The organism is Pseudomonas sp. SHLD1 (genome assembly GCF_028640935.1).
In the GTDB taxonomy this organism is placed as follows: Bacteria; Pseudomonadota; Gammaproteobacteria; order Pseudomonadales; family Pseudomonadaceae; genus Chryseomonas; species Chryseomonas aestiva.
Genome location: NZ_JAQZAD010000011.1, coordinates 219,909 through 446,565, shown reverse-complemented (window position 1 = coordinate 446,565; position 226,657 = coordinate 219,909). Strand labels below are relative to the sequence as shown.

Here is a 226,657-nt window from a genome sequence, read left to right as displayed (position 1 = left end):
TTCGCGGTGCTGGCGACCCTGGCCGAGGCCGGCGAGCGCTTCAGTCGCAGCGAGGCCCTGGCGCTGGCGGCGCAGCGCGGGCTGGAGGAGGCGCACTTCATCCCCCTGCTGGGGCAACTGGTGGAGAAGTCGCTGATCCTGGTGGAAGGCGGCGGGGCGACGCTAGGCTACCGCCTGCTGGCCATGCTGCGGCTGCATCTGCGGCAGTTCCGCCAGCAACCGCCGCTCCAGGGCCTGCTGCTGCCAGGCCAGCGGCGGGATCCCGATGGCGCGGGTAAATACCCGGCTCAGATGCGCCTGATCGAAGAAGCCGCATTCCAGGGCGATCGCCGCCAGGGGTAACTCGCGCTCGGCGAGTAACTGCTGGGCGCGGTGGATGCGCTGCTGCCGCAACCATTCCAGTGGGGCGAGCCCGGCACTGAGCTTGAACTGGCGGGTGAAGTGACTACGCGACAGGCCGCAGACGGAAGCGACCTGGCTGACGCTGATACCGCGCTCCAGATGCTGCAGCAGGACTTCCTTGGCCAGCCGTTCCTGCCAGGCGGCCAAACCGGCCAGTCGGGTACTGGATAGAGCCAGGGTGCTATCGACGGTCATGGACATGGCGCTCTCCCTATCAAACCAGCCGCGTCGCGCGACCGCCTGGATGAGAATGATTCCCTGCAGTTGTCTGACGTGCGAGTTGCCTATCGTTAATTACCGTTAAGGCGGCAACGCGCTAGGCGCAATACTGTCGCGACGGCGCTGGCCGAGGGTGTCGCCGGGCCAGCAGGTGCCAGCCCAGCAGGGCGAGGCCGAGCAGTCCGGCGATCAGCAGGGGCGCCGGGCCATAGGCCTGGAGTCTGTCGAGCAGGGCCAGGATGTGCGCCTCGAACAGCCGGCCCAGGGCCAGGCCGGAGCCGATCCACAGGGTGGCGCCACCCAGGTCGTAGGCCAGGAAGCGCCGCAGGGGCATGGCGCTGGCACCGGCGCTGAGGGTGGCGAGGGCGGCAGCGCCGGGGACGAACTTGGCCACCAGCAGCAGGCCGGGAAGGCGGGTGGCCGCCGGGACATGGCCCGGCAGGTGGCGCAGCAGCCAGGCGCCATGTCGCCGGCCGGCCCAGTACCAGAGCAGATCGGCCAGGCCGGTGACCGCGACGGTAGCCAGCAGCGCCAGGAGCAATTCGGCTTCATCGGCCGCCGCGCCCATCACCACCAGCGACGGATAGGCCGGTACCGGCAGGCCCAGCTGTTCGCCAAAGACATTCAGCGTCAGCCAGAGGGTGGCGTTACCGGCCACCAGGGAGGTCAGGGCTTGGGTGCTCATGGCGCGTTCTCGGCAAGGGGAGGCCGTGGGAGCGGCCTCCGGGCTTGGCGCCTGCTACGCGGGCGCAGGCAGGCTCAGGGCATTTGCGGCAGTTCGTTGGGCCGCAGATCGAACACCAGCACCTCGGCGTCGGTGCCGTGGGCCAGCTGCAGCTCGCGCTCGCCGCGCAGCCTTGCGCCGTCACCGGCCTGCAGCAGGACCCCGTTCAGTTCCAGGCTGCCACGGGCGACGTGCACATAGGCATGGCGCTCGGGGGCCAGTTGCAGGCTGGCGCTTTCGCTACCGTCGAACAGGCCGGCGTAGACCCGGGCATCCTGGCGCACTTCCAGCGAACCTTCGGCGCCGTCCGGCGAGATAATCAGGGCCAGGCGGCCACGCTTGGCCTCGGCGCTGAAGTGCTGCTGCTGGTAGCGCGGTTCGGCGCGGCGCACGTTGGGCACGATCCAGATCTGCAGGAAGTGCACACTCTCGCGCTCCGAGTGGTTGTACTCGCTGTGGCTGACGCCGCTGCCGGCGCTCATCAGCTGGACGTCACCGGGACGGATCACCGAGCCGGTGCCCAGGCTGTCCTGGTGCTCCAGGGCACCTTCGAGCACATAGGAGAAGATTTCCATGTCGCGGTGCGGATGCTCGCCGAAGCCCTGGCCTCCGGTCACGGTGTCGTCATTGATCACCAACAGGTCGGAAAAGCCCTGTTCCGCCGGATTGCGATAGCTGGCGAAGGAAAAGGTGTGGAAGGACTTAAGCCAGCCGTGGTTGGCGGCGCCGCGATCGGAAGCTTTACGAATGGCCAGCATGATGAGGCTCCTTGTCTGAGTGGGGCGCGGTCTGTTCCGACGCCATGGAAGTCATCCTACTGTGGCGCCCGGGTTTGATTAACGAGCTGGCAGGAGAATGGTCGTCCTGTTCTGGTTGACGATACCCCTGGCTGGCCGGCGTCAGCTGCTGCTCCGCGCTCATTGAACCTGGCGCGGACGGGCCGGCCAGAGCCTGACGGTCAGCGCCAGCAGGGCGGTCGCCAGCGCCAGGCCGGCGACGCCGCTCCAGCCCAGCCGGGCCAGCAGCAGACTGCCCAGGGCCGCGCCGCTGGCCATGCCGATGAACATACCGGTGAAGAGCACCGCGTTGAGCCGGCTGCGCGCCTCGGGTTCCAGGCCGTAGACCTGGGCCTGGTGGGCGATCAGGGTGGCCTGGACGCCGAGGTCGAAGACCACCGTCGCCAGCGCCAGCAGCGCCAGACCGGCCATGCCCGGCAGCCAGGGCAGCAGCAGCAGGCTGGCGAAGGCCAGGGCTGCCAGGCCGATGCCCAGGCGTGTCACCCATTCCGAGCCATGGCGATCCGCCAGGCGGCCGGCCCAGGGCGCGGCCAGGGCACCGGCGGCACCGGCCAGGCCGAAGGCGCCGGCGGCGGCGCTGCCCAGCTGGAAGGGCCCGGCGTGCAGATAGAGGGCGAGGGTCGACCAGAAGGCACTGAAGCCCACCGACAGCAGCCCTTGCGCCAGGGTCGCCCGGCGCAGCGCGGCATGCCGGCGCCAGAGCGCGCCCAGGGAGCCGAGCAGCGCCGGATAACTGAGTCGGGTGGTGGCGGCGAAGGCGGGCAGGCCGCGCCACACCGCCACGCCGATGGCGGCGATGCTCAGGGCGGCGAACAGATAGACCGCCCGCCAGCCAAGCCACTCGCCGATCAGGCCGCTCACCACCCGGGACAGCAGGATGCCCAGCAGCAGGCCGGTCATCACCGTGCCGACGATGCGCCCACGCTCGACCGGCGGCGCCAGGGTCGCGGCGGCCGGTACCAGGTCCTGGGCCACGGTGGCGGCCAGCCCGGTCACCAGGCTGGCCAGCAGCAGCCCGTGCAGCCCTGGTGCCAGGCTGGCGCCCAGCAGCGCCAGCAGCAGCACGGCCAGCTTGGCCAGGATGATGCGGCGGCGGTCGAAGCGATCACCCAGGGGCGCCAGCAGCAGCAGCCCCAGGGCATAGCCGAGCTGGGTGAGGGTAGGGATCAGTCCCACGTCGGCGGCAGGTGCTGGCAGGGCGCCCGCGAGAAGGCCGAGCAGCGGCTGGCTGTAATAGAGGTTGGCCACGCTCAGGCCGGCGCCGGTGGCCAGCAGGCCGAGCAGGGCGGGGGACAGGCTGGCGCTGCGCGGTGAGGTCTGGCTATGCGGGAGTGGAATGTTGGTCATGGCGATTCTCCGGGTGGGAAGACGATGAGCGCATTCTTCGCCACGGCGGTCGCTGGCTGTAGCCGAACGCCGGGTACAGGGGGTATACGTAGGCCGTATGAACACCACCTTTGCCCATGACCGTCTCGACCTGCTGGAAACCTTCGTGCGCATCGTCGAGGCCGGCAGCCTGTCGGCGGCTGCACGCCAGCTCGGGACCACGCAGCCCACCGTCAGTCGGCGCCTGCAGGCGCTGGAGGCCGCGCTGCAGGTGCGCCTGGTGCAGCGCTCGACCCACGCCCTACGCCTGACCGAGGATGGCCAGCGCTGCTATCGCCAGGCCCAGCAGCTGCTCGGCGACTGGCAGGCCTTCGCCGCCGCCCTGCACGGCGCCCACGCCGAGCCCGAGGGACGACTGCGGGTGGTGATGCCCCATGCCTTCGGCCAGGAGCAGTTGCTCGATCCGCTGGAGACCTATCTGCGGCGCTATCCGCGGATGCAGGTGGACTGGGTGCTCAGCGACCGGGCGCCGAATTTCGTCGCCGATGGCGTCGACTGCGCCATCCGGGTGGGCGTGGTGGAAGATCCGGACACCGTGGCGGTGCGCCTGGGCGACGTCCAGCGCATCCTGGTGGCGGCGCCGGAGCTGGCAGGCACCCTGCAGGCACCCGAGGAGCTGACGGCGCTGCCCTGGATCGCCATGACCCAGTTCTACCAGACCGAACTGCACCTGCAGCTGGGCGCCACGGGCGAAAGCCGGCGGGTCCCCTTGCGGCCACGGCTGGCCACCGAGAGCCTCTTTGTCGCCCGTCATGCCGCGGTGCGCGGCCTGGGCTGCGCGGCGCTGTCGCACTGGATGGTGCGCGAGGACGTCGCCGCGGGTCGCCTGGTGCATCTGCTCCCCGAATGGCAGGCCGCGCCCCTGCCGATCTATCTCATCTATCCCTACGCCCGCGTCTACCCGGCGCGGCTGCGCCTGTTTCTCGAACTGGTGCGCGAGGCCTGCGCCAGGATGCTGGATGTGACGGCGCCCGCCTGAACTCAAGGATCAGGCGGGCGCAACGAGCGAGGGTGATCAGGCGAGTCGGGCCGCCTGCACCGGGCGCCGGCCATCCAGGCTCAGGGCCCCGGCACCAAAGGCCGCCACCTGCAGCAGCCCCCCGGCGATGGCGACGTTCTTGAGGAAGTGGATCAGCTGGTTCTGGTCGGCGAAGTGGTGGTGGAACACCAGGGCGGTGACCAGGGTGAAGGCGGCCATGGCCAGCGCTACCGGCCGGGTGCGATAGCCGATCAGCAGCAGGCTGGCGAGTCCCAGCTCCACCGCCAGGGCGCCGAGGTAGGCAAGGTCCGGGAACGGCAGGCCCATGGCGGCGATGTAGCCCTTGGTGGCCGCCGGGGCGAGCAGTTTGCCCACGCCGCTGAACAGGAAGAGGCTGGCGAGCAGCAGGCGGCCGGTGGTGGCGGTGAGGGCTTGGGTGTTCATCGTTGACTGTCCTTCGTGAGGTCCGGCATCCGGTATGGATGCGATGGGGCCAGATTACTGTCCACCCTGGATTCGATTAAGTAGCCTTGTCGCGTTTAATAGTCTCTCGAGAGTTGACTATCTCCCAGGTGCCGGTCTGCACTGTGACCTGAATCCTTTCACCTGCACGCCACAGCACAGGCGTCCAAAAACCAGCACAGACGTCCAAGGCCGCCCGTCGTCGTCCGGGTGAAAGTCCGCCCCATCGACGGCGCGAGGCCTTTCTCGCAGCCGGCTCTTTAGCAGGAGGCTGGGCCATGGAACGCGTGCGACTGGATCTGGGACTCTTGTTCCTGCGCCTGGGCGGCGCCGGACTGCTCCTGGCGGTGCATGGCCTGCCCAAGGCGCTGCATTTCCGCCAGCAGCTCGGCCTGATCGAGGACCCGCTGCACCTGGGCGCCTGGCCGACGCTGGGTTTCGCGGTCTTCGCCGAGGTCGTCTGCCCGCTGCTGATCGCCCTGGGCTGGGCGACGCGCCTGGCCTGCCTGCCGATCCTCGGCGTGCTGCTGATCGCGCTGCTGGTGGTGCATCCGCAGTGGTCCCTGGAAGAGGGCCAGTTCGGCTGGCTGCTGCTGGTGCTGTTCGGCACCCTGGCGCTCACCGGGCCGGGTCGCTATTCGCTGGAGGCGCGGCTGGCCAGGCGTCATGCCACCCAGGGCGGTTTCGCGAGGGCGCTGTCATGAGTGCCGCGCCTGGGCAGGACCTGCAGCAGCCACACAGCCGCATCGTCACCCTGGTGATCCGCCACCAGCCCCTGGCCGGCCAGCACCAGGCCTACCAGCGCTGGCTGGAGCGCGCGGTCACTGCTGCCCGTGAAGCCTGCGGCCATCTGGGCGTGGACGTCATCCCGCCGGCCGAGCAGGGCGCCGCCTTTACCACCCTGGTGCGCTTCGCCGACGTCGAGCGACTGCAGGCCTGGCTGGCCTCGCCCGAGCGCCAGGCGCTGATCGCCGAGGTGGCGCCGCTGCTGCGCGAGGCCGATGCCCCCGAGGTGCATGCCGACGCCGAATTCTGGTTCAACCCGCCACGCCCCGGCGTGCGCCAGCCGCCGGCCTGGAAGCAGGCGGTGCTGACCTACCTGGTCATCGCGCCCCTGACCATGCTGATCCCGCCGCTGTGGCAGCCGCTGTTCGCGCGTTATCCGCTGCTGGCCGGCACTGTGCCGAGCAACCTGCTGATCACCCTGTGCATCGTGCCGCTGGTGGTGTTCCTGATCATGCCGAGGGTGAGCCGCCTGTGCGCGCCCTGGCTCAACGCCCGCTCGGGCGCCTTTTCCACTTCTTCCACCCAACGAGGCGAGCAACCATGAGCACCTTCACCACCCGCGACGGCGTCGAGATCTATTTCAAGGACTGGGGCAGCGGCAAGCCCGTGCTGTTCAGCCACGGCTGGCCGCTGGACGCCGACATGTGGGACTACCAGATGCACCATCTGGCCAGCCACGGCTATCGCGCCATCGCCTTCGACCGCCGCGGTTTCGGGCGCTCCGGCCAGCCGTGGAACGGCTACGACTACGACACCTTCGCCGACGACATCAAGGAGCTGATCGAGCACCTGGATCTGCGCGACGTCACCCTGGTGGGCTTCTCCATGGGTGGTGGCGATGTCAGCCGCTACCTGGCGCGCCACGGCTCGGCGCGGGTCGCCAAGCTGGCGCTGCTTGGCGCCGTCACCCCGCTGTTCGGACAGCTGCCGGACTTCCCCCAGGGCGTCGACCCGGGCGTCTTCGACGGTATCCGCGGCGGTCTGCTGAAGGACCGTGCCCAGTTCCTCGCCGACTTCGCCCCGGTGTTCTATGGCACCAACCAGGGCCAGCAGGTCTCCGCGGGCGTCTTCACCCAGACCCTCAACATCGCCCTGCTGGCCTCGCTCAAGGGCACGGTCGACTGCGTCACCGCCTTCGCGGAAACCGACTTCCGTCCGGACATGGCCAGGATCGACGTGCCGACCCTGGTGATCCACGGCGACGCCGACCAGGTGGTGCCCTTCGCGACCACCGGCAAGCTGGCCGCCGAGCTGATCCGTGGCGCCGAGCTCAAGGTGTACGCCGGCGCCCCCCACGGCTTCGCGGTGACTCACGCCGAGCAGCTGAACCGCGACCTGCTGGCCTTCGTCGCCCGCTGAGCCTTCCCGGGCGCCCTGCGCCCGGACTTCTGATCCTGGTCCCGGAGGCCACATGCAACACGCCGATCTGATTCTGCACAACGGCAAGCTCCACACCGTCGATCCCGAGCGCCCCGAGGCGACCGCGGTCGCCATCAAGGACGGCGTCTTTCTTGCCGTGGGCAGCGACAGCGACGTCATGGCGCATCGCGGCCCGGGCACCCAGGTGGTCGACCTGCGCGGTCGCCGCGCCATCCCGGGCCTCAACGACTCCCACCTGCACCTGATCCGCGGCGGCCTCAACTACAACCTGGAACTGCGCTGGGAGGGCGTGCCCTCGCTGGCCGATGCCCTGCGCATGCTCAAGGACCAGGCCGAGCGCACCCCGGCGCCCCAGTGGGTGCGGGTGGTGGGCGGCTGGAACGAATTCCAGTTCGCCGAGCGCCGGCTGCCGACCCTGGAGGAGCTCAACCAGGCCGCGCCGGACACCCCGGTGTTCATCCTCCACCTCTACGACCGGGCGCTGCTCAACCGCGCCGCCCTGCGTGTCGTGGGCTACACCAAGGACACGCCCAATCCGCTAGGTGGCGAGATCCAGCGCGATGCCCGCGGCGAGCCCACCGGCATGCTCATCGCCCGGCCCAACGCCATGATCCTCTACGCCACCCTGGCCAAGGGGCCCAAGCTGCCGCTGGAATACCAGGTCAACTCCACCCGCCAGTTCATGCGCGAGCTCAATCGCCTGGGCCTGACCAGCGCCATCGATGCCGGCGGCGGCTTCCAGAACTACCCGGACGACTACCAGGTCATCCAGGAACTGGCCGATGCCGACCAGCTCACCGTGCGCATCGCCTACAACCTCTTCACCCAGCGGCCCAGGGAAGAGCTGACCGACTTCAGGAACTGGACCAGCAGCGTCACCCTGCACCAGGGCACAGACTTCCTCCGCCACAACGGCGCCGGCGAGATGCTGGCCTTCTCCGCGGCCGACTTCGAGGACTTCCTCGAACCGCGCCCGGACCTGCCGCCCACCATGGAGGCCGATCTGGAACCGGTGGTGCGCCACCTGGTGGAGCAGCGCTGGCCGTTCCGCCTGCACGCCACCTATGACGAATCCATCTCGCGCATGCTCGACGTCTTCGAGCGGGTTGATCGCGACGTGCCCTTCAACGGGCTGCCCTGGTTCTTCGACCACGCCGAGACCATCAGCCCGCGCAACATCGAGCGGGTCAGGGCCCTCGGCGGCGGCATCGCCATCCAGGACCGCATGGCCTTCCAGGGCGAATACTTCGTCGACCGCTATGGCGCCAAGGCCGCCGAGCAGACCCCGCCGATCCAGCGCATGCTCGCCGAAGGCGTACCGGTAGGGGCGGGGACCGATGCCACCCGCGTCTCCAGCTACAACCCCTGGACCTCGCTGTACTGGCTGGTCAGCGGCCGTACCGTGGGCGGCCTGGCGCTCTATCAGGAGGGGCTGCCGCGGGCCACCGCCCTGCAGCTGTTCACCCAGGGCAGCGCCTGGTTCTCCTCGGAGCAGGGCAAGAAGGGCCAGTTGCGAGAGGGCCAGCTGGCCGATGTGGCGGTGCTCTCGGCGGACTTCTTCACGGTCGAGGAAGAGGCCATCAAGCACCTGGAGTCGGTGCTGACCGTGGTCGGCGGCCGTATCGTCCATGGCACCGAGGAATTCGATCGCCTGGGTCCGCCGCCCTTGCCGGTCACCCCGGACTGGTCGTCGGTGGTCAAGGTGCCCGGCCACTGGAAGCCCGGCGCGCCCTTGCAGGCCGTCGTGCACCAGTGCGCCGGTGCCTGTTCCGTGCATGGCCACGGCCATGAGCGGGCGCGCCAGAGCAAGGTGCCGGTCAGCGACTTCAGTGGCTTCTGGGGCGCCTTCGGCTGCTCCTGCTTCAGCTTCTGAGGAGCGTTTGCCATGACCGCCGCCGCCCTGCCTCCCAACACCGCCTCGCCCTGGCAGCCCCTGCGTCAGCGCACCTTCCGCTGGCTGTGGCTGGCCAGCATCGCCTCCAACATCGGTACCTGGATGCACGAGGTGGGCGCCGGCTGGCTGATGACCTCGTTGTCGGCCAGCCCCCTGGCGGTGGCCCTGGTCCAGGTGGCGGGGGCACTGCCGATGTTCCTGCTGGCACTGCCGGCCGGTGCCCTGGCCGACATCGTCGACCGCCGTCGCTACCTGCTCGGCGTGCAGCTGTGGATGGCCGCGGTGGCCCTGGCACTGGCCGGGCTGACCCTGGCCGGCTGGATGACCGTACCGCTGCTGCTGGGCCTGACCCTGGCCATGGGCGTGGGCACGGCGCTGATGCTGCCGGCCTGGTCGGCGCTGACCCCCGAACTGGTCGACAAGCGCGAGCTGCCCGCGGCCATCGCCCTGTCCAGTCTGGGCATGAACGTGGCCCGTGCCCTCGGCCCGGCGCTGGCCGGGGTGCTGGTCAGCCTGGCCGGTCCCTGGCTGGCCTTCGCCCTTAACGCCGTTTCCTTTCTGGCCGTGATCGTCGCGCTCCTGACCTGGCGACGCCAACCTGCAGCCGCCGTGCTGCCCGCGGAGCGCCTGCTGGGCGCCGTCCGGGTCGGCCTCCGCTATGCCCGCAGCTCGCTCCAGCTGCAGGTGGTGCTGGCCCGGACCGCCGCGTTTTTCCTTGGCGCCAGCGCCGGCATGGCCCTGTTGCCACTGCTGGTGCGTCAGGCCCTGCAGGGCACCGCCCTAGATTTCGGCATCCTGCTCGGTTGCGTCGGCCTGGGCGCCATCGGCGGCGCCATGCTCCTGCCACGCCTGCGCGAACGGCTGTCCAGCGACCTGCTGGTGGCGGGTGCCAGTGCGCTCTATGCCGGGGTCCTGCTCGGCCTGGCCTGAATTCGCGACTTCGCCTGGCTGCTGCCGGTCGTGCTGGTCAGCGGCCTGGCCTGGATCGCCGTGCTCTCCAGCCTGCAGGTGGCGGCCCAGACCGCCGTGCCCGGCTGGGTGCGCGCCCGCGCCCTGGCCGTCTACATCCTGGTGTTCTTTGGTACCAGCGCCCTGGGCGGCTTGCTCTGGGGCGCCCTGGCCAGTCACTTCTCCCTGAGCCTGGCGCTGAGCGCGGCGGCCGCGGTGCTGCTGGCCGGCATCGGGCTGACCTGGCGCCTGCGTCTGCCGGTTACTCCGGCGGCCGATATCGCCCCTTCGCTGCACTGGCCGGCGCCCATCCTCGACGACTCCCTGGATCGCGAACGCGGCCCGGTGATGGTCACCCTGGAATACGACATCGCCCCCGAGCATGGCCCGGCCTTTCGCCAGGCCATGCAGGCGGTGGGCGCCATGCGCCGACGCAACGGCGCCTTCTCCTGGGCCCTGCTGCAGGACAGCGCCGAACCGCGGCTCTGGCAGGAATTCTTCTGCGACGAATCCTGGCTGGAACACCTGCGCCACCACCACCGCGTCACCCAGGGCGAACAGCGCCTGGAAGCGGCCGCGCGCCAGTACCAGACCTCCGGCGTGCCCGTCGCCATTCGCCATCTCCTGGGCGGTGCCTGATGCCGCCCTTCACCCGCAACCCCCAAACCACTCCCTGAGGACTCCACCATGAGCAAGCCCTACAACCGTCTCGACAAGAACGATGCCGTCGTCCTGCTGATCGACCACCAGGCCGGTCTGATTTCGCTGGTCCAGGATTTCACCCCCAGCGACTTCAAGAACAACGTCCTGGCCCTGGCCAACAGCGCCAAGTTCTTTGGCCTGCCCACCATCCTCACCACCAGCTTCGAACAGGGCCCCAACGGCCCGCTGGTGCCCGAGCTGGTCGAGCTGTTCCCCGAGGCGCCGTACATCGCCCGTCCCGGCCAGATCAACGCCTGGGACAACGAAGACTTCGTCGCCGCCATCAAGGCCACCGGCCGCAAGCAGCTGATCATCGCCGGCGTGGTGACCGACGTCTGCGTGACCTTCCCGGCACTGGCCGCCATCGCCGAAGGCTTCGACGTCTTCGTGGTGACCGATGCCTCCGGCACCTTCGACAAGACCGTGCAACAGGCCGCCTGGGCGCGCATGAGCGCCGCCGGCGTGCAGCTGATGAACTGGTTCAGCGTCGCCTGCGAACTGCACCGCGACTGGCGCAACGACATCGAGGGCCTGGGCGCGCTGCTGTCCAACCACATCCCCAACTACCGCAACCTGATGACCAGCTACGCCAAGCTGGCCGCCAAGTAAGGTAAACGACAGGCAGGCGCCCCTCCCGGCGCCTGACCTTCGCGGAGGGATGCCGTGAACCGCAACGACCTGCGCCGCATCGACCTGCACCTGCTGGTGGTGTTCGAAAGCCTGATGCACGAGCGCAACCTCACCCGCACCGCGGAAAAGCTCTTTCTCGGCCAGCCGGCCATCAGTGCCGCCCTGGTGCGGCTGCGGCAATTCTTCGACGATCCCCTGCTGGTGCGCAGCGGCCGCGCGATGGAGCCCACGCCGCGGGCCCTGGCCATTCTCGAACGGCTGCGCCCGGCGCTGGACGGCCTGTCCAATGCCTTGAGCGAGGTCGACGACTTCGACCCCGGCGCCAGTCGTGCGGTGTTTCGCCTGGGCATGTCCGACGATGTCGAGTGCGGTCTGCTGCCGCCGCTGCTGGCCCATCTGCGCGAGGTGGCGCCGCACTGCGTGCTGGTGGTGCGCAACGCCAACTTCCTGCTCCTGCCCGGCCTGCTGGCCAGTGGCGAAGTCTCCCTGGGCATCAGCTACACCACCCAGCTGCCGGCCAATGCCAGGTGCCGCACCCTGAGGCACATCCGCGCCCTGGTGGTCCGCGCCGACAGCGATCCCGCGCCCCTGACCCTGGACGACTACTGCGCGCGGCCCCATGTGCTGGTGTCCATGTCCGGCGATCTCTGCGGCAACATCGACGACGACCTGGCACGTCTCGGCCGCAGTCGCAAGGTGGCCCTGGGCGTGCCCCACTTCAACGGTCTCGGCGCCCTGCTGGCGGGCAGCGAATTGCTCGCCACGGTGCCCGACTACGCCGCCCGGGCGCTGGCCGCGGGCGGCGGCCTGCGCATCGAGGAACCGCCGTTTCCCATCGTCCCGGCCAAGCTGTCGCTGGTCTGGCGCGCGGCCCAGGACCAGGACCCGGGCGAGCGCTGGCTGCGCGGCGAGATCAGCAGATTCATGGGCGAAAACCTCTAGCGCGGCGGCTATCAGCGCCGTCGATAAGCGCTATCCGCCGGTACGATTTATGGGAAAGGGGGTTGGCTTTCTAGGATGGCTGCATGTCTTCCGGAGCCACGCCCATGAACCTCGCCATCCTCCGCAACGCCTTCCGCCTGCTGGCCTGCGCCGGCTTCCTCGCCATGCTGGCCGGCTGCGCCAGCTCCCACAACGCCTACCTCAGGGATGGCAGCACGGCCTACCTGGTGCAGTGCAACGGGGTCTTCGGCAGCTGGTCGGGTTGCGCCGGGGAAGCCGCGGAGCGCTGCAGCACCGGCAGCTACCGGGTCCTCGCCCGCAATCATCTGGACGGTGCCAGCGAAGCCCAGGCCGAAGCCAGTGTCGCCGGCCAGTCCTACCCGGTGCGCAACCTGCTGGTGCAGTGCCAGGGCGAGCAACTCGCCTGGCGGGTGGGCAACTTCGTGCGCCGGCTGCCGGTCAGCGAGGGGTGAGGGCGGATCAGCGGGCTGTCGAGCGTTCTGCAAGCAGGCGCTCTGCAAACGGCTGAAGGCCTGCTCGGATAACCCCTCTACCTCTGGTAGGGGTTGGGGTGAGGGCACGCCCCGCACAACGACGTCACCCCTGGAAAAGGCTGCGCCGTTTTCCAGGCTACGGCTCTGCAATCAGACCGTAGGTTGGGTTGAGACGGCTCCATCGTCGAAGCCCAACAGCGATGTTCAGCCTCTGGCGTTGTTGGGCTTCGCTGCGCTCAACCCAACCTACGAGGGCCCGCCAGGGTGGTCGATCCTCAGGCATGCTCCAGGAAATTCAGGAGCCGTCCACCAGGATCGCGGACGAAGAAGCGCCTCACGCCCCAAGGCTCGGTCACCGGACCGTACTCGGGTACGTAGCCCGCGCCGGCCAGTCGACGCAAGACCTCGTCCAGGTCATCGACTTCCAGCGACAGCTCCGGCACCGGCGTACCCGAGCCTCCCTCCACCGCGAAGCTGACCTGGGGACTGGCCTGGCCCGCGCCGACGAAGGTCAGGATCCAGCCATGGTCCATCGCCAGCGTCAGGCCCAGCAGCTCGCCATAGAAGACCTTGGCGGCGGCCAGCTGCTCGGTGGCGATGTTCGGTACGATGCGCGTGATCTGCATGGGCGAACTCTCCGGCTTTACGGGCCTGACAGCTTAGCAAGTCGCTGACGCCAGGCAGTCACTCGCCTATCGCGGCGGCCGGCCGATGCGCGACAGCTAGTCCGCCAGCGCTTCCTCCAAGACCTTCAGGAATTCCCGCGTCGCCGGTGTCGGCAGCGGCGACCAGATGGCATGGACGTTACGCTGGGGGGCATCGCTGACCGGCACCCGGGCCAGGCCGGCAAAGGTGCTGGCTATACTCTGAGGCACCAGGCCGATCGCCAGCCCACGCCGGACGAAGCGCTCCAGCAACTGCATGTTGCCCGTCTCGAAACGCACCCGATGGGGCAGGCCCAGGGCGGCGAAGGCCTCGTCGGTCTGCCGCCGGGCACCGCTGCCCGCGGGCAGGTCCACCAGCGGCAGATCCACCAGCTCGTGCAGCGACAGCCTTTTCCGCCCCGCCAGGGCGTGCGCGGCCGGCAGCACCGCCACCAGCTCCTCGCTGAGCAGCAGGCGGCTGTCCACCGCCTCCAGGGCCACCTGGCGCGACAGGCCGATCAGGGCGAAATCCAGTTGTCGCTCGCGCACCGCCGCCAGCAGCGTCTCGCTCTTGTCCTGACGCAGCCGGATGTCCACCTGGGGATGGCGGGCATGGAAGGCGGCCAGCAGCTCGACGATGTCCAGGCGTGGCACCGAAGAGATCAGACCCAGCGTCAGGGTGCCGCGAATGGCGCCGACCGCGGCGGCCACGTCCTGCTGCAACCTTTCCACCGCCGCCAGCGCCTGCCGCGCCTGGACCAGCAGCGCCTCGCCGGCCGGGGTGAGGCGTACCTGACGCGGCAGGCGCTCGAACAGGGTGGCGCCCAGTTCGGCTTCCAGGCGGGCGATCTGGTGACTGAGCGCCGACTGCACCACATGGCAACGCTCGGCGGCGCGAGTGAAGTGGCGCTCTTCGGCCAGGGCGACGGCGAATTCCAGCTGCTTGAGATTCATAGCGCTATCTTGAAATGAGATCGAAACCATCTTAACGATTCATTTAACCGATGGCTGCCGGTGTCCGATACTGATCAGCCTCTCCCTTGCCGGACCCTGCGGATGTCTAACCCCACGCCTCCTCTCAGCCGCTGGCTGACCCTGCTCATGGCCGTCGCCACCGGTATCGCCGTGGCCAGCAACTACTACAACCAGCCGTTGCTGCACACCATCGCCCAGCGCTTCGACCTCAGCTACACCCAGGCCGGCAGCATCGTCACCACCGCCCAGCTCAGCTACGCCGCGGGTCTCCTGCTGCTGGTGCCGCTGGGGGACCTGCTGGAGCGGCGCCGGCTGATCGTCACCATGAGCGTGATCGCCGCCGCCGGCCTGGCGCTGAGCGCCACCGCCACCAGCCTGACCTGGCTGCTGCTGGGCACCGCCATGACCGGGCTCTTCTCGGTGGTGGCCCAGGTGCTGGTACCCTTCGCCGCCACCCTGGCCGCGCCGGAGCAGCGGGGCAGGGCGGTGGGCACGGTGATGAGCGGCCTCATCCTCGGCATCCTGCTGGCCCGCACCGTGGCCGGAGCGCTCTCGTCCCTGGGCGACTGGCGCACCGTCTATGCCGTGGCGGCCGGCCTGATGCTGGCCACCGCCCTGGCCCTGCGCCTGGCCCTGCCGCGCTATCAGCAGTCGGCGGGCCTGAGCTATCCACGGCTGCTGGGTTCGGTGTTCGTGCTCTTGCGCGACGAACCCCTGCATCGCCTGCGCACCCTGCTGGGCTGTCTGGGCTTCGCCGTCTTCGCGATGTTCTGGACGCCCCTGGCCTTTCTGCTCGCCGCCGAGCCCTATGGCTTCAGCGACGGCACCATCGGCCTGTTCGGTCTCGCCGGTGCGGTGGGCGCCCTGGCCGCCAACCTGGCCGGGCGCATGGCCGACAGGGGCAAGGGTGGTCTCGCCACCAGCATCGGCCTGGCCTCCCTGACCCTGGCCTGGCTACCCCTGGCCTTCGCCCAGCAGTCGCTGGCGGCGCTGCTGGTCGGCATCCTGGTGCTGGACCTCGCCGTGCAGCTCAGCCACGTCAGCAACCAGAACGTGGTCTATCGCCTGCGCCCGGAAGCCCGTAGCCGCCTCAACGCCGGCTACATGACCGGGTACTTCCTCGGCGGCTCCCTGGGTTCGCTGCTGTCGGCGCGGCTGTACGAGCACTTCGGCTGGGCCGGCGTCAGCCTGGCCGGGTGCCTGCTGGCCGGCACGGCGCTGGCCGTCTGGTGCCTGTTCCTGCTGCGCCAGCGTCAGGCGCGGGCCTGAGCGCCATCATCAGCGCGGTCGATGATCGCTATCCCGCGGGACGATTTCTAGGCGCGGGGTGGGCTGGCGACAATGAGTCCACACCCACCCGACACCGGTACTCGCCATGAAAGCCCTCACCGCCCTCTTCGCCGCCACTCTGCTCACCACCGCCATCGTCCAATCCGCCCAGGCCGAGGAAAGCGCCCTGCGCCCCCTGGGTTCGCTGATCGAAAGGCACCAGCAGCAGGATCGTACCCTGGCCGAGAACGGCGCCGACCGCAGCCTGCAGCCGGCGATCCAGCGTCAGCAGCAGCGCCTGGATGGCCAACGCCTGGCTGCCGACGGTGCCGAGCGAACCCTCCACCAGTGGCCCCAGCGTCAGCCGACCCGCGGCGCCGTGGCGTGAGTTGGCCGGACCGTCAGCCGGTCGCGCAGATAGTCCGAGAACAGCTGGACGATGCGCGCCGACTGACGATGCTGGGGATAGACCGCATAGACCGCCGCGCTGGGCAGGGCGAAGTCTTCCAGCACCTGCACCAGCGCCCCTGAGGCCAGCGCCGCGCCGATGATGAAGGTCGGCAGCACCGCGATGCCCTGGCCGGCGATGGCCGCGTCCCGCACCACCTCACCGTTGTTGGCCCTGAGCTGACCCTGCATGGGCAGCACCAGCGGTTTGCCGCCGCGCTGAAAGCGCCATTCCACCTGCCGACCATGGCCATAGAGCAGACAGCTGTGCTCGGCCAGATCCTCTGGCTGCAACAGCGGCGGCGCCTTCTGTAGATAATCCGGACTGGCGCAGGTCACCAGTTGCATCTCGGTCAGTCGCTTGGCGATCAGGCTGGAATCGGCCAGGGTGCCGATGCGGATCGACATGTCGTAGCCCTCGGCGAGCAGGTCCACCGCCCGGTCATTGAGATCCAGCTCCAGGCGGATCTGCGGATAGGCCGAGAGAAAATCCGGCAGCAGGGGACTCAGGTGCAGGGTGCCGAAGGTCATGGGCGCACTGACTCTCAGCACCCCCTGGGGCACCGTCCGCCGGCTGGAGAGCAACTCCTCGGTGTCGTTGACGTCTTCGAGGATCTTCACCGCCCGCTCATAGAGCAGCACGCCGAGTTCGGTCGCCTGCAGGCGCCGCGTGGTGCGATTGATCAACCGCACGCCAAGACTTTCCTCCAGCAACAGGGTCCGCCGGCTGACGTATTGCTTGGACAGCCCCAGCTTGTCGGCGGCGGCAGTGAAGCTGCCCTCGTTCAGGGTGGTGACGAACAGGCGCAGGTCTTCGAAATTCATGGCGGCATCCAGGCGGCGGGAGACGTTTGACGGCGGTCGGATCGCCGTCATTGTGCCAAATCGCCAGGCGTCCAGCGTCAGCCAGGCCGTTGGCGAGCACGCAAAAGAAAACCCCCTCGCCACCTTGCGGTGAGGAGGGGGTTCTGGCGTTCGCCGTCGCTTAGACGTTGAAGCGGAAGTGCATGACATCACCGTCCTTGACGATGTAGTCCTTGCCTTCCAGGCGCCACTTGCCGGCTTCCTTGGCGCCGTTTTCGCCCTTGAAGGCGATGAAGTCGGCATAGGCCACCACTTCGGCGCGGATGAAGCCCTTCTCGAAATCGGTGTGGATGGCGGCGGCCGACTGGGGCGCGGTGGCGCCGACGCGGACGGTCCAGGCGCGCACTTCCTTCACCCCGGCGGTGAAGTAGGTCTGCAGGTTGAGCAGTTCGTAGCCGGCGCGGATCACCCGGTTCAGGCCCGGCTCTTCCATGCCCATGGACTCGAGGAACATCTGCTTTTCCTCGTCGTCGTCCAGTTCGGCAATTTCCGCCTCGATCTTGTTGCATACCGGCACCACCACGGCGCCTTCTTCCTCGGCGATGGCACGGACCACATCCAGGTGCGGGTTGTTCTCGAACCCGTCTTCGGCGACGTTGGCGATGTACATCACCGGCTTGCTGGTCAGCAGGTGGAAGCTGCGCACCAGACGCTTCTGCTCCTCGTCCAGGCCCTTCAGCAGGCTGCGGGCAGGCTTGCCGGCTTCGAAGTGCGGGATCAGCTGTTCCAGCAGGGCCTTCTGTGCCAGGGCTTCCTTGTCACCGCCCTTGGCGTTGCGGGTCACCCGCTGCAGTTGCTTCTCGCAGCTGTCGAGGTCGGCGAAGATCAGCTCCAGGTCGATCACCTCGATGTCCCGCTTGGGATCCACCGAATTCGACACGTGGATGACGTTCTCGTCTTCGAAGCAGCGCACCACGTGGGCGATGGCGTCGGTCTCGCGGATGTTGGCGAGAAACTTGTTGCCCAGGCCTTCACCCTTGGAGGCACCGGCCACTAGCCCGGCGATGTCGACGAATTCCATGGTGGTGGGAATCACCCGCTCGGGCTTGACGATTTCCGCCAGGGCATTCAGTCGCGCATCGGGCATGGGTACGATGCCGCTGTTGGGCTCGATGGTGCAGAAAGGGAAGTTTTCTGCCGCGATACCAGATTGGGTCAGGGCATTGAACAGGGTGGACTTGCCGACGTTGGGCAGGCCGACGATGCCGCAATTGAATCCCATGGTGTGTGTCCTCGCGGAAGAAAAGGAAGAGGGTAGGGTAGGTCAGGCCTTGCGGCTGTGCAGGCGTTGCATGGCGCGGGTCAGGTCGCCGGTCAGCAACTCCGGAACCACCTCCAGGGCGGCCTCGATGCTGGTGTCGAGCAGGTCCTGCTCGCTGCGCGGTGCGCGGCCCAGCACGAAGTTGGAGACCAGGCTGGCATGCCCCGGATGGCCGATGCCCAGGCGCAGACGCTGGAAGCCGTTCTGATTGCCGAGCTGGGCGATGATGTCGCGCAGTCCGTTATGCCCCCCATGGCCGCCGCCGGTCTTGAGGCGTGCGGTGCCGGGTGGCAGGTCGAGTTCGTCGTGGGCCACCAGGATGGCTGCCGGCGGGATGCGGAAAAAGCCGGCGAGCGCCGCCACGGCCTGGCCGCTGCGGTTCATGTAGGTGGTGGGGATGAGCAGACGAACATCGTTGCCCGCGTGGCGGAAGCGCCCCACCAGGCCATGATACTTGCGCTCGACAGCCAGGCTCGCGCCCTGGGCGGCTGCCAGTCGCTCAACGAAAAGGGCCCCTGCATTGTGCCGGGTCTGGTCGTATTCGGGGCCCGGATTACCCAGGCCGACGATCAGTTGGACGGCAGTCATGTCAGGAGCCCTTCTCTTTCAGGCGTGCGAGAACTTACTCGGCAGCGCCTTCTTCGGCAGCGCCGTCAGCAGCTTCTTCACGGATGCGCGGCATGTGGATGCTGGCAACCGGCAGATCGCTGCCGTGGGCCAGGGACACCAGCTCGACGCCAGCCGGGACGTTCAGGTCGCTCAGGTGAACGATCTGATCTAGCTCGACCTTGGCCATGTCGACTTCGATGAATTCCGGCAGGTCTTTCGGCAGGCAGGAAACTTCGACTTCGTTGATGGTGTGCAGGATCTCGCCACCCTGTTGCTTCACGCCCACGGAGGTTTCCTGGTTCATGAAGTGCAGGGGCACGTGAGCGGTCAGCTTCTGACCGGCGACGACGCGCAGGAAGTCGGCGTGCATGACGTAGCCCTTGGAGGGGTGACGCTGCAGGGCCTTGACCAGCACGCTTTCGTTGCTGCCATCAACCTTCAGGGTGATGACGCTGGCGAAGGCGGCTTCGCTTTCCAGCATCTTGGCCAGGTCTTTGCCGACCAGGGTGATGGACGTCGGGGCCTTTTCGCCACCGTAGATCACGGCGGGAACGTTACCGGCATTACGACGCAGGCGGCGGCTCGCACCTTTCCCCAGGTCGGAACGCACTTCGGCATTCAGGGTGAAATCAACCATTGTGAATCTCCAGGATAAGGAATCGGCAGTCCGAGACTTGCGACCAGTTCTACGGCCCTACCGACTAAAAAGCCCCGGGGGGTCTCCTCGACCTTCCGGGGCGCTTCCAGAGCGGCTGTTCCTTAACGGAACATCGCGCTGATGGATTCTTCGTTACTGATCCGGCGTACCGCCTCGGCCACCACCGGCGCGATGTCCAGTTGGCGGATACGGCTGCAGGCCTGAGCCGCGGCGGACAGCGGAATGGTGTTGGTCACCACCAGCTCGTCCAGCACGGAGTTGTCGATGTTCTCGATGGCCCGACCCGACAGCACCGGGTGGGTGCAGTAGGCCAGGACCTTGGCGGCGCCGTGTTCCTTCAGGGCCTTGGCCGCATGGCACAGGGTGCCAGCGGTATCGACCATGTCGTCGACCAGCACGCAGGTGCGGTCCTGGATGTCACCGATGATGTGCATCACTTCCGACTGGTTGGCCTTGGGACGACGCTTGTCGATGATCGCCAGGTCAACACCCAGGCTCTTGGCCACGGCACGCGCACGCACCACGCCACCGATATCTGGGGAGACGATCATCAGATTTTCGAAACGCTGGTCTTCGATGTCATCCACCAGAGCGGGGGAGCCATAGATGTTGTCCACGGGAATATCGAAGAAGCCCTGGATCTGGTCGGCGTGCAGATCGACGGTGAGCACGCGATTGATGCCCACCACGGTCAGCATGTCGGCCACGACCTTGGCGGTGATGGCGACGCGTGCGGAACGCGGACGGCGATCCTGACGTGCATAACCGAAATAGGGGATGACTGCGGTGATACGAGTGGCCGAGGAGCGGCGGAAGGCATCGGCCATCACCACCAGTTCCATCAGGTTGTCGTTGGTCGGCTCGCAGGTGGGCTGGATGATGAAGACATCCTTGCCCCGTACGTTCTCGTTGATTTCGACGCTGATCTCGCCGTCGGAGAATTTTCCGACGGAGACGTCACCGAGAGGGATATGCAGCTGGCGCACGATGCGCCGTGCCAGATCGGGGTTGGCGTTCCCCGTGAAGACCATCATCTTGGACACGCTGCAGTTCCTGCGGCTTGAGGTGGGTCTTGGAAGGAAAATGGCAGGGGCGGCTGGATTCGAACCAACGCATGGCAGGATCAAAACCTGCTGCCTTACCGCTTGGCGACGCCCCTGTATCTTGCAGAGTACTAGCTGTACTCATTCTCTGGTCAGGCTTGCCAGCGCCCGGTGCAACATGGAAGTGTTGCTACCTTTGGCTACGAAGCCTGGAAGTGATGCTGGTAGCTGGCTAGCTACTGTATCAGCTTCGGTCTTATTTGGAAAGCTTCCAAATATGCAACCTCCAGTGCCGGTTAATCTAGCTGAAACAAATTTGTTTAGCAAGATCAAAGCGTTACGAATTTCTGGGTAACGCCTTTCGACCGTACTCTGGCAGTCGTTTCGACCTGACCACTTGAGAACGGCGCAAACTTTAATGGCGGGAGTGTCCCGTGTCAACAGCGGATCTGAAAAAATTTCTGCTGTACTTACAGAGACTTGCGGCACGGCCACGAGATACCAGGGTTCCGGGGGGGCGACCGGGGTGAGCTTTTCCCCCACGCCCTCGGCGAAGGCGGTCTGGCCGCGGACGAATACCGGCACGTCGGCACCCAGGCGCAGCCCCAGCGCCGCCAGGTCGTCGAGGCTGGCGCCCAGGCCCCAGAGGTGATTCAGGCCGAGCAGGGTGGTGGCGGCATCCGAACTGCCGCCACCGATGCCGCCGCCCATGGGCAGGCGCTTGGTCAGCCAGAGGTCGGCGCCTTTGGTCGTGGCGCTTTCCTGCTGCAGCAGCCGGGCGGCGCGCAGGATGAGATTCTGCGCGGGGGCGACGCCCGGCAGGCCGTCGTGGAGTTGCAATTCGCCGTCATCCCGTCCGGCGAAGCCCAGGTCGTCGCCCCAGTCGAGAAACTGGAACAGCGTCTGCAGCTCGTGATAGCCGTCCGGGCGGCGGCCGAGGATGTGCAGGAACAGATTGAGCTTGGCCGGCGCCGGCAGGGTGAAGGCAGGCGCTGCGGTCATTTGCCCAGCTCGCGCGGCTGCCAGGTCTTCACCACCAGGATGACTTCCAGGTCCTTGCCGGTGAGCTTTAAGCGCTCGGGCAGGGTGTAGCCGTTCTGCTCGGTATAGCGGGTGTATTCGACGGTCCAGCCGTCCTGTACCAGGCGTGCCAGGTGGCTGTCGGCGTCCAGGGTCAGCTGGCTGCGACTGTCCGGCGCCGGCAGGCCGCGCACCCACCAGAGCAGGTGCGAGACCGGCAGGCGCCAGCCGAGTTGCTGTTCCAGCAGGGCCTCGGGGGAGTCGGCCTGGTAGCTGCCCTGGCCGGAGACATCGAGGGTGACGGCGCCTGGACGCCCGGTGAGGCGGGTGGCGCCGCGGCCGAGGGGGCCAGCCAGGCGGATGTCATAGTAGTCCTGGCGCTGCAGCCAGAACAGGGTGCCGCTGCCGGAATCGCGCGGGGCGCGGATGCCGACCTTGCCGTCGATCTGCCAGCCGTCGAGGGCGGCGATACGTTTTTTATGAGCCTGCCATTGGGCGGCGTTGCCCTGGCCTTCCACGGCTTCCTGGCGAGAGGTGCTGGCGCAACCGGCCAGCAGTGCGAGCAGCAACAGGGTGAAGAGGGTACGCACGCGGATCATCGGAGGGTTTCGCTTCCAGTCAGGCGTTTGAGGGTGCTGCGCAGGATGGCGTCATCGGCGTCGGCGTCGAGGCCCACGCGCCAGACCTTGCGCGCTTCGCTACGCTTGCCCTGGGCCCAGAGCACCTCGCCCAGGTGGGCCGCCACTTCGGCGTCGGGGAAGCGTTCGTAGGCCTGGCGCAGAAAGCGTTCGGCGTCGGCCAGCTGGCCCTGGCGATAGCGGATCCAGCCCATGCTGTCGAGGATGGCCGGGTCGTCCGGACTCAACTGGTGCGCCTTGTCGATCAGCTGGCGTGCCTCGGCCAGCCGTGGGGTGCGGTCGGCCAGGGTGTAGCCGAGGGCGTTGAGCGCCATGGCGTTGTCGGGGTCGTGGGCGATGATGTAGCGCAGATCGCTTTCCAGCTGACCAAGGTCGCCGCGCTTTTCCGCCAGCATGGAGCGCACATAGAGCAGGTTGAGGTCGTTAGGATACTGCTGCAGGGCCTGCTGCACGGTCTGGTCGGCAAGGGCGGTCTGGTCGGCGCTGGCCAGGCCTTCGACTTCCAGCAGATAGAGCGGCACGGCATATTCGCTCTGGCGCTTGCGCGCCTCGGCCAGGCGCTGACGGGCCTCGATGATGCGGCCACTGCCGAGCAGGATCTCCGCCTGGCGCTGCTGGGCGGCCAGGTAGTCGGTGCCCGGCCCGACCTGGGTGTATTCGGCCAGCGCCTGCTCGGGCTGGTCGAGTTCTTCGTAGCTGCGACCCAGGTTCAGGTGCGCGGCATCCACATGGCTGCCGCGGTCGATCAGTTCCTTGAGATAGATCTGGGCTTCGCGCCAGGCCTGGGCTTCCAGGCAGACCAGCGCCAGGGAGAATCTCAGGTCATCGTCATCCGGGAACTGGGTGACCAGCTCGGCGAACTCGCGCTTGGCCTGGTCCAGGCGATCCAGCTCCACCAGCAGCCGGGCATGGGCCAGGCGCAGGCGGCGGTCTTCCGGGTGCTGGCGGATGCCGGCTTCGAGCAGTGGCAGGGCCTCGGCGCTGCGGTCCTGGCTCTGCAGCAGGCGGGCGCGCAGGAGCAGCGGCGCGACTTCGCGCCTGGCCGCCGGATTGCGCTCCAGCAGCTTGAGAGCCTCGTCGGCACGGCCGTCCTGCTGTAGCAGCAGCGCCTTGCCGAACAGCAGCTGGCCGTTGTGCGGATACTTGGCCAGCAGCCGATCGAAGCTCTTGAGCAGCCCGGCGCGGGTGGTCTCGTCGGTTTCCGCCGCCGAGAGGGCGAGGAAATCGAAGTGGGTGTCGCCCTGGCCCTGGAGCACGCGCTCCATGTAGACCATGGATTCGTCATAGCGACCGGCGCGGGCCAGCATGATGGCGGCGGCGCGCTGGGCATCCAGGTTGTCGGGGGCGTTGCGCGCCCAGATCTGCGCGGTTTCCAGCGCCGGGGTATCGGCGCCCAGGTATTCGGCGATGCGGAAGGCCCGCTCGGCGACCCCCGGGTCCTGGGTCGATTTGGCCTGCTCGACATAGTTGGTCAGGGCGATGTCGAATCGGTTGCGCTGCCCGGCCAATTCGCCGACCAGCAGGTCATAGAGGGTGTCTTCGCGAAAGGAGCCGGCCGGTTGCGGCGTGCTGGTCTTGGCGGTGGGCGGCGGGATGGCGGCAGCGGGCGTCGGCTGACGGCCGAGGTTCTGGCAGCCGGCGAGCAGCAGGGCGGTCGTCAGCAGCGCAAGGTATCTGGTCATAGGGTCGAGGCGGCCTTTTTACAGTCGGTCCATCATGCCACAAGAGTCGCCGTGGCCGCGTCGCGCATGCGCAGCGGCCGGCCGAGAAGTGCGGTGGTCGAGGCTGTTGACGCCTTTTGCCCGGCAAGATTCATTCGCTCAGGCTATGACGGCGATTGTCCGACGTCTCGTCGCTGCTGGTTGTCGCCACCGCCCGCGCGTAGGACAATGATCGGCTTTCCCAATCCGTTCGACTGCTTGCGTCCATGGCCTTTCTCGCGCTCGGCATCAATCACAAGACCGCCTCGGTTGAGGTGCGCGAACGTGTGGCCTTCACTCCGGAGCAGACGGTCGAGGCCCTGCGCCAGCTGGAGCAGGCCACCCACAGTCGCGAAGCGGCGATTCTTTCCACCTGCAATCGCAGCGAACTCTACCTGGAGCTGGAGCCCAGCCTGGCGGAGGCCGTGCTGGCCTGGCTCGCCCAGTACCACCGGGTGCCCCTGGAAGACCTGCGTGCCAGCATCTATCTGCACCAGGACGAGGCCGCGGTCCGCCACATGATGCGGGTGGCCGCGGGGCTGGACTCCATGGTGCTGGGCGAGCCGCAGATCCTCGGCCAGCTCAAGTCGGCCTATGCCGTGGCGCGTGAGGCCGGCACCGTCGGTCCGCTGCTGGGGCGGCTGTTCCAGGCCACCTTCAATACCGCCAAGGCGGTGCGCACCGACACGGCGATCGGCGAGAACCCGGTATCCGTGGCCTTTGCCGCGGTCAGCCTGGCCAAGCAGATCTTCAGCGACCTCAGCCGCAGCCAGGCCCTGCTGATCGGCGCCGGCGAGACCATCACCCTGGTCGCCCGCCATCTGCACGAGCAGGGCGTGCGGCGCATTGTCGTCGCCAACCGCACCCTGGAGCGCGCCAGTCACCTGGCGGAAGAATTCGGCGCCCATACCGTGCTGCTGGCCGACATTCCCGACGAGCTGGTCAACAGCGACATCGTCATCAGTTCCACCGCCAGCCAGTTGCCCATCCTCGGCAAGGGCGCGGTGGAGCGGGCGCTCAAGCAGCGTCGCCACAAGCCCATCTTCATGGTCGACATCGCGGTGCCGCGCGACATCGAGCCGGAGGTGAGCGAGCTGGAGGACGTCTACCTCTATACGGTGGACGACCTGCACGAGGTGGTGGCGGAAAATCTCAAGAGTCGCCAGGGCGCTGCCCAGGCTGCCGAGAAGCTGGTGCTGGCCGGGGTCGAGGACTTCATGCAGCGGCTGCGCGAGCGCGCCGCGGTGGACGTGGTCCGCGCCTATCGCCAGCAGGGCGAGCAGATCCGCGACGACGAACTGGCGCGTGCCCAGCGCCAGCTGGCCAATGGCGTCGATCCCCAGGAAGCCCTGGCGGCCCTGGCACGCAGCCTCACCAACAAGCTGATGCACGCGCCGAGCGTGCAGCTCAAGAAACTATCCGCCGAGGGGCGCGTCGATGCGCTGACCCTGGCTCAGGAACTCTTCGCCCTCGACGAGGGTTTGGACAAGACATGAAGACCTCTCTGTTGCACAAGCTCGACGGTCTGCAGGACCGCTTCGAGGAGCTGACCGCGCTGTTGGGCGACGCCGAAGTCATCAGCGACCAGACCCAGTTCCGCGCCTATTCCAAGGAATACGCCGAACTCGAGCCGGTCAACCAGGCGTTCACCGAATACCGCAAGGTGCAGGCCGACTTGGAGGGCGCCCAGGCGCTGCTCAAGGACAGCGACCCGGATCTGCGCGAGATGGCCGAGGAAGAGGTCGGCACCGCCAAGGCGCGGCTGCAGGAACTGGAAGACGAACTGCAGCGCATGATGCTGCCGCGCGATCCCAATGACGGCCGCAACGTCTTCCTGGAAATCCGCGCCGGTACCGGCGGCGACGAAGCGGCGATCTTTGCCGGCGATCTGTTCCGCATGTATTCGCGCTATGCCGAACGCCAGGGCTGGCGCCTCGAGGTGCTCTCGGAGAACGAGGGCGAGCACGGTGGCTTCAAGGAAGTCATCGCCCGGGTCGAGGGCGACAGCGTCTACGCCAAGCTCAAGTTCGAGTCCGGTGCGCACCGGGTGCAGCGGGTCCCGGAGACCGAATCCCAGGGCCGCATCCACACCTCGGCCTGCACCGTGGCGGTGCTGCCGGAGCCGGACGAACAGCAGGCCATCGAGATCAATCCGGCCGATCTGCGCGTCGACACCTATCGCTCCTCCGGCGCGGGCGGTCAGCACGTCAACAAGACCGACTCCGCGGTGCGCATCACCCACCTGCCCACCGGCATCGTGGTGGAGTGCCAGGAAGAGCGCTCCCAGCACAAGAACCGCGCCAAGGCCATGGCCTGGCTGTCGGCCAAGCTCAATGACCAGCAGGATGCGGCGGCGCACAAGGAAATGTCCGACACCCGCCGGCTGCTGGTGGGGTCGGGCGACCGCTCCGAGCGCATCCGCACCTACAACTTTCCCCAGGGTCGAGTGACCGATCACCGCATCAACCTGACCCTCTATTCGCTGGGCGAAGTGGTCAATGGCGACGTCCAGCAGATCATCGATCCGCTGCTGCAGGAATACCAGGCCGACCAGCTGGCGGCGCTGGGAGACTAAGCATGGCCACCATCGGCGCCCTGTTGCGCGAAAGCCAGCTGCCGGATTCGCCCAGCGCCCGCCTCGATGTGGAACTGCTGCTGGCCGCCGCCCTGGACAAGCCGCGCAGCTACCTGCGCACCTGGCCGGAAAAACTGGTGCCGCGCGAGGCCCTGGCACGCTTCCAGGCCAACCTCGAACGACGCCGGCAGGGTGAACCGGTGGCCTATATTCTCGGCCAGCAGGGCTTCTGGTCGCTCGACCTGGAGGTGAGTCCGGATACCCTGATCCCCCGTCCCGATACCGAGGTACTGGTGGAAACCGCCCTGGCACTGCCCCTGGCCGACGAGGTGCGGGTACTGGACCTGGGCACCGGCACGGGCGCCATCGCCCTGGCCCTGGCCCATGAACGGCCGCGCTGGCGGGTCAGCGGCGTGGATCGTATCGCGGCGGCGGTGGAGCTGGCACGACGCAATGCCCAGCGCCTGCGCCTGGGCAATGCGCTTTTTCAGCAGAGTCGCTGGTTCGCCGCCCTCGCCGGGCAGCGCTTCGACCTGATCGTCAGCAATCCCCCCTATATCGCCGGCAGCGATCGCCATCTGGACGAGGGCGACGTGCGTTTCGAGCCGCGCAGCGCCCTGGTGGCCGGCGTCGATGGCCTGGACGATATCCGCGAACTGGTCGCGGCGGCGCCCGCGCACCTGCAGCCGGGTGGCTGGCTGTGGCTGGAGCACGGCTTCGACCAGGCCGCCGCGGTGCGCGATCTGCTGGTTCGCCAGGGGTTCGTCGAGGTCGAGAGTCGCCAGGACCTGGGTGGTCACGAACGCATCAGCGGAGGGCGTCGGCCATGCTGAGCGACAGTGAGCTGCTGCGCTACAGCCGGCAGATCCTGCTGGCCCAGGTGGATATCGCCGGACAATTGCGGCTGAAAGACGCCAGGGTACTCATCGTCGGCCTCGGCGGTCTGGGTTCGCCGGTGGCGCTCTATCTGGCCGCCGCCGGCGTCGGCGAATTGCACCTGGCCGACTTCGACCAGGTCGACCTGAGCAATCTGCAGCGCCAGGTGCTGCACGACGAAAGCCGCATCGGCCAGGGCAAGGTGGATTCCGCCCTGCAACGCCTGGCGGCGCTCAACCCCGAGGTGCGCCTGGTGCCGCTGCGCGAGGCGCTGGACGCCGACAGCCTGGCGACGCGCATCGCCATGGTGGATCTGGTGCTGGACTGCTCGGACAACTTCACCACCCGGGCGGCGGTGAATGCCGCCTGCGTGGCCACGGGGCGGCCGCTGGTGAGCGGTGCGGCCATTCGCCTGGAGGGCCAGCTCAGCGTCTTCGATCCGCGACGCGCCGACAGCCCCTGCTACCACTGCCTCTATGGCGAGGGCAGCGAGGCGGAACTCAGTTGCAGCGAAGCCGGGGTGCTGGGGCCGGTGGTCGGCCTGGTGGGCAGTCTGCAGGCGCTGGAGGCGCTCAAGCTCCTGGCCGGCTTCGGCGAGCCCCTGGTCGGTCGACTGCTGCTGGTGGATGCGGCGGGCAGTCGCTTCCGCGAATTGCGGGTCAAGCGCGATCCAGGTTGCCCGGTGTGCGGCGCCCGCCATGGCTGACGAGGCGCCGGTCGGGGTCTTCGACTCGGGCGTCGGCGGCCTGTCGGTGCTGGCGGAGATCCGCCAGCTGCTGCCGGCGGAAACCCTGCATTACGTCGCCGATTGCGGCCATATCCCCTATGGCGAAAAGACCCCTGCCTTCATCCGCGAGCGCTGCCAGCTGATCGCGGCGCGGCTGTACGCCCAGGGCGCCAAGGCCCTGGTGGTGGCCTGCAACACCGCCACCGTGGCGGCGGTGGCCGATCTGCGCGAACGCTATCCCCGCTGGCCCATCGTCGGCATGGAACCCGCGGTCAAGCCCGCCGCGGCGGCGACCCGCAATGGCCGGGTCGGGGTGCTGGCGACCACCGGTACCCTGCAGAGCGCCAAGTTCGCCGCCTTGCTGGACCGCTTCGCCCTGGGCGTCCAGGTGCTGACCCAGCCCTGTCCGGGACTGGTGGAACAGGTCGAGCGTGGCGATCTGCACGGCCCCGAGACCCGGCGCCTGCTGCAGGGCTTTCTCACCCCCTTGCTGGCGGCTCAGTGCGACACCCTGATCCTGGGCTGCACCCACTATCCCTTCCTGCGTCCCTTGCTGGCCGAACTGGTGCCGCCGCAGGTCATCCTGGTGGACACCGGCGCCGCCGTGGCGCGGCGCCTGCAGAGTCTGCTGGCGGTGGACGAGCGCCTGGCGGAAGGGCCGGCCGGGCCTACGCGATTCTGGACCTCGGGCGATCCCGCCGAGCTTCGCGCCGTGTTGCCGCAACTCTGGCCGGCAGGGGCCGAGGTAAAGGCGTTCGTCTGACTTTCCCGTCAGGGTTTCGCTCGCCAAATGCCGGTCCAGCGACTAGCATCCGACCTTGTAGGTAAAGATATCCAGGGCTGTGAACACCTTCACGTCTTGATGGTCAATGCTCGCAGTTCGTAAAAACTAGAAACATCCATAAGGGCACTCTCATGAACAAATTGCTTTCCCTCGCAGTAGCCGCCGCGCTTTCACTGGGTGGCATCGCATCGGCACAGGCTGTGGAAATCACCGGGGCAGTCGGTGCCACCAGCCAGAGCGGCATGACCTACCGTATCGGTGCCGGCTGGAATTGGGACAGGAGCTGGTGGCAGAGCTCCACCGGTCGCCTGACCGGCTACTGGGATGCGGGCTATACCTACTGGGAAGGTGACAACGGCCGGTCTTCCGACCAGCATTCGCTGTCCTTCGCCCCGGTGTTCGTCTACGAATTCGGCCAGGGCCAGGTGAAGCCCTTCGTCGAAGCCGGTATCGGCGTCGCCGTCTTCTCCAGCACCAAGGTTGGCGAGCAGGACCTGGGCTCGGCCTTCAACTTCGAAGACCGCATCGGCCTGGGCCTGAAGATCGGCGACACCCAGCGCGTCGGCATCCGTGCGACCCACTACTCCAACGCCGGCATCAAGCAGCCCAACGATGGCATCGAGTCCTATGCGCTGTTCTACAGCCACACCCTCTGATCCAGGGCTTGGATGAAAAAAGCCGGACCTAGTCCGGCTTTTTCGTGTCCGTCCTGCGCGCCATGCCGCGGTAGGCGGCCAGGGCGCGCTGGCGACTCTCGCCCAGGTTCACCAGGGGCGTCAGGTAGCGGTCCCCCGGGGTATGCACGGCCTTGCCCCTGAGGTCGGCCAGTTCCGGCACCCAGGTACGTACATAGTCGCCTCGCGCATCGATCTTCAACGCCTGGGTGTGAGGGTTGAATACCCGGAAATAGGGCACCGAATCGGTACCGGTGGAGGCGCTCCACTGCCAGCCGCCGTTGTTGGAGGCCAGGTCGCCATCGATGAGATGCCGCATGAACCAGCGCTCACCCTCGCGCCAGTCAATCAGCAGGTTCTTGCACAGGAACATGGCCGTGAGCATGCGCATGCGATTGTGCATCCAGCCGGTCTGCAGGAGCTGGCGCATGGCGGCATCGATGATGGGAATCCCGGTGCGCCCCTGTTGCCAGGCTGCGAGGCCTTCGGGGTCGTCGCGCCAGGGCAGGGCGGTCAGGTCCCGATTGAATGGCTGGTGCCGGGAAACCCGGGGGTAGCCCACCAGTACGTGACGATAGAATTCGCGCCAGAGCAACTCGGTGATCCAGGTGGCCGCCCCCTGCTTGCCGCCGCTGAGCAGACCCTCGTTGGCCCGCACGGCTGCCTGCAGGCACTGGCGGGGCGTCAGCACCCCGGCATTGAGATAGGCCGACAACTGGCTGGTACCGGGTTCGCAGGGAATGTCCCGCGCCCGCTGATAGTCTTCCAGATCATCCCGGATGAAGGCTTCCAGGCGCTGCAGTGCTTCCTCTTCCCCTGCCGGCCATAGCCTTTGCAGGTCGGCGGCGGTGGCCGCGAAACCCTCGACCGCGGTGGGCAGCTCGTCCGAAGGGATCGGGTGCTTCCGCTGCCTGCCCGGGGCGGGCAGGGGTGTCGGCAGGCCGGTTTCCAGGCGTGCCAGGCAGGTCTTCCTGAACTGGCCGAAAACCTTGAAGTAGCCGCCGCTCTTGGTCAGTACTGTACCCGGCGCGAACAGCGTCTGGTCCAGATAGCGATGGGTCGCCAGGCCCGCGTCTGCGAAGGCCCTGACCACGGCGTCGTCGCGGACGGCTTCGTTGACCCCGTATTCGTCATTGAAATGCAGGCGCTCCACGCCCAGCTCCCGGGCGAGGTCGAGCAGCACCTGGGGCGCCTGCTCCCAGCGCTCGGCGCTGCGGACCAGCAAGGGGATGCCGAGGGACTTGAGCGTCTTGCCCAGTTCGGCAAGATTGCGCAGCCAGAAATCGACCTTGACCGCCGCCTCGTCGTGCGCCTGCCACTGGACGGGACTCAGCAGAAAGACGGCTGCCACCGGACCCTGTTCGGCGGCGGCGTGAAGAGCGGGATGATCGAGGGTGCGCAGGTCAGTTCGAAACCAGACGAGCTGACTCATGCATGGCGTTCCTGACGCAGCAGCCCGGCACTCTGCAGGCGATCGAAGGCTTCGCCCGGACTGCGCGCCGGCGCGGCATCGGCGGTGAGGGATTCGCCCAGCGCACCGAGCGTCAGGCAGGGACGCGCATGGCGATTGGCGAAGGTCTGCAGCTGACGACGCAGCTCGCTGTCGGGACGGCTGTCGCGACAGAGGACCAGTGCCCGGGGTTCGAGTTGTTCGACCAGGCGATCCAGATTGCCCGCGGGGACCGACCACTCCACCAGTTCTACCGGGCATTCCGCGGCGCTGATCAGCCAGGCGCAGAGCCACAGCGAGGTGTTCATCGGGGTTTCGTCGAGATTGAGCAGCACCAGGGGCGCGCCTCTGAGGCTGTGCTGGCTGTGATAGATCCGCGCACCCAGCTTGCTGCGCAGCCAGGACTGGAAGAACACCTGTTGCAGACGACCATCGTCGGTCGCCTGGCTCAGGCGTTCCAGCTCCCGCAGCAGCGGCCAGAGCAACTGGTCCAGCAGCACCCGGGGTGGATAGAGCGAGGCGGCGCGGTTATAGGCTTCGTCCAGCGCACGCGAGGCCAGTCGGCCGATGGCGTCGATCATCTCCTGGTGAATGGCCTGCCAGGGCGTATCGCTAGGGATCACCGCGGGCCGTTGCTCGTCGAGCAGCCCCTTGACCTGGCTGACCGCCACACCGCGGGCGATCCAGGCGAGGACCTGCTGCACGCGGACCACATGGGCTTCGCTATAGAGGCGATGGCCCTTGGGCGTGCGCTTGGGGACCAGCAAGCCATAGCGCCGCTCCCAGGCCCTCAGCGTCACGGCGTTCACACCGGTGCGCCGGGCGATTTCCCGGATGGGCAGCCAGCCCTCGTGGAGAGCGGACTGGTAGTCCTGATCTTCGCCGTTCGACGACGAAGGCAAGGGAGTGGCGCTAGATGGCATTTCGCAGACTCAGACGTTCGGGGTGCGGTTGGAGATAGGCCTGCTCGTTCACATAACGATCCGGATGCTGGCGGAAGTGGTGCTTGAGCAGCGTCAGGGGCACGACCAGGGGGACGATGCCCTCGTGGTACTGCTCGATCAGCAACTGCATTTCCTGCTTCTCGCTGTCGCTCAGGACCCGACGCAGATAACCGAATAAATGATAGAGCACATTGCAATGGGTACCACGGGTGGCGCACTTCTTCAGGGCAGCCATCAGGCCGCTGAAATACTCCTGCCCCAGCTCGTCCAGATTGCGCTGGCCGATGCTGCCGACCAGCTGACCGAGGGCCCGCGCACGATGGGCGTCGTGGGCCATGAGCTGATACTTGTAACGCGAATGATAGGACAGCAGCGCCCGCGCCGTCAGACCCTGTTGCAGCAGTTGCTGCCAATGGGCATGGGCGAAGACGCGGGTGACGAAGTTTTCCCGCAGCACCGCATCGTTCAGCCGACCGGCTTCTTCCACCGGCAGGTCCGGTCGTAGACGCATGATGGCGGCGGCGAACAGGCCGCGGCCATCGGTGTCGCTGCCCTGGCCGTTGGCGTGGTAGACCTTGACGCGCTCCATGCCGCAGGAGGGCGATTTCTGCATGAAGATGAAGCCGGACAGGTCGGTCAGCTCGCCCGCCATCTTTTCCCCGTAGCCGGTCAGAGCGGCGGTCACGTCCAGGCTGGGGTTGACGGTACCCACGGCGCGCGGCGCCTGGGAGTCACCCACCAGCCGAATGGGTTCGCGAGGCGTGCCGAGGCCGATGGCCATTTCCGGGCAGACCCGGACGAAGTCGAAATGCTCGGCGAAGGTCTGACTGCAGAGCCGGGATTCCTTGTGTCCACCGTTGTAGCGGACTTCGTCACCCAGCAGGCAGGCACTGATACCCAGGCGCGGGCGGGGCAGGCTGGAGGAGGCATTGGCAACCATGGAGATCCCCTGTCGTGTATTTTCTTGTACAAGGTTTTCCTATTTGTACAAGTTTGGTGCAACTTTCGACAGGGGGCTGCGGCAAAAGATTCGCCGCAGGTTACAGACGGCGTGCGCTTCGTCGATTAATCCAGACTGCCCAGGAGCTGCTGCGCGGCCTCATGACCACTCAACCAGGCACCTTCCACCCGACCGCTGGAGCACCAGTCGCCACAGACGAAGACGCCCATGTCGGGATCGGCCAGGGCGCCCCACTGGTGGGGTTGCGCGGGGCGGGCATAGAGCCAGCGATGGGCCAGGCTGAAGGTCGGCGCCGGCAACGGACAGCCGATCAGCTCGGCGAAGGCGCCATGCAGGCGTTCGATCACCTCGTCCTTCGAGGCGTCGAGGTGCGCCTTGCTCCAGGCGCTGGTGGCATGCAGGACCCAGGTGTCCAGGGTGGTGTCGCGCTCGGGCTTGCAGCGATTGCGCGCCAGCCAGTCCAGTTCGCTGCCCTGCACGAAGCAGCCTTCCACCGGGGTCTGCAGGGGCGTGGGAAAGGCCAGGGCCACCGACCAGGTCGGCTCCATGCTGACACCGGCCACGGTGGCCGCCAGCTTGGGCACGCTGGACAGCAGCGCCGTGGCCTGGGGCGCCGGCATGGCGATGATGACCTGGGCGAAGGGGCCGTGGGTCTCGCCGCCGGCATCCAGCAGGTGCCAGTGCTGGGCCCCGCGAAAGACCTCGGTGATGCGGCAGTCGAAGGTGACCGGCAGATCGGCCAGCAGGTGGCGGGTGATGGCGCTCATGCGCGGCACCCCGACCCAGCGCGGCTGCTCGTCCTGGGACGGACTCAGGCGACCGTCGCGATACTGGTAGAGCGCCGGATTCCATTCGGCCGCGCAACCGGCTCGACGCCACTCGTTGAGGGCGTCGATGAAGCGCCGGTCGCGGGCGGTGAAATACTGGGCGCCCAGGTCGAGGGCGCCAGCTTCGCTGCGCTTGCTGGCCATGCGGCCGCCGCTGCCGCGACTCTTGTCGAAGATCTGGACCTGCTGCCCGGCGCGAATCAGCGTCTGGGCCGCGGCAAGTCCGGCTATTCCTGCGCCAACGATGGCGATGGGGGCAGTCATGATGGACCTCGCTTGTCTGACGATTCGCCCTTGTCGAACGTTTGCGCGCGCAAGGGCTCTACGGCTACGACTGGCAACCGTTCTGGATCTTTCGACCCACGACCATACCAAACAATCCTCTTCCCTTCGTTCAGATGCATACGGGCGGCAGGGCAATACGAGAAGGAAGTGACGACATGCATATCCTGCTGACAGGTGGCACCGGATTGATCGGCCGCGCGCTGTGCCGCCAATGGGCGGCCGCCGGGCACCAACTCACCGTGCTCAGTCGCGACCCGGGGCGGGTGGCGCGCGAATGCGGACCCGGGGTGCGCGGCATCGACCAACTGGCGGCGCTGGGCGACGAACACCTGGATGCGGTGGTCAACCTGGCCGGCGCCCCCATCGCCGACAAGCCCTGGACCCGAGGTCGCAAGGCCGAACTCTGGCAGAGCCGCATCGGCACCACCGAGCGCCTGATCGAGTGGCTGCGTGGCCGTCCGCAAAAACCCGCGGTCCTGCTGTCCGGCTCGGCCATCGGCTTCTATGGCGACAGCGGCGAAAAGCCGGTGAGCGAGGCGGACAGCCTGGCCGGTCCCGACTTCGCCGGCGAGTTGTGCCTGGCGTGGGAGCAGGTCGCCAACGAAGCCGGGAAGCTGGGCATCCGCGTGGTCAACCTGCGCACCGGCCTGGTGCTGGCCGCCGACGACGGCTTCCTGCTGCGCCTGCTGCCACCCTTCCGCTTCGGTCTCGGCGCGCGCCTGGGCAACGGACGCCAGTGGATGCCCTGGATTCATTTACAGGATCAAATCGGGGCCATCGATTTTCTTCTCAACCGAAGCGATGCCCAGGGTCCCTATAATCTCTGTGCCCCCCAGCCGGTCCGCAACCGGGAGTTCACCGAGGCGCTGGGACGGGCCTTGCGGCGCCCGGCGCGATTGCTGATTCCCGCCTTCGCCCTGCGCCTGATGGGAGAGCTGTCCATCCTCCTGCTGGGTGGCCAGCGCGCCCGACCCGAGCGCCTGCTCGCGGCCGGGTATGTCTTTCGCTATCCCGAGCTGGATGCGGCCCTGGCCGACCTGCTCGCTGCCAAGGATTCACGATGACTACCAACGCTCTGCTGCTCGCCAACCTGGGTTCGCCCGATTCGCCCCACGTCCCCGACGTGAAGCGCTATCTGAACCAGTTCCTGATGGACCCCTATGTGGTCGATCTGCCCTGGCCGCTGCGCCGGCTGCTGGTATCCCTGGTGCTGATCAAGCGACCCGCCGCCTCGGCCGAGGCCTATGAGTCGATCTGGTGGGAGGACGGCTCGCCGCTGATCGTGCTCAGCCGCCGGCTGCAGGAGGCCGTACGGCCCCTCTGGCGGCACGGTCCGGTGGAGTTGTGCATGAGATACGGCGAGCCCTCGGTGGAAACGGTGCTCAAGCGCCTGGCCAGCCAGGGCATCCGCGAGGTGACCTATGCGCCGCTCTATCCGCAATTCGCCGACAGCACCACCACCACCGCGATCGTCGAGGCGCGACGGGTGATCGAGGCGCACCAGCTGCCGCTGACGCTGAAGATCCTGCCGCCGTTCTATGACCGTCCGGAATACCAGGCGGCGCTGGCGGCCAGCGTCGAACCCTATCTGCGGGAGCCCTACGACCACCTGCTGCTGTCCTTCCACGGGCTTCCCGAGCGGCACATCCGCAAGCTGGTCAAGGATCGCACGCACAACCTGCGCGCGCCCGACAGCAGCAAGGTCACCGCCAAGGCCCTGGCCGTCTGCTACCGCAGCCAGTGCCAGCGCACCGCCGAGCTGGTGGCCCGGCGCCTGGGCATTCCCGATGGCAAGTGGTCGGTGTCCTTCCAGTCGCGGCTGGGCAAGGACAAGTGGATCGAGCCCTATACCGAGGCGCGGCTGGACGCGCTGGCCAAGGCGGGGGTCAAGCGCCTGCTGGTGATGTGCCCGGCGTTCGTCGCCGACTGCATCGAGACGCTGGAAGAGATCGGTGATCGCGGGCGCGAGCAGTTCATCGAGGCCGGTGGCCGGGAGCTGGTGCTGATTCCCTGCGTCAACGACGACCCGGCCTGGGCCCGGGCGCTGGTGGAGCTCTGCGAGGAGGTGGCGGAGCTGCCGCCGCAGCCGATCGAACAACCCAGGATGCCGGCGTAACGGCATCCTGGGCTGGCCGTCAGAGCAGCGGACGCTCTGGCGGTTCGGCATCCTTTTTCCAGGCGTTGTGCCCGGGCAGGACCAGGTTGAGGCCGATGGCGATCAGGCCGCAGAGGGAGATGCCCTTGAGGCCGATCTCGCCGTTGCCGAAGACGATGCCGCCGATGCCGAACACCAGGGTCACTGAGACGATCACCAGGTTGCGCGCCTCGGACAGATCCACCTGGTGGCGGATCAGGATGTTCAGCCCCACCACCGCGATGGAGCCGAACAGCAGGCAGAGGATGCCGCCCATGACCGGCACCGGGATGGTCTGCAGCGCCGCGCCGAACTTGCCGACGAAGGCCAGCACCATGGCGAAGCCGGCGGCCCACAGCATGACCCGCGGATTATGGTTCTTGGTCAGCATCACCGCGCCGGTCACCTCGGCATAGGTGGTGTTGGGCGGACCGCCGAACAGCCCGGCGGCGGAGGTGGCCAGACCGTCACCCAGCAGGGTGCGGTGCAGCCCCGGCTGCTTGAGGTAGTTCTTGCCGGTCACGCCGCCCACCGCGATCACCCCGCCGACGTGCTCGATGGCCGGCGCCAGGGCCACCGGCACCATGAACAGGATGGCGCCCCAGTGGAATTCCGGCGCGACGAAGGCCGGGATCGCCAGCCAGGGCGCCGCGGCTATGCCCTCGGTATGGACGATGCCGAAGACGAAGGCCAGCGCGTAGCCGACAAAGACCCCGGCGAGGATGGGCACCAGGCGGAACATGCCCTTGCCGTAGATGGCCACCAGCAGGGTGGTGACCAGCGCCGGCATGGAGATCATCATCGCCGTGGCATAGGGCACCAGCTGGGCGCTGCCGTCCCCGGCCTTGCCCATGGCCATGTTGGCCGCCACCGGTGACAGCCCCAGGCCGATGGAGATGATCACCGGGGCGATCACCACCGGCGGCAGCAGGCGGTCGATGAAGCCCACGCCGCGCACCTTCACCGCCAGGCCCAGGAAGGTGTAGACGAAGCCGGCCGCCACCACCCCGCCGAGCACCGCCGGCAGACCGAATTCAGCCTTGGCGGCGATGATCGGCGCGATGAAGGCGAAGCTCGATGCCAGGAACACCGGTACCTGGCGGCCGGTGACCAGATGGAACAGCAGGGTGCCGAAGCCTGCGGTGAAAAGGGCCACATTCGGGTCCATGCCGGTGATCAGCGGCATCAGCACCAGGGCGCCAAAGGCCACGAAGAGCATCTGGGCGCCGACCAGGATCTCCCGCCAGAGCGGTTCCCGCGCGGTCACGCTCAGGCGTCCTTCTGCTTGGTGCCGAAGATCTTGTCACCGGCATCGCCCAGGCCCGGCAGGATGTAGCCGTGCTCGTTGAGGCGCTCGTCGATGGAGGCGGTATAGAGGCGCACGTCCGGATGGGCCTCCTCGACCGCGGCGATGCCTTCGGGCGCCGCCACCAGCACCAGGGCGCGGATTTCCTTGGCCCCGGCCTTCTTCAACAGGTCGATGGTGGCGATCATGGAGCCGCCGGTGGCCAGCATGGGATCGATGATCATGGCCATCCGCTGGTCCAGTTCGCCCACCAGCTTTTCCAGGTAGGTATGGGCCTGCAGGGTGGATTCGTTGCGGGCGAGGCCCACCACGCTGACCCGGGCGCTAGGGATCAGGCTGAGCACGCCGTCGAGCATGCCGATACCGGCGCGCAGGATGGGCACCACGGTGACCTTCTTGCCGGAGATCTTCTCCACCTTGACGGTGCCGCACCAGCCTTCGATGTCCACCTCTTCCACCGGCAGGTCCTTGGTCGCCTCGTAGGTCAGCAGGGCGCCGACTTCCTGGGCCAGTTCGCGAAAGTTCTTGGTGCTGATGTCGGCGCGCCGCATCAGGCCGAGCTTGTGACGGATGAGCGGATGGCGGATTTCGTGGACGGGCATGGAATTCTCCAGAGACGGTAGGGCAGCGGATCGAGGACGTTTTCGGTACGACCGGCGCCCCGAAGGCCTGCCGCGGGGAGGGCAGGCGCACAAAAAAATCGCGGTACATTAAAGCATCCGACTCGAGGTGGGCAGTACCCTGCGACAATAGTAGCCGCCTGGCGGCGCTTGAGATCGGTTCGCGGTGTCTGTACCTTTGCCGCCTTTTATCCGCGCCCGCCATCAGGCAGGCGCCCCGTCCCCCGGAGTAGCCCCATGTCCGCCGATCTCGCCCACATCCGCCAGGTCATGCAGGAGGCCGATTGCCTGTATGACGAAGCCCAGGTCGAAGCGGCCATCGACCGGATCGCCGCGTCCATCACCGCCGATCTCGCCGAGCGCAATCCGGTGATCTTCTGCGTGATGAACGGCGGCCTGATCCTGACCGGCAAGCTGGCCACCCGGCTAAATTTCCCCCTGGAAATGTCCTACCTGCACGCCACCCGCTATCGCAACGAGACCACCGGCGGCGAGCTGTTCTGGAAGGCCAAGCCCGAGGTGTCCTTCATCGATCGCGATGTGCTGATCGTCGACGACATCTTCGACGAGGGCCATACCCTCAAGGCCATCATCGGCTTCTGCCGCCATGCCGGCGCCCGCGAAGTCCATACCGCGGTGCTGATCGACAAGACCCACGACCGCAAGGTCAAGGGCCTGGAAGCCACCTATGTCGGGCTGCCCTGCGTCGATCGATACATCTTCGGCTACGGCATGGACTACAAGGGCTACTGGCGCAATGCGCCCGGCATCTATGCCGTGAAGGGGCTGTGACCGCGCGGCTGTTCGATCAGGGACTGTTCGCCGACCTGCTCCGGCAGGCGGCGGCGAGCCCGCGACGACGCGCCCATCACAACCTGCATTGCATGGACGAACCCTGCCATCGCCTGGTGGTGGGGATGTGCGAAGACAGCTACATACCGCCCCATCGCCACCTGGATCCGCGCAAGGCCGAGAGTCTGCTGGTGCTGCAGGGCCGGCTCGGGCTGCTGACTTTCGGCGAAGACGGGCAGGTGCTGCTGCGCCGCGAACTGTCCCAGCGCGCCGGTTGCCCGGGTGTCGATCTCGCTCCCGGGCACTTCCATGCGCTAGTTGCCCTGGATGGCGACTGCCTGTTCTTCGAATGCAAGGCCGGGCCCTTCGTGCCCCTGGGCGAGGGTGAACGACCGGCCTGGGCACCGCTGGAAGGCGCACCCGATGCCGAGCGCTATCGCAGCTGGATGCGCGCCCAGTTCGATTGAACTTTCGATCCGGGTCGCGGTATTGCCGCGGTTTTGTCACTGGCGGGCAGGCGAGGGGCGGGGTTAGAATCGGCCCTCTTTTCTCCAAAGAATCCCCCAGCACAGGTAGCCAAAGGATGCGCAAGGATAAAAAGCAGGTCATCGGTGAAGAGATCAGAGACGAGCAGATCAAGCTGTTTCTCGCGGTCGAGCCGGCGGACGATACCCCCGCGTCTCTGCACAAGCTGGTCAAGGCCTATCGCGGCCTGCGCCCGGATGACTTCGAGCGCTTCGTCGGCTTCTTCGTCGAGGCCGGCTACGACCTGGATGCCCGTAACGACCAGGGCGAAGACTTCATCGAGCTGATCCGCAGCCATCGCCAGGCCGAGCCCTATATCGACGCCCTGCGCGCCGCCCACGCCTGATTCGGTTGATAAGTGCCTGAGCCCGGCCATGCTGCGTTAAAAACCGGCTGGCCCGCCAGCGCGGTCGTAATGCTCGTTTACCCTTTGTAAGCTCGAGCGCGGGCCCGGTCCGCTTCCTCGCCGATTCGACTCGCTTGCGCTCACCCTGCGGGCCAGCCTCTGGCTGTTACTCCCGTTGGTCGTTGCGCCTTGCCTGACCTTCGCTCGGTGACTTCTCGAGCAGGCAGCAAAAAGAAACCCCGCCATGGCGGGGTTTCTTTTTGCCTGGTGAACGGGCCGCCTGAGCGGCCCGTCGGCCATCAGGCGTCGCGGTTGCGGGTCAGCAGCGCAGGCTTCTCGCTGCGCGGCCGGCTTGGCATCTCTTCCAGCTGCTCCAGGGTCGGCAGGCGATCGGCACGCGACGGCTTGTGCACGATCTTCGGCTGCGGCTTGTTCGACGCCCGCTCTTCCGTGGCATAGGCGCGTGGCTCGCTGGGCGCGGCTTCATAGGGCCGGGCGGCACGGGGCTGGCCGTTCTGGCCACGACGCTTGCCGGGCTGCTGCTGTTGCTGGCTGCGCGGACCGCGGGCAGCGCCCTGGCCCTGGCCTTGACCCTGACGGGGCTGACCCTGGCCGCCGGTCGTGGCGGCGCGCGGCGCGCTGCCGCCGTTGCTACTGCGCGGACCCTTGCGGCCCTTGCCCTGGTAGGGGCTCACGTAGTCGACGCTGTTGCCGAAGTTGTCGTAGGCGTCATCCAGAAATTCCTCCGGATCACGATTGCGCGGCTGCTGGGCAACGGCCTGGCCGGGTTGCACGGCGGCCTTGTCCTGGCTGGCGTCATCGCGATCGCGGCGGTCGCGACGATTGCGGGAACGACCCTTGCGCTCGCCCTGGGGCTGGGCGCCGGATTGCTCGCCACCGGCGGCCTTGCCCGGGTTCTGGGCCTGAGCCTGACCCTGATTCTGGCCTCTGCCTTCGCTGCGCGCCGGCTTGTCGGCCTTCTTCTGGCGATTCTGCTGCGGCTTGCCGCGCGGTTCGCGGGGTGCCCGGACTTCCGGCTGCTCGGGCGGCACGGATTGCGGGTCGAAGCCCTGCATGTCGCCGTCCTGGATGCTCTGCTTGGTCAGGCGCTCGATGGCCTTGAGCAGCTTCTCTTCGTCCGGGGAGACCAGCGAAATGGCTTCGCCGCTACGACCGGCCCGACCGGTACGGCCGATACGGTGGACATAGTCTTCCTCGACATTGGGCAGCTCGAAGTTGACCACGTGGGGCAACTGGTCGATGTCCAGGCCACGGGCGGCGATGTCGGTGGCGACGAGGACACGAACCTCGTTGCTCTTGAAGTCGGCCAGGGCCTTGGTGCGCGCGTTCTGGCTCTTGTTGCCATGGATCGGCGCCGAGGGCAGGCCGTGCTTGTTCAGGTACTCGGCCAGGCGGTTGGCGCCGTGCTTGGTCCGGGTGAACACCAGCACCTGTTCCCAGGCACCCAGGGTGATCAGGTGGGCGAGCAGGGCGCGCTTCTGGTTGGCGGGGATGCGGAACAACCGCTGTTCGATGCGCTCGACGGTGGTGTTCGGCGGGGTGACCTCGATCCGCTCGGGATCCTGCAGCAGCTTGCCGGCAAGGTCGGTGATGTCCTTGGAGAAGGTGGCCGAGAACAGCAGATTCTGGCGGCGGGCCGGCAGACGGGCCAGGACCTTCTTCACGTCGTGGATGAAGCCCATGTCCAGCATGCGGTCGGCTTCGTCCAGCACCAGGACCTCGACGGCGGACAGATCGACGCTCTGCTGACCGGCGAGGTCCAGCAGACGACCCGGGCAGGCGACGAGCACGTCGACACCCTTGGCCAGGGCGGTGACCTGCGGCTTGAGGCCGACGCCACCGAAGACGCAGGCGCTGCGCATGGGCAGGTCGCGGGCGTACACCTTGAAGCTGTCGTGGACCTGGGCGGCCAGTTCACGGGTCGGCGTCAGCACCAGCACGCGGGGCTGCTTGGCCACATAGTGGTGACCATCGGGATGACCGTTGGGAAACAGGCGCTCGAGCACCGGCAGCGCGAAGCCACCGGTCTTGCCGGTGCCGGTCTGGGCAGCCACCATCAGATCGCGACCCTGCAGGACGGCCGGAATGGCGCGTTGCTGAACAGGCGTGGGATTCGTGTAGCCAGCGTCTTCTACAGCGCGGGCAAGGGCCTCGGAGAGACCGAGGGAAATGAAGGACATGCGGGGTTCCTGTCTCTGTCGGCGTCCCGCCGACGTGGGGGCGCGGTTGCGCTGCCGGTTGACGTCCGAAAGGCTTGGGACGTCTCGCCCACCCTCGTCATCCTGCGCTGGATGACGAGTCGGACGATGACCGATAGCGGTAATCACGATTGGGTAAAGTCGCCGCCAGTTCGCCTGGCCGCCTTCAAAAACCGAGGTTTCGCCAGATGGCGATACACGGCTCCGCTTGGTTCAGGGTATAGAAGTGCACACCGGGTGCCCCACCTTCGAGCAGTCGCTCGCAGAGGTCGGTCATGACTTCTTCGCCAAAGGCCTGGATGCTCTGGGTGTCGTCACCGTAGGCTTCCAGTTGCTTCCGCAGCCAGCGTGGCAGTTCAGCGCCACAGGCATCGGAGAAGCGCGCCAACTTGCTGTAGTTGGTGATCGGCATGATGCCAGGGATCACTGGGGCTTCGACTCCCAGTTTGCGGACACGTTCCACAAAATGGAAGTAGCAATCGGCGTTGAAGAAGTACTGGGTGACCGCGCGGTCAGCACCGGCCTGCATCTTGTACACGAAATTGCGCACGTCATCCGTAAAGCTGCGCGCCTGCGGATGGGTTTCCGGATAGGCGGCGACTTCGATATGGAAGTGATCACCGGTTTCCTCGCGGATGAAGGCGACCAGATCGCTGGCGTGGCGCAATTCGCCACCGCCGGACAGGCCCATGCCGGACGGCAGGTCGCCGCGCAGGGCGACGATGCGGTTGATGCCGGCTTCCCGGTACTGCTGCAGCAACTCGCGCAGCTTGGCCTTGCTGTCACCGACGCAGGACAGGTGCGGTGCGGTCGGCACCCCGACCTCGTCGTTGAGCTGGCGCACGGTGCGATAGGTACCGTCGCGGGTCGAACCGCCGGCGCCATAGGTGCAGGAAAAGAACTCCGGCCCATGACTCGCCAGTTGCCGCGCCGTGGCGATCAGCTTCTCGTGGCCCGCTTCGGTCTTGCAGGGAAAGAATTCGAAACTCAGACTGGGTTTCACGTCGTCTCTCTCGTCGGCGGCCACCCGCTCCGGGGAGCGGGTGGCCTGGCCATCAGTAGCGGTAGCTGTCGGGCTTGAAGGGGCCTTCCTGGGTCACGCCGATGTACTTGGCCTGGGCTTCGGTCAGGCGGGTCACCACGCCCCCGAAGCCCTTCACCATTTCCAGCGCCACTTCTTCGTCGAGCTTCTTGGGCAGGACCATGACGGTGACGTTGGCGGTCTTCTCGGCGACCGGCAGGTCGGCGAACTTCTCCTGGTACAGGTGAATCTGCGCCAGCACCTGGTTGGCGAAGGAGCCGTCCATGATGCGGCTGGGGTGGCCGGTGGCGTTGCCCAGGTTCACCAGGCGGCCTTCGGCCAGCAGGATCAGGTAGTCGTCGTTGGCCGAATCGACGGTCAGGCCGGTGCGGTGGATCTTGTGCACCTGCGGCTTCACCTCTTCCCAGCCCCAGTGCTGGCGCATGAAGGCGGTGTCGATCTCGTTATCGAAGTGACCGATGTTGCACACCAGGGCGCGCTTCTTCAGCGCCTTGAGCATGTTGGCGTCACAGACGTTGACGTTGCCGGTGGTGGTGACGATCAGGTCGATCTTGCCCAGCAGGGCGCGATCCACCGAGGCTTCGGTGCCGTCGTTCAGGCCGTCGACATAGGGCGAAACCAGCTCGTAGCCGTCCATGCAGGCCTGCATGGCGCAGATCGGGTCGACTTCCGAGACCTTGACGATCATGCCTTCCTGACGCAGCGAGGCGGCCGAGCCCTTGCCCACGTCGCCGTAGCCGATCACCAGCGCCTGCTTGCCGGACAGCAGGTGGTCGGTGGCGCGCTTGATGGCGTCGTTGAGGCTGTGGCGGCAACCGTACTTGTTGTCGTTCTTGCTCTTGGTGACCGAGTCGTTGACGTTGATCGCCGGGACCTTGAGGGTGCCGTCCTTGAGCATGTCCAGCAGGCGGTGCACGCCGGTGGTGGTCTCTTCGGTGATGCCGTGCACGCGCTCCAGCACCTGCGGATACTTGTCGTGCAGGATCTGGGTCAGGTCACCGCCGTCGTCCAGCACCATGTTGGCGTCCCAGGGCTGGCCGTCCTTGAGGATGGTCTGCTCGATGCACCACTCGTATTCGGCTTCGGTCTCGCCCTTCCAGGCGAACACCGGGATGCCGGCGGCGGCGATGGCGGCGGCGGCCTGGTCCTGGGTGGAGAAGATGTTGCAGCTGGACCAGCGCACTTCGGCGCCCAAGGCTACCAGGGTCTCGATGAGCACGGCGGTCTGGATGGTCATGTGGATGCAGCCGAGGATCTTGGCACCGGCCAGGGGTTGCTCGCCGGCGTACTTGCCACGCAGCGCCATGAGGGCGGGCATTTCCGATTCGGCGATGATGACTTCGCGACGACCCCAGTCGGCCAGGGAGATGTCGGCGACCTTGAAATCGTTGAAAGCGGCAGGCGTGAGGACAGCGCTCATTGAAGAGTCTCCATTCGTTAGGTGCGAATGGGCGCCGTTGATGCGTTCTGATAACGCTCCGTTCGAGCCTGACAACGTCTGACGTCATGCCGGCCGTGATGCCCGCGCCAGCGGCGGGTCGGCTAGGATGGGATAACGCAGCGTGCTGCAGCGCCCCTCGAACGGAAGGCGGGGCGGCCTGGTGGCCGCGATGCGCGGGCAGTATAACGAGGATCGCGATAAACCCAAAGGGTGGCGCTCTGCCTCATGTCGACCGGAATCTACCGCGCGCACCCTGATCTGATGCCCCAACCCCCCTGGAAATTCAAGGAGCCCTGATGAACTTCCATACCCGCAAGTGGGTGAAACCCGAAGACCTCAACGCCAATGGCACCCTGTTCGGCGGCAGTCTGCTGAAGTGGATCGACGAGGAGGCGGCGATTTACGCCATCGTGCAGCTGGAAAATCCCAAGGTGGTGACCAAGTACATCTCGGAGATCAACTTCATCAGCGCCTCGCGTCAGGGCGACATCATCGAGCTGGGCATCACCGCCACCGAGTTCGGGCGTACCTCCATCACCCTGAGATGCGAGGTGCGCAACAAGATCACCCGCAAGAGCATCCTCACCATCGACAAGATCGTCTTCGTCAATCTCGACGAGGAAGGCAATCCGGTGCCCCACGGCAAGACCCGGATTACCTACGTCGAGGACAGGTTCAAGGAGTCGCCTTGAGTCCGGCGCGGGTCACGTCCAGGCGCCGCCGCTCGGCCCAGTAGAGCAGCAGTTCGCGCAGTTGCGAGAGTTCGATCGGCTTGCCCATGTGGCCGTCCATGCCGGCCTCCTGGGCGCGATCCTTGTGCTCGGCGAGGATATGCGCGGTCAGGGCCACCACCGGGGTGCGCGAACGATGATTCTGCTGTTCCCAGGCACGTAGCCGGCGGGTGGCGCCGAAGCCGTCCAGCAGGGGCATCTCGCAATCCATCAGGATGAGGTCATAGGTGTTCTGCTGGAGCTTTTCGAAGGCCTCCAGGCCGTTGCTCACGGTATCGGGTTCGACGCCGAGCTTCTTCAGCATGCCGCGGATCACCTTGACCGAGATGCTGTTGTCCTCGGCCACCAGCACGCGGAAGTCGCTGGGGATGCCGCTGGGCTGTTCCTGGGGCTCGGGTTCGCTGACCCGCTGGCCGCGGCGCGACAGTTCGTCGGCCAGGGTGGCCCTGAGGGTATAGCCGGCCACCGGCTTGGCCAGCACCCGCTTGATGCCGGCGTTGCGGGCGATGACCTTGCTCGGCGCATTGCTCAGCCCGGTGAGCATGATCAGCAGCAGATCGTGGTTGAGATTCTCGTCCTCGTTGATGCGCGCGGCGAGCTGCATGCCGGTCATGCCCGGCATCTGCTGATCGAGCAGCACCACATCGAAGTATTCCCGCAGGTGCGACTGGGTACGCAGCAGGGCCAGGGCCTCGCGCCCGGAGGCGGCGGTCACCGCCTGCATGCCCCAGGCGCTGCACTGCTGCTGCAGGACCTTGCGGCAGAGTTCGTTGTCATCGACCACCAGCACCCGCACGTCCTGCAGCGGATAGTCGCTGTCGCCGCGCGACAGGACCAGCGCCTGAGCCGGGATGGGCAGGCTGATCCAGAAGCTGGAACCGCCTTCGGCGTTGTTCTGGATGCCGAAGTCGCCCTGCATCAGCAGCACCAGCTGGCGGGCGATGATCAGGCCGAAATCCAGGCTGTCGGTGTCGCTGGCGAGGAAGTCGCGGCGGTCGAGGTGGGTGGACAGCAGCTGGCGACTCAGCGCCGCGTCCAGCGGGGTGCCGCTGTCCTGCACGGAGATGCGCAGGCGCGGCGGTTGGCCGGTGGCCTCTTCCAGGGAGATCACCAGCAGGATCTCGCCTTCCTCGGTGCGCTGGAAGGCGTTTTCCAGCAGGTTGAGCAGGATCTGGCGCAGGCGGGTCGGGTCGCCGATGAAACGGCGCGGCACCTGGGGCTGGATGAAGCTGAGCAATTCGACCCGGTGCTCCTCGGCACGCGGCCGGAAGATGTCCAGGCAGTCGTCGAGCAGGGCATTGAGGTCGAAGGTGACCTCCTCGAGTTCGATCTGGCCACTTTCCAGGCGGGTGATGTCGATGATCTCGTTGATCAGATTGAGCAGCTCGGCGCCGGCGCTGTGGATGGTCTGCACATAGTCGCGCTGCTTGGCCGACAGCGCCGTGCCCTGCAGCAATTCGGTCATGCCCAGCACGCCATTCATGGGCGTGCGGATCTCGTGACTGATGCGCGAGAGAAATTCGGCCTTGCCCTTGAGCTCCGCGTGGTCCGTGGCTCTGTCGCGGGTGCGGGTGAAATGTTCCTCGCGCAGATAGCGACGCCGCTCCTCCAGGGCCAGGGTCAGCAGGATGCCGCTGAGCATGCAGCTGGCGATCAGGCCGCGGCCCATCCATACCGGCGGATTGGCGTAGCCGGCCAGGATCGGCAGCGCGATCAGCCCGGCCAGGGCCAGCAGGGCGCAGCTCATCACCAGCAGCCGCGCATAGCGGGCGCCCTGGTGCCAGCGCTCCAGAGCGATGATCAGGCAGGCGCACAACGCCAGGCCATTGACCGCCATCAGCCAGTCGCCGACATAGAGTTCGCCGGCGGCGATACGCACCATGGCGGCCAGGCCGACCAGGGCCAGCAGGCTCCGCAGCGTGCGGCGGACCCAGAGCGGCAGCCGTCGCCAGCCGAAGAAGGCACCCACGAGATTCAGCCCGGCGGCGCTGCAGGCCAGCACCGACAGATCGGTCAGCAGCGGCGTCTGGCCCTTGAAGGTGCCCAGCAAGAACTTGCTCAGTCCGAAGATGTTCAGGGCTACGCAGACCAGCATCACCAGCAGCAGGGTGAGGGCGCTGGTGGCGCGGCTGCGGTGGTAGAGCAGCTGGGCACCGTTGTACAGCGCCAGCATGGCCAGGCAGCCGAGCAACACGCCGAACATCACCAGGCGATGGGTGATCTCGGCTTCGGCGCTGCTGCTCAGGGTCAGGGCGATCCGCATCGGCTGGGGCGATTCGAATCTCAGGAAGAGGTCGAGCGGCTGATCGCTCTGTGGAATCGGAAAGACGAAGTCGCGACTGAGTTGCTGCGGATTGAGCAGCGGCCGCGACAGGCCATCGCGGATCTCGCTGAGCAGCTGGTCATCGCGATAGGCGAAGAAATCCAGATAGCCGACGTTGGGCGAAATGATGCGCAGCAGCCGCTGCTGGGTATCGGGCTGGATGCGCGTGTGCAGCCAGAGCGCGCCGGAACCGGCCGGGCGGTGGGCCCTGGCGGTGGTCAGCGGTTTGAAGGCGGACAGCCGATCACGGACATCATCGAGCGAGAATTCGCCAGTAACGTCCTCGTACTGCGCCCAGCCCGCATCCGGCGAATTCTCGGCCTGCACGGAATTGGCCACTAGCAGCAACAGCAGCCAGCTGACCACAAAGCCTATGGCGATCCAGAGCCGGTGCACGAGAGTTCCCTTCGCAAATGCGGACGTCGAGTATAGACCAGCCCGTCACGTCTGTTGACGTAACAGTGTAACAGGCTGATCTCTTAGGCGAGCTTCACTGTCGCTCGCGAGCGATGGCGCGGTAGCCGATGTCGCTGCGGTAGAAGCAGCCCTGCCAGGAGATTTCCCGGGCCAGTGCAGAGGCGTTCTGCTGGGCGGCGGAGACCGTTTCGCCCAGAGCCGTGGCGCACAGCACCCGACCGCCGGCGGTGACGACCTGACCGTCGCGCAGGCCGGTGCCGGCGTGGAACACCTTGCCCGGCAGCGCTGCGGCGGCCTCGAGACCGGCGATGGCGTCACCCTTGGCGTAGTCGCCCGGATAGCCGCCGGCGGCCAGGACGATGCCCAGGCTCGGACGTGGATCCCAGCAGGCTTCGATCTTGTCGAGGGCCTCGGCCAGGGCGGCCTCCACCAGCAGCACCAGGCTGGACTGCAGGCGCAGCATCACCGGCTGGGTCTCGGGATCGCCGAACCGGCAGTTGAATTCGATGACCTTGGGCGCGCCACTCTGGTCGATCATCAGGCCGGCATAGAGGAAGCCGGTGTAGACATTGCCTTCGCTGGCCATGCCGGCCACGGTAGGCTCGATGATCTCGCGCATGACCCGGTCATGGACCGCCGCGGTCACCACCGGCGCCGGGGAGTAGGCGCCCATGCCGCCGGTGTTGGGACCGCTGTCGCCGTCGCCGACGCGCTTGTGGTCCTGGCTGGTGGCCATCGGCAGCACGTTCTTGCCATCCACCATGACGATGAAGCTGGCTTCCTCGCCATCGAGGAATTCCTCGATCACCACGCGCGCACCAGCATCGCCGAAGGCATTGCCGGAGAGCATGTCACGCACGGCGTCCTCGGCTTCGGCCAGGGTCATGGCGACGATCACGCCCTTGCCGGCGGCCAGGCCATCGGCCTTGATCACGATGGGCGCACCCTGCTCGCGCAGATAGGCCAGCGCCGGCTCCACCTCGGTGAAGTTGGCGTAGGCGGCGGTGGGGATTTGATGGCGCGCGAGGAAATCCTTGGTGAAGGCCTTGGAGCCTTCCAGTTGCGCCGCGCCGGCGGTGGGGCCGAAGCAGGGCAGGCCACGGCTGCGGAACAGGTCGACCACTCCGGCCACCAGCGGCGCCTCGGGGCCGACGATGGTCAGCTCGACGTTGGCCGCGGCGAAATCGGCCAGTTGCTCCAGGGCCAGGACGTCGAGGGCGACGTTCTCGCACTTGGCTTCGGTAGCGGTGCCGGCGTTGCCGGGCGCGACGTAGACCTTGGTGACCCGGGTGTCCTGGGCGACCTTCCAGGCCAGGGCGTGTTCGCGACCGCCGCTGCCGATGATGAGTACGTTCATGAAGCTTTCCTCTGGGCGGACGCTGGGCACGTCCGCCACGCAAATGGGTCGACGGCGAAGGCTGCGGCCCCCGCCGTGGCGGGCCTTAGTGGCGGAAGTGGCGCATGCCGGTGAAGACCATGGCGATGCCGGCTTCGTCGGCGGCGGCGATCACCTCGGCGTCGCGCATGGAGCCACCCGGCTGGATCACCGCGGTGATGCCGTTGGCCGCGGCGTTGTCGATGCCGTCGCGGAAGGGGAAGAAGGCGTCCGAGGCCATGACCGCGCCGGCTACGGCCAGACCGGCGTGCTCGGCCTTGATGGCGGCGATGCGCGCCGAGTTGACACGGCTCATCTGGCCGGCGCCGATGCCCACAGTCTGCTGGCCCTTGGCGTAGACGATGGCATTGGATTTGACGAACTTGGCCACCTTCCAGGCGAAGATCAGGTCCTGCAGCTCCTGCTCGCCGGGCGCGCGCCGGGTCACCACCTTGAGGTCGGCGGCGGTGATCATGGCGATGTCACGGCTCTGCACCAGCAGGCCGCCGTTGACGCGCTTGAGGTCCAGGCCGGGCTTGCGCTCGGCGGGCCACTCGCCGCACTCCAGCAGGCGGACGTTGGCCTTGGCCGCGACGACTTCGCGGGCTTCGGCGCTGACGCGCGGGGCGATGATCACCTCGACGAACTGGCGCTCGACGATGGCGCGGGCGGTCTCGGCGTCCAGTTCGCGGTTGAAGGCGATGATGCCGCCGAAGGCCGATTCGCTGTCGGTGGCATAGGCCAGTTCATAGGCCTGGCGGATGTCGCTGGCGACGGCCACGCCGCAGGGATTGGCGTGCTTGACGATGACGCAGGCCGGTTCCCCATAGCTCTTGACGGTTTCCAGGGCGGCATCGGTGTCGGCGACGTTGTTGAAGGACAGTTCCTTGCCCTGCAGCTGGGTGGCGGTGGCCACGCAGGCTTCGCTGGCGTGCTCGACATAGAAGGCTGCCTGCTGGTGCGGATTCTCGCCGTATCTCATGTCCTGCGCCTTGATGAACTGGGCGCTGAAGGTCCGCGGGAAGGCGGCGCGGCCTTCGGTGGAGAGGGTCTCCGCCTGCTGGTCGATGCTGCCCAGGTAGTTGGCGATCATGCCGTCGTAGGCGGCGGTGTGCTCGAAGGCCTTGAGCGCCAGATCGAAGCGCTGGGCATAGGTCAGGCCACCGGCCTTGAGGTCGTCGAGGATGGACTCGTAGTCGCTGGCATTGACCACGATGGCGACGTCCTTGTGGTTCTTCGCCGCACTGCGGACCATGGTCGGGCCGCCGATGTCGATGTTCTCGATGGCGTCGGCCAGGCTGCAGCCGGGCTTGGCCACGGTGGCGGCGAAGGGGTAGAGGTTGACCGCGACCAGGTCGATCGGGCGGATGCCGTGCTCGCTCATCACCTCGTGGTCGACGCCGCGACGACCGAGGATGCCGCCGTGGATCTTGGGGTGCAGGGTCTTGACGCGACCGTCCATCATCTCCGGGAAGCCGGTGTAGTCGGCGACTTCCAGCGCCGGGATGCCTTCATCGCGCAGCAGCTTGTAGGTGCCGCCGGTGGACAGGATTTCCACGCCGATGGCCGCGAGTTCGCGGGCGAAGTCGACGACGCCCGTCTTGTCGGACACGCTGATCAGCGCACGGCGGACGGGGAGGCGAGAGGTCTGGTCGGTCATGGTCATGTCCATCAGGAGGATAGAGACCGCCGGTCAAGCCCTCTGGCCCGCCGGCGATGAGGCGGATCAGAGCAGGTCGTACTGCTTGAGCTTCTTGCGCAGGGTGCCGCGATTGAGCCCGAGCATCTCCGACGCCTTGGTCTGGTTGCCCTTGACGTAATTCATCACGCTTTCGAGCAGGGGTGCTTCCACTTCGCAGAGCACCATGTTGTAGACGTCGGTCACCGGCTGCCCATCGAGGTGGGCGAAATAGTTGCGCAGCGCCTTTTCCACGCTGTCGCGCAGCGTCTGACCCTCCTGCAGGGGAGCGGTCAGGTGCTGCTTGAGGTCGCCGTTGTCACTCACGGGCGCTGTTCCAGTCAAAGTCTCGGTCATCGAATTCATGCCACCTGCTTCCCGGTCGGGGGCTGCGCGAAGAACGCGCGAATGCTGGCGTGCTGGGCTTGGGTGTCTTGCAGTCGGTTGAACTGGGCGCGCGATTCCGCGGCGCCCGGCCGGTCGGCCAGGTACCAGCCGACGTGCTTGCGGGCGATGCGTACGCCCATTTCCGCGCCGTAGAAGGCATGTAGGGCGTCGAGATGCGCCAGCAGGATGGCCTCCACCTCGGCATCACCGGGCGCCGCGAGGTGCTCGCCGGTCGCCAGGTAGTGGGCGATCTCACGGAAGATCCAGGGGCGCCCCTGGGCGGCACGGCCGATCAGCAGGCCGTCGCAGCCGGTGTGTTCGAGCACCCAGCGGGCCTTTTCCGGGCTGTCGATGTCGCCGTTGGCGAACACCGGGATACCGACCGCCTGCTTGATGGCGGCGATGGTGTCGTACTCGGCGGCGCCGAGGAACCGGTCGTCCCGGGTGCGGCCATGCACGGCGAGGGCCTGGATGCCCGCGGCTTCGGCCAGCTGCGCGATGCGCAGGCCGTTGCGATTGTCGGGATTCCAGCCGGTGCGGATCTTCAGGGTCACGGGGACGTCGACGGCGGCCACCACGGCAGCGAGGATCTCGGCCACCAGGGCCTCATCCTTCATCAGCGCGGAGCCGGCGGCCTTGTTGCAGACCTTTTTCGCCGGGCAGCCCATGTTGATGTCGATGATCTGGGCACCCAGTTCGACATTGCGCTGGGCCGCCTCGGCCAGCATCGCCGGATCGCCGCCGGCGATCTGCACCGAACGTGGTTCCTGCTCGCTGGCGTGGATCAGGCGCAGCCGCGACTTGCGGCTGTCGTAGAGTCGCACGTCACTGGTCACCATTTCCGACACGGCCATGCCGGCGCCGAGTGCCAGGCACAGGCGACGGAAGGGCAGGTCGGTGACCCCGGCCATGGGCGCGAGAATCAGCGGATTGGGCAAGGTATAAGGGCCGATGCGTACCATCGACATATCTTTTTCCCTGGCGAATAGGCGCCTGTTCCGCCTGCGCCGGAAACCGGCCGCGGACAGGGGCTGCTGTGCTTGAAAAGGGTTGGGAATGATACCCGCTCGCCGCCTCCGGATAAAGCGCGAGTTGGCTAGTTTATGAGCAATTCACCCTGGAGCTACTCCGGCGAGAAGAAGCTCAGGCTGTAATTCACGGCTCGCGGACCGGGGTCGAGAATGTCCAGGGCGATGTGGATCGGCGTCTGCGGCGGCATCTCGTCCTGGCCTTTCAGTTCGCCATTCAGGTATTCGCCCGGCTTGAAGCGGCGGCTGGCGAGCAGTTGGCCATTGAGGTCGGCGAAGCGCAATTCCAGCAGCGGGAAGGGCTGCGAGAAGGGTGCCCGGTTGTAGAGGATGGCATCGACGCGCAGCGCCCCGGAAAATTGCGGGTGGCTGCGCACCACCAGGTTGCTGCTGCGGATCTGCTGGACATCGACCTTGGACGGCACCTTGCAGCCGAGGCTGGCACAGGCCTGGACGAACAGCGGGCGATAGCTGTCCTGCCGCGCCAGTTCGTCGAAGTGGTAATAGACGTACTGGCCGGCCAGGCCGAGCAGCGCCAGCAGGCAGAGCAGGATCCACAGCAGGCGGCGACCCCAGCGCGGGCGCTGTGGGTGGCTGTCCAGCTGCAGCGGTTCGTCGTGCAGGTCCAGCAGCGGATCGTCCTGCCATTCCGGCTCGCTGCGCAGGCCGCTCGCGGCCTTGGCCGGCGGCGGCTCGTCGTCGCTGTCGCGAGCGGCGCTGAGGGATTCGGCAGTTGGCTCCTGCCAGTCGTCGAGGCGGCCCAGGCCGGGTTCGGCGCGTTCGTCGTCGTCGGCTTCGACCCGGCCGAGCGCCGGCTCCTGGCGTTCGGTCGGCGCGGCGGTGAGGGGCGCGGGCGGCGTCGCCGGGGCAGGCTTCAACGGGGCGCGCACGGCAGCGAGCGGGGCCGCCGGCGCTGCGGCAGGCAAGGCGCTGATGGCGGGCTTGGGCTCCGGCCTGGGCTCCGGCGCGAAGGCCGGCTCGGGTTCGAGCTGCGGTTCCGGCTCGGCGGCGGTAAGGGATAGGGGCAGTGGCTCGGCCTCCGGCTCCACCTCGGGCGCGGCCTGCAGTCGCAGCGACTCCGGCTCGGGTTCGCGCTCGGCGGAGACGGCGCCGAGCGACGGCAGCTCGTAGGCATCTTCGTCGTCCCGGGGGCGGTGGGCAGCCAGTCCCAGGGCCGGTACCGGCTCTTCCCGCGGCGTGGTCACGGCGGGAGAGGCCAGCGGAGTGACCGGCGCGCGGCGCTGTTCTTCCAGGGCGCCCAGGCGGGCGACCTCGGCGTCCAGCTCCAGGTGGCTCAGGTCCAGTTCGTCATGGGGCCAGGCCGCTTCGCTGGGCGTGGGCGCCGGCTCGGCCGCGGGCTCAGGGGCCGTCAGGGGCGCAGCCTGGTTGCTGGCGTTGAACACTTCCAGGCAGACGCCACAGCGTACGTCGCCATCCGCGGCGGCCAGGTGTTCCTGGGTGACACGGAAGCGGGTATGGCAATGCGGACACTGGGCGACGAGGGATTCGGTCATGGCGAGGCGACAGCCAGGGAGTGAAGCGCGCTAGTGTACCCGAAGGCCCTGGCGAAAGAAGGGCCTCCACCGGGCCGCCGGGTGAGCGGACCGGTGGCGCCTTGGCGGATCAGCGGCGGCGGGTCCCGCTGATGCGCACCCAGCCGTCGAGGGTGGCGGTGGGTTCCAGGTCGAAGCAGCCGGCGTAGGCGGCGCGGACATCCTCGGCCTGCTCGGCGAGGATGCCGGAGAGGGCCAGGCGACCGCCGATGCGGGTCAGGCGGGTGATCTGCTCGGCCAGGCCGACCAGCGGGCCGGCGAGGATATTGGCCACCACCACGTCGGCCTGCTCGCCTGGCAGATCGGCGGGCAGGTAGAGCGGAAAGCGGGTCGGGTCGATGCCGTTGCGGTTGGCGTTCTCCCGCGAGGCTTCGAGGGCCTGGACGTCGATGTCGGTGCCCACGGCGCGCTCGGCGCCCAGCAGCAGGGCGGCGATGGCGAGGATGCCCGAGCCGCAGCCGAAATCCAGTACCTGCCGACCTGCGACCGGTTCGCCGTCCAGCCACTGCAGGCACAGCGAGGTGGTGGGATGGGTGCCAGTGCCAAAGGCCAGGCCCGGATCCAGCAGCAGATTGACCGCTTCCGGTTCCGGGGCCTCGTGCCAGCTGGGGACGATCCACAGCCGCTGGCCGAAGCGCATGGGCTGGAAGTTGTCCATCCAGCTGCGTTCCCACTCCTGGTCTTCCAGGCGCTCCACCTCGTAGGTCAGGCCGTTGGCCAGCAGCTGCACACGCTGTTCCAGGGCCGCGGCGTCGGTATCGCCTTCGAACAGCGCCAGCAGGTGGGTCTGGGACCACAGCGGGGTGGTGCCGAGATCCGGCTCGAAGATCGGCTGGTCCTCGGCGTCCATGAAGGTCACCGAGACGGCGCCCAGTTCGAGCATGAGGTCTTCGTAGGTTTCCGCCTGGGCGGGGGTGAGGGCGAGGCGGACTTGCAGCCAGGACATGATGGGCTACCTGAATCGGGTCAAAGCGGGGAGGGTAAATGAAAACGGGCTGCCCGAGGGCAGCCCGTTTACTAGGTAAGAAGCCGACGGGGCGAGCGAGCGAGCTAGGTCAGGCAAGGCGGCAATCGCCGAGGAAGCGCAGTTTACACAGGGTAAATGAGCATTCCGAGGCGATTTCCAACGCAGCCCGGCCGACGCGCAGCCGTCACGTCCTTAGTGGCGCATGCCGAGCTTCTTCTCCAGATAGTGGATGTTCACCGCGCCCTGGCCGAAGGCCTGGTCGCGGGTCAGCATCCGGTGCAGATCGGCGTTGGTCTTGATGCCGTCGACGATCAGCTCGTCCAGGGCGTTGCGCATCCGGGCCATGGCCTCTTCGCGCGTCTTGCCCCAGGTGATCAGCTTGGCGATCAGCGAATCGTAGTTCGGCGGAACCTTATAGCCGCTGTACAGGTGCGAATCCACCCGCACGCCGTTGCCGCCCGGTGCATGGTAGTGCTTGACCAGGCCCGGGGAGGGCATGAAGGTCTTGGGGTCTTCGGCGTTGATCCGGCACTCGATGGCGTGACCGGTGATCTTGATGTCTTCCTGCTTGATCGACAGCGGGTTGCCAGCGGCGATGCTGAGCATCTCCTTGACGATGTCGACACCGGTGATCATCTCGGTCACCGGATGCTCCACCTGCACGCGGGTGTTCATCTCGATGAAGTAGAAACGGCCGTCTTCGTAGAGGAACTCGAAGGTGCCGGCGCCGCGGTAGCCGATGTCGACGCAGGCCTTGACGCAGCGTGCCAGGACTTCTTCACGGGCCTTCTCGTCGATCTGGGGCGCAGGCGCCTCCTCGATGACCTTCTGGTGACGACGCTGCAGCGAGCAGTCGCGATCGTAGAGGTGCACGGCGTTGCCCTGGCCATCGGAGAGCACCTGGACTTCCACGTGACGCGGATTGCCGAGGAACTTCTCCATGTAGACCATGGAATTGCCAAAGGCGGCGCCGGCTTCGGTCTGGGTCAGCTTGATCGACTTGATCAGCTCGGCCTCGTCCTCGACCACGCGCATGCCGCGACCACCACCGCCGCCGGCGGCCTTGATGATCACCGGATAGCCGACTTCGCGACCGATGCGCAGGCACTCGGCCTCGTCATCCGGCAGGGCGCCGTCGGAGCCCGGTACGGTGGGCACGCCGGCCTGCTTCATGGCGTTCTTGGCGGACACCTTGTCGCCCATCAGGCGAATCACGTCGGCGGTGGGGCCGACGAAGGCGAATCCGGACTGCTCCACCTGCTCGGCGAAGTCGGCGTTCTCGGCGAGAAAGCCGTAGCCCGGGTGGATGGCGGTGGCGCCGGTGACTTCCGCGGCACTGATGATGGCCGGGATGTTCAGGTAGGACAGGGGCGAGGGGGCCGGGCCGATGCACACCGATTCGTCGGCGAGGGACAGATGCATCAGTTCGCGGTCGGCGGTGGAATGAACCGCCACCGTCTTGATGCCCAGCTCCTTGCAGGCACGCACCACGCGCAGGGCGATTTCCCCGCGGTTGGCGATCAGGACTTTTTCCAGCATCGTGGGCTCCACGGGCTTAGACAATGGTGAACAGCGGCTGGTCGAATTCGACGGGCTGACCGTTCTCGACCAGCACCTGGCCAATGGTGCCGCTGGCTTCGGCTTCGATGTGGTTCATCATCTTCATGGCTTCGACGATGCACAGGATGTCGCCTTTCTTCACCTGCTGGCCGACTTCGACGAAGGCCGGAGTGGTGGGCGAGGAAGCGCGGTAGAAGGTGCCGACCATGGGCGAGCGAGCCACGTTACCGGTCAGTTGCGGAGCGGCGGCTTCGGTAGCAGGCGCGGCAGCGGCCGGAGCGGCAGCCGGAGCGGCGACTGGCGCGGGGGCGGCGGCGTAGACGGTCTGCATGCCCTGGTTGCGGCCGGTGTTGCGGCTGATGCGGACGGACTCTTCGCCTTCGCGGATTTCCAGCTCGTCGATACCGGACTCTTCCAGCAACTCGATCAGTTTCTTGACTTTACGGATGTCCATTGGCGTTGGCTCTCCCCTCGGGTTCAGGTGATGTTCTGGATATTGGGTCGCGCTCAGCCGCGGGCGGCGAGCTGTTCGCAGGCGGCTTCCAGCGCCAGGCGATAGCCACTGGCGCCGAGCCCGCAGATCACACCGACCGCCACATCGGAAAAATAGGAGTGGTGGCGGAAGGCTTCGCGCTTGTGCACGTTCGACAGGTGCACTTCGATGAATGGGATGCTCACCGCGAGCAAGGCGTCACGTAGGGCGACGCTGGTATGGGTGAAGGCAGCCGGATTGATCAGGATGAAATCCACCCCTTCGTCGCGCGCGGTGTGGATGCGTTCGATCAGCAGGTGCTCGGCGTTGCTTTGCAGAGACTGCAGGCGATGCCCCGCTGCGGTGGCGCGGGCTTCGAGATCGGCGTTGATCTGGGCCAGGGTGGTGGCCCCGTAGACGCCCGGCTCGCGGGTACCCAGCAGATTCAGGTTGGGCCCGTGCAGTACCAGCAGATGCGCCATAGCCACTTGCCTCGCGATTTCGCAACCAGATTGGCCGCGGACTATGCCGCAACCGGAGGTGACTGTCCAGTCGCTAGACGTTTGCCGGAAATGCCCGCACGTTGGGCGAAATTCTTTTAATCGCTGGTGATAAGCCTTTTTGCTTCGTCGAGTCGGGCGAGAAAGCCCGCGGCATCGATTTCGCCGACGATGCGCGCCTTGGCCTGCTCCCGGCCCCTTGCATCGTAGAACAGGATCGCCGGCGGGCCGAACAGGCCGTGCTGCTCCAGCCACTGGCGCTGTTCCCGGGTGCTTTGCGTCATATCGAAACGGATCAGCGTGAAGTCGCGCAGTTGCGCCTGGATCTCGGGGTTGCCGAAGACCTCGCGCTCGATCAGCTTGCAGCTGATGCACCAGTCGGCATAGACGTCCACCAGCAGGGGTCGCCCGCTACCGAGGCTGCTCGCCAGGGCGGCGGGATTGCTCAGGCTGCGCATGACCTCCGCGCGGGCAGCCACCGCAGGTACCGCGGCGTCGCCCAGCGGCCGCAGGGGATCGCTGGCGCCGCGCAGGGCGCCGATGCCGGCCGTGGCGCCATAGACCACCAGGGCCAGGCCCGCCAGTTGCGACAGGCGCTGGCGAGGCGGCTTGGGGACGAATTCCAGGGCGCCGAGGAACAGCCCGACCCCGGCGGCCAGCAGGCCCCAGGCCGCCAGCGCCAGGGGCCCCGGAAGGAGTCGTTCGAGCAGCCACAGGGCGACCGCCAGCAGCAGTACGCCGAACGCATTGCGCATGCCCACCAGCCAGGCGCCGCTGCGTGGCAGCAGGGCGCCGCCGCCGGCGGCGATGAGGATCAGCGGGGCGCCCATGCCCAGGCCCAGGGCGAACAGTGCCAGGCCGCCGCCGAGCCAGTCGGCGGTGCTGCTGATATAGAGCAGGAGGCCCGCCAGGGGCGCCGAGACGCAGGGCGAGACGATCAGGCTGGAGAGCACGCCAAGGGTGGCCGCGCCGCCCAGGGAGCCGCCACGGGTGCCGCTGGCGAGCTGTTCCAGGCGCTCGCGCAGGGCCGCCGGCAGGCGCAGTTCGAAGAGGCCGAACATGGCCAGGGCGAACAGCGCGAACAGTGCGGCGAAGGGAACCAGCACCCAGGCCGACTGCAATTGCGCCTGGAGATTGAGACTGGCACCAAAGACGCCCATGAGCGCGCCCAGGGCAGCGAAGCTCAGGGCCATGGGCACCACGTAGGCCAGCGCCAGCAGCAGGCCACGGCCCGGGCGCGCCTTGCCGGCCAGGACCACCGCCGAAACGATGGGCAACATCGGCAGGACGCAGGGGGTGAAGGTCAGTCCCAGGCCGGCGAGGAAGGCCAGCAGGATTCTGTTCCACCCCACCGGGTCGGGGGTGGGGGCGGTGACCGCCTGGCTCGCCGCAGAGGCGGCCGCGGGGCCGGTGATAGCCAGGGTGCGGGTTTCCGGCGGATAGCAGAGCCCGCGATCGGCGCAACCCTGGTAGGTCACCTTGATCTGGCCGCCGCGGTCGGGCGCGAGGGGCAGGGGGATGTCGACGCCGGCATGATAGACCTGGACGTCGCCGAACCACTCATCGTGCTTGGGCTCGCCGGGTGGCAGGGCCACCGGCGCGGTCAGCAGGCCGGGGTCGGCGTCGAAGGCGAAGCGCTGCCGATAGAGGTAATAGCCCTCGGCGATGATGAAGCGCACCTGGGCGCGGCCCTCGGCGTCGCGACGCTGCTCCAGGCGAAAGGCCTGATCCACCGGCAGGAATTGCTGACTGGGACGCTGACCGTCCAGGCCCAGCGCGGCCGTCGGGCGCGGCGCATCGAACAGGCCGGCGGCGGCGGGCAGGGTCAGCAGCAGGGTGAGCAGGAACAGCAGGGCACGCATGGGCTTCTCGGCGATCGGCAGCGGCCGATCATAGCAGAGGCATCCGGTTGGTCTGGCTAGACGTACTGGCGCACGCAATTGCGTCCCGCATGCTTGGCGGCATAGAGGGCTTCGTCCGCCTGCTTGGCCAGCGCGGGCATCTCCTGTCCGGGCTGCAGTTGCGCCACGCCGGCGCTGAAGGTGCAGCTGAGTTCCTTGGGCGGCGCCGGATAGTGGATCTCGGCGAAGCGCTGGCGGATCTCGTCGATCAGGCGAGTGGCGGTGACCAGGTCGGTATCGGGCAGTACGATGGCGAATTCCTCGCCGCCATACCGGCCGATATGGTCGGACTTGCGCAGGCGCTGCTTGAGGAACAGCGCCAGGCTCTTGATCACCCGGTCGCCCATGGGGTGGCCGTAGTGGTCGTTGACCTGCTTGAAGTGGTCGATGTCCAGCATGGCGAAGGTGATCGGCCGCTGGCTGCGCCGCGCGCGGAAGCAGGCGTCTTCCAGCAGCTGCAGGGTGTGGGTGTGGTTGTACAGGCCGGTAAGGCTGTCCTGGACGATGCGCGCCTGCAGGCTGCGTGCCCGGGCGGCACGGGTGCGCACCGTGGCGATCAGGTGGCGTGGCTTGATCGGCTTGGTGAGGAAGTCGTCGCCGCCCTCGCTCATGGCGTCCAGCTGCTTGTCGAGGTCGTCCTCGGCCGACAGATAGATGATGGGCACGCTGACATAGCGCTCGTGCTGGCGGATGACCTTGGCCAGCTCGGTGCCGGTGCACTCGGGCATGTACATGTCGAGGATGATCAGATCGGGCACGAATTCGGCCAGGTGCGCCATCACCGCGCCGGGCTGCATCAGGGTGCGGGTGACGATCCCGGCGCTGTTGAGCGCCATTTCCGTAGCCATGGCCTGGGCGCGGGAGTCGTCCACCACCAGGGCGCGGATCGGATCGTAGTAGACGGTGCGGGTGAGGGTCTCGATCTTTTCCAGCAGCCGCGCCGAATCCAGGGTGCCGGTGTAGAACTCCTGGCCGCCGGCGCGCACCGCGGCCAGGCGGAAGGGGGTGTCGGCTTCCTGGTGGCTGTAGAACAGTACCGGCAGCTTGCGCTCCAGACCACTCTGGGCTTCCAGCGCCAGCTGGATGCCGGCGCCCGCGCCGCCGAAGTCCACGTCCATGACGATGACCGCCGGATGACGGTTGTCCATCATCGCGCGGAAGTCGTCGGCGCCATGGATGATCTGGATGGTGACGCCGAAGTATTCCATCTGCTGCGCCAGACGCTCGGCGCGCTCGCTGTCGAGCAGGGCGATGTAGATCGGCTTGCGCAGCGGCGGCAGGCTGGTGGTCTCCAGCTGGTCGCCCTGGCGCAGCCCGGTGCGCGACAGGCTCTGCATGGCCTGGCTGAGTTCGGTGATGGCCTGGCTGTTGAGGCGACCGCGATTGGCGGTGACCTGGGCCAGGGAGGCACCGATGGCCTCGGCGAGCTCGGCATGACCCTGCTGCTCGAAGCGCTTGGCATATTGCAGCAGGCGCGCGTTGGCGTCGGTCAGCTCGACCAGGCTGCCGGCCGTCCACTCGTCTCGTTGCAGCCGTTGCCAGATCTCCAGCACCTGGCGCGACTGGTGGATGACCCGTTGCGCGAAGTGCAGCTTGAGGCGGTCCCGGCTCGGATCATCTGGTTCGCTCACGAATTGTTCCGTCATTCTTGAGGTGGTGGCCCTATGCTACCAATTGCTGGCTGGCAGGGGAGAGGCGGTACCCTGGTTAGCGGCGGCTATGCCGCTCGCATGGACACTGTCGGTCGCTTCTGGAGTAGCGTCCGTCGCCTGTTACCCTAGTCTCGGAAGCGGCTGCCCAGGTGCGTCGCGCCCGCACCGCCGGCGATGGCGGCGCAACCGGCGTCGCGGGCGGGGGTCCAAGCGCCAACATCTTTGAAATCATTGCAAGGAATTGCCCATGCGGGAGTGGAACTTGAGGTCGGGATGGCTCCGGCTGGTGGCAGTGCTGATCGCGCTCTACCTGCTGGTCACCCTGGCGATAGGCTGGTACTGGAGTCGCGAACCGGATTTCTTCCCGGTGCAGCAGCATGCCCAGGAGGCGGCCGCGGCCAGTGGTCGCAAGCTGGTGCTCGGCTACACCACGGTCGAGACCCTTAAGCAGGTGGCTGGCACCCTGCTGGACAAGCCGGGCGGCTATCTCTCCAACGACATCTTCCCGCCGGGCCTCTGGCTCGACGACATGCCATCCTGGGAATACGGCGTGCTGGTGCAGACCCGCGATCTGGCGCGCGCCCTGCGCAAGGACTTCGCCCGTTCCCAGTCGCAGTCCACCGAGGACGTCGACCTGGCCCAGGCCGAGCCCCGCTTCAACTTCGACAACCACAGCTGGGCCATGCCCTCGTCGGAGTCGGAATACCGCGCCGGCATCGCTTCCCTGGATCGCTACCTGGCGCGCCTGGGGGGCCAGAATACCCAGGGCCAGCCCACCGCCTACTTCTATTCGCGCTCGGACAACCTGCGCAACTGGCTGGGTGACGTCGAGACCCGCCTGGGTTCGCTGTCCCAGCGGCTGTCCGCCAGCGTCGGCCGGGTGCGCCTGGACGCCGAGGTACGGCCGAACCAGGACATCCCCGCCGGCCAGGTGCCGGAGGTGCACGAGCAGCGCGTCGAGACGCCCTGGCTGCAGATCGACAATGTCTTCTACGAGGCCCGCGGTCAGGCCTGGGCGCTGTCGCACATCCTGCGCGCCATCGAGGTGGACTTCGCCGACACCCTGGCCAAGAAGAACGCCACGGTGAACGTGCGCGAGATCATCCGCGAACTGGAAGCGGCGCAGCAGCCGGTCTGGAGTCCGATGATCCTCAACGGCAGCGGCTTCGGCATCCTGGCCAACCATTCGCTGGTGATCGCCAACTACATCTCCCGCGCCAATGCCGCGATCATCGACCTGCGCCAGCTGCTGGAACAGGGCTGATGACGCCGGACGCCCGCGAAGCGGCGCATCGCGCCGCCTCCGACCGGGAACGGGTGGTCTGGGTCGACCGCGACGACCGCATCCAGGGTGAGTTGCCACGGGCAGAATTGCGTGCCCGCGGCCTGATCGGTCGCTGCACCTTCATCCTGCTGTTCAATGACAGCGGCGAGCTCTGCGTTCACCGGCGCACCCTGAGCAAGGCGCTCTACCCGGGCTACTGGGACGTGGCCGCCGGCGGCATGGTGGCGCCGGGCGAGAGCTATGCGCAATCGGCGGCGCGGGAGCTGGCCGAGGAGCTGGGGGTCAGCGGTGTGCCGCTGCGCGAGCACGGCACCTTCTATTTCGAGGAGCCGGGCAATCGCCTCTGGGGCGGGGTGTTCAGCGCCCACTGGAACAACCCGCTGCGGCTGCAGCCGGAAGAGGTACTGGAGGCACGCTTCCTGGCTCCGGCGGCGATTCTCGCCGAGGCTCGTCAGCGGTCCTATTGCCCGGATTCGCTGGAGGCCCTGCGCCTGGCCACCAGCCGGGCGGATGTCGCATCCCTGCCTTAATTTCTCGCATTCGCGCCTTAGCATCCGCGGGCGATGCTGCTACATTGCGCGGCCCCGGACCAGCGCGGCCCGTGCCGGCCGGCGCTGCATCCAAGGTTTCCTCCAGGCGCCCGGCGTCTGAACCAGACTGGGAGGACCGTCCCTTGAGCAAGAAAACCTCGTCGCTGGCGGATCTCAGCCGGCTGGTGTACTCCACCGACGTCGGCCGCATTCGCCCGGAAGAACCCCAGGCATCGGCCCCGGCCGGCGACGGCATCGCCCGCGTCCGGCGCGAGACCAAGGGCCGCGGCGGCAAGACGGTGACCACGGTCAGCGGCGTCCCCCTGGGCGAGGAAGCACTCAAGGACCTGGCCAGCGCGCTCAAGCGCCGCTGCGGCACCGGCGGGGCGCTCAAGGATGGCGTCATCGAGATCCAGGGCGACCATGTCGACCTGCTGCTCGGCGAACTCGAAAAACGCGGCTTCAAGACCAAGCGGTCGGGCGGCTAGGCCAGGCCTTCCAGCCTCTGCGTACAACTTACCGCCCCTGGTGGCGGTCCATCCAAAGCATGATTCCCTACAGGAGATTCCCGCGAATGTCCCCACGACGCACGCGCAAAGATGACGGCAGCCAGTGGACCGTGGCGGACAGCCGCAGCGTCTATGGTATTCGCCACTGGGGTGCCGGCTACTTCGCCATCAGCGATGCCGGCAACGTCGAAGTCCGCCCCCACGGCCCGGACGGCCAGCCGATCGACCTCCATGTGCTGGTCGGTCAGCTACGCGAAGCGGGGCTGTCGCTGCCGCTGCTGGTGCGTTTCCCCGACATTCTCCAGGGCCAGGTGCGCCACCTGACCGGCGCCTTCGATCGCAACATCGAGCGCCTCGACTACCAGGGCCGCTACACCGCCCTCTACCCGATCAAGGTCAACCAGCAGGAAGCGGTGGTGGAAAACATCATCGCCACCCGCGACGTCTCCATCGGTCTGGAAGCCGGCTCCAAGCCGGAGCTGATGGCGGTGCTGGCGCTGGCGCCCAAGGGCGGTACCATCGTCTGCAACGGCTACAAGGACCGTGAATTCATCCGCCTGGCGCTGATGGGCCAGAAACTGGGCCACAGCGTCTTCATCGTCATCGAGAAGGAATCCGAGGTCCCGCTGGTGATCGAGGAGGCGGCCGAGCTCAAGGTCACGCCCCAGGTCGGCCTGCGGGTGCGGCTGTCGTCCCTGGCGTCGAGCAAGTGGGCCGACACTGGTGGCGAGAAGTCCAAGTTCGGTCTCTCCGCTGCCCAGTTGCTGTCGGTGATCGAGCGCTTCCGCGCCGCCGGCCTGGAGCAGGGCGTGCGCCTGCTGCACTTCCACATGGGTTCGCAGATCGCCAACCTGGCCGACTATCGCCAGGGCTTCCGCGAAGCCATCCGCTACTATGCCGAGCTGCGCGCCCTGGGCCTGCCACTGGATCACATCGACGTCGGTGGCGGTCTGGGCGTGGACTACGATGGCACCCATTCGCGCAACGCCAGCTCGATCAACTACGACATGGACGACTACGCCGGTACCGTGGTCGGCATGCTCAAGGAATTCTGCGACCAGCAGGAATTGCCGCATCCGAACATCTTCTCGGAAAGTGGCCGCGCCATGACCGCGCACCACGCCATGCTGGTGATGCAGGTCACCGACGTCGAGCGCCACAACGACAGCGTGCCGGCCAGCGAGCGCTTCGAAGGCAAGGCCGAGGTGGTGCAGTGGCTGGCCGAGCTGCTTGGCGACACCGATCCGGAGATGGTCACCGAGACCTACTGGCGCGCCACCCAGTACGTCAGCGAAGCCGCCGCCCAGTACGCCTCCGGCACCCTGAGCCTGAGCGACAAGGCGCTGGCCGAGCAGTGCTATTTCGCCATCTGCCGCCGCCTCTACAACCAGCTCAAGGCACGCCAGCGCTCCCATCGCCAGGTGCTCGACGAGCTCAATGACAAGCTGGCCGACAAGTACATCTGCAACTTCTCGGTGTTCCAGAGCCTGCCCGACACCTGGGCCATCGACCAGATCCTACCCATCGTCCCCCTGACCCGCCTGGACGAGGAGCCGGTGCGCCGTGCCGTGCTGCAGGACCTGACCTGCGACTCGGACGGCAAGATCAAGCAGTACGTCGACGAGCAGAGCATCGAGACCAGCCTGCCGGTGCACGAGGTGCGCGAAGGCGAAGACTATCTGCTGGCGGTGTTCCTGGTGGGCGCCTATCAGGAGATCCTCGGCGACATGCACAACCTGTTCGGCGACACCGACTCGGTGAACGTCTACCAGGACGCCGACGGCAGCGTTCGCCACGGCGGCATCGAGACCCACGACACCATCGAGGACATGCTCAGGTACGTGCACCTCTCGCCCGAGGAACTGATGACCTACTACCGCGACAAGGTCGCCAGCGCGCGCCTCACCGCGCGCGAACGCACCCAGTTCCTCGATGCCATGCGCCTGGGGCTGACCCGCTCCTCCTATCTCGCCAGTTGACCAAGCGAACCCTGGCGGCCGGGCGGGCTCTATAGCCTTGCCGTCAGGATGAGAGGAGGCAGTTATGAAGGGGCGCATGGCGCTGTTGCTGGTGGGCGGTCTGCTGCTGGCCGGCTGCGGCAAGGTCAATCAGGAAAACTATTCCCGGCTCAAGGCCGGCCAGACCAAGGCCGAGGTGGAGCAGGTCCTGGGTGCACCCACGGAATGCGCGGGCGCCCTGGGCGTTACCACCTGTACTTGGGGCGATCGCGGTTCCTTCATCAGCGTGCAGTATCTCAACGACAAGGTGGCGATGTTCGCCGGGCAGGGTCTGCGATGAAAACCTCTACCAAGATTCTCCTGCTGGTGGGCGCCGCCGGACTGCTCGCGGCCTGCGCCAGCGGTCCGCGCGAAGTCCCGCCGCTCACCGCGGGCAATGTCGATCTGCAGCGTTACCAGGGACAATGGTACGAGGTGGCGCGGCTGCCGATGTTCTTCCAGCGCAAGTGCGCTCAGTCCGACGCCAACTATCACGTCATGGCCGATGGTTCGGTGGCCGTGTTCAATCGCTGCCGCACCCTGAGCGGCAAGGTCCAGGAAGCCACGGGTACCGCCATCCCGATCAAGCCGGGCGTGACCGATCGCCTGGAAGTGCGTTTCGACACCTGGTTCAGTGGCGTGCTGCCCAATGTGGCCAAGGGACCCTACTGGATCCTCTATGTCGATGACGACTACAAGACCGCCCTGGTCGGCAGCCCGGATCGCAAGTACCTCTGGTTGCTGGCGCGCAAGCCCGAGATTTCCGCGGCGCAGAGCGAAAAGCTGCTGCGTATCGCCCGCGAGAAAGGCTACAACCTCAATCGTCTGGTCTGGCGCGAGACCGACGCCCATATGCCCTAGGCCTCAGGAGCAACTCCGTGAAACTCTGGACCGACGCCTTTGCCGATAACGCCTTCATGCCCAAGCGCCACGAATTCGACGTGGCCGATTTCGGTGCCCACGGCGAGAACATCTCGCCCGCCTTGCAGTGGGCCGATCTACCTGCCGATACCAGGAGCCTCGCGCTGACCGTTTACGATCCCGATGCCCCCACCGGTAGCGGTTTCTGGCACTGGGTCGTGGTCAACATCCCGGTCGGCACCCAGGGTCTGGCGGAAGGCGCCGGTCGCGCCGATGGTTCGGGCCTGCCCGCAGGTGCGCTGCAACTGATCAACGACTACGGCACCCGTGGCTTTGGTGGCGCGGCGCCGCCCAAGGGCGACAAGCCGCACCGCTACATCTTCCAGTTGCATGCGCTCAAGGTCGATCAGCTGCCGGTTCCGGCGGACGCCACCAACGCGGTCGGCCGCTTCATGATCCATCTCAACCAGCTGGCTTCGGCGACCTACACCGGTCTCTACGAGATCAAGTGAGGCAAAGGGCGGACGGGCTAGAACTCGTCCGTCGAGGTCGCCAGGCGGATGCCCGCCGCACGCATCTCGGCCAGGAACGCCTCGCCCTGGGCTTCGAAGCCCGGCACCGGATGACTGCAGTCGGTGAGCAGCACCAGGCCCTGGCGTCGTTCCCGCGGCCAGCATTCCAGCAGATCGCGCAGGGTACTGGCTACGCAGTGTGACAGCGCCTCGCCCGCCACCAGCAGGGTGTCGGCGGACAGCAACCGGGCGATCAGTCCGGCGTCCACTGCAGTGCCCGGGTCCGCCGGATCCAGGACCTCGGCGCGCAGGGCCGAATAATGTTCGGTGTGGGGATTGCCGCCCTTGGCGATGAATTCCACCAGGCGTCCCTGCTGCCGTCCCCAGCCATTGAGCGCCTGGTGCACGTCCTGCTGTACCCCATGACCCCAGCCACCCACCAGGCAGTGCTCCGGCCAGATCACCAGGCGATAGCGACCACCGGCTTCCAGGGCCTGCACATAGGCCAGCGCACGGGTGCGCTCGGCCGGATCGCGGGTCTGCCAGCGACCGCTGGCCACGTCGTCCGCGCTGATCTGGGTGAAGGGCGCCGGCGGCCGGCCCTGGGCATCCTGCCAGCCGTGCGGATGAGCGATGTGCAGCGGCTGGTGGGAATCCAGGGTCACCCGGACCGCGGAGAGCCGGGCACCCAGGCGTTCGATCAGGGCGGCGACACGCTGCAGCCCGGCCACCGCGCCGGGCACCGGCAGGGCCGCCCCCGGCAGGTCGCAGAAATCGTTTTGCGGATCGATCAGCAGCAATTGCAGCTTGGCATGGGACATGGCGATCTCCTTGGCGACGGGCTGTCGATGGTGCGGGCGCCGCTGGACGCGAGGCAAGCCCGGGCAGCGTGGAAACCCGGTAAGGTGCAGGTCTATGATGAAGGGGCCGACCCTGCCCCGCGGAGCGCGATATGCTGAATCTGTACCCGGAAATCAAGCCTTACGCCCGCCACGAGCTGGCCGTCGAAGCCCCCCATGTGCTCTATGCCGACGAGAGTGGCTCGCCCGACGGTCTGCCGGTGCTGTTCATCCATGGCGGACCCGGCTCCGGATGCGATCGCCTGAGCCGGCGCTTCTTCGATCCCAATCTCTATCGCATCGTCACCTTCGATCAGCGCGGCTGCGGTCGTTCCACCCCCTATGCCAGCCTGGAGAACAACACCACCTGGCACCTGGTCGAGGACATCGAGCGCCTGCGCGAGCACCTGGGCATCGAGCAATGGGTGCTGTTCGGCGGCTCCTGGGGCTCTACCCTGGCGCTGGCCTATGCCCAGCGCCATCCCGAGCGGGTCAAGGGCATGGTCCTGCGCGGCATCTTTCTCTGCCGCCCGGTGGATCTGCACTGGTTCTACCAGGAGGGCGCCAGTCGGCTCTTTCCCGACTTCTGGCAGGACTATCTGCATCCCATCGCCGAGGAAGAACGCGGCAATCTCATCCAGGCCTACTATCGCCGCCTGACCGGTCCGGACGAACTGGCGCAGATGTCCGCCGCTCGCGCCTGGTCATGCTGGGAGGGCCGTACGGTAACCCTGAGGCCCAATCCCGACGTGCTGGAAAAGTTCAGCGAGCATGCCCTGGCCATCGCCCGTATCGAATGCCACTACTTCATCAACGATGCCTTTCTCGAACCCGACCAGCTCTTGCGCGACATGCCCAGGATCGCCCATATCCCGGCGGTGATCGTGCACGGCCGCTATGACATGGTCTGCCCCCTGGACAATGCCTGGGCCCTGCACCACGGCTGGCCGGGCAGCGAATTGCAGATCATCCGCGATGCCGGTCATGCGGCCAGCGAGCCCGGTATCTGCGACGCCCTGGTGCGGGCGACCGACCAGATCGCCCGTGAGCTGCTCGATCTGCCCCAGGAGGCCGAGTGAAGGCGCTGCTGCAAAGGGTCATCCGCGCCAGCGTCGAGGTGGAGGGAGAGACGGTCGGCGCCATAGGCCCGGGTCTGCTGGTCTTCGTCGGCATCGAACCCGCGGATGACGAAGCGGCCTGTGCTCGGATGCTCAAGCGGCTGCTGGAGTACCGGATATTCGCCGACGGCGAACAGCGCATGAATCTGTCCCTGCAGGATGTCGGCGGCGGTCTGCTGCTGGTCTCCCAGTTCACCCTGGCTGCCGATACCCGCAGCGGACGGCGGCCGAGCTTTTCCACCGCCGCGCCCCCGGCCCAGGGCGAACGGCTGTTCGGTCACCTGGTAGGCCTCGCCCGTGACCTCCAGCCCGAGGTCCAGACCGGTCGTTTCGGTGCCGACATGCAGGTTTCCCTGGTCAACGACGGACCGGTGACATTTTTATTGTCGATTTAGTGAGGGCGCCCCTTACAGCGCCCTGCCAAGTGTCTATGATTGCGCAGTTCGAGTTTGAACGGTCGTCCAACTGGGGAATCATTGACCCCCGAGGGAGTCGGACCACTGCCTATCCGTTTCGCGACCACCCGTCGCCGAACGTATTCGTACGCTGATTTAGGAGGCTGCGTGTTATCTCATTCCAAAGTTAAGCCGGGCAAGCAGGGCTTCGCCCTGATCGGGCTCTCCGTCGCACTGGGTCTGTTCAGTGCCCAGGCCCTGGCCTTCAGCCTGGACGACGTGGCCGCCAAGGCCAAAGAACTCTCCGGGCAGAAATTCGTCGCCCCCAAGAGCAACCTGCCCGCATCCTTCAGCGGCATGAAGTATGCCGACTATCAGCAGATCACCTTCAATCAGGACAAGGCCTACTGGAAGGATGCCAAGACGCCCTTCCGGCTGAATTTCTATCACGAGGGCATGCACTACAGCGTGCCGGTGAAGATCAACGAGGTCACCGCCAACAATGTCGAAGAGATCAAATACGATCCCTCGATGTTCAACTTCGGCAATCTGCAGATCGATCAGGCCCAGCTCAAGGATCTCGGCTTCGCCGGATTCAAGGTACTCTATCCGCTGAACAAGGCGGACAAGCATGACGAGCTGATGACCATGCTCGGCGCCAGCTATTTCCGCGTGATCGGCAAGAACCAGGTCTATGGCCTGTCCGCCCGTGGTCTGGCCATCGACACCGCCCTGCCGTCCGGCGAGGAATTCCCGCGCTTCACCGAGTTCTGGGTCGAACAGCCCCAGTCGGATCGTCGCAACCTGGTGATCTATGCGCTGCTCGATTCGCCGCGGGCCACCGGTGCCTATCGCTTCGTGCTGACGCCTGGCAAGGACAGCACCGTCGACGTCGAAGCCAAGGTGTTCCTGCGCGACAACGTCAACAAGCTTGGCATCGCGCCGCTGACCAGCATGTACCTGTTCGGCCCCAACCAGCCGAGCGCCCAGGTCAACTATCGTCCGGCCCTGCACGACTCCAACGGCCTGGCGATCCACGCCGGCAACGGCGAGTGGCTGTGGCGTCCGCTGAACAACCCGCGTCGGCTCTCGGTCAGCACCTACACCATCGAGAATCCGCGTGGTTTCGGTCTGCTGCAGCGCGGCCACGAGTTCTACAAGTACCAGGATCTGGACGAGCGCTACGACAAGCGTCCCAGTGGCTGGGTCGAGCCCAAGGGCGACTGGGGCAAGGGGCATGTCGAACTGGTGGAAATCCCCACCCCGGACGAGACCAACGACAACATCGTGGCCTTCTGGACGCCGGACACCCTGCCGGAGAAGGGCCAGCCGATCGATGTCAGCTATCGCCTGCACTTCACCACCGACGAACCCAACCTGCACACCAAGGACCTGGCCTGGGTCGCTCAGACCCGCCTGTCCACCGGCGATGTGCGGCAGTCCAACCTGGTCCGTCAGACCGATGGCAGCCTGGCCTACATCATCGATTTCGAAGGGCCGAATCTCGACGATCTGCCCGAGGATTCGCAGGTCGGCTCCCAGGTCAGCCTGGACGCCAACGGTGAACTGGTCGAGAACTCTGTGCGCTACAACCCGGTTACCAAGGGCTATCGCCTGACCCTGAGACTCAAGGTCAAGGATCAGACCAAACCGGTGGAAATGCGCGCCAACCTCGCCCAGGGTGACAAACCGCTCAGCGAAACCTGGACTTACCAGCTACCTGCCAATGAATAACACCACCCGCGATACCTCGGTCGCCGCCACTGGCGACTACCTCGAACACCTGCCGTTGCCCACCGGGCAGCGGCAGGCGCTGGACCAGACGGCCGACGTAGAGTCGCTGCACCGGCAACTGGCCGGTGCCCGCGGCGAGGGCGCCCAGGGCGCCGACGCGGTGATCGCTTCCACCGAGGCGCGCCTGGCCGCCGGTTGGGACGAGACGCTGGACGATGGCGAGCTGCTGGGCAGCGATGCCCAGGGGCGTGTCTTCATCAAGGCCACCCCGCCCATGACCCGCTCCATGATGGTGCCCGATCCCTGGCGCACCAATCCCGTGGCGCGGAGCTGGAAGCGTCTGCTCGGCCGCAAGGACCATAGTCGCTGGCAGCCCGATCCCGAAGCCGATGCCCATGCGCACTGGCGCAAGGTGGGTTCCTTCCGGCGCTTCATCCTGCTCATCCTGATGCTGGTGCAGACCGGCATCGCCACCTGGTACATGAAGGCGGTGCTGCCCTATCAGGGCTGGGCGCTGGTCGATCTCAGCGAGGTCTACCGCCAGGGCTGGGGCGAGTCCATTCGCCAGGTACTGCCCTATGTAGTGCAGACCAGCATCCTGCTGCTCTTCGCCCTGCTGTTCTGCTGGGTCTCCGCCGGCTTCTGGACCGCCCTGATGGGCTTCTGGCAACTGCTCAGCGGACGTGACAAGTACAGCATCTCGGCCAGCTCCACCGGCACCGAGCCGATCGATCCCCAGTCGCGTACCGCCCTGGTGATGCCCATTGCCAACGAAGACGTGCCGCGGGTCTTTGCCGGTCTGCGCGCGACCTACGAGTCGGTCCGCGCCAGCGGCGAGCTGGAGCACTTCGACTTCTTCATCCTCAGCGACAGCAACGACCCCGACAAATGCGTGGCCGAAGAGAAGGCCTGGCTGGAGCTGTGCCGCGAGGTCGGCGGCTTCGGCCACATCTTCTATCGTCGCCGCCGGCGTCGGGTGAAGCGCAAGAGCGGCAACATCGACGACTTCTGCCGTCGTTGGGGCAGTCAGTACAAGTACATGGTGGTGCTCGACGCCGACAGCGTGATGAGTGGCGAATGCCTGTCCAGTCTGGTCCGGCTGATGGAAGCCAATCCCCGTGCCGGCATCATCCAGACCGCGCCCAAGGCGTCCGGCATGGATACTCTGTACGCGCGTCTGCAGCAGTTTGCCACCCGGGTGTACGGACCGCTGTTCACCGCCGGTCTGCACTTCTGGCAACTCGGTGAATCCCACTACTGGGGTCACAACGCCATCATCCGGGTCAAGCCGTTCATCGACCATTGCGCCCTGGCGCCGCTGCCGGGCACGGGTTCGTTCGCCGGTGCGATTCTCTCCCACGACTTCGTCGAAGCCGCACTGATGCGGCGCTCCGGCTGGGGCGTGTGGATCGCCTATGACCTGCCGGGCAGCTACGAAGAACTGCCGCCCAACCTGCTGGACGAACTCAAGCGTGACCGCCGCTGGTGCCATGGCAACCTGATGAACTTCCGGCTGTTCCTGGTCAAGGGCATGCACCCGGTGCACCGCGCGGTGTTCCTCACCGGGGTGATGTCCTACCTGTCGGCGCCGCTGTGGTTCCTCTTCCTGGTGTTGTCCACGGCGCTGCTGGCGATCCACAAGCTGCTGGAACCCCAGTACTTCTTCCAGCCTCGCCAGCTGTTCCCGGTCTGGCCCCAGTGGCATCCGGAGCAGGCCATAGCCCTGTTCTCCACCACCCTCATCCTGCTGTTCCTGCCCAAGCTGCTCAGCGTGGTGCTGATCATCGCCAAGGGCGCGAAGGAATTCGGCGGTGGGTTGCGGCTGTTCCTCTCCATGATGCTGGAAATGCTCTTCTCGGTGCTGCTGGCACCGGTGCGGATGCTCTTCCACACGGTGTTCGTGACGGCCGCCTTCCTCGGCTGGTCGGTGCAGTGGAATTCGCCCCAGCGTGACGACAACGACACGCCCTGGAGCGAAGCCTTCCGCCGCCATGGCTCGCAGATGCTGCTCGGCCTGATCTGGACCGCCGGGGTGGCCTGGCTGGACCCGCGCTTCCTCTGGTGGCTGTCGCCCATTGTGGTGTCGCTGATCCTGTCGGCGCCGGTGTCGGTGATCTCCAGCCGGACCAACCTGGGGCTTGGCAGTCGCCGGCATCATCTGTTCCTGATCCCGGAAGAGTACGCACCGCCGCGCGAGCTGGTGGCGACCGACGAGTACCTGCACCTGAACAATCGCAACGCCCTGACCAAGGGCTTCCTGCGCGCCACTGTCGATCCGGTGCTCAATGCCCTGGCCATCGGCATGGCCCGTGGTCGCCATGGCAAGGTGGTGGAGCCGGCACGCCGGCTGCGCGAAGAGCGGGTGGCGCGGGTGCTGGCCGCCGGCCCCGAAAAGACCAAGGGCGACGACCAGTGGCGTCTGCTCAGCGATCCGGACGGCATGGCGCAACTGCACCTGCAGGTCTGGAAGGCCGAAGAGCACCGCAATTGGCGGGAGGCCTATGCCACCCTGCGGCCACGCTCCCACAGCGATTCGGCCGCGGATGCCACAGCCAGTCCGGCCAGCATGACCCCGCGGCCCGCCTCCTGAGGAGGCGCTCCGCCCACGAAAAAGCCCCGGTGTCGCGAGACACCGGGGCTTTTTCTTGTCCGTGATCAGGCTAGAACAGGCGGGCGAGGAGGGCGGGTACGGCGTTCTCGACGCGCAGGATGCGTTCACCGAGCTGCACGGGCGCCAGGCCCGCTTCCTGCAGCTTCTCGACCTCGTAGGGTATCCAGCCGCCCTCGGGGCCTATCGCCAGCGTCACGGGCTCGTCGAGGGCACGCGGGCAGGCGGGATAGCTGCCCGGATGCCCGACCAGGCCACGGGTGCCGGCGGCGAGTGCGGGCAGGCGATCCTCGACGAAGGGCTTGAATCTCTTTTCGATCAGCACCTCCGGCAGCACCGTGTCCCGGGCCTGCTCCAGCCCGAGGCGCAGTTGCTCCTCGATGGCCTCGGGCGCCAGGAACGGCGTCTGCCAGAAGCTCTTTTCCACCCGATAGCTGTTGAGCAGTACCAGCCGTGCGACGCCCATGGCGGACACGGTCTGCAACACCCGGCGCAGCATCTTGGGGCGGGGCAGGGCCAGCAGCAGGGTGAGCGGCAGCTTGGCCGGTGGCCGCTGATCGAGGGTGACGTTCAGGCAGGCCTGGCCGGCATCGAGGGACTCGATATGGCCGGTACCCATCAGGCCGTTCAGCAGGCCAACGCGCATCCGGTCGCCGGCGGCCGCCTGGTGGACCTCGCGCAGATGGGCGAGACGGCGCGGATCGCGCAGCACGACCCGGTCAGCGGCCGTGAAGTCGGCCGCCTCGAGCAGGATCAGGTTCACGGGCGTTCAGCGGGCGGCTGGGCGTCGGGACTGGCATCTTCGTCGCTGAGCGGGCGCTCGCGCTTCTGCACGAAGCGACCGAACAGCAGGCCGATCTCGAACAGCAGCCACATGGGCACGGCCAGCATGGTCTGGGAGAAGACATCCGGCGGGGTCAGGATCATGCCGACCACGAAGCAGCCGATGATGACGTAGGGGCGGATCTTCTTCAGATAGGCGACGTCGACCACACCGATCCAGATCAGCAGCACGGTGGCCACCGGAATCTCGAAGGCCACGCCAAAGGCGAAGAACAGCGTCAGGATGAAATCCAGGTAGGCATTTAGATCCGGCATCATCACGGCGCCTTCCGGCGTGATGCTGCTGAAGAAGTGGAAGATGATCGGGAACACCAGGAAGTAGGCGAAGGCCATGCCGGCATAGAACAGCACGATGCTGGAGATCAGCAGCGGGATGGCGACCTTCTTCTCGTGGCGATAAAGACCCGGCGCGATGAAACCCCAGACCTGGTGCAGGATCACCGGCATGGCGATGAACAGCGACACCACCAGGGTCAGCTTGAAGGGGGCGAGGAAGGGCGAGGTGACGTCCGTGGAGATCATGGTCGCGCCTTCGGGAAGGACGCGGCGGATCGGCTCGGAAGCGAAGGCATAGATCTTCTGGGCGAAGTAGAACAGGCCGAGGAAGATCAGAAAGGTCGCCAGCACGCATCTGAGGATACGGGTGCGCAATTCGGTGAGGTGCGAGACCAGGGGCATTTCCTGGTCATCGTGTTCGGAGGGCTTGTCGCTCATGGTGCTCTTGGCGGCGTCTGGGGCGGATCCTGCGGGCGTTCGGCAACCACGTCCTGGGGCATGGGCGGAGCAGCGGCGGTGGGCGGTGTCTGGGCTTCCGGCGTGGAAGCGGCAGGCTTGGGCCGGTTGTCGCGCTGTTCCATGGACAGGATATGCTCGTTGCGCAATTGCTGGCGAATTTCGTCAGCACCGATCTCGCGCTCCACTTCCTGGCGGATGCTGTTGAAGCTGCGCCTCAGGCGACCGATCCACAGCCCCGCGGTGCGTGCGGCACCCGGCAGGCGTTCCGGGCCCAGCACCAGCAGGGCGACGAACCCCACCAGCATCATTTCGGGAAAGCTGATTCCGAACATGGCGGGGCCTTAGTCCTTGCGCACCACCGGCTCTTCGACCTTGCGATGCTCGGCGTCGAAGGTCTGGGGGCGATTCAGGGGAGCGTTGGGGTTGGCCGTGCTGGTGGTCGGCGACGGCTGTTCGGCCTTGTCGTCCTCGTCGGTATGCATGGCCTTGCGAAAGCCCTTGATGGCCTCGCCCACGTCGGAGCCCAGATGCTTCAGGCGTTTGGTGCCAAAGACGATCACCACGACGAGCAGGATGACGATCCAGTGTTTCCAGTCGAAGATACCCATGGTCTTTCCTCGTTGCGAAGCTTGGGGTCAGGATTGAGTGCGGGCGGCCTTTTCGGCGTGCCCGGAGAGGCCGAAACGACGATCCAGTTCGTCCAGCACGGCCTGGGGATGCTGGCCGAGGGCCGAGAGCATGATCAGGCTGTGGAACCAGAGGTCGGCGGTCTCGTAGATGACGTCGTCGTACTGCTGGCTGATGGCGGCGTCTTTCGCCGCGAGGATGGTCTCGACGCTTTCTTCGCCGACCTTTTCCAGGATCTTGTTCAGGCCCTTGTGATAGAGGCTGGCCACATAGGAGGAATCCGGGGCGGCCTGCTTGCGTTCTTCCAGCACCTGCGCCAGACGCGCGAGGGTGTCAGTCATGGCCGTGCCCTCCGGCATAGATGGCTTGGGGATCCTTGACCACCGGGTCGACGGTCGTCCACTCGCCATCGCGCAGCACGCGATAGAAGCAGCTCTCCCGGCCGGTGTGGCAGGCGATGCCGCCAAGTTGCTCCACCTGCAGCACCACCACGTCGGCGTCGCAATCCAGGCGCAGTTCGATGATGCGCTGTACGTGACCGGACTCCTCGCCCTTGCGCCACAGGCGATTGCGCGAGCGCGACCAGTAGACCGCACGGCCTTCGGCGGCGGTCAGGGCCAGGGATTCGCGGTTCATCCAGGCCATCATCAGGATGCGCCCCGAAGTGGGGTCCTGGGCGATGGCCGGTACCAGGCCGTCGCTGTTCCAGTGGATCTCGTCTAACCAATCGCTCATGAGTCTGTTCAATACTACGAATTAGGGTGCGGCGTTAAAAATCCGCTGGATCGCCAGCCCGGTCGGAATGCTCATTTACCGTTCGTAAACTCGAGCGCGAGCCCGGTCCACTTCCTCACGGATTTGCTTCACTAGCGCTCACCCTTCGGGCCAGCCCTTGGCTGTTACTCCCGTTGGTCGTTGCGCCTTGCCTGACCTTCGCTCGGCAACTTTTCAGACAGGCCCTAGCCTCGCACAAGACGCAACTCGAATACAGCGGCAGGGCACCAGTGGCTGAGGGCGTGTATTTCGCCCGATAAAAGTGACGGGACGGTTACAGCTTAAGCAGTTCAGCGCCTTATCACCAGAACCAGGCCGCCGACCAGCATGGCCCAGGCCGGCCAGGCGTGGGGCTGGGGTTCGAGACCCAGCTGCGCCGCACCCACCAGCAGGACCGCACCGATCACCCGCACGATCCAGTCGTCGTTGCGTCTGCCCCAGGGGTTGGGCGGATCCTTGCGATGCGGCTGGGTGATGCGTTCCAGGGTATCGCGTGCCATCTGCGCCAGATGGGGGATCTGTTCCAGTTGCTGCTGGATGTTGCGGGCGACCTGCGGCGGACTCAGCCGCTTGCGCATCCACTTTTCCAGGTAGGGCTTGGCGGTGGACCAGAGGTCCAGGTCCGGATAGAGCTGGCGGCCCAGGCCCTCGATGTTGAGCAGGGTCTTCTGCAGGAGCACCAGTTGCGGCTGGATCTCCATGTTGAAGCGGCGCGCCACCTGGAACAGCCGCAGCAGCAGCTGGCCGAAGGAAATGTCCTTGAGCGGCTTCTCGAAGATGGGTTCGCAGACAGTGCGGATGGCCGCTTCCAGTTCGTTGACCTGGGTGTTGGCCGGCACCCAGCCGGAGTCGATGTGCAACTGGGCGACCTTGCGGTAGTCGCGCTGGAAGAAGGCCCAGAGGTTGCGCGCCAGATAGTCCTGGTCCTCGGGGGTCAGGCTGCCGATGATGCCGCAGTCCACCGCGATGTAGAGCGGATCCCAGGGCTTGGCGGTGCTGACGAAGATGTTGCCCGGGTGCATGTCGGCGTGGAAGAAGCTGTCGCGGAAGACCTGGGTGAAGAAGATCTCCACGCCTCGCTCGGCCAGCAGCTTGAAGTCGGTGCCCTGGTCGCGCAGCGCGGCCAGGTCGGTTACCGGGATGCCGTAGATGCGCTCCATGACCAGCACCCGCTCGCGGCACCAGTCCCAGTACACCTGGGGCACGTAGAGGCGCTCGGAGCCGTCGAAATTGCGCCTGAGCTGGCTGGAGTTGGCCGCTTCGCGCAACAGGTCCAGCTCGTCGTAGATGGTCTTCTCGTAGTCGCTGACCACGTCCATCGGGTGCAGGCGGCGGGCTTCGGCGGACAGCCGTTCGGCCAGGCGCGCCAGCAGGAACAGCCAGGCGATGTCCTGGCTGATGATGTTCTTCAGCCCCGGGCGCACCACCTTGACCACCACCTCTTCACCGGTCCGCAGCTGGGCGGCATGGACCTGGGCCACCGAGGCCGAGGCCAGCGGCTGGTGATCGAAGCGGGCGAAGGCCTGCTTGATGGGTACGCCAAGCTGGGACTCGATGAGCGCCACGGCCTTTTCCGGCGGAAAGGGCGGGACCTTGTCCTGCAGGAACATCAGTTCGTCGGCGATATCCTCGGGCATGAGGTCGCGCCGGGTGGAAAGGATCTGGCCGAACTTGACGAACACCGGTCCCAGACCTTCCAGCGCCAGGCGCAGACGGGCGCCGCGCGGCAGGGTCTTGCTCGGTCGCGGCAACCAGCGCCAGGGCAGCACATAGCGGGTGGCGCGCAGGTACCAGGGCAGCGGCAGGGCATAGACGATGTCGTCAAGCCGATAGCGGATGACCACGAAGAAGATCCGCAACAGGCGGTTGAGGGCAGCGAACAGCTTCATTCGTCGGGGTTATCCCTGGCGTTGCGGGCGGTGCCCAGGCGGGCGAGACGGGCGTCGAGACGATCCACGTCCAGGCGCAGGGCATCGATCTCGGCGAAGCGGGCCTCACCTTCGAGACGACCCACCAGTTGGCGGCTCTCCTCGTTCAGCCAGTTGGACAGCGTCAGTTGCAGGCTGTCACGGCTCTGTTCACCAAGCGCCTGGCCGCGCCGGGCCAGATCGCCCAGCAACGCGGCCGGCAGCGGACCGAGCCAGCGACTGACCTCGTGCTGCCAGTCCAGCTCCAGCTTCTGCAGGATGTCGGCCAGTTCGATCAGCAGGGTGCTGTCGCCCTCCAGACGCACGTCCGGCTGGTGCAGCACCCGCTGCTTGTCACGGGCCAGGGCCAGTTCGGCCAGACGTGTCGCCGGGGCACTCAGGGTGCAGTCGATATCGCCTTCGTGATGGGCGGCGAAGTGCAGGCCGTCACCCGCGGGCAGGACGTACAGGCGCAGCGCCGGTTGCCGGGTCTGCACCGCGATCACCCGGCCGGTCAGGCCGGCCAGCCGCGGCAAGGCCACGGGGTCGAGCGCCAGTAGCGGATTCAGGCCGCGCTCCAGCGCGGCCAGCAATGCCTGGGTGACGAGGGCCATCAAGGCTTGATGCCGCGATGCAGGGCGACCACGCCGCCGGTCATGTTGTGGAAGGTAACCCGGGCGAAACCGGTCTCTTCCATCATGGCCTTGAGGGTCTGCTGATCGGGGTGCATGCGGATGGACTCCGCCAGGTAGCGATAGCTTTCGGCGTCACCGGCCACCAGCTTGCCCATTAAGGGCAGGAAGCCGAAGGAATAGGCATCATAGGCCTTGGACACCAGCGGGTTGGTGGGCTTGGAGAATTCCAGCACCAGCAGGCGGCCACCCGGCTTGAGCACGCGCAGCATCGAGGCCAGGGCCTGGTCCTTGTGGGTGACGTTGCGCAGACCGAAGGCGATGGTGATGCAGTCGAAATGGTTGTCGGGGAAGGGCAGCTTCTCGGCGTCGGCCTGGACGAAGCGCACATTGCTGGCGACGCCCTCGTCGAGCAGGCGGTCGCGGCCGACCCGGAGCATGGAATCGTTGATGTCGGCCAGGACCACCTCGCCGGTGGGGCCGACCAGGCGGGCGAACTGCTTGGTCAGGTCGCCGGTGCCGCCGGCGATGTCCAGCACGCGGTTGCCGCGGCGCACGCCGGAGAGCTCGATGGTGAATCTCTTCCACAGCCGGTGGATGCCCGCCGACATCAGATCGTTCATCACATCGTACTTGGCCGCCACCGAATGGAAGACCTCCGCGACCTTGTAAGCCTTCTGGCTCTCCGGAACGCTCTGGTAGCCGAAGTGGGTCTGGGATTCGGCCTCGGGGCCTTTGCGCGGATCGCTCATGGGGCTACACCTGGGACAGGGACAAGAGGGCATTCTAGCAGGCCGATCGCCCGGCATGCCCGGCTAAAACCGGGGCTGACCGCTCGGTTCTCGCGATTGGCGACGTGGCGGGCCCTCGCTATAGTCAGGGCCCCTTATCCGGAGTTCCCCGATGTCCCAGATCACCATCGAACGCAGCCATTCGCTTGGCTTGGAAGGCGTTCGCCAGAAGGCCGATCAACTGGCCGAAAAACTCACGCGTGACTATGGGGTGGCCTGCGCCTGGGAAGGCGATACCCTGACATTCACGCGCAGCGGCGTGGATGGACGGATCGAGGTCGGTGAAGACCGGGTGCGGGTGCTGGCGACCCTGGGCATGATGTTCTCGATGCTCAGTGGCCAGATCGAGAAAGAGATCGAGCGCAAGCTGGACAAGGCCCTGGCGGCCTGAGTCCGCTCAGAGCATCAGCTTGACCGCGCTGACGTGTGGGTCCCGCGTCTTGCCGGCGCGGGCCAGCTGTTCCAGGTAGTCGGCCCAGAGTTCGTCGCGGCGACTGCCCAGTTCATAGAGATAGTCCCAGCTGAACAGACCACTGTCGTGGCTGTCATCGAAGGTCAGCTTGATGGCGTAGCGCCCCGCCGGTTCGACGGCGCTGATGCCGACCTGCTGTTTGCCCCACTGCAATACCGGATTGCCGTGTCCCTGGACCTCGGCCGAAGGCGAGTGCACCCGCAGGAATTCGGCGGGCAGCTCGAAGGTTTCCGCGCCATAGCTGACGCTGAGGGTCTTGGAGGCCTTGTGGAGCTGGATGGCGGTGGGGATACGCATGCTGAGTTTCTCTGGGCGGCGATTTGGCCATTGCTTGAAGCCATCGCGGCCATGGGCCGCCCCTACGCAATCCTGTAGGAGCGGCCGCATCGGCGGGCCGCCAAGGCCGCGATGACGAGGGGCCTAGAGTAGCCGCACGGGTTACCTAGGCTCCCAACCTACCGTCACAGTATATAGCGCGACAGGTCTTCGTCCTGGGCGAGTTCGCCCAGGTGGCCGTTCACATAGGCCGCGTCGATGACGATGGGCTCGCCATTCTGCTGGCCAGCGAGGTCGGCGGCGCTGAAGGACACCTCTTCCAGCAGGCGTTCCAGCAGGGTGTGCAGGCGCCGGGCACCGATGTTCTCGGTCTTCTCGTTGACCTGCCAGGCGATCTCGGCGATGCGGGTGATGCCGTCGGCGGCGAATTCCACCAGCAGCCCCTCGGTCTTGAGCAGTTCGCGATACTGCTCGGTGAGGGAGGCGTGCGGCTCGGTGAGGATGCGCTCGAAGTCCTGCGGGGTCAGCGCCTTGAGTTCGACGCGGATCGGCAGGCGACCCTGCAGCTCCGGGACCAGGTCGCTGGGCTTGGACAGGTGGAAGGCGCCCGAGGCGATGAACAGGATGTGGTCGGTCTTGACCATGCCCAGCTTGGTGTTGACGGTGCAGCCTTCGATCAGCGGCAGCAGGTCACGCTGCACACCCTCGCGGGAAACATCGGCACCGCTGGTGTTGCCGCGCTTGGCGACCTTGTCGATCTCGTCGATGAAGACGATGCCGTGCTGTTCGACGGCTTCCAGGGCGCGACCCTTGAGTTCCTCTTCGTTGACCAGGCGGGCGGCTTCTTCATCGCGCACCAGCTTGAGCGCTTCCTTGACCTTGAGCTTGCGCTGCTTGGTCTTGCCCTTGTGCATACCGGCGAAGAGATTCTGCAGCTGGCTGGTCATCTCCTCCATGCCGGGCGGGGTCATGATCTCGACGCCGGCGGGGGCATCGGCCACCTCGATGTCGATTTCCTTGTCGTCCAGCTGGCCCTCGCGCAGGCGCTTGCGGAACAGCTGGCGGGTGTTGCTATCGGTGGCGGTCGGTTGGGGTTCGTTGCTGAAGCCTACCGACGGACGCGCGGGCGGCAGCAGGGCATTGAGGATGCGCTCTTCGGCAGCATCTTCGGCGCGATGGCGGTTAAGCACCATCTCCTGTTCGCGCAGCATCTTCACGGCGGCGTCGGCCAGATCACGAATGATGGACTCGACGTCGCGGCCGACATAGCCGACCTCGGTGAACTTGGTGGCTTCCACCTTGAGGAAGGGCGCGTTGGCCAGCTTGGCCAGGCGCCGGGCGATCTCGGTCTTGCCCACACCCGTGGGGCCTATCATCAGGATGTTCTTGGGGGTGACCTCGGGGCGCAGCTCGGCGGGCAGCTGCATGCGCCGCCAGCGGTTGCGCAGGGCGATGGCCACGGCGCGCTTGGCGTCGTCCTGGCCGATGATGTGGCGGTTGAGTTCGTGGACGATCTCGCGGGGGGTCATGGACATGGGCAGTCTCTAAACCGGATCACGCCTGAGGCGCGTCCAGCTCCTCGATGGTCAGGTTGCGGTTGGTGAACACGCAGATGTCACCGGCGATATTCAGGGAGGTCTCGGCGATCTCGCGGGCACTGAGGTCGGTGTGCATGAGCAGGGCGCGGGCGGCGGCCTGGGCATAGGCACCACCGGAGCCCATGGCGATCAGGCCTTCTTCGGGCTCCACCACGTCGCCGTTGCCGGTGATGATCAGGGAGGCGTCCTTGTTGGCGACCGCCAGCATGGCTTCCAGACGGCGCAGGGCACGGTCGGTGCGCCAGTCCTTGGCCAGCTCGACGGCGGCGCGGACCAGGTGGCCCTGGTGCTTCTCGAGTTGCGCCTCGAAGCGCTCGAAGAGGGTGAAGGCGTCGGCGGTACCGCCGGCGAAACCGGCCAGCACCTCGCCCCGGTACAGCCGCCGGACTTTCTTGGCGTTGCCTTTCATGACGGTGTTGCCCAGGGAAACCTGGCCGTCGCCGCCGATCACGACCTTGCCGTTGCGGCGTACAGAAACGATGGTGGTCAAGAGAATCTCTCCGCGTTGCTTGGGGCGTCGGCCCCCGTTACGCAGAGATATGGGGATGGCCGCGACGCCCTTCAAGCGCCGCGACGGGGGATTGATCCGATCAGTGACCGCGTCGCTGTTGCAGCAACAGATTCTTGAAGCCGCTGCCGGCGAGCTGTTTCTGCGCCTGGGTCAGCTGGTCGCGATCGCTGTAGGGACCGACCAATACCCGGTACCAGGTGTCGTCCTTGACCTTGCCCGATTCCACGCGCACGTCCTGGCCGAGCATGATGATCTGGGCGCGGACCCGGTCGGCATCGGCCTGGGTGCGGAAGGAACCGGCCTGGAGGAAGAACAGGGTCACCGGCGGCTGGGCCTTGGTGGTGGCTTCCTTGGGCGGCGTGGCGGCCGGCTGGCCCGCGGTGGTCGCGGGCGTGGTCGACGTTGCGGTCGCCGGCTGGCCGGGTTGCGCCGGGGTCGCGGCGGCATCCGGTTTGGCCGGGGTGGTCGGCTTGGCGGCCGGATTGCGCGGCACGGCGTCCGGCGGCACGATCACCTCGGATTCGGGCAACAGGGTATAGAAGTCGTACTTGGGCTTGATCGGCGTGGGCGGCGTGCCCTCGGTCTTGCCGGCGGCGGTCGCCGACTTGCCATTGCCCGCCGTGGCGGCCGGGCGGCCTTCTTCCGGCTTGGTGCGCTGCACCGCCTTGTTGCCCGGTTCGAGCTTCATCAGGAACACCACGAAGGCCCCGATGGCCAGACCCGACGCGAGCCAGACCCAGCCGGGCAGGGGCTGTTTCTTGGGAGCCGAGGTGTTGCGACTGGCGCCGCGCTTGGGTGGGGCTTTCTTGGTGGCCATCAGGCGGTGATCCGTCTCTTACATGCGTTCCAGGGTGTGCAGGCCGAGCAGTTCCAGACCCTGCTTGAGGGTGCGCCCGGTGAGGGCGGCCAGCCGCAGGCGGCTCTGGCGCAGCTCGGGGTCCTCGGCGGTCAGGATCGGGCAATTCTCGTAGAAGCTGGAGAACAGGCCGGCCAGGTCGTAGAGATAGCTGCACAGCAGGTGCGGGGTGCCCTTGTCGGCGACGCCGGCGAGGATTTCGCCGAATTGCGCCAGGCGGCCACCCAGATCCTGCTCCTGCGGGGCGTCCAGGCGGATGCTGCCGGCGGGTTCGCTCTGCTCGGCCTTGCGCAACACGCTGGCGACGCGGGTGTAGGCGTACAGCAGATAGGGCGCGGTATTGCCCTCGAAGCTGAGCATCTGTTCGAAGTTGAAGCTGTAGTCGCTGGTGCGGTGCTTGGACAGGTCCGCGTACTTGACCGAGGCGATGCCTACCACGCGGCCGATATGGCGCAATTCGTCCTCGCTGAAGGGTACCTCGCCACGCTCGGCGCGACCGGCATTGCGCTCCCTGACCAGCTGATAGGCACGCTCCTCGGCTTCGTCGAGCAGGTCGACCAGCTTGACGGTGCCGCCGTCACGGGTCTTGAACGGACGGCCGTCGGCGCCGTTCATGGTGCCGAAGCCCATGTGCTCGAGTTGCATGGTCGGCGCGACGAAGCCGGCGCGGCGCGCCACCTCGAAGGCCATCTGGAAGTGCAGGGCCTGGCGCTGGTCGACGAAGTACAGCGCGCGGTCGGCGTGCAGCTGGCGGCTGCGGTAGCGCATGGCGGCCAGGTCGGTGGTGGAATAGAGATAGCCGCCACCGGCCTTCTGCACGATCACCGGCAGCGGATTGCCCTCGGCGTTCTTGAATTCCTCGAGAAAGACGCAGCGGGCGCCATCGCTTTCGGTGAGCAGGCCGGCGGCGTCCAGATCGCTCACCACCTGGGCCAGATCGTCGTTGTAGGCGCTCTCGCCCTTGACGTCGGCCGGGGTCAGGCGGACGTTGAGGCGGTCGTAGACTTCCTGGCAGTGGGACAGGGAGACGGCGTTGAAGCGTTCCCAGAGCCGCAGGCAGTGGGCATCGCCGGCCTGCAGCGCGACCACCAGTTCGCGCGCGCGAGCGGCGAATTCCGGCGAGGCGTCGAAGCGTCCCTTGGCCGCGCGATAGAACACCTCGAGATCGGCCAGTTCGCCTTCGGCGGCTTGCGGCTGTTCTTCCATGTAGGCCAGCAGCATCCCGAACTGGGTGCCCCAGTCACCCACGTGGTTCTGGCGGATCACCTCGTCGCCGAGGAATTCCAGCACCCGCGCCACGGCGTCCCCGATGATGGTGGATCTCAGGTGACCGACGTGCATCTCCTTGGCCAGGTTCGGCGAGGAAAGGTCCACCACCACGCGCTGATGCGGCTCGTGAATGGATACCCCCAGGTGCGGATCGGCGAAGGCCGCATCCAGGCGCGCGGCCAGTTGCGCGTGATTCTGGAAGAAGTTGAGAAAGCCGGGGCCGGCGATTTCCACCTTGCTGACCGCCGGATCGCCGGGCAGGGCGGCCAGCAGCTTTTCGGCCAGGTCGCGGGGCTTGGCGCGGGCCGGCTTGGCCAGCAGCAGGGCGACGTTGCTGGCGAAGTCGCCGTGGCTCTTGTCCTTGGTGTTTTCGACCTGGATGGCCGGGGCCACGTCAGCCGGCAGGGTGCCGTCGGCGATCAGGCGGTCGAGGGCGTGCTGGATGAGCTGGCGGATGCTGTCTTTCATGGTCATTGGCCTTCGGCGTGCGCCGAGCGCGCACTGCGATGAAAACCCGGCATTATCCGTGGCGAGCCCGGCCTTGCCAATGGTAAGCCAATGCCACTAGAAGAGATCGATGGGATCCACGTCCAGCGACCAGCGTACCTGACGGGCTTCAGGCAGGCTTTCTAGCTGGACGACCCAGATGCCCAGCAGGCGATGCAGGGGCGCGCGGCTGCTGCTCTGCAGCAGCAGCTGGGCCCGGTGGCGGCCGGCGCGGCGCTCCATCGGCGCCGGTACCGGCCCCAGCAGCTCCACCTGGGGCAGGGCGAGATTGACCGCCAGGCCCTCGGCGACGTGATAGGCCGCCTCCAGGAAATTCTCCACCTGATCCTGGCGATGGGCATCGGCGCGCAGCAGCGCCAGATAGGCGAACGGCGGCAGCCCGGCGGCGCGGCGCTCCTGCAGGGCCTGGCGGGCAAAGGCCGGATAGCCCTCCTCGGCCAGTTGCACCATCAGCGGATGATCGGCCAGATGGGTCTGGATCAGCACCTGCCCAGGCTCCTCGGCGCGACCGGCGCGACCGGCCACCTGGACGATCTGCTGGGCCATACGCTCGCTGGCACGAAAGTCTGCGGAAAACAGCCCGCTGTCGGCGTCCAGCACGGCCACCAGGGTCACCTTGGGAAAGTGGTGCCCCTTGGCGAGCATCTGGGTGCCGACCAGGATGCAGGGCACCCCACTGTGGATGGTGCGCAGGAGTTTGCCCAAGGCGTCCTTGCGCGCCGTGGTATCGCGGTCGATGCGCAGCACCGGGACGTCCGGAAACAGCAGCTGCAGGCGTTCCTCGGCGCGTTCGGTACCGGCGCCTACCGGACGCAGGTCGAGCTTGCCGCAGGACGGGCAATGCCGCGGCGGCGTCTGGCGCTGATCGCAGTGGTGGCAGCGCAATTCGCCGGAGCCGCGGTGATAGGTCATGCGTGCATCGCAGCGCGGGCACTGGGCCAGCCAGCCGCAGTCGTGGCAGAGCAGGGTGGGGGCGAAGCCGCGGCGATTGAGGAACACCAGCACCTGCTGGCCGCGCTCCAGGGTCGCGCCCATGGCCTTGAGCAGTGGCTGGGACAGACCGCTGTCCAGCGGACGACTGCGCACGTCCAGGCGCTCGAAGCGCGGCGGCTGGGCGCCACCGGCACGCAGCGACAGGCGCAGGTGGGCATAGCGCCCCTGGTCGGCGTTGTGCAGGCTTTCCAGCGAGGGGGTGGCCGAGCCCAGCACCACCGGCAGATTCTCGAAGCGCGCGCGAACCACCGCCAGGTCGCGGGCGTGGTACCTCAGGCCCTCCTGCTGTTTATAGGAGGCGTCGTGTTCCTCGTCGACGATGATCAGCCCAGGGTGCTTGAGCGGGGTGAACAGCGCCGAGCGGGTGCCGACCACGATGTCCAGTTCGCCATCGCGAGCCGCCAGCCAGATGTCCATGCGCTCGCGATCGGTCAGCGCCGAGTGCAGCAGGGCGATGCGCGCATTGAAGCGCTGCTCGAAACGCCCCAGGGTCTGGGGGCCCAGGTTGATCTCGGGGATCAGCAGCAGCGCCTGGCGCCCCGCTTCCAGGGTGGCGCGGATCAGTTGCAGGTAGACCTCGGTCTTGCCGCTGCCGGTCACCCCTTCCAGGAGATAACAGTGGAAGCCGCTGCCGGCGCGGACCGCTTCGTAGGCCAGCCGCTGCTCGCCGTTGAGTGGCAGCTCGGCCTGGGCCAGCCAGGAACCCTGGTGCCGGGTCGGCTGGTGATAGCGGGTCTCCACCTTGACCAGGCCCTTGGCCTGCAGGAGATCGAGACTGTCCTTGACCAGGCCGAGCTGGCCGAGCAATTCGTGCAGCACCCCGTGGGGGTGCTGGCGCAAGGTCTTGAGTGCCTCGCGCTGGCGCGGCGCCCGGGCCAGGCGCGGATCTTCCGGGCGCGCATCGGGCTGGGCGATCCAGAAGCGCTGCAGTCGTCGCTCGGCCGGCTCTCCCTGACGCAAAAGGGCAGGAAGTGCCCAGCTCAGGGTGTCGCCGAGGCTGTGCTGATAGTACTGGGCAGACCACTGGCAGAGCTCGAACAGCGCGCTGGGCAATGGCGGACGCTCGTCGAGCAGTTGCAGCGCCTTGCGCAGCTTGTCCGGCGGCACCTCGGTTTCCCGGGCCACCTCGATCAGCACCCCGACCACCTCGCGGCGACCGAAGGGCACCCGCAGCCGCACGCCCGGGCGCAACTGCTCCTCGACCGCTCCCTTGGGCGGCAGATAGTCGAACAGGCGGCGCAGCGGGGAGGGCAGCGCCAGGCGCAGGATCAGGGGCACGGCAGGGCTCGCAGGAGGAAAGCCCGATGGTAGCAGACGGGCGGTGAGGGGGCTGCTTGCACCTCCTATCTGCTCTGGTATGATTTGCAGCCCAAATCTGTGCGGTATCCGGCAATGGCGCCGGGTGGCGGCACAGCTAGACCCCGAGGATAGTCCCATGAAAGCTGATATCCATCCGCAGTACGATGCCATCGAAGCCACCTGCAGCTGCGGTAACGTCATCAAGACCCGCTCGACCCTGAGCAAGAACATTCACCTGGACGTCTGCTCCGAATGCCACCCGTTCTACACTGGCAAGCAGAAGGTCCTGGACGCTGGCGGCCGTATCGATCGCTTCAAGCAGCGCTTCGGCGTGTTCGGCAGCAACAAGTAATGCGCTGCCGTCGGCCATCTCCGTATGGTTCGACACTGAAAAAGGCGTCCCTCTGGGGCGCCTTTTTTGTTTGTGGCCTGGTTGGCGCGCCAGCGGCCCAGGCGGCGGACTGTCCGCTGCTGCCGGGTGGGCAGGAGGTCGTGGTCCGCCAGGTGGTGGACGGCGATACCCTGCGCCTGGTCGACGGTCGTTCGGTGCGCCTGATCGGCGTCAATGCCCCGGAGCTGGGCAAATCCGGCGGTACCGCCCAGCCCTATGCCGAGGCGGCGCGTCAGCGGCTGCAGGCGCTGGTCGCGGCCAGCGACGAGCGCCTGCGGCTGGTGCCGGGCAGCGAGGCGACCGATCATTACGGCCGTACCTTGGCGCACCTCTTCGATCGCCAGGGCGGCAACCTGGAGGCCCGGCTGATCGCCGAGGGCCTCGGCTATGCCGTCGCCATCGCCCCGAATACCCGGCTGGCCGCCTGTCAGGCCGCCGCGGAAAGCCAGGCGCGCAAGGCGCGACGGGGCGTCTGGAAGCAGGATCCGACGATCGCCTCGACCCGCATAGAAGAGGATGGTTTTGCCGTGGTGCAGGGGCGTCTGCTGGACGTCGAGCGCAATCGTGGCGGCCTCTGGCTGCAGTTCGAAGGCGATCTGGTGGTCAATGTCCCCGAGCGCTTCGTCGCGGCCTTCGACGAGGTGCCGCTGCGCCAATGGACGGGGCGCGACCTCGAAGCCCGAGGCTGGATCGTCGATCGCAGTCGGCGCCAGGAAGCGGGCCGCGGGCGCTGGCTGATGACCCTGAGCGACCCGCACATGCTGGGTTTGCGGGTTGAATCGTTTTAGCCGAAAGTCGTATTGCGATTGATTTCAGGCATATGGCCGATTGCTTGTGGCACCTTGAGTCTTTGCGTATTCTCGCCCGACCCAAGACCCACACCACGCGGATATACCAATAATGTCTGATCTCAAAACCGCCGCCCTCGAATACCACGCCCAGCCGCGCCCCGGCAAACTCAGCGTCGAGCTGACCAAGCCCACCGCGACCGCCCGTGACCTGTCCCTGGCCTACAGCCCCGGCGTCGCCGAACCGGTCCGCGAGATCGGTCGCGATCCCGAACTGGCCTACCGTTACACCGGCAAGGGCAACCTGGTCGCGGTGATCTCCGACGGTACCGCCATCCTCGGCCTGGGCAACCTCGGCCCGCTGGCCTCCAAGCCGGTGATGGAAGGCAAGGGCGTGCTGTTCAAGCGCTTCGCCGGTGTGGACGTCTTCGACATCGAGGTGGACGCCGAGAGCCCCCAGGCCTTCATCGACACCGTCAAGCGCATCTCCATCACCTTCGGCGGCATCAACCTCGAAGACATCAAGGCGCCCGAGTGCTTCGAGATCGAACGCGCCCTGATCGAGCAGTGCGACATCCCGGTCTTTCACGATGACCAGCATGGCACCGCCATCGTCACCGCCGCCGGCATGCTCAACGCCCTGGAAATCGCCGGCAAGCGCCTGGAAGACGCCAAGATCGTCTGCCTGGGTGCCGGCGCTGCCGCCATCTCTTGCATGCGCCTCCTGGCCAGCATGGGCGCCAAGGTCGAGAACATCTACATGATCGACCGTCAGGGCGTGGTCCACAGCGGCCGCAGCGACCTGAATCAGTACAAGGCGGCCTTCGCCACCGAGACCAGCAAGCGCACTCTGGACGACGCCCTCGAAGGCGCCGATGTCTTCGTCGGTCTGTCCGGTCCGAACCTGCTGTCGGCGGAAGGCCTCAAGCGCATGGCGGCCAACCCCATCGTCTTCGCCTGCTCCAACCCGGATCCGGAAATCACCCCCGAGCTGGCCCACGCCACCCGCGACGACGTGATCATGGCCACCGGTCGCTCCGACTATCCGAACCAGGTCAACAATGTGCTGGGCTTCCCCTTCATCTTCCGCGGTGCCCTGGACGTTCGCGCCCGGGTCATCAACGAGGAGATGAAGATCGCCGCTGCCCTGGCCCTGCGTGATCTGGCCAAGCTGCCGGTACCCAAGGAAGTCTGCGCGGCCTACAACGTCGACAGCCTGAGCTTCGGTCGCGAGTACATCATTCCCAAGCCGATGGACGCGCGCCTGATCACCCTGGTATCCGATGCCGTGGCCAAGGCCGCCATCGAGACCGGCGTGGCCACGCTGCCCTATCCGGCGAACTATCCGCTGAAGTCGGTGGATGACGTCTTCGCCAAGTAAGGCGCGACGCAATAAAAAACCCCGCCTTGGCGGGGTTTTTTATTGGGCGCAGATCAGAAAATGTCCATGGGCACGTTTTCGCTGGAGGGCAGCGGCGTGCCGGGCGCGACGCCGGGCGGCAGCTCGTCCAGGCTCGGCGGGGTGTCCTCGCTCTTGAACAGCTCGAAGTAGGCGTTGGGCGTGCCGGGCGGCGCGGCGCGGCCCGTGGTGGGATCGACGCGGATGGAGACGATGCCGTCCGGTTCCTTGAGCTGATGCGGCGGCTTGTCCTTGAGCGCCGCGCCCATGTAGCTCATCCAGATCGGCAGGGCCACGGTGCCACCGAATTCCTGGCGACCTAGGGTTTCGGGCTGATCGAAGCCGGCCCAGACCGTGGTCACGTAGTCGCCGTTGTAGCCGGAGAACCAGGTGTCCTTGGATTCGTTGGTGGTGCCGGTCTTGCCGGCCAGGTCGTTGCGACCCAGTTCCAGCGCCTTGCGCCCGGTGCCGCGCTTGATCACGTCCTGCAGCATGCTGTTCATGATGAAGGCGTTGCGCGGGTCGATGACCTGGGGCGCGAACACCGGCGCCGGATTGGCCGGATCGGCAGCGGTGGTATCGGCCGCCGGCGTGACCTCCACGCCGGCTGCGGCCTTGGCCTGCACCTGCTGGGGCACCCGCGGCGCGGCAGTGCGATAGACCACCTTGCCGTCGCGATCGGTCACGTGATCGACCACGTAGGGCGTCACCTTGTAGCCTTCGTTGGCGAACACCGACCAGCCGGTGGCCACTTCCAGCGGCGTCAGGCCCGGGGTGCCGAGGGCGAGGGACAGGTTGCGCGGCAACTGGTCGCGCTCGAAGCCGAAGCGACTGACGTAATCCAGCGCATAGTCGATGCCGATGGCCTGCAGTACCCGGATGGACACCAGGTTGCGCGAGCGATACAGCGCCTCGCGCAGGCGGATGGGGCCGAGGAAGGTGTTGTTGTCGTTCTTCGGTCGCCAGGCTTCGTCGGGATTCTCGTCCATGAAGACGATGGGCGCATCGTTGACCAGGCTGGCGGCGGTGAAGCCCTTCTCCAGGGCCGCGCTATAGATGAACGGCTTGAAGCTGGAGCCGGGCTGGCGGCGGGCCTGGGTCGCGCGGTTGTAGTTGCTCTGCTCGAAGGAGAAACCACCGATCAGGGCGCGGATGGCGCCATCCTGGGGGTCGAGCGACACCAGGGCGCTCTGCGCCTTGGGAATCTGCGAGAACTTCAGGCTGCCATCGTCCTGGCGCTGCACCCGGATCAGGTCGCCGACCTTGACCACGTCGGCCGGACCGTTCGGGCGCGGCCCCAGGCTGTTGGCGCTGAGGTAGGGGCGTGCCCACTTCATCGAGTCCCAGGAGACCGCCTCTTCCTTGCCCTCGCGGGTCAGGACCAGGATGCCGCTCTTCTCCACCTGGGTGACGAGGGCCGGATCCTGGCCGCCGACGATGCGCTGCTTCTGGATCAGCGCGGCCCACTCGGCCCGGCTGCGGTTGGGCCACTGGGCCTCGGGGCCGCGATAGCCATGGCGGCGGTCGTAGTCGGTCAGACCGTCACGCACGGCCTCGAAGGCGTCCGTCTGCAGCCGGCTGTCGATGGTGGTGTAGACCTGATAGCCATCGGTGTAGGCATCGCCACCATAGCGACCGACCATTTCCGCCCGCGCCATTTCGGCGATGTAGGGGGCGTTAAGTTCAGGCACGGCGACGTGGTGGTAGGCCTCGAGCGGCTCGGCGATGCCGGCCTGGTAGGCCGCCTGATCGATATAACCGAGCTTGAACATGCGTTCGAGGATCCAGTTGCGTCTTTCCAGGCTACGCTCAGGATTAGCGACCGGGTTGTAACGCGACGGCGCCTTGGGCAGACCGGCGATCATCGCCATCTGGGCGACGGTCAGGTCCTTGATGGACTTGCCGTAGTAGACCTGGGCGGCGGCCTCGATACCGTAGGCGCGGTTGCCCAGGTAGATCTTGTTGACGTAGAGCTCGAGGATCTCGTCCTTGCTCAGTTGGCGCTCGATTTGCAGCGCCAGGAGGATCTCGGTGAATTTGCGCGAGAAGCTGCGTTCGCTGGTCAGGAAGTAGTTCTTGGCGACCTGCATGGTGATGGTGCTGCCGCCGGTCTGGATGTGTCCGGTCTTGACCAGCTGGCTCACCGCTCGCGCCAGGCTTTTCACATCCACGCCATAGTGATTGGCGAAGTTGTCATCCTCGGCGGAGAGCAGGGCATGGATGAAATTGGGCGGTATCTCGTTGAACCGCAGCGGCGAGCGGCGCATTTCGCCGAATTCGGCGATGAGTTTGCCGTCCGCGCTGTACACCCGCAGAGGGATCTGCAGTTGCACGTTTCGCAGGGCATCGATGGAGGGCAGGCTGGGGCTGAGGTAGAGGAAGGCACCGCTGAGACCCAGCAAAAGGCTGCAGACCAGGGCGACCAACGACCACCAGAAAAATTTCAGAACACGCATCAAGAGACTTTTCGAATGGAAAGAAGGAAAGGGCGACAGGTGAGGGTCAGCCTACACGGCGTCGCCATTATAGGCGCGTTTGGCGGTTGGCCGCTATTTGCTCGGGTGTCAAGTCTGTTATCTAATGCCCGTCCGCGGAAGACCACCGTCGCTCATAGGGAACTGATGTGCTAGGGCTATTCAGAAAGAAGGCGAATACGCTGCTGGGTATCGACGTCAGTTCGACATCCGTGAAACTCATCGAGTTGAGCCGTTCAGGCGGGCGCTACCGGGTGGAAGCCTATGCGGTCGAGCCCCTGCCGGCCAATGCCGTGGTGGAAAAGAACATCGCCGAACTCGAAGGCGTGGGCCTGGCCATCGGCCGGGTGCTGGTCAAGGCGCGCAGTTCCGCGCGCAGCGCTGCCGTGGCCGTCTCCGGCTCGGCGGTGATCGCCAAGACCATCGAGATGGATGCCGGCCTGACCGACGACGAGCTGGAAAACCAGATCAAGCTGGAAGCCGACCAGTACATTCCCTACCCGCTGGACGAGGTCGCCATCGACTTCGAGGTGCAGGGGCCGTCGCCGCGCAACGCCGAGCGCGTCGAGGTACTGCTGGCCGCCTGCCGGAAGGAAAACGTCGAGGTCCGCGAGGCGGCCCTGGCGCTGGCCGGCGTCTCCGCCAAGGTGGTCGACGTCGAGGCCTATGCCCTGGAGCGCGCCTACCAGTTGCTGGCCAACCAGCTTGGCGGCCATGTCGACGACCTCACCGTGGCGGTGGTCGACATCGGCGCCACCATGACCACCCTGAGCGTGCTGCACAACGGCAAGACCATATACACCCGCGAGCAGCTGTTTGGCGGTCGTCAGCTCACCGAAGAGATCCAGCGTCGCTACGGCCTGTCGGTGGAGGAGGCCGGTCTGGCCAAGAAGCAGGGCGGGTTGCCGGACGACTACCAGAGCGAGGTGCTGACGCCCTTCCGCGAGGCGGTGGTGCAACAGGTGGCGCGCTCGCTGCAGTTCTTTTTCGCCGCCGGGCAATACAATGATGTGGACTACATCTTGCTTGCCGGAGGAACCGCGTCAATTTCCGGACTCGACCGCTTGATCCAGCAGAAAATCGGCACCCCGACGGTCCTGGCCAATCCCTTCGCCGACATGACCGTCAGCAACAAGGTCAATGCGGCGGCCCTGGCGGGTGACGCCCCGGCGCTGATGATCGCCTGCGGCCTGGCCATGAGGAGTTTCGACTAGATGGCCCGCATCAACCTCTTGCCCTGGCGGGAGCAGCTGCGCGAAGAAAGGCGCAAGCAGTTCCTGGTGATCCTGGGCGGCATCTTCGTGCTGTCGTGCGGCGCCGTGTTTCTCGGGGATCAGTACCTGTCCGGCGAGATCGCCCGTCAGGAGGCGCGCAATGCCTTCATCCAGCAGAACATCGCTCAGCTGGACGTGCGCATCAAGGAGATCAGCGAACTCAAGACCCGTCGTCAGCAGCTGCTGGCGCGGATGAAGATCATCCAGGACCTGCAGGGCAACCGCCCGGTCATCGGCCACGTCTTCGACCAGTTGGTGCGTACCCTGCCGGACGGCGTGTACTTCCGCGAGCTGAAGATGCAGGGTGACACCCTGTCGATCAGCGGCGAGGCGGAATCCAACAACCGGGTCTCCAACCTGATGCGTAACCTGGATGCTTCCGACTGGTTCGCGTCGCCTACGCTGATCGAGGTCAAGGCGACCACTGCCGGAGCGGTGGACCAGGCCAACACCTTCCAGCTCACCGTCAAGCAGACCCAGCCCGGCGCTCCTGCGCCGGCCCCGCTCGCCAAGGGAGGCAAACCATGAGTCTCGCCGATTCCCTGGCCAGCCTGCGCAAGGTCGATATCAACGAACTCAGCCTGGAGAACCTCGGTTCCTGGCCCAAGCCGGTCAAGGTCATCGCCTGCCTGCTGATCGTGCTGGTGGTGCTCCTGCTCGGCTATCAGTTCCATCTCAGCGACATGCAGGCCCAGCTGGACAGCCAGCGCAACCAGGAAGAGACGCTCAAGCAGCAATACGCCAGCAAGGCCTTCCAGGCCGCCAATCTGGATGCCTACAAGCAGCAGATGGTGGAGATGGAGGAGTCCTTTGGTGCCCTGCTGCGGCAACTGCCCGGCGATACGGAGGTGCCGGCGCTGCTGGAGGACATCACCCGCACCGGTCTCGGCAGCGGCCTGGAATTCGAGCAGATCAAGCTCCTGCCCGAAGTCACCCAACAGTTCTATGTCGAGTTGCCGATCCAGATCACCGTGGTGGGCAACTATCACGACCTGGCGACCTTCGTCAGCAGCGTCTCCAGCCTGCCGCGCATCGTCACCCTGCACGACTTCGACCTCAAGCCGGTGGACGACAAGAATGCCAATGGCGGCGGTACGGTCTCCGGAGGCGGTGGCAAGTTGCGCATGAACGTCCTGGCCAAGACCTATAGGTACAACGACAAGGGGCTCGGCAAATGAGGACGCCCCTGTTGCTCTGTCTGCTGACCGGCGTGCTGGTCGGCTGTGGTTCCAGCGATACCAGCGATCTGCAGGCCTTCATGGACGAAACCCGGGCCAAGCCGCGCGGTTCCATCGAGCCGCTGCCGCAGTTTCGCGCCTACGAACCCTTCACCTACGCCGCCGCGGCGCTGCGCAGCCCCTTCCAGGCGCCGGTACGCATCGATCCCACGGTGCGCCAGCGCGGAACCGGCAACATCAAGCCGGACGCGAATCGACCCAAGCAGTTTCTCGAAGGCTTCAACATCGAGACCTTCAGCATGGTCGGCATCCTGGCCAATGCCAGCGGCCGCTATGCGCTGGTCAACGGCGCCGGGGGCGTGCATCGCGTCAAGGTGGGCGACTACCTGGGGCGCAACGACGGACGCATCACCAAGATTACCGATGGCGAGATCGACGTGATCGAAATCGTCCCGGATGGCGAGGGTGGCTGGCTGGAACGGCCGCGCACCATCACCTTGAAGGAAAAGACTTAAATGGGCAGGGCGAGCACTGTGAACACTACTATCGCGGGACGACTGGGGCTGGGCCTGGCCCTGCTGCTGAGCAGCCTGGCCGGTCAGGCCCTGGCAGCCGATCTGCAGGCTTTGAACGTCGCCTCCCTGCCCGGGGATCGCATCGAACTCAAGCTGACCTTCGATCAGCCGGTGCCGGTGCCCAAGGGCTACACCATCGAGCAGCCGGCGCGGATCGCCCTGGACCTGCCCGGCGTGGCCAACAAGCTGGGCACCAAGAGCCGCGAGCTGGGCAATGGCAATGCCCGCAGCGTGACGGTAGTGGAGGCGGGCAATCGCACCCGCCTGATCATCAACCTCACCAACCTGGCCAGCTACGACACCCGGGCCGACGGTCGCAACCTGTTCGTCACCATCGGGGGCACCGCGGGTCGCCAGGTGGCCAACGCCCAGGCCAATCTGACGCCCAACCTGCCACGCGCCGCCGCGCCTGCCACGGTGACCGCACCTTCGGCCGCACCCCTGCCCGGCGCGGTCGCCCGCACGCCGCTGCCGCCGACCCAGGCCACCTCCACCGTGGCGGCCATGACCGCGCCGCGGCCGCAACTGCGCGGCAAGGCGATCCGCCATATCGATTTCCAGCGGGGTCCCCAGGGCGAGGGCAACGTGGTCATCGACCTGAGCGAGACCGGCATCAACCCGGATATCCAGGAGCAGGGCGGCAAGATTCGCCTGACCTTCGCCGGTACCCAGCTGCCCGAAGAGCTGCGCGTACGCCTAGACGTCAAGGACTTCGCCACCCCCGTGCAGTTCGTCAACGCCTCCGCTGACAGCGGCGGGGCGTCCATCGTCATCGAACCGACCGGGACCTACGACTACCTGGCCTACCAGACCAACAATCGTCTGACCCTGAGCGTCAAGCCGCTCACCACCGAGGAAAAGGAAAAGCGCGCAGCCGATCGCTTCACCTATACCGGCGAGAAACTGTCGCTGAATTTCCAGGACATCGACGTCCGCTCGGTGCTGCAGCTGATCGCCGACTTCACCAACCTCAACCTGGTGGCGAGCGACACCGTGCAGGGCAACATCACCCTGCGCCTGCAGAACGTGCCCTGGGACCAGGCGCTGGATCTGATCCTCAAGACCAAGGGTCTCGACAAGCGTCAGATCGGCAACGTGCTGCTGGTGGCACCGGCCGACGAGATCGCCGCCCGTGAGCGTCAGGAGCTGGAATCCCAAAAGCAGATCCAGCAGCTGGCCCCGCTGCGTCGCGACCTGATCCAGGTCAACTACGCCAAGGCCGCCGATATCGCCAAGCTGTTCCAGTCGGTGACCAGCGCCGACAAGACCGCCGACGAGCGCGGTTCCATCTCGGTGGACGAACGCACCAACAGCATCATCGCCTACCAGACCCAGAATCGCCTGGACGAACTCCGGCGCATCGTCTCGCAGCTGGACATCCCGGTGCGCCAGGTAATGATCGAGGCGCGGCTGGTGGAAGCCAACGTCGACTACAGCAAGCAGCTGGGTGTGCGCTGGGGCGGCAACGCCAGTTCTGGCAACTTCGCGGTCTATGGCAAGGACGGCGCTACCACCGTCGATTCCACCACCGGTCAGGTCTTCCTGCCGGGCACCAGTACCGTAGGCAGCTTCACCTCCGCGAGTGGTGTGGCGCCCACCCCCTTCGTCGACATGGGCGTCTCCGGCAGTACCTCGGGCATCGGCGTCGGCTTCATGGTCGGTGGCAAGATGCTCGACCTGCAGCTGTCCGCCCTGCAATCCAGCGGCAATGGCGAGATCATCTCCCAGCCCAAGGTGGTGACCTCGGACAAGGAGACCGCCAAGATCCTGCGCGGTACCGAGATCCCCTACCAGGAAGCCAGCTCCAGCGGTGCCACCAGCACCAGCTTCAAGCAGGCCGCCCTGTCGCTGGAGGTCACGCCGCAGATCACCCCGGACAACCGCATCATCATGGAGGTCAAGGTCAACAAGGATGCGCCTGACTACCAGAATGCGCTCAATGGCGTGCCGCCGATCAGCAAGAACGAGGTCAATGCCAAGGTGCTGGTGAGCGATGGCGAGACCATCGTGCTGGGCGGGGTGTTCTCCAATACCCAGACCAAGTCCACCACCAAGGTGCCGATGCTGGGGGATATTCCCTATGTCGGCCGCCTGTTCCGCCGGGATTCGGTCACCGACAGCAAAGTCGAGCTGCTGATCTTCCTCACGCCGCGTATCATGAACAACCAGGCGATAGCGGTTGGTCGATGACATAAGTGCGTAATCTGTTTCTCGTAGGACCGATGGGCTCGGGCAAGAGCACCATCGGCCGGCTCCTGGCGAAGGAATTGCGGCTGCCGTTCAAGGATTCCGACAAGGTAATCGAAGAACGCACCGGTGCCGACATCCCCTGGATCTTCGATGTGGAAGGCGAGCAGGGCTTTCGCGAGCGCGAACGCGCCGCGATCGCCGAACTGTGCGCGGAAAACGGCCTGGTGATGGCCACCGGCGGTGGTGCCGTACTGCGCGAGGACAATCGCCAGGCGCTCAAGCACGGCGGGCGCGTCATCTATCTGCATGCCTCCATCGAGCAGCAGATCGAGCGTACCTCCCGCGATCGCAACCGTCCCCTCTTGCAGACCGCCGATCCCGCGGCGGTGCTGCGCAATCTCATGGCCATGCGCGACCCGCTGTACCGCGAGATCGCCGATATCATCATCGAGACCGACGAGCGGCCACCCCGGCTGGTCGTGCTGCAGATACTCGACCGTCTGAAAGCCCTGGCGCCGCATTAAAGCCGCAAGCGTTCTGCGCTATGCTAGGCGCCCTTTGAATCAAGGTGACGGCATGCGGACTCTTCACGTCGAGCTCGGTGAGCGCAGCTACCCGATCTACATCGGCCAGGGCCTTCTGGATCGACCGGACTGCTTCCTGCCCCATCTCGCCGGGCGCAAGGTGGCGATCGTCACCAATGAAACCATCGCACCGCTCTATCTGGAGCGCCTGCTGCGCACCCTCGGCGACCGCCAGGTCAGCTCGATCGTGCTGCCCGATGGCGAGGCGCACAAGAACTGGGAAACCCTGCAGCTGATCTTCGACGGCCTGCTGCAGGATCGCCATGATCGCAAGACCACCCTCATCGCCCTCGGTGGCGGGGTGATCGGCGACATGGGCGGATTCGCCGCGGCCTGCTATCAGCGCGGGGTGGACTTCATCCAGGTGCCCACCACGCTGCTGTCCCAGGTCGATTCCTCGGTGGGCGGCAAGACCGGCATCAACCACCCGCTGGGCAAGAACATGATCGGCGCCTTCTACCAGCCCAAGGCCGTGGTCATCGACACCGACAGCCTGGCGACCCTGCCGGCGCGCGAACTGTCGGCGGGTCTGGCCGAGGTCATCAAGTACGGCCTGATCTGCGACGAACCTTTCCTCGGCTGGCTCGAAGAGCATGTCGAGGCGCTGCTGGCGCTGGACCAGCGGGCCCTCACCGAAGCCATCGAGCGGTCCTGCGCGGCCAAGGCCCAGGTGGTCGGCAGCGACGAGCGCGAGTCGGGCCTACGGGCCATTCTCAACCTCGGCCATACCTTCGGTCACGCCATCGAGACCCACCAGGGCTATGGCGTCTGGCTGCATGGCGAGGCGGTTTCCGCCGGCATGGTAATGGCATTGCAGATGTCCCTGCTGCTGGGCTGGCTCACGGCTGCCCAGCGCGACCGCGCCCTGCGCCTGCTGGTCCGGGCAGGGCTTCCCGTGGTACCGCCGGCGGACATGCAGCCGGCCGATTTCGAACGCCTCATGGCGGTGGACAAGAAGGTCCTGGATGGACAACTCCGGCTGGTACTGCTCAGTGATCTGGGCCAGGCCGTGGTGACCGCCGACTTCGCCCGCGACATTCTCGAGCAGACGCTGCGTACCGATTACCAAGCGCTGACCGCCCAGTAAGGAGAACAAGAGAGTCCCATGTCCAATCTGCACGCCGACGAAGCCTTCCTCGGTCACTATCAGTTCACTCACGACCCGTTCGCCGCCCGCGTTCCCGGTTTCAAATTCTTTCCGGCGCAGCGCAAGCCGGTACTGGGCCAGTTGCATCATCTGGCTCGCTACAGCCAGCTGCTGCTGGTGGTCAGCGGCCCCGAGGGCAGTGGCAAGACGCTGCTGCGCCAGGCGCTGGCGGCCAGCACCAAGAAGGAAGCCGTGCACTGCGTGGTGATTTCCGCGCAGAACGGTGGCGACGCTCGCACCGTGCTGGCCCAGGTCGCCAAGGGCGTGGGCGCCGACAGCCAGACCCCGGCGGCCATTCTCGCGCAGGCGGCGGAAGTGCGCCTGGCGGGGCAGGAGGTCTACATCCTGGTGGATGATGCCGAGGCGCTGGCCACCCCCGCGCTGGAAGCCCTGCTGGAACTGGCGGGTGGCGGCGAAAAGGAGCGCCTACACGTCTTCCTGTTCGGCGAAGCGGAAGTGGTGATGCGCCTGGAAGACATCGCCCAGGGCGAAGAGCGCTATCACGCCATCGAGTTGCTGCCCTACAGCGAGAGCGAGGCCGAGGAATACCTGGCCCAGCGCCTGGAGGGTGCCGGTCAGGGTCTGGAGATCTTTACCGACGAGCAACTCGCGACCATCCACCAGCGCTCCGGCGGCTGGCCCGGTCGGCTCAACGAAGAAGCCCGGGATGTCCTGGTGGCTGGCATGAGCGCCCGGCGCAAGAAGGCCGCCGCACCGGCGAAAGGCTCACGCAATCTGCTGGCGGCGCTGCCGCGCAAGCATCTGGTCATTCTCGGGGTGGTGGTGCTGGCTGTCGGCGCCGCGGCGCTGTCGCTGAAGGGCGGCAAGAGCGAGACCCCGGCCACCGGCACGGCCGGACAGGACCTGCCCATGGGCGGCCAGAACACCGCCTCTGCCGGCAAGGACGCCCAGGGGGCGCCCATCCAGTTCGACGGCTCTTCCAAGCCACTGCCCCTGCCGCTGGTGGGTGAGTCGCAGCCGGTCATCCGTGAACCCCTGGCGGAAGCGGCCGGTGGCCGGCAGGCGGGTACCGCGGCGGGTAACGACATGGGCGCTGGCGGCGTGCCGCCGACCGTGACCACCGAGGCCCCGCCGGTCAGTGACGAAGACGAACTGCCCAGCCGGACGCCGGCACGCACGCCGGCGCCCAGCGCGCCGGCAGTGGCCGCCCCGGCGCCCCGGCATACTGCGCCTGCGGCTGCCGCCGCGCCGGCACCGGCCAAGCCGGCCCCGACGGCGACGCCTGCTCACGCCGGCAGCGCCGCGGCGGGCTGGTACGGCAGCCAGGCCGGTAGCAAATACGCCTTGCAGGTGGTGGGCACCAGCACCGAAAAGGCCGCGCAGGACTTCATCGCCGCCCAGGCCGACAGTGGCAACTTCCGCTATTTCAAGAAGAGCTACCAGGGCAAGGCGCTCTATGTGGTGACCTACGGCAACTTCGCCAATCGGGCGGCGGCGGAAGCGGCGGTCAAGCAGCTGCCAGCCAAGGTACAGGCCAGCAAACCCTGGCCGCGGACCTTCGCCAGCATCCAGCAGGACATCGCCACCAGTCGCTGATTCTTGCCCGAGATGCAAATAAAGCCCCGGTGCTATCACGAGCGTGATGCCGGGGCTTTCTTTTTTGCGTCACCAAGTTTTCATCAGGTGTCATCAGTGTTTGTCGTAAGCGATTTTTTCGCTACACTGGTCAGCCTTTGACTGTCCGAAAAAAGTTCAAATAAGCGGACCGTTTTGTGATGCCTTCGCAATAACCTGATTGCCGGTGAGAGCGCTATGAAAGCAGGCCTGTTCAATCCCGATAGCTTCAAGGACAACTGCGGCTTCGGCCTGATCGCCCATATGCAGGGCGAGCCCAGCCACGACCTGCTGGAAACGGCCATTGAAGCCCTGACCTGCATGACCCACCGGGGCGGTATCAACGCGGACGGCAAGACCGGTGACGGTTGCGGTCTGCTCATGCAGAAGCCGGACGCCTTCCTGCGCGCCATCGCCCGGGAGCAGTTCGGCGCCGAATTGCCCGAGCAGTACGCTGCCGGCGTGGTGTTCTTCAACCAGGACGAGGCCCGTGCCGAACGGGCCCGTGCCAACATGAACCTGGAGATCGAGGCCGCCGGCCTGACCCTGGTCGGCTGGCGCAAGGTGCCCATCGACACCTCGGTGCTGGGTGAATTGGCCCTGGCCCGCCTGCCGCGCATCGAGCAGGTGTTCGTCGCCGGTCCGGGCCTCGACGACCAGCAGTTCGGGGTCAAGCTGTTCTCCGCCCGCCGCCGTTCCTCGGTGCGCAACGCCGAAGATACCGAGCACTACATCTGCAGCCTGTCGTCCCGCGTCATCGTCTACAAGGGCCTGATGATGCCGGCGGATCTCGCCGCCTTCTATCCGGACCTCGGCGATCCGCGTCTGGCCACCGCCATCTGCGTGTTCCACCAGCGCTTCTCCACCAACACCCTGCCGAAGTGGCCGCTGGCGCAGCCCTTCCGCTATCTCGCCCACAACGGCGAGATCAACACCATCACCGGCAACCGCAACTGGGCCCAGGCGCGGCGGACCAAGTTCGTCAACGAACTGATCCCGGATCTCGACCAGCTCGGTCCGCTGGTCAATCGCGTCGGTTCCGACTCCTCCAGCATGGACAACATGCTGGAACTGCTGGTGACCGGCGGCATGGATCTGTTCCGCGCCGTGCGCATGATCATTCCGCCGGCCTGGCAGAACGTCGAGACCATGGACGCCGATCTGCGCGCCTTCTACGAATTCAACTCCATGCACATGGAGCCCTGGGACGGTCCGGCCGGCGTGGTCCTGACCGAAGGCCGCTACGCGGTCTGCCTGCTCGACCGCAACGGCCTGCGCCCGGCGCGCTGGGTGACCACCAAGAACGGCTACATCACCCTGGCTTCGGAAGTCGGCGTCTGGAACTATCAGCCCGACGACGTCATCGCCAAGGGCCGGGTCGGCCCGGGGCAGATCCTCGCCGTGGACACCGAGACCGGCGAGGTGCTGCAGACCGACGACATCGACAACCGCCTCAAGGCGCGCCATCCCTACAAGCAGTGGCTGCGCAAGAACGCCATGCGCATCCAGGCGACCCTGGACGACAACGATCACGGTTCGGCCTTCTACGACCAGGATCAGCTGCGCCAGTACATGAAGATGTTCCAGGTCACCTTCGAGGAGCGTGACCAGGTGCTGCGGCCGCTGGGCGAGCAGGGTCAGGAAGCCGTGGGCTCCATGGGCGACGACACCCCGATGGCGGTGCTGTCGCGGCGCATCCGCTCGCCCTACGACTATTTCCGCCAGCAGTTCGCCCAGGTCACCAACCCGCCGATCGACCCGCTGCGCGAGTCCATCGTCATGTCCCTGGAGACCTGCCTGGGCGCCGAGCGCAATGTCTTCGAGGAAACCGCCGAGCACGCCGATCGCGCCATCCTGAGCAGTCCGGTGGTCTCGCCGGCCAAGTGGCGGACCATCCTCAACATGCCCAAGCCCGGCTTCGAGCATGTCAAGATCGACCTCAACTATCCCGAGTCCATGGGCCTCGAGGCGGCGCTGCGCAACATCGTCGAGCAGGCCGAGGAGGCCGTGCGCGCCGGCAAGGTATTGCTGGTGCTGACCGACCGCCACATCGAGCCGGGCAAGCTGCCGGTACATGCGGTGCTGGCCACCGGCGCCGTGCATCACCACCTGGTCAACCTGGGGCTGCGCACCAGCAGCAACATCCTGGTGGAGACCGCCACCGCCCGTGATCCGCACCACTTCGCCGTGCTGCTGGGTTTCGGCGCCACCGCGGTCTATCCGTTCCTGGCCTATGAGGTGCTGGGCGATCTGATCCGCACCGGCGAGGTGCTGGGCGACCTCTACGAGGTGTTCAAGTATTACCGCAAGGGCATCACGAAGGGCCTGCTCAAGGTGATCTCCAAGATGGGCATCTCCACCGTCGCCTCCTACCGCGGCGCCCAGCTGTTCGAGGCCGTGGGCCTGGCGGACGAGGTCACCGACCTCTGCTTCCCCGGTGTCACCAGCCGCATCAAGGGCGCGCGCTTCGTCGACCTGGAGGCCGAGCAGAAGCTGCTGGCCGGCGAAGCCTGGAACAACCGCAAGCCGATCCAGCCGGGTGGCCTGCTCAAGTTCGTCTATGGCGGCGAGTACCACGCCTACAACCCGGACGTGGTCAATCTGCTGCAGGCCGCCGTGCAACAGGGCGACTATGCCAAGTTCCGCGAATACACCGCGCTGGTGGACCAGCGCCCGGTGGCGATGATCCGCGACCTGCTCAAGGTCAAGACCAGCGACCAGCCCCTGGCCCTGGACGAGATCGAGCCGCTGGCCAACATCTTCACCCGCTTCGACGCGGCCGGCATCTCCCTGGGCGCCCTCTCGCCGGAGGCCCACGAGGCCCTGGCCGAGGCCATGAACCGCCTGGGCGGGCGCTCCAACTCCGGTGAGGGTGGCGAGGATCCGGCGCGCTACGGCACCATCAAGAGCTCCAAGATCAAGCAGGTGGCCACCGGCCGCTTCGGCGTCACCCCCGAGTACCTGGTCAATGCCGAGGTCTTGCAGATCAAGGTGGCCCAGGGCGCCAAGCCGGGCGAGGGCGGTCAGCTGCCCGGCGGCAAGGTCAACGGCCTGATCGCCAAGCTGCGCTATGCGGTACCCGGCGTGACCCTGATCTCGCCGCCGCCGCACCACGACATCTATTCCATCGAAGACCTGTCGCAGCTGATCTTCGACCTCAAGCAGGTCAACCCCAAGGCGCTGGTGTCGGTCAAGCTGGTGTCCGAGCCCGGCGTGGGCACGGTAGCGGCTGGTGTGGCCAAGGCCTATGCCGACCTCATCACCATCTCCGGCTACGACGGCGGTACCGGCGCTTCGCCGGTGACCTCCATCAAGTACGCCGGTTCGCCCTGGGAACTGGGCCTGGCCGAGGCGCACCAGACCCTGCGCGGCAACGACCTGCGCGGCAAGGTGCGGGTGCAGACCGACGGCGGCCTCAAGACCGGCCTGGACGTGATCAAGGCGGCCATCCTCGGCGCCGAGAGCTTCGGCTTCGGCACCGCGCCGATGATCGCCCTGGGCTGCAAGTACCTGCGCATCTGCCACCTGAACAACTGCGCCACCGGCGTCGCCACCCAGAACGACCGGCTGCGCAAGGAGCACTTCATCGGCACGGTGGAGATGGTGATGAATTTCTTCACCTTCATCGCCGAGGAAACCCGCGAGTGGCTGGCCAGGCTGGGCGTGCGCAGCCTGGGCGAGCTGATCGGCCGTACCGATCTGCTGGAAATCCTGCCGGGCGAGACCGCCAAGCAGCAGCACCTGGATCTCACGCCGCTGCTGGGTAGCGATCACATCCCGGCCGAGAAGCCGCAATACTGCCAGGTGGAAAAGAACCCGCCGTTCGACCAGGGCCTGCTGGCCGAAGAAATGGTGCGCCTGTCGCTGCCCGGGATCGAAAAGCTCGAAGGCGGTGACTTCAGCCTGAGCATCGGCAACTGCGACCGCTCCATCGGTGCCCGTGTCTCCGGCGAAATCGCCCGGCGTCACGGCAACCAGGGCATGGTCAAGGCGCCGCTGACCTTCCGCTTCAAGGGCACCGCTGGCCAGAGCTTCGGCGTCTGGAACGCCGGCGGCCTGCACATGTATCTGGAAGGCGATGCCAACGATTACGTGGGCAAGGGCATGACCGGCGGCAAGCTGGTCATCACCCCGCCCCAGGGCGCGGGCTTCAAGAGCCAGGAATCGGCCATCATCGGCAACACCTGCCTCTATGGCGCCACCGGTGGCAAGCTGTTCGCCGCCGGCACCGCCGGTGAGCGCTTCGGGGTGCGCAACTCCGGGGCCCACACGGTGGTGGAAGGCACCGGCGACCACTGCTGCGAGTACATGACCGGCGGCTTCGTCTGCGTGCTGGGCAAGACCGGCTACAACTTCGGTTCGGGCATGACTGGCGGCTTCGCCTATGTGCTGGACCTGGACAACGGTTTCTATGACCGGGTCAACCACGAACTGGTGGAGATCCAGCGCATCAACAGCGAGGCCATGGAAGCCTATCGCAGCCACCTGGAAGGGGTGCTGGCCGAATACGTGCGCGAGACCGGCAGTGCCTGGGGCAGCCATCTCCATGAGAACTTGGACGACTACCTGCGCAAGTTCTGGCTGGTGAAGCCCAAGGCGGCCAGCCTGGCGTCGCTGCTGGTCAGCACTCGCGCCCGTCCGGAATAACGACTTCGATGCCGGCGCCTCAAGGCGCCGGTTTCACCGTGATAGCTCGTGGCGCCCTGCTGAAGGGGCGTCGCTTCAAGAGGTTTGGAAATGGCTGAACGTCTGAACAACGACTTCCAGTTCATCGAGGTCGGTCGCAAGGATCCGAAGAAGAAGCTGCTGCGCCAGCGCAAGAAGGAATTCGTCGAGATCCACGATCCCTTCAAGCCGCAGCAGGCCGCCGAGCAGGCGCACCGCTGCCTGGGGTGCGGCAACCCCTATTGCGAATGGAAGTGCCCGGTGCACAACTTCATTCCCAACTGGCTCAAGCTGGTCTCCGAAGGCAACATCCTGGCGGCGGCGGAGCTGGCGCACCAGACCAACACCCTGCCCGAGGTCTGTGGCCGGGTCTGCCCGCAGGATCGGCTCTGCGAGGGCGCCTGTACCCTCAATGACGGTTTCGGCGCGGTGACCATCGGTTCGGTGGAGAAGTACATCACCGACACCGCCTTCGCCATGGGCTGGCGCCCGGACATGTCCAAGGTCAAGCCGACCGGCAAGCGCGTCGCCGTGATCGGTGCCGGTCCGGCCGGCCTGGGTTGTGCCGACATCCTGGTACGCAACGGCGTGGCCCCGGTGGTATTCGACAAGCACCCCGAGATCGGTGGCCTGCTGACCTTCGGCATCCCCGAATTCAAGCTGGAAAAGACCGTGCTCAGCCGCCGCCGCGAGGTCTTCGGCGGCATGGGCGTGGAATTCCGCCTCAACACCGAGGTGGGCAAGGACGTGACCATGGACCAATTGCTCGAGGAATTCGATGCGGTCTTCCTGGGCATGGGCACCTACACCTACATGAAGGGCGGCTTCCCCGGCGAAGACCTGCCCGGGGTGCACGACGCCCTGGATTTCCTGGTGGCCAACGTCAATCGCAACCTGGGCTTCGAAAAGGATGCGGCCGACTTCGTCGACATGAAGGGCAAGCGCGTGGTGGTGCTGGGGGGGGGTGACACCGCCATGGACTGCAACCGCACCTCCATTCGCCAGGGCGCCAAGAGCGTGACCTGCGCCTACCGCCGCGACGCCGCCAACATGCCAGGCTCGCGCAAGGAAGTGAAGAACGCCAAGGAAGAGGGCGTGAAGTTCCTCTTCAATCGCCAGCCCATCGCCATCATCGGCGAGGACAAGGTGGAAGGCGTCAAGGTGGTGGAGACCCGCCTGGGCGAGCCCGATGCCCGCGGTCGCCGCAGTCCCGAGCCGATTCCGGGCTCCGAGGAGATCCTGCCGGCCGATGCGGTGGTCATCGCCTTCGGTTTCCGCCCAAGTCCCGCGCCCTGGTTCGAGCAGTTCGGCATCGACCTCGACAGCCAGGGGCGCGTCGTCGCCCCTGGGCTGCACGAGTTCAAGCACCAGACCAGCAACCCGAAGATCTTTGCCGGTGGCGACATGGTGCGTGGCTCCGACCTGGTGGTGACCGCCATCTTCGAAGGCCGCAACGCCGCCGAGGGCATCCTCGACTACCTGGGCGTCTGAGCCCAGGCCGTTGGACAGGAGCCGACCGCTGCAAGCCGGTCGGCTTTTTTGTGGATGGGATCCTGTCGGCACGGGATTCCGTGCAGTCTCCGCCAAGCAATCGCGGCCATGGGCCGCTCCTGCGAAAAGCATCACTCTGTAGGAGCGGTCGCTACGGCGCACCGGCATGGCCGCGATTGCCCGCCGAGCCGTAGGATTAAAAATCGAGCAGAGTTTTCCATGCGTGTCGTGCCGGCCGCGCTGAGTGCCGTCACCCAGCGGCTCTCCATCACCCCGATAGACAAAAGGCTCTGCCTGGCGCCGTGCCTTTTGCCAGCCGCTTTGCGACAATGCCGGCACTTTTGCTGCCGGATGTCGCCATGACTGCCCTGAAGAACGACCGTTTCCTGCGTGCCCTGCTCAAGCAGCCGGTGGACGTCACCCCGGTGTGGATGATGCGCCAGGCCGGGCGCTACCTGCCCGAGTACCGCGCCAGCCGGGCCCGCGCCGGTGACTTCATGAGTCTGTGCAAGAACCCGCAATTCGCCTGCGAGGTGACCCTGCAGCCGCTGGAGCGCTATCCGCTGGATGCCGCCATCCTCTTTTCCGACATCCTCACCATTCCCGACGCCATGGGTCAGGGCCTCTATTTCGAGACCGGCGAGGGGCCGCGCTTTCGCAAGGTGATCAACACGCCGGCCGACATCGAGGCGCTGCCGATCCCCGATGCCGAATCCGACCTGGGCTACGTGATGGACGCCGTGCGCACCATCCGTACGGCGCTGGACGGCCGGGTACCCCTGATCGGCTTTTCCGGCAGCCCCTGGACCCTTGCCACCTACATGATCGAAGGCGGCTCCAGCAAGGATTTCCGCAAGGCCAAGGCCATGCTCTACGACACCCCCGAGGCCCTGCACCTGCTGCTGGACAAGCTGGCCCAATCGGTCACCGCCTACCTCAACGGCCAGATTCGCGCCGGCGCCCAGGCGGTGCAGATCTTCGATACCTGGGGCGGCAACCTGTCCGCTGCGGCCTACCAGGAATTTTCCCTGGCCTACATGCGCAAGATCGTCGCCGGGCTGATCCGCGAGCATGAAGGACGGCAGGTACCGGTGATCCTCTTCACCAAGAATGGCGGTCTCTGGCTGGAAAGCCTGGCCGACAGCGGTGCCGAGGCCCTGGGCCTGGACTGGACCTGCGACATCGGCGAAGCCCGCCGGCGAGTCGGTAACAAGGTCGCCCTGCAGGGCAACATGGATCCCAGCGTGCTCTACGCCAAGCCGACGGCCATCCGCGCCGAGGTGGGACGTATCCTGGAAAGCTATGGCCAGGGCAGCGGCCACGTCTTCAACCTGGGCCATGGCATCACCCCCGAGGTGGACCCGGCCCATGCCGGTGCCTTCATCGAAGCCGTCCACGAGTTGTCGGAGCGCTACCACCAGGGCTGACTGTGCCGGGATCGGCACGACCGGTCCCAAGTCGAACGAGCGGGTCGTGGCCGGTTACGGCATAGTCGGGGTTTCCCCGATGGAGCGCCGCCATGGCCCAGATGACCCCGGAAGAGCTGCAGCACCTGGCCGAAGAGGTGCTCGCGGCCCATGGCTTCAGCCAGCCGCAGCGCGCGGCCATCGCCGCCATGATGGTGGCCGGCCAGCGTGACGACTGCGCCTCCCACGGCATCTATCGGCTGCTGGGCATCGTCAAGACGCTCAAGGCCGGCAAGGTGGTGGCGGATGCCGAGCCGACGGTAGAAGACGTGGCTCCGGCCATCGTCCGGGTCGATGCCGGGGGTGGCTTCTCGCCGCTGGCCTTTCACACGGGCCTGCCGTTGCTGGAAGCCAAGGCTCGTGCCTGTGGTCTGGCGGCCCTGGCGATCAACAACTGCGTGCACTTCTCGGCGCTCTGGGTGGAGATGGAAGCCCTCACTGCCAGGGGGCTGGTGGCCCTGGCCTGCAATCCGACCCAGGCCTATGTCGCCCCGGCCGGCGGTCGTCGCCCGCTGTTCGGGACCAATCCCATCGCCTTCGGCTGGCCACGGCCGGAAGGGCCGCCTTTCGTCTTCGACTTCGCCACCAGCGCCGTGGCCCGCGGCGAGATCGAGTTGCATCGTCGCGCCGGCAAGGCCCTGCCCGAGGGCTGGGGCGTGGACGCCGAGGGGGTTCCCAGCAGCGATGCCCGCACCGTGCTGGAGGAGGGTGCCATGCTCACCTTTGGCGGTCACAAGGGCTCGGCGCTGTCGGCCATGATCGAGTTGCTCGCCGGCCCGCTGATCGGCGATCTCACCAGTCCGGAGTCCTCCGTTGTCGACGCCGGCGCGGGCGGGCTGCCCTATCACGGCGAACTCATCCTGGCCTTCGATCCCCAGCGCTTTCTCGGCGCCGCGGTAGCCGACTACCAGCAGCGCGCCGAGCAGTTGTTCGCCGGCATCGAGGCCCAGGGCGCCCGCCTGCCGTCACAGCGCCGCTACCAGGCGCGGGCTCGCAATACCACCCGTGGCTGGGTGGAGGTGCCGGACGAACTCCTGGCCGACGTCCGGGCCCTGCTACCCGGCTGAGCCGGGACGCGATGCGCATCACCTGGAGGAGGCTGCGACAACGCGGTCTCTGAACCCCGCCCCGGACGCAGGGTCCACGACTGGCCCCCTTAGTGCCAGCCTGGGTCTTCATGTACGCCGACGACACCGATCGCCCCCATCACCGCGGCCTGTTGCTGCTGAGCATCACCCTGATGGTGCTGGTGTACTTTCTCGACAACCTGTCGATCGCCCTGGCCAATCGCTATGTCTACGGCGGCCTGGGTATCGACCCGCGCAGCTACACCCTGGCCACCGCCTGCTACAGCGCCGCGGTCATCGTCACCAGCGCCCCGCACCAGTGGTTCGCCCAGCGCCTGGGCTATCGCAACCTGATCTTCGCCGCCGTCGGCATCCACCTGGTCGGCCAGGTGTGCTGCCTGGTTGCCACCGATCTGCCGACTTTCATCGTCGGGCGAGTGCTGATGGGCGCCGGCGCCGCCACCTTCTTTGCCGGGGCGCGGGTACTGGTGCAGATGTATTTCTCCGGTCCCCAGTTGCCGACCGGGATCCGCGCCTTCGCCTCCGGCGTGCCCCTGGGTGGTGCGCTCGCGTCCTTTACCACCGCGGAATTGCTGGAAGGTCATCAGTGGCGCGCCATCTTCATGGTGCCGGCGCTGGCCTGCGCGCTGGTGGCGGTGTGCGTCTGGCTGTCGCTGCCGCGGCGCTCCCATCCGCTGCAGAATTCCGGAGCGCCTTCGCTGGCGTCCATGGTGCTGCTGGCGGTTGGCAGCCTGCTGCTGACCACCACCACCCAGCGACTGGCCTTCGACTTCTTCAGCGATGGGCTGTGGCTAGCCCTGGAGCTGCTGCTGGGAACGGCCATCCTCGGACTCTATGTCTACTACGAGCGCGGCCTGGCGCGGCCGACTCTGGACTTCAAGCACGCCATCACCCCGGGCTTTCTCGCCGGCATGCTGTTCATGATGCTCAACTACTTCCTGCTCGGCGCCTACAACTTCATCATCCCCCAGTACGTGGTCAACGGCCTGCAACTGCCGGTCTATACCGCCGGGGGCGTCATGGCGCTGGGCTGGCTGTGCGGTCTGGCGCCGCTGCTGATGATCACCTCGGTGCGGCTGCGCGAGCGCTTTCCCTGGGGCGGCTTTCGCAAGTACCTGGTGGCGGGCTATCTGCTGCTGGCCGGCTATGGCTTCTGGATGGTGCGCCAGCACGCCGACGTGCCCCTCTACCAGCAGCTGGTCCCGGGGCTGATGATGCATGGCACCTACCTGATCGGCACCTTCGCGGTGATCATCATGTACACCTTCATGCGCGTCGAGCCGGCCTATTTCAGCCAGGCCTACCAGATCAAGAACATGACCCAGCAACTGGTCATGCCCATGGGCATCGTGCTCTCCAACGTCTTCCTGCAGTGGCGCGACGCCTTTCACGCCTCGGTGCTCAGCGCCGCGATCAATCCCTATGCGCAGAACTACCAGGCCTATGGCGAACGCTATCGGCAAGCCACCGGCGCCGACAGCGCCCTGGCGCAGATCTCCAGTCTGGTCACCCGCCAGAGCCAGGTGCTGGGCTATCTCGACTATTTCTGGCTGGTCGGCTGGATCGGTCTGGCACTGGCCCTCTACATGGCCGTGCAACGGCATTTTCGCTGAAGCGCGACGTTTGCCGGCCCTTAAGCCGACGTTCAGCTAGCGACCACCATAATGCGGGCTTTTGCAGGTCGCGGCAGCCGCCGGGAGCCTGCGCCGGTCGGCCGCGCCCCAGTCGGTCCGGAGCTTGCATTGCTGGGCTGTCGGGCTTTGTGGAACAATGCGGGCAACGACATTTTTCAAGGGTGGCAGCCGTGATCGACGCTGATGGTTTTCGCCCCAATGTCGGCATCATTCTCGCCAACGATGCCGGCCAAGTACTGTGGGCCCGCCGCATCAATCAGGATGCCTGGCAGTTCCCCCAGGGTGGGATAGACGACCGGGAAACGCCCGAAGAGGCGCTGTACCGGGAGCTGAACGAAGAGGTGGGGCTGAGCCCCGATGACGTCCGCATCCTGGCCTGTACCCGGGGCTGGTTGCGCTATCGTCTGCCGCAGCGCATGGTGCGCACCCACAGCCGTCCGCTGTGCATCGGCCAGAAGCAGAAGTGGTTTCTGCTACGGCTGACCGCGGAAGAGCAGCGGGTGCGGATGGATGTGACGGGCAAGCCGGAATTCGATGGCTGGCGCTGGGTAAGCTACTGGTACCCACTGGGCCAGGTGGTGACCTTCAAGCGAGAGGTCTATCGGCGGGCGCTCAAGGAGTTGGCACCCCGCTTGCTGGCCTGATTACCGGTACGGCCGGTGCGAAAGAGGTGAGGAGAAGCTGTGGTCATGCAGGATGAACGACACGTGATGCACGCCGGCGGCTCTGCCGGGCGTCGGCTGCGGAGGCGCTAGATGCTTGCAGTTCTGCGCAAGATCGTCCAGGAGGTCAATGCCGCCAAGGATCTGGGGTCGGCACTGTCCATCATCGTGCAGCGCGTCCGCGCGGCCATGCAGTCGCAGGTCTGCTCCGTCTATCTGCTGGATCCGGACACCAACCGCTTCGTGCTGATGGCCACCGAAGGCCTCAACAAGAAGTCCATCGGTCGCGTCAGCATGGCCCCCAACGAGGGCCTGGTCGGCCTGGTCGGGACCCGTGAAGAGCCGCTCAATCTCGAAGACGCCGCCAGTCACCCGCGCTTTCGCTACTTTGCCGAGACCGGCGAAGAACGTTATGCCTCCTTTCTTGGCGCGCCCATCATCCACCACCGGCGCGTCATGGGCGTGCTGGTGGTGCAGCAGAAGGAGCGTCGCCAGTTCGACGAGGGTGAGGAGGCCTTCCTGGTGACCATGAGCGCCCAGCTCGCCGGGGTGATCGCCCATGCCGAGGCCACTGGAACCATCCGCGGGCTGGACCGGCAGGGCCGGGGTATCCAGGAGGCCCGTTTCGTCGGCATCCCCGGTTCGCCCGGAGTCGGCGTCGGCAAGGCCGTGGTGGTCCTGCCACCGGCCGACCTGGAAGTGGTCCCGGACAAGACCGTGACCGACATCGATGCCGAGTTGCAGCTGTTCCGCACCGCCATCGAAGGCGTACGGGCGGACATGAAGGCGCTGTCCAAGCGCCTGTCCACCCAGTTGCGCAAGGAAGAGCAGGCGCTGTTCGACGTCTATCTGATGATGCTCGACGACGCCGCCCTCGGTAACGAGGTGACCACCATCATCAAGAGCGGCCAGTGGGCCCAGGGCGCCCTGCGCCAGGTGGTGATGGAGCACGTTCAGCGTTTCGAGCTGATGGACGACGCCTATCTGCGCGAACGCGCCGCCGATGTGCGCGACCTCGGTCGACGGTTGCTGGCCTATCTGCAGCAGGCCCACCAGGCCTGCCTGATCTATCCGGAAAACACCATCCTGGTCAGCGAGGAGCTCTCGCCGGCCATGCTCGGCGAGGTGCCCGAAGGGCGTCTGGTCGGCCTGATCTCGGTGCTTGGCTCGGGCAACTCCCACGTCGCCATCCTGGCGCGCGCCATGGGCGTGCCCACCGTCATGGGCGCGGTGGACCTGCCGTATTCCAAGGTGGACGGCATCGACCTCATCGTCGATGGCTACCATGGGGAGATCTTCACCAATCCGTCGCCGACGCTGATCAAGCAGTATGGCGACGTGGTGGAAGAGGAGCGCCAGCTGACCCAGGGCCTCGACGCCCTGCGCAGCCTGCCCTGCGAGACCCTCGACGGCCACCGCATGCCGCTGTGGGTCAACACCGGCCTGATGGCCGACGTGGCGCGTGCCCAGCAGCGCGGCGCCGAAGGCGTCGGGCTGTATCGCACCGAAGTGCCCTTCATGGTCAACGAGCGCTTTCCCAGCGAGAAGGAACAGCTCTCCATCTATCGCGAGCAGCTGGCCGCCTTCCACCCGGCCCCGGTGACCATGCGCACCCTGGACGTCGGCGGGGACAAGGCGCTGTCCTATTTCCCGATCAAGGAAGACAATCCCTTCCTCGGCTGGCGCGGGATCCGCGTCACCCTGGACCACCCGGAAATCTTCCTGGTGCAGACCCGCGCCATGCTCAAGGCCAGCGAAGGCCTGAACAACCTGCGCATCATGCTGCCGATGATTTCCGGCGTGCACGAGGTGGAGGAATCCCAGCACCTGCTGCACCGCGCCTGGTGCGAGGTGCGTGATGAAGGCGTCGACATCCCCATGCCGCCGGTGGGCGTCATGGTCGAAGTGCCTTCGGCGGTCTACCAGGCCCGCGACCTGGCGCGCCAGGTGGACTTCATCTCCGTGGGTTCCAACGACCTGACCCAGTACCTGCTGGCGGTGGATCGCAACAACCCGCGGGTGGCCGACCTCTACGACTACTTCCACCCGGCGGTGCTGCAGGCGCTGCAGCAGGTGGTGGACGGCGCCCATGCCGAAGGGGTGCCGGTCAGCATCTGCGGCGAGATGGCCGGCGATCCGGCGGCGGCGGTGCTGCTCATGGGCATGGGCTTCGATACCCTGTCGATGAACGCCACCAACCTGCCCAAGGTGAAGTGGCTGCTGCGCCAGGTCACCCTGGAAAAGGCCCGCGAGCTGGTGCAGCAGATGCGCCAGATCGACAATCCCCAGGTCATCCACAGCGCCCTGCACCTGGCCTTGCGCAATCTCGGACTGGGCCGGGTGATCAACCCGGCAGCCAGCGTCCAGAGCTGAGCGTGTCAGGCGGGAAGGCTGCTTCCCGCCTGACAGGTAGCGGCGTACCATGCCGCCTCTTGCGCCCGAGGTGATGATGGATCTCTTGCTCTTCCTGGTGCTCGGCGCCTGCGCCGGGCTGCTGGCCGGTCTGTTCGGGGTCGGCGGTGGCCTGATCATCGTGCCGGTGCTGGTCTACAGCTTTACCGCCAAGGGCCTCGATCCGGACATCCTCACCCACCTGGCGGTGGGCACCTCGCTGGCCACCATCGTCTTCACCTCGCTGAATTCCGTCTGGGCCCATCATCGGCTGGGCGCCGTCCGCTGGCGGCTGTTCGCCTGGATGGCCCTGGGGATCGTCTTCGGCAGCGCCCTGGGCGCCCTGACCGCCGCCATCCATGGCCCGCTGCTGCAAAAGATCATCGGCACCTTCGCCGTTCTCATCGCCCTCCAGCTGGCGCTGGACCTGCGCCCCAGGCGCCAGGCCGGCGAGCCCGGCAAGCCGGTGCTGACGGTGGCGGGGGTGGTGATCGGCTGGGCCTCGGCGATCTTCGGCATCGGCGGCGGTTCGCTCACCGTGCCCTTCCTGGTCTGGCGCAGCCTGTCGATGCAGCAGGCGGTGGCCACCTCGGCGGCCTGTGGCCTGCCCATCGCCCTGTCCGGGGCGCTGTCCTTCATCCTGGTCGGCTGGCAGCAGCCGGGTCTGCCCGCCTGGAGTCTGGGCTACGTCTATCTGCCGGCCTTGCTGGGCATCGCCCTGACCAGCATGTTCTCGGCCCGTTTCGGTGCGCGACTGGCCCATCGCCTCTCGCCCCGGCTGCTCAAGCGCCTGTTCGCCCTGCTGCTGTTCGGCGTCGGTCTCAACTTCTTACTCTGATCCCTTTCAAGGAGGCACCATGCTGCCGTATCCGCAAATAGACCCGGTGGCCCTGTCGCTGGGGCCGCTGAAGATCCACTGGTACGGGCTCATGTACCTGGTGGGCATCGGCGGTGCCTGGTGGCTGGCCAAGCGGCGACTCGATCGCTTCGATCCGCGCTGGACCAGCGAGACCCTGTCCGACCTGGTGTTCTGGGTGGCGCTGGGGGTCATCGCCGGGGGCCGGCTCGGCTACGTGCTCTTCTACAACCTGGCGGAGTACATCGCCAATCCGACGCTGATCTTCGAGGTCTGGAAGGGCGGCATGTCCTTTCACGGCGGCCTGCTCGGAGTGATCCTGGCGGTCTGGTGGTTCGGCAAGCGCCATAACAAGGGCTTCTTCGAGCTGATGGACTTCATCGCGCCGCTGGTACCCATCGGCCTCGGTGCCGGCCGCATCGGCAACTTCATCAACGCCGAACTCTGGGGCAAGCCCACCGACGTGCCCTGGGCGATGATCTTCCCGCCCTACAGCGATCCGGCCCAGCTGCCACGCCACCCCTCCCAGCTCTATCAGTTCGCCCTGGAAGGCGTGGCGCTGTTCGTCATTCTCTGGCTGTACTCGCGCAAGCCGCGGCCGACCATGGCCGTGTCCGGCCTGTTCGTGCTCTGCTACGGCATCTTCCGCTTCATCGTCGAATTCGTCCGGGTGCCCGATGCCCAGCTCGGCTATCTGGCCTGGGGCTGGCTGACCATGGGACAGGTACTCTGCGTACCCATGGTGCTCGGCGGTATCGCGCTGATGGTCTATGCCTACCGCCGTGCGCCGCAGCCGGTCGTCCGCGCCGAATGACGTCTGGGGGCCGCCCGCATGACAAGTGCGGGCGGCCTGTTATAGTTCAGGGAACACCATCACAACCGCGCAAGGGATCAGCCGTATGAATCCGTTCCGTAGCCTGGCTGCCGCGCTGGCGCTGGCCCTGACGATGCAGGTCCTGCCGGCGCAGGCGCAACAGGCCCAGGGTGACGTCACCGAATATCAGACCGCCGACCAGGCGTTCGGTGAGGCCCAGGCTCCCGCCGCCTTTTCCATGATCGGCGATCTGCTGATCGCGCGACCACTACTCATCGCCGCCACCGTGATCGGTGCGGGCGTCTTCGTGGTCAGTCTGCCGTTCACCGCCGCCGGCGGTAACATCGGCAAGGCCGGCAAGGCGCTGGTGGTCGAGCCGGGCAAGGCGGCCTTCGTGCGCTGCCTGGGGTGCACCCAGAGCGGGTACGGGCGTACCGAATAGGCCCTGGCGCCAGGCCAGGTCGCTCAGGCCTGGCCGCTGATCTTCAGATACTTGTCGTGCAGCTGCTCCTTGGTCTCGACATGGTTCTCGTCGAGGGGGATGCAGTCCACCGGGCAGACCTGCTGGCACTGGGGTTCGTCATAGTGGCCCACGCACTCGGTGCACAGGTTCGGATCGATCACATAGATCTCCGCACCCTGGGAGATGGCGCCGTTCGGGCACTCGGGCTCGCACACGTCGCAGTTGATGCAATCGTCGGTAATGATGAGGGACATCGTCGGCTCCACGCCGCGCGAACGCGCAGCGATCCAAAAGTCAGGCGCGCATTTTGCCCCATCCGCGCGCCGGCTGCACCCGACAGTCCTTGGGGTTAATCAGCTGGCCGGGGCAAAACGCTCCAGCAACGCCTGATGCACGGTGGGATGGACGAACTTGGTCACGTCACCGCCGAGCGCCGCGATCTCCCGCACCAGGGTGGAGGACAGGTAGGAATAGTGTTCCGACGGGGTCAGGAACATGCTTTCCGCCTGGGGCGCGAGCACCCGGTTCATGTTGGCCAGCTGGAATTCGAATTCGAAATCCGACACGGCGCGCAGGCCGCGCAGGATGATGGTCGCCTTCTGCTGCTCCACCAGGGTGGCCAGCAGGCAGCTGAAGCCGATCACCTCGACGTTGGGTAGGTGCGCGGTCACCGCCTTGGCCAGCTCGACCCGGCGCTCCAGCGGAAACAGCGGATTCTTCTTGGGGCTGGCCGCCACCGCCACCACGACTTCGTCGAACAGCCGCGAGGCGCGCTCCACCAGATCGCCATGGCCCTTGGTGATGGGGTCGAAGGTGCCGGGGTATAGCACTCGGTTCATGACGCTGTCCTGGGGGCGAAGCTGTTGGGGCTTGGATGGTAGCTCAGGGGCGGAGTGAGGCCAAGGCGACAGCCGCCGGGATCGCCGACCCGTGGGCGTTTATCGGCCGGATGGCGCTGCCCGCTGGCTGACCAGCCAGTCGGGGATGCGCCTTTCCAGGTAATAGTCCGGGTCGCGGAAGGCGCCGCCGACGAAACCCACGTGGCCGCCATGGGGCAGGCGCTCGAACAGGGTGTCGGGCGCCAGTTCGGCGCGGGCGGGCAGGGCGTCGGTGCCGATGAAGGGGTCGTCCTCGGCCTGGATCAGCAGGGTGGGGATGCGGATTCCCCCCAGGTAGTAGCGGCTGGAGGCCTGGCGATAGTAGTCCCGGGCATCGCGAAAGCCGTGCAGGGGCGCGGTGTAGCGGTCGTCGAAGTCCCAGAAGGTCTTGAGCCCCTCGGGCGGCCCCAGGCGCGCGAGGATCTCGTGCTGCTCGGGATGGCGCTCACGGTCGAACAGCGCCTGCTTGTCGCGCACGTAGCGCGCCAGTTCGCGGATGAAGTGCCGCTGATAGATGCGCGAGAAGCCGAGGCCGATGCGATCGGCGCAGAGGTCCAGGCGAAAGGGCACCGAGACCGCCGCCGCGGCGGTGAGACCGCTGTCAACGCCGCGCTCGCCCAGGTACTTGAGCAGCACGTTGCCGCCAAGGGAAAAGCCCACCGCATACAGCGGCGCCTCCGGACGACTGGCCTGCAGATGGCGCACCACCGCCGCCAGGTCTTCGCTGACGCCGGAGTGATAGCCGCGCGGCAGGCGGTTGGGCTCGCCGGAGCAGCCTCGCCAGTTGAGGCCGACGCTGGCCCAGCCGCGGGCGGCCAGGGCGAATTGCAGGCCGAGCACGTAGTGGGAGCCGGAGCTGCCGGTCAGGCCGTGGGCGATCAGCACCAGCGGCGCGCGCGGATCCTCGGCGTGGTACCAGTCCAGATCGAGAAAGTCGCCGTCCTCCAGCCACAGCCGTTCCCGCGGCCGGGTGATGGGCGGCAGGCGGCGCCACAGCGAGCCCCAGAGGGTCTGCAGGTGCGGGCCGGGCAGCCAGCGCGCCGGGCGAAAGGGTGCGCTGTTCACGCCTGGCGGTGCCAGAGGGCGTAGTGGACGTTGCCGGTCTTCTTCTCGCGGTGCAGCTGCCAGGTCGCGGGCAGGGCCAGGCGCGAGGGCTGGGTCTCGCTCTCGGTGTAGATCCAGGCGTCCGCGGCCAGCCAGCCCCGGGTTTCCAGGGCCGTGCAGGCCGGCTCCAGCAGGTCCTTGCCAAAGGGCGGATCGAGAAACACCAGGTCGAAGGGCGCCTCCGCCGGCTTGCCCAGCGCCTGCAGGGCATCGGTCTGGCGCACCTCGGCGTGGGCGCAGCCGAGGGCCTGCAGATGGCCGCGCAGGGCGTTGGCGGCCTGGGCATTGAGGTCGAAGGCCAGCGCCTGACCGGCGCCGCGGGAGAGGGCTTCCAGCAGCAGGGCGCCGCTGCCGGCGAAGGGATCCAGCACCCGCGCGCCCGGGGTGACGGCGGCCAGCCAGTTGAACAGGGTCTCGCGGACCCGGTCCGGGGTGGGTCTCAGGCCCAGGGCATCGGGAAAGACGAAGCGCCGGCTGCGCCAGTCGCCACCGATGATGCGCAGTTGGTTGGCGGTCTTCTGGGCCATGCTAGTGCTCCGGAACGCCGCAGGGCGGCAGATTGGGAAGAGGGCGGGGCGGCGGTAGCGGCTGCTGGGCGACCCGTGGGCCGGCGCTGACCACGACTAACTTTTCCGGGTCCAGATGGCGCTGCAGGGCGGCATGCACCTGTTCCACCGTCAGGCGGCGCACCTGCTGGAGGAAGTCGTCCAGGTAGCTGCTGGGCAGGTCGTAGAAGCCGATGTTGCCCAGTTGGGCGACGATGGCGCCATTGCTGGCGTTGGCCAGCGGGAAGCTGCCTTCGATCTGCCGCTTGGCGCGGTCCAGTTCGGCCTGGGTGGGGCCCTGGGCCAGGTAGTCGCGCAGCAGGTCGCGGACCAGCGCCAGGGTGGCATCGCCCAGTTCGGCGCGGGTCTGCAGGCCGATGGTGAAGGGACCCGGCTGACGCATGGGGGTGAAGCCCGAACTGACGCCGTAGGTGAGGCCGCGGCGTTCGCGCAATTCGGTCATCAGCCGACTGCCGAAGCCGCCACCGCCGAGGATCTGGTTGCCGACGAAGAGGGCGGCGTAGTCGGGATCGCGGCGGGTGATGCCGAGTTGGCCGAGCAGCAGGCGCGTCTGCTGGGCCGGGACCTCCAGCTGCACCCGGACCGGTTCGACAGGCGCTGGCACCGGCAGTGGCGGCAGCGCCGGGCCGCGGGGCAGGGCGCGCGACAGCCGGGCGGCGATCTGTTCGGCGCGAGTTCGATCCAGGTCGCCCGTGAGGGCGATCACCGCATTGCCGGCGGCATAGGCACGGGCATGGAAGGCCCTGAGGCTGGCCGCATCGAGATGGGCCACTCCGGCTGCGCTGCCCTGTGGCGAATGGGCATAGGGGTGATTGCCGTAGAGGCGCTCCTGCAGCGCTTCGCCGGCCAGGCTGGCCGGTTCGCGGCGACTGGCGGCGATCAGCGTCAGCAGCTGGTCACGGATGCGCTGGATGGCCTCGGTGGGAAAGGTCGGACGACCGACCACCTCGGCCAGCAGCGCCAGGGCCGGTTCGCTGTGAGCCGGATCGGCGAGGGTGCGCAGTCCGACCACCGCCTGATCACGATAGGCGCCGTTGCTGAAATCGGCGCCCAGGCGCTCGAAGCCGTCGGCGATGGCGCCGGCATCGCGTCCCGGGGTGCCTTCGTTGAGCAGGCCGTTGGTCAGCATGGCCAGGCCCGGGGTGGCGCCGTCCTGGCTGCTGCCGGCGGCGAAGATCAGGCGCACGTCGAACATCGGCAATTCCGGCGCCGGCACGAACAGCACCTGGGCGCCCTCGGCGGTGCGCCAGCGCTGGATGTCCAGCTGGCGACCCAGGGGCGGTGCGTCCTTGAGCGTCCTGAGGCTGTCCACGGCCGGATAGGCGCGCGCCAGGTCGCCGGCCGGGGTAGGGGACTGGCAACCGGCGAGCAGGCACAGCGACAGCCAGAGCAGCGGTTTCATGGACGATTCTCCGCGGTGGCTGTGGGCTTGAGCTGGGCCAGGGTCAGGCGCTCGCGGGTGAAGTAGGTGCGGGCCACCCGACGCAGGTCGTCGGGGGTGACCCGGCCCAGTTCGTCGAGCAACCGATCGCCCTGGCGCCAGCCGAGGCCGACGCTTTCCAGCTGACCGATGCTGCTGGCCTGGGCGGTGATGGAGTCGCGGCCATAGACCAGCCCGGCCACCAGCAGGGCGCGGACCCGGGCCAGTTCCTCGGTGCTGGGCGGCTCGCGCTTGAGCAGGTCCAGTTGCGCCCAGAAGGCGCCTTCCAGCTGGTCGAGGGTCTTGCCGCGCTGGGTGTTGGGGGTGCCGCTGAGCAGGAAGAGGCTGTCGCCACGGGTGTAGGCGCCATAGGCGGCGCGCACGCTGCTGGCCACTTCCTGCCCCCGTTCGAGACGACTGGGCAGCCGTGCGCCCGAGCCGCCGCCGAGCAGGGCGGCCAGCAGTTGCAGCGCATAGGCATCGCGCGGCTGGGCGGCGGTGGCCAGGCTGGGCACGTTGAAGCCCATCAGCAGACTGGGCAGTTCGCGGGCCTGCAGGTCCAGGCGGCGCTCGCCCGGCGCCGGCAGTTCCAGCGGGCGGTGCGGCGCGGGCAGGTCGCTGCGCGGGATGGTGCCAAACCAGCGCTGCACCTCGGCACGGATCGCCTGGGGGTCGACGTCGCCGACCACCACCAGGGTGGCGTTGTTGGGCGCGTACCAGGTCTGGTACCAGCGGCGCAAGTCGTCCACGCCGAGGCGCTGCAGGTCCTGGGGCCAGCCAATGGTGGGGTTGCGATAGCCGCTGGCCGGGTAGGCGGCGGCCTTGAAGCGTTCGAAGGACAGTGCCTCGGGGCGGTCGTCGGTGCGCAGCCGGCGTTCCTCCTTGATCACCTCCAGCTCGCGACTGACCTCGTCGGGCGTCAGCCGCAGGTGCTGCATGCGATCGGCTTCCAGCTCCAGGGCCACCGGCAGGCGATCTCGGGCGAGCAGCTGGTAATAGACGGTGTAGTCGTCGGTGGTGAAGGCATTTTCCTCGGCGCCCAGGTCGCGCAGCAGATGCGAGGCCTCGCCGGCGTCGAGCTTGCGGCTGCCCTTGAACATCAGGTGTTCCAGGGCATGGGACAAGCCGGTCGCACCGGGCGCCTCCAGGCTCGAACCCACGCGATACCAGAGTTGCACCACGGCGACCGGCGCCCGGTGATCTTCGCGGACCACCAGCCTGAGGCCGTTGTCGAGGGTGAATTCCTCGGTGTTCTGCCGGCTGGCCGTGGCCAGGGCGAGGGTGGGGAGCAGGCTGAGCAGGACGACCAGGGCGGTCCGACGGGAGCGGGAGGCGGGCATCGCGAGAGCAGGCCTTGTAGCGCGGTAGGGGACGAAGCGGCTGCGTCCTGGGGACGGTCGCGCGTTTTTCGCCGACGGGGAGGTCTTCCGCCCGGCAGGCTGCTAGGATACGCATCCCTTTTCCCGACGGCCATGCCTGACGGTCGAGCCCCGCCTGGCGGAGCTCCCGCAGCCGGCTCGTCCGTTCGATACAGAGCCCTGCATGTTTGGATCCGACGACAAGAAGTCTCCCCCCACGGAGAAGAAAGGCCTGTTCGGCTGGTTCCGCAAGAAGACTGCCGAACCCGTAGAGACGCCTGCCGAAGCCCCCGCGCCCGAGGCCGAGGAGCGCCTGCCCGGCTCGCTGGCCAGCGAGCCGGTGCAGCACCCGGAGCCGGTGCCCGAGCCGCCGGAGGCGATCCCCTCGTTGACCCCGGTGCCGGTCGCCGAAGAGGAGGCGCCGTCGCCGGTGGCGCTCACGGCGCTGGTCGAGCCACTGGTGGCCGATCCCATCGTGCCGCCGGTCGAGGTCGAGCCGCTGATGGCGCCGGAGGTAGAGCCCGAGCCATTAGCTGTGCCGGTCGCGCCGCTGCCCCCGGTTGTGCCGGCGCCTGAGCCTGAGCCTGCTCCCGTCCCGGCCATACCGGTAGCGCCCCTTGTCCCGCTCCGTCCCGAGCCCGTGGTGGTCGAGCCCGAGCCCGAGCTTGAGCCCGCTCCGCCAGCCGTCGCCGCCACGCCGACCGAACCCGCCAAGCTGGGCTTCTTCGCGCGCCTGCGCCAGGGCCTGTCCAAGACCAGCGCCAGTCTCGGCGAGGGCATGGCCAGCCTGTTCCTCGGCAAGAAGGCCATCGACGACGACCTGCTCGAAGAGCTGGAGACCCGCCTGCTGACCGCCGACGTCGGCGTCGAGGCCACCGGTGTCATCATGCGCAACCTGACCCAGAAGGTGGCGCGCAAGCAGCTGGCCGACAGCGAGGCCCTCTACCAGGCGCTGCAGCAGGAGCTCACCGAGATGCTGCTGCCGGTGGAGCAGCCGCTGGTGATCGATACCTCGCACAAGCCCTACGTCATCCTGGTGGTCGGCGTGAACGGCGCCGGCAAGACCACCACCATCGGCAAGCTGGCCAAGCGGCTGCAGAACGACGGCAAGAAGGTCATGCTGGCGGCCGGCGATACCTTCCGCGCCGCGGCGGTCGAGCAGCTGCAGGTCTGGGGCGAGCGCAACCGCATCCCGGTGATCGCCCAGCACACCGGCGCCGATTCCGCCTCGGTGATCTTCGATGCCGTCCAGGCCGCCAAGGCCCGCGGCATCGATGTGCTGATCGCCGACACCGCCGGCCGGCTGCACACCAAGGACAACCTCATGGAAGAGCTGCGCAAGGTGCGCCGGGTGATCGGCAAGCTGGACGCGGAGGCGCCCCACGAGACCCTGCTGGTGCTGGACGCCGGTACCGGCCAGAACGCCCTCAACCAGGCCAGGCAGTTCCACAATGCGGTGCCCCTGACCGGCCTGGCGCTGACCAAGCTCGACGGCACCGCCAAGGGCGGGGTGATCTTCGCCCTGGCCAAGCAGAGCGCCCTGCCGATCCGCTATGTCGGCGTCGGCGAAGGCATCGACGACCTGCGGCCCTTCGAGGCGCGCCCCTTCGTCCAGGCCCTGTTCGCGGAGCGGGGCGTCTCATGATCCAGTTCGACCGCGTCTCCAAGCGCTATCCCAACGGTCACGTCGGCCTGCAGGAACTGAGCTTCCGTGCCGAACGTGGCGAGATCCTCTTCGTCACCGGTCATTCCGGCGCCGGCAAGAGCACCCTGATGCGACTGATCCTGGCCATGGAAAGGCCCACCGGCGGCAAGCTGACCCTGGCCGGCCAGGACATCTCGCGCATCACCAATGCGCAGATTCCCTTTCTGCGCCGGCAGATCGGCGTGGTCTTCCAGAACCACCAGCTGCTCCATGACCGTACCGTGTTCGACAACGTCGCCCTGCCGCTGCAGATCCTCGGCCTGTCCAAGCCCGAGATCGCCAAGCGCGTCGCCGCGGCGCTGGAGCGGGTCAGCCTCAAGGACAAGCTCGACGACTATCCGGCCGAGCTGTCCACCGGCCAGCAACAGCGGGTCGGCATCGCCCGCGCCGTGGTGCATCGTCCGGCCCTGCTGCTCGCCGACGAACCCACCGGCAACCTCGATCCGCGCCTGGCCTCGGAGATCATGGGCGTCTTCGAGGACATCAACAGCCTCGGCACCACGGTGCTGATCGCCAGCCACGACCATGCGCTCATCGCCCGCCTGCACCATCGCATGCTGACCCTGCAGCGCGGTCGCCTGATCGGTGACGAAGAGGAGAGCCAGTCATGAGTGGCAACGAACTGCCCCGTGGCCAGGAACAGGGCGGCAAGCCCCAGCGTCCGCAGCGCCAGGCCCCGCAGAAACCCAAGAGCGACTGGCGCAGCCCGCTGCATGCCTACCTCGAAGCCCACCGCACCGGTCTGAGGGACAGCCTCAGGCGCATGGTGCAGCAGCCCATAGGCACCTTCCTTACCTGCCTGGTGATGGGCATCGCCCTGGCGTTGCCCATGGGCGTGTCGCTGCTGCTGAAGAACGTCGAGCGACTCGGCGGCTCCTGGCAGCGCGCGGCGCAGATCTCGGTGTTCCTCGACCTGCGCACCGGTCAGGACCAGGCCGAGGTGCTGATGAGCCAGATCAAGGTCCTGCCCGATGTGGCCGAGGCGCGCTGGATCAGTCCGGACGATGCCCTGAAGGAATTGCAGCAGGACGCCGGCCTGGGTGAGGCGCTGCGCGAATTGCCGCAGAATCCGCTGCCCGGCGTCATCGCCGTGACGCCCAGGGAAATCGACAAGAGTCGTCTCGACATGCTGCGCAGCCAGCTGGCCGAGATGAACGGCGTGCAGCAGGTGCAGCTGGACATGCAGTGGGTCGAGCGGCTCACCGCCATCCTCAAGCTCGGCGAGCGCTTCGTCTTCGGCCTGACCGTGGTGCTGGTGATCGCCCTGCTGCTGGTGATCGGCAACACCATCCGCCTGGCCATCGAGAATCGCCGCACCGAGATCGAGGTGGTCAAGCTGGTGGGCGGCACCGATGGCTATGTGCGCCGGCCCTTCCTCTACATGGGGGCGCTGTTCGGCCTGGGCGCCGGCGTCGCCGCCTGGGCCCTGCTGGTGTTCGGCCTGAGCTGGCTCAACGCCGCGGTGCTGGATCTGGCCGGCCTCTACGGCAGTGATTTCGCCCTGGGCAGCGTCGCCGTCGAGGACGGGCTGCAGCTGCTGATCGGCGCCGTGCTGCTCGGCTACATCGGCGCCTGGCTGGCGGTTGCCCGCCACCTGCGCGAACTCGCCCCACGCTGACGAATGGCCGTTTCCGAGACCTGCGGAAACGGTCTAAACCCCTGATGACACAAGCATTTCATGGCCTTTTTCAGCTGGGGTTAAGGGAACCTCGGCTAGTCTGGCGCTGTCCAAAAAATCAGTGTTAGACTGCCCAGTGCTTAGTGAATCGGAGGATTCGCATGACCACTTCGTTGCAACCTGTTCCCACATTGGTCCCCGGCGCCAGCCTGGAAGCCTATGTGCATTCGGTGAACAGCATTCCGCTGCTCACGCCGGAGCGGGAGCGTGAACTGGCTGAGCGCCTCTTCTACAAGGAAGACGTCGAGGCCGCCCGGCAGTTGGTGCTCGCGCATCTGCGTTTCGTGGTGCATATCGCCAAGAGCTATTCCGGCTATGGTCTGGCCCAGGCCGACCTGGTCCAGGAAGGCAATGTCGGCCTGATGAAGGCCGTGAAGCGCTTCAATCCCGAAATGGGCGTACGCCTGGTGTCCTTTGCCGTGCACTGGATCAAGGCCGAAATCCACGAATTCATTCTGCGCAACTGGCGCATCGTCAAGGTCGCCACCACCAAGGCGCAGCGCAAGCTGTTCTTCAACCTGCGCAGTCAGAAGAAGCGACTGGCCTGGCTGAACAACGACGAGGTCCATCGCGTGGCCGAAACCCTGGGTGTCGAACCCCGGGAAGTGCGCGAGATGGAAAGTCGCCTGACCGGGCATGACATGGCCTTCGATCCGGCCAGCGATGCCGATGACGACGCGGCCTATCAGTCGCCGGCCCAGTACCTGGAAGACAGCCGTTACGATCCGGCGCGTCAGCTGGAGGAAGCCGACTGGACCGACAGTTCCACGGCCAATCTGCACGAGGCGCTGGAACACCTGGACGATCGCAGCCGCGACATCCTCTACCAGCGCTGGCTGGCCGAGGAAAAGGCGACGCTGCACGAGTTGGCGGCCAAGTACAATGTCTCGGCGGAGCGTATCCGTCAGCTGGAAAAGAACGCGATGAACAAGCTCAAGGGCAATATCGCCGCCTGATCCAGTTCTTGATCGAAAAGCCGCGCCCCAGGGTGCGGTTTTTTATGCCCGGGAGAAGGACCGTCGCGGTCGAATGCTCGGGTAGCGTGGAAAACCGCGCAGCGTTTTCCAAGTGCGATCCGTAGCGCTAGACGGTTTGCTTGCTTGAGCTGTACGGCTGTGGAAAAAGCTATGCCGGTTTTCACGCTATGTTCTTGTCAGACGCAGAAGCAACAGCGGAAAAGGGCGGCCCTGACCGTCAACCGGGGACCGGCCAACCTGCTCAAAGCCCAGGCGACGATAGAAGCCCAGTGCCTGAGGATTTTGCTCGTTTACCGCGACGCGCCGAATGCCAAGTTCAGCGATGACCCTTTCGACCAGTTGCCGGCCAATCCCGGTGCCTCGGGCTGCACTTGAGACGAAGAGCATTTCCAGGGAATCGCCGTCGATACCGGCGAAACCCTGGATGATGCCCTGGTCATCGCGATAGATCCGTAGCTGAACGGCAGGCAAGGCCTGGTCGCGGATCAAGGTACGTAAGGAAGCAATGTCAGCCTCCTCGAGAAAGTCATGAGTGGCCCGCACCGAATCCTCCCAGACCACCAGCAGGCGTGCGAAATCCGCTGGCGAACCAACCTGGATCATTGCCCGGTCATCCGCCGCAGGTAGTCGCTGCCGCCCAGCTGGCGGTCCTGCTGGCGGATCCAGGCGGCGCGTTCGGCGACGTAGGCGCTCGGGCGGCTCGGGCTCCATTCGCGGGGATTGGGCAGCACGGCGGCCAGCAGGCTGGCCTGGCGGTCGGAGAGGTAGGGCGCGCCTATGCCGAAATGGTGACGGGCCGCGGCCTCGGCGCCGAACACGCCGTCGTCCCATTCCACGCTGTTGAGATAGACCTCGAGGATGCGCTGCTTGGACCAGAAGGTTTCCAGCAGCACGGTGAACCAGGCTTCGAAGGCCTTGCGCAGATAGCTGCGGCCGCTCCACAGAAAGAGGTTCTTGGCGGTCTGCTGGCTGATGGTGCTGGCGCCGCGCAGGGAGCCACCGGCTTCGTTGTGGCTGAAGGCATGGCGGATCGCCGCCATGTCGAAGCCCCAGTGCTCGGCGAAGTGCTGGTCTTCACCGGCGATCACCGCCATCTTGAGATCGTCCGGCAGCTCCTTCCAGGGTCGCCAGTCGCGCTGCAGATCGATGGGCTTGCCGTCGATCCAGGACTCGACCTTGCGCTCCACCATCAGCATGCTGCCCGGCGGCGGCACCCAGCGCAGGATCAGCACCAGGGCGGCGCTGAGGACGGCGAACCAGAGGGCGATACGCAGGAGACGGCGGAGGAGGGTGAGCAGCATCGGCTTGGTCTTTGGCGGTTAGCGGGCCATTATAACCAGCGCTGCTCTTCCATCGCCCGGTAAAACCCATGTTGCGTCTCTTCCTGCTGTTCGCGGCCCTGGCCGGCTTCACCGGTGTCGGACTCGGCGCCTTCGCCGCCCACGGACTCAAGGGCCGGCTGAGCGCCGACTACCTGGCCGTGTTCCAGACCGGCGTGCTTTATCAGCTCATCCATGCCCTGGCGCTGTTCGGCGTCGCCCTCCTGTCGCTGCACTTCCAGGGGCGCCTGGTGGTCTGGGCCGGTGGCTTCTTCATCGCCGGCTTCCTGCTGTTTTCCGGCAGCCTCTATCTGCTGACGCTGACCGGCATCGCGCGGCTGGGCATCATCACCCCCTTCGGCGGGCTGTGCTTTCTCGCCGGCTGGGCCTGCCTGGCCATCCTGGCCTGGCGGCTGGGCAGCCTCTGACCGCGCGCTGGCCGTCGGTCCCGGCCCGGCGCCGCTGCAATGCACGCCCGACCGGCGTAGAATGCCGGCTCACCCCGTGACGATGCCTTTGCCATGCAGATCCTGTTGAACGGCGAATCCCTTGAATTGCCGGACGGCGCCACCGTCGCCGACCTGCTCGTGCGTCTCGACCTGACCGGGCGGCGAGTGGCGGTGGAACGCAACCTCGACATCGTGCCGCGCAGCCAGCACGCCACCACCGCCCTAGTGGACGGCGACCGGCTGGAAGTGGTCCACGCCATCGGCGGCGGCTAGCCGCGCAAGAGGAATCCAGATGAAAGACACTCCCTTTACCCTGGCCGGGCGCACCTATGAGTCGCGCCTGCTGGTCGGCACCGGCAAGTACCGCGATCTCGAAGAGACCCGCGTGGCCATCGAGGCCTCCGGTGCCGAGATCGTCACCGTGGCGGTGCGTCGCACCAACATCGGCCAGACTCCCGGCGAGCCCAATCTGCTCGACGTGATCTCGCCCGAGCGCTACACCATCCTGCCCAACACCGCCGGCTGCTATGACGCGGTGGAAGCGGTGCGCACCTGCCGCCTGGCGCGCGAGTTGCTCGACGGTCACAACCTGGTCAAGCTGGAAGTCCTGGCCGACCAGAAGACCCTGTTCCCCAATGTCATCGAGACGCTCAAGGCCGCCGAGACGCTGGTCGCCGACGGCTTCGACGTCATGGTCTACACCAGTGACGATCCGATCGTGGCGCGCCAGCTGGAGGCCATCGGCTGTATCGCCGTCATGCCGCTGGCCGGTCTGATCGGCTCGGGCCTGGGCATCTGCAATCCCTACAACCTGCGCATCATCCTCGAAGAGGCCAAGGTGCCGGTGCTGGTGGATGCCGGGGTGGGTACCGCCTCCGACGCCACCATCGCCATGGAGCTGGGTTGCGAAGCGGTGCTGATGAACAGCGCCATCGCCCATGCTCGCGAGCCGGTGCTGATGGCCGAAGCCATGAAGCACGCCATCGTCGCCGGTCGCCTGGCCTATCTGGCCGGGCGCATGCCGCGCAAGCTCTATGCCACGGCCTCCTCGCCGCTGGACGGCCTGGTCAACTAAGACCTGGCGCCTTCTGTCACGCGCCCGGCCTGTGCCGGGCGTCTCTTTTTCCCACTATCGATAACGCCATGACCGATCATCAAGACGACCAGACTCCCGACCGCCCCCGGCGCACCATCAAGAGCTTCGTGATGCGCGCTGGCCGCATGACCGAAGGCCAGCAACGCGGTCTCGACCAGGGTTGGCCGCGTTTCGGTCTGGAGCTGACCGACGGCCTCCAGGATTTCGATCAGGTGTTCGGGCGCCAGGCGCCGCGCACCTTCGAGATCGGCTTCGGCATGGGGCATTCCACCCTGGAAATGGCTGCTGCTGCGCCGGAGCAGGATTTCATCGGTGTCGAGGTGCATCGCCCGGGCGTGGGCGCGCTGCTCAATGGTGCCATGACCCAGGGACTGACCAATCTGCGGGTCTACAGCTGCGATGCCCTCGAGGTGCTGCGGCAGTGCGTGGCCGATGCCAGTCTGGATCGGGTGCTGCTGTTCTTTCCCGATCCCTGGCACAAGAGCCGTCACCACAAGCGCCGTATCGTCCAACCGGCCTTCGCCGAACTGGTCCGGCAGAAGCTCAGGGTCGGCGGGGTCCTGCACATGGCCACCGATTGGCAGGCCTATGCCGAACACATGCTCGAAATCATGAACGCCGCCCCGGGTTACCGTAACCTCGGCGACGCCTCGGGCTATGTGCCGCGCCCCGAGGAAAGACCCATCACCAAGTTCGAACGCCGTGGCGAGCGGCTGGGGCATGGGGTCTGGGATTTGAAGTTCGAACGACTCGACTGACCGCGCGTCGCTGATGAGCAGGGGTTGAGCCGTCGGCAGGCTATTGGCATGATGGCGTTTTGCCTTGATGGGCTGAGCCTGTCGTCATGTGTATGGACAAGCGAGATGTCAGCCGATAAGCACGAACTGCCGGGGCCTGGACGGTGATCCATCGGTCGGAGAGTACTCTGGCCGAAATGGACGCCCTGCGCCAGCTGGAGGTCGAGCGCAGCGCCCGCCAGCGTACCGAGCGCTCCTTGGACCTGATGGCCTCGGCCTTCGCGCTGTGCCGCGATGCCATGGCCGTGCTCAGTGAAAGCGGCCAGATCATCGAGGCCAACGAGGCGCTGTGCAAACTGATGCTCAGCGCTGGCAAGAGCGTGTCGGGTCAGTACCTCTCGCATTACATCAAGCTGCCCGAGGCGGCCATCCAGGCCTTCGAGCGCCACGGCTACGCGCTGTCCGAGGCCAGTTTCCATGTCTCGGCCAAGCGCGCGACGCCGATGGAGATCAGCCTCAGTCGTTTCGCTGGCGAAGGCGGAGCCGAGGGCTATGTCATCGCCAGCCTGCGTGACATCACCGAGCGCAAGCGGGCCGAACAGGCGCTGGAGCGTCTGGCGCTGAGCGATGGCTTGACCCAGTTGCCCAACCGTTCCGGTTTCTATCGCCGTTTCGAAGATTGCCTGCGCGTCCTGGCGCCAGACCGTAGCCTGGCCGTGCTGTTCATCGACGTGGATGGGTTCAAGGAGGTCAACGACTCCCTGGGCCACGAGACGGGCGACGAGCTGCTGAAAACCCTGGCCGCGTCCCTGCAGGACAGCCTGGGGGAGGGCGAACTCCTGGCGCGTTGGGGCGGCGATGAATTCGTCGCCGCCGTCGCGGTGGACGGTCGCAGCCAGGCCCGCCAGATCGCCGAGCGTCTGCTGCAGGTGGTCGGCCGGCCACAACGCATCGCCGAGCACGATATCCGGGTATCCGCCAGCATAGGCCTGAGCCTGAGCCCCGAGGACGGGCAGAACGCCGAGACCCTGCTCAGCAATGCCGATGCCGCCATGTACGCGGCCAAGGGCGCCGGCAAGAGCCGGGCACGTTTCTACGATCCGGAATTCACCGCCGAGGCGTTGCGCAAGGTCACGCTGCTGGCCCACCTGCATGCCGCCATCGAGGCGGAAGAAATCAAATTCGTCCTGCAACCCAAGTTCGATGCCCAGCGGCGGCTGGTCAGTGCCGAATTGCTGGCGCGCTGGGAATGTCCCGGCGTGGGGGTGGTGTTGCCCAGCGTCTTCGTCGCCCTGGCCGAGCAGAATGGCATGGCGTCTTCCCTGGGTCGCCTGGCGATCCGGCGTGCTGCCGCCTATGCCCGCGACCTGCAGCGGGCGGGAGTGAACATTCCAGTGGCGGTGAACATCTCCGCCCGCCAGGTGGCGGATGATGAGCTGGGCCTGGTGCTGGAGCGTGCCTGTACCGACTTCGGCGTACGGCCGCGGGCCCTGGAGCTGGAGGTGACCGAGTCGGTGTTCCTGCAGCGCGGCACGCCGGAACGGCGCCTAGGCCGGCTGCGCGACCAGGGCTTCCGCGTGGCCATGGATGACTTCGGTACCGGTTATTCGTCGCTGAGCTACCTGCACCGGCTGTCGTTCGACACCATCAAGCTCGACCGTAGCTTCCTGCTGTCGGTGGATCGTGACGCGCGCTCGCGGCAACTGCTGGCCGGCATCGTCAGCCTGTGCCGGGCGCTCAACATGCAGATCGTCGCCGAAGGCGTGGAGACCCAGGCGCAGTTCGAACTGCTCAAGAACCTGGGCGTGGATACCTTTCAGGGCTTCCTGCTCGGCCGGCCACAGTCGCTGGAAAGCCTCCTGCTGCTGGCCGGCGCCAAGGACGCTACGCCGGTGTTCTACTAGCTCCTCCGCTCGGCCAGCACGCCCAGCAGGCAGACGCCGATCAGCAGCACCGGGGCCAGGGCATAGTTGTTGAACTGCGCCAGGCCCTTGACCACCCAGGGGGTCAGGAAGGTCATGGCGGCGCCATAGATGGCCAGGCAGGCCAGGGCGAAGGCCGGAACCCGAACGGCGGTCGGCAGGCTGCCCAGGCGCGCCTGGATGAAGGCGTTGACCTGGCTGCCGAACAGCACCAGCAGGGTGGCGGTGACCGCCAGGGCCACCTCGTCCAGGTGGCTGCGGCTCCAGCGGGAGAGGTCGGCGATATGGTCGAGTACGAAGTCCAAGGCAGAGCTCCTCGTCAGTCAGGCAGAAAGGATTGCAAGAGGTCGTTCAGGAACAACTGGCCGCGGGCGGTGGGGCGCAGCCGCTGCTCATCCTCGGCCAGCAGGCCGGCGCGGCGCGCCGCGGCCAGCGCGGGCGCCAGGCTGTCCAGGGACTGGCCGGTCCGCTGCGGATACCAGGCGGCGGGTACCCCGTCCACCAGGCGCAGGGCGTTCATCATGAAGTCGAAGGGCAGGTCGGCCGGCTCCAGGGGTTTCACGCCGGCCCGGAAGGCCTTGCCCGGATCCAGGTAGTCCTTGGGCAGGCGGGTCTTCCAGGTGCGCAGCAGGGTACCGTCCGGGGCGCTGAGCTTGGCGTGGGCGCCGGCGCCGATGCCGAGGAAGTCGCCGAAGCCCCAGTAGTTGAGATTGTGCCGCGCCTGGCGCCCGGGCTGGGCATAGGCGGAGGTCTCGTACTGGTGGTAGCCGGCGGCCGCCAGTCGCGCCTGGCCGGCTTCCTGGATGTCCCAGAGGGTGTCGTCTTCGGGCAGCTCCGGCGGCTGGCTCCAGAACACCGTGTTGGGCTCCATGGTCAGCTGGTACCAGGACAGGTGCGTAGGCGCCAGGGCGATGGCCTGTTCGAGGTCGCCGAGGGCATCGGCGACGCTCTGCTCGGGCAGGCCGTGCATGAGATCCAGGTTGAAATTGTCGAAGCCGGCGGCGCGCGCCCGGTCGGCGGCGCGGATGGCTTCCTCGCGGCCGTGGATGCGCCCCAGGGCCTTGAGCTTGGCGTCCTGGAAGCTCTGGATGCCGATCGACAGCCGATTGATGCCCAGACCGCGATAGGCGACGAACTTGGCCTGCTCGAAGGTGCCGGGATTGGCTTCCAGGGTGATCTCGATGTCCGGCGCGAAGGCCAGCCGCCGGGCCACGCCGTCCAGCAGACGGCCCAGGGCCTCGGCGGAAAACAGACTGGGCGTGCCGCCGCCAAAGAAGATCGAGGTCAGCGGGCGGCCATGGACGTGCGCCAGGTCGTTGTCCAGGTCCGCCAGCAGGGCGTCGACATACTCGGCTTCCGGCAGGGTCGGGCCGGCCGCATGGGAGTTGAAGTCGCAATAGGGGCACTTGCGCACGCACCAGGGGATATGGATGTAGAGCGCCAGTGGCGGCAGGGCGAACACCTGGGTCACAGGCCGAGCCGTTGCTTGAGCTGGGCCATGGCGCGGGCGCGATGGCTGCGCTGGTTCTTTTCCGCCGGGGCCAGTTCGGCCGCGGAGACCGCTTCGCCATCGGGCTGGAACAGCGGATCGTAGCCGAAGCCATGCTCGCCCTGGGCAGCATGCAGGATGCGCCCGGGCCAGAGGCCCTCGCAGAGGATCGGCAAGGGGTCGTCGGCGTGGCGCACCAGCGCCAGCACGCAGACGAACTGGCCGGTGCGCTCGGCGTCGGGCACGTCCTGCAGAACCTCGAGCAGCTTAGCGTTGTTGGCGGCATCGCCCTGGCCGTCGGCGTAGCGCGCGGAATAGATGCCGGGAGCGCCGCCGAGGGCGTCCACCGCCAGGCCCGAATCGTCGGCCAGGGCCGGCAGACCGGACAGCCGCGCCGCGTTGCGCGCCTTGAGGATGGCGTTCTCGACAAAGGACAGCCCGGTTTCCTCGGGTTCCACCTGGCTGAATTCGCCCACCGAGCGCACCTTCACCCGGTCGCCGAGCATGGCCTGGAGTTCCTTGAGCTTGCCGGCGTTGTGGCTGGCGAGAACCAGTTCGGTAAGGTCGGACATGGGAGACACCGCGTCGCGTTGAGAAGGGCGGCGTATTGTACGCGAAGCCGTGCTTAGGCTGGCTGCGCCACCCGTGCCTTACGTCATATCGCGACGCGCAGGTCGTGCAGGTGCGGCGCGCTGACCCGGTAGATACCGATCTCGCCGAGCAGGTTCGGCCACAGCTTGCTGGCCCAGCCATGGCGGTGCAGGCGATCCACGGCGAGACGATCCAGTACCTGGGCACGCTGTTCGCGGCAGAGGCGCTCGAAGTCCTCGAAGGTGCAGAAGTGGATGTTCGGCGTGTTGTACCAGGTGTAGGGCAGGAAATCCGAGACCGGCATCCGCCCCCGGCCGCCCAGGTACAGCCGGCAGCGCCAGTGACCGAAGTTGGGAAAGGTGATGATGCACTGGCGGCCGACCCTGAGCATCTCCTGGAGGATGCGATCCGGGTACTGCATGGCCTGCAGCGACTGGGTCATGACCACCACGTCGAAGCTGTCGCTGGCGAAGTTGGCCAGGCCGCCGTCGAGATCCTGCTCGATGACGTTGACGTCCTTGAGCAGGCATTCGGCGATCTTGTCCGGGTCGATCTCCAGGCCGTAGCCGGTGACCTGCTTGTGATCGCGCAGCCAGGCGAGCAACTCGCCGGTGCCGCAGCCGAGGTCGAGGACCCGGCTGCCGGCGGGGATCCATTCCTGAATGATGTCCAGATCGGCGCGCACGGCAGCTATACCTCGATGCGGGTCATGTAGTGGGAGAAGGCCTGCAGATAGCGCGGGATCGGGATGAGGAAGGCGTCATGACCCTGGGGTGCGTCGACCTCCAGGTAGCTGACGTCCTTGCGCGCGGCCATCAGGGCGTTGACGATCTCCTTGGAGCGCGCCGGCGAGAAGCGCCAGTCGGTGGTGAAGGAGACGATCAGGAAGCGCGCCTGCACCCCGGCCAGGGTCTTGGCCAGGTCGCCGCCCTGGGCATGGGCCGGATCGAAATAGTCCAGCGCCTTGGTCATCAGCAGGTAGGTGTTGGCGTCGAAGCGGCCGGAGAATTCCTCGCCCTGGTAGCGCAGGTAGCTCTCCACCTGGAATTCGACGCTGTGGAAGTCGTAGTTGAGCTGGTCGGTCTTGAGTTCGCGACCGAATTTCTCGCCCATGGCCTCGTCGGACAGGTAGGTGATGTGGCCGACCATGCGCGCCAGCATCAGGCCGCGCTTGGGGATCACGCCCTTTTCCTGGAAGTGGCCGGCGTGGAAATCCGGGTCCGAAAGGATGGCCTGGCGCGCCACCTCGTTGAAGGCGATGTTTTCCGCCGACAGCTTGGGTGCCGAGGCGATAGCCAGGCAGTGGCGGATGCGCTCGGGATAGCTGATGGTCCACTGCAGCGCCTGCATGCCGCCCAGGCTGCCGCCGATCACCGCCGCCCACTGGGCGACGCCCAGGCGATCGGCCAGGCGTGCCTGGCTGTTGACCCAGTCTTCCACGGTGAGCACCGGGAAGTCCGCGCCATAGGGGCGGCCGGTGTCGGGGTTGGGACTGCTGGGGCCGGTGGAGCCGTTGCAGCCGCCCAGGTTGTTGAGGGCGACGACAAAGAACTTGCGGGTGTCGATGGGTTTGCCGGGACCGATGCAGCTGTCCCACCAGCCCGGCTTGCGGTCGTCCATGCTGTGGTAGCCGGCCGCGTGGTGATGGCCGGAGAGCGCGTGGCAGATCAGCACGGCGTTGCTGCGACTGGCGTTGAGTTCGCCATAGGTCTCGACCATCAGGTCGTAGGCCGGCAGGGTGCGGCCACAGGCCAGGGCCAGGGGCTCGTTGAAGTGCAGCAGCTCGGGGGTGACCAGGCCGACGGAATCTTCGGGAATGACGCTGGGCATTGACGGCTCGTCCGGGGCGGGGCTCGCCAGTCTAAAGAGCACCGCCGGGAGCGGCAAGGGCAGGCGCGGCGCGGCGGCCAGGGACCGCGCAAGCTGTGGCGGGCGGGGCTAGCCGACCCGCGCCAGCGGCAGGGCGACCACGTTGTCGTGGCGTTGGGACGGCGCCGGCCGATTGATCTGCTTGAGCATGTCGCTGACCTCGCTGAGCTGCCCGTGCAGGACGTCCTCGTGCACCTGCAGCCGGCGCACCTGCTCCTGGCTGTTGAGATTCTGCTGGGTGAGCTGCTTGAGCGCCAGCATGCTGGTTTCCAGCAACTGCTTCTGCTCGCGGGTGTGCTGCACCAGCGGGGTCAGGGCGCCGTCGTTCCAGCGCAGCACCTGGGCATGGGCGCCTTCCTGCAGCGCCTGGACCTCCTGCGCGACGGTGGCGAAGAAGCGGCGACCCAGGGCGCTCTGCTCGGTGAGCAGGGTCTTGACCTGACGCTGCACCTCCTCGGTCTTGAGTTGCAGCTGGCGCAGCTCGCGGACATAGGGGCGGATGCGCAGTCGCGGCGCTTCCAGCGGATGCAGCGGATTCTCGACATTGTGTCGCTGGTAGACCGCGCCGAGCACCTTGTTGGCCCGGTCCGCCTCGTTGTCCAGGGCCAGCAGGTCATGCTCGACCACGCGAAAGAAGCGGGCGATGGACTGGTTGATGCCGACGGTGGTCAGGCTGGTGCGGAATTCCCGGCGGGCGGTGTCCAGATGGGCATCCAGCCGCTCCGGTGCGAGCAGGTCGGTCAGCAGCTTGCGCTGCCCGGCGAGCATGTTCTGGGTGGTGCGCAGATCCAGCAGGCGGCGGTGGTAGAGGTCGTATTCCTGGCGCGTGCGCGCAGTCTGCAACTCCAGGCCGGCACCGGGCAGTTCCTCGTCGGCCAGTTGCGCGTACTGGGCGCGAATGGCTTCCAGGCGCTGTTCGATGAGCGTGCGGCTGGCGCCCAGCAGGCCACTGGCCTGCTGCACGATGCGCTGCTGCAACAGGCGCTCGCGGGCGCCGACGATGCGTTCGGCGAGCAGCTGTTCGAGGCTGTCCAGCTGGCTGCGCGCGAGCAGTTCCAGATCGCCGCGGACCTTGCCCAGCAGCGCCTGCTTGGCCGACAGCGGCAGGATGTGCTCGGCCGGCAGCGCCAGTTGCCGGGCGCTGGCCTGGCGGACGTTTTCCAGGGACTGGGCGACATGGGCAACGCCGCCGAGGTCGTCCCAGAGACTGTCGATCTTGTTCATCACCGCGAACAGCCGCTCCGGGGCATCGCCCAGGGATGGCTTGACGCACTGCTCCCAGAGCGCGAGATCCGAGGCGGTCACGCCGGTGTCGGCACCGATCAGAAAGAGCACGGCCTGGGCGTGGGGCAGCAGCGACAGGGTCAGTTCCGGCTCGGCGCCGAGGGCGTTGAGACCGGGGGTGTCGAGGATGCGCAGGCCCTGGCGCAGCAGCGGATGGTCGATGCTGATCAGCGCGTGGCGCCAGGCCGGGATGCTGACCAGGCCGTCGCTGTCGAGTTGTTCCAGCTGCTCGGGATCGAAGCCCAGCTGCACGGCGGCGGCGGTTTCCACCTCGCGGGTCTCGGTGACCTTGGCCAGCAGGGCGGCCATGGCGTCCGGGTGGCGGTCGTCCAGGGCGAAGCGCTGCCAGGCCTCGGGCGTATTGCGCCAGGCGGTCAGGCTGCGTTCGTCCAGGCGGCTGTCGATGGGCAGCAGCTGCAGATAGGGACCGTCGGCCGCGGCGTCGAAGAAAATCTCGGTGGGGCACATGGTGGTGCGCCCGGCCTGGGACGGCAGCATGCGCTGACCGTAGTCGGCGAAGAAGAGGGCGTTGATCAGCTCGGTCTTGCCACGCGAGAACTCGCCGGCGAAGGCCAGCGTGATGCCGTCGGCCTGCAGTTCGCTCTGGCAGGTCGCCAGGGCGGCGTCCAGCGCGGGGGAGGCGAGACGATTACGCTGCAACCAGTCGCGGTAGCGGCCCAATTGGGTATCGAGTTCGGCTTTCCACGTGGCATAGGCATCGACGTGGCGGAACAGGCGTTCCATAGGGGACTTCCTTGACCTGAACAGCAAAGGCTGGACGGTGCCCCAGCGTCCAGCGGGACGTCAATGCCGCCTCCGCCACGACGCGGCAGGCGGTCGTGGCGGAGGCGCGAGTGGTGCGTCAGAGGAAGGGGGCGAGAATCTGCGGCATGCCGGTGGCCGCGGCCAGCTGGCCGATGACGAAGCGGTCCAGCAGATTGATCACGATGAAGGCGAAGATCGGCGACAGATCCAGGCCACCCAGGCTCGGCAGGATGCGGCGGAAGGGCGCCAGCAACGGCTCACAGATCTGGTTGACCAGTTCGGCGGCCGGATTGTGGGTCTGGGGCGCGACCCAGGAGAGGATGACGCTGACGATCAGGGCGAAGAAGAACACCTTGAGGAACAGCGACGCCACGCCCAGCAGGGCCCAGATCAGCAGGGCGGGGAACAGGCCGCCGATGCTGGCGCCGAGCAGCACCACCACGACCATCATCAGCGCCAGCTGGACCAGGATCGCCAGTACCAGGGCCGCCAGATCAACGCCGCCGAAGCCGGGGATGATGCGCCGTACCGGCTTGAGCAGCGGCTGGGTGGCGCGCACGGTGAATTGCGACAGCGGATTGTAGAAGTCGGCCCGCACCAGCTGCAGGATGAAGCGCAGCAGGATGATCAGCAGATAGAGACTGCCGAGGGTCTGGATGACATAGACGAGAGCTTGGGCGAAAGCGGACATGGATACTCCTTATCGATCCGGCAACTGGGCCAGTTCCGCAGCCCGGTCGGCCGCGGCGGTGAGGGCTTCTTCCACCAGGTCCGCGAAGGCCCCGGCTTGGAAGGTTTCGATGGCGCGTTCGGTGGTGCCCTTGGGGGACATCACCGAGCGGCGCAATTGTTCGGGACTACGGTCGCCCTGGCAGGCCATGGCGGCGGCGCCGCGGGCGGTGTGCAGGGTCAGCTGTTCGGCCACCGTGGCCGGCAGGCCGAGCTTGGTGCCGGCCTCGGTCATGGCTTCCATCAGTAGGAAGAAATAGGCCGGACCGCTGCCGGAGACGGCGGTGACCGCGTCCAGTTGCCGCTCTTCCTCGACCCAGAGGGCCAGGCCGACCGCGGCGAGGATCTCCTGGGCGCGGGCGCGCTGCTCGGCGGTGACCTGGTCGTTGGCGAACAGGCCGCTGGCACCCAGGCGCAGCTGCGAGGGCACGTTGGGCATGCAGCGCACCAGCGCACGCTGGCCCAGCCAGCGTGTCAGGCTGGCGCAGGTGATGCCGGCGGCGACCGAGACGATCAGCTGGTCCGGGCGCAGATGGGGCGCCAGCTCCTGGCAGACCTCGCTCATCACCTGGGGCTTCACCCCCAGCACTACCACGTCGGCGTCGGCGAGCACGGCGCTGTTGCTGGCCTCGACGCGGATGCCGTGCTCCCGGGCCAGGGCTTCGCGCTTGGCCGGGTTGCGATTGCTGGCGCTGAGCTGCCGGGCCGGCATGCCCTGGGCGAGCAGTCCGCCGATGATGGCGCCGGCCATGTTGCCGGCGCCGATGAAGGCGATGCGGGTGTCGTTCATCGAGACTTCCTAGGTTGAAGAGGCGGCGCCGTAGTCGCGGGCGCCAAAGAGGGCGGTACCGACGCGGACCCAGGTGGCACCCTCGGCGATGGCGGCTTCCAGATCCTGGCTCATGCCCATGGACAGGGTGTCCAGGTCCAGGTTCAGGGCTTCGTTCAAGGTACGCAGCCGGGCGAAGGCGGCGCGCTGGCTGGCCGGGTCCTCGGTGGGCTCGGGGATGGCCATCAGGCCACGCAGGCGCAGGTTGGGCAACTGGCTGACCGCGGCGGCCAGGGCCGGCAGGTCGTCGGGGTGGCAGCCGGACTTGCTGGCCTCGCCACTGACGTTGACCTGCAGGCAGATGTTCAGCGGCCCGCGCTCGGGCGGACGCTGTTCGGCCAGGCGCTGGGCGATCTTCAGGCGATCCACCGAATGCACCCAGTCGAAGTGGCAGGCGATGGCGCGGGTCTTGTTGGACTGGATGGGGCCGATGAAATGCCACACCAGTGGCAGGTCGGCCAGCGCCGGCTGCTTGTCCAGCGCCTCCTGCAGGTAGTTCTCGCCGAAGTCGCGCAGGCCCGCGGCGGCAGCCTCGCGCAAGGCGGCGGCGGGCTTGGTCTTGCTCACCGCCAGGAGGCCGACAGTCGCGGGATCGCGGCCTGCCGTCCGGCTGGCGGCGGCGATGCGTTCGAGTACGGTTGCGCTATTCTCGGCTATCGTGGACATTCAGCCCCTGCTTGCGTCGGCGCATCCGGCAGGCCTCGGCGTACCGGATGAGTGAGTGGCGGTGACCAGGTCAGACCGCCAGTGCTGCGCGGCATTCTACCTGCTTGCTCGACATCTGGGAGTCCCATGGATATCACCGAATTGCTGGCCTTTTCCGCGCGGCAAGGCGCCTCCGACCTGCACCTGTCCGCCGGCCTGCCGCCGATGATCCGCGTCGACGGCGACGTGCGCCGCATCAACCTGCCGGCCTTCGAGCACAAGCAGGTGCACGCGCTGATCTACGACATCATGAACGACAAGCAGCGCAAGGACTTCGAGGAATTCCTGGAGACCGACTTCTCCTTCGAGGTGCCGGGCGTGGCGCGCTTCCGGGTCAATGCCTTCAACCAGAATCGCGGCGCCGGCGCGGTGTTCCGGACCATCCCTTCCAAGGTGCTGAGCATGGAAGAGCTCGGCATGGGCGAGGTGTTCAAGAAGATCACCGACGTTCCGCGCGGGCTGGTGCTGGTGACCGGGCCGACCGGTTCGGGCAAGTCCACCACCCTGGCGGCCATGCTCGACTACCTCAACAACACCAAGTACCACCACATCCTCACCATTGAGGACCCCATCGAATTCGTCCACGAATCCAAGAAGTGCCTGGTCAACCAGCGCGAGGTGCACCGCGACACCCTGGGCTTCTCCGAGGCCCTGCGCTCGGCGCTCCGCGAGGACCCGGACATCATCCTGGTCGGCGAGCTGCGCGACCTGGAGACCATCCGCCTGGCGCTGACCGCCGCCGAGACCGGGCACCTGGTGTTCGGCACCCTGCACACCACCTCGGCGGCCAAGACCATCGACCGGGTGGTGGACGTCTTTCCGGCGGAAGAAAAATCCATGGTGCGCTCCATGCTGTCCGAATCCCTGCAGGCGGTGGTCTCCCAGACCCTGCTGAAGAAGGTCGGCGGCGGCCGGGTGGCGGCCCACGAGATCATGATCGGCACCCCGGCCATCCGTAACCTGATCCGCGAGGACAAGGTGGCGCAGATGTATTCCTCGATCCAGACCGGTGGCGGCCTGGGCATGCAGACCCTGGACATGTGCCTCAAGGCGCTCCTGGCCAAGGGGCTGATCAGCCGCGACGCGGCCCGCGAGAAGGCCAAGACGCCGGAGAACTTCTGATGGATTTCGACAGGTTCCTGCAGCTGATGGTGGACAAGGGGGCGTCCGACCTCTTCATCACCACCGGAGTGCCCCCTTCGATGAAGATCAACGGCCGCATGACGCCGGTCACCAAGGATTCGCTCACGCCGGATCAGTGCCGAGCCATCGTGCTGGGGGTGATGAACGACGAGCAGCGCCAGGAATTCCAGCAGAAGCGCGAGTGCAACTTCGCCATCAGCGCCCGCGGCATCGGCCGTTTCCGGGTCAGCGCCTTCTATCAGCGCAACCTGGTGGGCATGGTGCTGCGCCGCATCGAGGTGAACATCCCCACGGTCGAGCAGCTGCGCCTGCCGGAGATCATCAAGAAGCTGGCCATGACCAAGCGTGGCCTGGTGATCTTCGTCGGCGCCACCGGCACCGGCAAGTCCACCTCGCTGGCGGCCATGATCGGCCACCGCAACAAGAACTCGGCGGGGCACATCATCTCCATCGAGGACCCCATCGAATACATCCACCAGCACCAGGGTTGCATCGTCACCCAGCGCGAGGTGGGCATCGACACCGAGTCCTTCGAGGTGGCGCTGAAGAACACCCTGCGCCAGGCACCGGACGTCATCATGATCGGCGAGATCCGTAGCCGCGACACCATGGAGCACGCCCTGGCCTTCGCCGAGACCGGTCACCTGTGCCTGGCCACCCTGCACGCCAACAATGCCAACCAGGCGCTGGATCGCATCATCCACTTCTTCCCCGCCGATCGGCACGGCCAGACCTGGATGGACCTGTCGCTCAACCTCAAGGGCATCGTCGCTCAGCAGCTGGTACCCACCACCGACGGCCAGGGCCGCCGCGCGGTGATCGAGGTGCTGCTCAACACCCCGCTGGTAGCCGACCTGATCCGCAAGGGCGAGGTGCATGAACTCAAGGCGCTGATGAAGAAGTCCGGCGAACTGGGCATGCAGACCTTCGACCAGTCGCTCTACAGCCTCTATCGTGACGGTGAGATCAGCTACGAAGCGGCCCTGGCCCACGCCGATTCCGCCAACGACCTGCGGCTGATGATCAAGCTGGGGTCGGAGACGGATGCCGATCACCTCAATCAGACCACCCGTAATCTCTCGGTGGACATGGGCGACGATCCGCCCAAGCGCTTCCGCTAGACCTCCCCTTCGTTCTCCGCTGCCAGGGTCCGCGCCTCGCGCAGGGCTGCCACCAGGGCACGGCGCGCCTGTGCCTGCTGCTCGGCGTCCGGGGTGCGCAGGATGTAGGAGGGGTGATAGGTGGCAATGATCCAGCGCTCGTCCAGCCGCAGCGGTCGGCCCATGAATTGCGCCAGGCCCCGTGGCTTGCGTTCGAGCAGGGCTTCCAGGGCGGTCGAGCCCAGGGCCACCACCACGGTCGGCTGGATGTCGCGCAGTTCCTGCTCCAGCCAGTAGCGGCAGGGGGCGATCTCCGGTCCCGGGGTGACGTGCTTGCGTCTCCGGCCCTGGGGGATCCACTTGAAGTGCTTGACCGCGTTGGTGAGAAAGACCTCGCTGCGTTCGAGGCCGGCTTCGGCCAGCGCCGCCATCAGCACCTGCCCGGCCGGTCCGACGAAGGGGCGACCCGCCAGGTCTTCCTGATCACCGGGCTGCTCGCCCAGCAGCAGGATGCGCGCCGTGCGCGGGCCTTCGCCGGCCACCGGCTGGGTGGCCTTTTCCCACAGCTCGCAGCGGCGGCACTCGTCGAGGGTGGTAGGCAGCGGCCGTTCCGGCTGGGCGCGCTCGGCGGCGATCAGCACCTCACGGCCGCTCTGGCGGCCCACGGCCTCGGCCTGGGCCAGGCGCTGGGCGCCGGCTCGGGCCTCGCTGAGCAGCGCCGGGATCAGCGGTCCCTCCGGCAGATCCTTCCAGAAGCGCGCCGGCATGTTGCCCCTCAGGGTGCGCGGATTGGCCCGCGCCGGATTGAAGGTGCTGCGGTAATAGGCGCGCCAGAGTTCATCGCCGGCATTGCGGTCATCGTCTTCCGGCGTCTGCCGCGCCAGCTGCTGCAACTCGGCGGGGCAGGGCTCCACCAGTTGCAACGCCTCGCCATCCCAAAGCGCGGCGGCCTCGGGGGTCGCGATCAGCCAGCTGCTGTTACCCATGCGGTCGCAGAAATGTGGCGCCGCCAGGGCCAGGACGTCGTGGGCCGGCTGGTGCCAGGCCACCCAGGCCGGTGGCCCCGCGCTTTCCGCACGCGGCCGAAAACGCAGGAAGGCATGTACATGGTGGATCTCGCGGCGAATCGCCTTGACCCGGCGCTGCAATTCGCTGCCATCCTCGTCACCGGCCAGCATGGCCGCACGTTCCCCCCGCGCGACCCGCCAGAGCACCTGGTAGAGCAGTGCCCAGCGATCATCGCTGCGAAAGCAGGCAGCGTAGGTCAAGGCTTCTGCCAGTTGCGGCGGGATGCGCACGGTGCCGTTGGGTGGGGGAGCCACCGCCGCGACCGGTTCGTCGAACAGATCGCCCAGCCCGCGACTCTCCTGCCAGCTCACCTGGGCCGGGGCGATACCCGCCTGGAGCAACCGGCGCGCTTCCTTGCGCCAGCCGGCGAAGGTGCCGTCGAAGTCGACTCTCTGCATCTAGAGCAGGGCGAGCTGAGCGGGCGGTTCGGCGAGTTGCCGGCGCAGGTCGAGGGACTCGGCCAGGCGCGGTTGCGGGCGATAGTCCTGGGTGATGATGAAGGGCCGTGCCTTCTCCACGCTGCATTTCAGGCGGATCAGGTCGGCGTAGCGGATGCGCCGCTCGCGCCTGAGCTCCACCAGCCGCTTGGCCGAGAGCACGCCGATGCCGGGCACCCGGGCGATCAGCGCCTGGTCCGCCCGATTGAGATCCAGCGGGAAGATGGCCCGGTTATGCAGCGCCCAGGCCAGCTTGGGGTCCACGTCCAGCGGCAGCTGGCCATCTTCGGTAGGCAACTCCTCCGCCTGGAAGCCATAGCCACGCATGAGGAAGTCGGCCTGGTACAGGCGGTGCTCGCGCAGCAGCGGCGGCGGTTGCAGCGGCACCGTGCCCGGGCTTTCCGGAATGGGGCTGAAGGCCGAGTAGTAGACGCGCTTGAGGCGATAGGCGCCATAGAGCGTCTGGGCGGTGTCGAGGATGGTGCGGTCGTCGGTGGCATCGGCACCCACGATCATCTGGGTGCTCTGGCCGGCCGGCGCGAAACGCGGTGCCTTGGCTTCGGCCTCGGCTTCCTCCAGCCCCAGGCGGATGTTGCCCATGGTCTTGCGGATGCTGCTGCCGTTCTTTTCCGGCGCCAGCTTGATCAGGCTGCTCTCGGTGGGCAGCTCGATGTTCACCGACAGGCGATCGGCATAGAGACCCGCCTGGGCGATGATCTCGGGATCGGCATCGGGAATGGTCTTGAGGTGGATGTAGCCGCGGAACTGGTGCTGTTCGCGCAACAGCTGGGCCACCCGGGTCATCTGCTCCATGGTGTAGTTGGAGGAGCGGATGATGCCGGAGCTGAGGAACAGTCCGCTGATGACATTGCGCCGGTAGAAGTCGAGGGTCATCTGCACCACTTCCTCGGGCGTGAAGCGCGCCCGCGGCACGTTGCTGCTGCGACGATTGACGCAGTACTGGCAGTCGTACTGGCAAAAGTTGGTCAGCAGCACCTTAAGCAGCGCCACGCAGCGCCCATCGGGGGTGAAGCTGTGGCAGATGCCCATGCCATCGGTCGAGCCCAGGCCGTCCTTGCCCTTCGAGCTGCGTTTGGGCGCGCCGCTGCTGGCGCAGGACACGTCGTACTTGGCGGCATCGGCGAGAATGATCAGCTTGTCGGCGAGCTCCATCGAGATCTCCTGGACTGTGATTGCATACAGTATCCAGGAAGCGGAGCGTCGTTCAATGGCTTTGCGCCGGGCGGCGCCGAGTGGAGCGACACTCCGCCGGGCGGTAGCGACCCGGCGGAGCGAGGGGAGGGATCAGGACTTGCGGGTACGCTTGGTACGCGGCTTGTCCGCGACGGGATCGGTTTCCGCCGCCAGAGTGTTGGGCTGCTGCAGCACGCGCTTGGCCGACGCGAACCTCTTGGTCCAGTAGGGCTTGCTCAGGTGGTCGACGCGCACGCTCTCGCCACTGCGCGGGGCATGGACGAAACGATCGTTGCCCAGATAGATGGCGACGTGATCGATGCCGCTGCGCTGACCGGTCTTGAAGAACACCAGGTCGCCGGCCTTGAGATCGCCACGAGCGACCTTGGGGCCCTTGAGCTGGGACAGCTCACGGGAGGTACGCGGCAGCTTGACGTTGTGTACGTCGCGATAGACGTAGTTCACCAGGCCGCTGCAATCCAGGCCGTTCTGCGGATTGGTACCGCCGAAGCGATAGGGCGTACCGACCAGGTCCATGGCGCGGGTCGCGACCTGGGCACCGACATTGCGGGTGGCGGCCTGGGCGGTGGCCTGCTTACGGTGCAGGGCGCTGGTGGCGCGGGCGGCGTGCTTGGCGCGGGCGGCGGAGGCTGCCTGGGTAGGATCCACCTTCGCGACGCGGCGAGCGGCGGCCTTGGGCGCGGGAGCAGCGGAGGCGTGCCGGGCGGCGGTCTTGGGAGCTGAAGCGGCGGTGACATGCCGGGCTGCGACCTTGTGGACCGGAGCGGCAGTGCGCGCTGCAGAGTTCTCTTTCGCTTGCACCGCCGCTGGCAGTACAAGACAGGCGGAGAGCCATGTCAGAAGAAATAAACGCATTGTCGTAGGGGTGTCTGAAGATCGAAGCGAGGGATTCTATACCAACCCTGTGGATATTTTGTGCACCTCTCATCAAGAAATTATGTAATTTTTAGCGGAAAGTGAGGTCCCTTGAGCGCCAACCAGTGAGACTCCCTGGGCATTCATCCAGTTTTCGACATAAAGTCACGGTGAAGGTAAGGGTGTAGGTAAGGCGGGTCTTTTCCTTAAGTCGCGAGGTCGTAGGCATGCGGTATCAGGACACTCACAGCAAGGTCATGGGCTATCTGCTGTGGATCTTCGGTTTTCTCGGCGCCCATCGCTTCTACTATGGCAAGCCGGTCACCGGCACGATCTGGTTCTGCACCCTGGGCCTGCTGGGCATCGGCTGGCTGATCGATCTGTTCCTGATCCCGGCCATGGATCGCGAGGCGGATCTGCGCTTCCAGTCCGGCTCCCTCAACTACAGTCTCGGCTGGATCCTGCTGACCTTTCTCGGCATCTTCGGCGTCCACCGTCTCTACCTGGGCAAGTGGATCACCGCCATCCTCTATTTCTTTACGGCGGGTTTCTTCCTGCTGGGCGTGCTCTACGACTTCTGGACGCTCAACTCGCAGATCTCCGAAGAGAACCGCCGGCGGCTGGTGCGCTAGGTTCGGTTGAACGGCAAGAAGAAGGGGCTCCGCGGAGCCCCTTCTTCTATTCAGGCGTCACGCCGGTAGGTGGTGCGGCCACCTACCAGGGTGCGCTCGACGCGTCCCGCCAGGGTGAGGTCGCGGAAGGGGCAGTTGCGCCCGCGGGACAGCCAGGGCGTCGCGGCCTGGGCGGTCGGCTTCTGGGCGAACAGCACCAGGTCGGCTGGCAGGTCCTTGGCCAGACGGCCCGCGTCGAGGCGCAGGGCCCGGGCCGGACCATGGGTCAGGCGGGCCAGCAGGGTCGGCAGATCCAGCAGGCCGTCTTCCACCAGCGTCAGGGCCAGTGGCAGCAGCAGTTCGACACTGCTGATGCCCGGCTCGGTGGCGGCGAAGGGGGCCAGCTTGGCATCGGCCTCATGGGGCTGGTGGTGGCTGGAGATGGCACCGATCACGCCGTCGCACACCCCGGCTCTCAGGGCGTCGCGATCACGCGCGGTACGCAGCGGCGGCTTGACGTGGTAGAGGCTGGAAAAGCCCTGCAGCGCCTCGTCGGTGAGCAGCAGCTGGTAGAGCGCCACATCGGCGGTCACCGGCAGGCCACGGGCCTGGGCGGCGGCGATCATCTCCACCGCACGGGCACTGGTCAGCTGCCCGAAGTGGGCGCGTACGCCGCTCTGTTCCACCAGCAGCAGATCGCGGGACAGGGCGATGGTCTCCGCGGTCTCCGGGATCCCGGTGAGCCCCAGGAAACTGGCGGTGGGGCCTTCATGGGCGAGGCCGCCATGGGCCAGATCCGCGTCGAGGGCGGTAAAGACCACGGTGAGGTCGAAGGTGGCGGCATATTCCAGCGCGCGCCGCTGTACCCGTAGATTCTCGAAGGGCTGCAGGCCGTTGGTAAAGGCCACGCAACCGGCGTCGCGCAAGGCCATCAGCTCCGACAGCTGCTCGCCGGCCAGGCCCTTGGTCAGGGCGCCGATAGGGTAGACGCGGGCGTGATCGGCGGTGCGCGCCCGGTCGAGGATGAGTTCGGCTACCGCGGTGGTGTCCAGCACCGGACGGGTGGTGGGCGGGCAGCACAGGCTGGTGACGCCTCCGGCCGCGGCGGCGCGGGTTTCGCTGTCGACATTGCCCTTGCGGGTCAGGCCCGGTTCGCACAGGGCGACATCCAGGTCGACCAGGCCGGGGGCCAGGATCAGGCCGCTGGCGTCCAGCTGCTCGTCGGCCTGGAAGCCCTGGGGCGCTTCACCGAGGGCCAGGATGCGGCCCTGGTCGACATGGACATCGCCGATCTGGTCGAGACCGGTGGCCGGGTCGATCACCCGGGCATTGCGGATGCTCAGGCTCACTGCGCATTCTCCTGTAGCTGACGCTGGGCCGTCTGCCCGCTCATGGTCATCGACAGCACCGCCATGCGGACCGCGATGCCGTAGGTGACCTGGTTCAGGATGACCGATTGCTCGCCATCGGCGACCGCCGATTCGATCTCCACGCCGCGGTTGATCGGGCCGGGGTGCATGACGATGGCATCGGGCTTGGCGCGGGCCAGGCGCTGGCGGGTCAGGCCGAACAGCCGGTAGTACTCGCCCTCGCTGGGCAGCAGGCCGCCCTGCATGCGCTCGCGCTGCAGGCGCAGCATGATCACTACGTCCACCCCTTCCAGGCCCTCGGCCAGGTCGGTGCAGGTGCGCACGCCATAGAGCTCTTCGAGGCCGACCGGCAGCAGGGTGCGCGGCGCGACCACGCGGATGTCGCGGCAGCCCAGGGTGCGCAGCGCCAGCATGTCGGAGCGGGCGACCCGGGAGTGCAGGATGTCGCCGACGATGGCCACCGAGAGGTTGGCGAAGTCGCCCTTGTGGCGGCGGATGGTCAGCATGTCGAGCATGCCCTGGGTGGGGTGCGCATGGCGGCCGTCACCACCGTTGATGATGGCCACATCCGGGCAGACGTGCTCGGCGATGAAGTGGGCGGCGCCGGAATCGGCGTGGCGCACCACGAACATGTCGGCGGCCATGGCTTCCAGGTTGCGCAGGGTGTCGAACAGCGTCTCGCCCTTGCTGGTGGAAGAGGTGGAGACGTTGAGGGTGATGACGTCCGCCGACAGTCGCTTGGCGGCCAGTTCGAAGGTCGTGCGGGTGCGGGTCGAATTCTCGAAGAAGACGTTGCACACGGTCTTGCCGCGCAGCAGTGGCACCTTCTTCACCGCCCGGGCACCGACCTCCAGAAAGGAGTCGGCGGTATCGAGCAATTCGGTGAGGAGTTCGGCAGGCAGGTCGTCGAGTGACAGGAAATGGCGCAATTGGCCCTGGGCGTTGAGTTGCAGCGAGCGCGTAGCGTCGGTCATGGCAGCGAATCCAAGTCAGGCGGCGGGGACGTCGCGGTATTCGAGGGCGAGCGGCGAGGGGCCGGTCAGCTTGACGCGCTGGGTGGGGGCCAGGCTCAGGGTGGCGCCCACCACGTCGGGCTGGATCGGTAATTCGCGGGCATTGACGTCCAGCAGGCAGACCAGGGTCACACTGGCGGGACGGCCATAGTCGAAGAGTTCGTTGAGCGCCGCGCGCACGGTGCGACCGCTCATCAGCACATCGTCCACCAGCACCAGGTGGCGACCGTCGATCTCGAACGGCAGGGCCGAGGGGCGCACCTGCGGGTGCAGGCCCTTCTGGGTGAAGTCGTCGCGGTAGAAGGAGACGTCCAGGCTGCCCAGCGGGGTGTCCAGGCCGAGTTCGGCCAGCAGGGCCTCGGCGACCCAAAGGCCGCCGGTGTGGATGCCGACGAAGCCGGGATCGGTGATGCCACGGCGATCCAGCGACAGACGTAGGTCGGCGGCCAGCCGCGGCAGGAGCTCGGCGGGAGAGGGCAGGTGCATGGCTACTCCGATTGCGGGCGCGCGGCCCGTTCCAGTTGTTGGGTCAGCCAGCCTTCCAGGAGGAGGGCGGCGGCGAGGGCGTCCACCGGGCGTTCGCGATAACCGTCGCGCTGACCGCCCTGCAGGCGCTCGCCCTTGGCGGCATAGGTGGTGAGGCGCTCGTCATGGGTATGCACGGGCAGGCCGTAGCGCCCCTGCAGGCGGCGGGCGAAACGTTCGGCGCGCTCGCTCATCTCGCTGGGCGTGCCGTCCATGTTCAGTGGCAGACCGACCACCAGGGCGGTGGGACGCCACTCGTCCAGCAGGCGCTGGATCTGCTGCCAGTCGGGTACGCCGTTCTGCGCCTTGAGGGTGAGCAGTTCACGGGCCTGGCCGGTCACGGCCTGGCCGACGGCGACGCCGATCTGTCGGGTGCCGTAGTCGAAGCCCAGATAGAGACCGCTGGGCGCACTCATGCGTGACCCGCCTGGCGCGAGAGCAGGCGCAGGTCGACCCCCAGCAGGGCGGCGGCCGCGCCGAGGCGCTGCTCGCTCGGCGTCTCGAACAGCAGGGCGCTGGTGGCCGGGGTGGTGAGCCAGAGATTGGCGGCCAGTTCTTCTTCCAGTTGGCCGGGCCCCCAGCCGCTGTAGCCCAGGGTGATCAGGTGGCGAGTCGGGCCGTTGCCGTCGGAGAGGGCGAAGAGCACGTCCGGCGAGGTGGTCAGGCTGAGGGCTTTGAGTTCCAGGGTGTTCTGGAACACCGGGCCGGCGTCGTGCAGCACGAAGCCGCGATCGGTCTGTACCGGGCCGCCGGCATAGAGCTCGACCCGGGCATCTTCCTGGGTGGCCGGTATCTCGGGACGCAGCTGTTCGAGCAGGTCGTCCAGGTGCAGGCCATTGGGGCGGTTGATCACCAGGCCCATGGCGCCATCCGGACCGTGGTCGACGAGGTAGATCACCGTCTCGGCGAAATTGGGATCGTCCATCTGCGGCATGGCGATCAGGAGCTGGTGCTGTAGGGTGGTGCTGGAGGTCGGCTTCATGACCGGCAAGTTTCCCGGTTGCGCGGTCCGGCTTCAAGTCCAACGGCGTCCCGGACTATTGACTGGACAGGCGGTCGCCACGCTCGAAGCGCCAGGTGCGGATGATCTCCAGCCGGTCGATGTCGGCCAGGTCGCCGCTGAAGGGGGCGAAGGGCGCCGCCAGCCGGACGATGCGCAGCGCCGCCTGATCGAGTACCGGGCGTCCCGAGGATTCCAGAACCTGGACCTCGTAGAGCGAGCCGTCCTTGTTGATGGCCACCAGCAGACGCAGGCTGCCGTAGAGCCGGTCGCGCTTGGCCTGCTCGGGGTAGTTGAGATTGCCGATGCGTTCGATCTTGCGCCGCCATTCTTCCTTGTAGCGGGCGCCCTTGTCCTTTTGCGTCGAGGCGGCGTTGATCCGCCAGATCTTCGGCCGCTTGGCATATTGCTGGCGCTCCTCGGCGAGTTGGGCTTCCAGGCTGGCGAGTTCGGCGGCCTGGCTGTCGGACTCGGGGCTGGGCGCATCGCGCTGCTCCCGCTCCGGCGTTTCGCGACTGGGTTCGGCCTTGGTGGGGCGCGCGGCGCGGGTGGTCACCGCGGCCTTGGGCGCCTGGGCGCGATCCGCCGCCGGCGGGCGAGCCGGGGGCGCGGCCTGGCGGATCTCGCTGTCGTGGAAGGGCGCCTGCACCGGGGTGCTCGGCGCTGCCGCCTTGTCCAGCGTACCGCTGCCCTGCTGGTTTTCCTGGGCGAGGAAGTCGGCCTGCTTGGGTGCCTCGTCGCTCTTGAAGCTGGCCAGCGTCACCTCCAGGGTGCGACTGATCTGGGTAGGCTCGGGCAGCGAGAAGCCGACGCCGAGAATCAGCACGACGTGCAGCAGGGTCGCGATGAGCAGCGTGAAGCCCAGGCGGTCGGCGGGACGAACCTGGGCGGCGGGGGAGGAGGCGGTGCTGGGCATTGACTGGGTCGGCAAGGGCAGAGGACGCGCGGCAGGGCTGGCGCCAGTCTGCGGATTGTGTCCGCGGTTGTCCATGCCGCCGCGGGCGGCATGGAGGCGCGCCTCAGCCCGCGCGTTGCTGCGCGATCACTTCCATCAGACGCTCGGCGATGCGGGTGTCGTAGGCCGCATCGATCTCGCGGATGCAGGTCGGGCTGGTGACGTTGATCTCGGTCAGGTGCTCGCCGATCACGTCCAGACCGACGAAGAGCAGGCCGCGCCTGCGCAATTCCGGGCCCACCGTCGCGGCGATCTCGCGATCCCGTGCCGACAGCGGCTGGGCGACGCCGCGGCCACCGGCGGCCAGGTTGCCGCGGGTCTCGCCCTGGGCCGGAATGCGCGCCAGGCAATAGTCCACGGGTACGCCGTCGATCATCAGGATGCGCTTGTCACCGTCCTTGATGCCGGGCAGATAGCGCTGGGCGATGATCTGCTGGGTACCGTGGGCGGTCAGGGTCTCGAGGATCACCGAGAGGTTGGGATCGCCTTCGCGGTGACGGAACACCGAGCTGCCGCCCATGCCGTCCAGCGGCTTGAGGATGACGTCGCCGTGGGTGCGGGCGAATTCGCGGATGATGTCGGCGCGACGGCTGACCAGGGTCGGCGGCGCCAGCTCGGGAAACAGGGTGGCGAAGAACTTCTCGTTGCAGTCGCGCAGGCTGGCGGGACGGTTGACCACCAGGGTGCCGCCACGCTCGGCCTGCTCCAGCAGGTAGGTGGCATAGACGAATTCGTTGTCGAAGGGCGGATCCTTGCGCATCAGGATCACGTCCAGCTCGCGCAGGGGCAGGTCGACGTCTTCGCCAAAGGCGAACCACCGCTCCGGATCCTGGAACACGTCCAGCTGCCGGCCACGGCCGCGGGCCTCGCCATCGACCTGGTACAGGTCCTGCATCTCGAAATAGTGCAGGCTCCAGCCGCGCGCCTTGGCCGCCCACAGCATGGCCATGGAGCTGTCCTTCTTATAGGAGATGCGTTCGATGGGATCCATGACGATCCCCAGACGGATGCTCATTGACGCTAGACCTCGGTTCTACGTGGGCGAGGCGTCAGGATAGCCCTTCGATCCCCTTCAGTGCCAATGCTTGCGCGATCGTCGTGGCGGGCGGGCCGGTGGTCCGCCACCAGGGGATCTGCGTGGTACGTCACGGTATTGTGTGCTACAAAGAGGCGCCGCCAAAGTGCCCGGATCGACATCATTCACGTTGCATCGACGATGAGCTGGTAGCTTGAACATGGAACAGTATTCGGAAGGGCTGAAGGTCATGGTGATCGACGACTCGAAGACGATTCGTCGGACCGCCGAGACCCTGCTCAAGAAAGTTGGCTGCGAGGTCATCACTGCCATCGATGGATTCGATGCGCTCGCCAAGATCGCCGATAGTCATCCCCACATCATCTTCGTGGACATCATGATGCCGCGACTGGATGGCTATCAGACCTGCGCGCTGATCAAGAACAACAGCGCCTTCCGCGCGACGCCCGTCATCATGCTCTCCTCCCGTGACGGACTCTTCGACAAGGCCAAGGGCCGCATCGTCGGCTCTGACCAGTACCTCACCAAACCCTTCAGCAAAGAAGAGCTGATCGGTGCGATCAAGACCCACGTCCCCAGTTTCACTCCGCTCGAACAAGCGTCCTGAGTGTCCTGAGGCGGGCGATTCTATCTAGTAGGAAATTTTCATGGCTCGAATTCTGATCGTCGACGACTCTCCCACCGAGATGTACAAGCTCACCGCCATGCTGGAAAAGCATGGTCATCAGGTGCTCAAGGCCGAGAACGGCGCCGACGGCGTCGCCCTGGCCCGCCAGGAGAAGCCGGACGCGGTCCTGATGGATATCGTCATGCCCGGCCTCAACGGCTTCCAGGCGACCCGGCAGCTGACCAAGGATGCCGAGACCAGCCATATTCCGGTGGTTATCGTCACCACCAAGGACCAGGAAACTGACAAGGTCTGGGGCAAGCGCCAGGGCGCCAAGGACTACCTCACCAAGCCCATCGACGAAGACACCCTGCTGCGCACCCTGGCGGGTGTCCTGCAAGGCTGAGGTCTTTCGTCCGTTTCTCGCGGCAGCGCCCCACTGGGCAGGGAATCCTATGAGCGACGCCACCACGCCCTACGAGCTCTTGCGCCTGATCGATCTGCGCTGCCGCGAGCGGGCAGCCGGTCTGCCGGCGCAACAGGAAAACCAGCGCAGCTGGAGTGGCATCGGTTTTCGCCTCGGTGAATTGCGCTTCGTGATTCCCATGGGCGAGGTCAGCGAGATCCTGCCGGAGCCGCGTTTCACCGCCTTGCCCGGCGTCAAGCCATGGCTCAAGGGCGTGGCCAACGTGCGCGGTCGCCTGCTGCCGATCGCCGACCTGGGGCAATTCCTCGGCGTGAAGATCCAGGCCCTGCGCAAACAGCGGCGGATCCTGATCGTCGACCATGGCGACCTCTTCGTCGGATTGGCGGTTGACGAAGTCCTGGGGATGCAGCATTTCGACATCGAGGCCTATCGCGAGCACGCCGACAGCGTGCCGTCGGGCCTGCACTTCTTTCTGGAAGGGGTCTTCCAACGCGACGTGCCCTGGCTGGTCTGCAGCCCGCGCGCCTTGGTCGAGCATCCCGAGTTCATGGACGTCGCGGCCTAGGTCGCCAGACGTCCGGACGCTGCAAGGCGGATCGGGGTCGGGATGGCAGGAGCCGTCGCCGACGGGTGGGGGTAGGGCACCGAGCACCGGCTTCAAGCGAACCGGTCCGGCGTCCGACAAGGATAGAACTAAAGGAACCAAGGTCCAGGCGGGGGCCGCTGATGAACAAACTCAATACCGGGAAACTCAACGCGTGGGTCGCGGGCATGTTCGTGGTGCTGATCGTCGCGATCGTGCTGCTGTTCGCCAACTTCGCGTACCTGGGCACCCAGACCAACTACGACAACCAGTACCAGGGCCAGGCCACCGAGCTGCGCATCCTCTCGCAGCAGCTGGCCAAGAGCGCCAGTGAGGCCGCCACCGGCAAGGCCGAGGCCTTCAAGGACCTGCGTCAGGCCCGTGCCGAGTTCGAGCGCCGCCTGAACATCCTGCGCAGCGGTGACCCGCAGACCGGCCTGCCGCCTTCGCCGGCGATCCTCGGCCCGCGCCTGGATACCCTGGAATCCCAGTGGGATACCCAGCGCAAGCAGGTCGACACCATGCTCGGCAGCGAGCAGACCGTACTGTCCCTGCACCAGCTGTCCGGCGCCTTGGCCGACACCATTCCCCAGTTGCAGGTCGAGAACGAAGAGATCGTCGACATCCTGATCGAGCGCGGCGCGCCCGCCAGTCAGGTGGTGGTGGCCCAGCGTCAGGCGCTGCTCGCCGAGCGGATCCTCGGTGCCATCAACAAGATCCTCACCGGCGACGAAGCCGCCGTGCAGGCCGCCGACAGCTTTGGCCGCGACGCCAGCCTGTTCGGCCGGGTGCTCAAGGCCATGCGCGAAGGCAATGCCTCCATGGGCATCGCCAAGATCACCGACCCCGAGGCGGTGGGCCGACTCAACGAAGCCAACAAGCTGTTCGAATTCGTCTCCGGCAACGTCGACGAGATTCTCGCCACCTCGCCCGAGCTGCTGCAGATCCGTTCCGCCGTGGGCCTGATCTATCGCGGCTCCCAGGCGCTGCTCGGTTCCGCCTCCGACCTCAGTGGCAGCTATGCCTCCCTGGCCCAGAGTCGCAAGATCAACACCGTGGGCAGCTATCTGCTGGTGTTCATCGCCCTCGGCGCGATCCTCTGCATCGGCTATATCCTGGTCCGCGACACCCGCCGCCGCCTGGCCGAGACCGACGAGAAGAACCAGCGCAACCAGACCGCCATTCTGCGCCTGCTGGACGAGATCGCCGACCTGGCCGACGGTGACCTGACCGTGCAGGCCACGGTGACCGAAGACTTCACCGGCGCCATCGCCGACTCCATCAACTACTCCATCGACCAGCTGCGCGAACTGGTGGAAACCATCAACCAGACCGCCGTCCAGGTGGCCGCCGCCGCCCAGGAGTCCCAGGACACCGCCACGGTGCTGGCCGAGGCCTCGGAACACCAGGCCCAGGAAATCGCCGGGGCTTCCGCGGCGATCAACGAGATGGCCGTGTCCATCGACCAGGTATCCACCAACGCCTCCGAATCCACCGCGGTGGCGGAGCGCTCCGTGGCCATCGCCAACAAGGGCAACCAGGTGGTGCACAACACCATCATCGGCATGGACAGCATTCGCGAGCAGATCCAGGACACCGCCAAGCGGATCAAGCGCCTGGGCGAATCGTCCCAGGAGATCGGTGACATCGTCGGCCTGATCAACGACATCGCCGACCAGACCAACATCCTGGCCCTGAACGCCGCCATCCAGGCCTCCATGGCCGGTGACGCCGGCCGCGGCTTCGCCGTGGTCGCCGACGAGGTCCAGCGCCTCGCCGAGCGTTCCTCGGGAGCCACCAAGCAGATCGAGGCCCTGGTCAAGGCGATCCAGACCGACACCAACGAAGCGGTCATCTCCATGGAGCAGACCACCTCGGAAGTGGTGCGCGGGGCCGCCCTGGCCCAGGACGCCGGTGTGGCCCTGGAAGAGATCGAGAAGGTTTCCCAGAGCCTGGCCGGGCTGATCCAGAACATCTCCAACGCCGCGCGCCAGCAGTCCTCGTCCGCCAGCCACATCTCCAGCACCATGAACGTGATTCAGGAGATCACATCGCAGACCTCGACCGGTACCACCGCCACCGCGCGCAGCATCGGCGAGCTGGCCAAGCTGGCCAGCGAGATGCGGCGCTCGGTCTCGGGCTTCAATCTGCCGAACGAGCAGCCGCTGGGCTGAACACAGCGGCCACATCGCGGTGTGGCGAGGGGGAGACGGCGTGGGGGAGTCGAGTTGGGCGTTGCGCCGTGCTCCCGAGCTGCCGGATGCAGACTTCGAGCGTTGGCGACAGCTGCTGGAAACCCGCGCCGGCATGGTGCTGGACGACCGCCAGCGCAGCTTTCTGCAGATCCAGCTGGCCGCGCGCATGCGCGAACTGGCGATCGCGGACTACGACAGCTACTACCAGGTCGTCTGTGCAGGCATCGGCGGGCGCATCGAATGGGTCCGGCTGCTCGATCGACTGACCATCCAGGCCACCCGCTTCTTTCGCCATCCGCCGTCCTTCGCACTGCTGGAAACCTATGTGAACGAGTTCGCCAAGACCGCCGAGGGCGACAGCCTGACCCTCTGGAGCCTGGGGTGTGCCAGTGGCGAGGAAGCCTTTTCGATGGCCATCAGCACCGCCGAAGTGCTCACGCGGCAGGCGCGCCCGCTGACGTTCGCCCTGACCGGTACCGACATCAGCAGCGAAGCCCTGCGCCAGGCGCGGCAGGGTACCTACAGCCTGCAGCGGCTGGCCGGGGTGCCGGCCGCCCTGCGCGAGCGGTATTTTCGTCCCCGCGGCGACGGCAACTTCGACGTTGCCGCCGGGTTGGCGGAGCGACTGTGCTTTGCGCGGCTCAATGTGCTGGAACTGGGCCAGGCCCCCTTGCAGGGGCTCAACGTCATTTTTTGTCAGAACTTGCTGATTTATTTCCGCCGCTGGCTGCGTCGAGACCTGCTCAACCAGCTGGTCCAGCGGCTTGCACCGGGTGGGCTCTTGGTCCTGGGTGTCGGTGAGGTGAGCAATTGGAGCCACCCGCAACTGACACCCGTCGATCATCCCGAAGTCCTGGCGTTCACCCGCCAGCTGGCCCCCCCGGCATGACAGGAGCCGAGATGATCGATCGACACGACTACGTAGCTCTCGAGTGGGTCAAGGGCGAGATCGCCGAAACCTTGCAGCAGGCCCGCAAGGCGCTCGAGGCGTTCGTCGACAATCCGCACGACCGTAGCCGCCTGGGTTTCTGCCGGACCTATGTGCATCAGGTCTACGGCACCTTGCAGATGGTGGAGTTCTACGGCGCCGCGCTGCTCGCCGAGGAGATGGAGCTGCTGTTGCAGGCTCTTCACGAAGAGCGGGTGAACAGCTCCGACGAGGCGCTGGAAGTGCTGATGCAGGCCATCCTGCAGGTACCGCCCTATCTGGATCGGGTCCTCGAGGCCCGTCGCGATCTGCCTCTGGCCATCCTGCCGCTGCTCAACGACCTGCGTTCGGCGCGCGGCGAGAAGCTGCTCTCCGAGACCAGCCTGTTCTCGCCGGATCTCTCCGCCACGCCGCTGTCGCTGAGCGACGCCGAACTGGCCGATCGCGCCGCGCCGGACTGGCTGCCGCGCCTGCGCAAGTTGCGCCAGGCGCTGCAGGGCGCTCAGGTCGGACTGTTCCGCGACCGCGATGTCCAGCTGCACCTGGATTACCTGCTGCGGGTCTTCGAGCGCCTGGACCAGCTCTGCGCCGGTTCGCCCTTCGGCGCGCTCTGGCCGGTGGCGGCAGGCCTCACCGAGTTGCTGCAGGCCGGCGAGCTGGACAACAGCAGTTCGATCCGCGGCCTGTTGCGGCAACTGGATCGCGAACTCAAGCGGCTCATCAGCGATGGGGTGACCACCCTCAACCAGCCGGCACCGGCCGATCTGCTGAAGAATCTGCTGTTCTACCTGGCCAAGGCGCCGGTGCAGAGTCCGCGCATCGCCGCGCTCAAGGCGCACTATCGCCTCGATGAGGCCCTGCCGGATGCCGAGCTGGTGGGCTTCGAGCGCTCGCGCATCGTCGGTCCGGATCGCGAAGCCATGCGCTCGGTGGTGACCGCGCTGTGCGAAGAGCTGGTGCAGATCAAGGACAGCCTGGACCTTTTCGTGCGCAGCGATCGCCAGCAGCCCGCCAGCCTGCGTGGCCTGCTGGCCCCGCTCAAGCAGATCGCCGATACCCTGGCGGTGCTGGGCTTCGGTCAGCCGCGCAAGGTGGTGCTCGAACAGCACGAAGCCGTCGCCGAACTGGCCGAGGGCGTGCGCGAGGCCAGCGACGCCGCCCTGATGGATATTGCCGGGGCGCTGCTCTATGTCGAAGCCACCCTGGCCGGCATGGTCAGCGGCAACGAGGTGGGCGATGCCGAAGAGAGCCGGCTGCCCACCACCGACATCGATCAGTTGCACCGGGTGGTGGTGCGCGAGGCGCGCAATGGCCTGGAGCAATCCAAGGACGCCATCATCGAGTTCATCGCCTCCCAGTGGAACCATGTCCACCTGGAATCGGTGCCCCTGTTGCTGACCCAGGTCCGTGGCGGCCTGGCGATGATCCCGCTGGAACGGGCCGCGGCCCAGGTGCAGGCGGCCAACGACTACATCTGCCAGCAACTGCTGGGCAAGCAGGCCGTGCCGGACTGGCAGAGCCTGGACACCCTGGCCGACGCCATCACCAGCGTCGAGTACTACCTGGAACGCCTGGCGGAAGATCCCTCCACGCCCCACGACATGATCCTCGACATCGCCGACGAGAGTCTCATCGCCCTCGGCTATCCGCCCAGGGCGGCTGGCGACGGCGAGGCGGCGGCAGCGCCCCTGGCCTCCAGCGAGATCGCGCCGGCCCGGGATCTGCCGGAAGACCAGCCCCTGGTTGCGGAGCCGATGGCCGAAGAGGTGCTGGAACTCATCGCCCTGCCGGTCGAGGAGCCTGTAGCGGCTGGCGAAGCTGCCCCCGACGAACTCGAGCCAATCGCAGCGGAAGCGCCGCTGACCGCCGATCTTCTGGACGCAGACGCAGACGCAGACGCAGACGCCGAGGGGGCGGATGACGAGCCGCTTGGCGAGACCGCGCCCGCGCACGAGGAACCCCGGGAGCTGCCGGCCGACAGCGAGGCGGACAGCCTGTCGCTGGCGACCGCCGATGCCGATGCGATCGCCGAGGTCTTGGCCGCGCCGGTCAATCCCATCAATCCTCCGGCGGCGCAGGTGCCGCAAGCGCTGCTGCCACCCGCGGCCGACGCCGAGCCGGTCGAGGACGAACTGCGCGAGGTCTTTATCGAAGAGGCCGGCGAGGTCCAGGCGGAGCTGGAACGCTGGCTGCCGATCTGGGAGGCCGAACCCGAGCAGCGCACCGCGCTGAGTGAATTGCGGCGCAATTTTCACACCCTCAAGGGCAGTGGCCGCATGGTCCAGGCACTGGTCATCGGCGAATTGGCCTGGGCCCTGGAAAATCTCTTCAATCGCCGCCTGGACCACAGCGTCGCCCACAGCGCCGCCCTGCAGACGGTGGTCGAGCAGACCTGCGCCCTGCTGCCGGAGCTGGTCGAGGAGTACGCCGAGAATCGGCAGCGGCAGCGCGACGACGTCGACTGGTTGGCCCACGCCGCTCATGCGTTAGCCCGTAACGAAGCCTTGCCCGAGCGTACCCCACCGGGCAGCACAGCCGCCTCCGCGCCGGCGACGCCCCCCGAAGCGGAGGGGCTTGAGCCTGAGGTTGCGGCACCCGTCGCCGCCGAAGCCGATACCCAGCTGCTGGATATCTTCCGCACCGAGGCCCAGGCGCACCTGGAAACCGTGCGCCGCTTTCTCGAGCAGTCCGAAGCCGGCAGTGCCCAGCCGGTCTCCGACAATCTGCTGCGTGCCCTGCACACCCTCAAGGGCAGTGCCCATATGGCAGGCAGCTCGCCGATGGCCGAACTGGCATCCGCCCTGGAACGGCTGGCCAAGGAATACAAGCTCGCCCATGTCGCCTTCGCCGAATCCGAGTGCGCCTTGCTGGCCCGGGGTGCCGAGTTGCTGGAGCGGCGACTGGGCGAACTCGACGAAGGGGCGCTGGCAACGCCGCTGGCAGGCGCGCCGGAAGTCATCTCGTCCTGCGAAGCGCTGCTGGAGGAGCTGGATCCCCAGTTGCCGCTGCCCGAGGCGCCGCTGCCGGAGCAGCGTGACATCCTGCGGCTGACCGATTTCCTGATGCCGGGAATGGACCTGCTGCTGGAGGCCGATGAGCGCCTGCATGCCTGGCGGACCGGTGGTGACCAGGCGGCCTGCCCGGATCTGCTGGCCGAGCGCCTGAATACCTTTGCCGATGGGGCCGCCCGGGTTGGACTGGCCGATGTCGAGCAACTTGCTGAAGCGCTGCAGGTGGTCTATGCCGCCGCGGCGAGCGGTTCGCTGCCCGCCGACGACGCCTTCTTCCGCGAAACGGCAGAGGCCCAGGAAGCCCTGATCAGCATGCTCAACCAGCTGGCCGGTGGCATGCGGGCCACGCCGAGCGAGGAGCGGATCCAGGGCCTGCGCGGCCTGCTGGCCGGCATTCTCGCCGGGTTGCCCATGGCGGCCACCACCCTGCTGGCCGAGCCCGAACCCGAAGACCTCTTCGATCCGGCAACGGCCACGCCGGTCGCACCCGAGCTGGCGCTGGACGTCGAACTGCCCGCCGAAGCCGAAGCCGAAGCCGAAGCCGAAGCCGAAGCCGAAGCCGAGCCTGATCTGGAGTCGCCGGAGCCGTCGGAAGAGCCGCTGCCGCCGTTGGTGGACAGCGAGCCGGCGGATGCCGTCGCGGTCGAGCCCGAGCCGGTCGATCCGGAGATGCAGCTGATCTTCCTCGAGGAAGCCCAGGACCTGCTGGACAGCGCCGACCGGGCACTGAAGCGTTGGCTGGTGGAGCCGCAGCAGCGCTTCCACCTCGGCACCCTGCAGCGCGATCTGCATACCCTCAAGGGCGGCGCCCATCTCGCCGGGGTGATGCCGGTCGCGCATCTGGCGACGGAGCTGGACGCCATCTATGAAGGCCTGCTCGATGGCCGTCTCGCCGGTGGCGCCGAACTGGCCAACCCCCTGCGTGACGCCCATGGCTGCCTTGCCGCGCAGCTCGAAGAGCTGGCGGCGGGTGACCCGGTGAGTGAGCACGCCGAGCAGGTGGAGCGCCTGCAGCGCATCCGTACCGGTCAGCTCGATGAACGGCCGGGGTCGGACGCCGCCGGGTCTGCCCCGAGTGAGCCCGAGCTCGGCGAAGCTATCGCGGACCAGCCGACGGATGCCGAGTCGCCGCTGTGGGCGCCGCCGCCCCTGGCCGCCGCGCCGGAGGCGGACGAGGGGCCCGACGCCGAGTTGCTGGCCATCTACATCGAAGAGAGTCGCGACCTGCTCGACAGCATGGCGACCTCGCTGCGCGCCTGGGAAGCCGAACCGCACAACAGTCTCGAACTGGAGTCCCTGCTGCGCGACCTGCACACTCTCAAGGGCGGTGCGCGTCTGGCCGAGGTGGATGCCATCGGCGATCTGGCCCATGCACTGGAGGCCTTCTACGAGGGTCTGGCGCGGGGAAGGATCAAGCCCGGTGCCGACCTGGGCAGCCTGCTGCAGCGCTGCCACGACCGCCTGCACGAGCAACTCGAAGTCCTGGCCCAGGGGCAGGCCCCGGCGCCGGCCGCCGACCTGGTCGAGGCCTTGCGTGACTACCGCGGCGAGCCGCTGACGGCCGGCGTGACGGCCGCGCCCGTGGTCGCCGCACCGGTCTTCGACGCCGACACCGACGCGGAAATCCTCGAAATCTTCATGGAGGAAGCCCAGGACCTGCTGGTCAGCATGGACGAGGCCCTCGCGGACTGGCCGGCCGCGCCCGACGTGGCGGTGGACGAGTTGCTGCGCTGCCTACATACCCTCAAGGGGGGTGCGCGCCTGGCCGGTCTGCACGGCCTGGGTGAGCAGGCCCATGAACTGGAACAGCAACTGGCGGAATTGCGCTCGCTCGCCGTGGGGTTGAGCGAGGGCGACCGCGAGCGGGTACGCGCCCTGGCGACCCAGGGGGTCGACGGACTGCAGCTGGCGGTGGCTCAGCTGGCACTGCCGGCCGCCGCCCCGGAGCATACGCCCCCGGTGCCGGTCGAGCCGGCCGAAGCCGAAGCCGCTATCGCGCCTGAGCGGCCAGCGGCCGCGGACCTGGCCGGGGAGAGCGAGACGCCAGGCCCGGACGCCGGGTCCGTCGTCGCGAGCCCGCTCGCCATATCGCCTGAGCAGGACATCGCGGCACCCGTCATGGTGGCGGCCGAGACGCCAGCGACGGTGGTTGCGCCGCTGCCCTTCGTGCAGCGCCTCCAGCAGGTTCGTCAGCAGGCGGCGCAGCGACGTTCCTCCCAGGAACTGGTGCGGGTGCCGGCCGCGTTGCTGGAGCAGCTGGTCAACCTGGCCGGCGAGACCTCGATCTTCCGCGGTCGCGTCGAACAGCAGGTCAGCGACATCGGTACCACCCTCGGCGAGATGGAAGCCACCATCGAGCGGGTCCGCGATCAGCTGCGCCGGCTGGATACCGAGACCCAGGCGCAGATCATCAGTCGCCACCACGAAGACGTGGATCGCGCCGGCTACGAGGATTTCGACCCCCTGGAGCTGGATCGCTATTCCCAGCTGCAGCAGCTGTCCCGGGCGCTGTTCGAATCGGCTTCCGACCTCCTGGATCTGAAGAACACCCTAGGCCAGCGCAATCGCGATGCCGAGACCCTGCTGCTACAGCAGGCGCGGGTCAACACCGAGTTGCAGGAAAGCCTCATGCAGACCCGCATGGTGCCTTTCGAGCGCATGGTGCCGCGGCTGCACCGGGTGGTACGCCAGGTCAGCGCCGAACTGGACAAGCCGATCGAGCTGCGGGTCGGCAACGCCGAAGGCGAGCTGGACCGCACGGTGCTGGAGCGGATCATTCCGCCGCTGGAGCACATGCTGCGCAACGCCATCGACCACGGGGTCGAGGACGCCGCCGGGCGCCAGCGCGCCGGCAAGCCGGCCGAGGGCGTGATCAGCCTGGATCTGCGCCGCGAAGGCGGCGACATCATCCTGACCCTGGCCGATGACGGCCGTGGCATCGACCTGGCCGCGGTGCGCCGCAAGGCCATCGAGCGCGGCCTGATGGCGGAAGACGCGCAACTCACCGATCAGGAGCTGCTGCAATTCATCCTCGAATCCGGCTTCTCCACGGCGCCGACCGTCACCCAGATTTCCGGGCGTGGCGTGGGCATGGACGTGGTGCACCAGGAGGTGAAGCAACTCGGCGGCAACATGGACATCCACAGCGTGGCGGGCGAGGGGACGCGCTTCACCATCCGCCTGCCGTTCACCGTGTCGGTGAACCGCGCGCTGATGGTGCATGCCGGCGATGACCTCTATGCCGTGCCGCTGAACACCATCGAGGGCATCGTGCGGGTGACCGCGGCCGATCTCGAGCGCTATTACCGCCCGGGGGCGACGACCTTCGAATATGGCGGCCAGCACTATGACCTGCGCTACCTGGGGCATCTGCTCAACAACGGCCAGCAGCCCAAGCTGAGCGGCCAGAGTCTGCCGCTGCCGGTGGTGCTGGTGCGTTCCGCCGAATACGCGGTGGCCGTGCAGGTGGATGCGGTGGCCGGCTCGCGGGAGATCGTGGTGAAGAGCCTCGGTCCGCAATTCGCCGGGGTACCGGGTCTGTCCGGTGCCACCCTGCTGGGGGACGGGCGCGTGGTGGTGATTCTCGACCTCCTGGCGATGATCCGCAGCCAGGGCGCCAGCGGCGAAGAGCTCGCCCGCCTGGCGCAGGGCCCGGCCACGGTGGCCGAGGTCACCCGGCCGGCGCTGGTCATGGTGGTGGACGATTCGGTCACGGTGCGCAAGGTCACCAGCCGCCTGCTGGAACGCCACGGCATGGAGGTCTTCACCGCCAAGGACGGGGTGGATGCCATCGCCCAGTTGCAGGAGCGGCAGCCGGACATCCTGCTGCTGGACATCGAGATGCCACGCATGGACGGCTTCGAGGTGGCGACCCTGGTGCGCCATGACGCGCGCCTCAAGGACCTGCCGATCGTGATGATCACCTCCCGGACCGGGGAAAAGCACCGCGAGCGGGCGCTGAGCCTGGGCGTGAACGAATACCTGGGCAAGCCCTACCAGGAAAGCGAACTCCTGGCCCACATCCATCGGTTGGTCAGGCAAGATGACTGAGATGCACACCGCCCGCGTCGCCATCCTGGCCGACAGTCCGCTGCAGCGCCACGTGCTGCAGCAGGTGCTGGCCGACAATGGCTATCACGTCGTCCTCAACAGCGATCCGGAGCGTTTCGACGAAGCGGCCTGGCCCACGGTAGCGACCGACCTGTGGCTGATCGACCTGAGCCAGACGGAGGAGTCGCCACTGGTGGACGCGCTGCTGGAGGGCGCCGAGGTGCCCATCCTGTTCGGTGAAGGCCAGGCCCCCGAGCGTTTCACCGACCCCTTCACGCAATGGGAGAAGCGCCTGATCGGCAAGCTCAAGCGGCTGATCGGCGATCCGGTGGCGGCGGTCGGTCCGGCGCTGGAGACCCTGCTGCAGGACCAGCCGCGACCGCCGCGCCTGACCCTGCCGGAACCCCTGGCCAATCTGCCGCTGCCAGCCGGCGATCCGGCCCCCGAGGTCTGGTTGCTGGCTGCCTCCCTGGGCGGTCCGGCGGCGGTGAAGGCCTTTCTCGACGCCCTGCCGGGTGGTCTGCCGGTCGGCTTCCTCTATGCCCAGCATATCGGCGACGGCTTTGCCGCCAGCCTGCTGCGCGCGGTCGGCCGGCACAGTCAGTGGCATATCCAGGGCGCGCGCCCGGGTGAACCGGTACGCTGCGGCGAGGTGGTGGTGGTGCCGACCCAGCAGGAACTGACCTTTCGCGCCTCAGGTGCCCTGGACATCGTCGAGCGCGCCTGGCCCGAGCCCTATACGCCGTCGATCAGCCAGATGATGCTCAACCTGGCGCAGCACTTCGGCGCGCGCTGCGGGGTCATCGTCTTCAGCGGCATGGGCAACGACGGCACCGCCTCGGCGCCCTATGTGCGGCGTCGCGGTGGCACGCTCTGGACCCAGTCGGCGAGCACCTGCATCGTCCCGAGCATGCCGGAAAGCCTGCGCGAATCGGGTCTCGCGACCCTTACCGCCGATCCCCGCGGCCTGGCCGAAGCCCTGGTGGCGCGCCTGGCCGAGCAGCGAAGCTAAAGGAATTGCCCATGTCGACCGCCGCTCCCGCCGAACACCTGACCGGTCTGCTGCTGACCCTGGCCGATCGTACCCTGCTGCTGCCCAACGCGGCGGTCGCCGAGCTGGTGCCCTGCCGCGAGATCCGGCCGCTGCCGGTGCAGCCGGATTGGTGCCTGGGCCAGGTCGCCTGGCGCGATCTGCGCCTGCCGCTGATCAGTTTCGAGGCGCTGTCCAGCGGCAGTGCCGCGCAATTCGATGGCGATCGCCATGCGCGGGTGGCCATCCTCAACGCCCTGGGCGGGCGTGAGCGGGTGCGCTTCCTGGCCCTGCTGATCCGCAGCATTCCGCGCTCGTTGCGCATCACCCCCGAGCTGGTCGCCGCCGAGGTGCCCCTGGCCGCCCTGGAGCTGGGCGCCGTGGCCTACGAAGGCGGCACGGCGCGCATTCCCGATCTGATCGGCGTGGAAGAACGGCTGGCCGCTGCAGGCGTGTTCTAGCGTGGTGCTTCAGACGTTGACTGCACAATTTTGGCGATGATTTTTCGTCCTGGGCGGCGTTGCCACTCCTCGCCATAGCCCTGCTATGACTCGTCGCGGCGCCTGGCCCAAGCCCAAAAATCGCTCGCCAATTCGTGCACGAACTTCTTGAACACCACCCTAGTCCTTCCGGGTCAGGCGCATCCCGCCGTTTTCATCCAGGCTGACAGCAACTCCGCGGTAGTCCACCAGGGTCGGCAGGCCCAGCTCCAGTGGCTGGCGATGGGTGGCGGTGATGGCTACCGCATCGGCGCCGGCGGCCTTGGCCGCGGCAAAGCCGGCGTGGGCATCCTCGAACACCAGACAGTCGCCGATCGCCACCCCCAGCTTGCGCGCACCCGCCAGGAAGCAGTCCGGCGCGGGCTTGCCCTGGGTGACGTCTTCGGCGCAGATCATCACTGGCGGCAGGGCCATGCCGGCCGCGGCGAGCCGCACTTCCGCCAGCCGGCGCGAGGCCGAGGTGACCAGCGCCCAGCTGCCGGCTGGCAGACTGGCGAGGAAGGCTGCCGCGCCGGGAATCTCCTGGATGTCGGCGACATCGGCGATCTCCAGTTCGGTGATGGCGCGGGTCTCGGCGTCGATGTCCGCACCCGCCGGGGCGAAGCGTTTCACCGTTTCCACCGCCCGCACCCCGTGCATCACGGCGAGGACGTCCGCCGGATCGAGGCCGTGGCCGAGTGCCCAGGTGCTCCAGGCGCGTTCGGCGGATGCCACGCTGGTGAGCAGGGTGCCGTCCATGTCGAACAGGAAGGCGGCGTAGGGGCGAGAAGGCAGGGTCATCCGGGGCTCCAAAACTATCCGTGGGGAAGGGACGGACCGCCGAGGACAGCGGCCCGCGGGGCAGATCAAGGGGTCTGGAAATCACCCCAGAGTTGCTGGGCCACGCTCAGGGCCACCACCGGCGCGGTCTCGGTGCGCAGCACCCGCGGCCCCAGGCGGGCCGGCTGGAAACCGGCGGCGCGGGCGGCCGTGACTTCGGCCTCGCTCAGGCCGCCTTCCGGGCCGATCAGCAGGGCCAGGCGGGTGGGCCGGGCATGGCTTTCCAGGGCGGCGGCCACCGGGTGCAGGACCAGCTTGAGGTCGGCGTCCAGCCCGGCCTGCCAGTCGGCCAGCAGCTGCGGCGGATGGATCAGTGGCACCGTGGAGCGACCGCACTGTTCGCAGGCGCTGATGGCGACCTGGCGCCAGTGCTGCAGGCGCTTGTCGGCGCGCTCGTCCTTGAGGCGCACCTCGCAGCGTTCGCTGACCAGCGGGGTGATCTCGGTCACGCCCAGTTCGGTGGCCTTCTGGATCGCCCAGTCCATGCGCTCGCCGCGGGACAGGCCCTGGCCGAGGTGGATCCGCAGCGGCGAATCGGGTTGGCCGGGCAGTTCCTCGGTCAGGTCGACGCTGAGGGTCTTCTTGCCCACCGCAACGACCTGGCCGAGGTATTCCCGGCCACTGCCGTCGAACAGTTGCACGGCATCCCCCGGCGCCAGGCGCAGCACGCGGCCCAGGTAGTGGGCCTGGGCCTCGGGCAGGTCGAGGTGGCCGAGGGCCAGGGGCAGGTCGAGGTGGCAGCGGGTGAGACGCATGGCGGACTCCAGATCAGCCGGGATCGCGGTGGTTGGGGTGCAGGTCGCTCAGGGCGACGCTGACCGAGGTACGGGTGGCGAGGTCGATGCCTTCGCTCGCCACCTCGGCGAGGAAGTCGATCTGCTCGGGGGTGATGACATAGGGCGGCAGGAAGTAGACCACGTTGCCCAGGGGCCGCAACAGGGCGCCACGGGAGAGGGCGTGCTGATAGACGGCGAGGCCGCGGCGCTCCTGCCAGGGGTAGGGCGTGCGGCGGGCCTTGTCGGCGCTCATCTCGATGGCCAGGGCCATGCCGGTCTGGCGTACCTCGCCGACGTGGGGATGATCGACCAGGTGCGCGGTGGCCTCGGCCATGCGTCGGGCCAGGGGCTTGTTGGCCTCGATGACGTCGTCCTGGGCGAAGATGTCCAGGGTCGCCAGGGCGGCAGCGCAGGCCAGCGGATTGCCGGTGTAGCTGTGCGAGTGCAGGAAGGCGCGCAGCGTGTGGTAGTCGTCGTAGAAGGCCTGGTAGACCGCATCGGTGGTCAGGCAGGCGGCCAGCGGCAGGTAGCCGCCGGTGAGGGCCTTGGACAGGCAGAGGAAATCCGGGCGGATGCCGGCCTGTTCACAGGCGAACATCGTGCCGGTGCGACCGAAGCCCACGGCGATCTCGTCGTGGATCAGGTGCACGCCATAGCGGTCGCAGGCCTCGCGCAGGAGGCGCAGATAGACCGGATGGTACATGCGCATGCCGGTGGCGCCCTGGATCAGCGGCTCGACGATGACCGCGGCGACGCTGGCATGGTGCTCGGCCAGGGTGCGCTCCATGTGCGCGAACATCTGCCGCGAATGCGCTTCCCAGTCCATGCCCTCGGGACGCAGGTAGCAATCGGGACTGGGCACCTTGAGGGTGTCCAGCAAGAGGCCCTGGTAGGTCTCGGTGAACAGCGCCACGTCACCCACCGACATGGCCGCCACCGTCTCGCCGTGGTAGCTGTTGGTCAGGGTGACGAAGCGGCGCTTTTCCGGCTGGCCCACGTTGCGCCAGTAGTGGTAGCTCATCTTCAGGGCCACCTCGATGCACGAGGAGCCGTTGTCGGCATAGAACACCCGGTCGAGGCCGGCCGGGGTCAGGGCGACCAGGCGCTCGGACAACTCGATCACCGGCTGGTGGCTGAAGCCGGCGAGGATGACGTGCTCCAGCTGGTCGACCTGGGCCTTGATGCGGTCGTTGATGCGCGGATTGGCGTGGCCGAAGACATTGACCCACCAGGAACTGACGGCATCCAGGTAGCGCTTGCCGTCGAAGTCCTCCAGCCAGACGCCTTCGCCGCGGCGGATCGGGATCACCGGCAGCTGCTCGTGATCCTTCATCTGGGTGCAGGGGTGCCAGAGCACCTCCAGGTCACGGCGCATCCAGTCGTGATTGGTCATTGGCGTCTCCTGGCGGCGGGCCCGGCGATAAAAAGGGGGCGCAAGCCTAAGCCAGGGCGCGCGACGGGAGCAAGGCGCGGGCCGATTGCCGGTCATGGCGCCGTCTGGTTGCCCCGGGGCCGCTGGCGTATGCTGCGCCACCGCCGTTTCCCGGTCCCAGGAGTCTAGAAAAGATGTCGTCGCGTTGGACAGGTTTTACCGTCTGCTTGGCAGCCGGCGTATTCGCTACCAGCCTGAGCGCAGGCGCTGCCGAGAAGGCCCATAAGGAGACGCACAAGGCGCCGGAAAAGGCTGCCGCGGCGCCCGTCGCGCCCAGTGGTCCCTCGGTGATCGTGGTCGGTGCCGGCATGGCCGGCCTGGCCTCGGCCTATGAACTGCAGCAGGCCGGCTGGAACGTGACCCTGCTGGAGGCCGGCGCGCGCGTCGGGGGTCGTTCCGGTCTCGCCTCCAGCGAATGGATCGGCGACACCAAGGCCCAGCCGGTGCTCAACCACTACCTGGACACCTTCAAGCTCAAGACCGTGGACGCGCCGTCCTTCGTGCGCACCCCGGGCTATCTGATCGAAGGCCAGTACTATTCCCAGGAAGACCTGGCGCAGAAGATGCCGGCCGTGGCCGATGCCCTCAAGCGCGTCGACAAGTCCCTGGACGACCTGGCCGCCGCCATCAGCGATCCGCTGCAGCCGACCGCCACCCCGACCCTGCACGCCCTCGACCAGATCAACGCCGCCAACTGGCTGGACAAGCAGAACCTGCCGCCGGTGGCCCGCCAGCTGATCAACCAGCGCATCCGCGTCCGCTACGACGAGCCCTCGCGGCTGTCGCTGCTCTATCTGGCCCAGCAGACTCGCGTCTATCGCGGCGTCGAGGACAAGGACCTGCGCGCCTCCCGTCTGCCCGGTGGCAGCGACGTCCTGGCCCAGGCCTTCGTCAAGCAGATCAAGACGATCAAGACTGACAACAAGGTCTCCAGCATCGTCCAGGACAAGGATGGTGTCGTGGTCAAGGCCGGTGCCACCGGCTACAAGGCCGACTACGTGGTGATGGCGGTGCCGCTGCGCGCCCTCGGCCAGGTGCAGATGACCCCGGCGCTGGATGCTACTCAGCAGGCGGCGATCAAGGGCACCACCTATGGCTGGCGCGACCAGATCCTGCTCAAGTTCAAGACCCCGGTGTGGGACAGCAAGTCGCGCATGAGTGGCGAAATCTACAGCGACCAGGGCCTGGGCATGCTGTGGGTGGAGCCGGACGTCAAGGGCGGCGCCAATGTGCTGGTCAACCTGGCTGGTGACAGCGCGCGTCTGGTGCAGGCCTTTGGCGACAAGCAGATGGTCGACCAGGTGCTGATCCGCTTCCACGCCTTCTATCCCAAGGCGCGCGGGGCCTTCTCCGGCTACGAGGTCCGCCGCTACAGCCGCGATCCGGGCGTGGGCGGTGCCTATCTGGCCTATGGTCCGGGCCAGATCACCCGCTACTGGCGGCTGTGGGAAAAGCCCGCCGGCCGGGTGATCTTCGCCGGCGAGCACACCGATCCGCTGCATCCGGGCACCCTGGAAGGCGCCCTGGCCAGCGGTCAGCGCGCTGCCGGTCAGGTCCGCGACCTCAAGGCCGGCAAGGCCGTGGTGCCGGTCGTGGCCAGTGCCAAGACCGCTGCCCAGCCGACCTCCGCGCCCAAGGCTGCCGCAGCTGCGCCGGCCAAGGACAGTGGCGAGCACGGCTTCTTCTGGAAGCTGTTCCACTGGTCGTTCTGATCCCGGCCTAGGCTCGGGCGCTGCCATCGCGCAGCGTCTGGGCCGGAGCGGACGGGGCCTTCGCGTGCCGTCCGATCCATCGATTCCTTCGATATTGATTCGATACTTTTTTCGCTTTCCATCGATACGTTTGCGGCTAGGCTTAGGCAAAGCTTTTTCAGGAGATAAAAGCGATGCACTGGCGCAACGATGGCCTTCGCTACGGTCTGGTAAGTCTGGTTCTGCATTGGGTCATGGCCCTGGCGATCGTCGCCATGTTCGCCTCCGGCCTGTGGATGCGCACCCTGGACTACTACGACACCTGGTACCACACCGCCCCCGAACTGCATAAGAGCGCCGGCATCCTCTTGCTGATCGCCCTGGTGCTGCGCCTGCTCTGGCGCCTGGTCAGTCCGCCGCCGCCGGTGGAGGGCAGCCCCCTGGTACGCCGCGCCGCGGGTGCCGGGCACTTCCTGCTCTATGGGCTGATGCTCACCGTGATGGTGGCTGGCTACCTGATCTCCACCGCCGATGGCGTGGCCATCGATGTGTTCGGCTGGTTCAACGTCCCGGCGATCCTGAGCGGCCTGCCGGATCAGGCCGATACCGCCGGCAAGATCCACCTCTGGTTCGCCTGGACGCTGATCGTCCTGGCCGGTCTGCACATCCTGGCCGCACTCAAGCACCATTTCGTCGACCGCGACGGCACCCTGGTCCGCATGCTCGGCCGGGTCCATACCCCTTCCTGATGTTCGCTTCCCACCACCACCTGGAGCTCCATCCAATGCTGAAGAAAACCGTTGCCGCCCTGGCCCTGGGTACCGCTCTGCTGGGCGCCGGCCAGGCCATGGCCGCCGACTACAAGATCGACAAGCAGGGCCAGCACGCCTTCATCCAGTTCCGTATCCAGCACCTGGGCTACAGCTGGCTGTACGGCACCTTCAAGGACTTCGATGGCAACTTCAGCTTCGATGCCAAGGATCCGTCCGCCGACAAGGTCAAGGTGACCATCAACACCGACAGCGTCGACACCAACCACGCCGAGCGTGACAAGCACCTGCGCAGCGCCGACTTCCTCAACGTCGCCGCCCACCCCCAGGCCAGCTTCGAATCCACCAAGGTCACCGCCACCGGCGACGGCACCGCCGACGTCACCGGCAACCTGACCCTGAACGGCGTGACCAAGCCGGTCACCATCAAGGCCCACTTCATGGGCGAGGGCAAGGACCCGTGGGGTGGCTACCGCGCCGGCTTCGAGGGCACCACCACCCTCAAGCTCAAGGATTTCAACATCCAGAAGGACCTCGGCCCGAAATCCCAGGAAGTGGAATTCATGCTGTCCTTCGAAGGCGTGCGCCAGTAACGGGACGCCCTCGGGTTGTAACCAAAGATGCCGGATTCGTCCGGCATTTTTATGCCTGGTCGTTTTTGCCGACGAGGCGGGCGACACCGGGATTCCCCGGCAGAACTCGGCTCGCACCTCATGGTCTGCTACCGAGGTCGGTCGCACGGGCCTGACTTTTGTCGGAATAGCCGTTTTCACGAGGCGTCGGAGCATCCGGCGATACCCGAGCATGGCGCTTGGGTTATTTACAAACAGTCGTGAACGTAAGTATATTCGTCTGATAATAATTCCTATGCTCGAGCCGGTGCGGATCCACAAGGCGCGCTGCGCATGCTCATTTCCCCGCTTTCAAGGACTTTTGATATGCAGATCAAGCCGGCGCATGCCTTTTTCGCTCCCGCCCTGCTGGCCGTGGCCCTGGCCCTGGGTGCCTGCGGCAAGCAGGACAACAAGGACCAGCAGCAACAGCAGCAGAAGCCCGCAGAGGTCGGGGTGGTGACGATGCATCCTCGTACCGTGACCCTGACCGATGAGCTTCCCGGGCGCACCGCCGCCTTCCGCATCGCCGAGGTGCGGCCGCAGGTGAGCGGCATCCTGCTCAAGCGCTATTTCACCGAAGGCGCCGACGTGAAGGCCGGCACCCAGCTCTATCAGATCGATCCGCGCACCTACGAGGCCAACGTCAATTCGGCCAAGGCCTCCCTGGCCCAGGCCCAGGCGACCCTGGCTTCCAACCGGCTCAAGGCCCAGCGCTATGGCGCCCTGGTCAAGGAGCAGGCGATCAGCAAGCAGGAAGCCGACGATGCGCTGTCCATGCAGCGGCAGAACGAAGCCCAGGTGGAGTCGGCCAGGGCCGCCCTGCGCAATGCCGAGATCAACCTGGCCTACACCAAGGTCGCCGCGCCCATCTCCGGGCGCATCGGACGCTCGATGATGACCGAAGGCGCCCTGGTCACTGCCGACCAGACCTCCGCCCTGACCAGCATCACCCAGCTCGATCCCATCTATGTCGACGTGACCCAGTCCGCCACCGATCTGCTGCGCCTGCGCCGCGAGCTGGACAGCGGTCAGCTGCAGAAGGTGCAGGGCGAGAATGCCGCCGAGGTCAAGCTGATGCTGGAAGACGGCAGTGCCTATAGCCGTCCCGGCAAGCTCAAGTTCGCCGAGGTGTCGGTGGACCAGGGCACCGGCTCGGTGACCATCCGCGCCGAATTCCCCAACCCCGACAAGCTGCTGCTGCCCGGCATGTTCGTCCGTGCCGAGCTGCAGTCCGGGGTGCGCCAGAATGCCTTGCTGGTACCGCAACAGGGCGTGACCCGCGATCTCAAGGGCCAGCCCACCGCCATGGTGGTCAACGGCGAAGGCAAGGTCGAGCAGCGGATCCTCAAGACCGAGCGAACCGTGGGCTCCGACTGGCTGGTTACCGACGGCCTCAAGGCCGGTGACAAGGTCATCACCGAAGGCCTGCAGAAGATCAAGCCGGGTGCCACCGTCACCGCCAAGCCGGCGAGCAACATCGCCTCCGCCGAGCAGAAGCCGGCGGGTCAGGGTCAGTAAGGGGAGCGCCTGATGTCCAAGTTCTTCATTGACCGGCCCATCTTCGCCTGGGTAATCGCCCTGGTGATCATGCTCGCCGGCATCCTGTCGATCCTCAATCTGCCGATCAACCAGTACCCGAACATCGCCGCACCGGCGGTCTCGATCCAGGTGAGCTACCCGGGCGCCTCGGCGCAGACGGTGCAGGACACCGTGGTCCAGGTCATCGAACAGCAGATGAACGGGATCGACAACCTCAGGTACATCTCCTCGGAGTCCAACTCCGATGGCAGCATGACCATCATCGTGACCTTCAACCAGGGTACCAACCCGGACATCGCCCAGGTCCAGGTGCAGAACAAGCTGCAGCTGGCGACGCCGCTGCTGCCGCAGGAAGTCCAGCAGCAGGGCATGCGCGTCGCCAAGTACCAGCGCAACTTCATGATGGTGGTGGGCCTGGTGTCCATGGACGGCTCCCTGACCAAGGAAGACCTGTCCAACTACATCGTCTCCAACATGCGCGATCCCATCGCGCGGACCACCGGTGTCGGCGACTTCCAGGTGTTTGGCGCCCAGTACGCCATGCGCATCTGGCTGGATCCGCAGAAGCTGGTGAAGTACCAGCTCACGCCGGTCGACGTCAGCAGCGCCATCCAGAGCCAGAACGTGCAGATCGCCTCCGGTCAGCTCGGCGGCCTGCCGGCGGTGCCAGGGCAGCAGCTCAACGCCACCATCATCGGCAAGACCCGCCTGACCAGCGTCGAGGAGTTCGGCAAGATCTTCCTCAAGGTCGATCAGAGCGGTGCCCAGGTACGCCTGCGCGATGTGGCGCGGGTCGAACTGGGAGGCGAGAACTACTCCATCGATGCCCAGTTCGACGGCAAGCCGGCCTCCGGCATGGCCCTGCGTCTGGCCACCGGGGCCAATGCCCTGGACACCGCCAAGGCGGTCCGCGCCACCATCGAACGCCTCAAGCCGTTCATGCCGCCGGGCATGGAAGTGGTCTATCCCTATGACACCACCCCGGTGGTGACCGCCTCGATCCACGAGGTGGTCAAGACCCTGGGCGAGGCGATCCTGCTGGTGTTCCTGGTGATGTTCCTGTTCCTGCAGAACTTCCGGGCCACCCTGATCCCCACCATCGCCGTACCCGTGGTGCTCCTGGGCACCTTCGCGGTGCTGCTGGCCGCCGGTTTCACCATCAACATCCTGACCATGTTCGGCATGGTGCTCGCCATCGGCCTGCTGGTGGACGATGCCATCGTAGTGGTGGAAAACGTCGAGCGGGTGATGGCCGAGGAGGGGCTCTCGCCCAAGGAGGCGACCCGCAAGTCCATGGGTCAGATCCAGGGCGCCCTGGTCGGTATCGCCCTAGTGCTGTCGGCGGTGTTCGTGCCCATGGCCTTCTTCGGTGGCTCCACCGGGGTGATCTATCGCCAGTTCTCCATCACCATCGTTTCCTCGATGGTGTTGTCGGTGCTGGTGGCCCTGATCCTGACCCCGGCGCTGTGCGCCACCCTACTCAAGCCGGTCAAGCAGGGCCATCACGAGAAGCGTGGCTTCTTCGGCTGGTTCAACCGCACCTTCGAAAGCGGTCAGCATCGCTACGAGCGCAGCGTGGCCACGGTGATCCGGCACAAGGTGCCCTTCCTGCTGCTCTATGTGCTGATCGTCGGCGTCATGGTGTTCCTCTTCACCCGCATCCAGTCGTCCTTCCTGCCGGAAGAAGACCAGGGCGTGATCTTCGCCCAGGTCACCACGCCGCCGGGCTCCAGTGCCGAGCGGACGCAGAAGGTGCTCGACACCATGCGCGAGATGATGATGAAGAACGATTCGAGCGCGGTCAGCTCGATGTTCACCGTCAACGGCTTCAACTTCGCCGGTCGCGGCCAGAGCTCGGGTCTGGCGTTCATCCAGCTCAAGCCCTGGGAACAGCGCCCGGACGCCAAGGACGGCGCCAGCGCCGTGGCCGGTCGGGCCATGGGCTACCTGTCGGGCATCAAGGACGCCATCGTCTATGCCATCGTCCCGCCGGCGGTACTGGAGCTGGGTAACGCCACCGGCTTCGACTTCTACCTGCAGGACCAGGGCGGCATCGGCCACGAGGCGCTCATGGCCGCGCGCAACCAGCTGCTCGGCATGGCCGCGCAGAATTCCAAGCTGATGCAGACCCGTCCGAACGGCCTCAACGACGAGCCGCAGTTCAAGCTCATCGTCGACGACGAAAAGGTGCGCGCCCTGGGCCTGTCGCAGAGCGACGTGAACCAGACCCTGTCCATCGGCTGGGCGTCCAGCTACGTCAACGACTTCATCGATCGCGGTCGGGTGAAGAAGGTGTACCTGCAGGGCGAAGCCAGCGCGCGAATGAATCCCGAGGATTTCAACAAGTGGTACGTGCGCAACAGCGCTGGCGAGATGGTGCCGGTGTCGGCCTTCGCCCGCGGCGAGTGGATCTACGGCTCGCCCAAGCTGGAGCGCTACAACGGCATCTCCTCGTTGGAGATCCTCGGTTCCGCAGCGCCCGGCTACAGCACCGGTGACGCCATGGCCGAGATCGAGCGCATGGCCAAGGACCTGCCGCAGGGCGTGGGTATCGCCTGGACCGGTCTGTCCTACGAGGAACGGCTGTCGGGCTCCCAGGCGCCGGCGCTCTATGCGCTGTCGCTGCTGGTGGTGTTCCTCTGTCTGGCGGCGCTGTACGAGAGCTGGTCGATCCCGATCGCGGTCATCCTGGTGGTGCCGCTGGGGGTGGTGGGGGCCCTGCTGGCCACCTACTTCCGTGGTCTGGCCAACGACGTCTTCTTCCAGGTCGGTCTGTTGACGACCATCGGCCTGGCAGCGAAGAACGCCATCCTGATCGTGGAATTCGCCAAGGAGCTGCACGAAGGCGGCAAGAACATCGTCGATGCGGCGGTGGAAGCCTCGCGCATGCGCCTGCGCCCCATCATCATGACCTCCATGGCCTTCATCCTGGGCGTGGTGCCCCTGGCGATCTCCTCGGGCGCCAGCTCCGGCAGCCAGCACGCCGTGGGTACCGGCGTGATCGGCGGCATGCTCACCGCCACGATCCTGGCGATCTTCTGGATTCCCATGTTCTACGTGGTGGTCAGCAGCCTGTTCAAGGACAAGGCCACCAAGGACCAGGAAGCCCATGGCAAGGAAGGACACTGATATGAAGAAGTCTGTCTTGGCGGTGGTCGTGGGCATGCTGGCCGTGTCCGGCTGCAGCCTGATCCCCGATTACCAGCGACCCAATGCGCCGGTGGAGAACGCCTGGCCCCATGGCCAGGCCTACGATGCCCTGACGGTCAATCGCGACCAGCAGGCGGCCGACATCGGCTGGCGCGATTTCTATCGCGATCCGGCCCTGCAGCAGCTGATCCAGCTGTCGCTGGACAACAACCGCGACCTGCGCCAGGCGGCGCTGAACGTGCGCCTCTACCAGGCGCAATACCGCGTGCAGCGCGCCGAGCTGTTTCCCGACATCGCGGTCAGCGGCACCGGGACCCGTACCCGCCAGCCGGAGGACCTGAGCCAGGTCTCCGCCATCCGCGAACTGCTCGCCGGCAACAGCGCCAATGGCGCGGGCGGCGGCGGTGGTGGCAGCATCAGCAGCCAGTACAGCGTGACCCTGGGGTTCACCTCCTATGAGCTGGACCTCTTCGGTCGCCTGCGCAGCCTCAGCGAGCAGGCGCTGCTCAACTACTTCGCCACCAGCGAAGGACGCCGCAGCACCCAGATCTCGCTGGTCTCGGAAGTGGCCAACGCCTACTACGCCTGGCTCACCGACCAGCGCATGCTGCAACTGACCCGCGAGACCCTGGCGGCCTATCAGCGCTCCTACGACCTGACCCGCCAGACCGTGGAGAATGGCGTGGCCAGCGGCCTGGACCTGCGCCAGTCGCGCACCGCCCTGGAAGGGGCGCGGGCGAATCTGGCGCAATACACCCGCCAGGTGGCCCAGGATCGCAATGCCCTGACCCTGCTGCTGGGTACCTCGATTCCGGCGGAGCTGCCGCAGAGCAAGGGGCTGGACGGCACCGATCTGCTCGCCGATCTGCCGGCCAACCTGCCGTCGGATCTCCTGCAGAAGCGTCCGGACATCCTCCAGTCCGAACTGCAGCTGCGCGCCGCCAACGCCAACATCGGCGCGGCCCGGGCGGCCTTCTTCCCGCGCATCAGCCTGACCGCCCAGGGCGGTACGGCCAGCCGGGATCTCAATGGCCTGTTCGACGCCGGTTCCGGCTACTGGACCTTCTCGCCAAGCATCAACATCCCGATCTTCACGGCCGGCAGTCTCAAGGCCAGCCTGGATGCGGCGAAGATCCAGAAGGACATCAACGTCGCCACCTACGAGAAGTCGATCCAGACCGCCTTCCGTGAAGTGGCCGATGCCCTGGCGGCGAAGGGCACCTACGACGACCAGCTGCAGGCCCAGCAGGACCTGGTGCAGGCCAGCCAGGAGTACTACGACCTGGCCAACCTGCGCTATCGCCAGGGCATCGACAACTACCTCACGGTACTCGACGCCCAGCGCTCGCTGTATAGCGCCCAGCAGCAGTTGATCACCGACAGACTCAACCAGCTCAACAGCGAGGTCACCCTGTACAAGGCGCTCGGTGGCGGCTGGCTGGAACGCAGCCAGACCCGGCCGCCGCTGGCGGCCAAGCCGTAACACCTGGTCTGAACGACGCCGGCCCCGTGCCGGCGTTTCCTTGTCCGGAAGGCCGGTCTATCGACGCCGCTGGGGGGCTGGGTATACTGCCCCCTGTCCCTTTCTTCGGAGTCTCTGCATGCGCTATCGCCTGTTGCTCGGCCTGCTCGCCGCCACTGGTCTGACCCTGGCCGGCTGCGCCAGCAGCCCTCAGCAATTGAGTCCGCAACCCCAGATCACCGCGCCCATCGCCCCGGTCGGCCAGGGCCAGCCGGTCTCGGTCCGGGTGGTCGACGGCCGCTCCTCCTTCACCCTCGGCACCCGCGGCGGTCTCTATCCCGACACCAGCGTGGTGGTGGTGCAGACCCAGGACGTGATTCCCAAGCTGCAGGCCGAAGCCGAGAAGGCGGTCCGTCAGATGGGCTTCACCCCGTCGCCCAATGCCGGCCCGGGCGCGCCCCAGCTGACCCTGACCCTGGCCGAACTGAACTATCAGTCGCCCAAGGAGCTGTACGTCACCGCCTCCGATGTCGCCGCGGCCTTCCAGGTCGACGTGCGCAACAGCCAGCGCGGCTACCGCGGCCGCTATGGCGCCAGCCTCAACCAGCGCTTCGGCATGGCGCCCAACGCCGAGGCCAACACCAAGCTGGTCAGCGATGTGCTGAGCGACGCCCTGACCCGGGTGTTCAAGGATCCGACCGTGGTCCAGGTGCTCAGCGGTCGTTGAGCACCTGACGCGCACAAAAAAGCCCGGCTCGTGCCGGGCTTTTTCATGAGCGCGCGTGGGCTATTCCAGACCGGCCAGGACGCGGTACTTGTTCAGCACCGGCTGGGCGTACTGGCGCACCAGTTGCGTCCGGTATTCCGCCGGGCACTCGGCCAGACGCCTTTCCCACTCGCCGCGGGCGACCTCGATTTCCTCGGCGGGAAACAGGGTGTCCACCGCGGGCACGGCCAGGTCCGGATCGCGGCCCTCCCAGGCGGCATAGGCCAGGTAACTGGCCGGGAACAGCCGGTAGTTGCCGAGAATCTGCCGGTCCATTTCCTGGGCCAGCGCCTTGGCATCCTCGAACTCACCCGTGACCGGCTCGCCAAAGGCCACGTGCACCCGGCCCTTGTAGCCGGTGATGCCCCGGGCGATGCTGACGTCGTCCTCGCCCGGGGCCTTGGCGTAGCTGCCGGTGGCGGCGCGGGTGTGCAGTTCGCGGGCCTTGGCCTGGTCGCAGGGATCGAATTCGTAGCTGATGGACACCGGGACGATGTTCAGCGCCTTGACCAACTCGGCGAAGGGCTCGTCCTTGCAGCTCATGTGGAACATCTTGAGGATGGCCGAATCGGTGCGATCGTCGCCGTCCTTGGCCCGGCCCTCGGCCTGGGCGATCCAGATGGATTGGCCGTCCTGGCGGATCGAGTGATTGATGTAGGCGGACAGATTCTGGTACGCCGCCAGCTTTTCGCGCCGGCCGCTGATGGAGCGGTGCACGATGAAGCTCTTGTTCAGCCGCATCAGGTCGCTGACGAAGGGCTTCTGCAGCAGGTTGTCGCCGATGGCGATGCGGGGCGTTGGCAGACCGGCGTGGTAGACGGCATAGTTGACGAAGGCCGGGTCCATCACGATGTCGCGGTGGTTGGCCAGGAACAGATAGGCACGGCCGCTACGCAGCTGGTCGATGCCGGAGTAGGTAACGCCGTCGGAGGCCTTCTCGATGGCGCGATCCACATAGGGTTCGAGCTTGTCCTGCAGCGCGGCGACGCTCTGGATACCACTCAGTTCCTGGCGCAGGCGGGTGCGCAGCAGGGGGCGCACTACCCAGCCCAGTCCCCTGGACAGGCGCGGGAACCGGTAGCCGGCAAGGATGCCGATGAAGTGGTCGTCGTCGATCAGGCGGGCCAGAACCCCGGGGACTTCCGCGTCGTTATAGGGTCGAATGGCTTCGAACTCGCCCATGGTGTTCTCTTGTAGAAATTCCGGCGGCCATAGTAGTGGGCGTGGCGCCAGATGCAAGCGCCAGGGGCCGGATGGGCGGCAGGTTGGCGGTCAAGGAGTACAGGCAGATGCTGGAAAGCCAGGAATACGATTGCCCTTATTGCGGCGAACCGGGCGAGGTGGTGCTCGACCTCAGCGGCGGTGATCAGGACTACTACGAAGACTGCGAAGTCTGCTGCCGACCGATCCGCTTCGGCCTGCATACCGACGGCGAGGACTGGAATCTCGAGGTTCGGCGGGAGGATGACTGATGCGCCGCATCTATGAGCCGGGGTCGCTGCACGAGGGCGAACTGCTCCTGGCGGTGCTCGCCAGCGAGGGCATCAGTGGCTTCCTCGCCGGTCGCCACCTGCTCGGTGGCATCGGCGACCTGCCAGCGGCAGGCTTGCTCGGCCTGCTGGTCGATGACGAGGAGGCCCAGCGCGCGCAGGCGCTGATCGCCGCGTACAATGCCGCCACGCCCCTGCCGGGAGAGGATCCTTCTCCCGAGCAGGGCATCCTCGTCTGCTAAAAAGGTCTTCATGTCCGGACGCTACGCCCTGTTCCGCTGGCCTGCCGAATTCGCCACCCTGCCGGGATTTGCCGAGAAACACCCGCCGCGCTGGAACATCTCTCCCCATCAGCAGGTGCTGCTGCAGCGGCGCACGGCGGAGGGCGAGCGGGTCGACAGCGGCCGCTGGGGACTGACCCCGCCCTGGCTCACCGATCTTTCCCGCACCCCCACCCATGCCCGCGCCGAAAGCCTGGCCACCCAGCCGATGTTTCGCGAGCCCTTTCGCCTGCGGCGTTGCCTACTGCCGGCCAACGGCTTCTATGAATGGCGCGGCAACCACCGCAAGCGCCCCTACTGGATGCTCAATGGCGAACCCCTGGCCTGGTTCGCCGCGCTCTGGGAAGCCTATCCGGCCGGGGATCAGCTCTGGCTGTCGGTGGCCATGGTCACCCAGGCCGCCGGCCCGTTACGGCGGCCCATCCTGCTCGATGAAGCGGGGCGTGCCCTCTGGCAGGATCCGGACAGCTCGCCCGAAGCCCTGCAGGAGCTGCTGGCCGCGGGCGGCATGCCGCTGCGCGAGCGAGTGCTGGCCGATATCGTCAACCGACCCGAGGTGGACGGGCCGGAGTGTCTGACGCCGCTGTAGCCCTGCGTCCTTGCGCCGGCCCGTTGCCGCTGCAGACGCGGCCTTCTCCCAGTGGGACGGGGTAGCGCACGAGGGCAAGGGGGCTAGACCCGGAACCGCCCTGCCAGTTGGCGTTGCTGTTCGGCGAGTTCGCGCAGCTGCTGGCCGGCGCGGGAGGCGCTGTCGGCTTCGCCGTGGACCGCCTGGGCGCTCTGGCCGATGTTGACCACATTGCGGTTGATGTCCTCGGCCACCGCGCTCTGTTCTTCCGCCGCGCTGGCGATCTGCAGATTCATGCTGGTGATCTCGCCTACCGCCGCCAGGATGGTGTCCAGGGCGCGCCGGGTGGCTTCGGTCTGGGCGACCTGGTTGCTGGTCTGGGCACCGCTGGCCTGCATCACCGTCACCGCTTCGCGGGTGCCTTGCTGCAGGCGCTGGATCATCGCCTGAATCTCGCCGGTGGCCACCTGGGTCTTTTGCGCCAGGTTGCGCACCTCGTCGGCCACCACGGCGAAGCCGCGACCCTGCTCACCGGCGCGTGCCGCCTCGATGGCGGCGTTGAGCGCCAGCAGGTTGGTCTGCTCGGCGATGCCATTGATGGTGGTGAGGATGGAACCGATGTTCTCGCTGTCCTCGGCGACCCGCCGGACCTGCTCCACCGCGCGCTCGATCTCCTCGGCGAGGGCGGCGCTGCTGGCGACGTTCTGCTGCACCAGGCGCTGGCCCTGGTTGACCGCGCCGTCCGCCTCGGTGGCCGCCCGCGCCGCGCGACCGGCGTTGCCGGCTACGTCCTGGGCGGTGGCGGTCATCTCCTGCATGGCGGTGGCCAGTTGCTCGATCTCCTGCAGCTGGCGCTCCACGCCGTCGCGGGTGCGCTGGGCGATATGGGAGGTGTGCTCGGCGGCCGAGGCCACCTCGCCCACCGAATGGATCAGTTTGCCGATGAGGCCCTGCAGCGAGGCCAGGAAGCGGTTGAAGCCGCCGGCCATGGCGCCGACCTCGTCGCGGCGCTCGGTGGCGAGGCGCTGGGTGAGGTCTCCGTCACCCTGACCGATGGCGTCGAGCATGGTCACCATCTGCCGCAGCGGCCGGGCGATGCGCAGGCTGATCAGCCAGAGCACCAGCAGACCGGCGCCGGCTACTGCCAGGCCCACCAGCAGCATGCCGACCACGTCCTGGTGGCGTTGGCTGCCCAGGGTGTCCTTGAGGCTGTAGAGGTCGGCCAGCACGGCTTCGCGGGGCAATTCGATGATCAGCGTCCAGACCTGGCGGTCGTCGCCGGCGAAGCGCAGCGGCAGATAGACCTGATAGCGCTCGCTCTGGGCGTCGAAGCGACGGGTGACGCCGTCGCCCAGGTCCTTGAGGCCGGCCAGGGTCGCGCCCAGCGCCGGTTCGGCCGGTTTGCCCAGCTGGCTGGCGTCGGCGGTGTAGGCGACCAGGGTGCCGCGCCCGGCCACCAGGGCCATGCGGCCCACGCCGCCATAGAGGCGGCCATTGGCCTTGACCAGCTGGCGCTGGATGAAGTCCAGCGGCACGTCGGCACCGACCACGCCCTTGAAGGCGGCGCCGACCAGGATGGGCACGTTGAAGGAGGCGATCAGCACCTGCTGCTCGTTGACCGTGTCGGGCATGGGGTCGAGCACGCAGGTGGTGCGATTTTCCCGCGGACAGAGGTAGTACTCGCCTTCGCGCACGCCCGAGGGCAGGCGGGTCTGGCTTTCCACGGTCGGGCCGATCGGTTCCACCGTCACGTCGCCGTCGAGGGTCTTGTGCCACCAGGGGGTGAAGCGCCCCTGCTCGTCGTAGCCGGCCGCGGCGTCGCCCCGATGGCGGTCGTCCTGGCCATCGATGGCATTGGGCTCCCAGACGGTATAGAGGCTGAGCAGGCCGGGCTGGCGCTTGAGGGTCTGGCCCAGCAGGCGGACCAGGCCCTGGCGATCCAGCTCGACCTGCTGGTCGCCCGGACTGCCCATGGCCACGCTGAGTTGCGCCAGCTGATTGGCCAGTTGCAGGGGGACGTCCAGCTGGCGTTGCAGCTGGTTGCCCACGGCCTCGGCCTCGGCCGTCAGGCGGGCTTCGGCGGCGGTGGCGGCCAGCGCCTCGGTGTGGCTGTCGACCAGGGCGCGGGTGCGCTGACCGGCGAACAGGGTATAGGCGATCAGGGCAGCGACCACCGCCAGGATGCAGGCACCGGCCAGCAGGGTGATGGAGGTGCGGATGGAGCGGGAATTCATGGGGGACTCCGGGAACGTTCGATGCCGGGGCTATCGGCGGTAACGTCTATCCATTGAGGCCTCCGGTCGCCTGGCAAGAGAGCGTTGCCGGGCGTTACCGGACGTTGCCGGGTCTGACGCCCCTCTCTAGACTGTATCCGCCTCGATACCTGGAGATTCCCATGCGCCGTATCCTTCCCCTCGCAGGCCTGTCCCTGAGCCTGCTGCTGGTCGCCTGCCAGACCGTCAATACCACCTCGGGTGGTGCGGTCGGGGTGCAGCGCAAGCAGTACATGTTCAGCATGCTGTCCGAGCAGCAGGTCAACCAGATGTACGCCCAGTCCTATGCCAAGACGGTCAGCGAGGCCCAGTCCGCCGGCAAGCTGGCCAACGACACCGCCGACGGCAAGCGCGTGGCCGCCATCGCCAAGCGCCTGATCCCGCAGACCGCGGCCTTCCGCCCGGATGCGGTGAACTGGGACTGGCAGGTCAACCTGGTGCAGAGCGACGAACTCAACGCCAATTGCGGCCCGGGTGGCAAGATCTTCGTCTACAGCGGGCTGATCGATCAGCTCAAGCTGACCGATGACGAGCTGGCGGCGGTAATGGGCCACGAGATCGCCCACGCCCTGCGCGAGCACAGCCGCGAACAGATGTCGCGGGCCTATGCCATCCAGATGGGCGAGAACCTCGGTGGCGCCCTGCTGGGCGTCGGTCAGGGTGGCATGCAGCTGGCCGACCAGGTGTCCCAGGTGGCCCTGACCCTGCCGTTCAGCCGTGGCAACGAGAACGAGGCCGACCTGATCGGCCTGGAGCTCTCGGCGCGCGCCGGCTACAACCCCAATGCCGCCATCACCCTCTGGCAGAAGATGGCCCAGGCCAGCCAGGGCAAGCAGCCGGCGGAATTCCTCAGTACCCACCCGTCCGACGCCAACCGTACCAAGGCCTTGCAGGCGGCGATTCCCAAGGTGATGCCGCTGTACGAGGCGGCGAAGAAGGGTTGAGGTTTTTCGGTCCTGGGGTTGAGGATTCCCTCACCCCAATCCTCTCCAAGGGGGAGAGGGGGCTGGTTGGGTACTGCGGGGGCAACGTTGCCGCGGTTCGACCGCAACTGTTGGGCTTCGACGATGGCGCCGTCTCAACCCAACCTGCGGATGCCGCGTAGGTTGGTGCTGAGCGCAGCGAAGCCCAACGGCCAGGCTTTTCGCTACCGCCGTCGCGCGCTGTAGATCTTGAAGCCGTCGCGTTCGGCCAGGGTACGGCAATTGCCGAAGGCCGCCTCGATCAGTGGCGGATAGCGCAGGAAGCTGTTGGCCACCAGGCGCAATTCGCCGCCGGGCCTGAGATGACGCACCGCCTCGGCCAGCAGGGTCTCGGTGGTGCGATAGTCGGTCTTCACGCCACTGTGGAAGGGCGGATTGCTGACGATGGCGGCCAGTCCCGTGGGCGCCGCGGCGATGCCATCACCACTGATCACCGTTCCGCTCAGACCGTTGGCCGCCAGGGTCCGGCGACTGCTGGCGACGGCGAAGGCGTCCACGTCCAGCAGATGCAGGGTGCTGGCGGGATAGCGGCGAGCCAGGGCGGCGCCGACCACGCCGGCGCCGCAACCGAAGTCCAGCACCGCGCCCTCGGGCAGACCGTCGAGCTGTTCCAGCAGCAGCGCCGTGCCCACGTCCAGCCGCCCGTGGCTGAACACGCCCGGCAGGCTGAGGATGTCCAGGTTCACCCCTGCCCGGTCCAGTGGCTGGCGTTGCAGCCAGGCGTCCGGCTGCGGATCGGCCGAGGTGCGCGGTCCCTGGACCACCCACAGCTGGCAATGGCGGGCACTGTCGAGCTTGCTGGCCTTACCGAAGGCACCCAGCTGGCGTGCGGCGCGTTCGATACCGGCCTTCTTTTCTCCAACCAGGTAGAGGCTGCCCTCGGCCGGCAGGCAGCGAGTCAGGGCGGTAAGCAGGAAGTCGGTGGCCTCACGGGACTTGGGCAGAAACAGCACGGCACTGGCGAAGTCGCCCGCCGGGGGTTCGATCCCCAGGCTGACGCGCCCGGGAAAGCGCCGTGTCAGTTGTTCGGCCTCGCCCGCATGCCAGCTCCAGCCGCTGGCCGCGGGCAGGGTGCCGAGCAGGTCATCGGCCGGCAAGCCGGCCAGCAGCAAGGCGCCGCCAAAGCGCTCGGGGTGACGGAGGAGGACTTCGCTGCGCGGATCCATGGGGCTACCTGGCGAAAAAAGCGCGAACTTTAGCAGACCACCCGTTGCGGCGTGCCGGCGAAATGGCCTTCGGCATTGGCGGCGAGCTGGCCGATGATCCGCTGGCGCGCCTCGCGACTGCCCCAGGCGTTGTGCGGGGTGACGATCAGCCGCGGAATGTCCCCGGCCAGCAGCGGATTGCCGTCGCGTGGGGGCTCCACGCTGAGCACATCGGTGGCGGCGCCGGCCAGGTGGCCGCGTCTCAGGCAATCGGCCAGGGCCTGTTCGTCGACGATGCCGCCGCGGGCGGTGTTGACCAGGAAGGCCGTGGATTTCATCGCCGCCAGTTCCGCTGCGCCGATCAAGCCGCGGGTCTGTTCGGTCAGCGGGCAGTGCATCGTCAGGGCATCCACCTGGGGCAGGAGCTCGGCCAGCGGCAGGCTGCCCGGGCGGGCCGGGCGACCGGGCAACTGGCCCACCAGGGTCCGCATGCCGAAGGCTTCGGCCAGCCGCTTGACCGCGCTGCCCAGCTCGCCGAGGCCGAGCAGGCCGAGGGTCTTGCCTTCCAGCTCGACGATGGGGTGATCAAGCAGGCAGAACTGGCTGGCGGTCTGCCAGCGCCCGGCGCGGACGTCCGTCTGGTAATCCGGCAGGCGGGTGGCTAGGGCCAGCAGCAGCGCCAGGGTGTGCTGGGCGACCGAGGCGGTGCCATAGCCCTGGCAGTTGCAGACGCGCACGCCCTGAGCGCGTGTGGTTTCCAGGTCGATGTTGTTGGTACCGGTGGCGCTGACCAGTACCAGTTTCAATTCCGGGCAGGCGGCCAGGGTCCGGGCGTCCAGCACCACCTTGTTGACGATGGCGACCTGGGCACCGGCCAGGCGCGCTGCAACCTCGTCCGGGGCGCTCGCCGGATGGAGTTCCAGCTCGTCGAACACCGCGCGCAAGGGCGCCGGGTCCAGATCGCCGAGGTCGAGAGAGGCATAGTCGAGGAACACGGCGCGAACGGGCATGACGACTCCAGCGGAAAGGGAAGGGAGGTCCGAGCCTAGCAGCCGCGGGTCGTCCAGGAAAACCGCCCGATTGCGGCTGGAGTATGCTGAGGGGATGAATTATCTCGCGCACCTGCACCTGGGCGGCCCCAGCCGCGAAGACCGCCTTGGCAGTCTCTATGGCGATTTCGTCAAGGGCTCGGCGGACGCCTGGCCCGCTGGAATCGCCGCCGGTATCCGGCTGCACCGGCGCATCGATGTCTATACCGACGACCACCTCCTGGTGATCAGGGCCAAGACACGGTTGCCCGCGGCGCGGCGGCGGGTGGCCGGACTGCTGGTGGATGTCTTCTTCGATCACTGCCTGGCGCGCCTCTGGCACGACTATGCCGAGCAACCGCTGCCGGATTTCGTCGCGGATTGCTACCAGACCCTGCTGGAGGAGCCGGAACTGCCGCCACGGCTGGCCTCTATCGCCCCCCTGATGGCACGCCAGGACTGGCTGGGCAGCTATCGCGACTTCGCCGTGCTGGAGCGAGTGGTGGAGGGCATGGCACGGCGGCTGTCGCGCCCGGACCTGCTGGCGGGCGCCTTCGCCGAGCTGGAGGCCGCCTACGACGGCCTGCTGGCAGACTTTCGCGACTTCTATCCGCAGCTGCAGGCCTTCGCCGCTGCCGAGCGCGCGGCGCGCGTTTCCAGTTGAATCCCGAGGCGGGCGGCGATGGCCGCCTGGCATTCACCTGCCAGCGCCTGACGCGGCCGGCCCTGGGGCAGGATGGCTGGCAGCAACTCGATCCTCAGGGTGGTGCCGCCGTTGTCCAGCAGGCGCAGCAGGTGGCTCACCAGGTCGTCGTCGCCGATGAAGGCCGCGGCCCGGTCAGGCTCGCCGTGGCGCCAGTAGCTCAGGGCCACGGGTTGCAGCGGGGTGCCGGTGGCGATGGCCGGACTCAGCAGCCGGCCATGGAAGGTCCGCAGCACGCTGCCGTCGGTGGTGGTGCCCTCGGGAAAGAGCGCCAGTGACAGGCCCTGGGTCAGGCGCGTGGTCAGCGCCTCGCCCAGGGCGTCGCCGCGTTCGGCGCCACGGCGGATGAACAGGGTGCCGGCCTGGCGCGTCAGCCAGCCGGCGAAGGGCCACTCCGCCACCTCCGCCTTGGACAGGAAGCCCAGCGGCCGCAAGCTGCCGAGGGCGACGATATCCAGCCAGGACACGTGATTGGCCAGCCACAGGTGGGTGCCGCGCGGTACCTCGCCCCGGACCTCCAGGCGCAGGCGCAGGGTCCGGGCCAGCAGCTGGAAGAAACGTCGCGTCAGCCGTTGCCGCAGCCCCAGGCAGGGCCGGCGACTGAGCACTACCGCCAGCGCCACCGTCAGGGCGAACAGCGCCCCGAGCAGCAGCGCGGCCAGGACCGGCAGCAGCCGCACGGCGAGGCGCAGTCGCCTCATACCGCGGCCTTGAAGTGGCGGGCATAGCGCGGGCAGAGGTCTTCGCGCTTGAGCAGGATGAAAACGTCGGCCACGCCGAATTCCGGATCCCAGCAGGGCGCGCCGCAGACCTGGGCGCCCAGGCGCAGATAGGCCTTGAGCAGGGGTGGCAGTTGTACCACTAGGTTGTCGGGCACGGCGACGAAGGGCAGCGGGCGCCGCGGCGTGGCGCGGATCGCCGGGGTGCGCTCGTCCCGCGCGGCCTGGCGCAGCAGGGCGGCGGCCTGCAGACCGCCGTCGGCCATGGGCACGCTGGCGCAGCCCATGAGGTAGCGATAGTCGCCGCAGGCCATGATCTCGGCGAGTTCCGCCCACAGCAGGGCGATGGCGGCACCGGTGCGATGCCCGGGTGCCACGCAGGTGCGGCCGATTTCCAGCAGCGGACCCTGCAGGCCATCCAGGCCTTCCAGCTGGAATTCGCTTTCGCTGTAGAGACTGCCCAGGCGCTCGCGGCGGCGCCCGTCGAGCAGCCGCGTGGTGGCGATCAGCTCGCCGCTGCGCAGGTCGCGCACCCCCAGGTGCAGGCAGTGGGCGTCGTAGGCGTCCTGGTCGAGGTTGTCGGCGAAATGCACGCCGTAGGTGCTGCCGAAGACCGCGGCCCGCAGGCGCTGGGCAGCGCGGATATCCGCGGCGGTCGACAGGCGTTCGGCGCGCAGCGCGGGCGGTGCGGACACTGGAATCGGCATGGCAGGGCTCCGGCAGTGGGTATGCAGCAAACCCTAGGTAGCCGGGATGACAGCGCCGTGAAGCGGCCATGGCGATTGCGTGACGAGCGGTCGAGCACCGTTGCAGGGGCGCCCTCCAGATGCCTCCGGGCGCCAGGGGACTGACCGAACGCATTCGCAATTGCTAGGTTGGACGCGTAGACTGATGCGTCATCCTATTTTTTTCCCAGCATGAAGGTTCTGGCCATGCAGATCGCGGCGAACACGGCAGTATCCATCGACTACACCCTGACCAACGACGCCGGCGAAGTCATCGACAGCTCCGCTGGTGGTGCTCCGCTGGTATACCTGCAAGGCGCGGGCAACATCATTCCCGGCCTCGAGCGCGCCCTGTCCGGTAAGCAGGCTGGTGACGAGCTGAAGGTGGCCATCGAGCCGGAAGACGCCTATGGCGAATACACCCCCGAACTGGTTGCCACCCTGAGCAAGGAAATGTTCGAAGGCGTGGACGAGCTGGAAGTGGGCATGCAGTTCCACGCCTCCGGCCCGGACGGCGCCATGCAGATCGTCACCGTGCGTGACATCGACGGCGATCAGGTCACCGTCGACGGCAACCATCCCCTGGCCGGCCAGCGTCTGAATTTCGACGTCAAGGTGGTCAACGTGCGTGCGGCCAGCGACGAAGAAATCGCCCACGGCCACATCCATGGCGAAGGCGGTCACCAGCACTAAGCCTGGCAACAGGCTCCCACAACGCCCGTGTCCGGCCCAGCCGGCGCGGGCGTTGTCGTTTATGGAGTCTGTGCAGGGTGACCCTCACCCCCAACCCTCTCCCGCGGGAGAGGGGGCTGGTCGGGTGATGTGAGCGGGAGGCGCCGTAGGTTGGGTTGAGGCGGCTCTATTGCCGAAGCCCAACAGGCGGAAACCGTGATGTCCGGTGTGACGGCCTGGAATCGTTGGGCTTCGCTGCGCTCAACCCAACCTACGTCAGGAAGTCCGACGAATCCGCTCCTCAGGCGCGCACCACCAACGCCTTGTCGCCGCCTTCCCGCACCCAGAACAGCGTTGCCCCGGCCACGGCGGCGGGCATGAACAGGGCGTTCAGGCCGGGGACCAGCAGCGCGAGGTAGGTCACCCCGCCAAAGCCCAGGCAGCGCAGGCGGCGGGTACGCAGCCAGGTGAGCATGCTGCGGAAATCCAGCTTGTGGTTGTCGGCGGGGAAGTCGATGTATTGCACCGCCATCATCCAGACGCCGAACAGGATCCACAGCGGCGCGGCGATCAGGTTGAGACCGGGGATGAAGGTCAGCACCAGCAGGCCCAGCGCACGCGGCAGGTAGTAGCCCAGCTTGCGCAGTTCGCGCTGCAGGGTGCGCGGCACCATGGTGACCAGTTCGGCGAGATTGAACGGCGGGAAATCGTCCTGGCCGCGGACCAAGACCTCGACCTTTTCCGCGAGAAAGCCGTTGAAGGGCGCCGCCACCAGGTTGGCCAGCAGCGTGAAGGTAAAGAAGATGATCGCCAGCAGCAGGAGCACGAACAGCGGCCAGAGCAGCCATTCGACGAAGCTCGCCCAGGCCGGCAGGCTCGGCATCAGCTGCTCCAGCCAGCCCTCGAAACCGCGCACGGCGAAGGTGAGGATGGCCGCGTAGAGCAGCAGGTTGATGGTGAGCGGGATGACCACGAAGCGGCGCATGCCGGGGCGAGTCACCAGGCGCAGCCCTTCGGCGAAATAGGCGGAGCCGGACAGCGGAGCGACAGCCATGAAGATTCCTGACGGGTGGCGGGAATGCACAGCTTACCTCAGGGCTGCATTGCCGCAGCGGTCGACATAGGCGCGACCTATGGTCTGGATTTAGAATGCTCGCTTCTGTGGAGGGGCGGCACCCGTTAGGCTGAGCCCCATCCCTGGACCCGGTGTCCGCCTATCGGCGCCGGTCGCGCCGTCGCCAGGAGCGACAGGCGCTGCGGAACGGCTCCGCACGCACAACCGGCCGGCATGCCCACAGGGCGCGCCGGCCACTCTACTCTTAGGTCTGCCGGAGATCCCGGCAGGGAGAATGTCATGTCTGAAGCCAGCAACTCGCGCCATTCGCGTCTCATCATCCTCGGTTCCGGTCCGGCCGGGTACACGGCCGCGGTCTATGCCGCCCGTGCCAACCTCAAGCCGCTGCTGATCACCGGCATGCAGATGGGCGGCCAGCTGACCACCACCACCGAGGTCGACAACTGGCCGGGCGATCCCCACGACCTGACCGGTCCGGCGCTGATGGAGCGGATGCGCGAGCACGCCGAGCGCTTCGAGACCGAGATCGTCTTCGACCACATCAATGCCGTGGACTTCGGTGGCAAGCCCTACACCCTCAAGGGTGACAGCGCCACCTACACCTGCGACGCCCTGATCATCGCCACCGGTGCCAGCGCCCGCTACCTGGGCCTGGCCAGCGAAGAAGCCTTCATGGGCAAGGGCGTGTCCGCCTGCGCCACCTGCGACGGCTTCTTCTATCGCAATCGCGAGGTGGCGGTGGTCGGCGGCGGCAACACCGCGGTCGAGGAAGCCCTGTACCTGGCCAACATCGCCAGCAAGGTGACCCTGATCCACCGCCGCGAGACCTTCCGCGCCGAGAAGATCCTGCAGGACAAGCTGCGCGCCCGGGTCGCCGAAGGCAAGATGGCGCTCAAGCTCAACGCCAGCGTCGACGAGGTGCTGGGTGACAACATGGGTGTCACCGGGGTGCGGATCAGGAACAACGATGGCAGCACCGAAGAGCTGCAGGTGGCCGGTCTGTTCGTCGCCATCGGCCATACCCCCAACACGGGGTTGTTCGAAGGCCAGCTGGAGACCCACGACGGCTACCTGGTGGTGAAGGGCGGTCGCGAGGCCAATGCCACCGCCACCAACGTGCCGGGCGTGTTCGCCGCCGGCGACGTGGCCGACCACACCTATCGTCAGGCGATCACCTCGGCCGGCGCCGGCTGCATGGCCGCCCTGGACGCCGAACGCTACCTGGATGGCCTTGGCGATCTGCAGGTCCTCTAGGGCCTGATCAGCGCCTGACAAAGAAAAACCCCGGCACTGGCCGGGGTTTTTCATTTCCGGGGTCTTCCGGCGTGCGGCAAGATCTGGCTTGGCTGCCTTGACGACCCCTCTGAAAATGCCAAAAGCCCCGGTTGTTTGGCCGGGGCTTTCGGTTGTTGGGGTTCCCTCACCCCAACCCTCTCCCGGGGGGAGAGGGGGAAGGCGTACCTCTTACTTGCCGTACACCGGCAGGCGGGCGCAGACGGCCTTGACCTTCTCGCGCACGGCGTCGATCACCGATTCGTCGCCCATGTTGCCGAGGATGTCGCAGATCCAGCCGGCCAGCTCGCGGCACTCGGTTTCCTGGAAGCCGCGGGTGGTGACGGCCGGGGTGCCGATGCGCAGACCGGAGGTGACGAAGGGCGAGCGCGGATCGTTCGGCACCGAGTTCTTGTTCACGGTGATGAAGGCGCGCCCCAGGGCGGCGTCCGCGTCCTTGCCGGTGATTTCCTGCTTGATCAGGCTGAGCAGGAACAGGTGGTTGTCGGTGCCGCCGGAGACGACGTCGAAGCCGCGCTCGATGAACACGCTGGCCATGGCCTGGGCGTTCTTGATCACCTGCTGCTGGTAGGTCTTGAATTCGGGCTGCAGGGCTTCCTTGAAGCACACCGCCTTGCCGGCGATGACGTGCATCAGCGGACCGCCCTGGGCACCGGGGAACACCGCCGAGTTGAGCTTCTTCTCGATGGCTTCGTTGGCCTTGGCCAGGATCAGGCCGCCGCGCGGACCGCGCAGGGTCTTGTGGGTGGTGCTGGTGACCACGTCGGCGAAGGGTACCGGGTTCGGATAGACACCGGCGGCGACCAGACCGGCGAAGTGGGCCATGTCGACGAACAGATAGGCACCCACGGCATCGGCGATGGCACGGAAGCGGGCGAAGTCCAGCACCTGGGAGTAGGCGGAGTAGCCGGCGACGATGACCTTGGGCTGGTGCTCGCGGGCCAGGCGCTCGACTTCGGCGTAGTCGATCAGGCCCTGCTCGTCGATGCCGTACTGGACGGCGTTGTACAGCTTGCCGGAGGAAGACACGGTGGCGCCGTGGGTCAGGTGACCGCCGTGAGCCAGGCTCATGCCGAGGATGGTATCACCGGCTTCGATCAGCGCCAGGTACACGGCCGAGTTGGCCTGGGAGCCGGAGTGGGGCTGGACGTTGGCGTAGTCGGCGCCGAACAGCTGCTTGGCGCGGTCGATGGCCAGTTGCTCGACCACGTCGACGTATTCGCAGCCGCCATAGTAGCGCTTGTGGGGATAGCCTTCGGCGTACTTGTTGGTCAGCACGCTGCCCTGGGCTTCCATGACCGCCGGACTGGTGTAGTTTTCCGAGGCGATCAGCTCGATGTGATCTTCCTGACGCTGGGCTTCCTGCTGCATGGCGGCATACAGGTCGGCGTCGAAGCGGGCGAGGGTGGTTTCACGGCTGAACATGGCGGCAGGGTCCCCTGAGGCATGGCGAAGAGCGAGCCCGATGGGGCTCGTGAGGGGCAACATTCTACCCCATCGCGGGAACTCTGAGGTATGAGCGCCGGTCATGCACCGCCGCCATTGGTCTCATGTCAGGACGGGGAACAGCCCCTGGAGCTCCAGCCGCTCGCGCAGCAGATCCGGCGGCAGCGGACGGTCGAAGAGGAAGCCCTGCACCTCGTCGCAGCCGTGGAGGCGCAGGAACTCCAGTTGTGCCGGCTCCTCGACGCCCTCGGCGATCACCGAGAGATTGAGGCTGTGGGCCATGGCGATGATGGCCCGGGCGATCTGCGCATCCTGCTCGCCGTGAGGCAGGCCGTCGACGAAGCTGCGGTCGATCTTGAGGATGTCGATGGGGAATTGCTTGAGGTAGTTGAGCGAGGAATAGCCGGTGCCGAAGTCGTCCACCGCGATGCACAGGCCCAGGTTCTTGAGTTCGCCGAGCAGCTGCAGGGCCTCGCCGACGTCGCGCATCAGGATGCTCTCGGTCAGTTCCAGCTCCAGGCAGGCCGGCGCCAGGCCGGTTTCGGCGAGGATGGCCGCGATGCGCTGGCCGAGCTGGCCATCGCTGAACTGGCGGGCGGAGAGATTCACCGAGACCTTGGGAATGCGCACCCTAGCCGCGTGCCATTCGCGCATCTGCCGGCAGGCCTCGCGAATCACCCAGTCGCCGACCTGGACCACCAGGCCGATCTCTTCCAGCACCGGGATGAATTCCGCCGGCGAGACGTGGCCGCGCACCGGATGCTCCCAGCGCAGCAGGGCCTCGACCCCGGTCAGGCGCCGGTTGTCGCAACGGTACTGCGGCTGGTAGTGCAGGCGGAATTCACCCTGCAGGAGGGCGTGCCGCAGATCGGCTTCCAGTTCCAGGCGCTCCAGGGCGCGGGCGTTCATCTCGGCCTGGTAGAACTGGAAGTTGTTCTTGCCCATCTCCTTGGCGTGGTACATGGCGGTGTCGGCGTTCTTCATCAGTTGGCTGAGCTCATGGCCGTCCTGGGGCGAGAGGGCGATGCCGATGCTGGCGGAGACGAAGAATTCGCGGCCTTCGAGCACGAAGGCCTCGGATAGCTGAGTGAGGATCTGCTCGCCGACGCGGATCGCCTGGGCCAGGGCGACCTCGCGGGTTTCCAGACCGGACAGCAGCAGGGTGAATTCGTCGCCACCCATGCGCGCCACGCTGTCCTCGGTGCCGACGCAGGCGGTCAGGCGCATGGCCACGTCCTTGAGCAGGCGGTCGCCGGCGGCGTGGCCGAGGCTGTCGTTGATCGGCTTGAAGCGGTCGAGGTCGAGGAACATCAGCACCACCCAGCTGCCGTTGTGGCGGCTCTGCTGCAGGGCGTTGTGCAGGCGGTCCTGGAACAGGGTGCGGTTGGGCAGCAGGGTCAGGGCATCGTAGTAGGCCAGGCGGTGGATGCGTCTTTCGCTGGCCTTGCGCTCGCTGATGTCGACGAAGAAGCAGACGTAGCTCATCAGGTCGCCGTCGTCGTCGCGGATGGCGGTGATGCCGACCCAGGAGGGATAGGGCTCGTTGTCCTGCCGGCGCTGCCAGAGTTCGCCTTCCCAGCTCTCCTGGGTACGCAGCTGCTGCATCACGTGCTGCAGCTGGTTGGCTTCCTGCTTGTCCGCGCAGAGCATCATCGGCTGCTGGTCGAACACCTCTTCGGGACTGAAGCCGGTGATGCGGGTGAAGGTGCGGTTGACCCGCACGATGTAGCCGGCCGGGTCGGTGACCATGATGGCGCCGGCGGAGTGGTCGAATACCGTGGCCGCCATGCGCATGTCCTTTTCCGTGCGGCGCTGGGCGGAGATGTCGCGGCAGATGCCGAGCAGGCCGGCGAAGCGCTCGTGGTCGTCCCACAGCGGCTTGAGGCGCAACTCGATCTGCAGGGTGTGACCCTGGGCGTGCAGGCAGTCGAGCAACAGGGGCGCGAAGTGTTCCCGGCGCAACTCGGCCAGGGCGCGCGGATTGTCGAGGCTGCGCAGCAGCCGCTGCAGGGTGCGGCGCACCTCCTGCCACTGGCGCGAGTGCACCACCAGTTCGGCCAGGGTGCGCTGTTGCAGCTCGCCGACGGGATAGCCGAGCAATTCCTCCACCGAGGGACTGATGTAGTTGAGCACCAGCTGGGCGTCGGTGGTGAAGATGACGTCGCTGATGCTTTCCGCCAGCTGCCGGTAGCGATTCTCGCTTTCGCGCAGGCGCTCGCTGGCCCGCACCATGTCGGTGACGTCCAGGGCCAGCCCGACCACGCTCGCCGCGGTGCCGTCCGCCGCACGGGCGAGGCGCTGCTCGCGCACGTCGAACCAGCGCCAGCCGCCGTTGCGGTGCTGCCAGCGCAAGAGGCTGCTGCTGGGCTGGTCGGAGAGCGTCGGCCGCATGCTCACCACTCGCTCGTGCAGTTCGAGGTCATCCGGGTGCAGGCGCGCGCGACCGAGGCTGGCGAAGGCCTCCGGCGGATAACCGAGCTTGAGGGCCAGCGAACGACTCTCGTAGGTCAGGTCGCCGCTGGCCACGTCATAGGTGTAAAGCGTGTCGGGGATGGCGCTGATCAGATTCGACCAGAAGCTGTCGCGCTCGAGCAGGCGCAATTCGCCGAGCTTGCGCTGGGTGATGTCGTTGAGGCTAAGCAGGGTAGCGTCGAGGTGCCGGGGGTCGGCTGGCAGGTGCATGGTCAGCCAGAGGTGCCGTTCGCCCTCGGCGGTGCTGATGCAGGTCTCGAGTTCCAGTACCTGCTGGCCGGAGAGCAGGCCCGCCAGCAGGCGGTATCTCTTGCCACCGAGCTGGACGCGGGAGTCACCCACCAGCCGCGCCCAGGCCTGGTCGAGGTGCTCGATGCCGAGCATTTCCAGGGCGCGCTGGTTGATCTCGGTGATGCGCACCTGGCGGCCCAGGCTATCCAGGACTTCGGGCTCGCGGGCGAACAGCTCCGCCAGTTGCTCGGGGCGCTCCAGGCCCAGGGCCTGCATGTGCGGCTGGACGGCGCTCAGATCCACCACGCAGATGCCGGTGTGCACCCCGTTGAAGATGCTCTCGTAGCGCTGCCGGGTGGTCTGGATGGTCTCCAGGTTGCGCTGCTGTTCGGTAACATCGCGCAGGACCCAGACGAAGCCATCCTGGGTCTGGGTGCGGTCGCGCAGGACCCGGGCACTGGGCTGGCTGTCCGCCAGGGCGTGGCAGCTGACCGCGAAGCGACGCGGCTGGCTTTCCACCGCCAGGGTGACCAGGGCGCCGCTGTCACGCTCGGCGGGCGTCAGGGCCACCACCTCGGGCAACAGGCTGGCGAGAAAATACTGCCGGGCGTCATTGGCGGCGATGCCCAGCAGCCGCGCGGCGGTGGCGTTGACATGGACCAGGCGACCGTCGGCCTGGGTCATGCAGACGGCTTCCTCGATGCCGTTGAGCGCGATGCCGGCGAGGCGCAGGCCGCGTCGCGAGGCGAGGGTCAGGGCGCGCAGGCCACGTTCTTCGCGCAGCAGCAGGTAGAGCAGGATGACGGTCACCAGACCGGATAGGCTGAACAGCGCCAGGCGACCGAAGGAGGCCCCCAGCAGCGTGGTGCCCATGGCTTCGGCGGGATGGCTGCCCACCACCTGCCAGTTGCTGTAGGCCAGCTCCTGGCGCACCTCGTCGACGCTGTTCGCCGCCGGGGCTTCTCCGCCGCGGAACAGCAGGGTGCCCTGGGAGCGATCCTCCAGGCGCCAGTCGAGACCGGACGGTACCCGGGTCGGCCGCCACAGGGGTTCGAGCAGGGGCGCGCTGGTCAGCACCCACCAGCCGTCCTGCAGGTGCGGATCGCCGGCCAGCAGCACATAGAGGGGCGCGGCGGTGGCCTGGGCGTTGTAGCCGTAACGGAAGTCGGCCTGGCCGGCGCGCGCGATCAGTTGCTGGATGAAGGCGGCGTCCGGCGTATCGCCCAGGCGCGCACTGCGCAGGTTGGCATTGGCCGGCAGCCAGCGTACCTGTTGCAGCCCGGGAAAGAAGTCCTTGAGGCCGAGCAGCAGATTGGGGGCCAGCGGCAGGGTGGGGTCCAGCGACCAGCGCAGGGTGCTGCGCACCGCCTGGGCCTTGAGCGCCAGCCCGAATTCGACGGTGTTGGCCAGCTGTCGGGTCAGGCCATCCAGCTGTTCGCGCCGCAGCGTCTCGCGCTCGGCCACGCTGGCGAAGGTCTGCCAGAACATCAGGGCCAGCATGGCCACCAGCGAGAGGATCAGCAGGCCGCGGGTCAGGCGTCGCGAAGCGGGGGCGAGCGGCTCTTCCGGCAGCGAGGAGGGCGGGCTGTTCACGACGGACTGCGTTCCTGCAGAGGCGATGGCCGTTCGGCTGCGCCCGATTCCGCGGGGCAGGGATGGCCTATGATAAGGGACCGGACGGTGTCTCCGCCGGTTTTTTCCGCGTGATCAGCGCCGGCGCTTTCGTCGCGCGGGGTTTCGACAGCCTTCGCTGCTGACGCCATACTGTGTCCCCTGTTTTTCATTCCGGTCCCAAGGTCCCACCATGGCTCAATACGTCTACACCATGCATCGGGTCGGCAAGGTCGTGCCGCCCAAGCGTGAAATCCTCAAGAACATTTCCCTGTCGTTCTTTCCCGGTGCCAAGATCGGCGTGCTCGGTCTGAACGGTGCGGGTAAATCGACGCTGCTGCGCATCATGGCCGGCGTCGATACCGAGATCGAAGGTGAAGCGCGGCCGATGCCCGGTATCAATGTGGGTTATCTGCCGCAGGAACCGAAACTTGATCCCGAGCAGACGGTTCGTGACGTGGTCGAGGAAGCGGTCGGTCAGATCAAGCAGGCCCAGGCCCGGCTGGACGAGGTCTATGCCGCCTATGCCGAGCCGGATGCCGACTTCGACGCCCTGGCCGCCGAGCAGGCCAAGCTGGAAGCCATCCTCCAGGCCGCCGACGGCCACAACCTGGAGCGCCAGCTGGAAGTCGCCGCCGACGCCCTGCGCCTGCCGGCCTGGGACGCCAAGGTCGGCGTGCTCTCCGGTGGCGAGAAGCGCCGCGTGGCGCTGTGCCGCCTGCTGCTGTCGGCCCCCGACATGCTGCTGCTGGACGAACCCACCAACCACCTGGACGCCGACTCGGTGGCCTGGCTGGAGCACTTCCTCCACGACTTCCCCGGCACCGTGGTGGCCATCACCCACGACCGCTACTTCCTCGACAACGTCGCCGGCTGGATCCTGGAACTGGACCGTGGCCAGGGCATCCCCTTCGAGGGCAACTACTCCGGCTGGCTGGAATCCAAGGCCGCGCGCCTGACCCAGGAAGCCAAGCAGGAAGCCGCCCACGCCAAGGCCATGAAGGCCGAGCTGGAATGGGTGCGCTCCGGTGCCAAGGCCCGCCAGTCCAAGTCCAAGGCCCGCCTGCAGCGCTTCGAGGAAATGCAGTCCCAGGAATTCCAGAAGCGCAGCGAGACCAACGAGATCTACATCCCCGCCGGTCAGCGCCTGGGCGACAAGGTCATCGAGTTCAAGAACGTCAGCAAGGGCTATGGCGATCGCCTGCTGATCGACGACCTGAGCTTCGTGGTGCCCAAGGGCGCCATCGTCGGCGTCATCGGCGGCAACGGCGCGGGCAAGTCGACCCTGTTCCGCATGATCATGGGCAAGGAGCAGCCGGACGCGGGCAGCATCGAGATCGGCGACACCGTGCAACTGGCCAGCGTCGACCAGAGCCGCGAGAACCTGTCCGACACCAAGACCGTCTGGGAGCAGGTGTCCGACGGCTCCGACGTGATCAAGATCGGCAACTACGAGGTGCCTTCGCGCAGCTACGTGGGTCGCTTCAACTTCAAGGGCGCCGACCAGCAGAAGTTCGTCAAGGACCTCTCCGGTGGTGAGCGCGGTCGTCTGCACCTGGCGCTGACCTTGAAGCAGGGCGGCAACGTGCTGCTGCTGGACGAACCCTCCAACGACCTGGACGTGGAAACCCTGCGCGCCCTGGAAGACGCCCTGCTGGACTTCCCCGGCGCGGCCATCGTGATCTCCCACGATCGCTGGTTCCTCGACCGCATCGCCACCCACATCCTCTCCTACGAGGATGATTCCAACGTGGTGTTCTTCGAAGGCAACTACACCGAGTACGAAGCCGATCGCAAGAAGCGCCTGGGCGAGGCTGCGGCGCAGCCCAAGCGGGTCAAGTACAAGAAACTCGCGTAAGCGGCAAGCGAAACGCCGGCAGGGAAACCTGCCGGCGTTTTCTTTTGTCTCACGCTATATACTTGAGGCTATAACGCCCTGGCGGAGCGGATCCGCCGCCCCCAGGATCAGGCCGGGACACCCAGGATCACATGAGACGCCTTGAACACCGCCGTGGCGGCCACGCCCGGAGTCAGCTGCAGTTCCTGCACTGCGTCGCGGGTGACCATGGCCACCACGTGGCTGCCACCGGGCAGGGCGATGACCACCTCAGCGTTGACCGCGCCATCGCTGACGCTCTCCACGGTTCCGGTCAGGCAATTGCGCGCCGACAGGCGCAGGCCACTATCGGCGGTCATCACCATCACCCAGGGCGCCTTGACCAGGGCCACGGCCGGTTTGCCCGGTGCCAGGCCCAGGCTGGTGACGCTGTCCAGGGTAACCACCGCCACCAGCGCGGTACCGCCTGGCAGCGTGAGGGTCACCTCCGCATTAACCGCGCCTTCGCGCACCTGGCTGACGGTTCCCTGGAAGACATTGCGGGCACTGACCTTCATTGGATTTCGTTCCTGAACGTTGGGATGGAAGAGGCAAGGGGCGCCACTCTAGGTCGGAGCGTTGTAGTCATACAACCCGAGCGCCGGGGGTGTCCGCCATGAGCGCCTCGCCCTTCATTGCCCACCTGTCCCTGGAAAGCAGCGTCGGCGCCGAGCTGACCCAGACCCGTATCCGCCTGCTGGAGGCCATCGCCGCCACCGGCTCCATCAGCCAGGCGGCCAAGCGGGTGCCGCTGTCCTACAAGGCGGCCTGGGACGCGGTGGACCAGATCAACAATCTCTCCGCCCAGCCCCTGGTCGCCCGTAGCGCGGGGGGCAGTGGCGGCGGCGGCACCCGGCTGACCGCCTATGGCCAGCGGGTGGTGGCCTTCTACCGGGCGCTGGAGCAGCACTACCAGACCACCCTGGACCAGGTGGCGGCCGGACTGGACGAGGCCAGTCGCACCGAAGTGGCCGATTTTCGCCAGTTGCTGCTCAACCTCAACTGGCGCAGCAGCGCCCGCAACCAGTTTTCCGGCGTGGTCGAGACGCTCGAACAGGGCGATGTGGAAAGCGCCGTGGTGCTGCGCCTGGACGATGCCACGCGACTCACCGCCCTGGTCACCCGCGACAGCGCCGCGCAGCTCGGCCTGGCGCCAGGCCGCGCCGTGGTGGCCCTGGTCAAGGCCTCGGCGGTGCTGATCGGCACCGATCCGGGGCTGCGCCTGTCGGCGCAGAATCTGTGGTGGGGAGAGGTCGAGCGCGTCCATGAGGGACCGATCAACCACGAGGTGGTACTGGCGCTGCCGGCCGGTCGCCGCGTCACCGCCACCCTGACCGCCACTAGCAGTCGCCAGCTGGGACTCGTCCCCGGCCTGGCCGCCTGCGCCTGTTTCAGCGCCGCCAGCGTCCTGCTGATGAGCGCATCCTGACCATCCCAAGGAGCCAGAACCGATGATCTCCAGCCGTTCCCGCCTGTTGCTTTCCCTGCTCACCGCGGCCCTGGCCACCCCGGCTCTGGCCGACGAGGTCCAGGTGGCCGTGGCCGCCAATTTCAGCGCGCCGCTCAAGGCCATTGGCGAGCAATTCGCCCGGGACACCGGCCATCAGCTGGTGATTTCCAGCGGCGCCACCGGCCAGCTCTACACCCAGATCAGGAATGGCGCGCCCTTCGCGGTCTTCCTCTCCGCCGACGACAGCACCCCGGCCAAGCTGGAAAGCGAAGGCGCGGCGGTCAAGGGGTCGCGCTTCACCTATGCCATCGGCACCCTGGCGCTCTGGTCGCCCAGTACCGGCTATGTGGACAGTGAAGGCGCGGTGCTCAAGCAGAACGCCTTCACCCACCTGGCCGTGGCCAATCCCAAGACCGCGCCCTATGGCCTGGCCGCCACCCAGGTGCTGGCCAAGCTGGGCCTGACCGAAGCGGTCGCGACCAAGCGGGTGGAAGGCCAGAACATCACCCAGACCTACCAGTTCGTCGCCACCGGCAATGCCGAGCTGGGCTTCGTCGCCCTGTCGCAGATCTACCAGGACGGCAAGGTCAAGGAAGGCTCGGCCTGGATCGTACCGGCCGGACTCTATGAGCCGATCCGCCAGGACGCCGTGCTGCTGGACAAGGGCCAGGATCAGCCGGCGGCCAAGGCACTGCTGGCCTATCTCAAGGGACCCCAGGCGGCCACGGTGCTCAAGGCCTACGGCTACCGGCAGTGATCCCATGAGCCTGAGCGCGGCGGACTGGGCGGCGATTCGCCTGACCCTGGAACTGGCCAGCGTGACCACGCTGCTGCTGCTGGTGCTGGGTACGCCCCTCGCGTGGTGGCTGGCGCGCACCCGCTCCCGGCTCAAGGGTCCGGTCGGCGCCCTGGTGGCCCTGCCGCTGGTGCTACCGCCCACGGTGATCGGCTTCTACCTGCTGCTGGCCATGGGACCGGAGGGCTGGGTGGGACAGACGACCTCGGCCCTGGGGCTAGGGCGGTTGCCCTTCACCTTCGCCGGGCTGGTGGTGGGCTCGCTGTGCTATTCGCTGCCCTTCGTGGTGCAGCCGCTGCAGAACGCCTTCGAGGCCATCGGCCCGCGCCCCCTGGAGGCCGCGGCCACACTACGCGCCGGGCCCCTGGATACCTTCTTCCACGTGGTGCTGCCGCTGGCGCGGCCGGGCTTCGTCACCGCCGCCATCCTCGGCTTCGCCCATACCGTGGGCGAATTCGGCGTGGTGCTGATGATCGGCGGCAACATTCCCGGGCGGACCCAGGTGGTCTCCACCCAGATCTTCAATCACGTGGAAGCCATGGAATATCCCCAGGCGCACCTACTGGCCGGGGGCATGCTGGCCTTCTCCTTCGTGATCCTCCTGCTGCTCTATGGCCGCCGCGGGCGGTCGGCCTGGACATGAGTCTCGCCGCGCGCTTCGAACTGCGGCATGCCGACTTCGTGCTGGCGGTGGACCTCGCCCTGCCGGGCAGCGGCGTCACCGCCCTGTTCGGGCCCTCGGGTTCGGGCAAGACCAGTTGCCTGAGGTGCGTGGCCGGCCTCGAACCCGCCGCCCGCGGGCGCCTGGTGGTGGCGGGAGAGATCTGGCAGGACAGCGACCGCGTCCTGTTCCTGCCGCCGCACCGGCGCGCCCTGGGCTATGTCTTCCAGGACGCCAATCTGTTCGAGCACCTGGACGTGCGCCGCAACCTGCTGTTCGGCTGGCAGCGGGTCGCGCCGCACGAGCGCCGGCTGGAGCTGGAGCAGGTCGTCGAGCTGCTGGGCATCGAGGGACTGCTCACCCGGATGCCGGCGCGCCTCTCCGGTGGCGAGCGCCAGCGGGTCGGCATCGCCCGGGCTCTGCTCACCAGTCCCCGGCTGCTGCTGATGGACGAACCCCTGGCGGCGCTGGACGCCGAGCGCAAGGCGGAGATCCTGCCCTACCTGGAACGCCTGACCCGGGAGCTGGCGCTGCCGATCCTCTATGTCAGCCATGCCCCCGACGAGGTGGCGCGGCTGGCCGATCACCTGGTGCTGCTGGAGCGGGGTCGGGTGCTGGCCAGCGGGCCGACCACCGAGGTATTGGCGCGCCTCGACCTGCCCATCGCCCTGGCCGATGACGCCGGCGTGGTGCTGGAAGGGCGGGTGCTCGGCCATGACCCTGACTACGGCCTGCTCAGCCTGGGCCTGGCCGGCGAGCAGCGCGTGCTGCTGGCCCATGCCCCGCTGCCACCCGGACAGGCGCTGCGCATCAAGGTGCTGGCACGGGATGTCAGCCTCAGCCTGGAACGCCAGCACAGCAGCATCCTCAATGTGCTGCCGGCCATCGTCGCCGAGATCGCCCCGACCCGCTCGCTGGCCCAGGTGCTGGTGCGCCTGGACCTGGGCGGCGCGGCGCTGCTGGCGCGGATCACCCGCTATTCGCTGGAGCGGCTGGCGTTGCAGCCGGGGAGTCGGGTCTGGGCGCAGCTGAAGTCGGTGGCGGTTCTAGCCTGAACCTGGGGCTGACCTGAGCCGCTCCAGCAGGAAATCCACCAGCACCCTGACCGCCGCCGGCAACTGGCGATCCGGCGGATAGAGCAGCCAGGCGGTGCCCTGGTAGGGGCCGAGGTATTGCCAGTCGGGCAGCACCCGCCGCAGGCTGCCGGCGGCCAGACCGGCGTCGGCGGCGAAGGCCGGCAGGCAGGCGATGCCCAGGTCGGCGAGGGTGGCTTCCAGGCGCACGCCGCTGTGATTGCAGGCCAGGCGGCCGCGCACCGTCACGCTTTCCACCCGGTCGCCGCGGCGCAGTTGCCAGCGCTGGTCGCCCGGCGTTTCGCCGAGGTAGAGGCAATCGTGCTCGGCCAGTGCCTGGGGCTGCTGCGGCGTGCCGCGCCCTTTCAGATAGGCCGGGCTGGCGCAGAGCACGAAGTCCATCTCGCGCAGTGGCCGGGCGACGAAGCCGGCGGGTGGCTGCTCGGTGATGCGCACCAGCAGATCCTGGTCGTCGGCGATGGGGTCCAGCGGGCGATCGTCCAGGCGCAGTTGCAGATCCACCTGCGGATAGCGCTGGAAGAATTCCGGCAGCAGGGGGGCGATTAGCCGGTAGCCGACCGCCTTGGGCACCGCCAGTCGCACCTGCCCGCGCGGTTCCTCTCTGTGCTGCAGGCCACTGTCCAGCGCCGCACCGGCGGCAGCCAGCAGCTGACGGCAGTGGCCGAGTACCTCGCGGCCGGCTTCGCTCAGGCGCAATTGGCGGGTGGTGCGCTGCAGCAGACGCACCCCCAGCTCCCGTTCCAGCCGCGCGACCTGACGACTGACCGCCGAAGGCGTGGCGTCCAGCAGGCGGGCGGCCGCGGTGAAGCTGCCGGTTTCCACCACCTTGGCGAAGGCGACCATGCAGGGCAGCAGGGGAAGGGCGCGCAGGGGGTCCATGCCAATGTCCGCAGGTAGCAATAGGGCTGGAAAGGCTGCCATTGCTTCCCTGGGGGAACAAGAGCTATGCGCGCTGGCGGGCTTATCGTGCGTGTCAGAGGCGGGCACACTGACGGCCTGATTCAGGGAGAAGCCGTCATGTCGCAACGCCCCACCTTCGGCCTCGCCGAAGGCCTGCTGCTCGCCACCGCCCTGGTCTGGGGGACCAGCTACGCCGTGGTCAAGGACGCCGTGATGCTCTATCCGGTGCTCGGTTACCTGGCGCTGCGCTTCTGCCTCACCGCGGCGCTGCTGCTGCCTACCTTGCGAGGCGAGGGCCGGCGGGCCTGGCGGCCCGGGGTGCCGACCGGTCTGCTGCTATTGGCGATCTTTCTCGCCGAGACCTATGGCGTGGCCCTGACCAGCGCCAGCAACGCCGCCTTTCTCATCAGCCTCTGCGTGGCCCTGACGCCCTTCGCCGAATGGTGGCTGCTCGGTCAGCGTCCCGAGGCCCGCGCCCTGGGCGCCGCGGGGCTGGCGGTGGCGGGCGCCGGGCTGCTGACCCGCGGCGTGACCCTGAGCTTCAACCTGGGTGATGGCCTGATCCTGCTGGCGGCCGTATTGCGCGCGGTCAATGTCTGCGTGGTGCGGCGGCGTCTGCAGCAGGCAGGTGCCCCGGTGCCGGCCCTGGCGCTGACCGCGGTGCAGACCGGGGTGGTGGGCCTGGCCTGTCTGCTGCTGTTCGCCCTGGGCCCGGGCCTGGCACCGCTGCCCATGCAAGCGGGCTTCTGGCTCGCCACCGGCTACCTGGTGCTGTTCTGCACCCTGGGCGCCTTTCTCGCCCAGAACTACGCCCTGGGCCGCACCAGTGCCACCCGCGTCGCCCTGCTGATGGGCGCCGAGCCGCTGTTCGGGGCGCTGTTCGCCAGCTTCTGGCTGGACGAGCGCCTGGGTCTCTGGGGCTGGCTGGGCGGCCTGCTGATCGTCATCGCCTCGCTGTGGGGGACGTTGCCGCGGCGTACGCCAGACCGTTCGGCCCCGGCTATTCGAACACGACCCGCGGAAAATAGAAGCTGACCACCCAGTTGGGCACGTCGACGATCTCGCTGATGCGCAGATCGCCGCAGACCGAGCAGAGCAGATAGGCCTGTTCCGCCGGCAGGTTGCGGGTCTGCCCGAGCCAGTCGATGGCGCCGCTGACCGCCATGCGCGCCGCGGCCAGCAGGTCGGGTCCGACCCCGGTGAAGACCTCGTAGCCGGCGCCGTCGAGGTGTCGGGTAACCGGCCCCGGGGTGCTGAAGCGTGGCATGGCCAGCGGTTGCTGCTTGATCAGCTCGAAGGTGGCGGTGACCGCCATGGCGGTCTCGATGGCGGTGCCGCAGACCTCGCCATCGCCCTGGGCGGCATGGGTGTCGCCGATGGAAAACAGCGCGCCGGCGACCTCCACCGGCAGGTAGAGACTGGTGCCGGCGGCCAGGTCGCGGATATCCAGATTGCCACCCACCCGTCGTGGTGGCACCACCGAGTGCAGACCTGGCGCCGCGGGCGCCACCCCCAGGGTGCCGGCGAAGGGCTTGAGCGGGACCCGCGCCAGCTCGCCGAAGGCGGCCGGCGTCTGACCGCTGCGGTCGTAATGCCAGAGCTGCAGCACCGGGTCCGGAAACTGGTCGGCGAGCAGGCCGAAGCCGGGAATGTTGGCGGTCCAGCCAAAGCCGCTGGGAGTGAAGCTGTCCAGCGTCACCTTGAGCACGTCGCCCGGCTCGGCGCCCTCGATCCACAGCGGACCGCAGACCGGATTGACCCGCTCGAAGGGCAGGGTGGCGATGTCGGTGGCGCTGGACTGGGCGTGGAAGTGGCCGTCCGAGGCAAAGCTGACCGTCTCGCCCGGCGCGACCTCCAGCGCCGGGGGGAGGCTGTGATCCCAGCCGCAATGGCAGTGCTGGCTGTGCAGAGTCTTGATCATCGGGAGCCTCCGCGGCGGGTCTGTGCCTAATGGACGGCGTCGTTGGCCTTGAATTCCGTGGTCCGGCCGCTGAGCCTGAGGAAGGCCAGCACGGCCAGGCCCAGCACCATCCAGCAGCTGCCGCCGACCTTGGCGTAGACGTCGGCGTTGAACAGCACATAGGCGAGGATGATGAAACCGACCAGCGGGACCAGCGCATGCAGCAGCGGGCGACCGGCGCCGCGGTGGTGCCAGGCCACTGCCACATGCAGGAGCAGGAAGGCGGTCAGCGCACCGAAGTTGCACATGGAGGCGAGCAGGTTGATCTGGCCGACAAAGAACAGCCCCAGCACCAGGCTCAGGCCCGCCACCAGCAGGATGGCGCGCTGCGGCACCCGGGTCGTGGGATGGATCTGCCGCAGGAACTGCGGCATCTGGCGATCACGGGCCATGGCGAACAGCAGGCGCGAGGTGGCGGCCTGGGCCACCAGGGCGTTGGCGATGGCGGCGCCGATGGCCACCGCCAGGGCGATCACCACCTGCAGCCAGGGGCCGGCGATCAGCCGACCGATCTCGTAGAAGGCGTTGTTCGAGGCATCGGCGTCGGGGTACTGGATCAGGTTGGGTTGCAGCAGGGCGGCCAGCCAGGTTTGCACCATGAACAGCGCGGCTACCAGGGTCAGGGCCAGCAGGGTGGCGCGACCCACCACCCGGCTGCCGCCGCGGGTTTCTTCGGAGAGGGTGGAGATGGCGTCGAAGCCGAGAAAGGACAGCACCGCCACCGACAGCGCGCTGAAGATCAGTGGCAGGGAGAATTCCTGGGGGTTGTACAGCGGCTTCATGGTCCACTCCGCGCCATTCACGCCGCGGCTGATGGCCAGCGAGGCCAGCACCACGAACACCAGCAGCACCGCCAGTTGGCCGTAGAGGAACAGCCGGTTGGCGCGGGCGGTGGTCTCGATGCCACGCAGGTTGACCAGGGTGTTGAGGCCGACGAAGAAGAGGATCCACAGCGGCTGGGGAATGGCCGGGATGACGTTGGCCATGGCGTTGGCGCCGATCACATAGAGCAGGGTGGGCACCAGCAGGTAGTCGAGCAGGATGGCCCAGCCGGCGAGAAAGCCCAGGGCCGGGTGCAGGCCGCGACCGACGTAGGCGTAGACCGAGCCGGCCACCGGAAAGGCGCGCGACATCTGCTGGTAGCTGACCGCGGTGAACAGCATGGCGACGAAACCGATCAGGTAGGTGAGGGGCACCATGCCGTGGCTGGCGTCGAACACCCCGCCAAAGATGGAAAAGGGCGCGATGGGCACCATGAACACCAGACCATAGATCAGCAGATCCTTCAGCCCGAGTTGGCGCCGGAGTTCCTGGGTGTAGCCGAAGCGGGCGAGGTCGGTGGCGTCGCCGGACGGAGCGTGCTGAGTCATGGGGGCTTCCTCGAAGGGGCGGGGTAGGCTCGACTCTAGGCCAGGGTGGGCCCTGGCCCCATCCACAAAAGTGCTAGGTTTGCGGCCGGCTGGGGACGACTGGCAGAGCCTTTGCTTCGCTTTCCCCATCGCCATCAGGGGAGGAGCATCCAAGATGCATGCCGATCTGCTCACCGTCAGCAGCCGCCTCGTCGGGCTGCCCACGCTCGACGCCTGTCTGGATGCCGTCCAGGCCAGTGCCGATCACCTGGGCTGCAAGGCACTGATCTACGACTATGCCCCGGTGCCCCTCAGTCACGACGGGGTACTCATCACCCCCTCGGTGTTCAAGGTGCGCAACGCCCCGGCGGACATGCATGCCTTCTGGTGCGAGCGCGGCTACTACCAGATCGATCCGGTGCAACAGTGCGCCAGTCGGCGTGCGGCGCCCTTCGTCTGGTCGTTTCGCAGCGAAACCCGCAGCGCGCTGCGCGAGTACCTGGGTGACAGTCATCGCCCTGTCACCTGCTATGTGCGCGACAGCGGCCTGGCCACCGGGGTGACGGTGCCGCTGCACCTGCCGGGCGGTGCCTTCGCCACCCTGACCGGCATCCTCGATGCCGATGCTCCGGACGCCGAGGCCGCTGGCGAAGCCTGCCTGGGCGCCTTCCTGGTGCTGGCCCATGCCTTCCAGGCCCGTGCCGACGAGCTGCTTGCCCCGGCCGAGCGTCGCTGTGGCCAGGTCCGCCTGACGCCGCGCGAGCGCGAATGCCTGCAGTACTCGGCCAAGGGCCTGACCGCCAAGCGCATCGCCGCGACCCTCAACCGCTCCACCGCCACGGTCAACCTGCACCTCAACTCCGCCGCCCGCAAACTGGGCGCACGCAACAGGGTCGAGGCGGTGGTGCGGGGATTGCACTATCGCCTGGTCGAGGTCTGAGAGCCTGTTCAGAGTCTCGCGAGCGAGAGCCAAGCAAGGAGCAAAGGGCTGAGGAAGCGGATCGGACCCGCGCTGGGGTTTACGCATGGTAAATGAGCATTCCGACGGGGCTGGCCTTCCAGGGCCTCTTTAACGCTGTTTGGCCGACGCGCAGCAGACTTTGAACAGGCTCTGAGCGACTTGGCCGGATCCGTGGGCCGTTCGACCTTGTGACACCCCCCGCCGCGGCCCGACACTGGGGCCTCATCTGCCCAGGAGTGTCCCATGAGCGCTGCCCGTCCCCCCGTCCCGCCGTTCACCCTCGAATCCGCCCAGCAAAAGGTCCGCGCTGCCGAAGATGGCTGGAACAGCCGCGATCCGGCCAAGGTGGCCCTGGCCTATACCGCCGACAGCCGCTGGCGCAATCGCAGCGATTTCCTCCAGGGTCGCGCCGCCATCGAGGCCTTTCTCACCCGCAAGTGGCAGCGCGAGCACGAGTACCGGCTGATCAAGGAACTCTGGGCGCATGACGGCGCGCGCATCGCCGTGCGCTTCGCCTACGAATGGCGGGACGAAGACGGCCAGTGGTACCGCGCCTACGGCAACGAGAACTGGCAGTTCGACGACCAGGGCCTGATGGCCGAGCGTCACGCCAGCATCAACGACCTGCCGATCACCGAGGCCGAGCGGCTGTTTCACTGGCCCCAGGGGCGGCGGCCGGATGACCATCCCGGCTTGAGCGCCCTGGGTCTCTGACCGGAAGCGGGCGGCTAGCCCGGGCGAGCGGGGTCCTGTACAAGGACCTCTGGCCGCCAGGACCCCAAGACGATGCACTACCGCAACCTGCTCCGCCGCCTCGACCTGGTCTCGCTGCAGCTGCTGCTGGCGGTGCACGAGGAGGGCACCCTGACCCGCGCCGCCGAGCGCGAGATGATCGCCCTGTCCGCCGCCAGCAAGCGACTGCATGATCTGGAGCGGTCGCTCGACATCGAACTCTTCGAGCGCAACGCCAAGGGCACCACCCTCACCCCGGTCGGCGAGACGCTGCTGCATTACGCCAAGCGCATCCTCGCCGACGTCGAGCGCATCAGCATCGACGTCGGCGAACACCTGCAGGGCGTGCGCGGCTACGTGCGGATGATGGCCAACATCTCCGCCATCATCGAATTCCTCCCCGAGGACCTGCAGGCCTTCACCGTCGGCCATCCCCAGGTCAAGGTCAGCCTGGACGAACGGCCCAGCGCCGGGGTGGTGAAGGGGGTGCTGGAAGGCGCCGCCGACCTGGGTATCTGTTCCTCGGATACCGACACCCGCGGCCTGCTGGCCGTGCCCTACCGGCAGGACACCCTGGTGGTGGTGATGCGGCCCGATCATCGCCTGGCCGCTCGCGCGCGGCTGGCCTTCGCCGAGACCCTGGACGATGACCACGTCGGCCTGCATGCCGACAGTTTCATCAACCTGCGCACCAAGGCGGCCGCCCGCAGTCACGGCAAGGCCTTGCGCCTGCGCATCCATGTACCCGGCTTCGATGCCGTGTGCCGCATGGCACAGGCGGGTTTCGGGCTGGGCGTGCTGCCGCTGCAGGCCTTCGAACTCATCGGGCGACCGCTCGGACTGATCGCCGCGGCGCTGGATGACGACTGGTCCCAGCGCAGCCTGGCGCTGGTGGTGCGCGACGTCGAGACGCTGTCGCCGGTCAGCCGGCTGCTCTACGACCACCTGCTGGAGGTCTGAATCCGGGTCTTCGCGATTCGCGAAGACCCCTTGCCGAAAGACGTTAACCACCGGCTGCTCTATTGTCCTAGCATCGGCCTCATTCCAATAACAAAGAGGCTCGCCCGCCATGACGGCTCTCACCGGACTCCGTGTCATCGAGATCGGCACGCTCATCGCCGCCCCCTTCGCCGCCCGCCTGCTGGCCGAATTCGGCGCCGAAGTGATCAAGATCGAAGCCCTGGACAAGGGCGATCCCCTGCGCAAGTGGCGCAAGTTGCACGAGGGCACCTCGCTCTGGTGGTACCTGCAGTCGCGCAACAAGAAGTCCCTGGCCCTGAATCTGCGTTCCGCCGAAGGCGTGGCCCTGGTCAAGCAGCTGGTCGAGGGCGCCGACGTGCTCATCGAGAATCTGCGCCCGGGCGCGCTGGAAAAGCTCGGCCTCGGCTGGGACGTGCTGCACGCTCTCAATCCCAAGCTCACCCTGGTGCGCATCTCCGGCTACGGCCAGACCGGCCCCTATCGTGATCGCCCCGGCTTCGGTGCCATCGGCGAGGCCATGGGCGGCATCCGCTACACCACCGGTACTCCGGGCGTGCCGCCGGCGCGGGTCGGGGTCAGCCTGGGCGATTCCCTGGCTTCCATGCACGCGGTGATCGGCGCCCTGATGTCGGTGCTGCGGGTCAAGACCGGCCAGGGCGACGGCCAGGTGGTCGATGTCTCCCTGGTCGAGAGCGTCTTCAACGTCATGGAAAGCCTGGTGCCCGAGTACTCCAGGCTCGGCCATGTGCGCGAGCGCACCGGCGGGGCGTTGCCGGGTATCGCCCCGTCCAACACCTATCCCACCGGCGACGGCGGTTTCGTGGTGATCGCCGGCAACAGCGATCCCATCTATGTCCGGCTGATGCAGGCGATCGGCCGCCCCGATCTGGCCGAGCGTCCGGATCTGGCGCAGAACGACGGGCGCGCCCGCCACTGCGAGCTGATCGACGAGGCCATCGCCGCCTGGACCGGCAGTCGCGGCATCGACGAGGTGCTGGAGATCCTCGAAGGCGCTGAGGTCCCGGCCGGCCGCATCTATTCGGCCGCCGACATCGTCGCCGATCCCCACTACCAGGCGCGGGAGATGCTGCTGGACACCACCCTGCCCGACGGCGCCACCCTGAAGATGCCGGGCATCGTGCCCAAGCTGTCGGCCACCCCGGGCCAGGTCAACTGGCAGGGTCCGACCCTCGGTGAGCACACCGATGGCCTGCTGGCCGAGCTGGGGCTGAGCGAAGCGGACATCCAGCGACTCAGGAAGGGCGGGGTGGTGCAATGAGTACCGAACGCCTGATCGTCCAGGAAGTCGCGCCCCGTGACGGCTTGCAGATCGAGCCGAGCTGGGTGGAAACCGCCGACAAGATCGCCCTGATCGACGGGCTCTCCGCGCTGGGTTTCTCGCGGATCGAAGCCGGTTCCTTCGTCTCGCCCAAGGCGGTGCCCATGCTGCGCGACGGCGAGGCGGTGTTCCAGGGCATCGCTCGCCGGCCCGGGGTGACCTATGTCGCCCTGGTGCCCAATCTCAAGGGCGCCCAGCGCGCCCTGGCGGCAGGCGCCGACGAGCTGAACCTGGTGCTCTCCGCCAGCCAGACCCACAATCGCGCCAACATGCGCATGAGTTGCGAGCAGTCCCTCGCCAGCTTCGCCGAGGTGGTGCAGCTGGCCCAGGGGCAGGCGGTCTCGCTCAATGGCACCGTGGCGACCACCTTCGGTTGCCCCTTCGAAGGGCGCATCGACGAAGGCTGGGTATTCGAACTGGTGCAGCGCTATCTGGCGCTGGGCATGACCGGCATCACCCTCGCCGACACCACCGGCATGGCCAATCCGCGGCAGGTCGCGCGGATCGTCCGCCAGGTGCTGGAACTGATCCCGGCGTCCGCCCTGACCCTGCATTTCCACAACACCCGCGGGCTGGGCCTGAGCAATGTCCTGGCCGCCTACGAAGCCGGCGCCCGGCGCTTCGACGCCGCCCTCGGTGGCCTCGGTGGCTGCCCCTTCGCCCCGGGCGCCTCCGGCAACATCTGCACCGAGGACCTGGTGAATCTCTGCGCCGAGATCGGCGTGGACACCGGCATCGATCTGCAACGGCTGATCGAGTTGTCGCGCACCCTGCCGGCGCTGCTGGGGCACGACACCCCCGGCCAAGTGGCCAAGGCCGGGCGCAATTGCGATCTGCATCCACCGCCCGCGGCCACTGGCTGAGTCGCACCCGCTTTCATTCGTTCGCCCTGACTACAACAACAAAGGAGCGCCAGTCTGGCCGCTCCCGGGAGACCGCTATGCCCTTATCCGCAACCTCCGCTGCCGCCGTGGCGGCCGCCGAACAGGCCATCGTCCGCAAGGTCGCCTGGCGGCTCATGCCGCTGATCATGATCTGCTACCTGTTCGCCTTCTTCGATCGCATCAACATCAGCTTCGCCAAGTTCCAGCTGCAGGCCGACCTGTCGCTGAGCAACACCGCCTATGGCCTGGGCGCGGGACTCTTCGTGGTGGGCTACGTGCTGTTCGAGGTACCCAGCAACATGATGCTGTACAAGGTCGGCGCCCGCCGCTGGATCGCGCGCATCATGATCTCCTGGGGCATCGCCACGGCGCTGATGATGTTCGTTACCGCCGAATGGCAGTTCTATGTGCTGCGCTTCCTCATCGGCGCCATGGAGGCCGGCTTCGCGCCGGGCATCCTCTACTACCTGACGCTGTGGTTTCCGCAGAGCTATCGCGTGCGCATCACCTCGACGCTGTTTCTCGCCTCGGCCTTCGCCGGGCTGATCGGCGCCCCGGTCTCGGGGGTGATCCTCGGCCAGATGGACGGCCTGCTCGGCATTCGCGGCTGGCACTGGCTGTTCCTGGTCGGTGGCATTCCCTGCGTACTGCTGGGCGTGCTGGTGCTGCGCCTGTTGCACGACCGCATCGCCGACGCACCCTGGCTCAACGCCGAAGAGAAGACCTTCCTGGCCAGCCGCATCGCCCGTCATGAAAACAACAGCCATGGCTCGCTGTTGGCGGCGATCCGGCTGCCGGGCTTCCTGCTGCTCGCGGTGATCTACTTCCTGATCCAGGTCGCCTCCTATGGCCTCAACTTCTGGGCGCCACAGCTGATCCGCAGTGCCGGTACCGAGAGTCCCACCCTCATCGGCCTGCTGACCGCCGTGCCCTACGTCTTCGGCGCCATCAGCATGGTGGTGGTGGGCCGGCTGTCGGACGCCAGCGGCGAGCGACGCAAGTTCGTCTGCGGTCTGGTGATCGCCGGCGCCCTGGGTTTCTTCAGCGCGGGACTCTTCGCCGACCACACCACCTTCCTGATCCTCTCCCCGGCCCTGATGGGCGCCGGCATCATCGCCGCCATCCCGACCTTCTGGTCGCTGCCGCCGAAACTGCTGGCCGGCGCGGGCGCAGGGGCCGCGGGGGGTATCGCCCTGATCAACACCCTGGGGCAGGTCGGTGGCATCGTCAGTCCGGTGATGGTGGGCTACATCAAGGACATGACCGGCAGCACCACCCCGGCGCTCTATCTCATCGGCTGCACCAGTCTGCTGGCCGCCGGCCTGATGTTCTGGGCACTGCCGCAGAGTCTGCGGACCTCGGACAAGATCGGCGCCCGCAAGCCGGAGCCCGCGCCGGTCGAGGATGCCGCGCTGCTGGGCGACAAGCGCTCTCTCAACTCCTGAGGCTAGAGTTCCGGCGCGCGCCAGCGCCGGACCAACCGCAGCACTAGCACGAAGAACACCGGCACGAAGACCAGCGCCAGGGTGGCGCTGAGCATGCCGCCGATCACCCCGGTGCCCACCGCCTGCTGGCTCGCCGAGCTGGCACCGGTGGCCAGGGCCAGGGGCACCACACCGAGAATGAAGGCCAGCGAGGTCATGACGATGGGTCGCAGGCGTAGCCGGGCGGCGCGACAGGTGGCCTGGTACAGGTCCAGGCCGCCGTCGTGCAGGCGCTTGGCGAATTCGATGAGCAGGATGGCGTTCTTCGCCGTGAGACCGATCACCGTGATCAGGCCGACCTTGAAGAAGACGTCGTTGGGCATGCCTCTCAGGGTCACCGCCAGCACCGCGCCGAGCACGCCCAGGGGCACCACCAGCAAGACCGCGGTGGGAATCGACCAGCTTTCATAGAGCGCCGCCAGACAGAGGAACACCACCAGCAGCGACAGCCCCAGCAGCAGCGGCGCCTGGCCGGCGGAGAGGCGTTCCTGCAGCGACAGCGCCGTCCACTCCAGGGCGAAGCCCTGCGGCAACTCGGCGGTCAGGCGCTCCAGTTCGGCCATGGCCTCGCCGGTGGTGTGACCGGGCAGCGGCTCGCCGGACAGGCTGATGGCGGGATAGCCGTTGTAGCGCGACAGCTGCGCCGGGCCCTGGGTCCAGTCGGCGCTGACGAAGGCGGACAGCGGCACCATGCGCCCGCGCTCGTTGCGTACCTCCAGGCGCAGCAGGTCGTCCACCTGGCTGCGGCTGCCCAGCTCGGCCTGCACGATCACCTGCTGCATCCGGCCGCGATTGGGGAAGTCGTTGACATAGCTTGAGCCCAGGGCGGTGCCCAGGGTCTCGCCGAGGGCGGCGAAGCCTACCCCCAGGGCGGCGGCCTGGCGGCGATCCACCACCAGCTGCACCTGGGCGCTGTCGGCCAGGGCGGTCTCCCGCACGTAGGCGATGATCGGATTGCCCGCCAGCCGGGCCTGCAATTCATCCCGCGCCGCCTTGAGCGCCGCCTGGCCGCGATTGGACCTGTCCTGCAGGCGCACCTCGAAACCGCTGGAAGTGCCCAGGCCTTCCACCGGTGGCGGCAGCACGGCGAAACCCTGGGCCTCGCTTTCGCCCGCCAGGGCGGCATTGGCGCGCTCGGCGATGGCCGCGGCGGAGTCGGTCGGGCCACGGGCGGACCAGTCCTTGAGGGTGGTGAAGGCCAGGGCGGCGTTCTGGCCGCTGCCGGAAAAGCTGAAGCCGAGCAGCACGAGGTCGTTGGCCACCCCGGGTTCGGCGGCGTAATGGCGTTCCAGGCGCTCGAGCACCTTGAGGGTGCGTTCCTGGGTGGCGCCGGGCGGCAGCTGGATGTCGGTGATCAGATAGCCCTGGTCCTCGGTAGGCAGAAAGGCGCCGGGCAGCCGGCCATAGAGCGCCACCAGGGCCACCAGCAGGACGGCGAACAGCAGGAGATTGGGCAGCAGCCGGCGGATGGCGCGGGCCACCCAGCCTTCGAAGCCGGCGGTCAGGCACTCGAAGCCCCGGTTGAAGGCGCCAAAGAAGCCGCCGCGGGCATGGGCGTCCTGGGGAATCGGCTTGAGCAGGGTGGCGCACAGCGCCGGGGTCAGACTCAGGGCGAGAAAGGCGGAAAGGAGGATGGCCACCGCCATGGACGCCGAGAACTGGCGATAGATGACGCCCACCGAACCGTTCATGAAGGCCATGGGCACGAAGACCGCGGTCAGCACCAGGGTGATGCCGACGATGGCGCCGGAGATCTCGCCCATGGCCTTGCGGGTGGCGGCGCTCGGATCCAGTCCCTCCGTGGCCATGAGCCGCTCGACGTTCTCCACCACCACGATGGCGTCGTCCACCAGGATGCCGATGGCCAGCACCATGCCGAACAGGGTCAGCACATTGATCGAATAGCCTAGCGCCAGGAGCACGGCGCAGGTGCCCAGCAGCGCCACCGGCACCACCAGGGTCGGGATCAGGGTGTAGCGCAGCTTCTGCAGGAACAGGTACATCACCGCGAACACCAGCGCCATGGCTTCCAGCAGGGTATGGATGACCTGGGTGATGGAGATCTCGACGAAGGGCGCCGTGTCGTAGGGGATGTCGTATTTCATCCCCGGCGGAAAGTACCGGGACAGCTCGGCCAGCTTGGCGCGTACCGCCTTGGCGGTGGCCAGGGCGTTGGCGGTGGGTGCCAGCTGCACCCCGACCGCCACCGAAGGCTTGCCGTCCAGCCGCGTGCCGAAGTTGTAGCTCTGGCTGCCCACCTCGACCCGGGCCACGTCGCCCAGGGTCACGCTGGAGCCATCGGACCCGGCGCGCAGCAGGATGCCGGCGAACTCCGCCGGGTCGCTCAACTGGCCCTTGATCAATACCGGCGCGGTCAGCTCCTGGCCCGCGGGCGCGGGCAATTCGCCAAGGCTGCCGGCCGCCACCTGGGCGTTCTGCTCGGCGATGGCCCGGGTCACGTCCGCCGGGGTCAGGCCGACCGCCACCAGGCGACTGGGATCGAGCCAGACGCGCAGGGCGTGCTCGGCGCCGAACAGCTGGGCCTTGCCCACCCCGTCCAGCCGGCGCAATTCGTTGACCACGTTGCGCGCCAGGTAGTCGCTCAGCGCGGTGGTGTCGAGGCGCTCGTCGGTCGCGGTAAGGGTGACGAACAGCAGGTAGCCGGCTGAAGTCTCCTCGATCTGGATGCCCTGCTGGGTGACCGCCCGCGGCAGGCGCGGCTCCACCACCTTGAGGCGATTCTGGATGTCCACCTTGGCCAGCTCCGGATCGGTGCCGGGCTGGAAGGTCACGGTCAGGGTGGCGCTGCCCTGGCTGCTGCTGGAGGAAAAGTAGAGCAGATGGTTGACGCCATTGAGCTCCTGCTCGACCAGGCTGACCACGCTCTCGTCCAGGGTCTGCGGCGAGGCGCCCGGATAGCTCAGGGTCAACTCGATCTGCGGCGGCGCCACATTGGGGTACTGGGCCACCGGCAACTGCGGAAGGGCCAGCAGGCCGGCGAGCAGGATGAACAGCGCCACCACCCAGGCGAACACCGGGCGGTCGATGAAGAAGCTGGCCATCAGCGCACCTCCGCCGCGGTGGCCCGGGCCTCTTCGGGCTCCACCACCAGGCCCGGCTGCGCCTGTTGCAGGCCGGAGAGCAACACCCGCTCACCGGCGGCCAGGCCGGACTCCACCACCCAGCGACCGTCCACCACCGGTCCCAGGCGCACCTCGCGCAGGGCCATCCGGTTTTCGGCGTCCACCACCCAGACCTGGGCCCCGCCATCGACGCTGCGCTGCACCGCCCGCTGCGCCACGCTCAGGCCCTGGTCGAGGCGCGCCTGCTCCAGGCGCACCCGCACGAAGCTGCCCGGCAGGAGGTCGCGCCGTGGATTGGGAAACTGGCTGCGCAGGGTTATCTGCCCGGTGCTGGCGTCCACCGCGAGATCGGCGAACAGCAGGCGGCCGCTCTCGGGGTAGGGGCTGCCGTCCTCCTGCAACAGGGTCACCCGGGCCTGGTCCGGCGCCACCTGCTGCAGACGACCGTCCCGCAGCGCATCGCGCAGGGTCTTGAGCTGGCGGGTCGACTGGGTGACATCGGCATGGATGGGGTCCAGCTGCTGGATGATCGCCAGGGGCGTGGCATCGCCCTGGCCGACCAGGGCACCTTCGGTGACCAGGGCCTTGCCGATGCGCCCGGCAATGGGCGCCTTGACCGTGGCGTAGCCCAGGTTCAGTCGCGCCCGCTTGAGCGCCGCCCGGGCCGCTGCCACCTCGGCCTGCGCCTGCAGGCTGGCACCGCGGGCGTTGTCCTGTTCCTGGCGACTGATGGCCTCGCTCTCCACCAGCGCCGCATAGCGCTCGGCCAGACGCCGCGCCTGGAAGGCACTGGCCTCGGCCTTGCGCAGGGCGGCCGCGGCGCTGTCCACCTCGGCCTGCAGCGGCGCCTGATCGATACGGAACAGCACCTCGCCGGCCTTGACCTCGCTGCCCTCGCGAAACACCCGCTGCAGCACGATGCCGGCGACCCGTGCCCGTACCTCGGCGGTTCGTGGCGCCACCAGGCGGCCACTGAGTTCACTGGCGATGGCCAGCGGCCCAGGGTGCAGTGTCTCCACCTGCACCCTGGGCGCGGGCGGGGCGGCGGCGTCCGGGGCCGGACGGTCGCAAGCGGCGAGCAGCAGGCAGAGCAGCACGAGGCTGCCGAGGGCAGTGCGGGACAGGGACATCGGGGCTTCCTCCAGAAGAGCGCCATGGTAGGCGTCTCGCTCAAGCCACCCTGTAAACGTCTGTAGGTCTCTTGTGAAAGAGTGTTAAGCCTTGCGCCCGCCCGCCCGGGGCTCGGCTATGCTCGGCACTTTCCCGCCACGAAGACCTGCCGTGATCCCCTTGCTCATCGTCGAAGACGACACCTCCCTGGCCGAGCTCATCGCCACCTACCTGGGCCGCCAGGGCTATGCCGTGACGGTGATCGGTCGCGGCGACGAAGCCCTGGCCGCGGTGCAGCGACTGCGCCCGCAGCTGGTGGTGCTCGACGTCATGCTGCCCGGGCTGGACGGTCTGCAGGTCTGTCGCCAGCTGCGCGCGACCCAGCCGAGTCTGCCGATCCTGATGCTCACCGCCCTGGACGACAGCCACGACCAGGTGCTGGGGCTGGAGATCGGCGCCGACGACTACGTCAGCAAGCCCTGCGAACCGCGGGTGCTGCTGGCACGCATCCGCACCCTGCTGCGCCGCTGCCAGCTGGTCGAGGCGCCTGCCGATGACCGCCTGACGATCGGTCAGCTGCAGCTGCTGCCGGGCGAACGCCAGGTCTGGTGGCGCGACCAGCTGGTGGAGGTGTCGTCCACCGAATTCAATCTGCTGGCGATCCTCATGCGCCATGCCGGCGAGGTGCTCAGTCGCGACCAGCTGATTCAGCAGCTGCGCGGCATCGAATTCAACGGCGTCGACCGTTCGGTGGATGTGGCCATCTCCAAGCTGCGCCGGCGTTTCGAGGAGCATCCCGGCGAAGCACGACGGATCAAGACCGTCTGGGGCAAGGGGTATCTGCTGTCTCGCGCCGAGTGGGACTAGTGTGGTGTCTCAGAAGTTAACTGCACAATTTTGGCGGCGCTTTTTGCTTCTGAGCGTCGTTGCCCCTCCTCGCCATAGCCCTGCTATGACTCGTCGCGGCGCCTAGCCCATTCGGAGCGCCGAACCGAACAAAAATCACTCGCCAATTCTTGCGCGAACTTCTGAGGCACCACACTTGATGCTCAAGATCCTCGTCCGCCTCTACCTCATCCTGCTGGTGACCTACGGCGCCGCCAGCTACCTGGTGCCCGAGGCGCTGATCAGGGTGTTCGACGAACGCTACAGCCGCTACGCCCTGGAGCAGTTGCACGGCCCGCTCAGCCTGGCGCAGCGGGCCTTCGTCACCACGCCGCTGGAGCGCTGGCCGGTGGTGCAGCAGGAGCTGGCCACGGATCTGGCACCCATCACCCTGCGCCTGGTCGCGGTCGAGGATCCGGTCTTCACCGCGGAAGAGCGCTCGGCGCTCGAAGCCGGCGAGCGGCGGGTGCGCCTGGGCGACTATGGCGAGCCCAGCGCGGCCCTGGTGCCGCTGCCGGCGGAGCAGGTGCTCTGGGTCGGCATCCCCGAGGCGCCCACCGACATCGCCCTGACCTACTGGGCGATGAACGCCCTGATCGGCGCGGCCCTGCTGGTCTGTCTCTACGTCTGGCTGAGACCGCACTGGCGTGACCTGGAACGGCTGCGGCGTACCGCGGCGCGCCTGGGCAAGGGTCATCTGGGCGAACGCACCGCCATCTCGCCGCGCTCGGACATCGGCGAGGTGGCGCGGGCCTTCGACGACATGGCTCAGGAGCTGGAGGCACTGATCGTCCAGCAGCGCGACCTGCTCAACGCCGTCTCCCACGAATTGCGCACACCGCTGTCGCGTCTGGAATTCGGCCTGGCGCTGCTGCAGGCCGATCCGCTGCCCGCCGAGACCCAGCGGCAGCTGGAGCAACTGGTGCGTCATGTGCGCGAACTGGATGCCCTGGTCGACGAATTGCTGTCCTTCGCCCGACTGCAGAGCAGCCAGCAGCCGCCCGAACACCTGAGTCTGGAGCTCGAGGCCTTTCTCGACAGCGTGCTGGCCGACTTCGCCGAGGAGCAGGAGCGCCGCGGGCTTGAGGTGCACCTGGACGTGACGCGGGCGCCCAGGCGAGTCGAGCTGGCGCCTCGCCTCACCGCCCGCGCCCTGCAGAATCTGCTCGGCAATGCCCTGCGTTATGGCCAGCGAGAGGTCTGGATAACGGTCCGCGGCGATGGCGAAGCGCTGCTGATCGCGATCGAGGACGACGGCGAAGGCATTCCCGCGGCGGAGCGCGAACGGGTCTTCGAGCCCTTCTACCGGCTGGATCGCAGCCGCGATCGCGCCACCGGTGGCTTCGGCCTGGGCCTGGCCATCAGTCGTCGCGCGGTGGAAAAACAGGGTGGCCGCCTGGACCTGAGCACCGGCGCCGGGGGTGGCGCCCGGTTCGAGATCCGCCTGCCGCTGCGGCCGCGCCCGGGGCTCGCCTGAGGCCGCCGCGACCCCTACACTTGGCGCCCCCGCCCGTTTCGGAATCGTCATGGCAGAGCCCTTCGACCGCCAGCCGCTGCAACCCCTGCTCGACCGTATCGCCGCCGCCGCGCCGCGCCATTTCGGCGAAGGCGAGGTGGCCGACTACATCCCGGCCCTGGCCGAAGTGGCACCGGATCAGTTCGGCATCGCCGTCTGCGACGTCAAGGGTCAGGTCTGGCGCGCCGGGGCGGCCGACACGGCCTTTTCCATCCAGTCCATCTCCAAGGTGCTCAACCTGGTGATCGCCATGCAGCGCCTGGACGAGCCGGACATCTGGACCCGCGTCGGCCGCGAACCCTCCGGCCATGCCTTCAACTCCATGGCGCAGCTGGAAGAAGAGAAGGGCGTGCCGCGCAATCCCTTCATCAACGCCGGCGCCGTGCAGGTCTGCGAACTGCTGGTGTCGCGCATCATGTCGATCCACTGGATGATGCGCGAACAGGCGCGGCGCCTGGCCGGCAATCCGGCGATCAATTTCGACGACCGCGTGGCCCGCTCGGAGATGGACCACAAGGCGCGCAACGCCGCCCTGGCCTATCTGATGAAGGCCTACGGCAATCTCCATAGCGAGGTCGATGACGTCCTCGACGTCTATTTCCACGGCTGCGCCCTGGCCATGAGCTGCGTCGACGTGGCCCGCGCCTTCGCCTTTCTCGCCAACGGCGGGGTCAATCCCCAGGATGGCCAGGCCGTGGTGACGCCCCAGCAGACCCGCCAGCTCAATGCCCTGCTGCTGACCTGCGGCCTCTACGATGCGGCGGGCGACTTCGCCTGGCGCGTCGGCCTGCCGGGCAAGAGCGGGGTAGGGGGTAGCATCGTCGCCATCGTGCCCGGGCAGATGAGCATCTGCGTCTGGTCGCCCCGGCTGGACAGCTACGGCAACTCGGTCGCCGGCCTGCGCGCCCTGGAGACCCTGGTTGAAGGGCTGGGCGTGGCGCCGCTGGGCTAAGAGCCTGTTCAGCGTCTGCTGCGCGTCGGCCAAACGGCGTTAACGATGGCCTGGGTCGCCAGCCCCGCCTGGGCGGCCCCGTCGCAATGCGCATTCACCCTGAGTAAGTTCCCGCGCGAACCCGGGTCCGATCCGCTTCCTCAGGCCTTTTCGTGGGGCCGCCTGGGCCCTGTTGGCTCTAGCTCGCGAGATCGCGAACAGCTTCTAATAGGCCATGGACAGGCTGAGGGTCACCTGGGGGACCACGCCGTCGGTCTCGCCCTCCGGACCGCTCAAGTCGCGCAGGGCGCCGTCGCGATAGAGCGCCAGGGCTTCGGCGCGAGCGCTCCAGCGTGTCTCGCCCCAGCGAAAGGGCTGCTCCAGGGCCAGGCCGGTACGGGCATAGAGGCGGTCACCGGAGTCCGGCCCATAGAAGCCGTTCCAGCCCACCCCCAGGGCGCTGGGGAAGCTCAGGCGCAGACCGCTGGCCGAGAGGTCCAGTCCGGGTTCCAGGCTGCCCTGGGTGTAGAGACCGCCATCGCCCTGGGCGCGGGTGGTCACCGCCAGTCCCGGGCGCCAGGCACCCAGGCCCGTATCGGCCTGATAGGCCAGGGTCAGGCTGGCTTCCTGAGTGGTCGCGGCGACGTCGTTGGGGCTGCTCTTCACCGTGTAGACGAAGCCGACCCTCAGGCCGTCGACCGGTGACACCACCAACCCCAGCAGATTGTTGCTCTCGTACCAGCGCCGCGGGCTGACCTGCTCCTCGCTGGACGGGCTGTGCAGGCCATTGCTGCTGCTGAACACCAGCCAGGCATCGGCTATACCGTCGGCACCCTGGTGCAGATCCAGGGCGAAGCCCGCCTGCAGGTGCAAGGGGATGCGGTCGAGGCTGGCTGCGTCGTCATCGTAGTTGCCACGGGAGAAGTCGCCGTTGCGCACGTCCACGCCCAGGAGCGGATGGAAGCGCCCGGCGGCCTCGCTGACCTCCACGCTGCCCAGGGCGGCGTCCTCGCTCTCGATGGAGGGCACGCTGCGTGGCGCGGCATGGGCCGCCACGGCCAGGCAGCCGGCCAGCAGGCAGGCGCAATGCAGGGGCGCAAAGGATGGCATGGCGGGCGACTCCGGGGGCGCGGGGCGCTCCGGGCGTGGCGCCATGAGCTATCGGACCGAACCGTCGCGGAGCGGGTTCCGAGGCCCTAGAGTACCGGTGAGAACACCCGCGCCACCCGCATGGCCACCCGCCGCCAGCGGCGCAGGGCGGTGTTGTCCTCGGGGGTGAGTTCGCGCGAGCGACTGAAGTCCTGCTCGAGCATCTTGCGCACCTCCCAGGCGAAGGCGACGTCCATCACCATCACCATGACCTCGAAGTTGAGGCGGAAGGAGCGGTTGTCCAGGTTGGCGCTGCCCACCGCGGCCACGTCCTCGTCGATCAGCACCACCTTCTGGTGCAGGAAGCCCGGGCCGTAGCGGAACACCCGCACCCCGGCGTGCACCGCTTCGAAGGCATAGAGATAGGAGGCGGCATAGACCACCTTGTGGTCCGGTCGCGAGGGCAGCAGGATGCGCACGTCGACCCCGCGCAGGGCAGCCAGACGCAGGGCGGCCGAAACGGCTTCGTCAGGGATGAAATAGGGCGTGGTGATCCAGACCCGGTGGCGCGCCGAGTGGATGGCCTCGACAAAGAACAGCGAGCAGGTCTCCTGGTCGTCCGCCGGCCCGCTGGGCACCACCTGGCAGAGCACGCCACCCTCTTCGTAGCGTTCCGGCAGCAGCAGGGTGGGCAGCCGCCGGGTGACCCAGTACCAGTCCTGGGCGAAGGTCTCCTGCAGGGTGGCCAGCGCCGGACCGCGCAATTCCAGGTGGGTATCGCGCCAGGGCGCCAGGGGCGGCTTGAGGCCCATGTATTCGTCGCCGACGTTGAGCCCGCCGGTGAAGCCCACCTCGCCATCCACGATGACGATCTTGCGGTGGTTGCGGAAGTTGACCTGGAAACGGTTGATCAGCCCGCGTCTGTTGCTGAAGCCCTTCACCTCGCAACCGGCCTCGCGCAGCTTTTCCACATAGGCGCGCGGCAGGGCATGGCTGCCGATGGCGTCGTACAGCAGAAAGACCTGCACCCCGGCGCGGGCCCGGTCGAGCAGGGTGTTCTGCAGGGCCAGGCCGAGGGCATCGTCGTGGATGATGAAGAACTGCACCAGCACCACCTTTTGCGCGCCGCGGATGGCCGTGAGGATGGCGGCGAAGGTTTCCTCGCCGTTGATCAGCAGACGCACCTGATTGTTCGCGACGCAGGGGGTGCCGGTGAGGGCGGTCATGGCCCTGAGCTTGCGATTGGCGGCGCTGCACTGCTGGGCGGCCATGGCCTCGGCGATCCAGGGCCGCCAGTCCAGCTCGGCGGCCTGGCGCGCCATCTCCTCGTCGGCCTGGCGCCGCGCCTTCACATAGCTGTCGAAGCGCCGCCGGCCAAACACCAGATAGGGGACCAGGCTGAGGAAGGGCATGAACACCAGCGCCATGGCCCAGGCCATGGCGCCCTGGGCGGTACGCACCGTGATGATGGCGTGGATCGCCGCGCTGATGCCGATCAGTTCGAGGACCAGGGCGATGTAGTGGAGATCGAGGGGCAGGGAAGGCACGCGGGCAGCTCTCGCTCCGGGGTGGATGTCAGAGAGGTTGGACCGCCCTGAGCACCACGAATTTCGGAGTGGCCGCGATCTGTTCGACGCGCCTGAACAGCCGCTTGAGCTTGGCGTGGTAACCCAGGTGGCGATTGCCCACCAGCCAGAGTTCGCCCTGTTCGGTCAGCGCCGCTCGCGCCTGCTGGAACATGCGCCAGGCGAGAAAGTCACCCACTACCTGCTGCTGGTGGAACGGCGGGTTGCAGAGGATCAGGTCCAGCGACCGCGGCGGCTGGTCGGCCAGGCCGTCGGCCGCGCGGATCGCCACCGGACGGTCGCCGAAGGCCGCGGCCCAGTTTTCCCGCGCCGACTGCACCGCCATGTAGGACTCGTCCACCAGGGTGAATTGCGCCTCCGGATTGGCCAGGGCACAGGCCAGGGCCAGCACGCCGTTGCCGCACCCGAGATCGGCTACCCGGGCCTGGCCCAGCTGCTGAGGCAGGTGCGGGAGGAAGGCGCGGGTGCCGATATCCAGGCCCTCGCGGCAAAAGACGTTGGCGTGGTTGACCAGGGTCAGCGGCGGTGCATCCAGGCGATAACGACTCGGGTAGGGCGAGGCCACCGCCGGCCGCGTCTCGGGCGTGGCAGACAGCAGCCGCGCCTTCTTCACCGCGAGCGAAGCCTGCACCGGGCCGATATGCCGCTCCAGCAGGTCGCCGGCGGCGCGGGGCAGGTGCTTGAGCATGCCGGCGGCGATCACCCGCGCACCGGGCGCCAGCTGGCCGTGCAGGCGGATCAGTTGTTCCTCCAGCAACGCCAGGGTCTTGGGCACCCGCACCAGCACCAGATCGAAGGGACCGCTGGTCGCCTCGCTGGCCGGGACGAAGGTCACCGTCTCGGCAGCGAGGCCGTTGCGCGCCAGGTTGGCCGCCAGCGCCAGGGCCGCCAGGTGCGAGTCGCCACTGGAGGTCACCCGGGCATGGCCGGCGAGACTGGCGGCCAGGGCACCGAAGCCGTCGTTGAGCACCAGCACCCGGGCGGCGGGGTCCAGGCCGCTCTCCGCGACCTGCTGCAGCAGGTACTCGTCGGCGGCGTCGAAGGCCTGCAGGGGATCGTCGCGGCGCGGTGGCTGACGGTCGAGTTCGAGGGTGGCGAAGGGCGAGACGAGAGAAGGCATGGTTTCTGTCGGTGTTTATCGGCGGCCCAGTGCGGGACAATGGCGCAAAGAACCTGTTTACGATCTGCTGCGCGTCGGCCAAACGGCGTTGAAAATGGCCTGGGTCGCCAGCCCGGTCGGAATGCGCATTTACCACTCGTAAACGCGAACACGAGACCGGTCCGCTTCCTCAGCCATTTTCGCGGGGCCGCCTAGGCCTTGTTTGGCTCTAGCTCGCGAGATCGTAAACAGGCTCTAAGCAATCGGGAAAAAGAGGCCAGTATGACCGCCACCGAAGACAAGTTCACCCACGAGACGATCACCGCCGTCTGGCCCTGGAGCGACAACCTCTTCAGCCTGAGGACCACCCGCGATGCGCGCTATCGCTTTCGCGCCGGCCAGTTCGCCCGTCTGGGCGTGCGCAAGGCCGATGGCGACGTCGTTTGGCGGGCCTACTCCATGGTCTCGGCGCCCCACGACGACTTCCTCGAATTCTTTTCCATCGTGGTGCCGGGCGGGGCCTTCACCAGCGAGCTGAGCCGCCTGCGCGAGGGCGACGAATTGCTGGTGGAAAAGCAGCCCTACGGCTATCTCACCCTGGAGCGCTTCGGCGGCGGTCGCGATCTCTGGCTGCTGGCCACCGGTACCGGTCTGGCGCCCTTCCTGTCGATGCTGCAGGAACCCGATACCTGGGAGCGCTTCGAGCGCATCGTGCTGGTCTACAGTGTGCGCGAAGCCCGTGACCTGGCCTACCAGGAGGTCATCCGCGGTTACGGCCAGGTGGAACACCTCGAAGGCCTCACCGATCGCCTGGTATATGTCCCCGTGGTCACTCGCGAGGAGCATCCCGGCGCCCTGCGTGGCCGCATCACCACCCTGATCGAGAACGGCGAGCTGGAACGCGCCGCCGGCGTCGAACTCTCGCCCGAGCACTCGCGCATCCTCATCTGCGGCAACCCGGAGATGGTCGACGACACCCGCCAGCTGCTCAAGACCCGTGATCTGCAGCTGGCCCTGAGTCGCCGGCCCGGCCAGGTGGCGGTGGAGAACTACTGGTAAAGGCCGCGTCGCACCGGCGTCTTTACGTTTTCTTCACAATTGGAAAAGGTTGGGCCTTTAGTTTTGGGCCCGCCTTGCTCTAGGATCGGAATTTCCAAGGCTACCTTTCGAGTTCCGATGAGCAGTGACAGATCCGAGCCGCCCCCGGCCCTTGTGCCAGGTGCGGCTGACACCCCCTCTCGCCTTATCCCCTCCGTGGCCGTTCGGCCCCTTCAGACGGAGGTCCGCCGCTGATGGAATGGATCGCCGATCCCACCGCCTGGTTGGGACTGCTCACCCTGATCGTCCTGGAAATCGTCCTGGGCATCGACAACCTGGTCTTCATCGCCATCCTCGCCGACAAGCTGCCGCCCGCGCAGCGTGACAAGGCGCGGGTGATCGGCCTGTCGCTGGCGCTGATCATGCGTCTGGGCCTGCTGGCCAGCATCTCCTGGATGGTGA

207 protein-coding genes, 1 tRNA gene, 1 pseudogene and 1 riboswitch (1 of these 210 running past the window's edge) are annotated in these 226,657 nt (G+C 67.1%); of the genes and pseudogenes, 107 read left to right on the top strand and 102 right to left on the bottom strand.

Annotated features, from left to right (window positions below):
* Positions 1-162: 162 nt before the first annotated feature.
* The 4 genes from PVZ77_RS05370 to PVZ77_RS05355 form a co-directional block, all read right to left on the bottom strand.
* Positions 163-603: an AraC family transcriptional regulator gene (locus PVZ77_RS05370; protein WP_310041531.1), complete on the bottom strand. Its 441-nt coding sequence runs from the start codon at positions 601-603 to the stop codon at positions 163-165.
* Between the two features lie 115 nt (positions 604-718).
* Positions 719-1,306 carry a DedA family protein gene (locus PVZ77_RS05365; protein WP_273810293.1) on the bottom strand — a complete coding sequence of 196 codons (588 nt, stop codon included), beginning with the start codon at positions 1,304-1,306 and terminating at the stop codon, positions 719-721.
* Between the two features lie 74 nt (positions 1,307-1,380).
* On the bottom strand, positions 1,381-2,103 hold the full coding sequence (locus PVZ77_RS05360; protein WP_273810291.1) for a pirin family protein: 723 nt from the start codon (positions 2,101-2,103) through the stop codon (positions 1,381-1,383).
* A gap of 159 nt (positions 2,104-2,262) precedes the next feature.
* Positions 2,263-3,489 (bottom strand): MFS transporter, encoded by a 1,227-nt coding sequence (locus PVZ77_RS05355; RefSeq protein ID WP_273810289.1) that lies wholly within the window; start codon positions 3,487-3,489, stop codon positions 2,263-2,265.
* Between the two features lie 97 nt (positions 3,490-3,586).
* Between PVZ77_RS05355 and PVZ77_RS05350 the strand changes: the two genes are divergently transcribed.
* A complete protein-coding gene (locus PVZ77_RS05350) occupies positions 3,587-4,507 on the top strand; it encodes a LysR family transcriptional regulator (protein ID WP_273810287.1) in 921 nt (306 codons plus the stop codon).
* Between the two features lie 36 nt (positions 4,508-4,543).
* Here the strand turns inward: PVZ77_RS05350 and PVZ77_RS05345 are convergent, their stop codons facing one another.
* The gene (locus tag PVZ77_RS05345; RefSeq protein ID WP_273810285.1) at positions 4,544-4,951 is read right to left on the bottom strand and encodes a DoxX family protein; all 408 of its coding nucleotides are present in this window, start codon (positions 4,949-4,951) and stop codon (positions 4,544-4,546) included.
* Between the two features lie 296 nt (positions 4,952-5,247).
* Here PVZ77_RS05345 and PVZ77_RS05340 point away from each other — a divergent pair, with 296 nt between their 5' ends.
* The 8 genes and pseudogenes from PVZ77_RS05340 (at position 5,248) to PVZ77_RS05305 (ending at position 12,724) form a co-directional block, all read left to right on the top strand.
* On the top strand, positions 5,248-5,673 hold the full coding sequence (locus PVZ77_RS05340; protein ID WP_273810284.1) for a DoxX family protein: 426 nt from the start codon (positions 5,248-5,250) through the stop codon (positions 5,671-5,673).
* A complete protein-coding gene (locus tag PVZ77_RS05335) occupies positions 5,670-6,299 on the top strand; it encodes an antibiotic biosynthesis monooxygenase (RefSeq protein WP_273810282.1) in 630 nt (209 codons plus the stop codon). Before PVZ77_RS05340 ends, PVZ77_RS05335 begins: the two co-directional genes overlap by 4 nt.
* Positions 6,296-7,114, top strand: a complete 819-nt coding sequence (locus PVZ77_RS05330) for an alpha/beta fold hydrolase (protein ID WP_273810281.1) — start codon at positions 6,296-6,298, stop codon at positions 7,112-7,114. Before PVZ77_RS05335 ends, PVZ77_RS05330 begins: the two co-directional genes overlap by 4 nt.
* A 52-nt stretch (positions 7,115-7,166) precedes the next feature.
* The gene (locus PVZ77_RS05325; RefSeq protein ID WP_273810280.1) at positions 7,167-9,008 is read left to right on the top strand and encodes an amidohydrolase; all 1,842 of its coding nucleotides are present in this window, start codon (positions 7,167-7,169) and stop codon (positions 9,006-9,008) included.
* A 12-nt stretch (positions 9,009-9,020) separates the two neighbouring features.
* A pseudogene (locus PVZ77_RS05320) lies at positions 9,021-10,616 on the top strand (MFS transporter).
* A 48-nt stretch (positions 10,617-10,664) separates the two neighbouring features.
* Positions 10,665-11,288, top strand: coding sequence for an isochorismate family cysteine hydrolase YcaC (gene ycaC / locus PVZ77_RS05315; RefSeq protein WP_059313433.1), 624 nt, complete (start codon positions 10,665-10,667; stop codon positions 11,286-11,288).
* A 54-nt stretch (positions 11,289-11,342) separates the two neighbouring features.
* Complete coding sequence (locus PVZ77_RS05310) at positions 11,343-12,251, top strand: LysR substrate-binding domain-containing protein (protein ID WP_273810278.1); 909 nt, start codon at positions 11,343-11,345, stop codon at positions 12,249-12,251.
* A gap of 83 nt (positions 12,252-12,334) precedes the next feature.
* On the top strand, positions 12,335-12,724 hold the full coding sequence (locus PVZ77_RS05305) for a hypothetical protein (RefSeq protein WP_273810277.1): 390 nt from the start codon (positions 12,335-12,337) through the stop codon (positions 12,722-12,724).
* Between the two features lie 296 nt (positions 12,725-13,020).
* Here the strand turns inward: PVZ77_RS05305 and PVZ77_RS05300 are convergent, their stop codons facing one another.
* Together PVZ77_RS05300 and PVZ77_RS05295 are read right to left on the bottom strand one after the other, a co-directional pair.
* Positions 13,021-13,371 carry a VOC family protein gene (locus tag PVZ77_RS05300; RefSeq protein WP_273810275.1) on the bottom strand — a complete coding sequence of 117 codons (351 nt, stop codon included), beginning with the start codon at positions 13,369-13,371 and terminating at the stop codon, positions 13,021-13,023.
* A 96-nt stretch (positions 13,372-13,467) separates the two neighbouring features.
* Positions 13,468-14,343 carry a LysR substrate-binding domain-containing protein gene (locus PVZ77_RS05295; RefSeq protein WP_273810273.1) on the bottom strand — a complete coding sequence of 292 codons (876 nt, stop codon included), beginning with the start codon at positions 14,341-14,343 and terminating at the stop codon, positions 13,468-13,470.
* Positions 14,344-14,445: 102 nt separating this feature from the next.
* Between PVZ77_RS05295 and PVZ77_RS05290 the strand changes: the two genes are divergently transcribed.
* Both PVZ77_RS05290 and PVZ77_RS05285 read left to right on the top strand, forming a co-directional pair.
* Positions 14,446-15,633, top strand: a complete 1,188-nt coding sequence (locus PVZ77_RS05290) for an MFS transporter (protein ID WP_273810272.1) — start codon at positions 14,446-14,448, stop codon at positions 15,631-15,633.
* 106 nt (positions 15,634-15,739) lie between these two features.
* A complete protein-coding gene (locus PVZ77_RS05285; RefSeq protein ID WP_273810271.1) occupies positions 15,740-16,021 on the top strand; it encodes a hypothetical protein in 282 nt (93 codons plus the stop codon).
* Here PVZ77_RS05285 and PVZ77_RS05280 read toward each other — a convergent pair.
* The 9 genes from PVZ77_RS05280 to PVZ77_RS05240 form a co-directional block, all read right to left on the bottom strand.
* A complete protein-coding gene (locus PVZ77_RS05280) occupies positions 15,994-16,905 on the bottom strand; it encodes a LysR family transcriptional regulator (RefSeq protein ID WP_273810269.1) in 912 nt (303 codons plus the stop codon). The two genes, PVZ77_RS05285 and PVZ77_RS05280, sit on opposite strands and share 28 nt — an antisense overlap.
* Before the next feature lie 160 nt (positions 16,906-17,065).
* A complete protein-coding gene (gene ychF, locus PVZ77_RS05275) occupies positions 17,066-18,166 on the bottom strand; it encodes a redox-regulated ATPase YchF (RefSeq protein ID WP_273810267.1) in 1,101 nt (366 codons plus the stop codon).
* Between the two features lie 42 nt (positions 18,167-18,208).
* The gene (gene pth / locus PVZ77_RS05270; RefSeq protein WP_273810265.1) at positions 18,209-18,793 is read right to left on the bottom strand and encodes an aminoacyl-tRNA hydrolase; all 585 of its coding nucleotides are present in this window, start codon (positions 18,791-18,793) and stop codon (positions 18,209-18,211) included.
* Positions 18,794-18,827: 34 nt separating this feature from the next.
* Positions 18,828-19,451, bottom strand: coding sequence for a 50S ribosomal protein L25/general stress protein Ctc (locus PVZ77_RS05265; RefSeq protein ID WP_273810263.1), 624 nt, complete (start codon positions 19,449-19,451; stop codon positions 18,828-18,830).
* Between the two features lie 122 nt (positions 19,452-19,573).
* The gene (locus tag PVZ77_RS05260) at positions 19,574-20,515 is read right to left on the bottom strand and encodes a ribose-phosphate pyrophosphokinase (RefSeq protein ID WP_007161553.1); all 942 of its coding nucleotides are present in this window, start codon (positions 20,513-20,515) and stop codon (positions 19,574-19,576) included.
* Between the two features lie 41 nt (positions 20,516-20,556).
* Positions 20,557-20,631: transfer RNA gene (locus PVZ77_RS05255), tRNA-Gln, on the bottom strand.
* Positions 20,632-20,656: 25 nt separating this feature from the next.
* Positions 20,657-21,517 carry a 4-(cytidine 5'-diphospho)-2-C-methyl-D-erythritol kinase gene (ispE, locus tag PVZ77_RS05250; protein ID WP_273810261.1) on the bottom strand — a complete coding sequence of 287 codons (861 nt, stop codon included), beginning with the start codon at positions 21,515-21,517 and terminating at the stop codon, positions 20,657-20,659.
* Positions 21,514-22,134, bottom strand: a complete 621-nt coding sequence (gene lolB / locus PVZ77_RS05245) for a lipoprotein insertase outer membrane protein LolB (RefSeq protein WP_017641087.1) — start codon at positions 22,132-22,134, stop codon at positions 21,514-21,516. The genes ispE and lolB overlap by 4 nt, the downstream gene beginning before the upstream one ends.
* Positions 22,131-23,855 carry a tetratricopeptide repeat protein gene (locus tag PVZ77_RS05240; RefSeq protein ID WP_273810259.1) on the bottom strand — a complete coding sequence of 575 codons (1,725 nt, stop codon included), beginning with the start codon at positions 23,853-23,855 and terminating at the stop codon, positions 22,131-22,133. The genes lolB and PVZ77_RS05240 overlap by 4 nt, the downstream gene beginning before the upstream one ends.
* A 245-nt stretch (positions 23,856-24,100) precedes the next feature.
* Here PVZ77_RS05240 and hemA point away from each other — a divergent pair, with 245 nt between their 5' ends.
* From hemA to PVZ77_RS05210, 6 genes are all read left to right on the top strand, one after another.
* Positions 24,101-25,369, top strand: a complete 1,269-nt coding sequence (gene hemA / locus PVZ77_RS05235; protein WP_133861550.1) for a glutamyl-tRNA reductase — start codon at positions 24,101-24,103, stop codon at positions 25,367-25,369.
* The gene (gene prfA, locus PVZ77_RS05230) at positions 25,366-26,448 is read left to right on the top strand and encodes a peptide chain release factor 1 (RefSeq protein WP_183633783.1); all 1,083 of its coding nucleotides are present in this window, start codon (positions 25,366-25,368) and stop codon (positions 26,446-26,448) included. The genes hemA and prfA overlap by 4 nt, the downstream gene beginning before the upstream one ends.
* A gap of 2 nt (positions 26,449-26,450) precedes the next feature.
* Entirely contained in the window at positions 26,451-27,281 is an 831-nt protein-coding gene (prmC, locus tag PVZ77_RS05225) for a peptide chain release factor N(5)-glutamine methyltransferase (RefSeq protein WP_273810256.1), read from the top strand.
* Positions 27,275-28,030, top strand: a complete 756-nt coding sequence (locus PVZ77_RS05220) for a molybdopterin-synthase adenylyltransferase MoeB (protein ID WP_273810255.1) — start codon at positions 27,275-27,277, stop codon at positions 28,028-28,030. The genes prmC and PVZ77_RS05220 overlap by 7 nt, the downstream gene beginning before the upstream one ends.
* A complete protein-coding gene (gene murI / locus PVZ77_RS05215) occupies positions 28,023-28,814 on the top strand; it encodes a glutamate racemase (protein ID WP_273810253.1) in 792 nt (263 codons plus the stop codon). The genes PVZ77_RS05220 and murI overlap by 8 nt, the downstream gene beginning before the upstream one ends.
* Before the next feature lie 152 nt (positions 28,815-28,966).
* Positions 28,967-29,491, top strand: a complete 525-nt coding sequence (locus PVZ77_RS05210; RefSeq protein ID WP_133861545.1) for an acyloxyacyl hydrolase — start codon at positions 28,967-28,969, stop codon at positions 29,489-29,491.
* A 28-nt stretch (positions 29,492-29,519) separates the two neighbouring features.
* Here the strand turns inward: PVZ77_RS05210 and PVZ77_RS05205 are convergent, their stop codons facing one another.
* The 4 genes from PVZ77_RS05205 to PVZ77_RS05190 all read right to left on the bottom strand — a co-directional run bounded on the left by PVZ77_RS05205 (position 29,520) and on the right by PVZ77_RS05190 (position 34,066).
* Positions 29,520-30,941, bottom strand: coding sequence for a cryptochrome/photolyase family protein (locus PVZ77_RS05205; protein ID WP_273810250.1), 1,422 nt, complete (start codon positions 30,939-30,941; stop codon positions 29,520-29,522).
* The gene (locus PVZ77_RS05200) at positions 30,938-31,861 is read right to left on the bottom strand and encodes a MerR family transcriptional regulator (RefSeq protein ID WP_273810248.1); all 924 of its coding nucleotides are present in this window, start codon (positions 31,859-31,861) and stop codon (positions 30,938-30,940) included. Before PVZ77_RS05200 ends, PVZ77_RS05205 begins: the two co-directional genes overlap by 4 nt.
* Before the next feature lie 10 nt (positions 31,862-31,871).
* Positions 31,872-32,843, bottom strand: coding sequence for a YbgA family protein (locus tag PVZ77_RS05195; RefSeq protein WP_273810246.1), 972 nt, complete (start codon positions 32,841-32,843; stop codon positions 31,872-31,874).
* A gap of 125 nt (positions 32,844-32,968) precedes the next feature.
* Positions 32,969-34,066 carry an NAD(P)/FAD-dependent oxidoreductase gene (locus tag PVZ77_RS05190; RefSeq protein WP_273810244.1) on the bottom strand — a complete coding sequence of 366 codons (1,098 nt, stop codon included), beginning with the start codon at positions 34,064-34,066 and terminating at the stop codon, positions 32,969-32,971.
* Positions 34,067-34,131: 65 nt separating this feature from the next.
* On the opposite strand from PVZ77_RS05190, the gene PVZ77_RS05185 reads away from it, so the two are divergent.
* Entirely contained in the window at positions 34,132-35,040 is a 909-nt protein-coding gene (locus tag PVZ77_RS05185; RefSeq protein ID WP_273810243.1) for a TIGR01777 family oxidoreductase, read from the top strand.
* The gene (locus tag PVZ77_RS05180) at positions 35,037-36,092 is read left to right on the top strand and encodes a ferrochelatase (protein ID WP_273810241.1); all 1,056 of its coding nucleotides are present in this window, start codon (positions 35,037-35,039) and stop codon (positions 36,090-36,092) included. The genes PVZ77_RS05185 and PVZ77_RS05180 overlap by 4 nt, the downstream gene beginning before the upstream one ends.
* A 19-nt stretch (positions 36,093-36,111) precedes the next feature.
* Here PVZ77_RS05180 and PVZ77_RS05175 read toward each other — a convergent pair whose 3' ends face one another.
* Both PVZ77_RS05175 and upp read right to left on the bottom strand, forming a co-directional pair.
* Complete coding sequence (locus tag PVZ77_RS05175; RefSeq protein ID WP_443218056.1) at positions 36,112-37,377, bottom strand: uracil-xanthine permease family protein; 1,266 nt, start codon at positions 37,375-37,377, stop codon at positions 36,112-36,114.
* 2 nt (positions 37,378-37,379) lie between these two features.
* Positions 37,380-38,018: a uracil phosphoribosyltransferase gene (gene upp, locus PVZ77_RS05170; protein WP_017641072.1), complete on the bottom strand. Its 639-nt coding sequence runs from the start codon at positions 38,016-38,018 to the stop codon at positions 37,380-37,382.
* A 255-nt stretch (positions 38,019-38,273) separates the two neighbouring features.
* Between upp and PVZ77_RS05165 the strand changes: the two genes are divergently transcribed.
* The 3 genes from PVZ77_RS05165 (at position 38,274) to PVZ77_RS05155 (ending at position 39,699) form a co-directional block, all read left to right on the top strand.
* Positions 38,274-38,828 (top strand): hypoxanthine-guanine phosphoribosyltransferase, encoded by a 555-nt coding sequence (locus tag PVZ77_RS05165; protein WP_273810240.1) that lies wholly within the window; start codon positions 38,274-38,276, stop codon positions 38,826-38,828.
* Complete coding sequence (locus tag PVZ77_RS05160) at positions 38,825-39,295, top strand: WbuC family cupin fold metalloprotein (RefSeq protein WP_273810239.1); 471 nt, start codon at positions 38,825-38,827, stop codon at positions 39,293-39,295. The genes PVZ77_RS05165 and PVZ77_RS05160 overlap by 4 nt, the downstream gene beginning before the upstream one ends.
* A 116-nt stretch (positions 39,296-39,411) precedes the next feature.
* Positions 39,412-39,699 (top strand): PA4642 family protein, encoded by a 288-nt coding sequence (locus PVZ77_RS05155; RefSeq protein WP_273810237.1) that lies wholly within the window; start codon positions 39,412-39,414, stop codon positions 39,697-39,699.
* A gap of 299 nt (positions 39,700-39,998) precedes the next feature.
* Here PVZ77_RS05155 and PVZ77_RS05150 read toward each other — a convergent pair whose 3' ends face one another.
* From PVZ77_RS05150 to ahcY, 3 genes are all read right to left on the bottom strand, one after another.
* Complete coding sequence (locus PVZ77_RS05150; protein WP_273810236.1) at positions 39,999-41,900, bottom strand: DEAD/DEAH box helicase; 1,902 nt, start codon at positions 41,898-41,900, stop codon at positions 39,999-40,001.
* A 184-nt stretch (positions 41,901-42,084) separates the two neighbouring features.
* Positions 42,085-42,921, bottom strand: a complete 837-nt coding sequence (gene metF / locus PVZ77_RS05145) for a methylenetetrahydrofolate reductase [NAD(P)H] (protein ID WP_133861534.1) — start codon at positions 42,919-42,921, stop codon at positions 42,085-42,087.
* A gap of 52 nt (positions 42,922-42,973) precedes the next feature.
* Complete coding sequence (ahcY, locus tag PVZ77_RS05140) at positions 42,974-44,380, bottom strand: adenosylhomocysteinase (RefSeq protein ID WP_208693809.1); 1,407 nt, start codon at positions 44,378-44,380, stop codon at positions 42,974-42,976.
* Between the two features lie 22 nt (positions 44,381-44,402).
* Positions 44,403-44,545: riboswitch (S-adenosyl-L-homocysteine riboswitch) on the bottom strand.
* A gap of 152 nt (positions 44,546-44,697) precedes the next feature.
* Here ahcY and PVZ77_RS05135 point away from each other — a divergent pair.
* On the top strand, positions 44,698-45,093 hold the full coding sequence (locus tag PVZ77_RS05135; protein ID WP_064309293.1) for an acyl-CoA thioesterase: 396 nt from the start codon (positions 44,698-44,700) through the stop codon (positions 45,091-45,093).
* Here PVZ77_RS05135 and PVZ77_RS05130 read toward each other — a convergent pair.
* The 12 genes from PVZ77_RS05130 to PVZ77_RS05075 all read right to left on the bottom strand — a co-directional run bounded on the left by PVZ77_RS05130 (position 45,077) and on the right by PVZ77_RS05075 (position 60,924).
* Positions 45,077-47,851 carry a hybrid sensor histidine kinase/response regulator gene (locus PVZ77_RS05130; RefSeq protein ID WP_273810233.1) on the bottom strand — a complete coding sequence of 925 codons (2,775 nt, stop codon included), beginning with the start codon at positions 47,849-47,851 and terminating at the stop codon, positions 45,077-45,079. The genes PVZ77_RS05135 and PVZ77_RS05130 overlap by 17 nt on opposite strands.
* Before the next feature lie 94 nt (positions 47,852-47,945).
* A complete protein-coding gene (purD, locus tag PVZ77_RS05125) occupies positions 47,946-49,229 on the bottom strand; it encodes a phosphoribosylamine--glycine ligase (RefSeq protein WP_263259272.1) in 1,284 nt (427 codons plus the stop codon).
* 85 nt (positions 49,230-49,314) lie between these two features.
* Entirely contained in the window at positions 49,315-50,907 is a 1,593-nt protein-coding gene (gene purH, locus PVZ77_RS05120; protein ID WP_273810231.1) for a bifunctional phosphoribosylaminoimidazolecarboxamide formyltransferase/IMP cyclohydrolase, read from the bottom strand.
* Between the two features lie 66 nt (positions 50,908-50,973).
* Positions 50,974-51,291 carry a DNA-binding transcriptional regulator Fis gene (fis, locus tag PVZ77_RS05115; RefSeq protein WP_026083845.1) on the bottom strand — a complete coding sequence of 106 codons (318 nt, stop codon included), beginning with the start codon at positions 51,289-51,291 and terminating at the stop codon, positions 50,974-50,976.
* Positions 51,288-52,280 (bottom strand): tRNA dihydrouridine synthase DusB, encoded by a 993-nt coding sequence (gene dusB, locus PVZ77_RS05110; RefSeq protein WP_273810225.1) that lies wholly within the window; start codon positions 52,278-52,280, stop codon positions 51,288-51,290. Before dusB ends, fis begins: the two co-directional genes overlap by 4 nt.
* A gap of 155 nt (positions 52,281-52,435) precedes the next feature.
* Positions 52,436-53,854, bottom strand: coding sequence for a DUF3426 domain-containing protein (locus PVZ77_RS05105; protein WP_273810224.1), 1,419 nt, complete (start codon positions 53,852-53,854; stop codon positions 52,436-52,438).
* Positions 53,855-53,963: 109 nt separating this feature from the next.
* Positions 53,964-54,839, bottom strand: coding sequence for a 50S ribosomal protein L11 methyltransferase (prmA, locus tag PVZ77_RS05100; RefSeq protein WP_273810223.1), 876 nt, complete (start codon positions 54,837-54,839; stop codon positions 53,964-53,966).
* A gap of 213 nt (positions 54,840-55,052) precedes the next feature.
* A complete protein-coding gene (gene accC, locus PVZ77_RS05095; protein WP_158890976.1) occupies positions 55,053-56,399 on the bottom strand; it encodes an acetyl-CoA carboxylase biotin carboxylase subunit in 1,347 nt (448 codons plus the stop codon).
* A 16-nt stretch (positions 56,400-56,415) separates the two neighbouring features.
* Positions 56,416-56,874 carry an acetyl-CoA carboxylase biotin carboxyl carrier protein gene (gene accB, locus PVZ77_RS05090; RefSeq protein WP_183633753.1) on the bottom strand — a complete coding sequence of 153 codons (459 nt, stop codon included), beginning with the start codon at positions 56,872-56,874 and terminating at the stop codon, positions 56,416-56,418.
* Between the two features lie 53 nt (positions 56,875-56,927).
* Positions 56,928-57,374, bottom strand: coding sequence for a type II 3-dehydroquinate dehydratase (gene aroQ / locus PVZ77_RS05085; RefSeq protein ID WP_273810220.1), 447 nt, complete (start codon positions 57,372-57,374; stop codon positions 56,928-56,930).
* 116 nt (positions 57,375-57,490) lie between these two features.
* Positions 57,491-59,254 carry a protein-disulfide reductase DsbD gene (dsbD, locus tag PVZ77_RS05080; protein WP_273810219.1) on the bottom strand — a complete coding sequence of 588 codons (1,764 nt, stop codon included), beginning with the start codon at positions 59,252-59,254 and terminating at the stop codon, positions 57,491-57,493.
* 56 nt (positions 59,255-59,310) lie between these two features.
* Positions 59,311-60,924: a response regulator gene (locus PVZ77_RS05075; protein ID WP_273810215.1), complete on the bottom strand. Its 1,614-nt coding sequence runs from the start codon at positions 60,922-60,924 to the stop codon at positions 59,311-59,313.
* Between the two features lie 268 nt (positions 60,925-61,192).
* Here PVZ77_RS05075 and PVZ77_RS05070 point away from each other — a divergent pair, with 268 nt between their 5' ends.
* From PVZ77_RS05070 to PVZ77_RS05040, 7 genes are all read left to right on the top strand, one after another.
* A complete protein-coding gene (locus PVZ77_RS05070) occupies positions 61,193-62,209 on the top strand; it encodes a DUF2333 family protein (RefSeq protein WP_158890967.1) in 1,017 nt (338 codons plus the stop codon).
* Positions 62,209-62,760, top strand: a complete 552-nt coding sequence (locus tag PVZ77_RS05065; protein ID WP_273810214.1) for an NUDIX hydrolase — start codon at positions 62,209-62,211, stop codon at positions 62,758-62,760. The genes PVZ77_RS05070 and PVZ77_RS05065 overlap by 1 nt, the downstream gene beginning before the upstream one ends.
* A gap of 143 nt (positions 62,761-62,903) precedes the next feature.
* Complete coding sequence (locus tag PVZ77_RS05060) at positions 62,904-63,248, top strand: translation initiation factor Sui1 (protein WP_273810213.1); 345 nt, start codon at positions 62,904-62,906, stop codon at positions 63,246-63,248.
* Positions 63,249-63,334: 86 nt separating this feature from the next.
* The gene (speA, locus tag PVZ77_RS05055; protein WP_133861519.1) at positions 63,335-65,248 is read left to right on the top strand and encodes an arginine decarboxylase; all 1,914 of its coding nucleotides are present in this window, start codon (positions 63,335-63,337) and stop codon (positions 65,246-65,248) included.
* A 64-nt stretch (positions 65,249-65,312) separates the two neighbouring features.
* A complete protein-coding gene (locus PVZ77_RS05050; RefSeq protein WP_133861518.1) occupies positions 65,313-65,567 on the top strand; it encodes a hypothetical protein in 255 nt (84 codons plus the stop codon).
* Entirely contained in the window at positions 65,564-66,127 is a 564-nt protein-coding gene (locus PVZ77_RS05045; RefSeq protein WP_273810210.1) for a lipocalin family protein, read from the top strand. The genes PVZ77_RS05050 and PVZ77_RS05045 overlap by 4 nt, the downstream gene beginning before the upstream one ends.
* A 17-nt stretch (positions 66,128-66,144) precedes the next feature.
* On the top strand, positions 66,145-66,639 hold the full coding sequence (locus PVZ77_RS05040; protein ID WP_273810208.1) for a YbhB/YbcL family Raf kinase inhibitor-like protein: 495 nt from the start codon (positions 66,145-66,147) through the stop codon (positions 66,637-66,639).
* 17 nt (positions 66,640-66,656) lie between these two features.
* On the opposite strand, the gene PVZ77_RS05035 is transcribed toward PVZ77_RS05040, so the two are convergent.
* Positions 66,657-67,460, bottom strand: a complete 804-nt coding sequence (locus PVZ77_RS05035) for a hypothetical protein (RefSeq protein ID WP_273810206.1) — start codon at positions 67,458-67,460, stop codon at positions 66,657-66,659.
* A 131-nt stretch (positions 67,461-67,591) separates the two neighbouring features.
* Here PVZ77_RS05035 and pip point away from each other — a divergent pair, with 131 nt between their 5' ends.
* The 4 genes from pip to mdoH all read left to right on the top strand — a co-directional run bounded on the left by pip (position 67,592) and on the right by mdoH (position 73,315).
* Positions 67,592-68,557, top strand: coding sequence for a prolyl aminopeptidase (gene pip, locus PVZ77_RS05030; RefSeq protein ID WP_273810205.1), 966 nt, complete (start codon positions 67,592-67,594; stop codon positions 68,555-68,557).
* Complete coding sequence (gene dtd, locus PVZ77_RS05025) at positions 68,554-68,991, top strand: D-aminoacyl-tRNA deacylase (protein ID WP_273810204.1); 438 nt, start codon at positions 68,554-68,556, stop codon at positions 68,989-68,991. Before pip ends, dtd begins: the two co-directional genes overlap by 4 nt.
* 213 nt (positions 68,992-69,204) lie before the next feature.
* Entirely contained in the window at positions 69,205-70,725 is a 1,521-nt protein-coding gene (locus PVZ77_RS05020; RefSeq protein ID WP_178121676.1) for a glucan biosynthesis protein G, read from the top strand.
* Entirely contained in the window at positions 70,718-73,315 is a 2,598-nt protein-coding gene (gene mdoH / locus PVZ77_RS05015; RefSeq protein WP_273810203.1) for a glucans biosynthesis glucosyltransferase MdoH, read from the top strand. The genes PVZ77_RS05020 and mdoH overlap by 8 nt, the downstream gene beginning before the upstream one ends.
* A gap of 70 nt (positions 73,316-73,385) precedes the next feature.
* Here mdoH and PVZ77_RS05010 read toward each other — a convergent pair whose 3' ends face one another.
* The 9 genes from PVZ77_RS05010 to ubiE all read right to left on the bottom strand — a co-directional run bounded on the left by PVZ77_RS05010 (position 73,386) and on the right by ubiE (position 79,603).
* Positions 73,386-74,096, bottom strand: coding sequence for a 16S rRNA (uracil(1498)-N(3))-methyltransferase (locus PVZ77_RS05010; RefSeq protein WP_273810201.1), 711 nt, complete (start codon positions 74,094-74,096; stop codon positions 73,386-73,388).
* A complete protein-coding gene (tatC, locus tag PVZ77_RS05005) occupies positions 74,093-74,890 on the bottom strand; it encodes a twin-arginine translocase subunit TatC (protein WP_273810199.1) in 798 nt (265 codons plus the stop codon). Before tatC ends, PVZ77_RS05010 begins: the two co-directional genes overlap by 4 nt.
* Positions 74,887-75,243 carry a Sec-independent protein translocase protein TatB gene (tatB, locus tag PVZ77_RS05000; protein ID WP_273810198.1) on the bottom strand — a complete coding sequence of 119 codons (357 nt, stop codon included), beginning with the start codon at positions 75,241-75,243 and terminating at the stop codon, positions 74,887-74,889. The genes tatC and tatB overlap by 4 nt, the downstream gene beginning before the upstream one ends.
* A 9-nt stretch (positions 75,244-75,252) precedes the next feature.
* Positions 75,253-75,519: a twin-arginine translocase TatA/TatE family subunit gene (locus PVZ77_RS04995; RefSeq protein ID WP_273810196.1), complete on the bottom strand. Its 267-nt coding sequence runs from the start codon at positions 75,517-75,519 to the stop codon at positions 75,253-75,255.
* Between the two features lie 27 nt (positions 75,520-75,546).
* Positions 75,547-75,879 carry a phosphoribosyl-ATP diphosphatase gene (locus PVZ77_RS04990; RefSeq protein ID WP_007161606.1) on the bottom strand — a complete coding sequence of 111 codons (333 nt, stop codon included), beginning with the start codon at positions 75,877-75,879 and terminating at the stop codon, positions 75,547-75,549.
* Positions 75,872-76,273, bottom strand: coding sequence for a phosphoribosyl-AMP cyclohydrolase (gene hisI, locus PVZ77_RS04985; RefSeq protein ID WP_273810194.1), 402 nt, complete (start codon positions 76,271-76,273; stop codon positions 75,872-75,874). Before hisI ends, PVZ77_RS04990 begins: the two co-directional genes overlap by 8 nt.
* A gap of 329 nt (positions 76,274-76,602) precedes the next feature.
* On the bottom strand, positions 76,603-78,201 hold the full coding sequence (ubiB, locus tag PVZ77_RS04980; RefSeq protein WP_158890937.1) for a ubiquinone biosynthesis regulatory protein kinase UbiB: 1,599 nt from the start codon (positions 78,199-78,201) through the stop codon (positions 76,603-76,605).
* The gene (locus PVZ77_RS04975; protein WP_158890935.1) at positions 78,198-78,833 is read right to left on the bottom strand and encodes a ubiquinone biosynthesis accessory factor UbiJ; all 636 of its coding nucleotides are present in this window, start codon (positions 78,831-78,833) and stop codon (positions 78,198-78,200) included. The genes ubiB and PVZ77_RS04975 overlap by 4 nt, the downstream gene beginning before the upstream one ends.
* Complete coding sequence (ubiE, locus tag PVZ77_RS04970) at positions 78,833-79,603, bottom strand: bifunctional demethylmenaquinone methyltransferase/2-methoxy-6-polyprenyl-1,4-benzoquinol methylase UbiE (RefSeq protein ID WP_017641038.1); 771 nt, start codon at positions 79,601-79,603, stop codon at positions 78,833-78,835. Before ubiE ends, PVZ77_RS04975 begins: the two co-directional genes overlap by 1 nt.
* 151 nt (positions 79,604-79,754) lie before the next feature.
* On the opposite strand from ubiE, the gene PVZ77_RS04965 reads away from it, so the two are divergent.
* On the top strand, positions 79,755-80,033 hold the full coding sequence (locus PVZ77_RS04965; RefSeq protein WP_133861503.1) for a polyhydroxyalkanoic acid system family protein: 279 nt from the start codon (positions 79,755-79,757) through the stop codon (positions 80,031-80,033).
* Positions 80,034-80,039: 6 nt separating this feature from the next.
* Here the strand turns inward: PVZ77_RS04965 and PVZ77_RS04960 are convergent, their stop codons facing one another.
* From PVZ77_RS04960 to PVZ77_RS04935, 6 genes are all read right to left on the bottom strand, one after another.
* Positions 80,040-80,411 (bottom strand): DUF971 domain-containing protein, encoded by a 372-nt coding sequence (locus PVZ77_RS04960; RefSeq protein WP_273810190.1) that lies wholly within the window; start codon positions 80,409-80,411, stop codon positions 80,040-80,042.
* Positions 80,412-80,575: 164 nt separating this feature from the next.
* Positions 80,576-81,925 carry an ATP-dependent protease ATPase subunit HslU gene (gene hslU, locus PVZ77_RS04955; protein ID WP_273810188.1) on the bottom strand — a complete coding sequence of 450 codons (1,350 nt, stop codon included), beginning with the start codon at positions 81,923-81,925 and terminating at the stop codon, positions 80,576-80,578.
* A 19-nt stretch (positions 81,926-81,944) separates the two neighbouring features.
* The gene (gene hslV, locus PVZ77_RS04950) at positions 81,945-82,478 is read right to left on the bottom strand and encodes an ATP-dependent protease subunit HslV (protein ID WP_017641034.1); all 534 of its coding nucleotides are present in this window, start codon (positions 82,476-82,478) and stop codon (positions 81,945-81,947) included.
* 100 nt (positions 82,479-82,578) lie between these two features.
* Positions 82,579-83,316, bottom strand: a complete 738-nt coding sequence (locus PVZ77_RS04945; protein ID WP_273810185.1) for an SPOR domain-containing protein — start codon at positions 83,314-83,316, stop codon at positions 82,579-82,581.
* A gap of 18 nt (positions 83,317-83,334) precedes the next feature.
* Entirely contained in the window at positions 83,335-85,092 is a 1,758-nt protein-coding gene (gene argS, locus PVZ77_RS04940) for an arginine--tRNA ligase (protein WP_273810182.1), read from the bottom strand.
* 96 nt (positions 85,093-85,188) lie between these two features.
* Entirely contained in the window at positions 85,189-87,402 is a 2,214-nt protein-coding gene (locus PVZ77_RS04935; RefSeq protein ID WP_273810180.1) for a primosomal protein N', read from the bottom strand.
* Between the two features lie 157 nt (positions 87,403-87,559).
* Here PVZ77_RS04935 and rpmE point away from each other — a divergent pair, with 157 nt between their 5' ends.
* From rpmE to PVZ77_RS04920, 3 genes are all read left to right on the top strand, one after another.
* Positions 87,560-87,775 carry a 50S ribosomal protein L31 gene (gene rpmE / locus PVZ77_RS04930; RefSeq protein WP_133861498.1) on the top strand — a complete coding sequence of 72 codons (216 nt, stop codon included), beginning with the start codon at positions 87,560-87,562 and terminating at the stop codon, positions 87,773-87,775.
* Entirely contained in the window at positions 87,775-88,602 is an 828-nt protein-coding gene (locus tag PVZ77_RS04925; RefSeq protein WP_273810178.1) for a thermonuclease family protein, read from the top strand. Before rpmE ends, PVZ77_RS04925 begins: the two co-directional genes overlap by 1 nt.
* Before the next feature lie 112 nt (positions 88,603-88,714).
* The gene (locus PVZ77_RS04920; RefSeq protein ID WP_133861496.1) at positions 88,715-89,983 is read left to right on the top strand and encodes a malic enzyme-like NAD(P)-binding protein; all 1,269 of its coding nucleotides are present in this window, start codon (positions 88,715-88,717) and stop codon (positions 89,981-89,983) included.
* A gap of 53 nt (positions 89,984-90,036) precedes the next feature.
* Here PVZ77_RS04920 and PVZ77_RS04915 read toward each other — a convergent pair whose 3' ends face one another.
* Positions 90,037-92,457: a penicillin-binding protein 1A gene (locus PVZ77_RS04915; protein WP_273810176.1), complete on the bottom strand. Its 2,421-nt coding sequence runs from the start codon at positions 92,455-92,457 to the stop codon at positions 90,037-90,039.
* Between the two features lie 167 nt (positions 92,458-92,624).
* Between PVZ77_RS04915 and PVZ77_RS04910 the strand changes: the two genes are divergently transcribed.
* From PVZ77_RS04910 to PVZ77_RS04825, 18 genes are all read left to right on the top strand, one after another.
* Positions 92,625-93,689, top strand: coding sequence for a pilus assembly protein PilM (locus PVZ77_RS04910; protein WP_183633703.1), 1,065 nt, complete (start codon positions 92,625-92,627; stop codon positions 93,687-93,689).
* Positions 93,690-94,277 carry a PilN domain-containing protein gene (locus PVZ77_RS04905; RefSeq protein ID WP_017641026.1) on the top strand — a complete coding sequence of 196 codons (588 nt, stop codon included), beginning with the start codon at positions 93,690-93,692 and terminating at the stop codon, positions 94,275-94,277.
* Entirely contained in the window at positions 94,274-94,927 is a 654-nt protein-coding gene (gene pilO, locus PVZ77_RS04900; RefSeq protein WP_133861492.1) for a type 4a pilus biogenesis protein PilO, read from the top strand. Before PVZ77_RS04905 ends, pilO begins: the two co-directional genes overlap by 4 nt.
* A complete protein-coding gene (locus PVZ77_RS04895) occupies positions 94,924-95,442 on the top strand; it encodes a pilus assembly protein PilP (protein ID WP_133861491.1) in 519 nt (172 codons plus the stop codon). The genes pilO and PVZ77_RS04895 overlap by 4 nt, the downstream gene beginning before the upstream one ends.
* Positions 95,443-97,692: a type IV pilus secretin PilQ gene (gene pilQ / locus PVZ77_RS04890; protein ID WP_405046218.1), complete on the top strand. Its 2,250-nt coding sequence runs from the start codon at positions 95,443-95,445 to the stop codon at positions 97,690-97,692.
* Between the two features lie 5 nt (positions 97,693-97,697).
* Complete coding sequence (aroK, locus tag PVZ77_RS04885) at positions 97,698-98,216, top strand: shikimate kinase AroK (RefSeq protein ID WP_133861489.1); 519 nt, start codon at positions 97,698-97,700, stop codon at positions 98,214-98,216.
* Between the two features lie 52 nt (positions 98,217-98,268).
* Positions 98,269-99,363, top strand: coding sequence for a 3-dehydroquinate synthase (gene aroB / locus PVZ77_RS04880; protein ID WP_273810171.1), 1,095 nt, complete (start codon positions 98,269-98,271; stop codon positions 99,361-99,363).
* 18 nt (positions 99,364-99,381) lie between these two features.
* A complete protein-coding gene (locus PVZ77_RS04875) occupies positions 99,382-100,980 on the top strand; it encodes an AAA family ATPase (protein ID WP_273810169.1) in 1,599 nt (532 codons plus the stop codon).
* Between the two features lie 216 nt (positions 100,981-101,196).
* Positions 101,197-105,645, top strand: a complete 4,449-nt coding sequence (gene gltB, locus PVZ77_RS04870) for a glutamate synthase large subunit (protein ID WP_273810167.1) — start codon at positions 101,197-101,199, stop codon at positions 105,643-105,645.
* A 90-nt stretch (positions 105,646-105,735) separates the two neighbouring features.
* Entirely contained in the window at positions 105,736-107,154 is a 1,419-nt protein-coding gene (locus PVZ77_RS04865) for an FAD-dependent oxidoreductase (RefSeq protein WP_273810165.1), read from the top strand.
* 359 nt (positions 107,155-107,513) lie between these two features.
* On the top strand, positions 107,514-108,581 hold the full coding sequence (gene hemE / locus PVZ77_RS04860; RefSeq protein WP_273810163.1) for a uroporphyrinogen decarboxylase: 1,068 nt from the start codon (positions 107,514-107,516) through the stop codon (positions 108,579-108,581).
* Between the two features lie 92 nt (positions 108,582-108,673).
* Positions 108,674-109,687, top strand: a complete 1,014-nt coding sequence (locus PVZ77_RS04855) for an Ldh family oxidoreductase (protein ID WP_273810161.1) — start codon at positions 108,674-108,676, stop codon at positions 109,685-109,687.
* 110 nt (positions 109,688-109,797) lie between these two features.
* Positions 109,798-111,321 (top strand): MFS transporter, encoded by a 1,524-nt coding sequence (locus tag PVZ77_RS04850; RefSeq protein ID WP_273810159.1) that lies wholly within the window; start codon positions 109,798-109,800, stop codon positions 111,319-111,321.
* 191 nt (positions 111,322-111,512) lie between these two features.
* Entirely contained in the window at positions 111,513-111,986 is a 474-nt protein-coding gene (locus PVZ77_RS04845) for an RNA pyrophosphohydrolase (RefSeq protein WP_007161635.1), read from the top strand.
* 111 nt (positions 111,987-112,097) lie between these two features.
* Entirely contained in the window at positions 112,098-114,377 is a 2,280-nt protein-coding gene (gene ptsP / locus PVZ77_RS04840) for a phosphoenolpyruvate--protein phosphotransferase (protein WP_133861481.1), read from the top strand.
* A 76-nt stretch (positions 114,378-114,453) separates the two neighbouring features.
* The gene (locus tag PVZ77_RS04835; protein ID WP_273810345.1) at positions 114,454-115,233 is read left to right on the top strand and encodes a sulfite exporter TauE/SafE family protein; all 780 of its coding nucleotides are present in this window, start codon (positions 114,454-114,456) and stop codon (positions 115,231-115,233) included.
* A gap of 19 nt (positions 115,234-115,252) precedes the next feature.
* A complete protein-coding gene (gene lgt, locus PVZ77_RS04830) occupies positions 115,253-116,065 on the top strand; it encodes a prolipoprotein diacylglyceryl transferase (RefSeq protein ID WP_273810156.1) in 813 nt (270 codons plus the stop codon).
* Between the two features lie 85 nt (positions 116,066-116,150).
* Positions 116,151-116,507, top strand: coding sequence for a multidrug transporter (locus PVZ77_RS04825; protein ID WP_273810153.1), 357 nt, complete (start codon positions 116,151-116,153; stop codon positions 116,505-116,507).
* A gap of 23 nt (positions 116,508-116,530) precedes the next feature.
* Here the strand turns inward: PVZ77_RS04825 and PVZ77_RS04820 are convergent, their stop codons facing one another.
* The 6 genes from PVZ77_RS04820 to PVZ77_RS04795 form a co-directional block, all read right to left on the bottom strand.
* Positions 116,531-116,782 (bottom strand): YfhL family 4Fe-4S dicluster ferredoxin, encoded by a 252-nt coding sequence (locus tag PVZ77_RS04820; protein WP_007161640.1) that lies wholly within the window; start codon positions 116,780-116,782, stop codon positions 116,531-116,533.
* A gap of 99 nt (positions 116,783-116,881) precedes the next feature.
* Positions 116,882-117,367 carry a pantetheine-phosphate adenylyltransferase gene (coaD, locus tag PVZ77_RS04815; RefSeq protein ID WP_007161641.1) on the bottom strand — a complete coding sequence of 162 codons (486 nt, stop codon included), beginning with the start codon at positions 117,365-117,367 and terminating at the stop codon, positions 116,882-116,884.
* A gap of 99 nt (positions 117,368-117,466) precedes the next feature.
* Positions 117,467-118,471, bottom strand: coding sequence for a hydrolase (locus tag PVZ77_RS04810; RefSeq protein WP_273810150.1), 1,005 nt, complete (start codon positions 118,469-118,471; stop codon positions 117,467-117,469).
* Positions 118,468-119,037, bottom strand: coding sequence for a 16S rRNA (guanine(966)-N(2))-methyltransferase RsmD (rsmD, locus tag PVZ77_RS04805; protein WP_273810149.1), 570 nt, complete (start codon positions 119,035-119,037; stop codon positions 118,468-118,470). Before rsmD ends, PVZ77_RS04810 begins: the two co-directional genes overlap by 4 nt.
* Position 119,038: 1 nt before the next feature.
* A complete protein-coding gene (locus PVZ77_RS04800) occupies positions 119,039-120,478 on the bottom strand; it encodes a M16 family metallopeptidase (RefSeq protein ID WP_273810148.1) in 1,440 nt (479 codons plus the stop codon).
* On the bottom strand, positions 120,475-121,836 hold the full coding sequence (locus PVZ77_RS04795) for a M16 family metallopeptidase (protein WP_273810147.1): 1,362 nt from the start codon (positions 121,834-121,836) through the stop codon (positions 120,475-120,477). Before PVZ77_RS04795 ends, PVZ77_RS04800 begins: the two co-directional genes overlap by 4 nt.
* A 202-nt stretch (positions 121,837-122,038) precedes the next feature.
* Between PVZ77_RS04795 and ftsY the strand changes: the two genes are divergently transcribed.
* The 4 genes from ftsY to rpoH all read left to right on the top strand — a co-directional run bounded on the left by ftsY (position 122,039) and on the right by rpoH (position 126,193).
* Positions 122,039-123,499 (top strand): signal recognition particle-docking protein FtsY, encoded by a 1,461-nt coding sequence (gene ftsY / locus PVZ77_RS04790; protein WP_273810146.1) that lies wholly within the window; start codon positions 122,039-122,041, stop codon positions 123,497-123,499.
* The gene (gene ftsE, locus PVZ77_RS04785; protein ID WP_183633667.1) at positions 123,496-124,170 is read left to right on the top strand and encodes a cell division ATP-binding protein FtsE; all 675 of its coding nucleotides are present in this window, start codon (positions 123,496-123,498) and stop codon (positions 124,168-124,170) included. Before ftsY ends, ftsE begins: the two co-directional genes overlap by 4 nt.
* Complete coding sequence (gene ftsX, locus PVZ77_RS04780; protein WP_273810145.1) at positions 124,167-125,177, top strand: permease-like cell division protein FtsX; 1,011 nt, start codon at positions 124,167-124,169, stop codon at positions 125,175-125,177. The genes ftsE and ftsX overlap by 4 nt, the downstream gene beginning before the upstream one ends.
* A gap of 161 nt (positions 125,178-125,338) precedes the next feature.
* Positions 125,339-126,193, top strand: a complete 855-nt coding sequence (gene rpoH / locus PVZ77_RS04775) for an RNA polymerase sigma factor RpoH (RefSeq protein WP_064309252.1) — start codon at positions 125,339-125,341, stop codon at positions 126,191-126,193.
* A gap of 186 nt (positions 126,194-126,379) precedes the next feature.
* Here the strand turns inward: rpoH and PVZ77_RS04770 are convergent, their stop codons facing one another.
* Positions 126,380-126,817, bottom strand: a complete 438-nt coding sequence (locus PVZ77_RS04770; protein WP_273810143.1) for a GNAT family N-acetyltransferase — start codon at positions 126,815-126,817, stop codon at positions 126,380-126,382.
* Entirely contained in the window at positions 126,814-127,515 is a 702-nt protein-coding gene (gene mtgA, locus PVZ77_RS04765) for a monofunctional biosynthetic peptidoglycan transglycosylase (RefSeq protein ID WP_273810142.1), read from the bottom strand. Before mtgA ends, PVZ77_RS04770 begins: the two co-directional genes overlap by 4 nt.
* A gap of 68 nt (positions 127,516-127,583) precedes the next feature.
* Here mtgA and PVZ77_RS04760 point away from each other — a divergent pair, with 68 nt between their 5' ends.
* The 5 genes from PVZ77_RS04760 to PVZ77_RS04740 all read left to right on the top strand — a co-directional run bounded on the left by PVZ77_RS04760 (position 127,584) and on the right by PVZ77_RS04740 (position 131,719).
* Positions 127,584-127,961 (top strand): DUF423 domain-containing protein, encoded by a 378-nt coding sequence (locus PVZ77_RS04760; RefSeq protein WP_273810141.1) that lies wholly within the window; start codon positions 127,584-127,586, stop codon positions 127,959-127,961.
* Positions 127,962-128,054: 93 nt separating this feature from the next.
* Positions 128,055-128,255, top strand: a complete 201-nt coding sequence (thiS, locus tag PVZ77_RS04755) for a sulfur carrier protein ThiS (RefSeq protein WP_017640999.1) — start codon at positions 128,055-128,057, stop codon at positions 128,253-128,255.
* Between the two features lie 19 nt (positions 128,256-128,274).
* The gene (locus PVZ77_RS04750; protein WP_133861468.1) at positions 128,275-129,057 is read left to right on the top strand and encodes a thiazole synthase; all 783 of its coding nucleotides are present in this window, start codon (positions 128,275-128,277) and stop codon (positions 129,055-129,057) included.
* A 68-nt stretch (positions 129,058-129,125) separates the two neighbouring features.
* Entirely contained in the window at positions 129,126-129,836 is a 711-nt protein-coding gene (gene trmB / locus PVZ77_RS04745; RefSeq protein WP_273810139.1) for a tRNA (guanosine(46)-N7)-methyltransferase TrmB, read from the top strand.
* Positions 129,837-130,012: 176 nt separating this feature from the next.
* Entirely contained in the window at positions 130,013-131,719 is a 1,707-nt protein-coding gene (locus tag PVZ77_RS04740) for a putative bifunctional diguanylate cyclase/phosphodiesterase (RefSeq protein WP_273810138.1), read from the top strand.
* Here the strand turns inward: PVZ77_RS04740 and PVZ77_RS04735 are convergent.
* The 9 genes from PVZ77_RS04735 to PVZ77_RS04695 all read right to left on the bottom strand — a co-directional run bounded on the left by PVZ77_RS04735 (position 131,716) and on the right by PVZ77_RS04695 (position 139,959).
* Positions 131,716-132,042, bottom strand: a complete 327-nt coding sequence (locus PVZ77_RS04735; RefSeq protein WP_158893577.1) for a DUF3392 family protein — start codon at positions 132,040-132,042, stop codon at positions 131,716-131,718. The genes PVZ77_RS04740 and PVZ77_RS04735 overlap by 4 nt on opposite strands.
* A 14-nt stretch (positions 132,043-132,056) precedes the next feature.
* Positions 132,057-133,208, bottom strand: a complete 1,152-nt coding sequence (gene hemW / locus PVZ77_RS04730) for a radical SAM family heme chaperone HemW (protein WP_273810136.1) — start codon at positions 133,206-133,208, stop codon at positions 132,057-132,059.
* Positions 133,205-133,798 (bottom strand): RdgB/HAM1 family non-canonical purine NTP pyrophosphatase, encoded by a 594-nt coding sequence (rdgB, locus tag PVZ77_RS04725; protein ID WP_273810135.1) that lies wholly within the window; start codon positions 133,796-133,798, stop codon positions 133,205-133,207. The genes hemW and rdgB overlap by 4 nt, the downstream gene beginning before the upstream one ends.
* A gap of 83 nt (positions 133,799-133,881) precedes the next feature.
* Positions 133,882-134,502 carry a methionine biosynthesis protein MetW gene (gene metW, locus PVZ77_RS04720; protein WP_133861462.1) on the bottom strand — a complete coding sequence of 207 codons (621 nt, stop codon included), beginning with the start codon at positions 134,500-134,502 and terminating at the stop codon, positions 133,882-133,884.
* Positions 134,503-134,507: 5 nt separating this feature from the next.
* On the bottom strand, positions 134,508-135,647 hold the full coding sequence (gene metX / locus PVZ77_RS04715) for a homoserine O-succinyltransferase MetX (protein WP_273810134.1): 1,140 nt from the start codon (positions 135,645-135,647) through the stop codon (positions 134,508-134,510).
* 108 nt (positions 135,648-135,755) lie between these two features.
* Positions 135,756-137,714 (bottom strand): dynamin family protein, encoded by a 1,959-nt coding sequence (locus tag PVZ77_RS04710; RefSeq protein WP_273810132.1) that lies wholly within the window; start codon positions 137,712-137,714, stop codon positions 135,756-135,758.
* 118 nt (positions 137,715-137,832) lie between these two features.
* Entirely contained in the window at positions 137,833-138,426 is a 594-nt protein-coding gene (locus PVZ77_RS04705; protein ID WP_017640989.1) for a YggT family protein, read from the bottom strand.
* 9 nt (positions 138,427-138,435) lie between these two features.
* Entirely contained in the window at positions 138,436-139,254 is an 819-nt protein-coding gene (proC, locus tag PVZ77_RS04700; protein WP_273810131.1) for a pyrroline-5-carboxylate reductase, read from the bottom strand.
* A gap of 9 nt (positions 139,255-139,263) precedes the next feature.
* On the bottom strand, positions 139,264-139,959 hold the full coding sequence (locus tag PVZ77_RS04695) for a YggS family pyridoxal phosphate-dependent enzyme (RefSeq protein ID WP_273810129.1): 696 nt from the start codon (positions 139,957-139,959) through the stop codon (positions 139,264-139,266).
* Positions 139,960-140,085: 126 nt separating this feature from the next.
* Here PVZ77_RS04695 and pilT point away from each other — a divergent pair, with 126 nt between their 5' ends.
* Both pilT and PVZ77_RS04685 read left to right on the top strand, forming a co-directional pair.
* Positions 140,086-141,120 carry a type IV pilus twitching motility protein PilT gene (gene pilT, locus PVZ77_RS04690; RefSeq protein WP_007161666.1) on the top strand — a complete coding sequence of 345 codons (1,035 nt, stop codon included), beginning with the start codon at positions 140,086-140,088 and terminating at the stop codon, positions 141,118-141,120.
* Entirely contained in the window at positions 141,120-142,262 is a 1,143-nt protein-coding gene (locus tag PVZ77_RS04685) for a PilT/PilU family type 4a pilus ATPase (RefSeq protein WP_133861457.1), read from the top strand. The genes pilT and PVZ77_RS04685 overlap by 1 nt, the downstream gene beginning before the upstream one ends.
* On the opposite strand, the gene PVZ77_RS04680 is transcribed toward PVZ77_RS04685, so the two are convergent.
* The 3 genes from PVZ77_RS04680 to PVZ77_RS04670 all read right to left on the bottom strand — a co-directional run bounded on the left by PVZ77_RS04680 (position 142,259) and on the right by PVZ77_RS04670 (position 145,609).
* Positions 142,259-143,707, bottom strand: a complete 1,449-nt coding sequence (locus PVZ77_RS04680; protein ID WP_273810126.1) for a UdgX family uracil-DNA binding protein — start codon at positions 143,705-143,707, stop codon at positions 142,259-142,261. The genes PVZ77_RS04685 and PVZ77_RS04680 overlap by 4 nt on opposite strands.
* Positions 143,708-144,919 (bottom strand): putative DNA modification/repair radical SAM protein, encoded by a 1,212-nt coding sequence (locus tag PVZ77_RS04675; RefSeq protein ID WP_273810125.1) that lies wholly within the window; start codon positions 144,917-144,919, stop codon positions 143,708-143,710.
* Positions 144,920-145,051: 132 nt separating this feature from the next.
* Positions 145,052-145,609: a C40 family peptidase gene (locus tag PVZ77_RS04670; protein WP_133861455.1), complete on the bottom strand. Its 558-nt coding sequence runs from the start codon at positions 145,607-145,609 to the stop codon at positions 145,052-145,054.
* 434 nt (positions 145,610-146,043) lie between these two features.
* Between PVZ77_RS04670 and PVZ77_RS04665 the strand changes: the two genes are divergently transcribed.
* Positions 146,044-146,448, top strand: coding sequence for an NINE protein (locus PVZ77_RS04665; protein WP_007161671.1), 405 nt, complete (start codon positions 146,044-146,046; stop codon positions 146,446-146,448).
* 50 nt (positions 146,449-146,498) lie between these two features.
* Here PVZ77_RS04665 and PVZ77_RS04660 read toward each other — a convergent pair whose 3' ends face one another.
* From PVZ77_RS04660 to gshB, 7 genes are all read right to left on the bottom strand, one after another.
* On the bottom strand, positions 146,499-147,776 hold the full coding sequence (locus PVZ77_RS04660; protein WP_273810123.1) for a dihydroorotase: 1,278 nt from the start codon (positions 147,774-147,776) through the stop codon (positions 146,499-146,501).
* Positions 147,773-148,771: an aspartate carbamoyltransferase catalytic subunit gene (locus tag PVZ77_RS04655; RefSeq protein WP_158893597.1), complete on the bottom strand. Its 999-nt coding sequence runs from the start codon at positions 148,769-148,771 to the stop codon at positions 147,773-147,775. Before PVZ77_RS04655 ends, PVZ77_RS04660 begins: the two co-directional genes overlap by 4 nt.
* A gap of 15 nt (positions 148,772-148,786) precedes the next feature.
* Positions 148,787-149,296, bottom strand: a complete 510-nt coding sequence (gene pyrR, locus PVZ77_RS04650) for a bifunctional pyr operon transcriptional regulator/uracil phosphoribosyltransferase PyrR (protein ID WP_158893599.1) — start codon at positions 149,294-149,296, stop codon at positions 148,787-148,789.
* 2 nt (positions 149,297-149,298) lie between these two features.
* Positions 149,299-149,751, bottom strand: a complete 453-nt coding sequence (gene ruvX, locus PVZ77_RS04645; RefSeq protein ID WP_007161675.1) for a Holliday junction resolvase RuvX — start codon at positions 149,749-149,751, stop codon at positions 149,299-149,301.
* Positions 149,748-150,317, bottom strand: coding sequence for a YqgE/AlgH family protein (locus PVZ77_RS04640; protein WP_273810120.1), 570 nt, complete (start codon positions 150,315-150,317; stop codon positions 149,748-149,750). The genes ruvX and PVZ77_RS04640 overlap by 4 nt, the downstream gene beginning before the upstream one ends.
* Before the next feature lie 55 nt (positions 150,318-150,372).
* Positions 150,373-151,251, bottom strand: coding sequence for an energy transducer TonB (locus PVZ77_RS04635; RefSeq protein WP_183633636.1), 879 nt, complete (start codon positions 151,249-151,251; stop codon positions 150,373-150,375).
* A 103-nt stretch (positions 151,252-151,354) separates the two neighbouring features.
* A complete protein-coding gene (gene gshB, locus PVZ77_RS04630; protein ID WP_273810116.1) occupies positions 151,355-152,305 on the bottom strand; it encodes a glutathione synthase in 951 nt (316 codons plus the stop codon).
* Between the two features lie 220 nt (positions 152,306-152,525).
* Here gshB and pilG point away from each other — a divergent pair, with 220 nt between their 5' ends.
* The 8 genes from pilG (at position 152,526) to PVZ77_RS04590 (ending at position 165,618) form a co-directional block, all read left to right on the top strand.
* A complete protein-coding gene (pilG, locus tag PVZ77_RS04625) occupies positions 152,526-152,933 on the top strand; it encodes a twitching motility response regulator PilG (RefSeq protein ID WP_007161679.1) in 408 nt (135 codons plus the stop codon).
* A gap of 40 nt (positions 152,934-152,973) precedes the next feature.
* Positions 152,974-153,339: a twitching motility response regulator PilH gene (gene pilH / locus PVZ77_RS04620; protein WP_007161680.1), complete on the top strand. Its 366-nt coding sequence runs from the start codon at positions 152,974-152,976 to the stop codon at positions 153,337-153,339.
* Between the two features lie 49 nt (positions 153,340-153,388).
* Positions 153,389-153,925: a chemotaxis protein CheW gene (locus PVZ77_RS04615; RefSeq protein ID WP_133861446.1), complete on the top strand. Its 537-nt coding sequence runs from the start codon at positions 153,389-153,391 to the stop codon at positions 153,923-153,925.
* 161 nt (positions 153,926-154,086) lie between these two features.
* Positions 154,087-156,117: a methyl-accepting chemotaxis protein gene (locus PVZ77_RS04610; RefSeq protein ID WP_273810108.1), complete on the top strand. Its 2,031-nt coding sequence runs from the start codon at positions 154,087-154,089 to the stop codon at positions 156,115-156,117.
* Positions 156,118-156,178: 61 nt separating this feature from the next.
* Entirely contained in the window at positions 156,179-157,027 is an 849-nt protein-coding gene (locus PVZ77_RS04605; RefSeq protein WP_273810107.1) for a CheR family methyltransferase, read from the top strand.
* An 11-nt stretch (positions 157,028-157,038) separates the two neighbouring features.
* Positions 157,039-164,127, top strand: a complete 7,089-nt coding sequence (locus tag PVZ77_RS04600; RefSeq protein ID WP_273810106.1) for a hybrid sensor histidine kinase/response regulator — start codon at positions 157,039-157,041, stop codon at positions 164,125-164,127.
* Positions 164,120-165,139 carry a chemotaxis protein CheB gene (locus PVZ77_RS04595; protein WP_273810104.1) on the top strand — a complete coding sequence of 340 codons (1,020 nt, stop codon included), beginning with the start codon at positions 164,120-164,122 and terminating at the stop codon, positions 165,137-165,139. The genes PVZ77_RS04600 and PVZ77_RS04595 overlap by 8 nt, the downstream gene beginning before the upstream one ends.
* Positions 165,140-165,150: 11 nt before the next feature.
* Positions 165,151-165,618: a chemotaxis protein CheW gene (locus PVZ77_RS04590; protein ID WP_007161686.1), complete on the top strand. Its 468-nt coding sequence runs from the start codon at positions 165,151-165,153 to the stop codon at positions 165,616-165,618.
* A 159-nt stretch (positions 165,619-165,777) separates the two neighbouring features.
* Here the strand turns inward: PVZ77_RS04590 and PVZ77_RS04585 are convergent, their stop codons facing one another.
* The 3 genes from PVZ77_RS04585 to PVZ77_RS04575 all read right to left on the bottom strand — a co-directional run bounded on the left by PVZ77_RS04585 (position 165,778) and on the right by PVZ77_RS04575 (position 168,645).
* The gene (locus tag PVZ77_RS04585) at positions 165,778-166,437 is read right to left on the bottom strand and encodes an HAD-IA family hydrolase (protein ID WP_273810103.1); all 660 of its coding nucleotides are present in this window, start codon (positions 166,435-166,437) and stop codon (positions 165,778-165,780) included.
* A gap of 65 nt (positions 166,438-166,502) precedes the next feature.
* Positions 166,503-167,231, bottom strand: a complete 729-nt coding sequence (locus tag PVZ77_RS04580; protein WP_273810101.1) for a 16S rRNA (uracil(1498)-N(3))-methyltransferase — start codon at positions 167,229-167,231, stop codon at positions 166,503-166,505.
* Between the two features lie 13 nt (positions 167,232-167,244).
* Complete coding sequence (locus tag PVZ77_RS04575) at positions 167,245-168,645, bottom strand: adenosylmethionine--8-amino-7-oxononanoate transaminase (RefSeq protein WP_273810100.1); 1,401 nt, start codon at positions 168,643-168,645, stop codon at positions 167,245-167,247.
* Between the two features lie 173 nt (positions 168,646-168,818).
* On the opposite strand from PVZ77_RS04575, the gene PVZ77_RS04570 reads away from it, so the two are divergent.
* From PVZ77_RS04570 to PVZ77_RS04540, 7 genes are all read left to right on the top strand, one after another.
* Positions 168,819-170,396 (top strand): flavin monoamine oxidase family protein, encoded by a 1,578-nt coding sequence (locus PVZ77_RS04570; RefSeq protein WP_273810099.1) that lies wholly within the window; start codon positions 168,819-168,821, stop codon positions 170,394-170,396.
* A 173-nt stretch (positions 170,397-170,569) separates the two neighbouring features.
* Positions 170,570-171,124 (top strand): cytochrome b, encoded by a 555-nt coding sequence (locus PVZ77_RS04565; RefSeq protein ID WP_273810098.1) that lies wholly within the window; start codon positions 170,570-170,572, stop codon positions 171,122-171,124.
* A gap of 35 nt (positions 171,125-171,159) precedes the next feature.
* The gene (locus PVZ77_RS04560; protein WP_208693888.1) at positions 171,160-171,738 is read left to right on the top strand and encodes a YceI family protein; all 579 of its coding nucleotides are present in this window, start codon (positions 171,160-171,162) and stop codon (positions 171,736-171,738) included.
* 345 nt (positions 171,739-172,083) lie between these two features.
* A complete protein-coding gene (locus PVZ77_RS04555) occupies positions 172,084-173,277 on the top strand; it encodes an efflux RND transporter periplasmic adaptor subunit (protein ID WP_273810097.1) in 1,194 nt (397 codons plus the stop codon).
* A 12-nt stretch (positions 173,278-173,289) separates the two neighbouring features.
* Positions 173,290-176,427 carry an efflux RND transporter permease subunit gene (locus PVZ77_RS04550; RefSeq protein ID WP_273810095.1) on the top strand — a complete coding sequence of 1,046 codons (3,138 nt, stop codon included), beginning with the start codon at positions 173,290-173,292 and terminating at the stop codon, positions 176,425-176,427.
* 1 nt (position 176,428) lies between these two features.
* The gene (locus tag PVZ77_RS04545) at positions 176,429-177,931 is read left to right on the top strand and encodes an efflux transporter outer membrane subunit (protein ID WP_273810093.1); all 1,503 of its coding nucleotides are present in this window, start codon (positions 176,429-176,431) and stop codon (positions 177,929-177,931) included.
* A 118-nt stretch (positions 177,932-178,049) separates the two neighbouring features.
* Positions 178,050-178,637 carry a YajG family lipoprotein gene (locus PVZ77_RS04540; RefSeq protein WP_007161696.1) on the top strand — a complete coding sequence of 196 codons (588 nt, stop codon included), beginning with the start codon at positions 178,050-178,052 and terminating at the stop codon, positions 178,635-178,637.
* Positions 178,638-178,697: 60 nt separating this feature from the next.
* Here the strand turns inward: PVZ77_RS04540 and PVZ77_RS04535 are convergent, their stop codons facing one another.
* The gene (locus PVZ77_RS04535; protein ID WP_273810091.1) at positions 178,698-179,858 is read right to left on the bottom strand and encodes a 1-acyl-sn-glycerol-3-phosphate acyltransferase; all 1,161 of its coding nucleotides are present in this window, start codon (positions 179,856-179,858) and stop codon (positions 178,698-178,700) included.
* Between the two features lie 107 nt (positions 179,859-179,965).
* On the opposite strand from PVZ77_RS04535, the gene PVZ77_RS04530 reads away from it, so the two are divergent.
* Genes PVZ77_RS04530 through PVZ77_RS04520 form a run of 3 tightly spaced genes read left to right on the top strand, consistent with a single transcriptional unit; the run spans position 179,966 to position 181,036 of the window.
* Positions 179,966-180,148, top strand: a complete 183-nt coding sequence (locus PVZ77_RS04530; RefSeq protein ID WP_017639858.1) for a CPXCG motif-containing cysteine-rich protein — start codon at positions 179,966-179,968, stop codon at positions 180,146-180,148.
* The gene (locus tag PVZ77_RS04525) at positions 180,148-180,408 is read left to right on the top strand and encodes a putative signal transducing protein (RefSeq protein ID WP_133861431.1); all 261 of its coding nucleotides are present in this window, start codon (positions 180,148-180,150) and stop codon (positions 180,406-180,408) included. Before PVZ77_RS04530 ends, PVZ77_RS04525 begins: the two co-directional genes overlap by 1 nt.
* A gap of 10 nt (positions 180,409-180,418) precedes the next feature.
* Positions 180,419-181,036, top strand: a complete 618-nt coding sequence (locus PVZ77_RS04520; protein WP_273810088.1) for an SOS response-associated peptidase — start codon at positions 180,419-180,421, stop codon at positions 181,034-181,036.
* 83 nt (positions 181,037-181,119) lie between these two features.
* On the opposite strand, the gene PVZ77_RS04515 is transcribed toward PVZ77_RS04520, so the two are convergent.
* The gene (locus tag PVZ77_RS04515) at positions 181,120-183,249 is read right to left on the bottom strand and encodes a methyl-accepting chemotaxis protein (protein ID WP_273810086.1); all 2,130 of its coding nucleotides are present in this window, start codon (positions 183,247-183,249) and stop codon (positions 181,120-181,122) included.
* Between the two features lie 161 nt (positions 183,250-183,410).
* On the opposite strand from PVZ77_RS04515, the gene PVZ77_RS04510 reads away from it, so the two are divergent.
* Complete coding sequence (locus tag PVZ77_RS04510; protein WP_183633614.1) at positions 183,411-184,232, top strand: M48 family metallopeptidase; 822 nt, start codon at positions 183,411-183,413, stop codon at positions 184,230-184,232.
* A gap of 203 nt (positions 184,233-184,435) precedes the next feature.
* Here PVZ77_RS04510 and PVZ77_RS04505 read toward each other — a convergent pair whose 3' ends face one another.
* The gene (locus PVZ77_RS04505; protein ID WP_273810084.1) at positions 184,436-185,437 is read right to left on the bottom strand and encodes a class I SAM-dependent methyltransferase; all 1,002 of its coding nucleotides are present in this window, start codon (positions 185,435-185,437) and stop codon (positions 184,436-184,438) included.
* Between the two features lie 29 nt (positions 185,438-185,466).
* Complete coding sequence (locus tag PVZ77_RS04500) at positions 185,467-186,426, bottom strand: 2-hydroxyacid dehydrogenase (protein ID WP_273810082.1); 960 nt, start codon at positions 186,424-186,426, stop codon at positions 185,467-185,469.
* Positions 186,427-186,520: 94 nt separating this feature from the next.
* Between PVZ77_RS04500 and PVZ77_RS04495 the strand changes: the two genes are divergently transcribed.
* Positions 186,521-187,108, top strand: coding sequence for an acyl carrier protein phosphodiesterase (locus PVZ77_RS04495; RefSeq protein WP_273810080.1), 588 nt, complete (start codon positions 186,521-186,523; stop codon positions 187,106-187,108).
* On the opposite strand, the gene PVZ77_RS04490 is transcribed toward PVZ77_RS04495, so the two are convergent.
* Both PVZ77_RS04490 and PVZ77_RS04485 read right to left on the bottom strand, forming a co-directional pair.
* Positions 187,051-187,848, bottom strand: coding sequence for a lysophospholipid acyltransferase family protein (locus PVZ77_RS04490; protein WP_273810079.1), 798 nt, complete (start codon positions 187,846-187,848; stop codon positions 187,051-187,053). The two genes, PVZ77_RS04495 and PVZ77_RS04490, sit on opposite strands and share 58 nt — an antisense overlap.
* Positions 187,845-188,573 carry a GNAT family N-acetyltransferase gene (locus tag PVZ77_RS04485; protein WP_273810067.1) on the bottom strand — a complete coding sequence of 243 codons (729 nt, stop codon included), beginning with the start codon at positions 188,571-188,573 and terminating at the stop codon, positions 187,845-187,847. Before PVZ77_RS04485 ends, PVZ77_RS04490 begins: the two co-directional genes overlap by 4 nt.
* Positions 188,574-188,798: 225 nt before the next feature.
* Between PVZ77_RS04485 and PVZ77_RS04480 the strand changes: the two genes are divergently transcribed.
* Positions 188,799-189,284 carry an FKBP-type peptidyl-prolyl cis-trans isomerase gene (locus PVZ77_RS04480; protein ID WP_273810066.1) on the top strand — a complete coding sequence of 162 codons (486 nt, stop codon included), beginning with the start codon at positions 188,799-188,801 and terminating at the stop codon, positions 189,282-189,284.
* Between the two features lie 280 nt (positions 189,285-189,564).
* On the opposite strand, the gene cysZ is transcribed toward PVZ77_RS04480, so the two are convergent.
* On the bottom strand, positions 189,565-190,317 hold the full coding sequence (gene cysZ, locus PVZ77_RS04475) for a sulfate transporter CysZ (protein ID WP_273810064.1): 753 nt from the start codon (positions 190,315-190,317) through the stop codon (positions 189,565-189,567).
* A gap of 300 nt (positions 190,318-190,617) precedes the next feature.
* Here cysZ and trxB point away from each other — a divergent pair, with 300 nt between their 5' ends.
* Complete coding sequence (gene trxB, locus PVZ77_RS04470) at positions 190,618-191,592, top strand: thioredoxin-disulfide reductase (RefSeq protein ID WP_273810063.1); 975 nt, start codon at positions 190,618-190,620, stop codon at positions 191,590-191,592.
* A gap of 210 nt (positions 191,593-191,802) precedes the next feature.
* Here trxB and glyA read toward each other — a convergent pair whose 3' ends face one another.
* Both glyA and PVZ77_RS04460 read right to left on the bottom strand, forming a co-directional pair.
* The gene (gene glyA, locus PVZ77_RS04465; protein WP_273810062.1) at positions 191,803-193,056 is read right to left on the bottom strand and encodes a serine hydroxymethyltransferase; all 1,254 of its coding nucleotides are present in this window, start codon (positions 193,054-193,056) and stop codon (positions 191,803-191,805) included.
* A 123-nt stretch (positions 193,057-193,179) separates the two neighbouring features.
* Positions 193,180-197,373 (bottom strand): EAL domain-containing protein, encoded by a 4,194-nt coding sequence (locus PVZ77_RS04460; protein ID WP_273810060.1) that lies wholly within the window; start codon positions 197,371-197,373, stop codon positions 193,180-193,182.
* 211 nt (positions 197,374-197,584) lie between these two features.
* Between PVZ77_RS04460 and ettA the strand changes: the two genes are divergently transcribed.
* Positions 197,585-199,249, top strand: coding sequence for an energy-dependent translational throttle protein EttA (gene ettA, locus PVZ77_RS04455; protein WP_158893649.1), 1,665 nt, complete (start codon positions 197,585-197,587; stop codon positions 199,247-199,249).
* A gap of 107 nt (positions 199,250-199,356) precedes the next feature.
* Here the strand turns inward: ettA and PVZ77_RS04450 are convergent, their stop codons facing one another.
* Complete coding sequence (locus PVZ77_RS04450) at positions 199,357-199,785, bottom strand: TOBE domain-containing protein (RefSeq protein WP_273810059.1); 429 nt, start codon at positions 199,783-199,785, stop codon at positions 199,357-199,359.
* Positions 199,786-199,883: 98 nt separating this feature from the next.
* Between PVZ77_RS04450 and PVZ77_RS04445 the strand changes: the two genes are divergently transcribed.
* From PVZ77_RS04445 to modC, 4 genes are read left to right on the top strand one after another with little or no spacing between them, the layout of a single operon-like run.
* The gene (locus tag PVZ77_RS04445) at positions 199,884-200,696 is read left to right on the top strand and encodes a TOBE domain-containing protein (protein WP_273810058.1); all 813 of its coding nucleotides are present in this window, start codon (positions 199,884-199,886) and stop codon (positions 200,694-200,696) included.
* 22 nt (positions 200,697-200,718) lie between these two features.
* The gene (gene modA, locus PVZ77_RS04440; protein WP_273810056.1) at positions 200,719-201,474 is read left to right on the top strand and encodes a molybdate ABC transporter substrate-binding protein; all 756 of its coding nucleotides are present in this window, start codon (positions 200,719-200,721) and stop codon (positions 201,472-201,474) included.
* Positions 201,475-201,478: 4 nt separating this feature from the next.
* Positions 201,479-202,156, top strand: a complete 678-nt coding sequence (modB, locus tag PVZ77_RS04435) for a molybdate ABC transporter permease subunit (protein ID WP_273810054.1) — start codon at positions 201,479-201,481, stop codon at positions 202,154-202,156.
* Entirely contained in the window at positions 202,153-203,229 is a 1,077-nt protein-coding gene (gene modC / locus PVZ77_RS04430) for a molybdenum ABC transporter ATP-binding protein (protein ID WP_273810053.1), read from the top strand. Before modB ends, modC begins: the two co-directional genes overlap by 4 nt.
* Here the strand turns inward: modC and PVZ77_RS04425 are convergent.
* Positions 203,221-204,147 (bottom strand): LysR family transcriptional regulator, encoded by a 927-nt coding sequence (locus PVZ77_RS04425; protein ID WP_273810052.1) that lies wholly within the window; start codon positions 204,145-204,147, stop codon positions 203,221-203,223. The genes modC and PVZ77_RS04425 overlap by 9 nt on opposite strands.
* Positions 204,148-204,285: 138 nt before the next feature.
* Here PVZ77_RS04425 and PVZ77_RS04420 point away from each other — a divergent pair, with 138 nt between their 5' ends.
* Positions 204,286-205,203, top strand: coding sequence for a DMT family transporter (locus tag PVZ77_RS04420; RefSeq protein WP_273810051.1), 918 nt, complete (start codon positions 204,286-204,288; stop codon positions 205,201-205,203).
* On the opposite strand, the gene PVZ77_RS04415 is transcribed toward PVZ77_RS04420, so the two are convergent.
* Both PVZ77_RS04415 and PVZ77_RS04410 read right to left on the bottom strand, forming a co-directional pair.
* Complete coding sequence (locus PVZ77_RS04415) at positions 205,169-206,089, bottom strand: acetamidase/formamidase family protein (RefSeq protein WP_273810050.1); 921 nt, start codon at positions 206,087-206,089, stop codon at positions 205,169-205,171. The two genes, PVZ77_RS04420 and PVZ77_RS04415, sit on opposite strands and share 35 nt — an antisense overlap.
* Before the next feature lie 26 nt (positions 206,090-206,115).
* Complete coding sequence (locus PVZ77_RS04410; protein WP_273810049.1) at positions 206,116-207,498, bottom strand: APC family permease; 1,383 nt, start codon at positions 207,496-207,498, stop codon at positions 206,116-206,118.
* Positions 207,499-207,652: 154 nt separating this feature from the next.
* On the opposite strand from PVZ77_RS04410, the gene PVZ77_RS04405 reads away from it, so the two are divergent.
* From PVZ77_RS04405 to PVZ77_RS04380, 6 genes are all read left to right on the top strand, one after another.
* Entirely contained in the window at positions 207,653-208,417 is a 765-nt protein-coding gene (locus tag PVZ77_RS04405) for a LuxR family transcriptional regulator (protein ID WP_273810048.1), read from the top strand.
* 264 nt (positions 208,418-208,681) lie between these two features.
* Positions 208,682-209,152 (top strand): nuclear transport factor 2 family protein, encoded by a 471-nt coding sequence (locus PVZ77_RS04400; protein WP_273810047.1) that lies wholly within the window; start codon positions 208,682-208,684, stop codon positions 209,150-209,152.
* Between the two features lie 72 nt (positions 209,153-209,224).
* Positions 209,225-210,130, top strand: coding sequence for a LysR family transcriptional regulator (locus tag PVZ77_RS04395; RefSeq protein ID WP_273810045.1), 906 nt, complete (start codon positions 209,225-209,227; stop codon positions 210,128-210,130).
* Positions 210,131-210,239: 109 nt separating this feature from the next.
* The gene (locus PVZ77_RS04390) at positions 210,240-211,430 is read left to right on the top strand and encodes a CaiB/BaiF CoA transferase family protein (protein WP_273810044.1); all 1,191 of its coding nucleotides are present in this window, start codon (positions 210,240-210,242) and stop codon (positions 211,428-211,430) included.
* Positions 211,427-212,353, top strand: coding sequence for a hydroxymethylglutaryl-CoA lyase (locus PVZ77_RS04385; protein ID WP_273810043.1), 927 nt, complete (start codon positions 211,427-211,429; stop codon positions 212,351-212,353). Before PVZ77_RS04390 ends, PVZ77_RS04385 begins: the two co-directional genes overlap by 4 nt.
* Before the next feature lie 77 nt (positions 212,354-212,430).
* Entirely contained in the window at positions 212,431-213,819 is a 1,389-nt protein-coding gene (locus tag PVZ77_RS04380) for an MFS transporter (RefSeq protein ID WP_273810041.1), read from the top strand.
* Positions 213,820-213,821: 2 nt separating this feature from the next.
* Here PVZ77_RS04380 and PVZ77_RS04375 read toward each other — a convergent pair whose 3' ends face one another.
* Entirely contained in the window at positions 213,822-216,920 is a 3,099-nt protein-coding gene (locus PVZ77_RS04375; RefSeq protein ID WP_273810040.1) for a multidrug efflux RND transporter permease subunit, read from the bottom strand.
* Positions 216,920-218,071, bottom strand: a complete 1,152-nt coding sequence (locus PVZ77_RS04370; protein WP_273810039.1) for an efflux RND transporter periplasmic adaptor subunit — start codon at positions 218,069-218,071, stop codon at positions 216,920-216,922. The genes PVZ77_RS04375 and PVZ77_RS04370 overlap by 1 nt, the downstream gene beginning before the upstream one ends.
* Positions 218,072-218,189: 118 nt before the next feature.
* On the opposite strand from PVZ77_RS04370, the gene PVZ77_RS04365 reads away from it, so the two are divergent.
* From PVZ77_RS04365 to glsB, 3 genes are all read left to right on the top strand, one after another.
* Positions 218,190-218,918: a response regulator gene (locus PVZ77_RS04365; protein WP_443218057.1), complete on the top strand. Its 729-nt coding sequence runs from the start codon at positions 218,190-218,192 to the stop codon at positions 218,916-218,918.
* Positions 218,919-219,096: 178 nt separating this feature from the next.
* Complete coding sequence (locus tag PVZ77_RS04360; protein ID WP_273810037.1) at positions 219,097-220,413, top strand: ATP-binding protein; 1,317 nt, start codon at positions 219,097-219,099, stop codon at positions 220,411-220,413.
* Between the two features lie 76 nt (positions 220,414-220,489).
* Entirely contained in the window at positions 220,490-221,404 is a 915-nt protein-coding gene (gene glsB / locus PVZ77_RS04355) for a glutaminase B (protein ID WP_443218059.1), read from the top strand.
* A gap of 204 nt (positions 221,405-221,608) precedes the next feature.
* On the opposite strand, the gene PVZ77_RS04350 is transcribed toward glsB, so the two are convergent.
* The 3 genes from PVZ77_RS04350 to PVZ77_RS04340 all read right to left on the bottom strand — a co-directional run bounded on the left by PVZ77_RS04350 (position 221,609) and on the right by PVZ77_RS04340 (position 225,178).
* Positions 221,609-222,493 carry a hypothetical protein gene (locus PVZ77_RS04350; RefSeq protein ID WP_273810033.1) on the bottom strand — a complete coding sequence of 295 codons (885 nt, stop codon included), beginning with the start codon at positions 222,491-222,493 and terminating at the stop codon, positions 221,609-221,611.
* An 86-nt stretch (positions 222,494-222,579) separates the two neighbouring features.
* A complete protein-coding gene (gene cls, locus PVZ77_RS04345; protein WP_273810032.1) occupies positions 222,580-224,019 on the bottom strand; it encodes a cardiolipin synthase in 1,440 nt (479 codons plus the stop codon).
* A gap of 28 nt (positions 224,020-224,047) precedes the next feature.
* Positions 224,048-225,178 (bottom strand): methyltransferase, encoded by a 1,131-nt coding sequence (locus tag PVZ77_RS04340; protein ID WP_273810031.1) that lies wholly within the window; start codon positions 225,176-225,178, stop codon positions 224,048-224,050.
* A gap of 261 nt (positions 225,179-225,439) precedes the next feature.
* Between PVZ77_RS04340 and PVZ77_RS04335 the strand changes: the two genes are divergently transcribed.
* Both PVZ77_RS04335 and PVZ77_RS04330 read left to right on the top strand, forming a co-directional pair.
* Entirely contained in the window at positions 225,440-226,216 is a 777-nt protein-coding gene (locus PVZ77_RS04335) for a ferredoxin--NADP reductase (RefSeq protein WP_273810030.1), read from the top strand.
* A 233-nt stretch (positions 226,217-226,449) separates the two neighbouring features.
* Positions 226,450-226,657, top strand: partial view of a TerC family protein gene (locus PVZ77_RS04330; RefSeq protein WP_273810027.1) — the beginning only. 1,346 nt of this gene lie beyond the right edge of the window; 208 of the gene's 1,554 nt are visible here — the first part of the coding sequence; it begins with the start codon at positions 226,450-226,452; its stop codon lies beyond the right edge, outside the window.

Coding starts and splice junctions, on each gene's coding strand:
- PVZ77_RS04800 (WP_273810148.1), bottom strand. CDS start 120,478: ATGAAACCGCTGCTCTGGCTGTCGCTGTGCCTGCTCGCCGGTTGCCAG.
- PVZ77_RS04895 (WP_133861491.1), top strand. CDS start 94,924: ATGAGGACGCCCCTGTTGCTCTGTCTGCTGACCGGCGTGCTGGTCGGC.
- PVZ77_RS04490 (WP_273810079.1), bottom strand. CDS start 187,848: ATGAGGCGACTGCGCCTCGCCGTGCGGCTGCTGCCGGTCCTGGCCGCG.
- PVZ77_RS04555 (WP_273810097.1), top strand. CDS start 172,084: ATGCAGATCAAGCCGGCGCATGCCTTTTTCGCTCCCGCCCTGCTGGCC.
- PVZ77_RS04965 (WP_133861503.1), top strand. CDS start 79,755: ATGTCCCAGATCACCATCGAACGCAGCCATTCGCTTGGCTTGGAAGGC.
- ptsP (WP_133861481.1), top strand. CDS start 112,098: ATGCTTGCAGTTCTGCGCAAGATCGTCCAGGAGGTCAATGCCGCCAAG.
- PVZ77_RS05035 (WP_273810206.1), bottom strand. CDS start 67,460: ATGTCCCATGCCAAGCTGCAATTGCTGCTGATCGATCCGCAAAACGAT.
- purH (WP_273810231.1), bottom strand. CDS start 50,907: ATGACCGACCAGACCTCTCGCCTCCCCGTCCGCCGTGCGCTGATCAGC.
- PVZ77_RS04920 (WP_133861496.1), top strand. CDS start 88,715: ATGTCTGATCTCAAAACCGCCGCCCTCGAATACCACGCCCAGCCGCGC.
- PVZ77_RS05180 (WP_273810241.1), top strand. CDS start 35,037: ATGACTACCAACGCTCTGCTGCTCGCCAACCTGGGTTCGCCCGATTCG.
- PVZ77_RS04520 (WP_273810088.1), top strand. CDS start 180,419: ATGTCCGGACGCTACGCCCTGTTCCGCTGGCCTGCCGAATTCGCCACC.
- PVZ77_RS04550 (WP_273810095.1), top strand. CDS start 173,290: ATGTCCAAGTTCTTCATTGACCGGCCCATCTTCGCCTGGGTAATCGCC.
- PVZ77_RS04585 (WP_273810103.1), bottom strand. CDS start 166,437: ATGACCCTGCCTTCTCGCCCCTACGCCGCCTTCCTGTTCGACATGGAC.
- PVZ77_RS05185 (WP_273810243.1), top strand. CDS start 34,132: ATGCATATCCTGCTGACAGGTGGCACCGGATTGATCGGCCGCGCGCTG.
- PVZ77_RS04450 (WP_273810059.1), bottom strand. CDS start 199,785: ATGAAGGTCAGTGCCCGCAATGTCTTCCAGGGAACCGTCAGCCAGGTG.
- PVZ77_RS05065 (WP_273810214.1), top strand. CDS start 62,209: ATGACGCCGGACGCCCGCGAAGCGGCGCATCGCGCCGCCTCCGACCGG.
- PVZ77_RS04545 (WP_273810093.1), top strand. CDS start 176,429: ATGAAGAAGTCTGTCTTGGCGGTGGTCGTGGGCATGCTGGCCGTGTCC.
- pilQ (WP_405046218.1), top strand. CDS start 95,443: ATGGGCAGGGCGAGCACTGTGAACACTACTATCGCGGGACGACTGGGG.
- cysZ (WP_273810064.1), bottom strand. CDS start 190,317: ATGGCTGTCGCTCCGCTGTCCGGCTCCGCCTATTTCGCCGAAGGGCTG.
- rdgB (WP_273810135.1), bottom strand. CDS start 133,798: ATGTCCGACCTTACCGAACTGGTTCTCGCCAGCCACAACGCCGGCAAG.
- ftsX (WP_273810145.1), top strand. CDS start 124,167: ATGAGTGGCAACGAACTGCCCCGTGGCCAGGAACAGGGCGGCAAGCCC.
- modB (WP_273810054.1), top strand. CDS start 201,479: ATGAGCCTGAGCGCGGCGGACTGGGCGGCGATTCGCCTGACCCTGGAA.
- upp (WP_017641072.1), bottom strand. CDS start 38,018: ATGCCCGTCCACGAAATCCGCCATCCGCTCATCCGTCACAAGCTCGGC.
- hemA (WP_133861550.1), top strand. CDS start 24,101: ATGGCCTTTCTCGCGCTCGGCATCAATCACAAGACCGCCTCGGTTGAG.
- tatB (WP_273810198.1), bottom strand. CDS start 75,243: ATGTTCGGAATCAGCTTTCCCGAAATGATGCTGGTGGGGTTCGTCGCC.
- rpmE (WP_133861498.1), top strand. CDS start 87,560: ATGAAAGCTGATATCCATCCGCAGTACGATGCCATCGAAGCCACCTGC.
- PVZ77_RS05290 (WP_273810272.1), top strand. CDS start 14,446: ATGTCTAACCCCACGCCTCCTCTCAGCCGCTGGCTGACCCTGCTCATG.
- PVZ77_RS05155 (WP_273810237.1), top strand. CDS start 39,412: ATGCGCAAGGATAAAAAGCAGGTCATCGGTGAAGAGATCAGAGACGAG.
- PVZ77_RS05355 (WP_273810289.1), bottom strand. CDS start 3,489: ATGACCAACATTCCACTCCCGCATAGCCAGACCTCACCGCGCAGCGCC.
- PVZ77_RS04515 (WP_273810086.1), bottom strand. CDS start 183,249: ATGAATTCCCGCTCCATCCGCACCTCCATCACCCTGCTGGCCGGTGCC.
- PVZ77_RS04875 (WP_273810169.1), top strand. CDS start 99,382: ATGTCCAATCTGCACGCCGACGAAGCCTTCCTCGGTCACTATCAGTTC.
- rsmD (WP_273810149.1), bottom strand. CDS start 119,037: ATGGCCCAGAAGACCGCCAACCAACTGCGCATCATCGGTGGCGACTGG.
- PVZ77_RS05195 (WP_273810246.1), bottom strand. CDS start 32,843: ATGGTTGCCAATGCCTCCTCCAGCCTGCCCCGCCCGCGCCTGGGTATC.
- PVZ77_RS04990 (WP_007161606.1), bottom strand. CDS start 75,879: ATGACTGACACCCTCGCGCGTCTGGCGCAGGTGCTGGAAGAACGCAAG.
- PVZ77_RS04905 (WP_017641026.1), top strand. CDS start 93,690: ATGGCCCGCATCAACCTCTTGCCCTGGCGGGAGCAGCTGCGCGAAGAA.
- prfA (WP_183633783.1), top strand. CDS start 25,366: ATGAAGACCTCTCTGTTGCACAAGCTCGACGGTCTGCAGGACCGCTTC.
- pth (WP_273810265.1), bottom strand. CDS start 18,793: ATGACTGCCGTCCAACTGATCGTCGGCCTGGGTAATCCGGGCCCCGAA.
- PVZ77_RS05135 (WP_064309293.1), top strand. CDS start 44,698: ATGAACTTCCATACCCGCAAGTGGGTGAAACCCGAAGACCTCAACGCC.
- mtgA (WP_273810142.1), bottom strand. CDS start 127,515: ATGCTGCTCACCCTCCTCCGCCGTCTCCTGCGTATCGCCCTCTGGTTC.
- PVZ77_RS04400 (WP_273810047.1), top strand. CDS start 208,682: ATGAGCGCTGCCCGTCCCCCCGTCCCGCCGTTCACCCTCGAATCCGCC.
- prmC (WP_273810256.1), top strand. CDS start 26,451: ATGGCCACCATCGGCGCCCTGTTGCGCGAAAGCCAGCTGCCGGATTCG.
- aroQ (WP_273810220.1), bottom strand. CDS start 57,374: ATGGCGCATCTGCTGGTACTGCACGGGCCCAACCTGAATCTGCTGGGT.
- glyA (WP_273810062.1), bottom strand. CDS start 193,056: ATGTTCAGCCGTGAAACCACCCTCGCCCGCTTCGACGCCGACCTGTAT.
- PVZ77_RS04960 (WP_273810190.1), bottom strand. CDS start 80,411: ATGCGTATCCCCACCGCCATCCAGCTCCACAAGGCCTCCAAGACCCTC.
- PVZ77_RS04855 (WP_273810161.1), top strand. CDS start 108,674: ATGGCCCAGATGACCCCGGAAGAGCTGCAGCACCTGGCCGAAGAGGTG.
- PVZ77_RS04410 (WP_273810049.1), bottom strand. CDS start 207,498: ATGACTCAGCACGCTCCGTCCGGCGACGCCACCGACCTCGCCCGCTTC.
- PVZ77_RS04370 (WP_273810039.1), bottom strand. CDS start 218,071: ATGTCCCTGTCCCGCACTGCCCTCGGCAGCCTCGTGCTGCTCTGCCTG.
- PVZ77_RS05205 (WP_273810250.1), bottom strand. CDS start 30,941: ATGAGTCAGCTCGTCTGGTTTCGAACTGACCTGCGCACCCTCGATCAT.
- accC (WP_158890976.1), bottom strand. CDS start 56,399: ATGCTGGAAAAAGTCCTGATCGCCAACCGCGGGGAAATCGCCCTGCGC.
- PVZ77_RS05050 (WP_133861518.1), top strand. CDS start 65,313: ATGAAGGGGCGCATGGCGCTGTTGCTGGTGGGCGGTCTGCTGCTGGCC.
- PVZ77_RS04835 (WP_273810345.1), top strand. CDS start 114,454: ATGGATCTCTTGCTCTTCCTGGTGCTCGGCGCCTGCGCCGGGCTGCTG.
- proC (WP_273810131.1), bottom strand. CDS start 139,254: ATGAACGACACCCGCATCGCCTTCATCGGCGCCGGCAACATGGCCGGC.
- PVZ77_RS04445 (WP_273810058.1), top strand. CDS start 199,884: ATGAGCGCCTCGCCCTTCATTGCCCACCTGTCCCTGGAAAGCAGCGTC.
- ruvX (WP_007161675.1), bottom strand. CDS start 149,751: ATGAGTGCGCCCAGCGGTCTCTATCTGGGCTTCGACTACGGCACCCGA.
- PVZ77_RS04595 (WP_273810104.1), top strand. CDS start 164,120: ATGACTGAGATGCACACCGCCCGCGTCGCCATCCTGGCCGACAGTCCG.
- PVZ77_RS04655 (WP_158893597.1), bottom strand. CDS start 148,771: ATGACCGACGCTACGCGCTCGCTGCAACTCAACGCCCAGGGCCAATTG.
- PVZ77_RS04820 (WP_007161640.1), bottom strand. CDS start 116,782: ATGTCCCTCATCATTACCGACGATTGCATCAACTGCGACGTGTGCGAG.
- PVZ77_RS04570 (WP_273810099.1), top strand. CDS start 168,819: ATGTCGTCGCGTTGGACAGGTTTTACCGTCTGCTTGGCAGCCGGCGTA.
- PVZ77_RS04795 (WP_273810147.1), bottom strand. CDS start 121,836: ATGCCCGCCTCCCGCTCCCGTCGGACCGCCCTGGTCGTCCTGCTCAGC.
- PVZ77_RS04945 (WP_273810185.1), bottom strand. CDS start 83,316: ATGGCCACCAAGAAAGCCCCACCCAAGCGCGGCGCCAGTCGCAACACC.
- PVZ77_RS04415 (WP_273810050.1), bottom strand. CDS start 206,089: ATGATCAAGACTCTGCACAGCCAGCACTGCCATTGCGGCTGGGATCAC.
- PVZ77_RS04615 (WP_133861446.1), top strand. CDS start 153,389: ATGAGCGACGCCACCACGCCCTACGAGCTCTTGCGCCTGATCGATCTG.
- PVZ77_RS04610 (WP_273810108.1), top strand. CDS start 154,087: ATGAACAAACTCAATACCGGGAAACTCAACGCGTGGGTCGCGGGCATG.
- PVZ77_RS04420 (WP_273810051.1), top strand. CDS start 204,286: ATGTCGCAACGCCCCACCTTCGGCCTCGCCGAAGGCCTGCTGCTCGCC.
- rpoH (WP_064309252.1), top strand. CDS start 125,339: ATGACCACTTCGTTGCAACCTGTTCCCACATTGGTCCCCGGCGCCAGC.
- PVZ77_RS05265 (WP_273810263.1), bottom strand. CDS start 19,451: ATGGTTGATTTCACCCTGAATGCCGAAGTGCGTTCCGACCTGGGGAAA.
- purD (WP_263259272.1), bottom strand. CDS start 49,229: ATGAACGTACTCATCATCGGCAGCGGCGGTCGCGAACACGCCCTGGCC.
- PVZ77_RS05360 (WP_273810291.1), bottom strand. CDS start 2,103: ATGCTGGCCATTCGTAAAGCTTCCGATCGCGGCGCCGCCAACCACGGC.
- hisI (WP_273810194.1), bottom strand. CDS start 76,273: ATGAGCGATTGGTTAGACGAGATCCACTGGAACAGCGACGGCCTGGTA.
- PVZ77_RS04600 (WP_273810106.1), top strand. CDS start 157,039: ATGATCGATCGACACGACTACGTAGCTCTCGAGTGGGTCAAGGGCGAG.
- gltB (WP_273810167.1), top strand. CDS start 101,197: ATGAAAGCAGGCCTGTTCAATCCCGATAGCTTCAAGGACAACTGCGGC.
- PVZ77_RS04995 (WP_273810196.1), bottom strand. CDS start 75,519: ATGGGTATCTTCGACTGGAAACACTGGATCGTCATCCTGCTCGTCGTG.
- PVZ77_RS04565 (WP_273810098.1), top strand. CDS start 170,570: ATGCACTGGCGCAACGATGGCCTTCGCTACGGTCTGGTAAGTCTGGTT.
- PVZ77_RS04535 (WP_273810091.1), bottom strand. CDS start 179,858: ATGGGCGAGTTCGAAGCCATTCGACCCTATAACGACGCGGAAGTCCCC.
- speA (WP_133861519.1), top strand. CDS start 63,335: ATGTCCCCACGACGCACGCGCAAAGATGACGGCAGCCAGTGGACCGTG.
- PVZ77_RS05330 (WP_273810281.1), top strand. CDS start 6,296: ATGAGCACCTTCACCACCCGCGACGGCGTCGAGATCTATTTCAAGGAC.
- PVZ77_RS05280 (WP_273810269.1), bottom strand. CDS start 16,905: ATGAATTTCGAAGACCTGCGCCTGTTCGTCACCACCCTGAACGAGGGC.
- hemE (WP_273810163.1), top strand. CDS start 107,514: ATGACTGCCCTGAAGAACGACCGTTTCCTGCGTGCCCTGCTCAAGCAG.
- gshB (WP_273810116.1), bottom strand. CDS start 152,305: ATGAGCATCCGTCTGGGGATCGTCATGGATCCCATCGAACGCATCTCC.
- PVZ77_RS05345 (WP_273810285.1), bottom strand. CDS start 4,951: ATGAACACCCAAGCCCTCACCGCCACCACCGGCCGCCTGCTGCTCGCC.
- PVZ77_RS04350 (WP_273810033.1), bottom strand. CDS start 222,493: ATGCCATCCTTTGCGCCCCTGCATTGCGCCTGCCTGCTGGCCGGCTGC.
- pilO (WP_133861492.1), top strand. CDS start 94,274: ATGAGTCTCGCCGATTCCCTGGCCAGCCTGCGCAAGGTCGATATCAAC.
- PVZ77_RS05240 (WP_273810259.1), bottom strand. CDS start 23,855: ATGACCAGATACCTTGCGCTGCTGACGACCGCCCTGCTGCTCGCCGGC.
- tatC (WP_273810199.1), bottom strand. CDS start 74,890: ATGAGCGACAAGCCCTCCGAACACGATGACCAGGAAATGCCCCTGGTC.
- PVZ77_RS04385 (WP_273810043.1), top strand. CDS start 211,427: ATGAGTACCGAACGCCTGATCGTCCAGGAAGTCGCGCCCCGTGACGGC.
- PVZ77_RS04505 (WP_273810084.1), bottom strand. CDS start 185,437: ATGGATCCGCGCAGCGAAGTCCTCCTCCGTCACCCCGAGCGCTTTGGC.
- PVZ77_RS04665 (WP_007161671.1), top strand. CDS start 146,044: ATGCGGTATCAGGACACTCACAGCAAGGTCATGGGCTATCTGCTGTGG.
- ispE (WP_273810261.1), bottom strand. CDS start 21,517: ATGACCGCAGCGCCTGCCTTCACCCTGCCGGCGCCGGCCAAGCTCAAT.
- PVZ77_RS04540 (WP_007161696.1), top strand. CDS start 178,050: ATGCGCTATCGCCTGTTGCTCGGCCTGCTCGCCGCCACTGGTCTGACC.
- PVZ77_RS04395 (WP_273810045.1), top strand. CDS start 209,225: ATGCACTACCGCAACCTGCTCCGCCGCCTCGACCTGGTCTCGCTGCAG.
- PVZ77_RS04485 (WP_273810067.1), bottom strand. CDS start 188,573: ATGCCGATTCCAGTGTCCGCACCGCCCGCGCTGCGCGCCGAACGCCTG.
- PVZ77_RS05070 (WP_158890967.1), top strand. CDS start 61,193: ATGCGGGAGTGGAACTTGAGGTCGGGATGGCTCCGGCTGGTGGCAGTG.
- PVZ77_RS04710 (WP_273810132.1), bottom strand. CDS start 137,714: ATGGAACGCCTGTTCCGCCACGTCGATGCCTATGCCACGTGGAAAGCC.
- PVZ77_RS04590 (WP_007161686.1), top strand. CDS start 165,151: ATGTCGACCGCCGCTCCCGCCGAACACCTGACCGGTCTGCTGCTGACC.
- coaD (WP_007161641.1), bottom strand. CDS start 117,367: ATGAACCGAGTGCTATACCCCGGCACCTTCGACCCCATCACCAAGGGC.
- PVZ77_RS05295 (WP_273810273.1), bottom strand. CDS start 14,343: ATGAATCTCAAGCAGCTGGAATTCGCCGTCGCCCTGGCCGAAGAGCGC.
- PVZ77_RS04685 (WP_133861457.1), top strand. CDS start 141,120: ATGGATTTCGACAGGTTCCTGCAGCTGATGGTGGACAAGGGGGCGTCC.
- PVZ77_RS04640 (WP_273810120.1), bottom strand. CDS start 150,317: ATGAAGCCGACCTCCAGCACCACCCTACAGCACCAGCTCCTGATCGCC.
- PVZ77_RS05335 (WP_273810282.1), top strand. CDS start 5,670: ATGAGTGCCGCGCCTGGGCAGGACCTGCAGCAGCCACACAGCCGCATC.
- PVZ77_RS04760 (WP_273810141.1), top strand. CDS start 127,584: ATGTTGCGTCTCTTCCTGCTGTTCGCGGCCCTGGCCGGCTTCACCGGT.
- ftsE (WP_183633667.1), top strand. CDS start 123,496: ATGATCCAGTTCGACCGCGTCTCCAAGCGCTATCCCAACGGTCACGTC.
- dsbD (WP_273810219.1), bottom strand. CDS start 59,254: ATGCGTGCCCTGCTGTTCCTGCTCACCCTGCTGCTGACCCTGCCCGCC.
- PVZ77_RS04705 (WP_017640989.1), bottom strand. CDS start 138,426: ATGTCCGCTTTCGCCCAAGCTCTCGTCTATGTCATCCAGACCCTCGGC.
- PVZ77_RS05350 (WP_273810287.1), top strand. CDS start 3,587: ATGAACACCACCTTTGCCCATGACCGTCTCGACCTGCTGGAAACCTTC.
- PVZ77_RS05325 (WP_273810280.1), top strand. CDS start 7,167: ATGCAACACGCCGATCTGATTCTGCACAACGGCAAGCTCCACACCGTC.
- PVZ77_RS04850 (WP_273810159.1), top strand. CDS start 109,798: ATGTACGCCGACGACACCGATCGCCCCCATCACCGCGGCCTGTTGCTG.
- modC (WP_273810053.1), top strand. CDS start 202,153: ATGAGTCTCGCCGCGCGCTTCGAACTGCGGCATGCCGACTTCGTGCTG.
- murI (WP_273810253.1), top strand. CDS start 28,023: ATGGCTGACGAGGCGCCGGTCGGGGTCTTCGACTCGGGCGTCGGCGGC.
- PVZ77_RS05210 (WP_133861545.1), top strand. CDS start 28,967: ATGAACAAATTGCTTTCCCTCGCAGTAGCCGCCGCGCTTTCACTGGGT.
- PVZ77_RS04740 (WP_273810138.1), top strand. CDS start 130,013: ATGGACGCCCTGCGCCAGCTGGAGGTCGAGCGCAGCGCCCGCCAGCGT.
- aroB (WP_273810171.1), top strand. CDS start 98,269: ATGCGGACTCTTCACGTCGAGCTCGGTGAGCGCAGCTACCCGATCTAC.
- PVZ77_RS05370 (WP_310041531.1), bottom strand. CDS start 603: ATGTCCATGACCGTCGATAGCACCCTGGCTCTATCCAGTACCCGACTG.
- ftsY (WP_273810146.1), top strand. CDS start 122,039: ATGTTTGGATCCGACGACAAGAAGTCTCCCCCCACGGAGAAGAAAGGC.
- ubiB (WP_158890937.1), bottom strand. CDS start 78,201: ATGAAGCTGTTCGCTGCCCTCAACCGCCTGTTGCGGATCTTCTTCGTG.
- PVZ77_RS05285 (WP_273810271.1), top strand. CDS start 15,740: ATGAAAGCCCTCACCGCCCTCTTCGCCGCCACTCTGCTCACCACCGCC.
- PVZ77_RS04770 (WP_273810143.1), bottom strand. CDS start 126,817: ATGATCCAGGTTGGTTCGCCAGCGGATTTCGCACGCCTGCTGGTGGTC.
- ychF (WP_273810267.1), bottom strand. CDS start 18,166: ATGGGATTCAATTGCGGCATCGTCGGCCTGCCCAACGTCGGCAAGTCC.
- pip (WP_273810205.1), top strand. CDS start 67,592: ATGCTGAATCTGTACCCGGAAATCAAGCCTTACGCCCGCCACGAGCTG.
- trmB (WP_273810139.1), top strand. CDS start 129,126: ATGACCGATCATCAAGACGACCAGACTCCCGACCGCCCCCGGCGCACC.
- mdoH (WP_273810203.1), top strand. CDS start 70,718: ATGAATAACACCACCCGCGATACCTCGGTCGCCGCCACTGGCGACTAC.
- PVZ77_RS04365 (WP_443218057.1), top strand. CDS start 218,190: ATGCTCGGCACTTTCCCGCCACGAAGACCTGCCGTGATCCCCTTGCTC.
- PVZ77_RS05150 (WP_273810236.1), bottom strand. CDS start 41,900: ATGTCCTTCATTTCCCTCGGTCTCTCCGAGGCCCTTGCCCGCGCTGTA.
- accB (WP_183633753.1), bottom strand. CDS start 56,874: ATGGACATCCGTAAAGTCAAGAAACTGATCGAGTTGCTGGAAGAGTCC.
- pilT (WP_007161666.1), top strand. CDS start 140,086: ATGGATATCACCGAATTGCTGGCCTTTTCCGCGCGGCAAGGCGCCTCC.
- PVZ77_RS04635 (WP_183633636.1), bottom strand. CDS start 151,251: ATGCCCAGCACCGCCTCCTCCCCCGCCGCCCAGGTTCGTCCCGCCGAC.
- lolB (WP_017641087.1), bottom strand. CDS start 22,134: ATGATCCGCGTGCGTACCCTCTTCACCCTGTTGCTGCTCGCACTGCTG.
- fis (WP_026083845.1), bottom strand. CDS start 51,291: ATGAATTCGATGACCGAGACTTTGACTGGAACAGCGCCCGTGAGTGAC.
- trxB (WP_273810063.1), top strand. CDS start 190,618: ATGTCTGAAGCCAGCAACTCGCGCCATTCGCGTCTCATCATCCTCGGT.
- PVZ77_RS04825 (WP_273810153.1), top strand. CDS start 116,151: ATGAATCCGTTCCGTAGCCTGGCTGCCGCGCTGGCGCTGGCCCTGACG.
- PVZ77_RS04580 (WP_273810101.1), bottom strand. CDS start 167,231: ATGCGTCTCACCCGCTGCCACCTCGACCTGCCCCTGGCCCTCGGCCAC.
- PVZ77_RS04530 (WP_017639858.1), top strand. CDS start 179,966: ATGCTGGAAAGCCAGGAATACGATTGCCCTTATTGCGGCGAACCGGGC.
- dusB (WP_273810225.1), bottom strand. CDS start 52,280: ATGTCGATGGTACGCATCGGCCCTTATACCTTGCCCAATCCGCTGATT.
- PVZ77_RS04510 (WP_183633614.1), top strand. CDS start 183,411: ATGCGCCGTATCCTTCCCCTCGCAGGCCTGTCCCTGAGCCTGCTGCTG.
- PVZ77_RS05220 (WP_273810255.1), top strand. CDS start 27,275: ATGCTGAGCGACAGTGAGCTGCTGCGCTACAGCCGGCAGATCCTGCTG.
- pyrR (WP_158893599.1), bottom strand. CDS start 149,296: ATGCACCTGCCCTCTCCCGCCGAGCTCCTGCCGCGGCTGGCCGCCGAC.
- PVZ77_RS04390 (WP_273810044.1), top strand. CDS start 210,240: ATGACGGCTCTCACCGGACTCCGTGTCATCGAGATCGGCACGCTCATC.
- argS (WP_273810182.1), bottom strand. CDS start 85,092: ATGAAAGACAGCATCCGCCAGCTCATCCAGCACGCCCTCGACCGCCTG.
- PVZ77_RS04975 (WP_158890935.1), bottom strand. CDS start 78,833: ATGGCCCTCGTCACCCAGGCATTGCTGGCCGCGCTGGAGCGCGGCCTG.
- pilG (WP_007161679.1), top strand. CDS start 152,526: ATGGAACAGTATTCGGAAGGGCTGAAGGTCATGGTGATCGACGACTCG.
- PVZ77_RS04865 (WP_273810165.1), top strand. CDS start 105,736: ATGGCTGAACGTCTGAACAACGACTTCCAGTTCATCGAGGTCGGTCGC.
- PVZ77_RS04915 (WP_273810176.1), bottom strand. CDS start 92,457: ATGCGTGTTCTGAAATTTTTCTGGTGGTCGTTGGTCGCCCTGGTCTGC.
- PVZ77_RS05105 (WP_273810224.1), bottom strand. CDS start 53,854: ATGACCGAATCCCTCGTCGCCCAGTGTCCGCATTGCCATACCCGCTTC.
- PVZ77_RS04525 (WP_133861431.1), top strand. CDS start 180,148: ATGCGCCGCATCTATGAGCCGGGGTCGCTGCACGAGGGCGAACTGCTC.
- modA (WP_273810056.1), top strand. CDS start 200,719: ATGATCTCCAGCCGTTCCCGCCTGTTGCTTTCCCTGCTCACCGCGGCC.
- PVZ77_RS05305 (WP_273810277.1), top strand. CDS start 12,335: ATGTCTTCCGGAGCCACGCCCATGAACCTCGCCATCCTCCGCAACGCC.
- PVZ77_RS04335 (WP_273810030.1), top strand. CDS start 225,440: ATGACCGCCACCGAAGACAAGTTCACCCACGAGACGATCACCGCCGTC.
- PVZ77_RS05165 (WP_273810240.1), top strand. CDS start 38,274: ATGTCCGCCGATCTCGCCCACATCCGCCAGGTCATGCAGGAGGCCGAT.
- PVZ77_RS04425 (WP_273810052.1), bottom strand. CDS start 204,147: ATGGACCCCCTGCGCGCCCTTCCCCTGCTGCCCTGCATGGTCGCCTTC.
- PVZ77_RS05340 (WP_273810284.1), top strand. CDS start 5,248: ATGGAACGCGTGCGACTGGATCTGGGACTCTTGTTCCTGCGCCTGGGC.
- PVZ77_RS04925 (WP_273810178.1), top strand. CDS start 87,775: ATGCGCTGCCGTCGGCCATCTCCGTATGGTTCGACACTGAAAAAGGCG.
- lgt (WP_273810156.1), top strand. CDS start 115,253: ATGCTGCCGTATCCGCAAATAGACCCGGTGGCCCTGTCGCTGGGGCCG.
- ubiE (WP_017641038.1), bottom strand. CDS start 79,603: ATGAGCGATCCGCGCAAAGGCCCCGAGGCCGAATCCCAGACCCACTTC.
- ahcY (WP_208693809.1), bottom strand. CDS start 44,380: ATGAGCGCTGTCCTCACGCCTGCCGCTTTCAACGATTTCAAGGTCGCC.
- PVZ77_RS04405 (WP_273810048.1), top strand. CDS start 207,653: ATGCATGCCGATCTGCTCACCGTCAGCAGCCGCCTCGTCGGGCTGCCC.
- PVZ77_RS05045 (WP_273810210.1), top strand. CDS start 65,564: ATGAAAACCTCTACCAAGATTCTCCTGCTGGTGGGCGCCGCCGGACTG.
- PVZ77_RS04675 (WP_273810125.1), bottom strand. CDS start 144,919: ATGGAGCTCGCCGACAAGCTGATCATTCTCGCCGATGCCGCCAAGTAC.
- ettA (WP_158893649.1), top strand. CDS start 197,585: ATGGCTCAATACGTCTACACCATGCATCGGGTCGGCAAGGTCGTGCCG.
- PVZ77_RS04575 (WP_273810100.1), bottom strand. CDS start 168,645: ATGACCAATCACGACTGGATGCGCCGTGACCTGGAGGTGCTCTGGCAC.
- PVZ77_RS04480 (WP_273810066.1), top strand. CDS start 188,799: ATGCAGATCGCGGCGAACACGGCAGTATCCATCGACTACACCCTGACC.
- PVZ77_RS04560 (WP_208693888.1), top strand. CDS start 171,160: ATGCTGAAGAAAACCGTTGCCGCCCTGGCCCTGGGTACCGCTCTGCTG.
- prmA (WP_273810223.1), bottom strand. CDS start 54,839: ATGTCCTGGCTGCAAGTCCGCCTCGCCCTCACCCCCGCCCAGGCGGAA.
- PVZ77_RS04340 (WP_273810031.1), bottom strand. CDS start 225,178: ATGCCTTCTCTCGTCTCGCCCTTCGCCACCCTCGAACTCGACCGTCAG.
- PVZ77_RS05365 (WP_273810293.1), bottom strand. CDS start 1,306: ATGAGCACCCAAGCCCTGACCTCCCTGGTGGCCGGTAACGCCACCCTC.
- PVZ77_RS04750 (WP_133861468.1), top strand. CDS start 128,275: ATGAAAGACACTCCCTTTACCCTGGCCGGGCGCACCTATGAGTCGCGC.
- ycaC (WP_059313433.1), top strand. CDS start 10,665: ATGAGCAAGCCCTACAACCGTCTCGACAAGAACGATGCCGTCGTCCTG.
- PVZ77_RS04695 (WP_273810129.1), bottom strand. CDS start 139,959: ATGTCCACGATAGCCGAGAATAGCGCAACCGTACTCGAACGCATCGCC.
- PVZ77_RS04500 (WP_273810082.1), bottom strand. CDS start 186,426: ATGCCCGTTCGCGCCGTGTTCCTCGACTATGCCTCTCTCGACCTCGGC.
- PVZ77_RS04360 (WP_273810037.1), top strand. CDS start 219,097: ATGCTCAAGATCCTCGTCCGCCTCTACCTCATCCTGCTGGTGACCTAC.
- PVZ77_RS04375 (WP_273810040.1), bottom strand. CDS start 216,920: ATGGCCAGCTTCTTCATCGACCGCCCGGTGTTCGCCTGGGTGGTGGCG.
- PVZ77_RS04380 (WP_273810041.1), top strand. CDS start 212,431: ATGCCCTTATCCGCAACCTCCGCTGCCGCCGTGGCGGCCGCCGAACAG.
- PVZ77_RS05300 (WP_273810275.1), bottom strand. CDS start 13,371: ATGCAGATCACGCGCATCGTACCGAACATCGCCACCGAGCAGCTGGCC.
- hslU (WP_273810188.1), bottom strand. CDS start 81,925: ATGTCCATGACCCCCCGCGAGATCGTCCACGAACTCAACCGCCACATC.
- PVZ77_RS04495 (WP_273810080.1), top strand. CDS start 186,521: ATGAATTATCTCGCGCACCTGCACCTGGGCGGCCCCAGCCGCGAAGAC.
- PVZ77_RS04680 (WP_273810126.1), bottom strand. CDS start 143,707: ATGCAGAGAGTCGACTTCGACGGCACCTTCGCCGGCTGGCGCAAGGAA.
- pilH (WP_007161680.1), top strand. CDS start 152,974: ATGGCTCGAATTCTGATCGTCGACGACTCTCCCACCGAGATGTACAAG.
- metX (WP_273810134.1), bottom strand. CDS start 135,647: ATGCCCAGCGTCATTCCCGAAGATTCCGTCGGCCTGGTCACCCCCGAG.
- thiS (WP_017640999.1), top strand. CDS start 128,055: ATGCAGATCCTGTTGAACGGCGAATCCCTTGAATTGCCGGACGGCGCC.